General features: G+C 36.8%; 220 protein-coding genes, 1 tRNA gene, 1 other RNA gene and 5 pseudogenes (1 of these 227 cut by a window edge). 115 read left to right on the forward strand and 112 right to left on the reverse strand.

Translation table 11 applies throughout. The features are described 5' to 3' along the window. The first annotated feature begins 248 nt into the window (after positions 1-248). Positions 249-2,450 (forward strand): PP2C family protein-serine/threonine phosphatase, encoded by a 2,202-nt coding sequence (locus CY0110_RS02275; RefSeq protein ID WP_232285678.1) that lies wholly within the window; start codon positions 249-251, stop codon positions 2,448-2,450. Between the two features lie 256 nt (positions 2,451-2,706). On the opposite strand, the gene CY0110_RS02280 is transcribed toward CY0110_RS02275, so the two are convergent. After that, positions 2,707-3,666: a pentapeptide repeat-containing protein gene (locus CY0110_RS02280; RefSeq protein ID WP_008273646.1), complete on the reverse strand. Its 960-nt coding sequence runs from the start codon at positions 3,664-3,666 to the stop codon at positions 2,707-2,709. Positions 3,667-4,011: 345 nt separating this feature from the next. Here CY0110_RS02280 and nadB point away from each other — a divergent pair, with 345 nt between their 5' ends. Together nadB and CY0110_RS02290 are read left to right on the forward strand one after the other, a co-directional pair. Next, a complete protein-coding gene (gene nadB, locus CY0110_RS02285) occupies positions 4,012-5,685 on the forward strand; it encodes an L-aspartate oxidase (protein ID WP_232285679.1) in 1,674 nt (557 codons plus the stop codon). 69 nt (positions 5,686-5,754) lie between these two features. Beyond that, positions 5,755-6,939 carry a HEAT repeat domain-containing protein gene (locus tag CY0110_RS02290; protein ID WP_008273648.1) on the forward strand — a complete coding sequence of 395 codons (1,185 nt, stop codon included), beginning with the start codon at positions 5,755-5,757 and terminating at the stop codon, positions 6,937-6,939. A 436-nt stretch (positions 6,940-7,375) separates the two neighbouring features. Here CY0110_RS02290 and CY0110_RS02300 read toward each other — a convergent pair whose 3' ends face one another. From CY0110_RS02300 to CY0110_RS02315, 4 genes are all read right to left on the reverse strand, one after another. Beyond that, positions 7,376-9,865 (reverse strand): alpha/beta hydrolase, encoded by a 2,490-nt coding sequence (locus CY0110_RS02300; RefSeq protein WP_008273650.1) that lies wholly within the window; start codon positions 9,863-9,865, stop codon positions 7,376-7,378. A gap of 96 nt (positions 9,866-9,961) precedes the next feature. Next, positions 9,962-10,339 carry a DUF5615 family PIN-like protein gene (locus tag CY0110_RS02305; RefSeq protein ID WP_008273651.1) on the reverse strand — a complete coding sequence of 126 codons (378 nt, stop codon included), beginning with the start codon at positions 10,337-10,339 and terminating at the stop codon, positions 9,962-9,964. Beyond that, positions 10,336-10,566, reverse strand: a complete 231-nt coding sequence (locus tag CY0110_RS02310; RefSeq protein WP_008273652.1) for a DUF433 domain-containing protein — start codon at positions 10,564-10,566, stop codon at positions 10,336-10,338. Before CY0110_RS02310 ends, CY0110_RS02305 begins: the two co-directional genes overlap by 4 nt. 126 nt (positions 10,567-10,692) lie before the next feature. After that, positions 10,693-11,421: a Uma2 family endonuclease gene (locus CY0110_RS02315; protein WP_008273653.1), complete on the reverse strand. Its 729-nt coding sequence runs from the start codon at positions 11,419-11,421 to the stop codon at positions 10,693-10,695. A 215-nt stretch (positions 11,422-11,636) separates the two neighbouring features. Between CY0110_RS02315 and CY0110_RS02320 the strand changes: the two genes are divergently transcribed. Continuing rightward, entirely contained in the window at positions 11,637-14,000 is a 2,364-nt protein-coding gene (locus CY0110_RS02320; RefSeq protein WP_008273654.1) for an arylsulfatase, read from the forward strand. Between the two features lie 292 nt (positions 14,001-14,292). After that, the gene (locus CY0110_RS31315) at positions 14,293-14,493 is read left to right on the forward strand and encodes an immunity 17 family protein (protein ID WP_008273655.1); all 201 of its coding nucleotides are present in this window, start codon (positions 14,293-14,295) and stop codon (positions 14,491-14,493) included. Between the two features lie 86 nt (positions 14,494-14,579). Here the strand turns inward: CY0110_RS31315 and CY0110_RS02330 are convergent, their stop codons facing one another. From CY0110_RS02330 to CY0110_RS02345, 5 genes and pseudogenes are all read right to left on the reverse strand, one after another. Further along, a complete protein-coding gene (locus CY0110_RS02330) occupies positions 14,580-15,224 on the reverse strand; it encodes a cyclase family protein (RefSeq protein ID WP_008273656.1) in 645 nt (214 codons plus the stop codon). A 25-nt stretch (positions 15,225-15,249) separates the two neighbouring features. Beyond that, positions 15,250-15,696, reverse strand: a complete 447-nt coding sequence (locus CY0110_RS02335; protein ID WP_008273657.1) for a cupin domain-containing protein — start codon at positions 15,694-15,696, stop codon at positions 15,250-15,252. 258 nt (positions 15,697-15,954) lie between these two features. After that, positions 15,955-16,437 (reverse strand): DUF4112 domain-containing protein, encoded by a 483-nt coding sequence (locus tag CY0110_RS02340; protein ID WP_008273658.1) that lies wholly within the window; start codon positions 16,435-16,437, stop codon positions 15,955-15,957. A 3-nt stretch (positions 16,438-16,440) separates the two neighbouring features. After that, positions 16,441-16,548: pseudogene (locus tag CY0110_RS30715) on the reverse strand (GIY-YIG nuclease family protein); the annotation flags it as partial. A gap of 111 nt (positions 16,549-16,659) precedes the next feature. Then, a complete protein-coding gene (locus CY0110_RS02345; RefSeq protein ID WP_035798305.1) occupies positions 16,660-16,974 on the reverse strand; it encodes a hypothetical protein in 315 nt (104 codons plus the stop codon). Between the two features lie 175 nt (positions 16,975-17,149). On the opposite strand from CY0110_RS02345, the gene CY0110_RS02350 reads away from it, so the two are divergent. After that, positions 17,150-17,770 (forward strand): CHRD domain-containing protein, encoded by a 621-nt coding sequence (locus CY0110_RS02350; protein ID WP_232285682.1) that lies wholly within the window; start codon positions 17,150-17,152, stop codon positions 17,768-17,770. 159 nt (positions 17,771-17,929) lie between these two features. On the opposite strand, the gene CY0110_RS02355 is transcribed toward CY0110_RS02350, so the two are convergent. Next, positions 17,930-19,021 carry a J domain-containing protein gene (locus tag CY0110_RS02355; protein ID WP_008273661.1) on the reverse strand — a complete coding sequence of 364 codons (1,092 nt, stop codon included), beginning with the start codon at positions 19,019-19,021 and terminating at the stop codon, positions 17,930-17,932. Between the two features lie 297 nt (positions 19,022-19,318). Between CY0110_RS02355 and CY0110_RS27840 the strand changes: the two genes are divergently transcribed. Next, positions 19,319-19,819: a GUN4 domain-containing protein gene (locus CY0110_RS27840; protein ID WP_083794045.1), complete on the forward strand. Its 501-nt coding sequence runs from the start codon at positions 19,319-19,321 to the stop codon at positions 19,817-19,819. Positions 19,820-19,835: 16 nt separating this feature from the next. Here CY0110_RS27840 and CY0110_RS27845 read toward each other — a convergent pair whose 3' ends face one another. Together CY0110_RS27845 and CY0110_RS02375 are read right to left on the reverse strand one after the other, a co-directional pair. Beyond that, positions 19,836-20,657: a DUF6714 family protein gene (locus tag CY0110_RS27845; protein WP_008273663.1), complete on the reverse strand. Its 822-nt coding sequence runs from the start codon at positions 20,655-20,657 to the stop codon at positions 19,836-19,838. Positions 20,658-20,722: 65 nt separating this feature from the next. Further along, positions 20,723-21,067, reverse strand: a complete 345-nt coding sequence (locus CY0110_RS02375; RefSeq protein ID WP_008273664.1) for a hypothetical protein — start codon at positions 21,065-21,067, stop codon at positions 20,723-20,725. A gap of 135 nt (positions 21,068-21,202) precedes the next feature. Between CY0110_RS02375 and CY0110_RS02380 the strand changes: the two genes are divergently transcribed. Beyond that, positions 21,203-21,808 (forward strand): CDP-alcohol phosphatidyltransferase family protein, encoded by a 606-nt coding sequence (locus CY0110_RS02380; RefSeq protein ID WP_008273665.1) that lies wholly within the window; start codon positions 21,203-21,205, stop codon positions 21,806-21,808. A gap of 709 nt (positions 21,809-22,517) precedes the next feature. Here CY0110_RS02380 and CY0110_RS02385 read toward each other — a convergent pair. Continuing rightward, positions 22,518-23,810, reverse strand: a complete 1,293-nt coding sequence (locus CY0110_RS02385; protein WP_008273666.1) for an ABC transporter substrate-binding protein — start codon at positions 23,808-23,810, stop codon at positions 22,518-22,520. 47 nt (positions 23,811-23,857) lie between these two features. Next, on the reverse strand, positions 23,858-24,628 hold the full coding sequence (locus tag CY0110_RS02390) for an ABC transporter ATP-binding protein (RefSeq protein WP_008273667.1): 771 nt from the start codon (positions 24,626-24,628) through the stop codon (positions 23,858-23,860). A gap of 89 nt (positions 24,629-24,717) precedes the next feature. Between CY0110_RS02390 and CY0110_RS02395 the strand changes: the two genes are divergently transcribed. The 4 genes from CY0110_RS02395 to cydB all read left to right on the forward strand — a co-directional run bounded on the left by CY0110_RS02395 (position 24,718) and on the right by cydB (position 30,088). After that, positions 24,718-25,488: a hypothetical protein gene (locus CY0110_RS02395; protein WP_008273668.1), complete on the forward strand. Its 771-nt coding sequence runs from the start codon at positions 24,718-24,720 to the stop codon at positions 25,486-25,488. A gap of 81 nt (positions 25,489-25,569) precedes the next feature. After that, positions 25,570-27,552, forward strand: a complete 1,983-nt coding sequence (locus CY0110_RS02400) for an ABC1 kinase family protein (RefSeq protein WP_035798350.1) — start codon at positions 25,570-25,572, stop codon at positions 27,550-27,552. A 70-nt stretch (positions 27,553-27,622) separates the two neighbouring features. Further along, positions 27,623-29,065 carry a cytochrome ubiquinol oxidase subunit I gene (locus CY0110_RS02405; RefSeq protein ID WP_008273670.1) on the forward strand — a complete coding sequence of 481 codons (1,443 nt, stop codon included), beginning with the start codon at positions 27,623-27,625 and terminating at the stop codon, positions 29,063-29,065. Positions 29,066-29,074: 9 nt separating this feature from the next. Then, positions 29,075-30,088 (forward strand): cytochrome d ubiquinol oxidase subunit II, encoded by a 1,014-nt coding sequence (cydB, locus tag CY0110_RS02410; protein ID WP_008273671.1) that lies wholly within the window; start codon positions 29,075-29,077, stop codon positions 30,086-30,088. Between the two features lie 350 nt (positions 30,089-30,438). Here cydB and CY0110_RS02415 read toward each other — a convergent pair whose 3' ends face one another. Both CY0110_RS02415 and CY0110_RS02420 read right to left on the reverse strand, forming a co-directional pair. Then, on the reverse strand, positions 30,439-31,788 hold the full coding sequence (locus CY0110_RS02415) for an IS1380-like element ISCysp11 family transposase (RefSeq protein WP_008273672.1): 1,350 nt from the start codon (positions 31,786-31,788) through the stop codon (positions 30,439-30,441). A 216-nt stretch (positions 31,789-32,004) separates the two neighbouring features. Beyond that, positions 32,005-32,376: an ArsR/SmtB family transcription factor gene (locus CY0110_RS02420; RefSeq protein WP_008273673.1), complete on the reverse strand. Its 372-nt coding sequence runs from the start codon at positions 32,374-32,376 to the stop codon at positions 32,005-32,007. A gap of 229 nt (positions 32,377-32,605) precedes the next feature. Between CY0110_RS02420 and CY0110_RS02425 the strand changes: the two genes are divergently transcribed. The 4 genes from CY0110_RS02425 to CY0110_RS02440 all read left to right on the forward strand — a co-directional run bounded on the left by CY0110_RS02425 (position 32,606) and on the right by CY0110_RS02440 (position 35,377). Then, positions 32,606-33,304, forward strand: coding sequence for an MBL fold metallo-hydrolase (locus CY0110_RS02425; protein ID WP_008273674.1), 699 nt, complete (start codon positions 32,606-32,608; stop codon positions 33,302-33,304). A 52-nt stretch (positions 33,305-33,356) separates the two neighbouring features. Beyond that, positions 33,357-33,905: a rhodanese-like domain-containing protein gene (locus CY0110_RS02430; protein ID WP_008273675.1), complete on the forward strand. Its 549-nt coding sequence runs from the start codon at positions 33,357-33,359 to the stop codon at positions 33,903-33,905. After that, a complete protein-coding gene (locus CY0110_RS02435; protein WP_008273676.1) occupies positions 33,902-34,684 on the forward strand; it encodes a sulfite exporter TauE/SafE family protein in 783 nt (260 codons plus the stop codon). Before CY0110_RS02430 ends, CY0110_RS02435 begins: the two co-directional genes overlap by 4 nt. A gap of 153 nt (positions 34,685-34,837) precedes the next feature. Continuing rightward, positions 34,838-35,377, forward strand: coding sequence for an NUDIX hydrolase (locus CY0110_RS02440; RefSeq protein ID WP_008273677.1), 540 nt, complete (start codon positions 34,838-34,840; stop codon positions 35,375-35,377). A 112-nt stretch (positions 35,378-35,489) separates the two neighbouring features. On the opposite strand, the gene CY0110_RS02445 is transcribed toward CY0110_RS02440, so the two are convergent. Then, positions 35,490-35,702, reverse strand: coding sequence for a type II toxin-antitoxin system Phd/YefM family antitoxin (locus tag CY0110_RS02445; RefSeq protein WP_008273678.1), 213 nt, complete (start codon positions 35,700-35,702; stop codon positions 35,490-35,492). Between the two features lie 190 nt (positions 35,703-35,892). On the opposite strand from CY0110_RS02445, the gene CY0110_RS02450 reads away from it, so the two are divergent. After that, positions 35,893-36,618, forward strand: coding sequence for a hypothetical protein (locus CY0110_RS02450; protein ID WP_008273679.1), 726 nt, complete (start codon positions 35,893-35,895; stop codon positions 36,616-36,618). Between the two features lie 49 nt (positions 36,619-36,667). On the opposite strand, the gene CY0110_RS02455 is transcribed toward CY0110_RS02450, so the two are convergent. The 4 genes from CY0110_RS02455 to CY0110_RS02470 all read right to left on the reverse strand — a co-directional run bounded on the left by CY0110_RS02455 (position 36,668) and on the right by CY0110_RS02470 (position 40,575). Then, positions 36,668-37,786: a pyridoxal-phosphate-dependent aminotransferase family protein gene (locus tag CY0110_RS02455; RefSeq protein ID WP_008273680.1), complete on the reverse strand. Its 1,119-nt coding sequence runs from the start codon at positions 37,784-37,786 to the stop codon at positions 36,668-36,670. A 116-nt stretch (positions 37,787-37,902) separates the two neighbouring features. Next, positions 37,903-38,367 (reverse strand): DUF3368 domain-containing protein, encoded by a 465-nt coding sequence (locus tag CY0110_RS02460; protein ID WP_008273681.1) that lies wholly within the window; start codon positions 38,365-38,367, stop codon positions 37,903-37,905. Further along, positions 38,364-38,630: a UPF0175 family protein gene (locus CY0110_RS02465; protein WP_008273682.1), complete on the reverse strand. Its 267-nt coding sequence runs from the start codon at positions 38,628-38,630 to the stop codon at positions 38,364-38,366. The genes CY0110_RS02460 and CY0110_RS02465 overlap by 4 nt, the downstream gene beginning before the upstream one ends. A gap of 292 nt (positions 38,631-38,922) precedes the next feature. After that, positions 38,923-40,575 carry a hypothetical protein gene (locus tag CY0110_RS02470; RefSeq protein ID WP_050779950.1) on the reverse strand — a complete coding sequence of 551 codons (1,653 nt, stop codon included), beginning with the start codon at positions 40,573-40,575 and terminating at the stop codon, positions 38,923-38,925. Positions 40,576-40,822: 247 nt separating this feature from the next. On the opposite strand from CY0110_RS02470, the gene CY0110_RS02475 reads away from it, so the two are divergent. The 13 genes from CY0110_RS02475 to cysE all read left to right on the forward strand — a co-directional run bounded on the left by CY0110_RS02475 (position 40,823) and on the right by cysE (position 53,397). Continuing rightward, positions 40,823-41,251: a heavy metal-responsive transcriptional regulator gene (locus tag CY0110_RS02475; protein ID WP_008273685.1), complete on the forward strand. Its 429-nt coding sequence runs from the start codon at positions 40,823-40,825 to the stop codon at positions 41,249-41,251. Positions 41,252-41,347: 96 nt separating this feature from the next. Then, positions 41,348-41,980 (forward strand): hypothetical protein, encoded by a 633-nt coding sequence (locus CY0110_RS30300; protein WP_008273686.1) that lies wholly within the window; start codon positions 41,348-41,350, stop codon positions 41,978-41,980. Positions 41,981-42,202: 222 nt separating this feature from the next. Next, entirely contained in the window at positions 42,203-42,403 is a 201-nt protein-coding gene (locus CY0110_RS29780) for a hypothetical protein (protein ID WP_157464518.1), read from the forward strand. A 206-nt stretch (positions 42,404-42,609) separates the two neighbouring features. Further along, on the forward strand, positions 42,610-44,439 hold the full coding sequence (ltrA, locus tag CY0110_RS02485) for a group II intron reverse transcriptase/maturase (RefSeq protein WP_008273687.1): 1,830 nt from the start codon (positions 42,610-42,612) through the stop codon (positions 44,437-44,439). 108 nt (positions 44,440-44,547) lie between these two features. Continuing rightward, positions 44,548-45,633 (forward strand): hypothetical protein, encoded by a 1,086-nt coding sequence (locus CY0110_RS02490; RefSeq protein WP_035798308.1) that lies wholly within the window; start codon positions 44,548-44,550, stop codon positions 45,631-45,633. A 53-nt stretch (positions 45,634-45,686) separates the two neighbouring features. Further along, positions 45,687-46,523 carry a hypothetical protein gene (locus CY0110_RS02495; protein WP_035798353.1) on the forward strand — a complete coding sequence of 279 codons (837 nt, stop codon included), beginning with the start codon at positions 45,687-45,689 and terminating at the stop codon, positions 46,521-46,523. Between the two features lie 242 nt (positions 46,524-46,765). Continuing rightward, complete coding sequence (gene hoxE, locus CY0110_RS02500) at positions 46,766-47,281, forward strand: bidirectional hydrogenase complex protein HoxE (RefSeq protein WP_008273690.1); 516 nt, start codon at positions 46,766-46,768, stop codon at positions 47,279-47,281. A gap of 5 nt (positions 47,282-47,286) precedes the next feature. Next, positions 47,287-48,894, forward strand: coding sequence for a NuoF family protein (locus tag CY0110_RS02505; protein WP_008273691.1), 1,608 nt, complete (start codon positions 47,287-47,289; stop codon positions 48,892-48,894). Between the two features lie 11 nt (positions 48,895-48,905). Then, a complete protein-coding gene (gene hoxU / locus CY0110_RS02510; protein ID WP_008273692.1) occupies positions 48,906-49,622 on the forward strand; it encodes a bidirectional hydrogenase complex protein HoxU in 717 nt (238 codons plus the stop codon). 71 nt (positions 49,623-49,693) lie between these two features. After that, a complete protein-coding gene (locus tag CY0110_RS02515) occupies positions 49,694-50,239 on the forward strand; it encodes an NADH-quinone oxidoreductase subunit B family protein (protein WP_008273693.1) in 546 nt (181 codons plus the stop codon). A gap of 73 nt (positions 50,240-50,312) precedes the next feature. Beyond that, the gene (locus CY0110_RS31710) at positions 50,313-51,737 is read left to right on the forward strand and encodes a Ni/Fe hydrogenase subunit alpha (protein ID WP_008273694.1); all 1,425 of its coding nucleotides are present in this window, start codon (positions 50,313-50,315) and stop codon (positions 51,735-51,737) included. A gap of 106 nt (positions 51,738-51,843) precedes the next feature. Continuing rightward, complete coding sequence (locus CY0110_RS02525; protein WP_008273696.1) at positions 51,844-52,368, forward strand: DUF1877 family protein; 525 nt, start codon at positions 51,844-51,846, stop codon at positions 52,366-52,368. 267 nt (positions 52,369-52,635) lie between these two features. Then, positions 52,636-53,397 (forward strand): serine O-acetyltransferase, encoded by a 762-nt coding sequence (gene cysE, locus CY0110_RS02530; protein ID WP_008273697.1) that lies wholly within the window; start codon positions 52,636-52,638, stop codon positions 53,395-53,397. 57 nt (positions 53,398-53,454) lie between these two features. Here cysE and CY0110_RS02535 read toward each other — a convergent pair whose 3' ends face one another. The 10 genes from CY0110_RS02535 to CY0110_RS02580 form a co-directional block, all read right to left on the reverse strand. Beyond that, the gene (locus tag CY0110_RS02535; RefSeq protein WP_035798355.1) at positions 53,455-54,939 is read right to left on the reverse strand and encodes an ABC transporter ATP-binding protein; all 1,485 of its coding nucleotides are present in this window, start codon (positions 54,937-54,939) and stop codon (positions 53,455-53,457) included. Positions 54,940-55,012: 73 nt separating this feature from the next. Then, the gene (locus tag CY0110_RS02540; protein WP_008273699.1) at positions 55,013-56,104 is read right to left on the reverse strand and encodes a BMP family protein; all 1,092 of its coding nucleotides are present in this window, start codon (positions 56,102-56,104) and stop codon (positions 55,013-55,015) included. Positions 56,105-56,106: 2 nt separating this feature from the next. Beyond that, positions 56,107-56,703 (reverse strand): signal peptidase I, encoded by a 597-nt coding sequence (gene lepB, locus CY0110_RS02545; protein WP_008273700.1) that lies wholly within the window; start codon positions 56,701-56,703, stop codon positions 56,107-56,109. Positions 56,704-56,772: 69 nt separating this feature from the next. After that, complete coding sequence (gene mazG / locus CY0110_RS02550; protein WP_008273701.1) at positions 56,773-57,603, reverse strand: nucleoside triphosphate pyrophosphohydrolase; 831 nt, start codon at positions 57,601-57,603, stop codon at positions 56,773-56,775. Between the two features lie 71 nt (positions 57,604-57,674). Beyond that, positions 57,675-58,790 carry a hypothetical protein gene (locus CY0110_RS02555; protein ID WP_008273702.1) on the reverse strand — a complete coding sequence of 372 codons (1,116 nt, stop codon included), beginning with the start codon at positions 58,788-58,790 and terminating at the stop codon, positions 57,675-57,677. A gap of 57 nt (positions 58,791-58,847) precedes the next feature. Continuing rightward, a complete protein-coding gene (lnt, locus tag CY0110_RS02560) occupies positions 58,848-60,419 on the reverse strand; it encodes an apolipoprotein N-acyltransferase (RefSeq protein ID WP_008273703.1) in 1,572 nt (523 codons plus the stop codon). 94 nt (positions 60,420-60,513) lie between these two features. Next, positions 60,514-61,056, reverse strand: a complete 543-nt coding sequence (locus tag CY0110_RS02565) for a hypothetical protein (protein WP_008273704.1) — start codon at positions 61,054-61,056, stop codon at positions 60,514-60,516. Positions 61,057-61,130: 74 nt separating this feature from the next. Then, positions 61,131-61,730, reverse strand: coding sequence for a GerMN domain-containing protein (locus CY0110_RS02570; RefSeq protein ID WP_008273705.1), 600 nt, complete (start codon positions 61,728-61,730; stop codon positions 61,131-61,133). Between the two features lie 104 nt (positions 61,731-61,834). Then, positions 61,835-62,638: an LmeA family phospholipid-binding protein gene (locus CY0110_RS02575; protein WP_008273706.1), complete on the reverse strand. Its 804-nt coding sequence runs from the start codon at positions 62,636-62,638 to the stop codon at positions 61,835-61,837. A 44-nt stretch (positions 62,639-62,682) separates the two neighbouring features. Next, the gene (locus CY0110_RS02580) at positions 62,683-62,997 is read right to left on the reverse strand and encodes a DUF3067 family protein (protein ID WP_008273707.1); all 315 of its coding nucleotides are present in this window, start codon (positions 62,995-62,997) and stop codon (positions 62,683-62,685) included. 108 nt (positions 62,998-63,105) lie between these two features. Here CY0110_RS02580 and CY0110_RS29785 point away from each other — a divergent pair, with 108 nt between their 5' ends. The 6 genes from CY0110_RS29785 (at position 63,106) to CY0110_RS02605 (ending at position 68,211) form a co-directional block, all read left to right on the forward strand. Continuing rightward, on the forward strand, positions 63,106-63,276 hold the full coding sequence (locus CY0110_RS29785) for a 4-Cys prefix domain-containing protein (protein WP_157464519.1): 171 nt from the start codon (positions 63,106-63,108) through the stop codon (positions 63,274-63,276). 135 nt (positions 63,277-63,411) lie between these two features. Further along, entirely contained in the window at positions 63,412-63,801 is a 390-nt protein-coding gene (locus tag CY0110_RS02585) for a hypothetical protein (protein WP_008273708.1), read from the forward strand. A 20-nt stretch (positions 63,802-63,821) separates the two neighbouring features. Continuing rightward, positions 63,822-66,869: an nSTAND1 domain-containing NTPase gene (locus tag CY0110_RS02590; protein WP_008273709.1), complete on the forward strand. Its 3,048-nt coding sequence runs from the start codon at positions 63,822-63,824 to the stop codon at positions 66,867-66,869. Positions 66,870-67,003: 134 nt separating this feature from the next. After that, the gene (locus tag CY0110_RS02595; protein ID WP_008273710.1) at positions 67,004-67,228 is read left to right on the forward strand and encodes a type II toxin-antitoxin system HicB family antitoxin; all 225 of its coding nucleotides are present in this window, start codon (positions 67,004-67,006) and stop codon (positions 67,226-67,228) included. Positions 67,229-67,264: 36 nt separating this feature from the next. After that, positions 67,265-67,546 (forward strand): hypothetical protein, encoded by a 282-nt coding sequence (locus CY0110_RS02600; protein WP_008273711.1) that lies wholly within the window; start codon positions 67,265-67,267, stop codon positions 67,544-67,546. Between the two features lie 125 nt (positions 67,547-67,671). Beyond that, complete coding sequence (locus CY0110_RS02605; protein WP_008273712.1) at positions 67,672-68,211, forward strand: O-acetyl-ADP-ribose deacetylase; 540 nt, start codon at positions 67,672-67,674, stop codon at positions 68,209-68,211. Positions 68,212-68,238: 27 nt separating this feature from the next. Here CY0110_RS02605 and CY0110_RS02610 read toward each other — a convergent pair whose 3' ends face one another. Then, positions 68,239-68,817, reverse strand: a complete 579-nt coding sequence (locus CY0110_RS02610) for a hypothetical protein (protein WP_008273713.1) — start codon at positions 68,815-68,817, stop codon at positions 68,239-68,241. Positions 68,818-69,027: 210 nt separating this feature from the next. Between CY0110_RS02610 and CY0110_RS02615 the strand changes: the two genes are divergently transcribed. The 4 genes from CY0110_RS02615 to CY0110_RS02630 all read left to right on the forward strand — a co-directional run bounded on the left by CY0110_RS02615 (position 69,028) and on the right by CY0110_RS02630 (position 71,754). After that, positions 69,028-69,684 carry a cofactor assembly of complex C subunit B gene (locus tag CY0110_RS02615; RefSeq protein WP_408605566.1) on the forward strand — a complete coding sequence of 219 codons (657 nt, stop codon included), beginning with the start codon at positions 69,028-69,030 and terminating at the stop codon, positions 69,682-69,684. Positions 69,685-69,764: 80 nt separating this feature from the next. After that, positions 69,765-70,382: a gamma-glutamylcyclotransferase gene (locus CY0110_RS02620; RefSeq protein WP_008273715.1), complete on the forward strand. Its 618-nt coding sequence runs from the start codon at positions 69,765-69,767 to the stop codon at positions 70,380-70,382. Between the two features lie 297 nt (positions 70,383-70,679). After that, positions 70,680-70,889 carry a hypothetical protein gene (locus CY0110_RS02625; protein WP_035798311.1) on the forward strand — a complete coding sequence of 70 codons (210 nt, stop codon included), beginning with the start codon at positions 70,680-70,682 and terminating at the stop codon, positions 70,887-70,889. 112 nt (positions 70,890-71,001) lie between these two features. After that, on the forward strand, positions 71,002-71,754 hold the full coding sequence (locus CY0110_RS02630; RefSeq protein ID WP_008273718.1) for a dehydrogenase/reductase SDR family member 11: 753 nt from the start codon (positions 71,002-71,004) through the stop codon (positions 71,752-71,754). 96 nt (positions 71,755-71,850) lie between these two features. Here the strand turns inward: CY0110_RS02630 and CY0110_RS02635 are convergent, their stop codons facing one another. Further along, positions 71,851-72,063, reverse strand: a complete 213-nt coding sequence (locus CY0110_RS02635) for a type II toxin-antitoxin system HicB family antitoxin (protein WP_008273719.1) — start codon at positions 72,061-72,063, stop codon at positions 71,851-71,853. A gap of 283 nt (positions 72,064-72,346) precedes the next feature. On the opposite strand from CY0110_RS02635, the gene CY0110_RS02640 reads away from it, so the two are divergent. Next, positions 72,347-75,193, forward strand: coding sequence for a cation-translocating P-type ATPase (locus CY0110_RS02640; protein ID WP_035798360.1), 2,847 nt, complete (start codon positions 72,347-72,349; stop codon positions 75,191-75,193). A gap of 23 nt (positions 75,194-75,216) precedes the next feature. Here CY0110_RS02640 and rnpB read toward each other — a convergent pair. The 7 genes from rnpB to CY0110_RS29160 form a co-directional block, all read right to left on the reverse strand. Next, an RNA gene (rnpB, locus tag CY0110_RS27860) (RNase P RNA component class A) lies at positions 75,217-75,570 on the reverse strand. Positions 75,571-75,584: 14 nt separating this feature from the next. Beyond that, positions 75,585-76,751 carry a magnesium/cobalt transporter CorA gene (gene corA, locus CY0110_RS02645; RefSeq protein WP_008273721.1) on the reverse strand — a complete coding sequence of 389 codons (1,167 nt, stop codon included), beginning with the start codon at positions 76,749-76,751 and terminating at the stop codon, positions 75,585-75,587. Positions 76,752-76,771: 20 nt separating this feature from the next. Beyond that, a complete protein-coding gene (locus CY0110_RS02650; protein ID WP_008273722.1) occupies positions 76,772-77,278 on the reverse strand; it encodes a GNAT family N-acetyltransferase in 507 nt (168 codons plus the stop codon). Between the two features lie 10 nt (positions 77,279-77,288). Continuing rightward, a complete protein-coding gene (locus CY0110_RS02655) occupies positions 77,289-77,996 on the reverse strand; it encodes an NYN domain-containing protein (protein ID WP_008273723.1) in 708 nt (235 codons plus the stop codon). A 152-nt stretch (positions 77,997-78,148) separates the two neighbouring features. Continuing rightward, entirely contained in the window at positions 78,149-78,571 is a 423-nt protein-coding gene (locus tag CY0110_RS02660; protein WP_008273724.1) for a tellurite resistance TerB family protein, read from the reverse strand. Between the two features lie 68 nt (positions 78,572-78,639). After that, the gene (locus CY0110_RS02665) at positions 78,640-79,998 is read right to left on the reverse strand and encodes a 16S rRNA (cytosine(967)-C(5))-methyltransferase (RefSeq protein ID WP_008273725.1); all 1,359 of its coding nucleotides are present in this window, start codon (positions 79,996-79,998) and stop codon (positions 78,640-78,642) included. 92 nt (positions 79,999-80,090) lie between these two features. Continuing rightward, positions 80,091-82,586: a GGDEF domain-containing phosphodiesterase gene (locus CY0110_RS29160; RefSeq protein WP_008273726.1), complete on the reverse strand. Its 2,496-nt coding sequence runs from the start codon at positions 82,584-82,586 to the stop codon at positions 80,091-80,093. Positions 82,587-82,879: 293 nt separating this feature from the next. Between CY0110_RS29160 and CY0110_RS02675 the strand changes: the two genes are divergently transcribed. The 3 genes from CY0110_RS02675 to CY0110_RS02685 all read left to right on the forward strand — a co-directional run bounded on the left by CY0110_RS02675 (position 82,880) and on the right by CY0110_RS02685 (position 84,617). Continuing rightward, on the forward strand, positions 82,880-83,605 hold the full coding sequence (locus CY0110_RS02675) for a precorrin-2 C(20)-methyltransferase (RefSeq protein ID WP_008273727.1): 726 nt from the start codon (positions 82,880-82,882) through the stop codon (positions 83,603-83,605). Between the two features lie 214 nt (positions 83,606-83,819). Next, the gene (locus CY0110_RS02680) at positions 83,820-84,074 is read left to right on the forward strand and encodes a DUF4327 family protein (RefSeq protein ID WP_008273728.1); all 255 of its coding nucleotides are present in this window, start codon (positions 83,820-83,822) and stop codon (positions 84,072-84,074) included. 300 nt (positions 84,075-84,374) lie between these two features. Then, positions 84,375-84,617: a DUF4327 family protein gene (locus CY0110_RS02685; protein ID WP_008273729.1), complete on the forward strand. Its 243-nt coding sequence runs from the start codon at positions 84,375-84,377 to the stop codon at positions 84,615-84,617. A gap of 75 nt (positions 84,618-84,692) precedes the next feature. On the opposite strand, the gene CY0110_RS02690 is transcribed toward CY0110_RS02685, so the two are convergent. Together CY0110_RS02690 and CY0110_RS02695 are read right to left on the reverse strand one after the other, a co-directional pair. Next, on the reverse strand, positions 84,693-85,055 hold the full coding sequence (locus CY0110_RS02690; protein WP_008273730.1) for a hypothetical protein: 363 nt from the start codon (positions 85,053-85,055) through the stop codon (positions 84,693-84,695). Positions 85,056-85,108: 53 nt separating this feature from the next. Continuing rightward, a complete protein-coding gene (locus tag CY0110_RS02695) occupies positions 85,109-86,722 on the reverse strand; it encodes a DGQHR domain-containing protein (RefSeq protein WP_008273731.1) in 1,614 nt (537 codons plus the stop codon). Between the two features lie 137 nt (positions 86,723-86,859). Here CY0110_RS02695 and CY0110_RS02700 point away from each other — a divergent pair, with 137 nt between their 5' ends. Next, positions 86,860-87,663: a DNA sulfur modification protein DndB gene (locus CY0110_RS02700; protein WP_232285684.1), complete on the forward strand. Its 804-nt coding sequence runs from the start codon at positions 86,860-86,862 to the stop codon at positions 87,661-87,663. Here CY0110_RS02700 and CY0110_RS02705 read toward each other — a convergent pair whose 3' ends face one another. After that, on the reverse strand, positions 87,664-88,017 hold the full coding sequence (locus CY0110_RS02705; RefSeq protein WP_232285685.1) for a hypothetical protein: 354 nt from the start codon (positions 88,015-88,017) through the stop codon (positions 87,664-87,666). 45 nt (positions 88,018-88,062) lie between these two features. Further along, the gene (locus CY0110_RS02710) at positions 88,063-89,268 is read right to left on the reverse strand and encodes a DNA sulfur modification protein DndB (RefSeq protein ID WP_008273734.1); all 1,206 of its coding nucleotides are present in this window, start codon (positions 89,266-89,268) and stop codon (positions 88,063-88,065) included. 180 nt (positions 89,269-89,448) lie between these two features. Here CY0110_RS02710 and CY0110_RS02715 point away from each other — a divergent pair, with 180 nt between their 5' ends. The 9 genes from CY0110_RS02715 (at position 89,449) to CY0110_RS02755 (ending at position 98,662) form a co-directional block, all read left to right on the forward strand. Then, complete coding sequence (locus tag CY0110_RS02715) at positions 89,449-90,387, forward strand: HNH endonuclease (protein ID WP_008273735.1); 939 nt, start codon at positions 89,449-89,451, stop codon at positions 90,385-90,387. Between the two features lie 33 nt (positions 90,388-90,420). Then, a complete protein-coding gene (gene dndC / locus CY0110_RS02720) occupies positions 90,421-92,127 on the forward strand; it encodes a DNA phosphorothioation system sulfurtransferase DndC (protein WP_008273736.1) in 1,707 nt (568 codons plus the stop codon). Between the two features lie 91 nt (positions 92,128-92,218). Continuing rightward, on the forward strand, positions 92,219-94,204 hold the full coding sequence (gene dndD, locus CY0110_RS02725) for a DNA sulfur modification protein DndD (RefSeq protein ID WP_008273737.1): 1,986 nt from the start codon (positions 92,219-92,221) through the stop codon (positions 94,202-94,204). 357 nt (positions 94,205-94,561) lie between these two features. Next, positions 94,562-94,945: a DNA sulfur modification protein DndE gene (gene dndE, locus CY0110_RS02730; protein WP_157464520.1), complete on the forward strand. Its 384-nt coding sequence runs from the start codon at positions 94,562-94,564 to the stop codon at positions 94,943-94,945. 13 nt (positions 94,946-94,958) lie between these two features. Then, complete coding sequence (locus tag CY0110_RS02735; protein ID WP_008273739.1) at positions 94,959-95,315, forward strand: DUF29 family protein; 357 nt, start codon at positions 94,959-94,961, stop codon at positions 95,313-95,315. A 266-nt stretch (positions 95,316-95,581) separates the two neighbouring features. Further along, on the forward strand, positions 95,582-96,190 hold the full coding sequence (gene rpsD / locus CY0110_RS02740) for a 30S ribosomal protein S4 (protein WP_008273740.1): 609 nt from the start codon (positions 95,582-95,584) through the stop codon (positions 96,188-96,190). A 202-nt stretch (positions 96,191-96,392) separates the two neighbouring features. Beyond that, complete coding sequence (gene sppA, locus CY0110_RS02745; RefSeq protein ID WP_008273741.1) at positions 96,393-97,211, forward strand: signal peptide peptidase SppA; 819 nt, start codon at positions 96,393-96,395, stop codon at positions 97,209-97,211. 43 nt (positions 97,212-97,254) lie between these two features. Beyond that, positions 97,255-97,695 (forward strand): chorismate mutase, encoded by a 441-nt coding sequence (aroH, locus tag CY0110_RS02750; protein WP_008273742.1) that lies wholly within the window; start codon positions 97,255-97,257, stop codon positions 97,693-97,695. Between the two features lie 76 nt (positions 97,696-97,771). Beyond that, entirely contained in the window at positions 97,772-98,662 is an 891-nt protein-coding gene (locus CY0110_RS02755; protein ID WP_008273743.1) for a ParA family protein, read from the forward strand. Here CY0110_RS02755 and CY0110_RS02760 read toward each other — a convergent pair. The 6 genes from CY0110_RS02760 to coxB form a co-directional block, all read right to left on the reverse strand. Next, positions 98,659-99,255, reverse strand: coding sequence for a TetR/AcrR family transcriptional regulator (locus CY0110_RS02760; protein WP_008273744.1), 597 nt, complete (start codon positions 99,253-99,255; stop codon positions 98,659-98,661). The genes CY0110_RS02755 and CY0110_RS02760 overlap by 4 nt on opposite strands. An 86-nt stretch (positions 99,256-99,341) precedes the next feature. After that, complete coding sequence (gene rimI, locus CY0110_RS02765) at positions 99,342-99,896, reverse strand: ribosomal protein S18-alanine N-acetyltransferase (RefSeq protein ID WP_008273745.1); 555 nt, start codon at positions 99,894-99,896, stop codon at positions 99,342-99,344. Between the two features lie 13 nt (positions 99,897-99,909). Continuing rightward, positions 99,910-100,830, reverse strand: a complete 921-nt coding sequence (locus tag CY0110_RS02770; RefSeq protein ID WP_008273746.1) for a histone deacetylase family protein — start codon at positions 100,828-100,830, stop codon at positions 99,910-99,912. A 147-nt stretch (positions 100,831-100,977) separates the two neighbouring features. Further along, positions 100,978-101,595: a cytochrome c oxidase subunit 3 gene (locus CY0110_RS02775; RefSeq protein WP_008273748.1), complete on the reverse strand. Its 618-nt coding sequence runs from the start codon at positions 101,593-101,595 to the stop codon at positions 100,978-100,980. A gap of 180 nt (positions 101,596-101,775) precedes the next feature. Continuing rightward, the gene (gene ctaD / locus CY0110_RS02780) at positions 101,776-103,443 is read right to left on the reverse strand and encodes a cytochrome c oxidase subunit I (RefSeq protein WP_035798314.1); all 1,668 of its coding nucleotides are present in this window, start codon (positions 103,441-103,443) and stop codon (positions 101,776-101,778) included. Positions 103,444-103,612: 169 nt separating this feature from the next. Continuing rightward, the gene (coxB, locus tag CY0110_RS02785; RefSeq protein ID WP_008273750.1) at positions 103,613-104,560 is read right to left on the reverse strand and encodes a cytochrome c oxidase subunit II; all 948 of its coding nucleotides are present in this window, start codon (positions 104,558-104,560) and stop codon (positions 103,613-103,615) included. 229 nt (positions 104,561-104,789) lie between these two features. On the opposite strand from coxB, the gene CY0110_RS02790 reads away from it, so the two are divergent. Beyond that, positions 104,790-105,557, forward strand: coding sequence for a hypothetical protein (locus CY0110_RS02790; protein WP_008273751.1), 768 nt, complete (start codon positions 104,790-104,792; stop codon positions 105,555-105,557). An 8-nt stretch (positions 105,558-105,565) separates the two neighbouring features. Here CY0110_RS02790 and CY0110_RS29790 read toward each other — a convergent pair. From CY0110_RS29790 to CY0110_RS02815, 5 genes and pseudogenes are all read right to left on the reverse strand, one after another. Next, positions 105,566-105,913: pseudogene (locus CY0110_RS29790) on the reverse strand (HepT-like ribonuclease domain-containing protein). Continuing rightward, on the reverse strand, positions 105,900-106,238 hold the full coding sequence (locus tag CY0110_RS02800; protein WP_008273753.1) for a nucleotidyltransferase family protein: 339 nt from the start codon (positions 106,236-106,238) through the stop codon (positions 105,900-105,902). The pseudogene CY0110_RS29790 and the gene CY0110_RS02800 overlap by 14 nt, the downstream one beginning before the upstream one ends. Positions 106,239-106,319: 81 nt before the next feature. Then, the gene (locus CY0110_RS02805; protein ID WP_008273754.1) at positions 106,320-108,467 is read right to left on the reverse strand and encodes a pentapeptide repeat-containing protein; all 2,148 of its coding nucleotides are present in this window, start codon (positions 108,465-108,467) and stop codon (positions 106,320-106,322) included. A 696-nt stretch (positions 108,468-109,163) separates the two neighbouring features. After that, positions 109,164-109,886 (reverse strand): ribonuclease PH, encoded by a 723-nt coding sequence (gene rph, locus CY0110_RS02810; protein ID WP_008273755.1) that lies wholly within the window; start codon positions 109,884-109,886, stop codon positions 109,164-109,166. Positions 109,887-109,989: 103 nt separating this feature from the next. Then, the gene (locus CY0110_RS02815; RefSeq protein ID WP_050779954.1) at positions 109,990-111,132 is read right to left on the reverse strand and encodes an AZOBR_p60025 family cell surface glycopolymer formation protein; all 1,143 of its coding nucleotides are present in this window, start codon (positions 111,130-111,132) and stop codon (positions 109,990-109,992) included. Positions 111,133-111,440: 308 nt separating this feature from the next. Here CY0110_RS02815 and CY0110_RS02820 point away from each other — a divergent pair, with 308 nt between their 5' ends. From CY0110_RS02820 to CY0110_RS02840, 5 genes are all read left to right on the forward strand, one after another. After that, positions 111,441-111,668, forward strand: a complete 228-nt coding sequence (locus CY0110_RS02820; RefSeq protein WP_008273757.1) for an indolepyruvate ferredoxin oxidoreductase subunit alpha — start codon at positions 111,441-111,443, stop codon at positions 111,666-111,668. A 53-nt stretch (positions 111,669-111,721) separates the two neighbouring features. Then, a complete protein-coding gene (locus CY0110_RS02825) occupies positions 111,722-112,459 on the forward strand; it encodes an ABC transporter ATP-binding protein (protein WP_008273758.1) in 738 nt (245 codons plus the stop codon). Positions 112,460-112,626: 167 nt separating this feature from the next. Then, complete coding sequence (gene hisD, locus CY0110_RS02830) at positions 112,627-113,925, forward strand: histidinol dehydrogenase (RefSeq protein ID WP_008273759.1); 1,299 nt, start codon at positions 112,627-112,629, stop codon at positions 113,923-113,925. A 127-nt stretch (positions 113,926-114,052) separates the two neighbouring features. After that, positions 114,053-115,711, forward strand: coding sequence for an MBL fold metallo-hydrolase (locus tag CY0110_RS02835; RefSeq protein WP_008273760.1), 1,659 nt, complete (start codon positions 114,053-114,055; stop codon positions 115,709-115,711). A gap of 67 nt (positions 115,712-115,778) precedes the next feature. After that, a complete protein-coding gene (locus tag CY0110_RS02840) occupies positions 115,779-115,916 on the forward strand; it encodes a photosystem II reaction center protein K (protein WP_008273761.1) in 138 nt (45 codons plus the stop codon). A 48-nt stretch (positions 115,917-115,964) separates the two neighbouring features. On the opposite strand, the gene CY0110_RS02845 is transcribed toward CY0110_RS02840, so the two are convergent. From CY0110_RS02845 to CY0110_RS02870, 6 genes are all read right to left on the reverse strand, one after another. After that, a complete protein-coding gene (locus CY0110_RS02845) occupies positions 115,965-116,969 on the reverse strand; it encodes a glycerophosphodiester phosphodiesterase (protein ID WP_008273762.1) in 1,005 nt (334 codons plus the stop codon). 53 nt (positions 116,970-117,022) lie between these two features. Continuing rightward, positions 117,023-117,526, reverse strand: a complete 504-nt coding sequence (locus tag CY0110_RS02850) for a TolB family protein (RefSeq protein ID WP_008273763.1) — start codon at positions 117,524-117,526, stop codon at positions 117,023-117,025. A gap of 191 nt (positions 117,527-117,717) precedes the next feature. Continuing rightward, a complete protein-coding gene (locus tag CY0110_RS02855; protein ID WP_008273764.1) occupies positions 117,718-118,515 on the reverse strand; it encodes a M48 family metallopeptidase in 798 nt (265 codons plus the stop codon). A gap of 42 nt (positions 118,516-118,557) precedes the next feature. Continuing rightward, the gene (locus CY0110_RS02860) at positions 118,558-119,256 is read right to left on the reverse strand and encodes a TIGR00266 family protein (protein WP_008273765.1); all 699 of its coding nucleotides are present in this window, start codon (positions 119,254-119,256) and stop codon (positions 118,558-118,560) included. A gap of 132 nt (positions 119,257-119,388) precedes the next feature. Then, on the reverse strand, positions 119,389-120,066 hold the full coding sequence (locus CY0110_RS02865) for a TIGR00266 family protein (protein ID WP_008273766.1): 678 nt from the start codon (positions 120,064-120,066) through the stop codon (positions 119,389-119,391). 5 nt (positions 120,067-120,071) lie between these two features. Further along, the gene (locus CY0110_RS02870; RefSeq protein ID WP_008273767.1) at positions 120,072-120,734 is read right to left on the reverse strand and encodes a TIGR00266 family protein; all 663 of its coding nucleotides are present in this window, start codon (positions 120,732-120,734) and stop codon (positions 120,072-120,074) included. 867 nt (positions 120,735-121,601) lie between these two features. Between CY0110_RS02870 and CY0110_RS02875 the strand changes: the two genes are divergently transcribed. Further along, positions 121,602-122,564, forward strand: a complete 963-nt coding sequence (locus CY0110_RS02875) for an aldo/keto reductase (RefSeq protein ID WP_008273768.1) — start codon at positions 121,602-121,604, stop codon at positions 122,562-122,564. Between the two features lie 73 nt (positions 122,565-122,637). On the opposite strand, the gene CY0110_RS02880 is transcribed toward CY0110_RS02875, so the two are convergent. After that, positions 122,638-122,952 (reverse strand): muconolactone Delta-isomerase, encoded by a 315-nt coding sequence (locus CY0110_RS02880; RefSeq protein ID WP_008273769.1) that lies wholly within the window; start codon positions 122,950-122,952, stop codon positions 122,638-122,640. Positions 122,953-123,075: 123 nt separating this feature from the next. Here CY0110_RS02880 and CY0110_RS02885 point away from each other — a divergent pair, with 123 nt between their 5' ends. After that, entirely contained in the window at positions 123,076-125,109 is a 2,034-nt protein-coding gene (locus CY0110_RS02885; RefSeq protein ID WP_008273770.1) for a hypothetical protein, read from the forward strand. A gap of 113 nt (positions 125,110-125,222) precedes the next feature. Beyond that, positions 125,223-125,435, forward strand: a complete 213-nt coding sequence (locus CY0110_RS02890; protein ID WP_008273771.1) for a hypothetical protein — start codon at positions 125,223-125,225, stop codon at positions 125,433-125,435. A 41-nt stretch (positions 125,436-125,476) separates the two neighbouring features. Here the strand turns inward: CY0110_RS02890 and CY0110_RS02895 are convergent, their stop codons facing one another. Both CY0110_RS02895 and CY0110_RS02900 read right to left on the reverse strand, forming a co-directional pair. Beyond that, complete coding sequence (locus tag CY0110_RS02895; RefSeq protein WP_008273772.1) at positions 125,477-125,671, reverse strand: hypothetical protein; 195 nt, start codon at positions 125,669-125,671, stop codon at positions 125,477-125,479. Between the two features lie 195 nt (positions 125,672-125,866). Then, on the reverse strand, positions 125,867-127,666 hold the full coding sequence (locus tag CY0110_RS02900) for an aspartate kinase (protein ID WP_008273773.1): 1,800 nt from the start codon (positions 127,664-127,666) through the stop codon (positions 125,867-125,869). A 69-nt stretch (positions 127,667-127,735) separates the two neighbouring features. Here CY0110_RS02900 and CY0110_RS30305 point away from each other — a divergent pair, with 69 nt between their 5' ends. After that, positions 127,736-127,900, forward strand: a complete 165-nt coding sequence (locus tag CY0110_RS30305; protein WP_008273774.1) for a DUF4258 domain-containing protein — start codon at positions 127,736-127,738, stop codon at positions 127,898-127,900. After that, positions 127,897-128,154, forward strand: a complete 258-nt coding sequence (locus CY0110_RS02905; RefSeq protein ID WP_008273775.1) for a DUF2283 domain-containing protein — start codon at positions 127,897-127,899, stop codon at positions 128,152-128,154. The genes CY0110_RS30305 and CY0110_RS02905 overlap by 4 nt, the downstream gene beginning before the upstream one ends. A 373-nt stretch (positions 128,155-128,527) precedes the next feature. On the opposite strand, the gene CY0110_RS30720 is transcribed toward CY0110_RS02905, so the two are convergent. The 5 genes from CY0110_RS30720 to rimM form a co-directional block, all read right to left on the reverse strand. Next, on the reverse strand, positions 128,528-128,683 hold the full coding sequence (locus CY0110_RS30720) for a hypothetical protein (protein WP_008273776.1): 156 nt from the start codon (positions 128,681-128,683) through the stop codon (positions 128,528-128,530). Positions 128,684-129,288: 605 nt separating this feature from the next. Next, positions 129,289-130,164 (reverse strand): 23S rRNA (guanosine(2251)-2'-O)-methyltransferase RlmB, encoded by an 876-nt coding sequence (rlmB, locus tag CY0110_RS02915; RefSeq protein WP_008273777.1) that lies wholly within the window; start codon positions 130,162-130,164, stop codon positions 129,289-129,291. 9 nt (positions 130,165-130,173) lie between these two features. Continuing rightward, positions 130,174-130,587 carry a Mini-ribonuclease 3 gene (locus CY0110_RS02920; protein ID WP_008273778.1) on the reverse strand — a complete coding sequence of 138 codons (414 nt, stop codon included), beginning with the start codon at positions 130,585-130,587 and terminating at the stop codon, positions 130,174-130,176. 52 nt (positions 130,588-130,639) lie between these two features. Further along, positions 130,640-130,990 carry an STAS domain-containing protein gene (locus tag CY0110_RS02925; protein ID WP_008273779.1) on the reverse strand — a complete coding sequence of 117 codons (351 nt, stop codon included), beginning with the start codon at positions 130,988-130,990 and terminating at the stop codon, positions 130,640-130,642. A 181-nt stretch (positions 130,991-131,171) separates the two neighbouring features. Next, complete coding sequence (gene rimM / locus CY0110_RS02930) at positions 131,172-131,744, reverse strand: ribosome maturation factor RimM (RefSeq protein ID WP_008273780.1); 573 nt, start codon at positions 131,742-131,744, stop codon at positions 131,172-131,174. Between the two features lie 427 nt (positions 131,745-132,171). On the opposite strand from rimM, the gene CY0110_RS02935 reads away from it, so the two are divergent. Continuing rightward, positions 132,172-133,638: a polysaccharide biosynthesis/export family protein gene (locus tag CY0110_RS02935; protein ID WP_008273781.1), complete on the forward strand. Its 1,467-nt coding sequence runs from the start codon at positions 132,172-132,174 to the stop codon at positions 133,636-133,638. Between the two features lie 37 nt (positions 133,639-133,675). Here the strand turns inward: CY0110_RS02935 and CY0110_RS02940 are convergent, their stop codons facing one another. Continuing rightward, a complete protein-coding gene (locus CY0110_RS02940; RefSeq protein ID WP_008273782.1) occupies positions 133,676-135,217 on the reverse strand; it encodes a SagB/ThcOx family dehydrogenase in 1,542 nt (513 codons plus the stop codon). 132 nt (positions 135,218-135,349) lie between these two features. Between CY0110_RS02940 and psb30 the strand changes: the two genes are divergently transcribed. The 7 genes from psb30 to CY0110_RS02970 all read left to right on the forward strand — a co-directional run bounded on the left by psb30 (position 135,350) and on the right by CY0110_RS02970 (position 140,224). Further along, positions 135,350-135,469 (forward strand): photosystem II reaction center protein Ycf12/Psb30, encoded by a 120-nt coding sequence (gene psb30, locus CY0110_RS28320; RefSeq protein ID WP_008273783.1) that lies wholly within the window; start codon positions 135,350-135,352, stop codon positions 135,467-135,469. Between the two features lie 390 nt (positions 135,470-135,859). Continuing rightward, positions 135,860-137,080: a bifunctional sterol desaturase/short chain dehydrogenase gene (locus CY0110_RS02945; protein ID WP_008273784.1), complete on the forward strand. Its 1,221-nt coding sequence runs from the start codon at positions 135,860-135,862 to the stop codon at positions 137,078-137,080. 3 nt (positions 137,081-137,083) lie between these two features. Beyond that, positions 137,084-137,602, forward strand: coding sequence for a P-loop NTPase family protein (locus CY0110_RS02950; protein WP_008273785.1), 519 nt, complete (start codon positions 137,084-137,086; stop codon positions 137,600-137,602). A gap of 46 nt (positions 137,603-137,648) precedes the next feature. Continuing rightward, positions 137,649-137,951 carry a hemolysin XhlA family protein gene (locus CY0110_RS02955; RefSeq protein WP_008273786.1) on the forward strand — a complete coding sequence of 101 codons (303 nt, stop codon included), beginning with the start codon at positions 137,649-137,651 and terminating at the stop codon, positions 137,949-137,951. 113 nt (positions 137,952-138,064) lie between these two features. Continuing rightward, on the forward strand, positions 138,065-138,643 hold the full coding sequence (gene yqeK / locus CY0110_RS02960; RefSeq protein ID WP_008273787.1) for a bis(5'-nucleosyl)-tetraphosphatase (symmetrical) YqeK: 579 nt from the start codon (positions 138,065-138,067) through the stop codon (positions 138,641-138,643). Between the two features lie 11 nt (positions 138,644-138,654). Beyond that, positions 138,655-139,164, forward strand: a complete 510-nt coding sequence (locus tag CY0110_RS02965; protein WP_008273788.1) for a gluconokinase — start codon at positions 138,655-138,657, stop codon at positions 139,162-139,164. A 517-nt stretch (positions 139,165-139,681) separates the two neighbouring features. Next, a complete protein-coding gene (locus tag CY0110_RS02970) occupies positions 139,682-140,224 on the forward strand; it encodes a peroxiredoxin (RefSeq protein ID WP_008273789.1) in 543 nt (180 codons plus the stop codon). Here the strand turns inward: CY0110_RS02970 and rsgA are convergent. The 5 genes from rsgA to CY0110_RS02995 all read right to left on the reverse strand — a co-directional run bounded on the left by rsgA (position 140,221) and on the right by CY0110_RS02995 (position 143,991). Next, a complete protein-coding gene (rsgA, locus tag CY0110_RS02975) occupies positions 140,221-141,354 on the reverse strand; it encodes a small ribosomal subunit biogenesis GTPase RsgA (RefSeq protein ID WP_008273790.1) in 1,134 nt (377 codons plus the stop codon). The genes CY0110_RS02970 and rsgA overlap by 4 nt on opposite strands. Positions 141,355-141,380: 26 nt before the next feature. Continuing rightward, positions 141,381-141,623, reverse strand: coding sequence for a sulfurtransferase TusA family protein (locus CY0110_RS02980; protein WP_008273791.1), 243 nt, complete (start codon positions 141,621-141,623; stop codon positions 141,381-141,383). After that, positions 141,620-142,750 (reverse strand): molecular chaperone DnaJ, encoded by a 1,131-nt coding sequence (gene dnaJ / locus CY0110_RS02985; RefSeq protein ID WP_008273792.1) that lies wholly within the window; start codon positions 142,748-142,750, stop codon positions 141,620-141,622. The genes CY0110_RS02980 and dnaJ overlap by 4 nt, the downstream gene beginning before the upstream one ends. 111 nt (positions 142,751-142,861) lie before the next feature. Beyond that, on the reverse strand, positions 142,862-143,335 hold the full coding sequence (locus tag CY0110_RS02990; RefSeq protein ID WP_008273793.1) for a GNAT family N-acetyltransferase: 474 nt from the start codon (positions 143,333-143,335) through the stop codon (positions 142,862-142,864). A gap of 14 nt (positions 143,336-143,349) precedes the next feature. Next, positions 143,350-143,991: a CatB-related O-acetyltransferase gene (locus CY0110_RS02995; RefSeq protein WP_008273794.1), complete on the reverse strand. Its 642-nt coding sequence runs from the start codon at positions 143,989-143,991 to the stop codon at positions 143,350-143,352. 81 nt (positions 143,992-144,072) lie between these two features. Between CY0110_RS02995 and CY0110_RS03000 the strand changes: the two genes are divergently transcribed. Beyond that, the gene (locus tag CY0110_RS03000) at positions 144,073-144,492 is read left to right on the forward strand and encodes a hypothetical protein (protein WP_035798318.1); all 420 of its coding nucleotides are present in this window, start codon (positions 144,073-144,075) and stop codon (positions 144,490-144,492) included. A gap of 8 nt (positions 144,493-144,500) precedes the next feature. Here the strand turns inward: CY0110_RS03000 and CY0110_RS03005 are convergent, their stop codons facing one another. Both CY0110_RS03005 and CY0110_RS03010 read right to left on the reverse strand, forming a co-directional pair. After that, positions 144,501-145,016 carry a tetratricopeptide repeat protein gene (locus CY0110_RS03005; RefSeq protein ID WP_008273796.1) on the reverse strand — a complete coding sequence of 172 codons (516 nt, stop codon included), beginning with the start codon at positions 145,014-145,016 and terminating at the stop codon, positions 144,501-144,503. A 98-nt stretch (positions 145,017-145,114) separates the two neighbouring features. Then, positions 145,115-145,618, reverse strand: a complete 504-nt coding sequence (locus tag CY0110_RS03010) for a hypothetical protein (RefSeq protein WP_008273797.1) — start codon at positions 145,616-145,618, stop codon at positions 145,115-145,117. 280 nt (positions 145,619-145,898) lie between these two features. Between CY0110_RS03010 and CY0110_RS03015 the strand changes: the two genes are divergently transcribed. The 3 genes from CY0110_RS03015 (at position 145,899) to CY0110_RS03025 (ending at position 150,366) form a co-directional block, all read left to right on the forward strand. Beyond that, positions 145,899-146,939 (forward strand): hypothetical protein, encoded by a 1,041-nt coding sequence (locus CY0110_RS03015; protein ID WP_008273798.1) that lies wholly within the window; start codon positions 145,899-145,901, stop codon positions 146,937-146,939. A gap of 41 nt (positions 146,940-146,980) precedes the next feature. Further along, a complete protein-coding gene (locus tag CY0110_RS03020) occupies positions 146,981-148,669 on the forward strand; it encodes an alpha/beta hydrolase (protein WP_008273799.1) in 1,689 nt (562 codons plus the stop codon). Positions 148,670-148,884: 215 nt separating this feature from the next. Beyond that, positions 148,885-150,366: a cyclic nucleotide-binding domain-containing protein gene (locus CY0110_RS03025; protein ID WP_008273800.1), complete on the forward strand. Its 1,482-nt coding sequence runs from the start codon at positions 148,885-148,887 to the stop codon at positions 150,364-150,366. A gap of 9 nt (positions 150,367-150,375) precedes the next feature. Here the strand turns inward: CY0110_RS03025 and CY0110_RS03030 are convergent, their stop codons facing one another. After that, positions 150,376-152,394, reverse strand: a complete 2,019-nt coding sequence (locus CY0110_RS03030; RefSeq protein ID WP_008273801.1) for a potassium channel family protein — start codon at positions 152,392-152,394, stop codon at positions 150,376-150,378. A gap of 375 nt (positions 152,395-152,769) precedes the next feature. Continuing rightward, positions 152,770-153,705 (reverse strand): annotated as a pseudogene (locus CY0110_RS28325) (transposase). A gap of 392 nt (positions 153,706-154,097) precedes the next feature. Here CY0110_RS28325 and CY0110_RS28330 point away from each other — a divergent pair. From CY0110_RS28330 to CY0110_RS03065, 5 genes and pseudogenes are all read left to right on the forward strand, one after another. Next, positions 154,098-154,421: a helix-turn-helix domain-containing protein gene (locus CY0110_RS28330; RefSeq protein WP_008273805.1), complete on the forward strand. Its 324-nt coding sequence runs from the start codon at positions 154,098-154,100 to the stop codon at positions 154,419-154,421. Positions 154,422-154,482: 61 nt separating this feature from the next. Beyond that, a pseudogene (locus CY0110_RS30730) lies at positions 154,483-154,953 on the forward strand (transposase family protein). A gap of 222 nt (positions 154,954-155,175) precedes the next feature. Then, on the forward strand, positions 155,176-155,391 hold the full coding sequence (locus tag CY0110_RS03055; protein WP_008273807.1) for a hypothetical protein: 216 nt from the start codon (positions 155,176-155,178) through the stop codon (positions 155,389-155,391). 63 nt (positions 155,392-155,454) lie between these two features. Next, the gene (locus CY0110_RS03060) at positions 155,455-156,075 is read left to right on the forward strand and encodes a hypothetical protein (RefSeq protein WP_008273808.1); all 621 of its coding nucleotides are present in this window, start codon (positions 155,455-155,457) and stop codon (positions 156,073-156,075) included. Between the two features lie 23 nt (positions 156,076-156,098). Further along, the gene (locus CY0110_RS03065) at positions 156,099-157,004 is read left to right on the forward strand and encodes a hypothetical protein (RefSeq protein ID WP_008273809.1); all 906 of its coding nucleotides are present in this window, start codon (positions 156,099-156,101) and stop codon (positions 157,002-157,004) included. Between the two features lie 108 nt (positions 157,005-157,112). Here the strand turns inward: CY0110_RS03065 and CY0110_RS03070 are convergent, their stop codons facing one another. Further along, a complete protein-coding gene (locus CY0110_RS03070; RefSeq protein WP_008272619.1) occupies positions 157,113-158,564 on the reverse strand; it encodes an IS66-like element ISCysp3 family transposase in 1,452 nt (483 codons plus the stop codon). Positions 158,565-158,636: 72 nt separating this feature from the next. Between CY0110_RS03070 and CY0110_RS03075 the strand changes: the two genes are divergently transcribed. The 6 genes and pseudogenes from CY0110_RS03075 to CY0110_RS27855 form a co-directional block, all read left to right on the forward strand. Next, positions 158,637-158,837, forward strand: a complete 201-nt coding sequence (locus CY0110_RS03075; protein WP_008273810.1) for an immunity 17 family protein — start codon at positions 158,637-158,639, stop codon at positions 158,835-158,837. 182 nt (positions 158,838-159,019) lie between these two features. Next, the gene (locus CY0110_RS03080; protein WP_008273811.1) at positions 159,020-159,319 is read left to right on the forward strand and encodes a hypothetical protein; all 300 of its coding nucleotides are present in this window, start codon (positions 159,020-159,022) and stop codon (positions 159,317-159,319) included. After that, positions 159,316-159,723, forward strand: a complete 408-nt coding sequence (locus CY0110_RS03085; protein ID WP_008273812.1) for a type II toxin-antitoxin system VapC family toxin — start codon at positions 159,316-159,318, stop codon at positions 159,721-159,723. Before CY0110_RS03080 ends, CY0110_RS03085 begins: the two co-directional genes overlap by 4 nt. Continuing rightward, positions 159,677-160,453 (forward strand): TolC family protein, encoded by a 777-nt coding sequence (locus CY0110_RS03090; RefSeq protein WP_008273813.1) that lies wholly within the window; start codon positions 159,677-159,679, stop codon positions 160,451-160,453. Before CY0110_RS03085 ends, CY0110_RS03090 begins: the two co-directional genes overlap by 47 nt. A 69-nt stretch (positions 160,454-160,522) precedes the next feature. Next, on the forward strand, positions 160,523-161,203 hold the full coding sequence (locus tag CY0110_RS03095) for a transposase (protein WP_008273814.1): 681 nt from the start codon (positions 160,523-160,525) through the stop codon (positions 161,201-161,203). Between the two features lie 75 nt (positions 161,204-161,278). After that, positions 161,279-162,039: pseudogene (locus tag CY0110_RS27855) on the forward strand (IS1 family transposase); the annotation flags it as partial. A gap of 373 nt (positions 162,040-162,412) precedes the next feature. On the opposite strand, the gene CY0110_RS03105 reads toward CY0110_RS27855, so the two are convergent. From CY0110_RS03105 to CY0110_RS03115, 3 genes are all read right to left on the reverse strand, one after another. After that, positions 162,413-164,785: a GUN4 domain-containing protein gene (locus CY0110_RS03105; RefSeq protein ID WP_008273817.1), complete on the reverse strand. Its 2,373-nt coding sequence runs from the start codon at positions 164,783-164,785 to the stop codon at positions 162,413-162,415. A gap of 64 nt (positions 164,786-164,849) precedes the next feature. Continuing rightward, positions 164,850-165,389 (reverse strand): hypothetical protein, encoded by a 540-nt coding sequence (locus CY0110_RS03110; protein WP_008273818.1) that lies wholly within the window; start codon positions 165,387-165,389, stop codon positions 164,850-164,852. Between the two features lie 19 nt (positions 165,390-165,408). After that, positions 165,409-165,618, reverse strand: coding sequence for a hypothetical protein (locus CY0110_RS03115; RefSeq protein WP_008273819.1), 210 nt, complete (start codon positions 165,616-165,618; stop codon positions 165,409-165,411). A gap of 269 nt (positions 165,619-165,887) precedes the next feature. Between CY0110_RS03115 and CY0110_RS03120 the strand changes: the two genes are divergently transcribed. After that, positions 165,888-166,736 (forward strand): hypothetical protein, encoded by an 849-nt coding sequence (locus tag CY0110_RS03120; protein ID WP_008273820.1) that lies wholly within the window; start codon positions 165,888-165,890, stop codon positions 166,734-166,736. Positions 166,737-166,940: 204 nt separating this feature from the next. After that, entirely contained in the window at positions 166,941-167,441 is a 501-nt protein-coding gene (locus tag CY0110_RS03125; protein WP_008273821.1) for a DM13 domain-containing protein, read from the forward strand. Between the two features lie 82 nt (positions 167,442-167,523). On the opposite strand, the gene CY0110_RS03130 is transcribed toward CY0110_RS03125, so the two are convergent. Then, positions 167,524-168,276: a YaaA family protein gene (locus CY0110_RS03130; RefSeq protein WP_008273822.1), complete on the reverse strand. Its 753-nt coding sequence runs from the start codon at positions 168,274-168,276 to the stop codon at positions 167,524-167,526. 453 nt (positions 168,277-168,729) lie between these two features. Here CY0110_RS03130 and CY0110_RS03140 point away from each other — a divergent pair, with 453 nt between their 5' ends. Beyond that, entirely contained in the window at positions 168,730-169,473 is a 744-nt protein-coding gene (locus CY0110_RS03140; RefSeq protein WP_008273824.1) for a dienelactone hydrolase family protein, read from the forward strand. 22 nt (positions 169,474-169,495) lie between these two features. On the opposite strand, the gene CY0110_RS03145 is transcribed toward CY0110_RS03140, so the two are convergent. Continuing rightward, on the reverse strand, positions 169,496-170,635 hold the full coding sequence (locus CY0110_RS03145; protein WP_035798326.1) for a hypothetical protein: 1,140 nt from the start codon (positions 170,633-170,635) through the stop codon (positions 169,496-169,498). A 203-nt stretch (positions 170,636-170,838) separates the two neighbouring features. Between CY0110_RS03145 and CY0110_RS03150 the strand changes: the two genes are divergently transcribed. Further along, positions 170,839-171,597 carry an SDR family oxidoreductase gene (locus CY0110_RS03150; protein ID WP_008273826.1) on the forward strand — a complete coding sequence of 253 codons (759 nt, stop codon included), beginning with the start codon at positions 170,839-170,841 and terminating at the stop codon, positions 171,595-171,597. 49 nt (positions 171,598-171,646) lie between these two features. Next, positions 171,647-171,871, forward strand: a complete 225-nt coding sequence (locus tag CY0110_RS03155; RefSeq protein WP_008273827.1) for a hypothetical protein — start codon at positions 171,647-171,649, stop codon at positions 171,869-171,871. A gap of 72 nt (positions 171,872-171,943) precedes the next feature. Here CY0110_RS03155 and CY0110_RS03160 read toward each other — a convergent pair whose 3' ends face one another. The 3 genes from CY0110_RS03160 to CY0110_RS03170 all read right to left on the reverse strand — a co-directional run bounded on the left by CY0110_RS03160 (position 171,944) and on the right by CY0110_RS03170 (position 175,786). Beyond that, positions 171,944-172,807 carry a phosphodiester glycosidase family protein gene (locus tag CY0110_RS03160; RefSeq protein WP_008273828.1) on the reverse strand — a complete coding sequence of 288 codons (864 nt, stop codon included), beginning with the start codon at positions 172,805-172,807 and terminating at the stop codon, positions 171,944-171,946. 182 nt (positions 172,808-172,989) lie between these two features. Next, positions 172,990-173,859 (reverse strand): GNAT family N-acetyltransferase, encoded by an 870-nt coding sequence (locus tag CY0110_RS03165; RefSeq protein WP_008273829.1) that lies wholly within the window; start codon positions 173,857-173,859, stop codon positions 172,990-172,992. Between the two features lie 400 nt (positions 173,860-174,259). Next, positions 174,260-175,786 carry an IS5-like element ISCysp16 family transposase gene (locus CY0110_RS03170; RefSeq protein WP_008273831.1) on the reverse strand — a complete coding sequence of 509 codons (1,527 nt, stop codon included), beginning with the start codon at positions 175,784-175,786 and terminating at the stop codon, positions 174,260-174,262. Positions 175,787-176,030: 244 nt separating this feature from the next. Here CY0110_RS03170 and CY0110_RS03175 point away from each other — a divergent pair, with 244 nt between their 5' ends. The 3 genes from CY0110_RS03175 (at position 176,031) to CY0110_RS03185 (ending at position 179,752) form a co-directional block, all read left to right on the forward strand. Next, positions 176,031-176,432 carry a DUF6335 family protein gene (locus CY0110_RS03175; protein ID WP_008273832.1) on the forward strand — a complete coding sequence of 134 codons (402 nt, stop codon included), beginning with the start codon at positions 176,031-176,033 and terminating at the stop codon, positions 176,430-176,432. A gap of 3 nt (positions 176,433-176,435) precedes the next feature. Then, on the forward strand, positions 176,436-177,344 hold the full coding sequence (locus CY0110_RS03180) for a UbiA family prenyltransferase (RefSeq protein WP_008273833.1): 909 nt from the start codon (positions 176,436-176,438) through the stop codon (positions 177,342-177,344). Positions 177,345-178,375: 1,031 nt separating this feature from the next. Continuing rightward, positions 178,376-179,752, forward strand: a complete 1,377-nt coding sequence (locus CY0110_RS03185) for a gluconeogenesis factor YvcK family protein (RefSeq protein WP_008273834.1) — start codon at positions 178,376-178,378, stop codon at positions 179,750-179,752. Between the two features lie 20 nt (positions 179,753-179,772). Here the strand turns inward: CY0110_RS03185 and CY0110_RS03190 are convergent, their stop codons facing one another. After that, positions 179,773-180,030, reverse strand: a complete 258-nt coding sequence (locus CY0110_RS03190) for a chlororespiratory reduction protein 7 (protein WP_008273835.1) — start codon at positions 180,028-180,030, stop codon at positions 179,773-179,775. Between the two features lie 27 nt (positions 180,031-180,057). Continuing rightward, a complete protein-coding gene (locus tag CY0110_RS03195; protein ID WP_008273836.1) occupies positions 180,058-181,005 on the reverse strand; it encodes a hypothetical protein in 948 nt (315 codons plus the stop codon). Between the two features lie 363 nt (positions 181,006-181,368). Here CY0110_RS03195 and CY0110_RS30310 point away from each other — a divergent pair, with 363 nt between their 5' ends. Then, the gene (locus CY0110_RS30310) at positions 181,369-181,533 is read left to right on the forward strand and encodes a hypothetical protein (protein ID WP_008273837.1); all 165 of its coding nucleotides are present in this window, start codon (positions 181,369-181,371) and stop codon (positions 181,531-181,533) included. A 72-nt stretch (positions 181,534-181,605) separates the two neighbouring features. On the opposite strand, the gene CY0110_RS03200 is transcribed toward CY0110_RS30310, so the two are convergent. The 3 genes from CY0110_RS03200 to rbsK form a co-directional block, all read right to left on the reverse strand. After that, on the reverse strand, positions 181,606-182,676 hold the full coding sequence (locus tag CY0110_RS03200) for a phosphotransacetylase family protein (protein ID WP_008273838.1): 1,071 nt from the start codon (positions 182,674-182,676) through the stop codon (positions 181,606-181,608). A 27-nt stretch (positions 182,677-182,703) separates the two neighbouring features. Further along, on the reverse strand, positions 182,704-183,090 hold the full coding sequence (gene ebsA / locus CY0110_RS03205; RefSeq protein ID WP_008273839.1) for a type IV pilus biogenesis protein EbsA: 387 nt from the start codon (positions 183,088-183,090) through the stop codon (positions 182,704-182,706). A gap of 109 nt (positions 183,091-183,199) precedes the next feature. Beyond that, positions 183,200-184,117 (reverse strand): ribokinase, encoded by a 918-nt coding sequence (gene rbsK, locus CY0110_RS03210; RefSeq protein WP_008273840.1) that lies wholly within the window; start codon positions 184,115-184,117, stop codon positions 183,200-183,202. A gap of 1,098 nt (positions 184,118-185,215) precedes the next feature. Here rbsK and CY0110_RS30735 point away from each other — a divergent pair. Together CY0110_RS30735 and CY0110_RS03215 are read left to right on the forward strand one after the other, a co-directional pair. Beyond that, complete coding sequence (locus CY0110_RS30735; RefSeq protein WP_008273841.1) at positions 185,216-185,743, forward strand: chemotaxis protein CheB; 528 nt, start codon at positions 185,216-185,218, stop codon at positions 185,741-185,743. A gap of 3 nt (positions 185,744-185,746) precedes the next feature. Continuing rightward, positions 185,747-189,322, forward strand: coding sequence for a CheR family methyltransferase (locus tag CY0110_RS03215; protein WP_008273842.1), 3,576 nt, complete (start codon positions 185,747-185,749; stop codon positions 189,320-189,322). 3 nt (positions 189,323-189,325) lie between these two features. Here the strand turns inward: CY0110_RS03215 and CY0110_RS03220 are convergent, their stop codons facing one another. Then, positions 189,326-191,068, reverse strand: coding sequence for an ABC transporter ATP-binding protein (locus CY0110_RS03220; protein ID WP_008273843.1), 1,743 nt, complete (start codon positions 191,066-191,068; stop codon positions 189,326-189,328). A 273-nt stretch (positions 191,069-191,341) separates the two neighbouring features. On the opposite strand from CY0110_RS03220, the gene CY0110_RS03225 reads away from it, so the two are divergent. The 3 genes from CY0110_RS03225 to CY0110_RS03235 all read left to right on the forward strand — a co-directional run bounded on the left by CY0110_RS03225 (position 191,342) and on the right by CY0110_RS03235 (position 193,459). Continuing rightward, positions 191,342-192,088: a DUF502 domain-containing protein gene (locus CY0110_RS03225; RefSeq protein ID WP_008273844.1), complete on the forward strand. Its 747-nt coding sequence runs from the start codon at positions 191,342-191,344 to the stop codon at positions 192,086-192,088. Between the two features lie 105 nt (positions 192,089-192,193). Beyond that, entirely contained in the window at positions 192,194-192,823 is a 630-nt protein-coding gene (nusB, locus tag CY0110_RS03230) for a transcription antitermination factor NusB (RefSeq protein ID WP_008273845.1), read from the forward strand. 156 nt (positions 192,824-192,979) lie between these two features. Then, complete coding sequence (locus CY0110_RS03235; protein WP_035798384.1) at positions 192,980-193,459, forward strand: hypothetical protein; 480 nt, start codon at positions 192,980-192,982, stop codon at positions 193,457-193,459. Here the strand turns inward: CY0110_RS03235 and CY0110_RS03240 are convergent. The 3 genes from CY0110_RS03240 to CY0110_RS03250 form a co-directional block, all read right to left on the reverse strand. After that, a complete protein-coding gene (locus CY0110_RS03240; protein WP_008273847.1) occupies positions 193,456-193,884 on the reverse strand; it encodes a hypothetical protein in 429 nt (142 codons plus the stop codon). The genes CY0110_RS03235 and CY0110_RS03240 overlap by 4 nt on opposite strands. A gap of 76 nt (positions 193,885-193,960) precedes the next feature. Continuing rightward, complete coding sequence (locus CY0110_RS03245) at positions 193,961-194,947, reverse strand: methyltransferase domain-containing protein (protein WP_008273848.1); 987 nt, start codon at positions 194,945-194,947, stop codon at positions 193,961-193,963. A gap of 535 nt (positions 194,948-195,482) precedes the next feature. Next, positions 195,483-196,178, reverse strand: coding sequence for a DUF4365 domain-containing protein (locus tag CY0110_RS03250; protein WP_008273849.1), 696 nt, complete (start codon positions 196,176-196,178; stop codon positions 195,483-195,485). A gap of 68 nt (positions 196,179-196,246) precedes the next feature. On the opposite strand from CY0110_RS03250, the gene CY0110_RS29170 reads away from it, so the two are divergent. Then, positions 196,247-197,195, forward strand: a protein-coding gene (locus CY0110_RS29170) for an IS630 family transposase (protein ID WP_085961785.1) whose coding sequence is annotated in 2 segments (ribosomal slippage) — positions 196,247-196,587 and positions 196,586-197,195 — 951 coding nt in all. Because the reading frame shifts where the segments join, the coding sequence is not laid out codon by codon here. Here the strand turns inward: CY0110_RS29170 and CY0110_RS03265 are convergent. From CY0110_RS03265 to fbp, 4 genes are all read right to left on the reverse strand, one after another. Continuing rightward, complete coding sequence (locus CY0110_RS03265) at positions 197,167-197,433, reverse strand: DUF4365 domain-containing protein (protein ID WP_008273851.1); 267 nt, start codon at positions 197,431-197,433, stop codon at positions 197,167-197,169. The genes CY0110_RS29170 and CY0110_RS03265 overlap by 29 nt on opposite strands. Positions 197,434-197,653: 220 nt before the next feature. Beyond that, positions 197,654-198,307: a Uma2 family endonuclease gene (locus CY0110_RS03270; RefSeq protein ID WP_008273852.1), complete on the reverse strand. Its 654-nt coding sequence runs from the start codon at positions 198,305-198,307 to the stop codon at positions 197,654-197,656. A 35-nt stretch (positions 198,308-198,342) separates the two neighbouring features. Continuing rightward, positions 198,343-198,894: a bifunctional adenosylcobinamide kinase/adenosylcobinamide-phosphate guanylyltransferase gene (gene cobU / locus CY0110_RS03275; RefSeq protein ID WP_008273853.1), complete on the reverse strand. Its 552-nt coding sequence runs from the start codon at positions 198,892-198,894 to the stop codon at positions 198,343-198,345. 3 nt (positions 198,895-198,897) lie between these two features. Then, positions 198,898-199,944, reverse strand: coding sequence for a class 1 fructose-bisphosphatase (gene fbp, locus CY0110_RS03280; RefSeq protein WP_008273854.1), 1,047 nt, complete (start codon positions 199,942-199,944; stop codon positions 198,898-198,900). Between the two features lie 286 nt (positions 199,945-200,230). Here fbp and CY0110_RS31320 point away from each other — a divergent pair, with 286 nt between their 5' ends. Both CY0110_RS31320 and CY0110_RS03285 read left to right on the forward strand, forming a co-directional pair. Then, a complete protein-coding gene (locus CY0110_RS31320; protein WP_008273855.1) occupies positions 200,231-200,848 on the forward strand; it encodes a peroxidase family protein in 618 nt (205 codons plus the stop codon). Continuing rightward, entirely contained in the window at positions 200,848-201,969 is a 1,122-nt protein-coding gene (locus CY0110_RS03285) for a peroxidase family protein (RefSeq protein ID WP_008273856.1), read from the forward strand. Before CY0110_RS31320 ends, CY0110_RS03285 begins: the two co-directional genes overlap by 1 nt. Here CY0110_RS03285 and CY0110_RS03290 read toward each other — a convergent pair whose 3' ends face one another. Next, positions 201,970-202,827, reverse strand: coding sequence for a tetratricopeptide repeat protein (locus CY0110_RS03290; RefSeq protein WP_008273857.1), 858 nt, complete (start codon positions 202,825-202,827; stop codon positions 201,970-201,972). 322 nt (positions 202,828-203,149) lie between these two features. Next, positions 203,150-203,398 (reverse strand): Ycf34 family protein, encoded by a 249-nt coding sequence (locus CY0110_RS03295; RefSeq protein ID WP_008273858.1) that lies wholly within the window; start codon positions 203,396-203,398, stop codon positions 203,150-203,152. Positions 203,399-203,486: 88 nt separating this feature from the next. Between CY0110_RS03295 and CY0110_RS03300 the strand changes: the two genes are divergently transcribed. Then, the gene (locus tag CY0110_RS03300; RefSeq protein WP_035798331.1) at positions 203,487-204,764 is read left to right on the forward strand and encodes a CCA tRNA nucleotidyltransferase; all 1,278 of its coding nucleotides are present in this window, start codon (positions 203,487-203,489) and stop codon (positions 204,762-204,764) included. Positions 204,765-204,878: 114 nt separating this feature from the next. On the opposite strand, the gene gnd is transcribed toward CY0110_RS03300, so the two are convergent. The 6 genes from gnd to CY0110_RS03330 all read right to left on the reverse strand — a co-directional run bounded on the left by gnd (position 204,879) and on the right by CY0110_RS03330 (position 218,359). Then, the gene (gnd, locus tag CY0110_RS03305; protein ID WP_008273861.1) at positions 204,879-206,300 is read right to left on the reverse strand and encodes a decarboxylating NADP(+)-dependent phosphogluconate dehydrogenase; all 1,422 of its coding nucleotides are present in this window, start codon (positions 206,298-206,300) and stop codon (positions 204,879-204,881) included. A 489-nt stretch (positions 206,301-206,789) separates the two neighbouring features. Continuing rightward, entirely contained in the window at positions 206,790-209,720 is a 2,931-nt protein-coding gene (locus tag CY0110_RS03310) for an AMP-binding protein (protein WP_008273862.1), read from the reverse strand. A gap of 156 nt (positions 209,721-209,876) precedes the next feature. Continuing rightward, positions 209,877-210,953, reverse strand: coding sequence for a magnesium-protoporphyrin IX monomethyl ester (oxidative) cyclase (acsF, locus tag CY0110_RS03315; RefSeq protein WP_008273863.1), 1,077 nt, complete (start codon positions 210,951-210,953; stop codon positions 209,877-209,879). A 283-nt stretch (positions 210,954-211,236) separates the two neighbouring features. Further along, entirely contained in the window at positions 211,237-211,632 is a 396-nt protein-coding gene (locus CY0110_RS03320) for a response regulator (protein WP_008273864.1), read from the reverse strand. A gap of 137 nt (positions 211,633-211,769) precedes the next feature. After that, entirely contained in the window at positions 211,770-216,467 is a 4,698-nt protein-coding gene (locus CY0110_RS03325) for a PAS domain S-box protein (RefSeq protein WP_008273865.1), read from the reverse strand. A gap of 62 nt (positions 216,468-216,529) precedes the next feature. Further along, entirely contained in the window at positions 216,530-218,359 is a 1,830-nt protein-coding gene (locus CY0110_RS03330; RefSeq protein ID WP_008273866.1) for a response regulator, read from the reverse strand. Between the two features lie 248 nt (positions 218,360-218,607). On the opposite strand from CY0110_RS03330, the gene CY0110_RS03335 reads away from it, so the two are divergent. The 4 genes from CY0110_RS03335 (at position 218,608) to secA (ending at position 223,523) form a co-directional block, all read left to right on the forward strand. Then, positions 218,608-218,814 (forward strand): hypothetical protein, encoded by a 207-nt coding sequence (locus CY0110_RS03335; protein ID WP_008273867.1) that lies wholly within the window; start codon positions 218,608-218,610, stop codon positions 218,812-218,814. A gap of 93 nt (positions 218,815-218,907) precedes the next feature. Then, the gene (locus CY0110_RS03340; RefSeq protein WP_008273868.1) at positions 218,908-219,693 is read left to right on the forward strand and encodes a pentapeptide repeat-containing protein; all 786 of its coding nucleotides are present in this window, start codon (positions 218,908-218,910) and stop codon (positions 219,691-219,693) included. 120 nt (positions 219,694-219,813) lie between these two features. Continuing rightward, positions 219,814-220,356, forward strand: coding sequence for a pentapeptide repeat-containing protein (locus CY0110_RS03345; protein WP_008273869.1), 543 nt, complete (start codon positions 219,814-219,816; stop codon positions 220,354-220,356). A 365-nt stretch (positions 220,357-220,721) separates the two neighbouring features. Beyond that, positions 220,722-223,523, forward strand: a complete 2,802-nt coding sequence (secA, locus tag CY0110_RS03350) for a preprotein translocase subunit SecA (RefSeq protein WP_008273870.1) — start codon at positions 220,722-220,724, stop codon at positions 223,521-223,523. A gap of 94 nt (positions 223,524-223,617) precedes the next feature. On the opposite strand, the gene CY0110_RS03355 is transcribed toward secA, so the two are convergent. Continuing rightward, positions 223,618-223,703: transfer RNA gene (locus tag CY0110_RS03355), tRNA-Ser, on the reverse strand. A 303-nt stretch (positions 223,704-224,006) separates the two neighbouring features. Here CY0110_RS03355 and metG point away from each other — a divergent pair. Further along, entirely contained in the window at positions 224,007-225,614 is a 1,608-nt protein-coding gene (gene metG / locus CY0110_RS03360; RefSeq protein WP_008273871.1) for a methionine--tRNA ligase, read from the forward strand. A gap of 132 nt (positions 225,615-225,746) precedes the next feature. Continuing rightward, the gene (locus tag CY0110_RS03365) at positions 225,747-226,349 is read left to right on the forward strand and encodes a LabA-like NYN domain-containing protein (RefSeq protein ID WP_035798333.1); all 603 of its coding nucleotides are present in this window, start codon (positions 225,747-225,749) and stop codon (positions 226,347-226,349) included. Positions 226,350-226,430: 81 nt separating this feature from the next. Here CY0110_RS03365 and CY0110_RS03370 read toward each other — a convergent pair whose 3' ends face one another. After that, positions 226,431-227,966, reverse strand: coding sequence for a bifunctional ADP-dependent NAD(P)H-hydrate dehydratase/NAD(P)H-hydrate epimerase (locus CY0110_RS03370; RefSeq protein WP_008273873.1), 1,536 nt, complete (start codon positions 227,964-227,966; stop codon positions 226,431-226,433). 154 nt (positions 227,967-228,120) lie between these two features. Here CY0110_RS03370 and CY0110_RS03375 point away from each other — a divergent pair, with 154 nt between their 5' ends. The 3 genes from CY0110_RS03375 to ftsH all read left to right on the forward strand — a co-directional run. After that, positions 228,121-228,594, forward strand: coding sequence for a Fur family transcriptional regulator (locus tag CY0110_RS03375; RefSeq protein WP_008273874.1), 474 nt, complete (start codon positions 228,121-228,123; stop codon positions 228,592-228,594). Positions 228,595-228,608: 14 nt separating this feature from the next. Then, on the forward strand, positions 228,609-230,288 hold the full coding sequence (locus CY0110_RS03380; protein ID WP_008273876.1) for a DUF3685 domain-containing protein: 1,680 nt from the start codon (positions 228,609-228,611) through the stop codon (positions 230,286-230,288). Positions 230,289-230,479: 191 nt separating this feature from the next. Continuing rightward, positions 230,480-230,686 carry the beginning of an ATP-dependent zinc metalloprotease FtsH gene (gene ftsH / locus CY0110_RS03385; RefSeq protein WP_232285686.1) on the forward strand. It continues 1,599 nt past the right edge of the window, so only the first 207 of its 1,806 coding nucleotides appear in the window; its start codon is at positions 230,480-230,482; the stop codon falls past the right edge of the window.

Consider the following 230,686-nt stretch of genomic DNA (forward strand, 5'->3'; position numbering starts at 1 on the left):
TAGGATTATGTTGGGGCAATCCTCAAGATTATCAATATCAATGGGCTAAACCTGATTCTGGCTGTCATCGTATCATCGCTGCTGTCGATCAGCCAAGTTCGATTAAAGTATAGTCTTGTCTTAATCAACTATTAGCCTCAATAGCATCGAAATAGGATTCATTCGCTGGGAAGAGAAACGCTATAATAGCTTATATTATCGGGCTTATTTCTTAAACTGTCCCCACAATTGCCGTCATGACAGAACCTATGGCAACTATTCAATGTTCTAACCCTGAATGCAAAACTATTAATTCCTTACAGAATTTAGTATGCGAAAAATGCGAAACCCCTTTACTTAAGCGATATTTGCGACCTTTGGGGGACTGGGTAAAATCATTGGAGGTGGGACAGTTAATTGATGAGCGTTACTTACTCATCAACCATCAAGTTATTTTAGATGCTAAACCAGGAATTCCACCTGAGTTTAGTGAAGACATTCCTGAAAAAATTAGAAAATATTTAAGGTTATTTCCTTATCGTCTCCATTTGCCCCAAATCTATACTTACTATAGTCCCTCAACAGAAGATCACGGAAGTGAAATTGCCTTGCTTGAATATGGGACTATTCCCCTGCAAGAGTCGGGAGAACCCTGTCATCCTGAATTATTGCCCCCACTAACACAAATATGGACTCAGACTCAAGATAATCCCTTACGACAATTAAACTGGTTATGGCAAATAACTAAACTTTGGCAACCTTTAGAAGGACAGCAGATGGTATCTAGTTTACTTGATACTTCTTTGATTCGAGTCAATGCAGGGATGGTTCAATTATTAGATTTTCGTCAAGACGAACATAATTTTCATAATGTAAAAGAACTGGGCAAACTCTGGTTGTCTTTGATAGAAGGGAGTTCCCCCCTCATTGTGGATTATCTTCAGTCCCTTTGTGATTATCTACAACGGGGTAAAATTCCCCATCCTGACTATCTGTTAACTTATTTTGACTCGGCCTTAACTTACTGTGGACAATGGTATAACAAAAAATATCAAATTTTCACCTTAACTGACTCAGGTCCGACTCGTAATCATAACGAAGATGCTTGTTATCCAGAAGCAGGAGAACTCAAAGAACTGTCCCCCGAAGAACCTAACTTTACCATTGTCTGCGATGGGGTGGGAGGACAAGATGCAGGAGAAGTCGCCTCTCAGTTAGCGATTGATACCCTAGTTGAGCAAATTCCTCAACTCCCTGCCTTTAGCCAAACTCGTAATAGTCAACAGGGGTTACAAGACTTAGCAGAAGCTATTAATTTCACAAATGATCGTATTAGCGAAAGGAATGACGCTGAAAATCGTCACGATAGACAACGCATGGGAACGACTTTAGTTCTAAGTTTAGTCCATGATCATGAGGTTTATTTAGCTAACGTGGGCGACTCTCGTATCTACCTTATTACCCCTCAAAGTTGTCATCAAGTGACCACTGATGATGATTTAGCCTCTAGAGAAGTCCGTTTAGGCTATTTATTTTATCGAGATGCTATTAAATATCCCAATGCTGGAGCGTTAGTGCAAGCTTTGGGAATGAGTAATGCCAATTCTCTCCATCCTAATATAACCCGTTTGATTACAGATGATGATTGTATTTTTTTGTTATGTTCTGATGGTTTGAGCGATTATGATCGAGTTGATCAATATTGGCCTTTAGAAATTGCCCCTATCTTATCTCACGAAAAAGATTTACCGACTGCGGGAAAAGAACTAATTAATGTGGCCAATGACAAGAATGGTCATGATAATGTAACGATTTCTCTTCTCTACTGCCAAATAGAATTAGCTTCTGTTAAACAAACTCCTTTATTGATGGGAGATGTAGAAGCTGTTTTAGAAAGTGTAAAAGAAGAAACTCAACCCATTACAGAACCTTCTGATGATTTGCCCTCAGATTTACAGCCCACTGAACCGTTTCCTTATAAGGAAGAAATAACAGACGGTAATAAAACTAATTTTCTGCTTATTTTTAGTATTTTAGGAATTCTTGTTCTAATTTTGGGTTTAGGAATCTATGGAATCTTGAAACTGCTACTACCACCTTCTCCCCCTATTTCCCTTCCTTCTCCTTCCCCTTCTCTAACTCCACGTCCTTCTGCTGAATCTTCTTCTCCTCAACCTGGGGAGTTCATTCAACTTACACAAGTTCTTTCTCTATCGCAAACGGCACAAGGGACTGAACCCTATCTTGACCTCCCAGTTGATACTGTATTACAGATTTTACCCTCGGAAGATCCTGAAAAAGCAATAAAAGTTAAAATTTGTCAAATAGCTTCTGAATCATCCTCTGAAATCTCTTCTACCAAAGAATTAGAGGGCAAAGAAGTTTGGATGATAACCCCAAATTCATCCTCCTCTACTTATCAAACTTATAAAGGTGAGGTATCAGGAGGTTGTGTAAAATTAGCTCCATAAGACCTGAGTTTTGTGGTTCCGAGAACGCTGCACGTATCTAAAGTGATGGATTTCTTCCTATTGAAGTAGAGGTATAATAGTAAGGGCGATTATCGTTACTCTTTTTTTAACGAGATAATAAGAAGTTTGAAATTACAAACTTGTTGTCAGTTATTCGGAAATTTCTTTTCATCTAATTCAGATTATAAAAATTAGGAAACAACAGAAAAAGGGACTAACATTGTATTAGGTTAAAACCGTAAGTCAACGGAATCCTTTAAACAGAAAATAATGTTAAAGAATTAGAATTTATTTGTGATAACTCATAAGATTTTTTCAATGGAACCATTTTGTTATCGTGCAAAAAATCAACAGCAATTAATATGTCTATTAATTCTGAGTCAATCATTTTCGGATAATTTTGAACAATTTGACTACAGTTTTCAATAAATGTTTTAACCCAAGCTTGTAACCATTGTAATTTTGTTGGATTTAAAATAGTGTTTAAGTCACCCTGAAAAATAATTTCTGCTGATGCAGTCATCTCAAAATTATCTAACCATTCAAATAAAGGTCGAGAAGACTCCCAATATTTTTGGGTCATGGTTTTCCCTAAATAACGACGACTAATGCCTGTAAGATGATTAAAGATTGCTAGAAAATTTTCAAGGGTAATAATTTGGGGATTGCTTTGTTTTTTAGTTCTAAATTCTGCAATTGTTGGAGACTGGTTAAGGTGATTTTTGTTATTGGATGTTATTTTCATTAAGGCAGTTCTAGGATCAAATGAGATGTCAAATTTAGTTCGATCATCATAATAAGCATCTCCTAATTTTGCTCCACTTAACTTGGTTCCATTAAGATAAGCACCATTAAATTTTGCTTCTTTAAAGTCACTTTTTGTTAAATAAGCTCCCGTTAAATAAGCACCAGAGAAATCAGTTTGATAGCAATTTGCCTTGATTAAATAAATTTTAATTAAAGAAGTTCCTTCCAGGTTAGCCCCCGTCAAATTAACTCCTGTTAAATCTGCTTCATTGAGATAAGCATCCCGCAGATCAGCTCCTGTAAAATCAACTTCCCTCAAATTAGCATAACTGAAATCAACCCCCCGAAAATCCGTATTACTGAGATTGAGTCCTCTTAAATCGGCACGGCGTAATTGAAATTCTTGGAAATTTCTTTGGCCCTTTTCATATCTTTCTTTTAAGTCTATGGACTCTTGAGTTTGAAACATTATTGCTCCTGTTTTTGATAGTTTATATCTAGTCTATCTTAAATAAAATTGGATTTTTGAAAATATTAAAATTTATTGCAAAGTCCAATTTATTAAGAAACTTGCTTAATTAAATTTAATAAATTCAGTAATTTCTCGTAAAAAAGAATCGATTAAAGAACTACTATTAGTATTCAAAACTGCTAAGGAATTGTCAAGTTCAAAAAACACTTCAGATTAGTGAGAGCAATCACCCAATTAACTCAAAGCTAGTTGCGTGATCTATCTTAAAGATTTCTATCGATTAATAGGAACAGTTAAAGTTAAGATAGTAAAGAATTTATAATAAAAATTGACCAATTAACCTTGATATCTCTAGCTGACTCTGTGGAAACAAAGGGTTTAACAACCCAATTTGACATTATTGTAGTCGGGTCGGGAGCAGCAGGACTATACGCTGCCCTTTGTTTACCCAATCATTATCGTGTGGCCATAATTACTAAAGATACCTTAAAAACAGGGGCTAGTGACTGGGCTCAGGGAGGAATTGCAGCAGCTATTTCTCCAGAAGACTCCCCTAAATTTCATCAAGAGGATACCCTCAAAGCAGGGGCAGGCTTATGTGATGAAAGTGCTGTTCAGTTTTTGGTCAATCATGCAGACACGGCTATCAAATCCCTTGTTGATATGGGAGTAGCCTTTGACCGAAAAGGAACACAACTAGCTATGACCTTAGAGGCAGCCCATTCCCATCCCCGTGTGCTACACGCTGCCGATACCACAGGACGAGCTATTGTTACTACCCTCACCGAAAAAGTCATAGAACGACCCAACATAGAGATTATTGCTCAAGCGATCGCTTTACAGTTGTGGATTGAGCCAAACAAAAAACGTTGTCAAGGTTTAAGTGTTCTCTATCAAGGACAAATTCATTGGATTCAAGCATCGGCAGTTATTTTAGCCACAGGAGGCGGTGGACAGGTTTATGCCCAAACCACTAACCCGACCGTCAGTACAGGGGATGGAGTTGCTTTAGCTTGGCGTGCAGGGGCGATCATAAGAGACTTAGAATTTTTTCAATTTCATCCTACCGCTTTAACCAAACCGAAGGCTCCTCATTTTCTCATCAGTGAAGCGGTTAGAGGAGAAGGAGCCTATCTAGTAGATGCTCAAGGGAAACGCTTTACTTTCGACTATCATCCGGCCGGAGAGTTAGCCCCAAGAGATGTGGTGAGTCGGGCTATTTTTAACCATTTACAAAGCCAAAACGCCCAAAGTAACGTTTATCTTGATTTACGTCCTATTCAACCTGAGCAAATTCGCTATCGTTTTCCTAATATTATTCGTGTGTGTCAAAAATGGGGTGTAAATGTCTTTAAAGAGCCAATTCCCGTTGCTCCTGCTGCCCATTATTGGATGGGAGGGGTTAAAGTAGATATAAATAATACGACTTCTATAGAAGGCCTCTATGCCATTGGAGAAACGGCTAGTACAGGGGTTCATGGTGCTAATCGCCTAGCTAGTAATTCTTTGCTAGAGTGTTTAGTGTTTGCAGCTCAATTATCAAAACTTAACGTGACTTCCCCAGTCCCTATGAAAAAGACAGCAGAGCTTGTAATGAACAATCAACAACAATGGGAGCAAGAAATCCCCAAAATAAGAGAAATTCGCCAAGCTTTGCCCCAGTTGATGTGGCAAAGTGCCGGAATTTCTCGTAGTCAAACCGTATTAGAAGCAGCGATCGCACAGGTTCGTTTATGGCAACAACAAGTCAAGTCTTTTTCTATGAGTGAACCAATTCTCAATTTATCTCCCAATCAATCGATTAAATTTGAAGAAACCACTGCCCAGAGCTATTTACGAACTTGCGTGGAAACCCTCAATCTCTTAGATATTGCTTATTTAATACTCAAAAGCGCATTATTTCGTACTGAAAGCAGGGGCGGACACTATCGTCAAGACTACCCCCAATCTTCTGACCAATGGGAAAAACATACTCTAGTTTATAATCATCATTGGTCGAAAGGGGAGATTGATTAAGAAACCATTATCTCAACAATTTAAGCTATTAGTAAGACAACTATTAATCTCTGCTTTGAAACCCATATTATGATTTACTATCGTTTATTTCTATTATTATTAATTTGTTTATCTTATTTGAGTTCTCCTTCTTTAAGTGGAGCTACCACTCGTCCTCCAATACTAAATGAGAGGGATAGAAACGAAGAGATAATTGCTCAAGGGACGACCAATAATTCTACAAATTCCTCTTCTGGGGCAAATTTGTCCTACGATCAGGCAATGCAGGCAGGGTACAAGGCTACTCAACAAAAAGATTATCAAACTGCACAAAAACAGTTTAAAACAGCTCTCGAACTAAGACCCAACGATCTCTATGCTCAACAAGCTCTTCAAAATGTTGAATTTTATCTAGCCAAACAAAGTAATCCTTTCACTAATTTAACAGGTAGCAGTCTTGTTATTTGGATTAGTTTATTGGTAGTCGTTTTGGCGATTGGTATCGGCATTTGGCTATTTTTACGCCGTGTTTCAAACTATTCTCAAGACAAATTTGAAGGAGAATTATTACAACCCCATAAACAACAAGAACTAGCAATCAGCTTAGATGAGGATAAGAATTTTCAGGAAAAAATCTCCAGTAATAGTGATAATAATAGTGGAAAACAACTAGAGAGAAACAACTCATTACTTTCTCCTCAAACTCATGAGATAGCCTCAAAAAACGCTTCAGAAGTTTTTGTAGAAACATCAAAACCAGAAACCGCTTTACCCATCCAAACTCCCACTCGTATTTCTAGTGGAGATCCTATTGAAACTTTATTGGAAGAATTACGAGAAAGCGATCCTAAAAAACGTCGTCAAGCCATTTGGAAATTAGCTCAAACTGCTGATTCTAGAGCAATGAATCCGTTAGTAGATTTGATGATTGATACCGACTCTCAAGAACGCAGTTTAATCTTAGAGGCTTTATCTCAAATTAGCGCAAGAACCCTGAAACCGATGAATCATGCTTTGACTCTTTCCCTACATGATAAAAATCCTCAAGTCCGTAAAAATGCTATCCGAGATTTAACTCGCATTTATGAGTTGATGTCCCAAATTAGTCAACTTCTTTGTCATGCAATTGATGATAGCGATCGCGAAGTTCAAGAGACAGCTAGATGGGCAATTAATCAATTAAATACCCAAATTCCTCCCCGTCTCGATATTCTAACAGGGGATAATTCATCTGAGGTCACAGTGGAACAATCTTATTCGGATACAATGGATTAACGTGCAGTTCGACGGAAGTAAAAATCAGTAAAATGTAGATCAAACTGTAGTTATTATTGATAACTATTCCCTAACTTAAGTTAGTTGTGACTCTGTTAAGTAACCTTTTGACCCCTTATATGCTAACTTTAGCCCTTTAACACCTTAGATGAAATCATAACTATTAATCCGACCCCTTGGTTATTAAAGAAGCGTTAATTGCTCCCTGCTCCGAAAGTTAATACTATACTATCTAAAGCGGATCTAGTATTAGACCATCAGATGAAATCTCAGAAATATCAAAAGTTATCTTATTTAGTATGGAGTCAGTTGTAAAATCTTGACTCAATATTTTAGAGGGTGAAACTTGAATTAAAAACATAAATATCAACAGTTCAAGAAACAGATAAACTTGTTTTGCACTCAATAGAAGTTTTATTTTAATCATAATTTTTACCTAACGATTAATACAATCATCCAAATCACTCAACACATAAGATACTTCAGATTTAAACCATTGATTCCAAATTTCTGCCTCAGCTTCACTGGCAATAAATTCGTTAATAACAGTTTTCCATTGAGGATCATCATTGGGTAAAATTAGCCCGTAATACTCACAAGTTAATGGTTTCGGGGGAATAAGTTGATAGTTTTCTTGGGATAAAGATTGACGTTTCATTTCCCCAAGTAGTAAAATTCTATCACTAGCTAAGACATCAATTTGTTCTTTTTTTAACGCTTCGATTCCACTAATTCTGCCATAAGAAGCGTCAAATCGTTCTCGGTTTGCTCTGGGATATTTGTCTGTAATGAATTGTTCTGTTGTCGTGTTTTCTAAGACTCCAATGTTAACATCCGTCAGAGATTGAAAGGGATTAATTTTACCTAAGTTATTAGGTTTGATTAAAAATTGCGTTCCTGTTAAAAAGAAAAAGTTGGAAAAACTCACCTCCGATAGATCATTTTGAATGGTATTCGGTCCACATTCTAAATAAGCTTGCTTTTCTTTGACTAATTCAAAACGGTTATCTAAATTAGAAGCTAGTTGAACCACTTCAATTTCTGTGGGAATATCATAGTTTTCTTGCAAATATTCTCCTAACTCATGAATGACATCTGCACAATATCCCGCCCATTCTCCTTCATTATTAATATAGCCAAAGGGAGGCGCATCTCCCCTTAACGCCACTTTAAGAACCCCAGTGGTTGCTATTCGTTCCATAATCGATCCTGATACTGTGACAGTGGGTTGTTGTTGCAGGAGGGGGGGAATAATAGCCACAGGAGGGGTTTCTGAATAAGCTTGTTCAAGTTGTTCAGGTGTAAGAGACTGGACGGTTTGCAGGGTTAATTTTTCTTCGCTAATTTGCTGGTTATAGGATGCACTGAGATAGGGCAAATAGTTATCATCTTGGTTAAGATAGGCTTCAAAAAAGGCCACAGAAACCCCTTTAAGGTAAGCCGTTCCTAAGTTTGAGTTATCCCCGATTAAAAATTTAGGCATTCCTTCAACGCCTTCGGTATCGCTTTCTAGGGTACTCGAAAAGTGAGTCCCCGGAACCATCACAGAAAGGTGTTTTTTGGGGGTGTTTAACCAGATAAAAGGATGAACTTGTTCGATCATCACAGGGGTAACTAAGTCTTGACTCCCTCCGACGATAAGAGTAGGAATGTCAATTTTTTGGATTTCTTCAGGACCAAACAGAGAACTTCCCAAAGGATGGGCCAAGGCGATCGCTTTGACTCTCTCATCTCCTAAGTTATAGTTTTGCTGGGGTAGGTAACTGCCACGACATTGCAGAAATAGGGAAGAATTTAGCAGTGGGTTCTTTTGTTCGCAGTCTTGGGCGAGTCGTTGATGATTAATATTAGCCCCTGCAAGGGAATAAGCAGTTGATCCGCCTAAGGAATGACCTAACACACCCACTTTGTCTAAATCTATCCCTGCAACCCAGGATGTGTTGTTTTTGGCCAACGTTTCTAATTCATCTAGTAGGTTTTTAATATCTAGGGGCCGACTGACGAATTCACTGGGACTGAGGACGACTCGCACTTCTCCCTGTAAAAAGTCCTCACGATAGCTTAAATCACTACCAATATGACGAGGAACAGCAACGGCAAAGCCATAGGAAGCTAAATGCTCTGCAATGCTATAGTTTCCTTGATAAGAACCAAATCCATGACTAATAATGACTAACGGAGACGGGGTTTCTTTCCCTTGAGGAAGATAAAAGTCTACTTCGAGGGGATAATGGGTGGCCAGTCCTTGATTCGTTTGGCGAATCTTGGCAATTTCAAAGGTGATTATCTTTTTTTGAAATTGAAACTGCCCAGGGTTCCGTAAATCGGTTAATTGATCTAAATTGCTAAATTTTTCGGCTGCTGCTTCTTGATTAGCTTGTTGGGCGATCGCGTTAATACTGGTTTTGGTATAGTCAAACAAGGCGGTGAAAGTTTGAAACAATTCTAATATACTATCGGTTTCAAGTCGTACGTCTTGGCGAGGAAAACGGCGTAAAACGTTGATGATCCCCACCCCTTCAGGATCAGCCGCAGAAAGGACTAAAGATGACCGTAAGGCGTAAAATCCGTTGGTATTTCCTTCCATTTGTACTAAGTCTCCCACTCGTTTAAGCAGGGTTTTGCCAATACCCACTTTAGTCAAATGAGAGACAACAACCGGACTAATAGGAAAGCGTTTTTGTAGCAGTCCCCGAAACTGAGTCAGGGTAGCTTCATCAAGATAATTAGTATATTTAGCTAAATCTGGGGAAATTTCTCCCGTTTTTTCAAATTCTTCTAGGGAATCAAGAGAAACGGTAAAATCTCCTAATACGGAAAGATTAAAGACCACTCTTTCTGCACCAAGCATAGGTTTTCCTTGTCCGAGTAGCATTAAAAAAGTGACGGAAAACAATAGAGATTGAATGGCTTTTTTAAGGTTCATCGATCTGGGATGGTATTAAGTTAAATTTTAATGCCTCTATTTTTAACGATCTACCTAGTTAAATCAAGAATAGGTTTAGGTAAATTAGCAAACATCTTAATTATTATTAGAACGGATAGGTAAAATTCTCACCTTTGCACGACTTAAATCAAGAGTAATTAATGCCCCGGATTCAAGTTCTGATTGAAACCGATTTAGAGATTGAATAAGAATTGTTTCTAAAGAATCAGGAAATAAATCTTGAGTACGGACTTGAATAACACTCGGAAACTGTGCCTGAGTTGCAGCTAATAAGGCCCCAAAATCGAGATCGTTGGTAAACACAATATAATTATTTTCTAATGCCCACTCCATAATAACTTTATCACTTGCCATAGGTTTTCCTATGGTTGACCAGTGTTTTGCTACTATCCCATACTTAGCAAAAACATCAACCCAGTTCGGTGATAAATTCATATCAATCAAGATTTTCATACTATGTTTAAATCAATTTCTCGTTCTTCAACTCGCCATGCTGCATAGGTTAACGCTTCATAAATATCAGCTTCTTCTAAATAAGGATAAGCGTCTAAAATTTCTTGAGGAGAACGTCCAGCAGCCATTAAACCAAGCACTGTACCGACGGTTACTCTCATTCCTCTAATACAAGGTTTTCCGCCCATTATTTCAGGATTAATGGTAATTCTATTTAAAGTTTTCATTGATTTTAACTCCTTTAGAAAGTTTGTAGGGCGATGCACTCCTCACTTTACTATATAGAACAGTCATGAGATTCCTCGTTACCTCGGAATAACAATCAAAAGTTGCTGATGAATTGTAAACATCATTTACAATTCATCAGGATCTACCCCTAAACTTCTTAATTTGTCTTCTAATTGCTTTGCTTTTTGTTGAGCTTGTTGAGCATTTTCTCTTTCTTGTTGAGCTATTTGTCGCTCCTGTTTTGCTGCTTCTTCTGGAGTTGGAACTAATTCTCCTCCAGAGGTAAAATACCTCAGTTGCTGTTCATAAATTCCTAAATATAATTCTAATTGTTCGCTCCATAACCACCCTTTTTCAGTGGGTTCAATCGGTTGATAAGTTCCCCGAATTAACGTAAATCCTTCAAATTCTAAAGTAACAGGATCAAACCCAAAATAATCAGGAGTACGAAATATATCCTGATAAAGTTGTTTCTTTTCTTCTCGATCTACTTTAGCAGTGCTATTAGATAAAATCTCAACAATAACATTCGGATATTTTCCCTCTTCTTGCCAAACGACCCAACTTTTTCTATTTTGATTTCTTGTGGTTCCTAAGACAACAAAAAAATCAGGTCCGCGAAAGTCTTCTGATTTCTTTTGATTCGGACTATAATAAATGGTTAAATTTCCCGTCGCAAAATAGTCATCCTTATCTTGCCACCACCATTCTAAACATTGAATAAGCAGTAAAATTTGCCTAAGGTGTAGATTACTTTCCAAGGGAGGTTCATCGCTCCAAAATTCTCCTTGTGGGAAGATTATCTCATGTTTGGGTGTGTTTTGAGGATTGGTTAAAGTTTGAGGATTGGTCATCGCTTTTAGAGTTGAACAAAGCAACTATGATTTAATCTTAGCTTACTGGGAAAAAAAGAATTTATATAATTTTCTTGAAAAGATAACCTAATTTTAATATCAGCCAAGGATCGCTTCCTATACAATGCAAGCAGCTTGCTTTTTTCTGTTGCATTGTGTTGCAATCATTAAAAGTAATACAGCTCAACTAAAATTAAAATGACATCAAAATAACAATGTTCAACTCGATTGTAAAAGCGATCGCAATCATAGCCATCGCCCTAACATTTGTCTTAGAAACAACCCTAACACCCGTCTTTGCACAAGAGTTAATACCCCATCCCGATAAACCCTTTACCGGTAACATCGGACTCACTTACAAAGACTCAAAGGCCGACAAACCAGAATTAAAGCTTCCTGCTAATTACGGTATTGAAAATGCTCCCAATATCTTACTGGTTCTCATCGATGATGTGGGATATGGACAGTTTGGAACCTTTGGCGGTGCGATTCCCACTCCCACACTAGATAAAATTGCTAAAAATGGATTACGTTACACTCAATTTCATACAACCGCTTTATGTTCTCCCACTCGCGCTGCATTATTAACAGGACGCAACCATCATTCGGTGGGTACAGGGGTTATTCAAGAAGTGGCAACGGGTTTCCCTGGATATTCGGGCATTATTCCGAAAAGTGCTGCCCCTTTTTCCAAAATCTTACAAGACTATGGCTATGCAACTGCATGGTTTGGCAAAAACCATAATGTCCCCGACTGGGAAACCAGTATGGCTGGCCCTTTTGAGCATTGGCCAAATGCCCAAGGATTCAACTATTTTTACGGCTTCGTGGGGGGAGATACGGATCAATATAGTCCTGCCTTGGTAGAAAACACAACGCGTCTAGAAGCCCCAAAAACCAATGCTGATGGTTCTCCCTATCACCTTACCACTGACCTAGCAGACCATACCATAAACTATATTCGTCAGGTTCACGCTATTTCCCCAGATAAACCCTTCTTTGCATACTTAGCTACTGGTGCAACCCATGCGCCTCACCAAGTTCCTCAACAATGGAGCGATCGCTTTCAAGGTAAGTTTGATATGGGATGGGATAAATATCGAGAGGAAACCTTTGAACGACAGAAGAAACTTGGGGTTATTCCTCAAGACGCTATTTTAACCCCTCGTCCCGAAGAGTTACCAGCTTGGGACTCCCTGACTTCAGAAGAGCAAAAGGTTTATGCAAGGATGGCCGAAGTATTTGCAGGGTTCACCGCACAAACCGACTATGAAGTGGGTCGAGTAGTGCAAGCGATCGATGATTTAGGCATTCTCGATAATACGATAGTCTTCTACATTGCCGGGGATAACGGTTCGAGTGCAGAGGGAGGTTTAGAAGGGTTATTAAATGAAAATACTTTCTTTAACGCTTTACCCGAAGATTTAGAGACGAAACTCGCTGCAGTGGATGATTTAGGCGGGCCTAAATATTTTAACCATTTTCCGGCTGGTTGGGCTTGGGCAATGGATACGCCGTTTCAATGGACGAAACAAGTAGCTTCCCACTTCGGAGGAACTCGCAACGCGATGGCGGTTTCTTGGCCAGCTAAGATTAAAGATAAAGGTGCAACCCGTTATCAGTTTAGTCATGTCATCGATATTGCGCCTACTATTTTAGAAGCGATCGGCATTCAACCTCCTGTGGAAGTTGACGGTATTGGACAAAAACCCATTGAAGGAACCAGTTTAATTTATACCTTTGATGATGCTACTGTTAAAACTCGCCACAATACCCAATACTTTGAAATCCTAGGAAATCAGGGCATTTATCACGATGGTTGGATGGCTAGTGCTTTAAATAGTATTCCTTGGAACCCCAACCCGTCAGGGAAAGATTTACTTCATCTTGATTGGGAACTGTATCACATTGATGAAGATTTTACCCAAGCAGTAGATCTTGCAGAGGAAATGCCAGACAAGTTGCAAGAGATGAAAGACTTGTTCTATGCACAAGCAGCAAAATACGATGTTTTGCCGTTGGATGCTCGTAAAACGGAGCGTTTTCGGGTGGAGTTGCGTCCGAGTTTAACCGAAGGAAGAACAACCTTTGCTTATCCTGATCATTTACGCATTACCGAAGGTTCTGCCCCCGATGTTAAACATAAAAATCATACCATTACGGCGGATGTGGTCATTCCTGATGGTGGTGCAGAAGGAGTATTAATGACGCATGGGGGTCGTTTTGGAGGCTATGGGCTGTATATTAAAGACGGTAAGCTAGTTTATAGCTATAACCTTGCTGATACTGCTAATTACGAAATCGTATCAACTGAATCTATTCCCACAGGCAAAGTTAAATTAAAAGCGGTTTATAAAACGGATGCAGATAAACCTTTTTCGGGGGGAAATATCACCCTTTACGCCAATAATCGTAAAATTGGCAGTGGTCGGGTTGAGAAAACCTTACCTAACCGTCTTTCTCTTGATGAAACTTTTGACGTTGGTTTTGATACAGGTACACCTGTGACGGAAGCTTACAAGACTCCTTTTGATTTTACTGGGAATTTAGATCAAGTTACCATCAATCTTGATAGTTAAAAACTGTGAGATAGGGTTGCTTACTATTAAGATTTAAAGGAGTAAGGTGGGGAGTGCATCGCCCTACCTTTCTTTAAAAAAATATTGATAGGACATTAGGAGAGGTTGCGATTAATATGAAACTACCTAACCCAGATAAAGCCTACATAGACGATAATAAATTAGTTAGTTATTCTCCTCCCATAAAAATTTTCTAAATTTCCTAAAAAACTTTTTCTAACCAAACGGCCAAGACTTTTCCAAAATACTTTAAGAACAATTATGATATTCTCAAACAGTTTGGAGTCAGAAAATGGTAGGTTTCTTCCTTATTTTAGCTGGTCTTTTTAGTTTGTGCGGAGCGATTTTTAATTGGAATTGGTACATGAACCATCGAAAAGCTCGATTTATTGTTAAAATTTTGGGACGAGCAGGAGCGCGGATATTTTATGGTGTCCTTGGTTTGGGATTCATTATCCTTGGAAGCTTGTTACTCTTGGACGTTATTCAATGATTTTCAGAACTTAGACCGAAACCAACACCTTTATTAGCGATCGCCCGTCGCAACGAGATGAGCACGATTGGAGAAGAATTTATCTTTTAATCAATAGGACGCAAAATAGCTCTAGCCAAGCCAGCATCACCATCTTGGAGCTTGATCGGCAAGCAAATGAGTTCGTATTCTCCTGGTTCTACTTGAGATAAATTGAGACCTTCAATTGCCCAAATTCCAGAACCCAATAGAGCCTGATGAACCTCAACAACATTTCCTTGATAACCACCAACCGATAAATAATCAACCCCAACAGTACGAACTTTCTTTTCTGCTAAATATTTAGCAGCTTCGGTAGATATATGGACAAAATCTTCGACAAAGGTCTCAGATTTTAATGCCCTATTGCTATTTTGGGTTTTAAATAGTATTCTTTCTCCTATTTGAATATTATGGGGAGCGATTTCTGCTACTGTAATTTGTTTAGGATTTTTTATTTCGATAACTCTAGCTTTACCAATGGTAGTATCTAGAGGCATTTGATCAATACCTACAGCACCCTGAATAAAGTGATTAAGACCGTCGACGTGTGTACCTGTATGAGTTCCAATGGTTACTTTAGAAACGTTGCATACATCCCCCTGTGCTAAACATTGGCTAGGTTCTATGGTGACAGCAGGGTTATCAGGCCAATAAGGCATTCCTGGTCGGATGGTCAAAGAAATATCAATCCAATTATCTGATCTACTCATAAGTTTTATATTTAATTTACCTATATTAACTAAACACTCCAGGCTGTGCTGCTATCCAGTGATCGTCTTTTAACTGCACTACCATTAACACGGCCGGTTCATCACCTACCGTACCTGAAAGATGTCCTTTTTGTCCTTTGTCGTTGAGCTTGCTGTTTTGATCACCACCAAAAGAAATGTCACCAGCCCCCATGGTGACACGAGTTCCGTCCATCGTTTCGACAAACCAGCGGCCCGATAAAGGCACAATCCATTGGGGCTTTGGGTTTTCATGCCATTCTCCTTTCCAACCTACAGGCTGTATAGTAAATAATATTTCTGCTTCGCCACCCGGCAAGCGATCGTTCCATTGGGGGTCAGCATCACCACCCATACTTTCTTTGATAAAGTTAGTTAACTCGCACCTGCTTTGATGAGTGATACCATTTTCGTCAGTCCAGACGTGCCAATACTTAATTTTGGGGTTATTCATAATTTTTTCTAAAACAGTAATTAATATTATGGCGTGACGGCGGTCATACTAGATCCGCTTTAGATAGTTTAGATAGTATAGTATTAACTTTCGGAGCAGGGAGCAGGGAGTAGGGAGTGGGGAGAAAAAACGTTACTCTACTAAAATAAGCGGATTTGGTATCACAAGCTCTGCCGTTGAACGGCAGAGTCGCCACCTCACCATTGGGTTCAACAAATACTCTATTCTTTAGAAGAACATCTTTCTCAAGATAAACTATTAGCTATTAGCGGTCAAAATTTTCCATACCCACGTCACTAAAGCTAATGTTAAAAAAGTAAATCCTATCACAATTAAAATTAAAACTATACTTAATCCAATTAAGAAAAATCGGTTAACTTTCTTATTTTCAGGTGTATAGTTTAAATGATGTTCTAATAATTCGATGTTTCTGACATTGGCTTTCCAAGTAACATCAAATACATCCCCTACAACGGGAACTGAACCGACTAATGAATCTAACACTACGTTAGCTACCATTTGCCCAATCACCTTGCGATTTAATCCCATTCGTGCTGATTCTATGATTATATAAGCCGATAATGCACCTGCTATGGTATCCCCTCCTCCTGGTATTAATCCTAGAATGGGATCTAATCCTATTCGACCTTTTGTCCCTGGTATTGGGATGGCTTTGTCTAATACATGGCTAATCCGATGAAGACGAGTTACTTTTCTTTGACGGGGAGATAACTTAGACATCTTTTAGTTATTTTTATCATCAGAAAAATTCATCAAAGCCTCACAAGCATTAAACCATTCTCCTTTTAGTCTATAATCAGCAAATTGTTTATGCAATTGTTTTTCTAAGTCTCTAGCTGCTTTTCCTGACGTTTGACTATTTCTAAGTCCCTTATCTCAATCCATCCTCTTCCTTTTAATGGATTCCCAGGAACAAGATTCACGTAGAATGTTATTCTTATTTTAGTTTTTGTGACTTTCAAGAGGTTTAATTTTCTTAACAGATTTGGAAAGAGTTGTAAGACTGCCTTGAGAACCTCTATTTGTGGTTTTCAGAGTTTCGTTGAACTCTTTTAATTTAGCGTTGATTCTGGCTAATTGGTAAATAATTATCGAACCTACTCCAAATCCAATCTCAGTGTAAGCATTGGCTCTACTTCTTGTTTCTTGGAGTAAGTCTCCAGATTGATTAGCCGACTTAACCTGAACAAAATCATAGAGTCCCATTGAGAAACACATAATTGCGATCACTATCCAAAAATCTCTAAGTTTTAACATTAGTTTTATTAGAAATCTTCACTTATAATTTTAACAATATTAATATTTTTTTATTTTCAGCTTACTACTTCTCTCTTTTTTTCTCTTTTCTCATCCTAGACTCAGATTTTACTAATCAGTTTCTCATATTTATTGTGCAAATTATATTTCAATGTTATTCAAACTATTTAAAACCATGAATCCTCATCATCACTCGCGATTAACTCTTGTCAAAGGAATTTTAAACCAGAAATCTTTAGCAGTGGCCTGTACCTCTGGGATTGCCTTAGCACTGTCTTTTCCTCTATCGACTAATGCTATGGTGCTTAATTTTCAGGCTGATCTCATCGGCGATCAAGAAGTTCCTCCTGTATTCACTACTGCACAAGGAAGTGCTGAGGGAACTTTAATCGGAAACCCTGGCAGTTATATCTTTACCTATGAAATTAATTACTCTGGCTTAAGCAGTCCCATTGCCCCTATTGGTGCTACTGGAGGTCATATTCATAATGCTCCTGCTGGCTTCAATGGACCCATTGTCCACATTTTAGATACAGATTTCTTTGATTATACTGGCACTACCGAAGGAACTATCATCGGAGATTGGCGATTTGATGATGCCACTAATCCCTTAACCGATCTCCTTGCCGATTCTTTAAAATCTGGCAACTTGTACTTTAATCTCCATACCGAAAACTTCAATGGTGGCGAAATCAGGGGGCAAATCACTTCTGTTCCTGAACCCAATGCCCTTCTAGGTCTTGGCCTTCTGGCTGGAACAGCTTTTGGCTTTAGAAAAAAACAGCGTCAAAGATAAACAATTTTGTTCCATTTATTATCAGTTAAACTCAACCCACATCATCTACTTAATATTTTCAATCACAATTAGGGGGTACATTATCCCCTATTTCTGTTCTCAACTATGATCTCTCATTATGTGAGATATTCCGATAAATTCATCAGGAGAAAAAGTTATTTATATTATTCTAATTCCTAATAATTCTTCTAACATCATTTCTAATATTTCTTCTTCTTTGATTGAACCCCCCGGCCCTTTCAGAAATTCTGAGATGGTAATTTTCTTATCACGAAAGTCTCTGACAAAATCACGGATGCTTTCAATAGGTTTCACTTGAGCTTCTAATTCTCTGGTCAGTGTAGCTATAGCATCTACTCCTTGTTTCTGACACGCTCTATATTCTTTGACCATTTCCCCTTCTGGCTTTCTTCTGATCATCCTTAGTTCTCTTTTTAAATTTTCATATTGAGTTCTTAGAAGTTCATTATCTTTTTCTCTCATTAAACACATTCTTTCAATCTCACTTTTCGAGCTATTCTCTATGTCTATTTTTTCTCGGGAATGATGTTGTTTTTCTATTTCTAATAATCTAGCTATATCCCCCTCTTCATAAGCTCGATTCACTTCTTTCATGACTTCGTTATTATATATTTGTGTTTCTGAATCACTGGCTTTATCTGGATGAAACAAAGACGCTAATTTTAAAAACGTTTTTCTCATTTCTCCTGATTTTTCAGACTTCGTTTCCCCTGACCGAAAATCATTATCTTCATCTAATGGCTCTCTATCATAAGCCTTTTTTTGAGAGTTTTTTTCCTTTGATTTAGAGTCTTTTTTCTCGGAAAATACATCTTCAAAGTCCTCAAAATCCTCGAAATCTTCAAACTTCTCAAAGTTTTCATCATCTTCTTCTAATGGCTCTAAATTAGGACTTATTAATCCCATCATTTGAAGAGAATGATAAACCCCTATAATACCTTCTCTACTTTTTTTTCCTAATTTTCTCGTTGTTAAAATTTCCGAAAATAATTCATGAATTTCTTGATCAAGTTCTTGAATTTGTTGTTGAATTGGAAAAACTCTTCTAAAAATCTCCATCCCAATCTCACGCATCTGATCCAAAAAATTCTTTAGTTCGGTACGTTTTCGTTTTATTTGTTTGAGTAACCATTGATGCTCTTCTTCTAGACAACGACGACGTTCATGAAACGATGATAACCCTAACGATTTGTTTGACTCCTTTTGAGAAGAGAATTGATCCACGCTCATAAATAACCTACAAATGTCGTTCCTCGAATCTTTGTTCAGTATATCAAGCCGTTGTCGATGGGAGTCAGCAATCACTATTTTTTGCAACGGAATCGGGTTCTTGATACTATACTGAATGAACTTAATAATTAGGTTGAGAAAAGTGGGACTGATACAACTCAGGTGATAGTGAATGCGGCCTCTCGGTAGCAAGTGCTTTCGGCAACACTGAATATTTAGGATGTGGTGATAATATTCCGTTGAGTCAGAGGGTGGCTGAACTAGAAAGAAGAATTACTATATTAGAAACAAGGGGTAATGATGAATTTTGAAAGACTCAACAGAAACAAAAATACTGACTATAGAAAATTTCGTAATTGTTTAGCGAATAAAAACTGGTATGAGGCGGATCAAGAAACTTATCAAATTATGTTGAAAGTTGCGAATAGAGTAGTAGAAGACTATTTAACAGAAGAAGACATTAATAATTTTCCAACTTCAGATTTAATGACGATTAATAAGTTATGGGTCGACTATAGTCAAGGAAAATATGGTTTTAGTGTTCAAGCAGAAATCTATCGCTCATTAGGAGGAACTAGAAATTACGAAGAAAAAATATGGGAAATTTTTTGTGAGCAAGTCGGTTGGTGTCAAGCAGGAAGATGGTTATTTTATTCAGAAATTTTCCCGAATAAAGTCCTTCAAAATACTACGACTAAAGGGCATCTTCCTGTCTGCTTTGGAGGTGGTTGGGGTATAGGGGGAGTCTTAGGAATGGGAGGAGAATGTCTTTTATCTCGTCAAGATTTATGGAAATAGTTAAATAGTGAAATGTCTACGAACTATTCAAATTTGGGTCATAGTCTTGAATAAAGTTTTTAATCTTTTTTTGAGATACTTCATCAATACACTCGTAAGTTAACCCAAATCGTAAAAATTGACAAATTGCTGATAATTGTTGTGAGAAAAGTGTAGCCAAATATTCATCTCTAGAAAAACGCTCAAAGTCTTCTATTTCATAGTTCAAAGGATAATGAGTATCTTTTAAAAGAAAATTGTCAACTACATCAATAAAACATTCGTCAGGCCAATGATTATAGATATATTTATTCAGTGACCACACTAAATAAGCTGGAAGATAATATTTCCATCCTTTGTGATCTAAGCGAAAAGAAATAGTTGATAACCAAAACTTTTCTAGAGTATGAGCCGAAATTTCTTTCCAGTGTGTCTCAACATCCTTTGCCCTAGCCTCAGCTAACAATTGTCTATCCCGTGAACTATCATAGCCAAAAAAATGATCATCAATTTTGCTAATGAGATCAGCTTCATGTAGAGAAATTCCATCTTCTCGTTGAACATCGTTAAAAGCCGTTATGATTAGATTGTTGACTTTTGTTCCATCTTCTCTGATTTTTGTATCAAGTAATTTCCACTGAGGATGGCGATGATCTTGTTTTGTGGGACGACGTACTTGTGCTAGCCACTGTTTATCACTTGCCCCTTGATGAAGATAATTTAATTGAGCTTTACGCAGTTCAAATATTGTCCAAGAGTCTTGCTCAACATCAGTCCAAAAACAAATCGGACACACAAAATATGTACCTGGAGGTTTTTCGTATAAAGTTTCGTATCCACAGCAAAGACAAAAATACATTGAAAAGATTAAGAAAAATAAAGTGATTAGCTAAAAAACTTAACCATGAATTAATTCATTATTGTTTATTCTTCAGTTTTTAGTTTGAAGATAATTAAACAATACAAAATGAAAAGTAAAACAACAAAAATAGAAATATTAATCAAGGCTAATTTTATGATAGAATCAATATAATCTAAGATTAATACTACTTGTAATCCAGTAATAATTAAGCCAATCATTATTCCACCAGTAATAGCAAATATACTAGCTATTTTTAATAGTTGAGTCCGTGATGAATAATTCCCTGAATCCCCTTCAAAAGCTCTAAACTGTAAAAAAATAAACAACCAAAAGTATAATAACAATAAACCTAAAATACTACTTAGTACATTAGGAATAAGCCACGGATTTGTCTTTAAAAAAGTCATTATTTCTCCATTTATTGTGCATTGATATCATCAAATTTTCAATAGCACAGTCACCAGATTTACAGCAAGATTTTCGGTAGTCATTTTATAAATTGTAGATTTATCATAATAAAAAGTAAAAAGTATCTCTCTCTAATGCCGATAAAACTGACATCTATCCCTAGTATTTTAGTGGGGCTTCGTTTCGTCCTGGCTCTGTTACTCTTTTTCGATGCCTTAGATCATCAAACCAGTTGGTTTTTTATTCTGGCTTATCTGTTGGCTGTTTTTTCAGATATATTTGATGGAATTATAGCCCGTCGATTAAACGTGAGTACCATTCAACTACGTCAAGCTGATAGTTGGGCTGATATCTGTTTATATTTGTGTGTAGCCTTGAGCATCTGGTTAGTCTATCCCCAGGTTCTCATTGATTTTCGACTTCCTCTATTATTAGCAGTAGCTGCTCAAGTCACCTTATTTAGTCTTAGTCTGCTCAAATTTAGAAAATTTCCCAGTTTCCACACCTATACAGCCAAGTTTTGGGGCTTAACTCTGTTAATAGCTACAGTTAGCTTATTTGTCTTTAATAATAGTGTTCCTTTTTGGTTGGCGATCGCTTTATGTTACCTTAACAGTATTGAAGAGATAGTGATGGTGCTGGTGTTACCTATTTGGCAATGTGATATTTTAAGTGTGTTTGAAGCGATGGAGAAAAGAAAGTCTTTGCTCCTTGAAGCAGATTCAGTAAAAGAGGCTTAGTTCTCCAATGATTCATTTGTAGCAAAGAGATTGACAGTGACTGCTCTTGAATTTTTTAACCATTGCATTCTCTTCGCGGTGCGCTCTCTAGATGATTCGCGTCAGGTTTCCCCTAAATATATCTTTACTAACACACTCAAGTGATACCAAATCCGCTCTAGATAGTATAGTATCAGGTGTCGCAGCAGGGAGCAGGGAGCAGGGAGCAGGGAGAAAAAACGTTACTCTACTAAAATAAGTGGATTTGGTATGATATGCGATCGCACTCGCACTCTACTTTCCAAAGTTAGTGCTGATTAAAAACCGAAATAACCTTCGTCAATGTAACGGGACTGGCCGGATTTGAACCGGCGACCTAGCGCTTCAGATTGGTGTAAGTTTCCTTACTCTCTGGACTATTCCTTCACCCTAGACAATGGTTTATCCGTAGGTGGTGGCCGTTATGTTATCAGCATTGTGTATCCCTTAAGTTGTTTCCCCTGGGTTACTGATAACCAGTCTCTGCACCTTCTCTACCAGGGTCGTAGAGCTTGGCTCAAGATTACCCTATCTAACGCTTAGACTTAGGCTTCCTTGAATTTGACCACATTCATGCCTGACGTTTCCGTACAGGATGCCCGATGCTACAGGAGGCGCTTGCTCTATCCAACTGAGCCACAGCCCCATTTACCATTGATTATTATAACCTGAGTTTACAGTTATCAGTGATCTAGCTATTTAGATTATTCCAAGTATCAGCAGCGTCTTGTAAAGCCTGTTCTACAGTTTTATTGTTTAACATGGCAGCTTGTAGGTTTTCATAGATAATCTTTTGTAATTGGTTAATATTGTCTTGAGGTGGAACTAATACTTGAGCATCTTGTAATTGTTTAGCACTAATTGCGATCGCTTGTGATAATGCTGTTGTGTCTGATGAATTTTCTTGCTCGTTAATATAAGTTTCTATAGCTTTTACAGTGGAGGGTAAAACGTTAGCTTCTTTAGCAAATTTTAGTTGATTTTCTGTGTTAGTGACAAAGGTAGCAAATTCAATTGCTTCTTGGGGTTTATCGGTACTTTTAGGGATAACTAAATTCATAACTGCTACATTTCTTTTGCCGGTTTCTCCTGTAATTTGAGGAGAGGCTGCGGAAACTTCGGCAATGGTAGGAGCATTTTTAATAATCACTGGAAAGGACTCTGCACCTGTTGATAATAAGGCAATTTCTCCTGATTGGTATAAGTCGATGGCGTGGCGATGACCTTGGGTTAGCACTTCTGGAGGTAATAATTCTTTTTGATATAAATCGACCCAATAATTGAACGCTTCTAATCCTTCTGGACTGTTAAACGCTGCTTTTCCATTTTCATTAAATAAAGTAACCCCCATTTGTACCAATGATTCTAAAACCTCTCCAGAATCTCCAGGAACAAAAGTAAAAAACATAGCATATTTCCCTGTTTTTTCTTTTAAGATTGCAGCCACATCTGCTAATTCTTTAAATGTTTTTGGGGCTGTTTCAATGCCGGCTTGTTTCAGTAATGCTTGATTATAAATCGTAATTTGTGTGGTTAAATACCAAGGTAAACCGAAACTAATATTATTAACCATTCCTGCGTCCCAAATGTTGGGTAAATATTCTTGTTTTTCTTCAGAGGAAAGATAATTATTTTCGGTTAAATTTAACCAAGCATTACGACTGGCTAATTTAGAGGCAAAATTAGGATTAAGATTGACTACATCTGGGGCGGTATTAGCAGAAACTGCCGTTAAAATTTTACTTTCCATCGCTTCCCAAGGAATATCGACCCAACGAATTTTTATCCCTTCATGTTCTTGTTCAAATTGTTTAATTAATTCCGTAAAATAAGGAGTAAATTGGGGTTGTAACTGCATTGTCCAAAATTCTAATTCTTGTCCTGTGGTGGGTGATTGACCAGTATTACAACTAATCAGCAAACTTAAAATTAAGCCTAATAATCCCCATAAAGCTAATTTACTTAAATTAATTAATTTACTCATTTTTTATAATAATTGAAATATTGTACTTGTTAATAAAAAACCTAACCTTAGTCTCCTAGATAAGCCTCAAGAACGGTAGAATTTTGTTGTATTTCTGTGGGAGTTCCATCAGCTAAATTAGTACCTTCAGCTAACACCCAAACATGATCGCATAAAGACATAACCACATCCATATTGTGTTCAATAATTAAAAAAGAAATGCCTTCTTGATTCCAAGTAATAATATGTTCACAAATTTGTCCAATAAGGGTAGGATTAACTCCAGCTGCCGGTTCATCGAGTAAAATAAGTTTAGGACGAGTCATCAGGGTTCTCGCCATTTCCAAGAGTTTACGCTGTCCTCCAGACAGGGCCCCGGCATAGTCATGACGTTTTTCTATCAGCCCTACTGATTCTAAGATAGAAAGGGCTTTTTGTTTATTGTCTCGTTCCTCTTGTTTAACTTGTCCCCGTCTGAAGCAGAGTTGTAAGACATTTTCCCCGGTTTGTTTTTGAGTAGCAAGTAACATATTTTCTAAGACAGTAAGACGGGATAACACTCTCGCCACTTGAAACGTGCGAATGCACCCTTGTAGGGCAATTTTATGGGGGGATAAATGTTGAATGGGTTCCCCATCAAAGATAACTTTTCCTTGATCAGGACGAATAAAATTAGATAAAAGATTAAATAAGGTAGTTTTTCCAGCACCATTGGGTCCAATTAATCCAGTAATACTGCCTTGTTTTACCTGTATTTGAGCATTGTCTACAGCCTTTAAACCACCAAAGCTTTTAGATAATTGTTTCGCATCCAAAATGATAGAAGAAGAATCGCTCATCCCATAAAGTGAAATTGTGACTGATGACATACTACGATATCATAGGTATGATAGTTTAATCATTGTTTTGCGATCAATGTGTCTATGGCATGACCAACACAACTAAAAATTTTTGTTTTTGTACTTTAGCTTTTAATCGGCCTTATCGCATGATGGCTAAAGAGTTAGCTAGCGATTTAGAAAAATATGCTCCAGGATTTAAAATTATAGTAGGAAACGATAATCCCCAAGATTTTAAAAATTGTAAAAATGTAATTAGTTATTATCAAAAACAACAGGGAATTCTCCATTGTTATAATGATAAAAGATTCGCGATTGCTCATGCTTTGTCTCTGTTTGATATTGCTATATTTATCGATGCAGATACTAGAATTCAAGAAAAAATACCAACAGAAATAACAAAGTTTATCGGAGTGCAAGGCGTTTATAAAAATTTAATTGAACATACTCAAAAGTATCGTCCAGATCGCCTAGACATTGTTAAAAAACTTGCTAGTAAATTAAATATTAATTTATCAGAGGTTAGTTACTTTGGAGAGTCGTTATTAATGTTTTCTAACCAAGATAATCAAAGTTATAAATTTGTAGAAAATTGGGGAAAGATAGGGAAATATTTAGAATTGAATGGTATTCATTCAGGAGAAGGCATTACCATTGGTTTAGCTGCATTTCAGATGGGTTGGCAACCCCTAAAAACCCCTGAATGGGAGAAACTGAATCACATTGCACAACATATTGATGCTTCTTTGACGGTTAAAAAAAATGGTTGGCAACAACTCCAACGAAGATTAGGCTATCATTATCGCTTAAACAAAGAAAGATTGTTAGCTCTGAAAGATTTTGATTTTTATTATGGTTAAATAAGTGAACAGGGTATGGCCAGCAAAATGGGCAGAATTTGTTACAATATTTTACAAAAGGATTTTTATAACTTTATTTCTATGCCTCAATCAACCCTTTCTCCAAACACGGTTAATTCTGATAAGATTACTATTAATGTAGAACCTCGTCACATTCCCAAAGGACACATTGAAGACTTGGGTCCAATGAGTGATACATCTCCTGAGAGTTGGCAGTATAATCCTGATGTTATTAATGAATATTATCGCCAACGTCTTCCCCAAGTTGTTGGTCGTTTAATCACCGTTTTTGTCTTATTTGCTCGTTTTGCTATCGGCTTATGGTGGGATAAAATTAGGGGCAAAAATCCTAAGCAAGAAAGAAAACGAGCGATTCATCTGCGAGAGATGTTAACAGAATTAGGCCCAACTTATATTAAAGTAGGGCAAGCTTTATCCACACGGCCTGATTTAGTTCCACCAGTTTACTTAGATGAATTAACCACCTTACAAGATAAATTACCCTCTTTTCCCAATGAAGTTGCTTTTCGTTTTATTGAAGAAGAATTAGGTCAAAGTCCCCAAGAAATTTATGCTGAATTATCAGAAAAACCTATCGCTGCTGCGTCTTTAGGTCAGGTTTATGTCGGTCGATTAAAGACTGGAGAAAAGGTAGCGGTTAAAGTTCAGCGTCCTGACTTAATTAGACGTATTACCTTAGACATTTATATTTTACGTCATCTGTCTATTTGGGCGCAAAATACTTTTTCTTTTATTCGTTCAGATTTAGTAGCAATTACTGATGAATTAGCTGGTCGCATTTTTGAAGAAATCAATTATCTTCAAGAAGGTCGTAATGCCGAAGAATTTGCTGAGCTTTATGGTCATTTACCCGAAATTTATATCCCTAAAATTTATTGGGAATACACCGCAAGACGTGTGTTAACCATGGAGTGGATCGACGGGATAAAATTAACTAATATTCAAGCAATCCAAGCAGCAGGCATTGAAGCCACCCACTTAGTAGAAATAGGAGTTAATTGTTCGTTACGTCAATTATTAGAACACGGATTTTTTCATGCTGATCCCCATCCTGGTAACTTATTAGCCATGAAAGATGGACGATTAGCTTATCTTGATTTTGGCATGATGAGTCGCATTAAACCTTATCAAAGATATGGCTTAATTGAAGCAGTAGTTCATCTGGTGAATCGAGATTTTGATTCGTTAGCTTATGACTATGTTAAGTTAGACTTTTTAAAGCCTGAAACGGATCTAACTCCCATCATTCCTGCTTTACATGAAGTATTTGGTAATGCTTTGGGATCGAGTGTAGCTGAATTAAACTTTAAAAGTATTACAGACCAAATGTCGGAAATGATGTATGAATTTCCCTTTAAAGTTCCGGCTTATTATGCTTTGATTTTGCGCTCAATGGTAACCTTAGAAGGGATCGCTATCGGTATTGATCCTAACTTTAAAGTGTTAAGTAAAGCCTATCCCTATGTGGCGAAACGGTTATTAACTGATCCATCTCCACAGTTACGAGCTTCTTTGAAAGATTTACTATTTAAAGAAGGAAGTTTTCGCTGGAATCGGTTAGAAAATTTGATGAGAAATGCTAAAGATTCCCAAGATTATGATATCGATAAAGTCGTTGATCAAGCTGCCGATTTTCTTTTCTCTCCACGGGGTGAATTTATTAGAGAAAGATTAGTTAGAGAAATTATTAATGCTTTAGATATCTATAGCCGTCGCACTTGGTTTAATATGTCTAGTATAGTCAGAGAACAAGTAGGCTTAGCTGTTCAAGAAACTCCTGCCGATTTACAATCAAAAAGTGAGAGTGTTGAACACCTACAAAATATCTTAAGAATTCTACAAAATACTCCAGGTTTTGATCCCATGAGAGTCGTTCCTTTGGTGATGAAACTATTAGGAAAGCCAGAAACCCAAAAAATGGGTCAAAGAATTGCTGAAGGGTTAATGCAAAAATTAGTCGCCCGTTTAATTCGTAATTTACTACTAGAAATTGATCAACCCAAAGAAATGATTAAGACTCAAAAATCCTTACCCGCAGCTTAATAAATTCTTGTTAAGGTGAAGGTGGATTTTTAGGCGATCCCGAAGGGATCTGCTCCGCAGTACGTAAATAATGAATCTTTTGTCAGATACAGTTACCCTGTCTCGAATGCAGTTTGCCCTGACTGCTATTTTCCATATGCTTTGGCCAGTTTTAAGCACAGGGATGGCCATTTATTTAGTTGTCGTTGAAGGGTTATGGTTAAAAACTCGTAATCCTAATTATTACTATCATGCTCGTTTTTGGAGCAAACTCTACGTCCTTAACTTTGGTATTGGGGTCGCTTCTGGTTTACCGATGGAATTTCAATTCGGTACCAACTGGGCCCCTTTTTCTGAAGCAGTGGGGGACTTTTTTGGTAGTATTCTTGGCTTTGAAGGGGCTATGGCCTTCATGTTAGAAGCGGGATTTTTAGGTATTATGTTGTTCGGTTGGGAACGAGTCCATCCTGCCATTCACTACCTGGCTACTGTTATGGTGGCATTTGGGGCGAATCTGTCCACTTTCTGGATTTTAGTAGCTAATTCTTGGATGCAAAGTCCCTCTGGTGGAGAGATGGTTAATGGAAAATTTGTGGTCAGTGATTATTTTCAGGCCATTCTCAATCCTTTTATGGCTCGAAGTGTCTCCCATATGTTTTTAGCCACTCTAGAAACCTCTTTATTTGTTATTGGGGGGATTAGTGCTTGGTATATCATTAATCAGCGACATCAAGCTTTTTTTGCCCGTTCTTTAAAAATTGTGTTAGCTGTGGCTATTGCAGTAACCCCTCTACAAATCTATGTCGGCCATTTAAGTGCAGAACAAGTCTATCGCTATCAACCAACCAAATTAGCTGCCATGGAAGCGAAATGGGAAACCTCCCCAGCAGGACAACCGGCAGATTGGAGTTTACTGGCCTTACCGAACGAAAAGCAAGAATTCAATTCCTGGGAAATCACCATTCCCAACGGACTGGGATACATTTTAGAATTCAAAGCCAATCTCTCTGAACCGGTTCAAGGACTAAAAGAATGGCCAGTAAATGAACGGCCAAAAATGGTGGGATTAATTTACTATTCTTTTCGGGTAATGAGTGGGATTGGCTTTTTCTTAGCTGGTTTGATGTTGTGGAGTCTTCTGCAATGGCTTATCGGTAATCTTTCCCCTGAAAAAATTAGTCAACAAAAATGGCTGTTACGGACTTGGATGTTGGCTGCACCCTTGGGTTATATTGCCGTAGAGTCAGGTTGGATTGTGCGGTGTGTAGGCCGACAACCTTGGGCGGTATACAAACAAGTTCGTACCGTTGACGCTGCCTCTAATCTTCCTGCCAGCAATGTGTTGACTTCTTTAATCTGTTTTGCCGTGATTTATTCGACTTTGTTGGTAGCAGCTTTATATTTTGGCAGTCGGATTATTCGTCGAGGGCCAAGGTTAGATTTACCCTTACCTGGATCAGAGGATAAAGTGGCTATGTCAACTGAACAAGCCAATTTTGTTAAAGACCAACGGCCCGTAGAAGCACAACAATAAGCAATTGATATGGACGCATTATTACATTTTCTTCCCCAAGTTTGGTTCGTCATTTTAGCTCTATTTTTGTTTCTCTATGTCATGTTAGATGGCTTTGATCTGGGGGTAGGTATTTTGTCTTTGACCAGTTCTAACGAAGAAAGACGAAGCCTTTTAATGACCAGTTTAGGGAATATCTGGGATGCTAACGAAACTTGGTTAGTATTGATGGGAGGGGGATTATTTGGGGCATTTCCTTTAGCTTATGGAACGATTCTCAATGCTCTGTATATTCCCATTTTCATGATGATTTTTGGCCTCATTTTTCGGGCGGTTGCCTTTGAATTTCGAGAACAGGCCAACAATAAATTATTTTGGAATTTTGCTTTTGGAATTGGTAGTTTATTGGCCGCTTTAGGACAAGGTTTTGCCCTCGGTACGGTGATTCAAGGGATTAAAGTCGATGCAATGGGGCATTTTATTGGTTCTACCTGGGATTGGTTGAACTGGCGAAACCTTTTAGTAGCTTTAACACTGATTCAGGGTTATGTATTAATTGGTTCAACCTACTTAATTTTGAAAACGGAAGGAGAACTACAACAAACCCATTATCGAACCGCTAAATTAGCAGCGATAACTACATTATTAGGGGCGATTATAATTACGATTAGCACCCCCATTTTTTATGAAAGCTTGAGAGAGCGTTTATTTACTGCGCCGTTAGTCTATATTTTTGCTGTTATTCCGATTCTAGGATTGGTGTTAGTTTGGTTACTGCTACAAAGTCTGAATCAACGAGAAGAACGGACTCCTTTAATTTGGACAATTCTTATCTTTTTATTGAGTTTTATCGGTTTAGGATTAATTGTTTTTCCTTATATTATTCCCACAGACATTACCATTTATCAAGCTGCTGCTGCTCCCAGCGCTTTAGTGTTTATGCTGATTTTTATCGGTTTTCTCATTCCTATTATGTTGTTTTATAACATCTACAATTATGTTGTATTTCGGGGAAAGGTTGTTAACAGTAGTGAGGAAGACTAAACCGATAGGATTAAATTGCTAAAGCTGATCAGGAATTTATACCAATTTTCATTATTAACCATAGAGATTATTCGTTGAGAGGAGGCAGGAGAAGCAGGGGAGGTAGAGGAAAAAGAAGATTAATTAGGTTTCTAGTGACTGTTGAGAATTGGTATAACTTATCCTGCATTATTCATGAAGAAAAAACAAAACCAAAAACATAAGAAATTAGCATCAAAAGCGATTTTTTATTAAATAGATTCTTAAAAAGTAGTGAATTGGCGTAATTCAATCACAGAAAATTAATGGAAGAACAGAAAAAAGACTAATTTAACGTTAGATGGATACACCAATCCTATGAGAGATGAATGTTAGGAAAAAATCAATTGTTTACCCGAAGATAATCGTTGTATTATGCAGAGTATTTCCTCACGAAAAGGACAATGAGCAGCTAATTCTACTAAAGTTCTTCTAACAGAAACAGTCACTTTGGCAGCTATTTTTATGATGGTTTCCCTCAAACGAGAAACTTGAGCCTTCCCCAATCGTGTCCCTTCCGCAGAAGCCCGAAGTTCAAGCATTAAAATATAAGCTGCTTGGCATAAAAATAAGCGAAATTGATTAACAATAAATTTATGGCAACTGAGACGATCTGCATTAATTCCTAGTTTCAATTCCTTGATTCGATGTTCAGAAGTAGCTCCTCTTTGAACATAAAAATTATCATAAATTTCTTGTGCATCTGCCTCCAAATTAGTTACTAAAAATCGAGGATTTGCTCCTTTTTCTAACCATTCTGCTTTCATAATAAGTCGACGAGGTTTTTTCCAACTTTTTGCAGCATAATATACATCATCGAACAAACGAGCCTTCTCTTTAGTCCGAAAATACTGTAATCTGGCTAAGTCAAGAAGATAATTTATTTTCCGTTTTAAAACAGCATTACTACTAAAACCAAAAACATATTTTACATTTTTTTGTTCGCACAGATTAATAATTTCAGGTAAAGAAAACCCTCCATCGCCTCGTAAGATTATTTTGACATCAGGCCAAGCTTTTCTTAAACGCCAAAATAACCATCTTAGTAATCCTAAAACTCCTTTTCCTGCGTGAGAATTTCCTGGTCTTAAGTGTAAAATTAAAGGATAACCACTTTTGGCTTCATTAACTAATACAGGAAAGTAAATTTGATGTCCATAATAACCATGAAATAAGCTTAACTGTTGATGTCCATGAGTGTAAGCATCAAATCCATCTATATCTAATACTATTTGTTCTGGGTTTGAGAGATGATTTTGAAGAAATTTATCGACAAAAAAACGACGTATCCTTTTAATTTCTTGTTTAGTTATTCCATTTTCTAGTCGACTCATTGTCGGTTGACTAGCTAATAATTCTGCTCCCATTTCGGGGACTTTATCACAAATAATTTTGAAAATTGGATCATGTCGTAAGTAATTACTATCATTGGTATCTTCATATCCTGCTGCTATTTGATAGATTCTTTGACTTACTAACTGAAACAGTGAATGTTTGACTTTATGTTGTTCTCTATTATCTTCCAAGCAATTTGAGATTCCTTGGCCAACTTTCAGATTGTCTTCTGCTTGCTTAATTAGCAATAATCCCGCATCCAAACTTAGGTCTAGTCCTGAAAACTTTACCTCCAATGTTTTCTTCGTCTTAAAATTAAAGGGGAGTTTTTCTGAAGACTCTTTCATTAATTATTGATTGATTGATATAACCTTTATTTCTTTATTTATTATAGGCTAAAATGAACTTTTTGTAAACGACTTTTACCTCTTATTTTTGATAGTTAAATAGTCGATAATTAGTAATAGATAAAAATCACAGACTGTTATTGGGGTCAAATCTCCATATTCCTGATGGCATAAGGCTTTCAGGCTTTTTCGCAATTCTCTCATGAATAATGCAGGTTATGTGTGGCGAAAGGATAGATGTAATTGTTTAAAGGCTTCTGTCTTTTGCTGCATCTGTGAGTAGAGACGACCACAAACTAACTCACACAACTCGAAAATCATGGGATCTTGAATTTCATAATATATCGTTACACCTTGAGGCTGACGGGATAAAATTTCGGCTTCAGTCAATATTTTGAGATGCTTTGATAAATTAGCTTGACTTAAACCAGTCGCTTTACTCAGTTCACCGGCATTCATCGCTCCGTCTTTCAAACAGCTTAAAATTTGTAGCCGACTGGTTTCTGAAAGAATTTTAAAATAATCGGCGATAGGAGACAGAAATTCCTGTTGCTTGGATGGATTGTTGTGGGCAGAGGTTTTTGCCATAGATTACAATATTTATTTGTTTCTTTTATTTAACTAAATAGTATCTTAACAAAAAAGTGAAATAGACTAAATTGTATAGGAAAAAATTAATGATAGAAAAATAACAATCATTATTCGAGATTAACTTTTAAAACTATATAGTTAATTAGTTATAATTAAAAAGCAGATAGCAGTTAAACTATCTGACCTAGTGCTTAAACATTAAATTCAATTTTGATTAGGGAAAAAAATGCTATTACGTCAATTGTTCGATCACAACACCTCGACTTATACCTACTTAATTGCTGATCTAAGTACCTTTGAATCAGTTTTAGTTGATCCCGTTTTAGAACAGGTGGAACGGGATTTGCAACTCATTAAAGAACTGGGACTGACACTGCGCTATTGTTTAGAAACCCATATTCATGCTGATCACCTGACAGGAACAGGGAAATTGAGAGAACTCACAGGGTGTCGGGGAGTCGTCCCCGAAAATGCCAACGTTGATTGTGCAGACCGCTTTATTCGGGATGGAGAAGTCTTAAAAATAGGGGAAGTTAAGATACAAGCGATCACCACCCTTGGTCATACCGATAGCCATATGTCTTATCTTGTCAATGATGGTTGCGTTCTCACAGGAGATTCTCTGTTAATTCGAGGTTGCGGACGGACTGATTTTCAAAGTGGAGATGCCGGAACCCTTTATGACCAAATTACTCAGAAATTATTTACCCTACCAGATGCTACGAAGGTTTATCCTGGTCACGACTACAGAGGCCACACCGTTTCTACCATTGGGGAAGAAAAGCAATTGAATCCCCGCTTTGTTGGACAGGATCGGGCTAGTTTCATTGAATTGATGAATAATCTTAATCTACCCAATCCCAAAAAAATAGCAGAAGCTGTTCCTGCTAATCAACGTTGTGGGGAAGTAGCTACGACAGTCTAACGTTCATTTTTCTCAAATTACTTTATTGTTAAATAGTTGAATTGAAAACCAGATGAAAACACTTAACTATAAACCTTTTCCTACCATTGATAGCCATACCTTAAAATCGTGGTTAGATGAGGATTTAGTCACCCTCGTTGATGTTCGGGAAGTTTCAGAATATGTTGGCGAACATCTTCCCAATGCGTTACTGATTCCCTTATCTAAGTTTGAACCTGATAAAATTCCCCAAGAACAAGATAAAACCTTAGTGCTTTACTGTCGAACGGGAAATCGCTCTGCTCAAGCAGCACAAAAGCTGTTGACTGGGGGTTTTCGAGGAGTTACTCATCTCGGTGGTGGTATAGAAGACTGGAAAAAAAGAGGATTGCCAACGATTGTTAATACTAATGCGCCTTTAAGCCTGATGCGCCAGGTACAAATTATAGCGGGTTCGTTGATCATCACAGGGACTGTGTTAGGAGCGTTTGTGTCTCCTTGGTTTTTGATTATTAGTGGTTTTGTTGGTGGGGGACTGCTCTTTGCTGGCATTACAGATACCTGCGCCCTAGCAATGTTACTAGCAAAATTACCTTTCAACCAACGGTTAAATGCAAGATGATAACTTGGATTATTGGACATTTTTTAGCCGTTTGTATTGGACTAAGCCTGGGTTTGATTGGGGGAGGCGGTTCTATCTTAGCCGTACCCATCTTAGTTTACGTTATGGGACTAGGAGCCAAAACAGCGATCGCTATGAGTTTAGGCATTGTCGGTATGGTTAGCTTAATTGGTGTCATTCCTCACTGGTTGCAAGGCAATGTTAATGGTCAAGTGGCTGCGATTTTTGCCCCTACTGCTATGTTAGGGGCTTATCTCGGTACACAAATGGCAGGATTTCCCTTTATTACGGAAACTATGCAACTGATCTGCTTTGCTATTGTTATGCTCCTGGCGAGTATGATCATGATTCGCCAAGGAAGACAAACATTAAAACATCGGCACTTGCTCAAAGAAAAACAGAGGTTTCTCCATAAGAAGCAACACAATCGTTTTTTAATCCTTTTAGAAGGATTAGGGGTCGGTATTTTGACCGGATTTGTGGGAGTCGGGGGTGGTTTTGCTATTATTCCCGCCTTAGTCTTATTAGGGGGTATTCCCATGAAGGAGGCGATCGGCACTTCCTTAATCATTATTACGTTTAATTCGGTGACAGGATTTCTGGGTTATCTTTCTCACGTCAACCTCGATTGGATGTTAATGATGTCTTTTACCATTGCAGCCAGTTTAGGAACTCTTACAGGAGCTTATCTTACTCGCTTTATTGATGCTAAAAACTTACAGAAAGGTTTTGGTTATTTTGTTTTAGCCGTGGGGATTTTTGTTTTAATTCGACATTAAATTTATACCCCAAAAGGTTGCTTATTGAGTACCTTGCTCTAGCTCAAGGCTTCGATCTTAACAAGATCACCTTCAACTGCCTCACAGTTATTAGGGAATTACCCAGGGTTGGGCATTAGGTTCACGCTCATAAAGCCGATCAGGGATTTAGTTATGACAGAGAAAAAAAACTGGCGTACTCTAGATTGTTTTATCCAAGTTAATACCCCTTGGTTAACTTTAATTGGCGAAAAATTAGAAGATGATCGTCAACAAATATTAAATTATTGGCGAGTAGAAAAAGCTGATTCTGTCGTCATTATTACGATTCAAAATAATCAGTTTATTTTACCCAATCCTTCTTATCGTCCGGGAGTTCAACAAGTAACCCTTGATTTTGTTGGAGGAAGATTAGATCAGGGTTTAAGTCCTAAGTTAGCAGCATTAAAAATACTCAGTCGAGAACTGGGAATAAGCAATGTGGATATTGTTAGTTTAAACCCTTTAAATCAAGTGGGTTGGTCTATTAATAGTTCTTTTTCTAACCAAAAACTGTATGGTTTTATGGCGGAAATTTCACTTAATACCATTATCAGTCGTGAACGGGTAGGCAAAATTTATCCCACAACATCAGAAGGAATCAATCAGTTATTGACCGATTTAACCTGTCTTCAATGTCGTGCTGTGTTGCGGGAATGGTTAACTCAAGGTTGAAGTTAGAACCGTGATAAATTAACATCAGATTCAAGTAAATTAAAAAGTTGTTCTGGTATTTCGTCACTATCGTTAACAAACCAAAGGAATATATGTGTATCTAACAAAAAATTCATTCCATATATTCCTGAAAATCTTGAAGAGGTTCATCAAAATCATCACTTATCCATACTTTACCTTTAGCAGTTCCTCGTTTGCGTTTCATAGGAGATATTTTAGCAACTGGTTTGTTATCTTTAGTAATAACAATTTCTTCTCCTTTGATCGCTAAATCAAGAAGTTTGGAGAGATTAGATTTAGCTTTATCTATATCTAATTTAGTCATGACATTGCATCTCAATTAAGTTTAGTGAAGTAACCAAAATCTTATATATTATCAATAGATAAGATAAGTGCCTAATTTACAGACTTTACTATTCAAATAAAATGATCGAAATATAAATTTTTTCAATGTTTTATAAGGAATTAATAGTCTAAAATGATACAATATTTTTAGTTAGATAATATACTTTTTTATGATTAATCACTGGTCAGCAATAGGCATTTACTCTCAAAAAGAACTATCACAAATGATTGACCTCGGTCTTAAGTATCCTTCCAGTCAATTTCAAGACAAGAAAACAGGTAGAACTTACTTATTAACAGACAATTTTGCTGAGTTATGGGTTCATATCGATGCTAAATGTGCTGTTCCTTCTTTTGCTTCCTCTACTATTATTAAAGCAAAAGTCACGAAATGGATTGAAAATGAAAATAGTTGTCCATATTGCGCCATGCTTTGTGTTGATGTTTTAGACAAAGAAACGGATTATAAACTATATCCTATAGCTATTACGTTTGGAAACGTAGCATTAGCTCGTCAGTCTGTTGAGATAGGAAAAACTATCAACTTCCATTTAGCCGTATTTATTGAAAGTTGTCAATCTTGGGATAGTATAGAATCTTATAAACAACAATATCCAGAGAGAAAATTAGGTCTAGGTTGGTTTATTCCCCTCGGTCCTTTTTCCCCACTCGAAAAGCTAAAAAATAATCAACCTCGTGCAGCCTTTTTTGGGATAGTCAAAGAAGTTCAGAGAAAGAAAAATCCCTGGACGAACAACTATTACCAACATTTACTATTAGAGTGTGCAGACAAAACTTACGAGTGTGTTGCTGAACATGAAAAGCTCAAAAATATTTTTATTGGTAATTTAGTTTATGTTGAATCTTGGTTATGTGCAAAACTCATAAATACATAAAGTTGTTTAAGTAATAATGCTAACAAAATTCTGCTATTTTTTCTTATATTTACAAAACTTTTCTCAAAGCTTCTAACAACAATAAAACATTCTCAGGACGAGAATTATAACCCATCAAACCAATACGCCAAACCTTACCAGCTAATTCTCCTAAACCGCCACCAATCTCGATATTATACTCTTTCAACAGATAAATAGAAACTGCTTTTCCATTAACTCCTTCAGGAATACGAACCGTCGTTAAAGTAGGTAAACGATACTGTTTTTCTACATGACAAACTAATCCTAGTTTTTCTAACCCTTCCCATAATAATTCTGCATTTTGTTGATGTCGCTGCCAACAATTTTCTAACCCTTCTTCTACAATTAAAGCTAATGCTTCCCTTAAGCCATAATTCATGTTACAAGGGGCAGTATGATGGTATTTTCTCGGTTCTCCCCAATATTGACTTAATAGGTTCATATCCAAATACCAATTAGACACAGAAGTTGTGCGTTTTTGCAACTTTTCTATCGCGCGATCGCTCATAGTAAATGGTGAGAGTCCGGGAGGACAACCTAACCCTTTCTGACTACAACTATAAGCTAAATCCACACCCCATTTATCAGTATAAAAAGGAACACCTCCTAAACTGGTAACAGCATCAACTAACAATAAGCAATTATGTTCTCGACACAACTCTCCTACCCCTTCTAAGGGTTGTCTTACCCCTGTAGAAGTTTCTGCATTTACTAACCCTAAAATAGCCGGTTTATGGGTTTCGATTGCCTCTTTTAATTCTGCTAAACTAAAATTTTCACCCCAAGGTTTGTTTATTGTTTTAACATCTGCACCATAACGGGTGGCCATATCCACTAAACGATGGCCAAAATAACCCATAACTCCTATTAATACAACATCCCCAGGTTCTACCACATTGGCTAAACTGGCCTCCATTCCGGCGCTTCCTGTGCCACTAATAGAGATGGTTAACTCATTTTCAGTTTGCCATACATACCGTAATAAATCTTGGATCTGATCCATCATTTCTAGATAAAATGGGTCAAGATGACCGATCGCAGGTAAACTCATGGCTGATAAAATACGGGGGTTCGCATTAGATGGACCAGGACCCATGAGTAAGCGAGGAGGAATGGTTAAAGGTTGGGGTTGAGAAGGAATAGTCATGATCAGTTATGGCTCAAGAATAGGGGTATTTTACCAAAGAATTGATAATTCTTGATAATCTCATTTGTGTTACCAGTTGTTTAAATAATTTAAGCAAGCTGGCAAACAGAATACATTTATTGTAATAATGAGCGAAGTAAAGAAGGAGTAACTCTAAAATTAGTCGTTTGTAGTTTTTGGAGAACAACAGGCAAATCAATTAAATTTTGAGTATTTGCTTTTTGTAAAATTCCTAGTAGTCCAGTTATTTTTAAACCTCTTTCTTTTGCCATTTTTCTAGCTAACTTTTCGTCTAATATGAGTAAATCAGCTTTATATTTTTCGGCTAATAAGATAGCTTGTTGCTCTCCTAAGTGTAGAGCATTTAAAGAGTCATCATTGACATGGATATTAGGTTCAATGATTAACCAGCTAGGTGAGTTTTTCAGCCAATTTTTAACTTGGACTGGTGCATCTTCATGAGTTAATTCTTTGGCAACAGCTTGAGGAATATAGATTTTACCAAATAGTTGAGGCAATAAGCTAATTTCTTGAATCAGAATTAAATAACAAAGAGGAGAAGTGTCAGCAACAATAATCATTCTGATAGTAACTGATTAAGGGTTTCTAAATCATTCGCTAAATCTTCTTCTGTATAGTCCAAATAAGCTTGATGTTCTTTTAAAAATTGTTCAGTTTGCCAACGAGAAGAAAATTTTAACATTGTTTGAATTTGAGCCGAGGTTATCATTCCTTTACGATAAGCTTCAAGGGCTAAAGATTCTAGGAGTTTTTGTGGTAAATTATCCCATTGTTGCTGAAGTTGATGCCCGATTTCTTCGGGTAATTCTATGGTTATTTGCATTTTTTACTATTTTTCTTGTACTTTTTTAAGTAGGTAGGCATAATTAAATGAATAAAACTTGTAGGGTGGGCAATGTCTCAAATCATTTCTGATTAAGGTTTATAAGCTTTTTATTAGCATTGCCCACCTTACGTTTATTTATAACCACTTACATACTTCATTGAGTATAGCAATCAGTTGTTACGTTATGAGAATTCAGTTTAAGTAAAAGGGAACAGATAACAAAAAAGATATCCATATCTCATACATCATTCCTGATTGCTATCTTATGTAAGATCATTTTTGATAATGGTTAATGATTTTTTTTCCTAGAAACGATAGCACCGAAACCCCATAAACTTATGGCTAATAAGGCTACTTTTACCGAGGGTTCTGGGGTCGTTCGAGTCACATAAATACCGGCCCAACTTTCTTCTTCGTTCCTCATACTTGCAGCAATACTTAACCATCCGTTCCGTAACCCTTCTCGTTCGATAGCTAAAGACGTAATGGGTAAACCGGCCGCTTCGGGATCTAGTAGACTGCCATCCATTCCCGTTTCTACCACTGTGGTTAAAGGTAAATTACGTCCTAATTGAATATAGATCCCATCTTCCCCTGTCTCCATATCTGGTCCGGTTGTTCCTTTAAAGGCCACTTGAGAACCACTTACCCCTAAAAAAGCAGAAGAACGCCATCTGGCCAATTCTCCATCTTCCTCATTTTCTGAACCAGGAACCCGGCCCGAAAAATTCCAAAAGACAAAGGTAGAAAAATCATCCCCTGTTTCTGCAATTAAACGAGTTTCCATCGTATCAATATCGGTGACAAAAATCCCTTGATTCACCGAGACTTCAAACTCAAACATCCCGTTACCGATACCATTGGGATTATCCGGGTTATCCGACTCGTCTAAACAAAATTGTAAACGCCCTTGATTTCCTTCTTCAGGACAAGCCACAATTTGGGTAAAGGTTTCGTCTCCCCAGTCTCCCCAAAAGGCTACAGACTTACCATCAAAAGATAATCCTTCTCCAATAGATTTTAAACCTCCTGGCACTAAATCCGCTAATCCCCCAATACTCACTAAAGGAATCAATTCGGTGGGATCATCCAATAAAGAGGATAAATAAATTCCTCCCAAAGTGGGATCAGCTTCATTATCCACTCCGACAAATACAGCTTGATCTTTCGCTGCACTGGGGGGTGCAGTAGAACCAAATTCCGTTGCTGTACCAGGGATTAAAGTATTACTATCGGCAATAAATTCAACGGGAGACAATCCCCCATTATCCAATAGGTTGCGAAAATATACTCCTGTTTGGGGATTTCCTAAGTTATCAGTCCAATTTCCTTTAAAGACTAGGGTATCTCCCATTGTAATCGCTGGAGAGCCTGGAAACTGGTCAAATCTGGTGCCTGGGGTGGTTCCTGGGACGCTAAACCGTTCAAATCCTGCGATCGCCCCTAATTGATTGACTGCGGTACTGAGTCCCCCTAGGTTAGTATACACCCCCGAAGTCCCTAACATGGTTCCATCCCCTAATTCCCAAACAGGATCAGATTGACCTCGCGACACCACTCGATTACTGTTCATATCGATACGAGGGAAGGAGGGAAACTCCGTAAAAGTAGCCATGGTATTGTTAGGAAAAGGAACTTCTTGCCCACGGGTCATAACGGGTATAATTGGGGCAATAGTATCGCTATTCATGTTACGGGTAAAAATGCCTGTGGCTGGTTGTCCACTTCCTCCTTGACTGCGAGCGCGAAACACCACCGTTCCCTCATTATTTACAGAAGGGGGATTATAACTATTAAATAATCTATCTGTATTGGGGACAAAATCTCCATTATTCACCACGGTATCAAAGTTAAAATTACCGGCTTTTGCCACTGTTTCTAAACTAAGTAAACAAACACAACTGAGGACAGTTACTTGAGAAAATTGGACAAATTTGGACATAATTTTTATTTGGGATTGTATTGAGTTAAATAAAGACGTATCTTGATGGCTTAATTCTGAAATAAAATTCTTGATAAGCATAAAAAAATTAATATTTTTTTACTTTTAAGGTGTTACTTAGAAAACTCTGGGAATTTTGTTTATTATCTGCTTAAAAGATTACAAAATATTACTATTACTGATAAAAGTCTTGACCTTATACTTAGATATAAGGGTTACCTTATAGATAGCTAAAGGGTAATCAGCCATGAAAAAAATGTTCAACATTGGTGAAGTGGCTCATCGATTAAATCTCAACCCTCAAACCATTTATTTTTACGAACGAAAAGGGTTAATTCCCCCAGTCACTCGTGATAAAAATGGGTATCGATTTTTTAGTGAGGAGGATATAACAAGATTATCTTTGATTGTCGCTTTAAAGGGTTTAGGAATGACCCTAGAAGAAATTAAAGAGATTCTCGATCTTAAAGATAATCATTGCTTAACTTGTGAAGAAGTGGCTCAGGAGTTACAAGAGAAAATACTGCAAATCAATACAAAAATTTCTCAGTTAACAACCGTTCGCAACGAGTTAAGCAACCTATTACAAGAGTGTTGTACTCGTACAAAATCCCAATCCTCACCTTGTGAATGTACTTTATTAGATGAATTACAAAACATCAATTGTTTGGGATAAATAGTAACTATACATGAGTCATTATTAAACTTACCTAACAGCAAAAGTCGATATGTCTGTCAAATCTTGAAACTTAAAAGGAGGTGACATATCGCCATGTCTAAACAAGCAAATAAACTCGTCGGTAACAATATCAAAAACCTCATTGTATCAGACGCTATTCTGGACCTGGACGATGGTTTTTATGCAGGAGATGAACGTCGCAAACAACGAGGACGAGAAGATGAATTAATTGGTATTTCCGGAGTTTCTTTAAATCCATCCTCTGCTTCTATTACTACCTTTTCCAGTAACGCAGTTCCTATTATTCCTGAAGTAGATCAAGAAGAGGATATTATCAGGAATGAAGAAGAAAATGTACTTTTTATCTCATCCACTTCAAAAGGTTTCAGAGGTCAAGGTAAAGAAAAATCTTTTGACATAACTCCTGAATATAGTAGTGATACTCATCAGGACAGTGAGTCTGAGGATAGTATCGGTGGCCCTCCTGTTAGTCGAGGCCCGTCGAGTGATCATAGTGGGGAAGAATCTGAAGAACCTAAGAGTATGGCTGGCCCTCCCATTGGCCGAGGATCTTCTAGTGATCACGGTGGAGGAGAACCGGAAGAAACCTTCGGAAATAACCTATCCTTCCCGGTTATCTGGTCAGAAGGGGTGAGTAAGGTGTTAAGGGGTGCGATTCGTTTCTCTGAAACCTATACATATAGGGGGATAGAGAGCATCTGTTGAGTAAACCAATTTGGTTGGAGTTCGCACTTTAATCCTCAATAGAATGATAACTTCATTTTCATGTAAGTGAGTGAAAGTACCCTAGAAATCACAAGTCTTACCGTCATGGTGCTTGATTGAAAGCATTTTCCCCAGGTTCGAGACTAGCCATCAAACCCTGAAGCGGGAGAAAAAGCGTAAAGATACTAATAGCCTAATTTGGTATCACGTGAGCAAGTTCTTATGAGTAACAGAAGTGAAGGAAGGTTTGAGAACCGTCGTTATCCCCAAACCAGTGGAATAAGGCTATACACACTGGGAGTACCAAAAGGTCATAAGGTTCAACTAATTGAACATAAAGGGTGGGAAAAGTGTTCAATAACTTTTCTCAGCACTACCCTAAAACTCGGCGGACGCTTCCACTCTAAGAGAACAAAACAATGAAAATGAGGAACGAAGTAACCTATCTATTTACTCTCAATCAAGGTCGAAAGATTGAGTAGTCAGCTAAGACAAAACATCTACCAAAAAAGGTAGGTAATAGATAGGAAAGATTGAGTCAGAAGCTAACGCTTATGGTAATGCGTAAGATATGCCGACAGACTCACGGTAGAACGGAATGTAAAGCTACAAGTAGCAATGAATAAGTTATGAACACGGTTAAACCGATGTATAAATGGTCAGATATCCCCTGGCGTAAGCTAGAAAAGAACATCTACAAGTTGCAAAAGAGGATTTACAAAGCGTCTAGTCGTGGTAATGTCAAATTAGTTCGCCGACTCCAAAAACTTCTAATTAAATCCTGGTCTGCAAAATGTCTAGCGGTTCGTCGGGTCACTCAGGATAATCAAGGTAGGAAGACCGCAGGAGTGGATGGGGTTAAATCTCTATCCCCAAAACAGCGTCTCACCTTGACAAATAAATTAACACTGGGTACAAAAGTCGCTCCCACTAGGAGGGTATGGATTCCTAAACCTGGGAAACAAGAGAAGCGACCATTAGGAATACCGACAATTAAAGACCGAGCAATGCAGGGACTTGTCAAACTGGCACTTGAGCCAGAATGGGAAGCCAAATTTGAGCCTAACTCATACGGGTTCAGACCAGGACGCTCATGTCATGATGCAATTACAGCAATCTTTGGCTCAATAAAACAGAAGTCTAAGTATGTTTTTGATGCCGATATCAGTCAATGCTTTGATTGCATAAATCACAACAAACTACTCGAAAAACTAAATACCTATCCTACCCTACGGAAGCAAATCCGAGCTTGGCTGAAGGCTGGTGTTATGGATGGAATAGAGTTAAAACCAACTTTACATGGAACACCCCAAGGAGGCGTATTAAGTCCGCTTTTAGCGAATATTGCCTTACATGGAATGGAAAATGTAATTAAAGACTTAGTAGTTCAATATAGAATATTAAGTCCCACGGGAAGACCACTAAATACTAAAGATAAGCGACAAAGCGTAAATCTTATTAGGTATGCTGACGATTTTGTGATATTTCATGAAAACATAAACATACTTAACAAATATATAGAGGTCATAACTCAATGGCTAAATGACATGGGGTTAGAAATAAAAGCCAGTAAAACAAGAACAACCCATACATTAATGCACTACAAAAAAGAAAAACCTGGATTTGATTTCTTGGGATTTCACATCAGACAATTTAAGTCTGGAAAATATAGAAGTGCAAAATATAAAGGGAATATTCTAGGCTTCAAAACTATTATCTCACCCAGTAAAAATAGCGCATCAGAACACTATCAAAAGATTGCTGAAATAATCAGAAAACACAAATCAAAGAGACAAGCTGCTCTCATTGATAATCTCAACCCAATAATTAGAGGTTGGTGCAATTACTTCGCAATAGCTAGTTCAAGCAAAGTGTTCAGGCGACTCAAAAACATAACATTTTGGAAGTTATGGAAATGGGGTAAGAAAAGACACCAAAATAAGGGAAGAAAGTTTGTAAAAAACAAATACTTTCATCACGTTGGTAACAAAAATTGGGTTTTTGCTACAAAGATAAGCAACAATGAACTCTTTACCTTAAAGTTACACGATGAATTCACATTCAATGATAAATACATTAAGGTTAAAGGGAATGCCAGCCCATACAATGGCAACCTGATTTACTGGAGTACAAGAATGGGAAAAAACCCTGAGATGCCTAAGCGAACAGCATCATTGCTCAAAAAGCAAAAAGGGAAATGTACCCATTGCGGATTAACTTTCAAAGATGGAGACCTAATAGAGCTAGACCATATCATCCCTAAGTCGAAAGGCGGAAAAGATGAATACAAAAATTGGCAATTACTCCATCGACACTGCCATGATGAAAAGACCAAAACAGACGGAAGTTTGGAAAGGTCTGGTAACAAAACTGACTGCAATAGTGTCATACCAAAACAACTATCCATTATCCCATCCAATTACAAATGGGTTGAGGATATGCTTGTGATGACGTACTGATGACAATAGCCGTTCTACTGAGGAGCGGTGTGACGGGAAACTGTCACGCACCGTTTTGGAGAGCAGTGGAGAAGGTGACTTCTTCACTGACTTTAATGTGATCCTGGTATGACACCCATGTTAAATGGAGAATGGTGGTACTGGTGGGAAGGGGACGATCCCCATACAGCCGAGATCGAAGAATATGTCTCAAAACCCCCTGATCCCGATAATAACGCCTTCTTTGATGATGGGGTTGCAGGTGCCTTTAACAGCAATAATGTACCAGGAGAAGGATGGGTAAAAGCCTATTTACAAAAAGATCCTGACAACATCTGGCAAGCAACCAATGGAACCCCTAATCAGTTTGGCTTTGATGAAGTCGTTATTGATACCATTGATTGGGGTGATAACCTAGAATCTGTGGATTGGTATACGCGATCGCAAGTTAGGACGGAAGTGGTTCTGTTTAAGACTCTCACAACACCAGTTTTAGACTATGAGATGCGTCATACTTCTGGTTGGGGAATCGATGAAGTCCATGGCCTCGGTGTTTCTCAAACTGGCGATCCAATCTTAGGAGAAGGAACACAAGCCACAGTTTACTCAAATAACGCTCGTTTTACCATCCAAAAACTCAATGTTAGTGAACTCGATCATCCAGGAGTTGATAGTCTGGTTTGGGTTGCTGGAGAAGGTTGGACAGGAGATGTGATCAATGATCCTATCTTTAATGGTGCTGTTTATGAAGGTGGAGATGGCCCTGGTTATTATTCGGCTGAAATTAACGTAAAAGGTCGGATTATCTATGGTTATACCTGGAATGTGCGCCAACTCAATGAAGGCCCTGGTTATTATCGTCTCACCTTTAGTTTTGATGATGAACTGACGGGCGCACCAACGGCACTGAATACGTTCTTTAGAGATGGTTTGACCAATATCGCCCTTCCTTTAGAAGAAGAAACTGAAACCGTAACCCCATTAGAAGAATCTGATGATGGTGGTAGTTCTCCGGATGGTGGTGGTATTGCCATGCTTGACTTTGAACATAATCTCACCTATATCGACATCCGTATTTTAGAACGGGAAGGTGGCGGTATGGGTGGAGGAAATGGCTCCCAAAGTGATAGTCTCAGTGAAACAATTACCGATTTTGGTGCCATTGCTTCTGAAATGACTGGTCTTGCAACTTCACCAGAAAGTAGTCTTATTTAGCGATCGCTTAATTTATGATCTTGGGTAGACCCCGTCTACCCAATTTTCTCATCATGAAACCAGAAAAATTTCCTGCTAGACTTCATATTCTCATTGCCAGAAATAGCGACCAAGCTATCATCATTAGGAGAGGCCCCTCAAAACAAACTTGTGTCATTGGTTGGGATCGAAAAAGCAACATTTTTCAAGTGTCTCAATGGTTAAAAGGACGTATTTATGAAAGGCGATGCGATATATCTCCTTCTGGGAAACATTGGATATATTTTGCCATGAATGGGAAATGGTATTCTAAGATAGGATCATGGACTGCGATCGCAAAAGTTCCCTGGTTAAAAGCGATCGCATTCTTTCCTAAAAATGACTGTTGGTTTGGTGGGGGTTTATTTTTAGATGATGATTCTTATTGGTTAAATGGGGGTTATATTGATAATAATGGATTATTGTTTGATACTAATGAAGTTAAAAGAAATATAACTTATAGTCCTCCTAATTATTATGGAGGTGAGTGTCTTACTGTTTATTATAATCGACTACAACGTGATGGATGGACATTAATCGAAAAAGAGAAAAAAAGAGATTTTAACGATGAAACTATCTTTGAACAAACATTATCTCAACAATGGACTTTACAAAAAATATGCCATGCACAAATAGATTCACCGCCAGGAAAAGGATGTTATTGGGATGAACATATTGTTTACAATCAAAGAGGACAATCGTTAATTAGTCCAGACTGGGAATGGGCAGAATGGTGGGATAATTCAATTTATTATGCAGAAAAAGGTTGTCTTTATCAACTTCAAATTGAAAGTGCTAATCTACTGAGTAAACCTAAGTTACTTCATGATTTTAATGGTTATCAATTTGAGTTTAGGCAAGCCCCTTACTAATATTATCTGTGCATTGGCACGATATTTGCGGATTTTTCAACTTTATATAAGACAGTTTAATTTAGAAAGTATTTTGTTGTTTATAAAAAAACGTTAACATCAGGGTTCAAGCTATTTATTTTCTTCTAACATAGAAAAGGAAAATAATTATTGAGAAAAATCTTAATATTTCCATAACCTTCTTATCTTTTTTGTCCTAGTTAAAAAATCAGATAATAGAAAGTAAGAGAAAAAACAAAAATATGGAAAGCAAAAACCTGACCAAGCAGCCTCAAAAATCTGGTCAAACAGTTGATAAACGCTTCAAAATCATTGATATTACAATGAAGCGGAATCATTATCGTCAAGATGCTCTCATCGAAATTTTACACAAAGCACAAGAAGCTTTTGGCTATCTAGAACCCGATATTTTAGAATATGTTGCTCATGCCTTGAAATTGCCTTTAAGCCGAGTGTATGGGGTTGCAACTTTTTATCATTTATTCTCTCTTAAGCCCAGTGGAAAACATACTTGTGTTGTTTGCTTAGGAACCGCTTGTTATGTTAAAGGTAGTGATAAAGTTTTAACAGCATTACAACAAGAATTAGGCATAAAATCAGGAGAAACAACAACTGATAAACAAATTTCTTTACTTTCTGCAAGATGCTTAGGTGCTTGCGGTATTGCCCCTGCTATAGTTTTTGATGGAGAAGTAGCAGGAAAACAAATGCCAGAAAATGCACTAGAAAAAATTAAAACTTGGCAAACAGAAGATTAAGCAAAATGGAACTAGAAGAACTTTTGGAAATCAAAAAAAAGACTCAAGGTAAACATCAGCAGAAACGAAAACGAGTTAGATGTTGTACCGCAGCAGGATGTTTATCTTCAGGTTCAAAAGCTATTGTAGAGAAGTTAAGCACTGCTGTAAAAAGTGCAAACCTAACAGAAGAAATTGAAATAACTCCCGTTGGCTGTTTGCGGTTATGTGGGCAGGGTCCTTTAATTTATATTGATCCTGATGATACTCTATATCAACAAATTAAGCCTGAACAAGCTGAGGCGATTATTGATAGTTTAAATGGTCAAGAACAACCAGAAAACTTACCTAAAAAAACCGATCTAACTCATCCTTTCTTTGCCTATCAACAGCCTATCGTTCTCGAAAATAGTGGCAAAATTGACCCAGAAAGCATTGATGATTATATTAGTCGAGGAGGCTATCAACAATTACATCATGTCCTCTTAGAAATGACCCCCAATGATGTTACTCAAGAAGTCACCAAAAGCGGGTTAAGGGGGAGAGGTGGCGGAGGCTATCCTACTGGCGTAAAATGGGCGACAGTAGCGAAAATGTCAGGACAGCAGAAATATGTCATCTGTAACGCCGATGAAGGGGACCCAGGGGCATTTATGGATCGGGCTGTTTTAGAAAGTGATCCCCATCGTGTCTTAGAAGGAATGGCGATCGCAGCCTATGCAGTGGGCGCAAATCATGGTTATATTTACATTCGCGCCGAATATCCCTTGGCTATCAAACGCCTAGAAAAAGCCATCCAACAAGCCAAACGATACGGCTTAATGGGGTCACAAATCTTTGATTCTCCCTTTGACTTCAAAATTGACATCAGAGTGGGCGCAGGAGCCTTTGTTTGTGGCGAAGAAACCGCTTTAATTGCCTCAGTTGAAGGAAAACGAGGAACCCCACGCCCTCGTCCACCTTATCCCGCAGAATCAGGATTATGGGGCGATCCAACTCTTATTAATAACGTCGAAACCTACGCAAACATCGTTCCCATTATCCGAGAAGGGGGTGATTGGTACGCTAGTATTGGTACAGAAAATAGCAAAGGAACAAAGGTTTTTGCCCTGACAGGAAAGGTAGAAAATAACGGATTAATTGAGGTTCCTATGGGAACTTCTATCCGAAAAATTATCGAAGAAATTGGCGGAGGCGTGCTGGATCAAGGAACAGTTAAAGCGGTGCAAACGGGAGGTCCTTCTGGGGGTTGTATTCCCGCCCATTTATTAGATACACCTGTCGAATATGACTCCTTACAAAAGTTAGGAACTATTATGGGATCGGGAGGTATGATCGTTATGGATCAAGACACCAGTATGGTAGAAATTGCCCGATTTTATATGGATTTTTGTCAAGAAGAAAGTTGTGGAAAATGTATTCCTTGCCGTGCCGGAACGGTGCAGTTATATGATCTGCTAACCAAGTTAGTTGAAAGGAAAGCAACTCAACAGGATTTAGACAAATTAGAAGCTCTCTGTCAAATGGTGAAAGACACCAGTTTATGTGGCTTAGGAATGACTGCACCCAACCCAGTCATTAGCACATTACAGTATTTCCAAGACGAATATTTGAGCTTACTTCAAGCAACTTAAGAGGTAAAAGAATGGCGGTTAAAACGTTAACTATAAATGACCAATTAATTACAGCATCAGAAAAGCAGACCATTTTAGAAGCAGCTAAAGACGCAGGAATTAGTATTCCTACCCTATGCCATTTAGAAGGGGTATCAGATGTAGGTGCTTGTCGTTTATGTTTAGTAGAAATTGAAGGCAGTTCTAAACTTCAACCTGCTTGTGTCACTCAAGTACAAGAGGGAATGGTGATCCAGACAGAAACCGAAAAATTGCAAACCTATCGACGTATGGCGGTAGAACTTTTGTTTGCTGAAGGTAATCATGTTTGTGCGGTTTGTGTGGTTAATGGAAATTGTCAACTGCAAGATATTGCGGTTAGAGTGGGGATGGATCATTCTCGTTTTCCTTATCAGTTTCCTCAGCGAGAAGTTGACTTATCTCATCCACAGTTTGGCATGGATCATAACCGTTGTATTTTGTGTACCAGATGTGTTAGGGTTTGTGATGAAATAGAAGGGGCGCACGTTTGGGATGTGGCTAGTCGTGGAGGTCAATCTTTTATCGTTTCAGGTATTAATCAACCCTGGGGAAACGTTGATGCTTGTACTTCCTGCGGTAAATGTGTTGATGCTTGTCCCACAGGGGCTATTTTTAGAAAAGGTAGTACCGTTGCAGAAATGAATCATGATCCTGAAAAAATCAGATTTTTAGTAACAGCAAGAGAGAAGGGAGAATGGGTTAGGTAAAGCAGGGGAGTTGGGAGCAGGGAGCAGGGAGAAACACTGTAAACATTTTAGTAAAATAAAAATTAAGAGCTATGAAAAAGATTAAATTAGCAACAGTTTGGTTAGCGGGATGTTCTGGATGTCATATGTCTTTTTTGGATCTCGATGAGTGGTTATTAGAATTGGCTAAAAAAGTGGACATGGTTTATAGTCCTATTGCTGATATTAAAGATTATCCTGATAACGTTGATGTTTGTTTAGTTGAAGGGGCGATCGCGAATAAAGAAAACTTAGAATTAATTAAAGAAATTAGAGCTAAAACTAAGTTAATTGTTTCCTTTGGCGACTGCGCTGTAACTGCTAATGTTCCAGCTATGAGGAATATGTTAGGACCAGCAGAAACCGTGTTAAAACGCTCCTATTTAGAGTTAGGAGATGTCACTCCTCAACTTCCCCAAGAACCAGGTATCGTCCCAGAATTATTAGATAGAGTGAGTCCTGTCCATGAAGTGATCAACGTGGATTTATTTTTACCTGGATGTCCCCCCGATGCTGATAGAATTCGGGCTGCTATTGAACCCTTATTAGAAGGAAAAAAACCGCTCCTAGAAGGGAGGAAAATGATTAAATTTGGTTAATTATAATAATGTAGGAACTAACGAAAGTTAGCCCTCGCGGGGTAATAAATTAATTTTATAAATAGAGGTGATTATGTCTAAAACTATCGTAATTGATCCCGTTACTAGGATAGAAGGTCATGCTAAAATTTCTATCTTTTTAGATGATAAAGGTAAAGTGGATGATGCTAGATTTCATGTAGTAGAGTACCGAGGATTTGAGAAATTTTGTGAAGGTCGTCCCATGTGGGAAATGGCAGGAATTACAGCCAGAATTTGTGGGATTTGTCCTGTTAGTCATCTCTTAGCTTCTGCAAAAACTGGGGATAAAATTTTAGCTGTAAAAATCCCAACTGCAGCAGAAAAATTAAGAAGATTGATGAATTTAGCTCAAATCACTCAATCCCATGCTCTTAGTTTTTTCCATCTCAGTAGTCCTGATTTTTTATTAGGATGGGACAGTGATCCGAGTAAAAGAAATATTTTTGGATTAATAGCATCTGATCCAGAATTAGCTAAGAGTGGTATTCGTTTAAGACAATTTGGACAAACAATTATTGAACTTTTGGGAGCAAAAAAAATCCATGCAGCTTGGACTGTACCTGGAGGTGTGAGATCACCATTATCAGAAGAAGGTAAACAATGGATAATAGAAAGACTACCTGAAGCTTACGAAACTGCTAATAATGCGCTTAGTTTATTTAAAGGACTTCTTGATAGATTTGAAACAGAAATTAAAACATTTGGTGACTTTCCTTCTCTATTTATGGGGTTAGTTGGAGAAGACGGACTGTGGGAACATTATGGGGGACATATTCGTTTTACTGATAGTGAGGGAAATATTGTTGCTGATAACTTAAAAGAAGAAGATTATAAGGACTTTATTGGGGAGTCAGTAGAGAAATGGTCTTACCTGAAGTTTCCCTACTATAAACCGTTAGGATATCCCCAAGGAATTTATCGAGTTGGACCATTAGCAAGGGTCAATATTTGCTCTCGTTTTGGTACAGAAAAAGCTGATCAAGAACTAGAAGAATTCCGCGATCGCGCTGGTGGTGTTGCGACTTCTTCCTTCTTCTATCATTATGCCAGATTAGTAGAAATTATTGGTTGTTTAGAACGTATTGAACGGTTAATTAATGATCCTGATGTCTTATCAAAACATACCCGTGCTAAAGCAGGAATTAATAACTTAGAAGGTATCGGCGTTAGTGAAGCACCTAGGGGAACCCTTTTCCATCATTATAATGTTAATGAAAACGGGTTAATTCAGAAAGTTAACCTCATTATTGCTACCGGGAATAATAACTTAGCCATGAATCAAACTGTTGCACAAATAGCCAAGTATTATGTTAAGGGAAATGCCATGACAGAGGGAATGTTAAACCGTGTAGAAGCAGGAATTCGCTGTTATGATCCTTGTTTAAGTTGTTCTACCCATGCAGCCGGACAAATGCCATTACACATTCAATTATTTGGTTCTAATGGTAACTTATTAGATGAGGTTTATCGAGATTGAAAATATATCAGCCCTCTCGATTATTATGTTGTCATTGCGAAGGGTAATTTAAGATATTAAAATAATTATAGATTCAAAATTAAATCTTTGTTGAAAAATTATAAATATGGGAATAACTTTCAAATATAGACGTATTAGTTTAGAATATTTTGAGTATTCGCAATGTCATCCTTTTGGTCTTGATATAGAAGATTTTGATGAGCTCATATCTTTTTATGATAATTTAAGATGTAGTGATGATTTCTTAGACATAGGTAAAGATTGGCAAGCTCTTCATTTGCTTTTGACTGGAGAAGTGGCAACAGATAAATCTCAAGCTCTGTCACCTCTAGGTAATGTCGTATTTGGAGGAATAGAAACAGAATATGAGTCTACTTACAGTAAAGTACGTTGTTTAAATTCTAATGAAATTATAGAAATAGTAAAAGCAATGAAGGATATTTCTACTAACGATCTCATATCTCGTTTTGACCCTAATACTTTTAATACTACTAAAATTTATCCTAATCCTCAACCTGGAGGTTGGGATATTGAACAGCTAGAAACCGTTTTATTGTCTTACGAAAAACTAAAATCCTTTTTTAAAGAAGCTGCTGAAAAAGATCAACTGATATTTATATCTCCATGTTAAATTTAATGGCTCTTTTAGATTAAGTAGGATAATTTATTTAATTATAAGTCTTGATTTCTTTGCTCTAAATATTTTTTTCTCAGGTTAATCCATAACTCCTTAATCGATAAATGACTACCTTAAATAAGAAAATAACAAATCTAATCTACCTTGACAAATATCCCCCAATAGTGTCAACCCGCAAATCAACCAAATGGGTGAACCGTCAACCGCTTGCAGTGATAAAATAAGTATAAGACGCAATTTTAAGTCAGGAAATTCAGTTTGGTGTTATCATCCATCATCGCCGATTTTCGTATTATTTTTGACCGTGACCCGGCGGCCCGTAATTGGCTAGAAGTTCTCTTCTGCTATCCTGGGTTACAAGCTATTCTGCTGCATCGTATCGCTCATCGCATCTATAATCTAAAAGTCCCTTTCTTTCCTCGTTTAATCTCCCATATTGGAAGATTTCTCACTGGGATCGAAATTCATCCAGGGGCAAAGATAGGTACTGGTGTATTTATTGACCACGGTATGGGTGTGGTCATCGGGGAAACCGCCGAAGTCGGTGACTACAGTTTGATTTATCAGGGTGTCACCCTTGGAGGGACTGGTAAAGAAAGCGGTAAACGTCATCCTAGTCTGGGTAAAAACGTCGTAGTAGGGGCAGGGGCGAAAGTTCTGGGCAACCTTAATATTGGTAATAATGTTAGGATTGGGGCTGGTTCTGTAGTATTACGGGATGTTCCTTCTGATTGTACTGTTGTCGGTATTCCTGGGCGTATTGTTTATCAGTCTGGGGTGAGAGTTAATCCTTTAGAACATGGAAACTTACCAGATTCTGAAGCGAAGGTTATTCGTTTATTGTTAGATAGAATTGATGCTTTAGAACAACAAGTTCAAGCCTTACAAGAAGCAAAAGTAAAAGAACGGGAATTAGTTGCCAGTGGCGTATCTAATGATAAAGCTAATTCTGATTATAATGAAACCCATAGCTGTTATTTAAAAGATAAAGAAATTGAGGAATTTCTCGGCGGTACAATGTAACTTTTGATGGCTGATAATACCTGATTTTAGGGATCAAAAGTTATTGATCCCTATTTTTTAGTCTGGCTTAACTCCCATCATTAATAAACCAATTTTTTCTACATCAGTATTAGGATTAATGATATCTATAAACTGTCCTCGGTAAATAATAGCCAAGCGATCGCTCATTTTTCTCACTTCTTCTAATTCTGTGGAAATATACAAAATAGCTGCGCCGTTTTCCCTTGCTTTTAATAATTGTTGTTGAATATATTCTGTTGCTACAATATCAAGTCCTCTGGTGGGTTGCATAGCAATAATTAATTGTGAATGATTAGACAATTCACGAGCTAAAATAATCTTTTGTTGGTTTCCTCCTGATAGTTTACCAACAGTAATATTGGGTTCAACGCCTCGAATATCAAAGTCATTAATCACTTCATTTTCTCTAGTTTGAATAGCTTTTTTTTGAAGCATTCCCCATTGATTAAAAGGGTAAGAATAATATTGTTTTAAAATCAAGTTTTTACCAATAGTTAAGGAAGAAACTAATCCTGTTGTTTTTCTATCTTCAGGAATATAAGCGATAGATAATTGTTTAATAATGTCTTCTGTTGTCCAATTAGTAATATCAATCTCTTTATATTGAATTTTACCCTTTTTAGCTTTAATAAAACCCATAATTGCTGAGACTAATTCTTGTTGTCCATTACCATCAACCCCTGCTACTCCTAATATTTCTCCTGCTTTTATTTGAAAGGAAATATTGTCAAGGTTTTTAACCACTAAATTATCAACTTTTAAGATGGTTTCGGTATAAGATAATGTTGTTTTAGTTAAATTAATTGTTTTATATTCCCCAATCATCATATTAGCTAGTGTTTGAGGATTAAGATTTTTATTTTCAAAGGTATTCATAAGTTTTCCCATTCTTAAAACTGTTATAAAATCACACAATTTGATAACTTCTTCTAGTTTATGACTAATAAAGATAATCGTATTCCCTTTATTAACTAATTGACGTAAAATCTTAAAAAAGTTATTAATTTCAGCAGGGGTTAATACTGCGGTGGGTTCATCTAAAATTAATAGTTTTGCCCCTCGATATAATACTTTTAATATTTCGACTCGTTGTTGCATCCCTACTGATATATTTTCTACTTTAGTATCTAAGTTAATTTCTAAACCATAATTGTCAATTAATTCTTGAATTTCTAATGTTTTTTGTTTTAATTTCAGTCTATATTCTCCTTGGGTTCCTAAGATAATATTCTCTAACACAGATAATTGAGGAACTAGCATAAAATGTTGATGAATCATACCAATTCCCTGATCAATAGCACTTTTAGAAGAGTTTATTTTAACTAGCTGATCATTGATATAAATTTCTCCCTCATCAGGACGATATAAACCAGATAATATATTCATTAATGTGGTTTTCCCTGCGCCATTTTCCCCTAAAATAGCATGAATAGTTCCTTTGTTAATCTTTAAGGAAATATTATCATTAGCAGTAAATGAGCCAAATTTTTTTGTAATATTCTTTAAACTTAATTCAACCATTTTGATATCTTCAATTGTCATTCCAAGGAAACGATGATAGTGTAACAAAATAATCCATCATAAATTACCTTATCTAAGAGACAGTTTTATTGACACAAAGGGTTGATTTTCCATTTTCTTCGCACGGTTCAAAAGTTATTTTTTTAGTCACAATTTCTTCTTTAACATTGTTGATTTCACTAATCATTTTGTCAGTGACAACTTCGTTAAATTCTCCTAAATATAAGATATCAGGATAATCTAAACCTAAACTATAAATTTTACCCTCTAATTCATTTTTATTCGCTAATTCTGCCAGATAATTAATAGCTAAATCCAAACGTTTAACAGGAGTCGTTAATACAGCTTGAGGGGCAATAGTTAACTGATCAACCGTATTTCCAAAGGCATAAATCCCTTTTTCTTGTGCCGTTTGTAATACCGCAGGAGAGGCATTATCTAACCATTGATAAACCACATCTGCACCAGACGAAATTAAGGCTAAGGTTGCTTCTTTAGCTTTAGCTGCGTCATTCCAATCTCCTGTATAACTAGAGGTAATTTTAATGTTAGGATTAATGGATTTTGCCCCTAGTTCAAATCCCCTTAATTCTTCATCTGTTGCTTGAAAAGATTGGGCAGTAATGTAAGCCATTTGATTGCTTTTTGTCATCATTGCCCCTAATATTCCACAAAGGTAACTTCCTTGTAAATGATCGATGCGTAAAGAGGCTATATTTTCCCCTTCTACTGCCCCATTTACCCCGATAAAAAAGGTGTTGGGGAATTGTCCAGCTACCTGTTGAATGGCTGCGTCAAATTGTCCCCCATGAGCATAAACTAAATTATAACCCCGTCGTGCAAAATCGGTCAGAGTTTCTGCTTGATCAGCTTGGGAAACTTGTTCAACATAGGCTATTTCTGTCCCTAATTTTTCTTCGGTTAATTTAACGCCTTCATAACCAGTTTGATTCCATGCTTTATCCGTTATAATGCCTGGTAAAACAATAGCTATCTTTAGAGTTTTTGGGGTTTCTGTTGTTTGTTTTTCTTCAGTTGAGGAGGTAGGGACTTCTGAATTGGTCAAAGTTGAATTATTGTTATTGTCACAAGCTTTTAGAATTAAGCTTCCGAATAAAGCTGAGGTAAATCCTAAAAATTGTCTACGTTTTAATGATGATTTCATTATTATATAATTGTGCTTAAAATACTACCAATACGTTGCCAAGGAAAGAAGCGAAAAATAGCATGGCCGATAACATTTTTCTCAGGCAAAAATCCCCATACATGGGAATCATTACTATTATTTCGATTGTCTCCCATAACAAATAAATAACCTTCAGGAACTTCAACAGATTCTAAGTTATAATGAGGAGATTCTAATATATAATTTTCATTGAGGAGTTGATTATTGACATACACTTTACCATCTTTAACAGTAACACTGTCACCACCTTTAGCGATAATTCTTTTAATAAAAGCTTGATTTCTTTGATAGCCTTGCAGTTGTAATTGCATGGGAGGTTCAAAAACGATAATATCCCCTGGTTGGGGAGAATGAAAATAATAAGAAACTTTTTCAACAACTAAGCGATCGCCAGTTGCTAATGTGGGATACATAGACTCAGAAGGAATATATCTGGGTTCAGCTATAAAAGTCCGAATAACAACAGCTAAAATAATAGCAATGACTAATATTTGTATATTTTCCCAGATAGTTTTCCAAGTCGTATTTTTTTTGTTTGAGATTGAGTTAGATTGTTCTTTTTCTTGATCGATAGTCATAAAGATAGTTTTAGTTTTTTTTATTATAACCTTTCTAGAGTCAGTCAGTTCTCTACTTAATTATTATTATTAATTAAGTTGTTTTTTAGCTTGTTGCCAAAGCTTTTCTAAGTCTTCTAAATCATAATCTGTTAAGGGGCGATTAGCAAACTTTTCCATTTTAGAAAGCCTTTGTATAAACCTTTTATTGGTTCCTGCTAAAGCTTCTGAAGCATCTAAATTGTACCATCTTGCAATATTAATAATAGTAAACAATAAATCACCTAATTCTGATTGTTGATGAGCTTTATTATCAGTTTCTAAAGATTCTTTAAACTCTGTTAATTCTTCATTAAACTTTTCCCAAACTCCGTCTATATTTTTCCATTCAAAACCAGCTTTTGCTGCCTTTACTGATATTTTACTACTGGCCATTAAAGGGGGTAAGGTACGATTATATCTCTCTAATTTTCGACTCAATAATTGAGCCATTTCTGGGGTTTCTCCTTTTTCTTCTGCTTTAATTTTATCCCAATTTTGACGTACTTCTTCGCTATTTTCCACTGCTACATCACCAAACACATGAGGATGACGGCGGATCAATTTTTCTGTGATGCCTTCTGCTACTTCTTGTAAGTTAAAATAACCGTAATCTTGGGCTATTTGTGCTTGTAATACTACTTGTAATAATAAGTCTCCTAATTCTTCTACAATAGCTTTTTGATCTTCACTTCTAATAGCATGAACCACTTCATAAGCTTCTTCTATCACATAAGGTATCAAAGTTTGGGGAGTTTGGGCGAGATCCCAGGGACATCCCCCTTCAGGCGATCGCAGTTTTGCCACCACATTGATCAGATGGTTTAATGCGTCTAATATGGCGTGGTAGGTTTGAGTTTGGCTGGTTTGGGGGTTAGACATTAATAGTAATAATAAAACTCACTCATCTATTGTTAACCAACTTTGTCTTTTTTTCAATCATTTCATTTAATTTACTTTGTAGCTTCTTTTATCTTAGCTTGGGCTAAGGATAATAATTCTTGTGCCTCATTATAAACAGTTGTTCCTGTTTCTACTTGTTTTAATTTTTCGATGTTACCTTGCATTTTACTGATAAATAGTTGACGTTGTTTTTTTTCAACTCCATTAGCAAATTGTTCTTGTAGATTTTGAATTTCTTTTTTCGCTACATCTAAAGCTTCTACTGATTCTTTTTCCACTTTACTACGCAATTTTACAATACTAGAATTAGTTTCGTATTCTGCTAATAAAGCTTGAGTTTCTAAATAGCCTATATCGTCTTGAGAAATAGTTTCTAAGCGACTAATGGCTTTTTGCCAAAGTTGTTGACATTCTTCCCATTTATTGACAGAATGGGGAGGATTTTTACATAATTTAGTTGCTGATAAAGAAAAGTTTTTCGCTACAGTTATCATGGTGTCAGTTTGTTGGTTTTCTGTCATGCTTCCTGTGACAGCTTGAAAGTCTCTTTGATAACTTTCTAATTTTGAACTCACTAAAGTTGCTGCAAAGGTTTGAGGGGGTAATTGTTGTAATTCGTCTAAAGATTGCTGCCAACTGGTAACAATGGTTTGTTTTTCTTTTAGTTGGGTTGCTTGTTGATAGTTCTCTTTTGCTTGTTGTAAATTAGTTTCTGCTTTTTGATAAGTATTAAAAGCATTTTTTTGTTGAAAAATAATAGCTTCCATTCTACCTATTGTTTTTCTGGCTGCTTCAAATTCATCGATGGTAAACTGCCAACTGCAACTAAACATTTGACAGTATCTTTTAGGTTCATAACCAATAAACCAAACGGGTAATTTATCTAAATTTTCTTGTGCTAATTTAACCTTTTCTTCCCCTAATTTGATATCATCAAAACTAGAAATATGATGAATCAGTTGATCTGCTTGTTCTACATGAGCGATCGCTTTTCGATAATGATGATCCATTTCAATATAACTTGGTAATAATAAGAGGGGAGCAACTTTTGAAACGGGACGACGTATCATAGGGTAAGGTAAGTTAACTAGGGAAATTAATCCTACTAAACCTGCACTTGTAACCGTTGTAATACCTAAACCCCAAACAATTAATTTTAATTTCATCTTTCGCAATAATTGGTAAACTCATCATTAGTATTCCCAATATTGATGAATTTATTATCATAAAATTAACTTAATTAAGCATAATATTCCTGCAGCAATACTTAAACTAAGGGTTAACCAGTCTCCCCATTGAACATACAAAGTTTCGGTATTTCGAGGATAAATAATCCCTTGATGTAATTGATAAGTATTGATATCGGATATCCATAAAGTGTCCCCTTTTGGGTTAACAATAGCAGAATAACCAGTATTAGTTGCTCTTGCCATCCATCTATCAGTTTCAATGGCGCGAATTACATCTTGTGCATGATGTTGTGCCGGCATAATTTGACTATAATGGGCATTATTAGAAGCTGTAATTATAAACTCTCCACCCGCTTTTGCTTGACGACGAAAATGTTCACTAAACGCAGATTCATAACAAATTCCTGTGATTGCCTGACCGAAAGGGGTATTAAATTTTTGGTCAGTTGTTCCTGCTATTAAATGACTATCTAAGGGAGATAATCTATCAATTAATTTTCCTAAAATATCTTCAAAGGGAATATATTCCCCCAGAGGAACTAATTTTACTTTATCAAAACGACTCACTACTTTTCCTGTTTCTGTAATCATAAATAGGCTATTGGTATAACTTGTATTTTGACTCCCAAATGCCCCAAGAATGACAGGGATTTTTTGTTCTAAAATAGCAGAATAAAAAGAACTATTATTAATAATATAATCTAAATTAAAAGGTAAAGCCGTTTCTGGTGTTATAATTAGATCAACGTCTTGATTACTGAGTTTTTTATATCCTGTTGTATAACCTTCAATTGCTTTTCTTAACCCTTCAGGATAAAGTTTTATAGTATTAGGAATATTTCCTTGAATAATACCTACATTGATCGCTTTATCTAGATTATTAATTAAAGGTTGTTTATATAAAGAAAGTCCCGCTAAATGTAAACCAATAATTCCAAATAAAGAAGTTAAAACTAATAGGAAAGATTGTTTTTTGTTTTGATAATAAATTAAAATAGACTCCGCAAATAACCCATTAATTCCTACAATAGCAGCAGTAACAGTGGAATAACCTGATAATTTTGTTAATTGCAAAATGATTAAATTATTAGGACTTTGAGTATAAGATAAAGAAGTCCACCATAAAGCCCCTTGATTCCACAATAATTCTAATATACACCAAATAGCAACCCCAAAAATAACTCTTATTATAGATTGTAAAAGATGACTTCTAATACCCGTTTCCTTAATACCAATAAACCAACGAAAAATGATTGACCAAACTGTAACCAATATCGCTCCCCAAATAGTAATAAATAACCAACAAAAAAGAGCAATTAATAAACTAAAAATCCAAGGAACCCCCATCCAAGTCATAGGATGAATTCCCGTGATCCAAAATAAACCGAATCCATGATAAGCGAATCCCCAAACAAAAGCGATTAGGTTTTGTTTGTTAATAAGAATGTTGCTAAGTAAGGAATTTTTTTTGTTGTAAGTCTTTTCACCAGAAACAGTTAATAACCATAAAGGAATTAACGCAATCCAAGCTAAATAAAACGCAGAAAAAGGAGCCGTTGTCAACCCCATTAATAAACCACTGATAGCAACTAATAAAATTTTCATTGTTAGCTGTTAATAATTGATAGAAACTAGGGGTCAATACTTCGACTTCGCTTAGCATTGACCCCTATCATATTTGTTATGTTTATTATAATGATTATTCAGTATAAGCAGGAAACAAACTACGAGGAAAATCTTGTGCTGATAGACAAATATCCATCGCTTTAACGGCACTCATCTCATTCACTTCGTTCGCGGTGGCAATAACACATTCAGAATAAAAACCAGGTCGTAAACTCGCACGACAGGAATTTAATAAAGTTAATAAATTAATTTCTTCGGTATCAGTTTCTGAATCAACCACTGCTAAACTAGGAAGAGCATTATAAATATCAGCAACACAGTTTCCTAAATCAATAGGCCGTCTAACCTGAAAACAAGCTCTTACAGAGTCATTTCCATTAATAGGCGTTGCATTTGCTATAATGCTGACACATTCGGATAATTCTTTAGGAATTAGCGCATCAGAACAAGCAATAGACGCATCTTCTCCTGATACGTCGAACTTTTCTAGTTGAGTAATACACACACTATACTGGTTCCAATTACCGGCTTTTACAGGAACTGTAAACAGCAAGAAACCCAGAGAAATTGGAAACACTCCTAACCCACGCAATAAATGATTTAATGACATGATCATAACTATTTAAGACAGTATCAAAATCCAATAGATAAATCCCTTGGATTTTAACAAAAGATTTGATCAAGTTACGATTATAGTTCAAAATTCTCTGTAAACCATTGACGAGTCATGGGTTGTTCAATCATTAACCCTTCTCCCCCTAATACGTCTAAGGGTTCTCCATCAACAGATAACCATAGTTTAGCATCAGGATTTAGACTGGTCGCAGTATACAATAGCTGTCCTAATCGTCCCATCATGGATGCACTACCGCCTCCTGTGGTAAATTCAGAGGAGAGATTAAGATGAACCCCTTTATCGTCCAATTTTAAGCTTAATAGCTTGGTTTGTGCGGGAATGGTGGTATCATTTTCAGAACTATCAGGCCCTGATAATAAGTCTTTAACCGCAGTTTCTAAGACTTCTTGATCACTTAAAGACTTTTGTAGATTTAAAGGACTCTCCTTTAATTTTAGGCGATCGCCGGTAGCATCTAACCAGTAAACTTGTCCTCGTTGTTCGGTGTCAGAAGGTTGACTGATAGGACTTTCTGTGGGGGTTGGAGTGTCTGTAGATTTGGTTAAAGTATGAACGGCCCACCAAGTAGCGACAGTTCCGGTGGTTAGCATTGCTGCAATAATTCCAGCAATAAAGCCGATAGAGGAACGATTTTGACGATTATTATCTTGCATATTATTGTCCTCTTAAAGTTTTTTTATTCTTAAAGACGATTCTAGCGTAGATAACAGTTCCTTGTGGTGTCATTAATTATCAATAATTAATAATTAACCATTGATTATTCTTCCGATGGACTCAGGCGGAAAAAGGCAGCAATATCTAAGGTTTCGTCGTTAAGATTTAGCTTTAAAATCCTCACTAAAAATCCTTGATCAGCAAAAAGGTCTAAGGTTAATCTTTCGCTAATTCCTGCTAGTATTATATTAGCAAATCGTGAAGAGAGTTTTCTATCATTAATAATCGCACTCAGATCGGTTAATTTAATCTTTTTTCCTTGTTCTATGTCAAAAGCAACTTCTGCTGCAATATCTAACTGATTCGGTTCTTCTCCTTCTAATGCTTCTTGTTCTAATTCAATTTCTAAAGCTAGACGATTTTCTGTCATAAAATTAATTTGTAATTTTAAAATTTTAAATCGAGGAGCTTCAGGAGGTAAAATAGTATCAATTAATCCTTGTAATTGTTCTCTAATACTATAAGCTTCTAATGCAGAATTAAGATCATCTTCTTCTATAACCAGATGAACTGCTCCTTGAAAGGGTTTATTTAGAGCCGATTGGATACTTTTAATCCCTGCTACCTCTTGAGCTTTATTAATATCAATATCAATAGAATCCGTTTCTAACTCAAAAGTATCTATTCTTAAATTATCAATAATTTCTATCCCACGACTAGCAATCCGAACCCGATCAATTTTTCCTGACACAGCTTGATAACTGGGTGTATTATCAATCCTAACTGCTAACGCTTCTACGCTAGAAACTTGAGACCGTAATCTATTAGCCACCACCGTATCAACCACAAATCCGATAGGGGAAAGAATCGTGATCAAACTGGACAAAAAAATAGTAAAAACTTCCATAAAATAAGCGTATTTAATTCATTTTCATAGAGGATAACACAGAATTAATCTTCTAAAATCCATTCTGAACTTTTTTCTCCTAAATCGAGGGGAATACTCACTGCTTTTCCGAGACGGGGACGCTCGTTTGTGGTTTCCAAATAGCTAATAATTTGTTGTTGACTTCCCCAAGCGGTTAGATAGTTTGCGATCGCATTCAAATGTTCAAAATATTCTTGTTCACTCATAGGGAAAGATGCTTGTTCGAGATACTTCCACATCACCTGACAAAAAATCTTACCTTTAACCTTTCTTAGCTGCATATCATAGGATCTTCCCCATTTACTGTACAATAATTGGTGTAGGTCTTGTCCCGTCATTCTGGTTCCCTTCATCACAACACTACTTCTTATTGGTTATAACAGAAATAACAGTTATCAGTCATCAGTTATCAGTTATTAATTTTTTAAAATTTTTAATTATTAGTTATGCTTTATTGTCTTAACCCTAGTTGTTATAACCCACAAAATCCTGATAATAATAAAAATTGTCATGGTTGTGGAGAAAATTTACGTCAAACCAGTCAAGAATATTTGTTTCAAGTTCACTATAAAATTATTAAACAGCTTGGAATAAGAATATTTTTGTTTGTACCATAGTGAACGTAAACTTTCATCTGGTAATGCTTTCAAGCCGTGTCCTAACGCCAAAAAATTAGGTTAAATTTTGTGAAATTTACGACATTCAAATAGATGGAAATGTAAGAATTATTATAAATTTCTTGAGTAAGTCAAATGGATGTTATTACAGCAGCAATTATAGCCGCCCTAGCAGGTGTTGGAAAAGATGTTATCAAAGACAGTTATAATGCCCTAAAATCAGCTATAAAAAAGAAATTTGGTTCTGAAAGCGATCTAATTGATGCAGTGGAAAAATTGGAAAAAAAGCCCGATTCAGAAGGTCGTAAAGTGCTGCTACAAGAAGAAATTGAAAACGCTAAAGTTAATGATGATGCTGAGATTATCCAATTAGCTCAAAATTTGCTCGACAAACTAAAAGAACAACCTGGTGGACAACAGATAATTAATCAAAATATCAGTAATGTGAAATACGCTGCTACCTCTGGGACAGGAACAGCAAGCATTAGTAACATCACAGAAAACAACCCCTCAAAAGATAACTGAAACGATACTTTATAGCTGATATGTCAGAGCAAGATCGCATTAAACAAACCGTTTCAGAAGCTGAATACGCTGCCACTTCTGCTACTGGTGATGCAATCATTACCATTACTAACTACTACTATCGAGAAGAAGCAAATGTCAACTCGGTTGAGGCTGATGATAGTGTCGATGATAATTTACCTTGTCCTTATCGCGGGTTGTTTCATTTTGGGCCCAATGATGCAGAATATTTCTTTGGGCGCGACATCTTTATTGAAGAACTCTATAGTGCGACAAAAACCCGTAATTTTATTCCCGTCTTAGGGGCATCAGGAAGCGGTAAATCTTCGGTGGTTTTGGCGGGTTTAGTGCCTAAGTTACAAAAAGAAGGTCATTGGTTATTTACTCATTTTCGACCTGGTTCAGACTCAGACCCATTTTATGCTTTGGCCGAAGCTTTGGTTCCATTGTATAGATTAGAGAGAGATTCTACTGATGAAATAACTCAAGCTGGTAAGTTGGCTAAGTCTCTTGAGGATGGTAGTATTTCTCTTTCTCGTGTATTTAGTAAAATTCAACGAAATCACCCTAATCATCGTATCTTACTGATTGCTGACCAATTTGAGGAACTTTATACCCTCTGTGATGATGTGGCAACCCGTCGTCATTTTCTGGACGTATTAATGTCTGACTTGCAATCTTCCTCGCTGGAAAAAGGGGGTAAGGGAGAGATAGTTTTAGTTACAACTATGCGGGCAGATTTTTTAGGCAATGCCCTATCTTATCCAAAATTTGCGGATCGATTGCGAAATAATGATATTAAAATCAGGTCGATGGATAGTGAAGAATTAACAGAGGTTATTACCCAACCAGCTAATCAGTTAGGGGTGACATTTGAAGAGGGACTGGTAAAGCGTATTTTGGAGGATGTGCAAGATCAACCAGGAAATTTACCCTTGTTAGAGTTTGCCTTAACTCAGTTGTGGAATCAGCGAAGCGGGAAAGTTTTAACCCACACAGTTTATGAGGATATTGGTAAGGTAGAAGGGGCATTAGCGCGTCATGCTCATGAGAAATATAACAATTTGAGTGACGAGGAAAAAGACAAAGTTAGGCGCATTTTTATTCAATTAGTGCGTCCAGGAGAAGGAACCGAGGACACCAGACGCATTGCCATCAAAGGGGAACTAGGGGAACAAAGCTGGTCTTTAGTGAAAAAATTAGCGGATGCGCGGTTAGTAATAACGAGTCGCAATGCCACAGAACAAGAAACCGTAGAAGTGGTTCATGAGGCCTTGATTCGCAATTGGGGTGAATTACAAGAATGGATGACGACAGACCGCGTTTTTCGAGCTTGGCAAGAGCGACTTAGAGTATTAAAGAAACAATGGGAAGAAAATAATCAAGATCAGGGGTCTTTGTTGCGAGGTGCAGCCTTAGCAGAAGCAGAAGAGAGATTAAAAGACCGCCCAGAAGAATTGATTAATGAAAGAGTATTTATTGAAAAGAGTATTCGAGAAAAAGAACGCATTAAACAAGAAAAAGCAGCCCGACGACAGCGAGAAATGAGAACCGCTTGGGGAATTGCGATCGCTTCTTTGCTTGCTGTGTTGGTTAGCGGTGGTTTGGGATTGATGGCCTGGAACCAAACCAAACAATCCCAACTTAATCTAGCAGATTCTTTCGCTCGTTATTCTTTGTCCCTATTTAATGAACACAAAGAACTAGACGCGATCGTAGAAGCCGTTCGGGCCGGAAAAATCCTCCAAAAACAAAAGGCAACTGACCCAGAGGTAATGGATGCCTTGATGGCAACGATTCAAAGCAGGGAACGCAACCGTTTAGAAGGACATGATGACGGGACCAAAAGCGTCGTTGTTAGCCCCGATGGTCAGACTTTGGTCTCTGGTAGTGCTGACAAGACCATCAAAGTCTGGAATCTAGCCACAGGAGAGATAATCCACACCCTCAAAGGACATAATGATTGGGTTCTTAGCGTCAGTTTCAGTCCCGATGGTCAGACCTTGGTCTCTAGTAGTGGAGACAGAATAATCAGAGTTTGGAATCTAGAGATAGGAGGAGAAATTCGTACCCTCAAAGGACATAATGATTGGGTTTTTAGCGTCAGTTTCAGTCCTGATGGTCAGACCTTGGTCTCTAGTAGTGCTGACAAGACCATCAAAGTTTGGAATCTAGTCACAGGAGAGGCAATTCGTACCCTCACAGGACATGATGACGGGGTCATTAGCGTCAGTATTAGCCCCAATGGTCAAACCTTGGTCTCTGGGAGTGACGACAAGACCATCAAAGTTTGGAATCTCGAAACAGGAGAAGAAATTCGTACCCTCAAAGGACATGATGGCTGGATTCTTAGCGACAGTTTCAGCCCCGATGGTCAGACCTTGGTTTCTGATAGTGATGACAAGACTATCAAAGTTTGGAATCTAGCCACAGGAGAGGTAATCCATACCCTCAAAGGACATGATGGCGAGGTCTATAGCGTCAGTATCAGCCCCGATGGTCAGACCTTGGTCTCTGGTAGTCATGACAAGACCATCAAAGTTTGGAATCTAGCCACAGAAGAGGTAATCCATACCCTGACAGGACATGATGACTTTGTCAATAGCGTCAGTATCAGCCCCGATGGTCAGACCTTGGTTTCTGGTAGTTCTGACAAGACCCTCAAAGTCTGGAATCTAGAGACAGGAGAGGTCATTCGTACCCTCACAGGACATGATGATTGGGTCGGTAGCGTCAGTATCAGCACCGATGGTCAGACCTTGGTCTCTGGGAGTGGGGACAAGACCCTCAAAGTTTGGAATCTAGCAACGGGAGAAGAAATCCGTACCCTCACAGGACATGATGGCTCGGTCAGTAGCGTCAGTATTAGCCCCGATGGTCAAACTTTGGTTTCTGGTAGCAGTGATAACACCATCAAAGTTTGGACTAATCTAGAGCGATTAACCTTCGACGTTTTAATGGGGCGTGGTTGCGATCATATTCGCAATTATTTGCAATATAATCCCAATGTCGCAGCAGAAGAAGATAGAAAATTGTGTGATGGTATTGGCACCAAGGGGGAAAGTTAACAGTAGTTCGGGTTGGAGATAAAACAACTACAAAGGTAGAATAACCATATCGGTAAAAGACGGTTCAGATGCTAAAACTTACCTAGAAAAAAGAGTAATAGAAGCAATAGAAAACATACAACGGAGACAAAACAATGAATAACCCAAAATATACCATGATCATTCAATGGTCAGAGGAAGACAACTGTTATGTGGTGGGGTTTTCTGACTTTCCAGGACAACAATGGAGAACTCACGGTAACAGTTATACTGAAGCGGTTTCTAATGGGGTTGAAGTGTTAGAATTGCTCATTGAAGATTATCAGATTGCAGGGGAAACTTTACCCGTACCTAAAACCTATTATGATCAAGTTGCTTGATGACTTAAAAAAACTCAGAACGCAAACTAGAATAAAATGATTAATCTTGAAAAATTACAGCGTGATCTCGATGAATTACCAAAAGAAGCCCAAGAATTATTAATAGATTTTGTTGAATTATTGAAAAAAATGTATTCTCCATCTAATCAACAAGAAACATCAAAAACCCTCACTTTAGAACAACGTCGCGCCTTTCTAAAACTCCCTCTTTCTGAACGTCGTCGCATTCTTTCTCAGCAAGCAGCAGAAATGGAAAAGCACTATCAAGAAAATACAGACTGGAAAGAATTTTTAGCAGGTGATATCATTGACTATTAATACTATTCCCAAAAGAGGGGAAATTTGGCTAGTTAATTTTGATTAGAAACAATTTATAATAATAATTCATAAAAAATCCTCAATAAAAAAGAGTGATAAACTCTAGATAATACTAGGAGAATTTTATGAGTTCAAACGGAACATCAAAAAAGGTTATCGCCATACAAGGAGACATAACTCAGCAAGGGGTTGATGCTATTGTTAACGCTGCCAATGAATCATTATTAGGAGGAGGAGGGGTTGACGGGGCCATTCATCAAGCAGCCGGACCAGCATTATTAGAAGAATGTCATACCCTAAACGGGTGTAATGTGGGAGATGCTAAAATAACCAAGGGTTATCAATTACTAGCAAAATGGGTTATTCACACCGTTGGCCCTATTTGGCGTGGCGGTAATCATCAAGAAGATCAGTTATTGGCGAGTTGTTACCGTCGCTGTTTAGAAATTGCTACAGAAAAACGCTTAAAAACCATTGCTTTTCCTGCTATTAGTACAGGAGTTTATGGTTATCCTATGGAGTTAGCAACCCCGATCGCCATTCAAACCGTTAATAATTTTTTACAAGGAAATACGACCATTCACCAGGTTATTTTTGTTTGTTTTAGTCTAGATTCTTATGATTGTTATAAACGCTTTATCTTAGAAATGTTGCCAGAAAAATAGGGTGAGTTTGTTTCACCCCGTTTAAGTTTAATTTTTCACTTCTACCATTTCAATAATTCTTTCATCAATATCCTTAACCAAAAAATTTAGGGGTTTTCTACGACGAACTTTATACTTTAATCGTCTCGACTCAACCCTTAACAAAATATCTTCTAAACATTCATTATCAAAACACACATGGCGTTGTTGATTTTTTGAGCCATAACTTGCTCCTCCGATAATATGAAGCTGGGTATTTTTTTTCAATTGATACCAGAGTCCATCCCCGGCCCCATAGTTACTGGTTGCTGTAGCGGTGGGGGTAGCAGTCATATAAAAAGGATCGACTCCTGCCGTGCCCAAAGTTTGTTCGTAATTATAATAATAATGAAGGGGAACATCAGCCACATTTAACTGCAATAAACCCTCATAAAATTGTCGAGCGACCTCCATATCAGATACCATGATGGTGTAAACTTTGGGCGCGCTAGTCAGAAACATCCACATAGCTAAGCCATAGGCAGCTAATAACATCACCATGATGCCTTGAGTGGAAAAAACGCTATCGATAGGCAAAAATGCGCCTAAATAATTGAATGTTAAGGTAAGGTGTGTCACTATAGTCATAGATTAAGGATGAGAACGATATGAGTTCGTCCTACTTTACTACAAATTAAACTGTTTTCACGAAAAGACAGCAGATTAAAAATCAGATGTCAACTTTTATGTTTAGATTTTATCCAATTGTTACCTAAAAAGGCAACAATAAACTTTATCTTAGAAAAAAATATAGCGATAATTAAATCCGATCCTCAACATCATTGTTTTCAATCTATTATGAAATCAGATCCTAATCGAATTTTACGATTAATTCCCCTCTTTGCTGGTAGTTTAGGGGGTATTCTATTGTTAATCAATCGTTTAATGACGGTACAATTAACCGAGTCTCAAGCAAGATCCGATGTTTTGGGAGTAATCTTAAGTGGTGTCTTAATTTTAGTCGGATTAATTTGGCAACAGATTCAACCGCGATCGCCTGATGCAGTTATTTTAGAAGGAGAAGAAGGTATCGAATTTAACCCTAATCTCCCTGATTCTATCAAAACAGAATTGGCTTGGGCTTCTCATCTGGTATTAACTAATACCGTTACTCGATCTTTAGTCGTGTATTATCAGGATACAGTATTACTACGCCGAGGTATCTTGGGTCCTAATGCCCAGGTAACTCCAGGCAAAATTTTGCAACGGGTTCTAGAGACCCAAAAACCCATTTATCTGGTTAATTTAAACCTTTATCCAGGAAAAATTGAATTTGATTATCTACCCTTAAACACACAAGGGGTAATTTGTCAACCCTTGGGAAACCGTGGGGCGATGATTTTAGGGGCGAATGTGCCTCGAAGTTATACTAAACAAGACGAAAACTGGATCGAAGGTATTGCCGATAAACTAACTTTGACCTTAGAAACTGAGCTAAGCTCAGTCAAATTGTAACAGGAAAGTTTCTAAAGGGAACATTAAAATTACAATCATTGTCGACTATCTATGGCCAACCCCTAACCCCATGATGAACCATGAATCACACTCCTAACAATTCTACTTTTATGGCAACTGAGATGGGAACTGATTATACTGCCTATCATCATCACAATAAAAGTTACTGGCAACCCAAAGAGACATCCGAGTCTTCATTTTACTATTTTGCTTATGGATCGTGTATGTGTCCAGTGGACTTAAAACGGACTTTTGGGGAAAATACCCATGAGTATGTGATAGGAACAGCAGTGTTAGAAGGCTATCGTTTAGGGTTTTATCGTCGTTCTTTGCGCCGTAATTGTGGGGCTTTAGACGTGGTTCCCGATGCCAATGCTAAAGTAGAAGGGGTACTGTATCAACTACCTTGGCGGTTTAGCGATCGCCTCGATGAACGAGAAGAAGTTCCCCGTAATGGTTATCGTCGGGAATATGTAACCATCCACAGTCAAGGACAGGTTTATACTAATGTGAGAACCTATGTTGTCATCGATAAATTACCCCAAGAATTAGCCCCTAATGATTGGTATTTGAATGTAGTATTAAGGGGTGCTGTTACCTGTGGACTTTCTGAAGAATATTGCTGGAATTTGTTCAATCATATGTATCAATTACAATTACAACAAAAGTCATTAATTGCTGTTGATGAGTGTGCATAAAATTTGAGATGATGAGATAAAATAAAAGTATCTGTGGCGATGGAGAGCAATTTTGAGTGGGATGAAAGCAAAAACTAAGCAAATTTAGAAAAACATGGCCTTTCTTTTGAATTAGCTCAATATGCTTTTTTGATACCCATCTTATTATTTTAGAACACTGAGCTCATAGTGTCACAGAAAAACGATTTTATTGTCTTGGTAAAGTGAATCAAGAAATTATAACCGTGCGTTTTACTTATCGAAACGGAAAAATTAGAATTTTTGGGACAGGTTATTGGCGAAAAGGACGAAAATTTTATGAACAAAGAAATCATTTACACGAATGAACCAATGGAAGTAGGGGAAGTTGTTGAAGATTTTTTATCATCTCCTGAAGAACCAATTCCTAAGAAAAGCAAGGTAAAAGTGACTTTAGAGTTAAATGAAGAAACTATTCGCTTTTTTAAAGTAGAAGCAAAAAAACAACAAACATCTTATCAAGAAATTATCAGTGTATTGGTTAATTAGTATGCACAAAAAAAATAAAAGAGATAAATTTTTTGGAAATGCTGCGATTGGTTGTTACCATTTTACATATTGATTAACATTTACTTAAAATTCGTATTTTTAAAAACATTAAATGATTACAAAAAAATTAACGTCAAAAATAGCTTTAATTACTGGTGCATCTAGTGGGATCGGAGAAGCGATCGCCTATCGTTTAGTAGAGGAAAATTATCGTTTAGTTGTGTGTGCGCGTCGTCAAGAGAAATTAAATAAACTAACAGAAACATTACGAGAAAAAAATAGCAAAATTTTATCTCTAAAAGTTGATTTACGTCAAGAAGCAGAAATTATGAATATGTTTAACACCATTAGAGATAAATGGGGTGGGGTTGATGTATTAATAAACAATGCTGGTTTAGGACATAAAGAACCCTTAATGATAGGAGAAACAGAAGCATGGAGAGAAATGTTAGAAGTGAATGTATTAGCTTTATGTATCTGTACCCGTGAAGCAATCAAAGATATGAGCGATCGCAACGAAGGTCATATTATTCATATTAGTTCCATGTCTGGTCATCGTGTCCCTTTGTATAGTGGGGTTTATGCTGCCAGTAAATACGCAGTAAGAGCCTTAACAGAAGGGTTACGACAAGAATTAAGAGAAGCCAATAAAAATATCAAGATATCCTCTATTAGTCCGGGGTTTGTTGAGACAGAATTTGCTGAAAAATATAACAATAATAAGGAAAAAGCCCAAGAACTTTATAGTCGTTTTCCAGTGTTGCAACCTCAAGATATTGCTAACGCAGTTTACTATATTTTATCCCAACCCGACTATGTACAAATTCACGATATTTTATTGCGTCCCACTCAACAGAAAAGTTAAGTTTTGAAGTTAAGCATCAAATAATTATTAATTAATAGTCCCATGAACGACAAAGAACTTCTGCTAAAGATAAACCCTTAAGATTTCTAGGGATTTTCATGACATCATTAAAATTTCATTTTTAACGAGATGTAACTTAATATTAGGAACAGTAAGCTGGTCAAAATAGTAACCTTTGACAGCTTCTTTCACATTAGTTTTCAGTTCTTCCCAATTATCCCCTTGAGTAAAGATTTCTTCAGTCAAACATTCTGCAACAAATCCACCATCTTCTTCTTGGGAAACTTCAAAGACAATTGTTTGATTCATGTTACTTAAACTACATCTAGGTCTATATCGAGGTTAGCATATTACACAATGAAGATTTATAATTAATCATAGTATTGTAGATTAACCGAAAGATAAACTATGAACCAAACCATTATTACCGCTAAGTTGTAGAAACTTAATTATTAACAAATAATTTAAGATTATTTAAAGATTTAAGTCAAGAAAAAGAAAAACATTTTACAATTTCGTGATAAAGCGTAACAGTTGAGAAAGTTAACAGTAGAATCAAGAGAAGTAGACTATATAATTGACCTTTGTTCCTGTGACCCGATCCTATTCTGCCCATACCTTACCCCAACAGAAACAATCTTGGCATACTTACTCTGTGGCCAAAACCCTAGACAGCCTGGGAACAAACCCTCAAATGGGTTTAGACACAGAAAGTGTGAGTCAAAGACAACGGCATTATGGCCCTAATGAAATAGAAGAAACTGCAGGCCGTAGTAACTGGGAAATACTGCTCGATCAGTTTACTAACATCATGTTAATTATGCTGATCGTGGTGGCGATTATTTCTGGTATTTTAGATATAGTTGAATTACGAAACAGTGGCACTGCCAGAAGCGGACTTCCTTTTAAGGATACCATCGCCATTTTCTCTATTGTTATCTTAAACGGACTTTTAGGCTATTTACAAGAAACTCGCGCTGAAAAAGCCCTCGCAGCCTTAAAAAAGCTATCTTCCCCCCAAGTACAAGTGATTAGGGATGGAAAACGTCAAGAAGTGGATGCACCCTTCTTAGTCCCTGGGGATATTATTTTAGTTGAAGCTGGAGACACTCTCTGTGCTGATGGTCAAATTATAGAAGAATCTCATCTGCAAATTCGTGAGTCGGCTTTAACTGGAGAAGCCCACGCCGTCGAAAAAAAGGCTTTAACCCAAGGATTAGAAGAAGAAACCCCTATCGGCGATCGCACAAATATGGTCTTTACCGGAACAGAAGTGATCCAGGGACGGGCAAAAGTGGTGGTTACCGGCACAGGAATGGACACAGAACTGGGTAAAATCGCCGAAATGTTACAATCGGTGGAAACAGAAGACACCCCCTTACAGCAACGGATGACCCAGTTAGGGAACGTTTTAGTTACAGGTTCGTTGATTTTGGTTGCGGTGGTCGTTGTGGGTGGGGTACTTAGGGCTGGTTGGGGACTACTACAAGAATTAATTGAAATCTCTTTGAGTATGGCCGTTGCAGTGGTTCCGGAAGGCTTACCAGCCGTGATTACCGTTACCTTAGCCTTAGGAACCCAACGCATGGTTAAGCGTAACGCCTTAATTCGTAAACTCCCGGCGGTTGAAACCTTAGGATCAGTCAATGTAATTTGTTCGGATAAAACAGGAACCCTCACCCAAAATAAAATGGTGGTTCAAGAGGTGGAAACCCTCGAAGGGAACTATCAAGTCACAGGAAACGGATACGAACCTGTTGGAGAATTTATTTGTAGCGAGGCAAAAAGTAGTATTCGCTGTAGTCGGTATGGGGGATTACAAGCTTTATTATTGACAGGGGTGTTATGTAACGATGCCCATTTATCCCAAGAATCAGGAGACTGGATAATTATCGGAGATCCTACCGAAGGATCATTATTAGCGTTAGGGGGCAAAGCAGGACTCGAACAGTCGAAGTTAGAAGAACGATATGCAAGGGTCGGAGAATTTCCCTTTTCCTCCGAACGCAAACGCATGAGTATTATTTGTCAAGCTAACCAAACCAGCGATCGCTGGCCCAGTTGGCAAAGTCAACCAGATGATGATTATCTTTTATTAACCAAAGGTTCCCCCGAATTAATTCTAGAAAGATGTGACTATTATCAGCAAGGGGAACGGGTTCAACCCATAACCCAAGAACATCGAGAACAGGTGTTACGAGGCAATAATGGCATGGCGAAGCGGGCTTTAAGGGTGTTAGGGTTCGCCTATAAACCCCTAAAACAAATCCCTGACGCAACCGAAGGAGACGAGGCCGAACAAGGTTTAATTTGGTTAGGGTTAGTGGGAATGATGGATGCACCTAGGCCCGAAGTTAAAACGGCGGTGGAAAAATGCCGAGCTGCTGGTATTCGTCCCATTATGATTACAGGAGACCATCAATTAACTGCACAAGCGATCGCTCAACAGTTGGGTATTGTACAACCAGAGGATCACGTTTTGACGGGACGGGAGTTAGAAAGGATATCTCAATCCCAGTTAGAACAAGAAGTAGAAACCGTCAGTGTTTACGCTCGTGTGTCTCCTGAACATAAATTACGTATTGTCCAAGCCTTACAGAAGCGCAACAAATTTGTCGCGATGACCGGCGACGGGGTAAATGATGCTCCAGCTCTCAAACAAGCGGATATTGGCATCGCTATGGGCATTACCGGCACGGATGTGAGCAAGGAAGCTAGTGATATGGTCTTGCTGGATGACAATTTTGCCACCATCGTCGCTGCAACGGAGGAGGGACGGGTGGTGTATAGCAATATTCGCCATTTTATTAAGTACATTTTGGGCAGTAATGTGGGGGAAGTGATTACTATTGCAGCAGCGCCTTTAATGGGACTGTCTGGGGTTCCTTTAATTCCTCTGCAAATCCTCTGGATGAACCTCGTTACCGATGGTTTACCAGCGTTAGCCTTGGCTGTCGAACCGGCTGATCCCCATATTATGGAACGACCCCCCTTTAGTCCTAAAGAGAGTATTTTTGCCCGTGGTTTGGGGTTTTATATTGTGCGTATTGGTCTTGTTTTCTCTGTTATTACCATTGCTTTGATGGCTTGGGCTTTCAATGAGTCTCAACAACCTGGCAATGACCCTGACAGTTGGAAAACAATGGTTTTTACTACCCTATGTATTGCTCAAATGGGCCATGCGATCGCTGCTCGTTCTACCACCCGTTTAGCTATTGAAATGAATCCTTTTTCTAACCCTTATCTTTGGGGAGCCGTTATTGTTACCACTATCCTACAATTAATGTTAGTTTATGTGGCTCCATTACGGGCTTTCTTTAATACTACGATATTAACAGGAGAACAATTAGCGATTTGTTTACTGTTTAGTAGTTTGATGTTTGTTTGGGTAGAAATGGAAAAAATTGTTTTACGACTTTATCGAAAAATTAAACATTAATTTATCGTAAATGACAATTGAAAGAAAAGAGTTGGACATAAGCCGGATTCTGTTCAATGGAGAGTTATCTATCTAGGACGTTTGTTACCAAACGCCTCATGCGGTACACCTAAAACGGGACAGGGAAAAGACCAACCTTTGCCCCTCCGACCTTGCTCCCGACCGGGGTTTACCGAGCCAGTACCTCACGATACTGCTGGTGCGCTCTTACCGACACCTTTGCAACCTTACCTCTGAGTAAAGAGGCGGTATTTTTCTGTGGCACTATCCTCACGCTCACGCGCACTGGGAATTATCCAGCAAGTCTGGTCTTTCGGGAGTCCGGACTTTCCTCGAATGGATTCAACAGACCCATCCGCAACTCTCTCGCCAACTCTTTTCTAATTCTATTTTAATCTTTTTTAGACAAAGGGATGTTAGGACGGGAAAAGGGTTCAAACCAACCTCTACGCCAAAAGAAAAAGATTAATCCTCCTGCGATCGCAGCCATTAAGCCTAAACAGCTAAAATAGCCCCAGCGGGTCTTAAGTTCCGGCATATATTCAAAGTTCATGCCATACACCCCGGCAATAAAGGTTAACGGCATAAAAATAGTTGAAACAACGCTTAAAACTTGCATGACCTCGTTCATTTTATTGCTCATCGAAGATAGATAAGCATCCATTAAAGAAGAGGCTAATTCTCGATAGGTTTCGACAATATCTAAGATTTGAATCACGTGATCGTAACAGTCTCGAAAATAAATTTGTGCTTCGGAACTAATTAGAGAACTTTCTCCTCTCACTAACATATTGGTAACATTTCTTAAAGGCCAAATGGCACGACGTAAAGCTAATAATTCCCGCCTAATAACATAAATTTCTTTTAATTGATTGGTATTTGGAGACATAGCTAATTCATCTTCTATATCTTCGATGCGATCGCCATAATCTTCTAAAACGGGAAAATAACCATCAATAATAGAGTCTAACAGCAAGTACATTAAATAGTCAGCCGATTGTTGTCTAACTTTCCCTTGATTGGCTCTAATTCTTTCTCTAACAATATCAAAACAATCTTCGATTTCTTCTTCTTGAAAGGTCAGTAAATATTTATTGCCTAAAACAAAACTCACCTGTTCGCTTTCAAATCCTTCTTCATTAGCATTAGGCCGAACCATCTGAACAATTAAGACTAATTGTTCGTTATAGTCTTCAAGCTTAGGTCTTTGAGGCACATTAACTACGTCTTCTAATAATAAAGGATGCAGTTTAAAAATATCACCAATTTGTTTAAGAACTCTTTCACTTCCTAACCCTTGAACATCCATCCAAGAAATCGTATTAGTTCCTAAATAGGGGGTTAAAGCTTTGGGTGTAACATCTACTTTCCGAATGGCATGAGACCCATCGTAATCGATTAAAACGATACGAGAAGGTTTAGCATCTGGTTCTATATTTAACTTTCCTGGTTCACTACCAGGTTCATCAAAAAAGTAATCAAAATAATCGGACTCTTCTTCTTTTTCTAGTTCTTCCGGGTTTAATATTTGGTGTTCTGTAATTGGTGATTGAGTCATAATTTCTTTTCAGTTATCTATTATATTTTTGAATAATCTAAACGTAGTCCCATAATAATCAAATCTCTTTCGATATTATCCAATTGAGCTACTTTTGGCAAGTATCCCCATTGTTGAAAGTTATATTTTTTGAATAAATTTAAACTGGGTTGATTATGAGCAAAAATAAATCCAAGTAGAGTGGTTAATTCTAGTTTTGGACTTTCTTGTATTACATATTCTAGGAGTTTTTTCCCTATTCCTTTACTGCGATGACTTTGGGCAATATATAAACTGATTTCTGCCGTACTTTTATAAGCTGGACGACCATAAAAATGTTGTAAACTAATCCAACCTATTACTTTATTATCATTTTCTATTACCCAAATTGGATAATGTTTACTGTCTCTTTCTTGAAACCATTTTAATCGGCTTTCTACTGTTATTTTTTGTAAATCTCCTGTCGCAATACGGCTGGGAATACTACTATTATAAATCTCGACAATATCTTCTAAGTCTTCTAATTCTGCTAGTCTTATTTTATCCATATTATCATTCCTATTTTAATTTTATCATCAAATGAAATCGAGTTTTTTTGATAGTAAAAATATCGACTGATTGCACTAATTCACTTAGCTTTTTATAACCATAATTTCGGGAATCAAATGAGGGAGATAATTTAGTTAATTGTGAGCCAAAAGGTCCAAGGTGAACCCATTCTTCCTCATTGGCTACAGAATCATAAGCACTTTTCAATAACTCTAACAATTTTTTATTTGTTGTTATTGTTTGATTTCCAGAGGGTTGTTGATGAGCTAAAATATCAGTATAGATAAATTTACTGCAAGCAACAACAAAAGCTTCTGGTGTTTTAATTTTTTCTCCAAAACCATAAACAATAAGCCCAGATTCTCTGATCCGAGAGGCTAAACGAGTAAAATCACTATCGCTAGAGACTAAACAAAATCCATCAAAATTATTAGTATAAAGTAAATCCATTGCATCAATAATCAAAGCACTGTCAGTTGCATTCTTTCCTGTTGTATATCGAAATTGTTGGATGGGTTGAAGTGCTAATTTATTAAGTTTACTTTTCCAGCTATTTAATTGATTACTCGTCCAGTCTCCATATATTCTTTTTACATTAGCGGTTCCATATTTAGCGACTTCTTGTAATAAAGGTTCAATAATATTTGCACTGACATTTTCAGCATCGATTAAAACTGCTAAACGCACATTACTGGAGCCATCCTCTATGGTTTTCATATTAATTGATTAGCAGTTTTTTAACTATCAGGTTAATGAATATTGATTAAGATGAAGATGAACAAAAATTTCCTAGCTATTTCTAATTTCTAGTTTTATCTTAGTTCAGATTTTAGAAAAGTGCTGTTTTTACTCTTGTCAGATTTTTAAAATTAAAGCTTTTGATTAATTGCTTTTTTGTAAACTTTTTGAATCGCTTTAAGAATTTTGTCAAAAGCAGATTTAGGAGATTCTTGAGCGGGATCAAGTAATTGTAATTTAGTTAAAAGTTGTGCTTCTTGCATTTGAACATCCCCATCACTATAAATTAAAGCACTCAAAGTTTCTAATAATTCTTGATAGTCATGGATGGTGGGGTTATCTCCTAAATATTCTTCTAGCCACTGATAACATTGATTGGGTTGAACTGGTTTTAATTCTGATAAAAGAGACTTAAGATCCACATCTTCAGATAAACCATGAGTCTGGGCCATTCGTTTTAAATAATCTCTTTCTTCTACTTGAATAATACCATCAATCCAAGCTGCACCAATGAGAATTTTTAGCAGTTGTTTCTTCTGAGTTTGAGTATTCATTATTAATCACTCTTGTATTTTTTCTCTATCTTTATGATGAAATATTTTTAAGGTAAATAGATGTTCTCTCAACCTTTCTTTAACTTCACCATAAAAAAACCGTCGGTATGATGTTCGTGGGGTAAAATTTGTATCCACTTTGATGATGTCACAAAGGGGTAAAAAAGCCAATCAACCGAAGGGGGTTCTATAGTCCAATGGGAATGATGGGTCAAAAAAGTTTCTATAATTTGTTGATTTTCTGTTGGGTTGAGGGTACAAGTGGCATACACAAGGGTTCCTTGCGGTTTGACCCATTGGGCTGCTTGGGTTAATATTTCTTGTTGTAAACGGGATAATTCTTGAATTTGTTCAGGGGTTTGTCGCCAGCGAATGTCTGGGTGTCGGTGAAGAGTCCCTAACCCAGAACAAGGAACATCTACTAAGACGCGATCGCCTTGATCAATAAATTGAGTAAAATGACGGCTATCTCCTAAAATAGTTTGAATGGAGTTTAATTGTAACCGTTGGGCGTTTTGTTGCACTTTTTTGAGACGGGAAGGGGTGCGATCACAAGCGATAACGGTGCCTTGATCTCCCATTAACTCAGCAATATGGGTGGTCTTTCCTCCTGGGGCCGCACAAGCGTCGATAATGGTTTCTCCAGGTTGCGGATCTAGCAAATAACTCACCAGTTGCGCGCTACTATCTTGTATGGTCCAGTGGCCTTCATGAAACCCTGGTAAGGTTTGTATGGTTCCTATTTTTCCCTGTAGTCTTAAGGTACAAGGAAAAGGAGGCAATGGGGTGACGTTAACCCCTGTTTCGATGAGTTGGTTTTCTAGGGTTTGTAGGGTCGTTTTTAAAGGGTTAATACGAATATCAATGGTTGGAGTTTGGTTGAACCAATAACATAATTTTTCTGTGGTTTCTTCTCCCCATTGTTTGACCCAAGTTTCAATCATCCAGTTGGGAAAACTATATTGAATGGCAATTTTTTCAATGGGGTTAGAGGGTAATATTAAAGGATCTTGACTCTCTTTACTTTTACGAATATATTGCCGTAAAATGCCGTTAACGACCCCTGAAAGTCGGTTTAGTTGATAATCTTTGGCGAGGTTGACACTGGTATTAACCGCAGCAGAAGGAGGAATATGATTGAGATATCTTAATTGATACAGTCCAATGTGAAGAATGCGCCGTAAGTCCGGGGGTTGTTGTTGTGCCTTTTTTTTTCCCAGTTGATCGATTAAGGTGTCTAAGGTTCGTTGATGACGGACAATACCATAGACTAATTGTGTGCATAAACTGCGATCGCTAGGATTAAGATTATTTTGAGTTAAAGACCGATCTAAGGCAATATCGGTGTAAGTATGCTGTCGGTCGATATGTCGTAAAATGTCTAAGGTTAGTTGACGGGCATTCGTGTTTTTCTTAGTAAGAGACATTTTTACAATAGGGTTTAATATAGTTTCCTGAATTGTGACCAGAAAATCAAGGGTTTTAAGACCAATTTTTGTAGGACGTATTAACTCCGAATTTAGGACTCGCGACGACTTCTAATTTCTTGCATTACCCAATGGGTTGCTTGTTCGCTGGTCATGGGTTGAGCAAAGAAAAAGCCCTGTCCTAATTCACAATTTAAACCCTGTAATTGATTAAATTGTTCACGAGTTTCGATCCCTTCTGCTACTACATTCATCCCTAAAGTATGGGCTAAGTTAATAATCATCAGCACAATAGCTTTATCAGAAATTCCTAATTTACTAATAAAAGAACGGTCTATTTTTAAAGTATCAATGGGAAATTCGTGTAACCGACTTAAGGAAGAATAACCGGTTCCAAAGTCGTCAATACATAATCCTAATCCTAGGTTTTTTAACTGTCCGACTCTCTGGGTTTCGTGTTGTACAGTTTCTAATAAGCAGCTTTCGGTAATTTCTAGTTTTAATTGTGTTCCTTCGATACCAGTGTTTTGTAATAAATAATTTAATCTTTCATGCCAATTTTCTTCTTTTAATTGTTCTGCTGATACATTAACATTAATAACTAATTGTCCTGCTTTTGTGTTTAAATTTTGCCATATTTGTAGTTGATAGCAAGCTTGTTCTAATACCCACCATCCCAGATAACTGATCAGACCAATTTCTTCAGCAATGGGAATAAATTCAACAGGAGAAATATTACCCTTTAGGGGATGTTGCCACCTGACTAAGGCTTCAAACCCACTTAAATAACCTGTATTTAATTCTACAATGGGCTGATAATATAGGGAAAGTTTTTTATGTTTAATCGCTTGTCTTAGGTCAGTTTCTAATTGAATACGAGCTAAAGCATCTGCTTTTATTTTAGGATTAAATATAGCATAATTTTCTTTTTTTTCAGCTTTGGCTTGATACATAGCTAATCGGGCATCTTTAATCATACTTTCGGGTTTTTTATAGTCAACATTATTGAAATTAATCCCTATATTAATATTAATAAATACTTTATTGTTGTTGATATCAAAAGAATGATCTTTAATATTTAAAATTTGTTTGGCGATTAAAATAATTTCTTGTATTGATTGATTTCTCACCAAGAGAACAAATTCATCTTCTTCCAGTCTTGCTAAAATATCTTTTGGTCTTAATTTACTTTGCAATCGTTTTGTTATTTGAATAAGTAAATTATTATCTTGAGTAATATTTAAACTTTCGTGTAATAGCTGAAGGCTATCTACATGAATAATAACAATTCCTAAAGAATTATTAGGGAAATTTAGAGAATCTAATACAATGCTTTGTAAATGTTCATAGAACCATTGACGATTCGGTAAGTTAGTGACAGGATCTCTTAAATTAATTCCTGTTGATTCTTCTTTTTGGCAAATCTTGTTCTCAAATTTTTGAACAGTTCCTTGATAATAAAGAACTTTTCCATACTGATCGTAAATCCCCCAAATTGTTTCTTCGATATTAATAATTTCTCGGTTTTTACGATAGATTTGGGATGGAAAGTTTATGATTTCTCCGTCGGTTTTTAAAAGATTTAGAATATGATCATAGTTGTTAACTTCAACATACAATTGATTAGTCTGAGTATTAATGTTATCTAATAAATCATGAGGACTATCATAACCGTATAGTTGTGCTAAAGCTGGATTAACATCTATAAAATAACCTTCAGGACTCAGTTGAAAAATCCCTTGATTACTCTTTTCAAAAATCTTATAATATTGTCGTTCTGCTTGAATTAAAGCTTCTTCTATTTGTTTCCTTTTCGTAATATCCCTAGACACACATAATATTTCTTTAATCTCTCCTGTTTGTGGATGAACGATCGCTTTTCCGACGGTTTCTATCCATAGGTAATGTCCTTTTTTATGAACCATACGATAAGTCACTGAGGCTAAAGATTTTTTTTGTTGTAATTCTTGATAAAATTGTTTAATTAAAGCGCAATCTTGAGGATGGCTAAATGAGGCGATAGGTTGATTGATTAAACTTTTTGGAAAATAGCCCAGTAATTGATGAGAAACTTGAGAAACGTATTGGTAAATTCCCTCTGGTGTATGAGTTGTGACTAAGTCAGGTAAGTTATCTAAAATAAAAGTATGAGGTTGTTGATAACTTTTAGAATATTCTTGATTTTGTTTTCGTTTAGTAACTTCACGGGAAGTACAAAAAATTTCTTCAATCTCCCCTGTATCTTGATTAGGAATAACTTTTGCTGAGGTTTCTAACCATATATAATGTCCTAAATTATGACGAATGCGATAAGTAATTGGGTCAATATTCCATTGTTGTTTTAGTTGTTCATAAAATTGTTTAATGACATCGTAATCTTCGGGATGGCATAAGAATCCTGCTGATTGCCCAATAAAAACTTGAGCATTATATCCTAACAAAGACTGACAGGAAGTAGAAATATATAAGTAAATGCCTTCTACAGTATGGAAACTTATCAAATCAGTCAAATTTTCTACCCTTGATTGATAGTATTTATTTATTTTTTTAGACATTTCTCTTTTTATATTTTCTTGGCTATGATCCATAAACTTTCTCAGTTACTATATTTAATACAATTGATAGTGAAGGCAGAAGATGTTGAAAGAGGGAATAAACTCTAAATCTAAATTATTTTTATCTGCAAAATCTAACTATAGACTAACATAACTAACCTATTTTCTGTCGTTAATCGTATTACTCTTTATGTAAAGATTATGTTTATATCATGTAATTTTTGTAATTATATATTTGTAAATCTTAATATTTTTTTCAGAAAAAACTTATGAAAAATAAGCAACGATAAAAAATAATTGATGTTCAATTAGGAGTTAAATAAATTTTGATAAAAAAAGGGATAGGAACTTTATACGGGGTAAGTGTAGGAACTGGTGATCCAGAATTAATTACTGTTAAAGCACAACGGATATTGCAAGAAACCTCTGTGATTGCTTTTCCGATGGGAGTTAGTTGTAAACAAGGTTTAGCTGAAAAAATTATTGCGAATTGGATCACTCCACAGCAAAAAAAACTACCTCTTAATTTTCCTTATCTTCAAGACAAACAGCAGTTAAAACAAGCGTGGAAAGAAGCAGCAGAAAGGGTATGGGAATATCTCCATCAAGGAATCAATGTGGCTTTTGCTTGTGAAGGAGATGTAAGTCTTTATAGTACCTTTAGTTATTTAGCCCAAACCATCCGCGAAAATCATCCCCAAGTAACCATACAACTTATTCCGGGGGTTTGTTCGCCAATGGCTACTGCGTCGGTGTTAGGCATCCCTTTAACCCTTGGTTCTCAAACTTTGGCCATTATCCCTGCTTTGTACAATGTGGCTGAGTTAGATCAAGTTTTAGGTTGGGCTGATGTTATTGTTTTATTAAAAGTCAGTTCAGTCTATCCTCAAGTGTGGAAGAAGCTAGAAAAGCTAAACCTGTTAGACCATGTCTTGATTGTAGAACGGGCAACCCAACCCGAAGAAAAAATCTATCGAAACCTAACTTATCACCCCAATCTCAATCTTTCCTATTTCTCTTTAATGATTATCTACGTCCGAGAAAGACAATAGGGAGTAACAACAAAATCACTGATAACTGGTCACTGGTTCCTGACAATTTCCCATCTTCTTAAAATTTTTTAACATCCTGTAAACCCTTATCTAACGAGGCTTCAGAATAAAAAAGCTAGAATGTATTCTTTGTTACAGCAAAAAATAACTTTATTATTAGTAAAAATTAGATTATAGTAAACAGTAAGCCTTCCTAGTCACTTGGTAAATTCCTATGAGTCCTATTACTCTAACTTCTCCTTCTTCATCAGTCCCTTCTACAACCTACACGATTAGCATGATTAAAGATGAGGTTCGTCATTTGGTAGAGACTGGTGTTGTCAGTCGTCAGCAACCTCTTTATGTCCTCTGTGAGTTTATTCCTCCCCGTGAGTGGGTGTGTGTTGAAACTGAATTAGAAAGATGTGAATATCTATTACGGGATCAAATTGGAGACTTGATGGCTTGCGAAACTTGGGAGAACGATTAATCCTCTATTATAAAACCATTTTTATCATTTTAGCAAGTCTGATTGTTCTATCAACAACGAAACTATATCTTGTTACTAATCACCCTTTTTGAATATCTTAATTAAGTCCTAGTCCCTAGATTAGGACTTAAATTATGTCTCAAGAGATAATCCTAAAGGAAAATGGAATTTTTAGCACTTACTGACATAATTAGGTAGAAAATGTAATTAAGAATACAAAAAGACTTTGCAGCTTTCGTCTGTAGGTTCGATCATTTTAAGGGTCAGGGTCTTGATTTTCACTGGTTTGGTGTTCTACTTATGAATCTTTCCACACAATTTCCTGTTAGTTTTTCTCGGTATTCTATCGATTTTATACAACAAGAAGCACGTCATTTGGTTGATAGGGGTTTAATTAGCCGTCAACAACCGATTTCTAGCTTATGCGACTATATTCCCCCTAGGGAATGGATCTGGGTTGAACACGAATTAGAAAAATTTGAGTATCTATTACGCGATCGCATCAGCGATCTAATTAGTTCAGAAACTTGGTCTAATGACTAAACCATAACCTGAGTGTGGAGTTCAGGAATTATAAATGATTAACGCTCATCGTCTTAAACATTTATTTTTACAGGTTTAAGGCTTTTTTTTCTCTCTTAGGTATTCAAGTTCTTGTCTGAGAGTGATAATTTTTTCGGTGAGTTGTTGAATTTCTTGGTCAACAGCAGCTTTGGTATGGGTTGAAGAAGGAGAGTTTTGGGGATTTTTTGAGGATGATTGTTGCTTTAACCATTGATCCAGGAATTCACGGGCTTCTTGTTCGGTTATTTCGCCTTTTATCGCCCATTCTTCGGTTTTTTGTGCAATTTCTTGTTGCAATTCAGACAGGGTTTGATTGCGTTTTTGGGGATCTTGGAGAGTTTCTAAAACCGAAGCAGTTAAACCGACTCCAACTCGGAAAGATTGTTGTAGAAGTTGAAAGATAGTATCTGTATTCATATCAAAGCAATATTACTATATATTATTTATCGAATATCATGACACAATGACCCTTAACTATCAACTAAAATATTAGGTAAACCAACCTTTTTGGGGTGGACAAAGTTTCCCTTAAAATCAATGGTTTTCTCTTCATTAGTAGCAGCATCTTTGATGGTTCTCGCTTCAGCTAATGCCCTACGAATGTCTGCTTTTTCTAAGTCATCGTTGACCCCACCTAATAAGTAAACTAATAAACGAGAAGCTAATTTTTTACCTGATACTTGTATGCGTTTTTTCATTGGATCATAAAGTATCCCATACCAAATAGATTGAGAAGTATCCATATAACTAAAACCGCCAATTTCATCAAAATAAATTAGTTTTTTTACAATAGTTCTTAAATCAAAATTTTGATTAAATACTAAAAATCCTAATGCTTGTGCTAAGGCTATTTGTCCCACAGGACGAAATAAAAAGTTTCCTTCTCCTCCACCTTTTTCATGGTTAAATCGTCTCAATTCATAAGTTTTAACTCCATGTTCTAATTGTCGATAACTCGGTAAATTGGCTAAAGCATCAAATAACTTAGATAATAGCTTTAAACCCGTTTCTATTTCTTGATCATCAGGACGTAAAGAAATTAAGTTCTTTTTATCCTTACTTTTCCAATGGGGAAATTGATAGTCTAAATATCCCTCTGCCATGTCTTGCAGTGCTTGTAATGTAGTTAAAACAGTGGATTTATTCGCAATGGTTGCGCTATCCCAATTAACTCTAGAATTCCAGTCTTTTTCGTCTCGATCTTTTAGGAGTGGGTGAGTAATAGCAAGTCGTCTAGAAACAATAGCAAATCCATCATCTTCATTTAATAAAACTAACTGTCCTTTACTTAAAGAAATAGCCATGCGGTTAACATGAACAAATACCGATCTTACCCGTCTTCTTGCTTCTTCATAAGTTTCTCCTTTAATGACTGCAGGAATAATTTCAACACCGATCTTTTCTTTGGCTAAATTTTGTAAAGCGATGGGATCTAGATTATATTCTTCTATTAATTCATCAAGAGTAATGGGGTTTCCTGTTGATTTTTTTACCTTATTATAAACCTCTAATTTTCCTGTTTTTAATAACTCCATTAACCCTTGAATACCCATTAACCGATGTTGTCCATCTAGAGCAAAAATTGAATAATTTTTTCCAATATTTAACAAACCTACACTATCATTTTGATCTAAAGAGGTAAACTCATCAACACTTACTGTCGCACAGTTATTTATATCCCATTCTAAAGCGTTAGGATCATTCACCCAGTCTTGATTAATAACCACTAAAATCGGGGGGAATTTATGATTATTTAAAACGGCTAAATATTGGGCTAAATGTGCCTGTCTTGACCAATCTAAGGGACGTTGTTGTAATTCTTCTACGGTTTCAGAATCACGAATAATATTGTTAGTTTTAGGGTCATATTTACGGCGAAATAAAGGTAATTGGAGAGCAAAATGCACTCGACTGGCTAACCATTGCAAAGATACTGATCCCAAATAACTTTGAGTGTTTCCCATCTGGGTTTTCTGGACAAAAAGTTGATCTTGACGGGATAAATACCGTTCTAAAAGTAAAGCAAGTGCCTGTTTTTCTTCTGTTTCTTGTTGTAGGAATTGGCTGGTAATATCTTGATCCATTGATAGCTGAATGCTTACGACTAAGAATTTACAAATATTATCATACATTTTTCATTTGAAAACCATGATAAAGTTTTTAAAAACCTTATACAATTTTTAGATTATAATATCCTTGTTTTAATTTGGAGTCGGGGGAGATGATGGGGTTTGAGTATGTCTTACCAGTAATTCGGGGGATCCAAGGAGAACGGGAGTATTATGTTTCGATGTGTCCGTTGGGGATCTTGCCGAAGTTGTTTCCTTTACCAGATGAAAGCATAACACCGTTTAAACGCAGTCAGCGACGGTTAAATAAAGGTAGATCAAGGAAAATTTGTCAATATATTTTAGAAAATCGTCACAATTATGTGTTTACTGCTATTACTGCCAGTATTGACGCTGATACGACGTTTGAAGCGGTGGGAGAGGTAGCCGAAATGCGGAAACTGGGTCGTTTGCGTATTCCAATAGAGGGGACTTTGACCATACATGACGGTTTACATCGTCGCGTTGCCTTGGAAATGGCTCTGCAAGCTAACCCACAGTTAAAATATGAGACAATACCCGTGAGTTTAACCATTCTCTATGATAATCGAGATGCGATCGCTTTGATGGTTAAAAGGGTGGTTAAAGAGGTCAGTTTTTTTAATAATTATACTTATTTGGAAGGGGAAAGAATACCGAAAAATTCAGATAAGTTATTAACATTGTATCAATTGTATCAAGCAACGGTTGAGTTATTAGGGGATGTTTCTTTAAAAGATGAGGAAACTTTTGATTTTGTTATGTCTTATTGGCAAGTAGTTAGTGATTATTTAGAAGCTAATAAGGATGATGAAAATTTAGATCAGTTATTTTTACGGTTAGGGAAATTTGGGAGATTATTATTGGTTGATTATCCTAATAACTGGAAGGAGAAATTACAAAGTTTGGATCTTTCGGAAGAAATGCAACAATTATGATTAATATTCAAAAGGACTTAAAAGCTTACCTTGCTTTTCACTAAAATAAAAAACTTGGTAATTAGCAGAAAGTTCCTGTTGTAGTTTTTTCCATAACTCAAGTCCTTTACGTTCAAACTTCTCCTCTTCTATGGGGTTAGCAAAATTTGAAGCGGAAGGATTATTTATGTTAAGAATTTTATTGTAAGTTTCTGCCCATTCTAACAAACTATTTATTGTTTCTTCTTGTAATGGTAATTTACAAGGATCAATATTATCAACATCATCCATATCCCAAAGAGGGTAATAATAATACTCTGTCATTAACTTTATTTTTTTAACCATACTTATTTTAGGTTTCTCATAAAAAGCCAAGTTTTATTATATCACTTGGCTTAGTTTATCAACTGATCAAGAGAATTAATATAATTGAAATTGATTAGGAGGTGGTGACATCCAACCTAAATTAATTTTGACTTTATCTACTGCAATTTTAACACTACTCATACTCATAGAAATTTTATAAGGTTTAGCAGGATTTTTCGGGTTAGGGTCAATAGTAACAATATTACCAGTCCATAGCTGACCGCTTCTTGACCAGTCTATTTGAGAGAGTTGATAGACTTTATCATTATCAAAATTGTTGTTAGTTTTATCATAAATTGAATAGAATAATCTTCCTAAAACTTCTAAACCTACATAACGACCTAAAACACAATCTTCTTTAAAGTTTCCTATTTCTTCTAGGGTTAAGTCTTGGACTTCTGTCTCAAAAATATGTTTGGTTTGTTCACATTGTGAGAAAAATTTGTTTAAGGCAGTCATTAAAGCATCAGATGATTCTTGTACGTGCCAGTTTTCCAGTTCGGCATTAATATCATTGGCAAAAGCACAACTAACTAATTTAACAATATAATTACTTGTGTAAATTAGTTTCTTTTTGGTTGATGGTGTATTTTTTATTTTTTCAGTTTTTTCTTTAAATATTGGTACTTCGTCTTGTATCGTTTTCATGATACCGATACGACCTTCAAACTCTCCGAAAGATAATAATAAAGACTTATCTAATGCTTTGCTTTGCGCCATATCCCGAAAGTCCGTTTGACACTGGTTAAAATCTTCTTCGAGGACTAAAGTAATAGGAAAATCATTATCTCCAATTAATTCACCTTCCGAACTTTCTATAAGTTCATGAATAGCCCTTTTTCTGTGTTGGCCATCGGTAATATCCAGTTTTATGCCTCTAAGAATAACTACTAGACACAGTTCTCTAGCTATTTCAATTAATTTAATTTGTTGAGGGTCTATATTAGCGGTTAAAGTTCCTAATATCCAAGGTTTATCCTGTTGAATGCGTTTCACAATATATTGTTTAACTTCTTCGGCGTGGCCTTGTACTTCTGGGCGGTTTTTACCAGAGTCAGGATCATTATTTTCAGAATGCTTTGTTTGTAGTAAAATAGGCAAGTCATGGGCTGGTATATTTATTTGGATCATGTCTCGTTTTCCTTGACGAAACCGTAAACCTAAGTAACATTTTTCACGGTAAAATTTTGATAAATAAGATTCTAATACTTGTCTAAGATTTTGACTTAATTCGCTACTGTCAATATGGCTATCAAACATAATAATTCTTAATTTTCGGTAAATACCTACCCTTCTATCATAATCTTGCGTTAAACTAATAGAAAACCAGGAAATTACCTAGTTTTTTGGGAGTCCCTTCTATCTATATTTATGATAATTATTCGTATAATCACTGAGTTAGTTTAATCTTTATGACACTGATATCTGAAACCAAAACCTATGACTGAAAATCAACAGCAAAAAAACTTAAGTTATTATTGTGAGCTTTTTTCTAATCTAAACGTTAGGACTAAATATCAACCTGTTCTTTTGTTGACAATCATAGATTTCATATCACAAAACATAATAGAAACCAATAAAATATTAATATCTGATGAGTTACTTGATACATTTAAAAAATATTTGAATAAACTTGATCCTGAAGCTAACAAAAATCCTGGGCTACAGTATCCTTTTATTGCTCTAAAAAAGCGAGAAATTATACATTTCGAGTTTAAGCCTGATGTTAAAGAAGAAGAATTGATAACTATTAATAAGTCTATTACAAAGTTAAAACAAGCAGTTGGATATGTTTCATTAGATCAAGAATTATTTGAATTTCTTCAAGATACAGAGACTAGAAGAGAATTAATCGATACTTTAATTAATGTTTGGTTTTCTTCTGCTCAGAAAGAATTACAAGAAATCTTAGACATTAATCAATCTTTTGAAGAAACAGGAACCGAAGCAGTAGAAGAAACAGAAACAACTAGAAAATTTTACATGAGAAAATCTTTAGTAAGAGATTCTTTTTTTCGTAAAGCGGTTATTCATGCCTATGACTATCGTTGCTCATTATGCCAGCTAAGGGTTATAAAATCATTATCACAAAGTATTGTAGATGGAGCGCATATTAAACCATTTGCACAATTTTATGACAACAAGATAGATAATGGTATTTCATTATGTAAAAATCATCATTGGGCTTTTGATAGAGGGATTTTTAGTATTGATGATAATTATCAAGTTCTTATTTCTGACAACTTTGCTGAAGACTCACCTAATACAAAACCTATCAGAGACTTTCAAGGTGAAACGATTTTATTACCCAACTCACAAACCTATTTTCCAAGTTTAGAAGCGATTCAATGGCATCGTCAAAACGTTTTTAGACAATAGTGATTTAAAATTTTTGAGAGGAGATGAACAAACATGACTAATATTCAAACCACATTATTTCCGCCTCGCACTGTTCCAGAACTCATTAAAGATATAAAAAGATTGACAGAAGAAATACAAGAGTTATATTGTGCTGATAATATTCCCCTTGTTATTGGTTATTCTGGCGGTAAAGATAGTAGTGCTATTGTGCAATTAATTTGGAATGCTATTGCTGAACTACCTCTAGATAAAAGACATAAAAAAATATATGTTATTACCACTGATACTTTAGTCGAAAACCCATTTATTTCTGCCTGGGTTAATAAGTCTCTTGAGAGGATGAAAAAACGGGCTACTAAAGAACAGCTACCTATTGAACCTCATTTATTGACTCCAGAAGTTGCACAAACTTATTGGACAGGTTTAATAGGGAAAGGATATCCTGCCCCTCGTCATACCTTTCGTTGGTGTACACCTCGTTTAAAAATTGATCCTTCTAACCGTTTTATTCGGAATGTTGTTAGGGCAAATGGTGAGGCGATCGTCGTCTTAGGAACTCGTAAAACCGAAAGTCAAAACCGCGAAGCGATCATGACAAAACGAGAACAGGGAAGAGTGCGCGATCGCCTTTGTAAACATCCTCATTTACCCAGTTCTTTGTTATACACTCCTATTGAAGACTGGCGAACTGATGAAGTGTGGTTATATTTAATGCAATGGGAAAACCCTTGGGGACATAGTAATAAAGATTTATTTTCTATGTATCGAGGGGCAACTGCTCATAATGAATGTCCTTTAGTCATTGATACTTCTACCCCCAGTTGTGGAAGTTCTCGCTTCGGTTGTTGGGTTTGTACCCTAGTTGATAGTGATAAGTCTTTAGCAGCAATGATCCAAAACGATGAGGAAAAAGAATGGTTACAGCCTTTAATTGATGTTCGTAGAGAATTAGATATACACAATGACCGAGATAAAAGAGACTTTAGACGTATTTGGGGAAATGTTCACCTTTTTGAACGTAATATTGATGGTCAGACTTCCATTGAACCCGTTCCTGGCCCATATACAAAATATTGGCGAGAACATTGGTTAAGACGGGTATTAGAAGCACAAGTTAAAGTGAGAAAAAATGCACCCCAAGACATGAAAGATATTACCTTAATTACCCAAGAAGAACTCAGCGAAATTAGACGAATATGGTTAGAAGAAAAACACGAATTTGATGATAGTTTACCCCGCATTTATGAAGAAGTGACAGGGGAACCTTTTATGGATAGTCGTCCAGGAGTCGGTCATAGTTTACTCGGTAGCGATGAATGGGATATCTTGTCCAATATTTGTGGCGATGATACTATGCACTTAGAATTGATGGCTAGACTATTAGATACCGAAAGACAATTTTATACTAAGTCTCGTCGTGTCGGTATCTATGGTGACTTAGAAAAATGCTTTGAAACCAGTTCTAGATCGCAAGATGATGCTATTGATAATGCACATACAAAACGTAACCTCAAAAATGCTATTAGCAAAGAAGAGGTTGATATCTTTCAAGTTAAAGAAGAACTTAAAAAAGTTTTAGATTCTGAAAAAGAATCTTTAGGACATCCTGTTACTGCTAAGGAAGATATTAACCAAGTTAAAGAAGAACTTAAAAAGAATTTGAACCCCGAAGAAAAACAACCGCAGAAACAACTGTCTTGGGGAACTATTAAATTTGGCAACCCTATTGATAACACAGAAAGTGAAAATAATTTATGATTAATTACACCTAAACTCTTGATGTTATGGATAAACTGACAGACGAAACCTTAGTATCATAAACATAAAAGATAATTTTATTGGTTTACTTATGTTATTTACTGAATTAGTTCTGGAAAATTTCGGTCCTTACGCGGGTAAAAATATTATTAACTTACAGACGGAAAAAGATAATGAAACTCGTCCTATTATTCTTATTGGGGGAATGAATGGAGGAGGAAAAACCACACTGATGGATGCCATTCGTCTTGCATTATATGGACAACGCGCTCAATGTTCAACCCGTAATAATCTTAGTTACAGCGACTTTTTAATTCAAGCAATTAATAATCAAACTGCATTAGGAGACGAAACTAGAATCGAATTAGCTTTTGAACACTTTATTGATGACCAATGGAAAGAAATACGCATCGTTAGACGCTGGAACAAACAACCCAAAGATGGTAAAGATACTTTAGGTATTCTCGAAGAAGATTGGCCGGCTAAAGCATTAGCTGAAACTTGGGATGAATATATCGAAACTTTATTACCATTAGGTATTTCTAACTTATTTTTGTTCGACGGGGAACAAGTTAAAGAATTAGCTGAACAAGAAACGCCACCTACTAGCGTTATTGAAGCTATCCAGTCTTTACTCGGATTAGAATTAGTCGAAAGATTAGCCGTAGATTTAGAGGTTTTGGTCAACCGAAAACGGAAGAAACTAGCAACTCAATCACAACTCAAAACTATAGAAGAAATTGAAGATAAATTAAACTATTATAAGCAAGAATTGGAAACCGCAAAACAAGATCAATCATCTATACAAAATAAACTAGACCGCGCTCATGATAAAATCAAAGAAGCATCAGAACGCTTTAGAATAGAAGGGGGAAAAATAGCCTCAGAAAGTAGTACCCTAAAACAAAATATTAATCAGTTAAAAGATAAATTACAACAGCAACGCAACGAAATGGTAAACTTAGCAGCAACCAGTTTACCTTTAGCTTTAATTACTCCCTTACTCACCGAAGCAAAAATACAAGGAGAAACCGAAGTTAAACAACAGCAAGCTATATTAGCTAAGACTGTCTTACAACAACGAGATAAAAAGTTAATCAGCTATCTAGAAACCCTCCAACTTACTGAAGAAAAATTGCAGAAAATTCAAATATTTTTACAAGAAGAATATAAAACTCTTAACCAAGATGCTATAACAACACTTGAATATTATTTAGAAATTACAGAAAAGGAATTAAACCAACTTAATACGCTATTAGACTATAAACTACCTTCACAACTTGATACCGCTACAAAATATCTAGAAATCTTACAAACCTTAGAAGTTGACTTAGATAATACTGACAGAAAATTACAGGTTGCTGCATCTCCAGAAGACTATCAAAAATTGAGTGATGCACTTACGAATGCACAAAAAGAAGCTGCTAAATATCAAACGGAATATAATCAAGCAGAAAAACGCATTAAAGAAGCTCAAAAAGCAGTGCAAATGACTATTAAAGACTTAAGAAGTTTTACTGATGAAGCGTTAGAAAAACAAAATAACGAACACATTATTAAATCGGCTGCTAAAGTCCAAAATACCCTACAATTATTTAAAGAGCGATTAACCCTCAAAAAACTCAATAAATTAGAAGGGGAAGTTACCGAATGTTTCCGTTATTTACTTCATAAATCTGATCTCGTTCATCGCGTTGCTATTGATACCCATAACTTTAGTTTATCCCTTTATGATCCTCAAGGGGAAACTGTTCCCAAACATCGTTTATCCGCAGGAGAAAAACAACTGTTATCGATCGCATTTTTGTGGGGGTTAGCAAGAGTATCCGGACGTAACTTACCCATCGCTATTGATACCCCATTAGGTAGACTTGATTCTTCTCATCGTAATAATTTAGTTGAACGTTATTTTCCCACTGCTTCCCATCAAGTTATCTTACTTTCTACGGATACAGAAATAAGACAAGAGGAGTTACAACAACTTACCGAACAAGATGTGATCGCTCACACCTATCTGCTAGAATATGACCAAAATAACCGTCAAACTACTGTTCATGGCGATCGCTATTTTTGGTAATTTTTTTATTATTGAATTTTGAAAAAAAAATCGGAAATTGTTGTTTCAAAGCTTGCCAAGAGTTTTACTTTATGATAATCTATATCATAATGGTTAATAGTAGCAATTTTAAATTTTTTGCTTATAATTCCATTATAAAACTTACATTTTCAATTTTCACACAAATTTAGCCCAAAAGCAACCCCCTCTTTTTTAACCTTTCTCAAAAGTAGGGTGAGTTAGACGGCATAATAAAAATGAAAACAACGACATAATTATCCATCGTCACCCACTATCTTAATAAGGTGGGCATAATAAAAAAAGAGAATAGAATAGTCAAAATAATTATCAAATTTGACCACCCTACATGGAATGATTATGGAATCACCGATTAAACAAATACGTTTATCACAAACAGCAAAAGACCAGCTAATTAAACTGAAAAGATATACAAAAATAGAACAGTGGAATATTTTATGTCGATGGGGGTTTTGTCGTTCCTTAGCGGAACCGAGTATTCCTTCTCCTGTCCCTATTATCCTCGATAGTAATGTAGAAATGACCTGGAGAGTGTTTGGAGGGGAAATAGCTGATTCATTATTAATTGCTTTAAAACAACGGTGTTATAAAGATGGTTTAGGAACCGATAAAGAAACCTTAATCACTCAATTTAGACTGCATTTACATCGAGGAATTGGTTATTTAGCTGGTGATATGAATATTAAAAAGATTGAACATTTAATTGAATTGACGACAAAATAAAATTAGAAATCATATGAACAACTTATACAATGAAGATTATAAACTCTGGACAGATCAACAAATTGAAGCCTTAAAAAATAGAGATATTGAGTCGCTTGATTGGGATAATTTAGCTGCGGATTTAGATTATCCTAAATATTGGATTAATCACCAATTAGTTATGGTGATCAGTTCTTTACTGGAACTTTATAGCGACTTTAACAGCCAAGATTTTGAAGAATATCATTGGAGAACATTTGTCGATACAAATCGATTGATGCTTAATGGTGTTTTGGAAGATTGGCCTCATTATTCTGATAAAATTAAAGTTGCTATCCCTCAAGCTTATAGCAGTTCCCTTGCTTGTAAGGTACAAAGGTTATCGCTTTGAGGCAGAAGGCAGAAGGCAGAAGGCAGGAGTTACGTGTGCCTCATGAGTCCAAGAATTGCTATATTTAACTGCAGTTAGTTTAATTTCACGTCATGGTAAAGCAAAAAGGGTTGAGGTTCAGTTTCAAGATACCTGTCCCTTCACGTTTGAGCAAATTCTTGAAGAAGGATGGTATCCCAAGTAAAATTTTTGTGTAACTAATTCCCCCAAAAGCTGCTATAATGGCCATTTTGGAGTATATTGTGTTTTAGGAGAAAATTGCTTATATGTCTCGTTATAGAGGACCTCGCCTCAGAGTGGTGCGAAGACTAGGAGAACTGCCAGGGTTAAGCAGAAAAACCCCCCGTCGAGCTTATCCCCCCGGTCAACATGGTCAAGGCCGCCGTAAACGGTCAGAATACGCCATTCGACTCGAAGAAAAGCAAAAGTTATTGTATAACTACGGTGTTACCGAAAAGCAGTTAGTTCGTTACATGAAAAAAGCCCGTCGGTCTACCGATTCGACAGGACAAAAATTATTAGAACTACTAGAAATGCGCTTAGATAACACCGTGTTCCGTTTAGGGATGGCAGGAACTATTCCAGGGGCCCGTCAATTAGTTAATCATGGTCATGTCATGGTTAATGGTCGCGTGGTTAATATTGCCAGTTATCAGTGTCGTCCTGGGGATGTCATTTCTGTGAGAAATAAGGACAACTCTCGTCGCATGGTAGAAACTAATATGCAGTATCCAGGTTTGGCTAACCTTCCTGAGCATTTAGAATTTGATAAAAATACCTTAACCGGTAAAGTCAATAATGTTATTAAACGGGAATGGGTAGCATTACAAATCAATGAACTACTGGTGGTTGAGTATTATTCTCGGAAAGTATAGTTTACGTGGGGCAACTATGATAGTTGTCCTCTTTATTATTAATAAATTCATATCGTTTTTTGTTGAAATTAAAACAGTAGGCTGATGCACTGTCCACCTTACATAATGTCATAATATTTTTTCGTGCTAATTTTTCTTTACCCCTAACTCTCTCAAGAATTGTTACAATATGGCTCATCTCCATTATGTTCGACATTAATCTATGATTTGGCCATTTAAACCTAGACCCAGTAAACAAATAGCCCGTATTGAAATTACAGGGGCGATCGCTTCAGAAACTCGGAAATATGTTCTTGAAGCCCTTAAAACGGTAAAAGAAAAAAAATTCCCGGCCTTATTATTACGCATAGATTCCCCTGGAGGAACCGTCGGCGACTCTCAAGAAATTTACGAAGCCCTCAAACGATTACAAGAAAAGGTGAAAATTGTTGCAAGTTTCGGCAATATTTCAGCTTCTGGGGGGGTTTATATTGGTATGGGCGCACAACATATTATGGCTAACCCTGGAACTATTACTGGCAGTATCGGAGTGATTTTACGAGGTAATAATTTAGAGCGATTATTAGATAAGGTTGGAGTTTCTTTTAAAGTGATTAAATCAGGCCCTTATAAAGATATTCTGGCCTTTGATCGCGAATTAACTGAAGAAGAACAGCATATCTTACAGGAGATGATCGATACCAGTTATCAACAATTTGTGACCACTGTTGCCGAAGGAAGAAACTTAGATGTTGATAATGTTAAAACCTTTGCGGATGGTCGTATTTTTACTGGACAACAGGCATTAGAATTAGGAGTAGTAGACCGTTTAGGAACAGAAGAAGATGCCCGTCGTTGGGCTGCTGAATTAGCCGGATTAAACCCCGATAAAGCCCAATGTTATGACATCGAAGAACCCAAATCCCTATTAAATCGGGTTTTGTCTCGCAACCAAACTAAATCGAAACTGAGAACCTCAATAGATTGGCTAGAATTTGAATTGAAAACCAACGGCCAACCTTTATGGTTATATCGTCCTTAAAATACGTTAAACCAAACAGAAAAATGACTCTAGGGGTGCGACAATGGGAGTGCAACTAACGAACACCGAACATTGTTGGAGGGACGCGATCGTGGAGTGGAAAGTCAGGGGAATTCGAGGGGCAACCACAGTGGCAGAAAATAGCCAAGAAGCCATAAGAGAAGCGGTTAGGGAGTTATTAGATGTCATTGAAAACCAAAACCAACTTAATCCTGAAGATATTGTCAGTGTCACCTTCACCGCTACTCAAGACCTTGATGCTATATTTCCGGCTGCGATCGCCCGTCAACGCCCCCACTGGCAAGATGTTCCCCTCCTAGATGTCCAACAAATGTCGGTTGAAGGTAGTCTAAAACGCTGTATAAGGGTTTTAATTCACATTAATACCCCAAAACCTCAAAAAGAAATTTCTCACGCTTATTTGCGCGGTGCTTCTAATCTTCGTCCTGATTGGCGTTTAACCTATACTAGCCATTCTCTCTAAAAAGGGAACACCGTATCTAACAAGTGTAAAATTTCTTCTTTTCGAGCGATATCAACAGAGATTAAGGATTAAATCAATGGCATTAGTAATTAGTACCGTCAATATGAAAGGGGGTGTGGGCAAGACGACCTTAACCGTCAATTTAGCCACTTGTTTAGCTAAAAATCACGGAAAACGAGTGTTAGTTCTTGATTTAGATGCCCAAATCAGTGCAACCCTGAGTTTAATGTCTCCTCATGAATTTGCCCAAACTAGAAAAAAACGCCGTACCCTCAGTTATTTATTAGATAATATTATTCAACCTAATCCTTATAGTAAGCTCGATATTCATGATATTATTCAACCCTATATTTGTGGTATAGAAGGGTTAGATTTATTACCAGGAGATTTAGAATTGTATGATGAATATATCGTTTCAGAAATGCTGCATAAACAAGCAGCAATGATAGAAAATCCAGATTTTGAAACAGTTTGGAATCACTTTGAGAGGGTTTTAATTCAGAAAATTTTAGAGCCTGTTCTAGAACATTATCACTTTGTAATTATGGACTGCGCCCCAGGTTATAATCTTTTAACCAGAAGTGGATTATCTGCGAGTAATTATTATTTATTACCGGCTCGTCCTGAACCTTTATCCGTGGTAGGAATGCAATTATTAGAACGACGAATTGCTAAATTAAAAGAAAGTCATCAAAATAATCAACCCTTGAATTTGAATTTATTAGGAGTCATTTTTATCTCATCAGGAGGCGGTTTATTAAGTCGTTATTATAACCGAGTAATGCGACGAGTACAAGCAGATTTTTCTCCTGAAAAACTCTTTAAAACTTCAATTCCTATGGATGTTAATGTGGCTAAAGCAGTGGATAATTTTATGCCTGTTGTTACTTCTATGCCCAATTCTAGTGGTTCTAAAGCATTCATTAAATTAGCCGAAGAATTTTTAAGTAAGCTACCCAGTAATTAATTATTAATTATTAATTCTACTAAATTATTGATTAATCTTTCTGGTTCCATAGGAATAATTGTGTTACCTGATAACATATTTTGCGTCAAAATATTATGGATTAAAGTGCCAACAAAAATATGGGCAAGAACTTCAGGATCTTTAATCCTAAGTTCTGGATGTTCTTTGAGATATCCTTTAAAAATGCTAATAGCTGGTTGAGCAACATTTTGTAAAAAAAGCTGCGATAATTCAGGATGTTTACCTGACTCAGCAATAATTAAACGCACAAAACAAAGATAATCAGGATCATTAATTTGTGTCATAATCAGTCGAGCTAATTGAGTCAAAACTTGACGAGGTTCTCCGATTAGAGGTTTTGACCAAACTAAGCGAAACTTTTGGCAAGCAACATATTGAATTAATGCCGTAAATAATCCTTCTTTATCATCAAAATAACTGTACAAGGTTTGTTTTGAAACCCCGGCGGTTTTTGCTACTTGATCCATACGAGTTGCAGCATAACCATGTTCTAAAAATTCTGGTAAAGCCCCTTTTAAAATTTGTTCTGCTTTTTTGTTTAATTGCGTTGAAGAAGAATCTAATATCATCATAATTTTAGGTTATTTTCAATCACACTGAGAAAAGGAAAGAATCATCGATACTTTGATATAGCTCAGCACAAGCAATTATTCACTGGTCACTGTTTAAGTATAGAGAATTGCCAATGATGACGAGTAAGACGATCCTTAATTTGTTGTTCCCAAGTAGACAATTCTTGCTGAAACTGAGGATAGTGTAAACCACTAAGCCAAAGCACCAGAGCATCTTCTCCCGTTTTTTTATAATAGCCTGTTCGTCGTCCTGCCACTTGAAAGCCAAACTTTCGATAGAGAGAAAGAGCAGGTTGATTAGAAACCCTCACTTCTAGGGTAGCACGTTCTAATTTTCGCTTCACCGCATCCCTGAGTAAACCATAAAGTAATAATTGACCTAACCCTTGACTTTGATACCGAGGCGCAATCATTAACAATGTAATATGGGCTTCTTCTAAAATTTCCCAAAAACACCCACAACCAATAATGGTTTGAGTTAAATGAGAAGACAAAACCCAAAAATGACTATTAGAACTCTTTAATTCCCGTTGATAGCCATCTTTTGTCCACAAACCCCCAAGACAATCTTTATCTAAGGTTACAAGTTCATCGAGATCACTTAGCTGAGGTGTACGAAGTTGAATTAAAGAAAATGACATGGAAAAACTAAACTTAATGGCCGACACAAACCTCGATGGTTGCAAGAACAGACTCAGCTAAAGCAGATAAATCATAACCCCCTTCTAACCCAAACAAAAGACGAGAGGTAACGGTTAATAATTTTTGTGTAAAAATGCCATAATCTTTAGGCTGAAGATTAATCGATGCTAAAGGGTCTGCTTGATTGGCATCATAACCTGCACTGACAATTAAAATATCTCCTTGAAACTTCTCTAAAAATGGTATAACTTGCTGATCAAAGGCGACTTGATACTTTTTTATGTCACTCCCTGGTTCCATAGGAATATTCAGCACATTACCATATTTTCCCGTTTCCGTTTCCCTACCGGTTCCAGGATAAGCAGGAAACTGATGCAACGAACAATAAGCGATATTGGGGTTGTTTTCAACGATCGCCTGGGTTCCATTGCCGTGATGCACATCCCAATCTAAAATAGCTACCCGTTCAATCCCATCACATTCTAAAGCATAATCAGCAGCGATCGCAGCATTGGAAAACAAACAAAATCCCATTCCTGTCTTCTGCACCGCATGATGGCCTGGGGGACGGCACAATACAAAGGCCGGTTTCTGAGTTTCCAACACTTGGTCAACTCCATCTAACCAAGCATTAACTGCTAATAACGCCACATTATAACTCTGAGGAGAGACAACTGTATCACCGTCTATAAAACCCCCTCCCTTGGCTGCTAAAGCTTGCACTCCTTTGACATAGTTATCAGCATGAATCTTTGTTATGTGGGGAATGGGATCTCGTTGGGTTGGGTGGGTTGGCTGTTGCCATTGTATGCGATCGCCCCAAGATACGGTTTTCAATGCTTTAACAATTGATTCTAATCTTTGAGGACTTTCGGGATGAAAGCTGCCTGTATCATGTTCTAGAAAAGCATCGGAATAAATAATAGGAAACATTGTAATTGAATCTAAAATTAATCAAAATTTTTGAACTGTATTAAATTGTACCGAATAATTAATAGTTCATAATTAAATCAACTAATATTATATAAAAAATCCCCAACTGTAGAAGTTGGGGCAATTAACAATTCTGTGAAACAAGGTTTATAGTAAATAAACCAAGATAAAAAGAATGATCCAAATGACATCAACAAAGTGCCAGTAAAGTTCGGCTGCTTCCACACCAAAATGGGACTCACTGGTATAATGTCCTGATTTACGAGAACGCCATAAAACCGCTAGGGTTAATAATAGTCCAAAGGTTACATGAAGACCATGAAATCCGGTTAAAGCGTAGAAAGAACTGGCGAATAAATTGGTGGTTAATCCCATTTCTAAATGGAAGTATTCATACATTTGGCCGATAAGGAAAATAATCCCCATCACCGCAGTAATACCGAACCAAAGTTGCAACCCAGAGACATCATTTTTCTTAATCGCAGTTTGTCCTTTGTGCATGACAAAACTACTAGCAACCAGAATAATAGTATTGACTCCAGGTAATAATAATTCTAGTTCTGGAGTGCCTTCCGGAGGCCAAACCGGCATGATAGTTTTGTAGATGATAAAGGCTGTAAATAAGCCTAGGAAAATGGAACTTTCTGCCACTAAAAATAGGGCAATACCAAACAGTCGATGATCCGGATGTCCCTCATGGCCACCGTGATGGCCACTGTGTTCAGGAACCGTTCCTTGAGGTTGTTGAATCGCTGATCCTTGCATAAGAAATTGAAAGGTTGAAATGATTTAATGACAGTTGAAAAAAAGAGGGAATGGGGAAATGGCTGATGAGAAAAAGGTTGCAACTTTTACCACAATTAAACCGATAAATAGATAGTGCCTTTTATTAATTCTGTTGCCTGTTACCCGTTCCCTGTTGTCTATCTCAAAGGATAGAAAAAATTACTTAGAATTAGCTCCAACTTCGGCTAACATATCTTCAATGCTTTCCTCAGAGTCAACCCCTTCGGAGTCAGTACCGTAATCATATGGACCAGCCCATAAAACGGGTTCTTCATCGAAGTTTTCAATCGCTGGAGGGGAGGAAGTTTGCCATTCTAAAGTAAAGGCACGCCAGGGGTTACGACCAGCTTTTTCTCCTTTAACTAAACTGAGGAAGACGTTAATGACAAAGGGAACGGTGGATACAGCCAATAAATAAGCACCGATGGTACAAAGCTGGTTTAAGGGTTGAAACTCAATATCATATAACGCAATACGACGATTCATCCCTAATAACCCTAGTTCGTGCATGGGTAAAAAGGTGATATTTAAGCCGATAAATAGCAGGATAAAATGGGCTTTTCCTAAAGGTTCATTGATCATTCTCCCCGTCATTTTCGGGAACCAATGATAGAACCCGGCAAATAGTCCCATTGCTGCCCCACCAAAAAGAACATAATGGAAGTGTCCGACTACGAAGTAGGTGTCATGGACATGGATATCAAAGGGAACCGAAGATAACATGACTCCAGTTAACCCACCCATTAAGAAAGTGGCAATAAAACCGATACCAAAACACATGGCGGTGTTGAGGTTAATTTTTCCGCCCCAAATAGTGGCACACCAGCTAAAGATTTTAATCCCTGTGGGAACGGCAATGAGCATGGTAGCAGCCATAAAGAAGATCCGCAACCAGCCAGGAGTCCCACTGGTAAACATATGGTGCGCCCAGACAATTAAACCGAGGAAACTAATCGCTAAACTGGAATAGGCGATCGCACGATAACCGAAAATTGGCTTACGGGCATGAACAGGAAGAACATCAGAAATTAAACCAAAGAAGGGTAAAATCATGATGTAAACCGCAGGATGGGAGTAAAACCAGAACATATGCTGGTAAACCACCGGATCGCCTCCTCCTGTGGGGTTAAAGAAGCTGGTTCCTGCGATCAAATCGAAGGATAAGAGAACTAAAGCAGCAGCTAATACAGGGGTAGATAAAAGAATTAAAGCAGAGGTTGCCAGCATGGACCAACAAAACAAAGGCATACTGTGCAAATCCATATCTTTAATACGCATTTTAAAGATGGTGGTGACAAAATTAATCGCTCCCAAAATAGAGGAAGTCCCCACCAATAAGACGCTTAAAATCCAAATTTCTTGACCCCACACCCCACTAATTAAACTGAGGGGAGGGTAAGAAGTCCAACCGGCTTGGGCTGCGCCACCATCCACAAAGAAACTCAGCAGTAACAAAATACCGCCAGGAGGGGTTAACCAGAAAGCTACTGCGTTGAGGGTAGGAAAGGCCATATCATCAGCCCCAATCATTAGGGGGATTAAATAATTGGCAAAAGCAGCCCCAGCTGGGACAATCCATAAAAAGATCATTATGGTGCCATGTAGGGTCATAAACTGGTTATACATGGCAGGGGTAACAAAATCGGGATCGGCGGTGGCCAATTCTGTGCGAAGCACTTCAGCAAAAGCCCCACCGATAAAATAGAACGCGAAAGACGTGACTAAGTATTGAATACCAATCACCTTATGATCCGTACAAAAGGTGAAATAGTCCGTCCATTTCCTTTGTTGATGTTCCATGTGGGTTGATTCGACGGTGATTGTCATAGAAAGGTTTATCAATAATTACGATAGACTTGGCAAAAGAGGTACAAACAAGACATTAAGTCAGGGGTCTAAAGTTGAAGTCAGAACTCAGAAGTAAAACTCTTTCTCTATCTAGGTTTAAAACCAAGGATTTGTTGATTCTTCTTCTAGCTTGCGACTTCTCTCAGATTTAAAAAGCGTAATCAGAACGATTACTGGCTAATTCAGCCACCATGTGGTGATTCATGCCCATATCTTCGGCATAACGGCTGAGAAATTCTTGATCGCTCATATTTTTGGGATCAACGATCGCCGTTTCTCCCATTTGAGCTTCTTGTACGGGTTTATTGGTTTCTTCCCATTGGGCGTAAGCTTCTGCACTATCGACATGAAGCACTGATTTCATACCGCCATGATAGGCACCACAAAGTTCGGCGCAGATGATAGGATAATCTCCTTCACGGTTAGCGGTAAAGGCTAAGGTTGCTTCTCGGCCTGGAATCGCATCTTGTTTTAAGCGCAGTTGGGGAACCCAAAAGGCATGAAGGACATCCCCTGCATTGATGTTTAGTTGCACAGGGCGATCAATGGGTACATGAAGTTCACCCGAAACAATTCCCGTTTCAGGATAGGTGAAAATCCAGGCGTATTGAATGGCTTTAACATCTACCATTACCGCAGGGTTAGTGTCTGTTGAAGCATTACCAATGCCTAAAGCCATTTGATGCTGATGGCCACCCATAGCGATTTGTTGGGGAGAATGATCTCTAGAAATGACTGGATCGAGTCCTCCCATATTGTTATAGGCTTCAAAGCTATAAAGGGCAAGAATGAAGACGATAATGGTTGGAATGGCAGTCCAGAGAATCTCTAAGGGTACATTTCCCTCAATGGGAGGCCCGTCGGTGGTGTCTCCTTTGCGACGACGAAATCGAATGACCGTATAAACTAAGACTCCTTCTATCAAGAGAAACAGTCCCGTTGCAATGGTCATCATAAAGTTGAATATATTGTCTACCTGTTTGGCATCTTCAGAGGCAGCTACTGGCATTAGGCCATGGTTTTGACCATACCAGAGACTCGCTAATGTAATAACGATACCAACGAGTAAGGTGATAATGTTACTTGGAATCTTCACAATGGTTGATGGGTTAGACGATTACCTATCTAATTACGGTAAGGCCAACTTTTGAAAATGATTGGTTTTTTTATAACAGATTTAAGGATCTTTTGTTTTTCTTTAGAATCAAACTTGATTAACAAAGATAACCTTAAGAAATGCGTATTTTAGCTTTTTTTAAGATAGGAACCATAACTTTGAATTAGCATAGAAATAATCGGTTTAAATCTAATTACAGTTAGTCAATATGGCAGCAACAGAAACCCAGTTAAATCTCATTACAAATATTACAGGGGAACCCTATCAACCAGCTAGACTTTATTATCATGTGACTAATAAAAAGACGGTGTTAGGGGTGTTTGAGAAGCTAAAATGTATGCAATATTATGAAAAGAGCGATCGCTGGTATTGGTTATATCACGAGGAAGCAAAAAAAATCCGTTTTCAACAATCTTATAATAAAATTCCGAAAGAAAATCGCCCCGTTCCTTTAGGTTATTTTCAATTTATTGATGATGATTTGATGATGTTAGAAGTGCGATCGTTTCAAAGAGTAGTAGAAGGGATAAAATTCTTTAATACTAGACTAAATTGGCGTGCAGCAGAACCAGTTCGTTTAGCCATTGTTAATAAATTATTTGGTTGTCCTCCTGAAGAAACTCCTCAACCGCCTAATTCTTTTGGTGAATTTTTTGATCGGGAGGATATTATTATGCACAGTCCCGAAGCTTTAGAAGAAGAAATCAATACGATTATTAGTCAACATGAAACTGAGGAAGAAAAAGATAAAGCAGTTACCGCTTACATGGAAGAAAAATCGAAACAACCGTTACCTGAAGTTGAAGAAATTGCTGTTACTATTCATGAAGAAGGTTTATCTATTTTAGAAATGGCTTTAAGAATGAAACATATTGAAGCTTGGGAACATTGGCAAGGTAATAAATATTTTACTCAATATGATTTAATTCAGAGTATGTTAGAAAATATGCCAGATAACCAAGAACAAAGTGAATAGTATTAAATCTAGAAATGATCACTTTTATCATTCATTAGAGGTTCAACTAATTCAAGTAATTCGGGGATGTCATATCTAATCACATCCCATAAAGTGTTAAAGTTAACTCGATCATATTGATGGGTTAAAATATCTCACATTCCAGCAATATCTCGCCAAGGAATATAAGACTATGTTTCTCTAAAATCCCCTGATAAACGTTTAACCGCTTCACCAATAATAATGATTTGATAAAGAATAGCTGATTGTTTTTTTTCATTTTTAGCTAAAGTCTCTTGATCAATTTCTTGAGAAAACTTTAAAACTTTTCTGGCAGCTTGAATAATATCGAGTAATGAAGTTTTATCTCTGTTCATAAATTACTTGTGCTGTATTTAAAATTTCATTTTTACGAATCCAATTATCGCTATTTTCTACTGACTCTTGTACAACAATATCTATTGATCTGTGGGTAATTTCTTCTAATTGATGTTTTAATTTTACTAAAGTCAGTAATCCTTGTCTAGCATCAGCAGTAAATTGAACTAAAATATCAATGTCACTATTGCTATTAAAATCTTCTCTTAATATTGACCCAAATAAAGACATTTTTTTGATTTTCCATTGCTGACAAATTTGGGATATATCTGTTTGTGAAAGTTGTAAGTTTTTATGAACAAAAGAAGAGTAATTATTAATCATAGTTTAGGGAACAATGAACAGTAAACAGTGAGCAATAATTAATACTTTGACATAGCTTAGTCCAAATAACTGGTAACTGACTTAAAGTCCTAACAATTGACTAATTGCTGGTAATAATTTATTGCATTCTGTCACTAAGGTTGTGGCGGTGGGTAAGGTAGAAACAATCCCTAAAATGGCATTTTTCGACAGTTTTGCTAACTTTTTCAAGTTACTATCTTGGGGATTTTTAGCAGCTTCAGTAATATTATTCACACTGTCTAATGCGTCGGCTTTTGTTTCATTGTCGAGATTTTCTTCTGTTTCTATTGCTATTTTTAATTGACTTAATAGCTCTTTTATGCTAGTTTTTCCATCTTCTGTATTATCGGGTATTTGTTGAATATTATTGCTAACTTTTCCTTTAATTTCTCCTAAATTAACAACGGAGTTAGTCGCATTAATATCTCTCATTTGGATGTTTTTGCTATTATCTGAACTGTTAGTCATGACTTTGTTTTCATTAATAATATGGGTTGGAGAAGGCTTTAAGGCTTCTACTAACTTAATTATATCTTTTTTGTGTTCTTTTTCTGCTTCTAATAGTTTTGTAGCAGTTGCTTCTTTCAATCTCAGTTCATAAACTTCATCAAAAGTATTTTGTATGTCAGCTTTATTTGCATCTTTAGGAACTTCTACAGTAACTAAAACATCATTACCTTTTTTCTCAATACCTTGAATATTATCATAACTAATATTCGGATTTTCTTCGACAATTTTATCAAACGCCTGTTTAAACGCTTCGGGGTTAATGCCATTTTTCAAGAATAATTGCACTGTATTAATAATTTCTCGATACAGTTTTTCAAAATCTCCAGGTTGAAACATTTTATTAGGATCATGGGGACGGCGTTCCCTAGTTCCATTAATTCCTGGCTTTTCTAATAAAAATAAATATTGACAATCAACGTTATCTAAAATAGTAGTTTGATCGATGTTCCAAGCTTCAATACAAGCACCCGTTAAATTACAGTGAGTAAAGTTAGTATTAATAGCAGAAACTTGCGTTAAATTTGTCCATTCTAAGTTCGTGGCTCGCAAACTAGCATCATTAAGATTACACTGTTTCAGGTTGGCTTTATTTAAGTTTGCTCCGTCTAAGTTTGCCCCTTGTAAGTTGGCATTGATATAAGATTTTTTGTAACCATAACCCGTCATTAATAACTCTCTGACATGGGTTTGAGAAAGGATGGTATTTCCTGGACGAATACGATCCAATTTTTGGGCATTTTTGAAGGAAGTACGGATTAAAATAGCCTCTCGAAAATCTGTACTTTTTAACCTTGCTTGGCTGAAGTTAGCATCAGTTAGATTAGCATTTTTAAAAGTAGTGCCACCCGTAGCAGCAAAAGCAACAGCAAAATTTTTTATCCAAGCCTCTCTAGGATCTCCTTTCATGGCACGATAGGCGATAAAAGAGGCAAATAGGGCTAACGCTACGGCTCCGGCTCCGGCTCCGGCTCCGGCTCCGGCTCCGGCTCCGGCTACGGCTCCGGCTCCGGCTACGGCTCCGGCTACGGCTCCGGCTACGGCTACGGCTCCGGCTACGGCTACGGCTCCGGCTACGGCTACGGCTACGGCTCCGGCTACGGCTACGGCTACGGCTCCGGCTACGGCTACGGCTACGGCTACGGCTACGGCTACGGCTACGGCTACGGCTACGGCTCCGGCTACGGCTACGGCTACGGCTACGGCTCCGGCTACGGCTCCGGCTCCGGCTACGGCTACGGCTACGGCTACGGCTACGGCTACGGCTACGGCTACGGCTACGGCTACGGCTCCGGCTCCGACTCCTAGCCCCCCCCCAAGTCCTTTCCAGTAACTAATAATACAAAAAATTAACAGTACCCCTAAACTAAACCATCCGATGACTTGATTTTCGACATTGGAGCTATCAAATATCAAAGCAACTAAATAACCAACAAAAGCAGAGCAAACGCTAGACAGGGCAATAAGCAGTAACGCAGCCAATAATAAGCCCATCATCCACCGTTTCTGTAACCCTGCCGTTGCTTGGCTAAAATCAGTTTCTATGAGGGTTGCACCAGTAAAGTTTGTCCCTCGGATATCGCAACCGCTAAAATTTGCCCCTGATAACTCCTTTCCTGCAAAGTTTTGACCCCGGAGACATTCACCTGAGAAGTCCCGTTTTCCTTCGTTATAGAGGTTAATTAGTTCAGATGCTTTCATTGTTCAGTTATCAGTTATTGAGGATAAGGGAACAGGGAACAGTGAACAGTGAATTTGCTTCTAAGGAGGTAAGTGTAATGAAATATAAAAAAGTCCGTAGTCATAAAATGTAGGTTGGGTTGAGACATGAAACCCAACTAAAATGGTAAGTTACTACGTATTTTGAAATTCTAACCACAATATAACCGATCGCTGTCTAACCAACCCTACGGTTATATTATTTTTGTTATTTTAATAAGCATCGTTAATATTTAAAGCCGAGTCTGATTAATCATTAAAAATTTTAGCTAACTTTATAGTTCGCAATGTGTAAGAATCTTTCTCAATAGTTGACCAATTTACTGGCTTTGGGGTATATTTGTAACGATGAAACTCTACAGTACGTATGTCAACTTAACGATTTAACCTCAATTAATCCTAATACTTCGTTACGTCGTTAAAAAAATGATGACATTTTAGACAGTTTTTTTCTTTTTTGTACCTCGGTGTTGAGCATCTGTACTAACCTATGTAAACTTTGTAAAGTGCTGCTCTTGACAAAAATAAGGTTATGTAAACTCTAACGAAGTGATCGTATTTGTGAGACTTTTAATAACCGCGATTTATAAGTGCGATCGCAATATGTATAATTACACAGTTATAAAACGATACAGTAAACTACTTCTGTTAGGGCTTAATATTATTAAGCCTCTACGGTTACACCTCATTTAACACTTTATTTTGCAAAGAAACTAACTCTTTGATGCCAATTTCTGCTAAATCTAAGATATCATTAAGTTGAGAACGAGTAAAACTATTTTCTTCGGCTGTTCCTTGTACTTCAATGAGGTCTAAATTTTCTGTCATAACCACATTAAAATCAATATCTGCTTTAGAATCTTCAGGATAATTCAAGTCGAGAAATGCCTCTCCTTCAATTAACCCCACTGATATTGCTGCCACAGGAAAGCGTAAAGGAGACTGAATTAATTCCCCTTGTTTGATCAACTTATTGACCGCTAAACCTAAGGCCACATAGCCTCCTGTAATAGAAGCAGTACGGGTTCCAGCATCAGCTTGCAAGACATCACAATCAATGGTAATACTTCTTTCTCCTAACTGTTGTAAATCAATACAAGATCGTAAACTTCTCCCGATTAATCGTTGTATTTCTTGAGTTCTTCCTGATAGTTTTAAAAGTTCTCTTCGTTGACGTTCCTGTGTTGCACTAGGTAGCATTCTATATTCTGCGGTTAACCATCCTTGACCACTTCCTAAGAGAAAACGAGGAACTCTATCTTCAATACTCGCAGTGCAAAGCACTTTTGTTTCACCGCATTCAATTACAACAGAACCGGCAGAAAAGCGAGTAAAATTAAGTTCAAAATTAACAGGACGTAGTTGGTTCGGTTGACGGCCATCAGGACGTTGCCAAGACATAATTTACAATAAAAATTTATTTTTTGCCTTTGCATCTTACCATGAATGCTGACAAAAGCAAGGATTTAGTTTTATCTTACTTATTATCACTATTTTCTATAATTTAAGAATGTAAAATCAAGAAAGCTAAGCTTCCTATACCCGAAACTGAAAACAAGATAGTCTTATAAGGTATTTTAGTTAAATTGACACTCAGTAATAATAAGAAATAAACATCCATAAAGACTCGTGAATAATCTAAATAGTACCCTAAAATCGTCATACTACTAAAAGCAAACATTACACTATAAAAAGTATTGCCTGTTTGCATTAATAAATTAGGTTGACGATGTTTTATATATAAGATAAAAATTGCGACAAAACTAAACAGCAAAATGAAGAACATATAAGCCTCAAATAAGTTACTTCCGTTTAATTCTCCTGTTACAATACTAATTAGTTTATTAATGATTCCCAGAAAAGGAAACCCAAAATTATCTTTAACCCTTACTTTCCCAGGTAAGTCTAAGAAACTAATATACACAGTCCATAAAATGGGTGGTATTAATCCATATAATAAATACTGAATCTGCTTGAATCTTTTTTGTATTAAACTGGTTAAAAATAAAGCAAACCAAACAATTAATAAAGTTTCTCTGGTTAAACAACCGAGACTAATAAATAAAGCCGTTAATTTATATTTTTCGTAACGATAACAATAAAAAGAAGCAATTAAAAAAACACTACTAAATAAATCAGCAGTGCCTAAAGATAACACCATCCAGACCCCAGGAATACATAGGGTAAAAAGAGATTGAAATTTTGAAACGTTATCAGATTTAAAATATAAATCTGTAATAGCAACAATAATGATAATAGAAAAAGCATTTATTGCTACCATGATGTAAGGAATTAAAGTTTTATTTCCCAAAGCTAAAAGATAACTAACGAAAGGGTAAAAAATACGACGATAACGATAGATTGGATGATCTAAACTATTAATGGTTTCAGAATTTTGTAAAAAAGGATCAAGAGCTAAACTTAAAAATTGTTGACCATCATAACCAATTTCTCCTTGATAAATGAAAGTCGTTTCAGCATTTAAAAAAGGAGAAAGAGGTAAAATTGAACCAATGCGAAAAAAACCTGTAATGTTCCCATCAAATTTGAAAAAATAAAAATATAAAGTGACAGAGAAAACAATTAATGTACTAATTAATATATTAATAAGATTATTAAAATTTTTGTCTTGGTCAGTTATAAACATTTTAAATAAAAGAATTTTAAAATAAAACAAAAGTACAAATTCAATAAATGTGTTGACTGTGATTTCTTAAAATTGTTCCTAAATTGTAAGCCTTTAGAAAATATTGAAACTGAAAAAATTCAGAAAATGCTCAGTAACGATCATTATTTATATAATTTTTTTGAAATATAGAAAAGTAAGACTTTATTTCTAACTTTATCAATAGCTATTGAGTAAAAATATAGCTCTAAATAAGGGTTGTCAAAGTGTCATTATAACCGATATACTTTACAATAAGAAACGACTTAACCTGAATAAGGAGAACAACTTTGCCACACACCATTGTAACCAAAACCTGTGAAGGGATTGCCGATTGCGTAGACGCTTGTCCCGTCGCTTGTATTCACGAAGGACCAGGAAAAAATGTCAAGGGTACAGACTGGTACTGGATCGATTTTGCCACCTGTATTGATTGTGGAATTTGCTTACAAGTTTGTCCGGTTGAAGGCGCCATTTTACCAGAAGAAAGACCTGACCTACAAAAAACGCCATCCTAAGAGAATAACAGTTATTTGGTAATAAGTGAATTGGTCTAAAAACGATTGAAACAATGGAAAATATCTTAGAAGTTAAGGATGTTTATGCCGGATATGTAAAAGATTTAAACATTTTACAAGGCATCAACTTTCGTATTTCTTTAGGGGAATTAGTAACGGTAATCGGCCCCAATGGTGCCGGAAAATCCACATTAGTAAAAACAATTTTCGGACTGCTCAAAACCAATCAAGGTCAAATCACTTTTAAAGGAAAAAATATCACAGGATTAAAATCAGATCAAATTGTAAAATTGGGAATGTGTTATGTTCCTCAAATTTCTAATGTTTTTGCCACCCTAAGTATAGAAGAAAACTTAGAAATGGGAGCGTTTATCAGTCATGGCTCCTTAAAAAAACAAAAAGATAAAATATACACCATGTTTCCCCGACTAGCCGAACGTCGTCGCCAAAAAGCAGGAACCCTATCCGGAGGAGAAAGACAAATGTTAGCCATGGGACGGGCATTAATGTTAGACCCCGACGTTTTATTATTAGACGAACCCTCGGCCGCCTTGTCTCCTATCTTGGTCAATAGCGTCTTTGAACAAATCAAAGCCATTAATCAAACAGGAAAAGCCATCGTCTTAGTCGAACAAAACGCCAAAAAAGCTCTAATGATGGCTGATCGCGGATATGTCCTAGAAAATGGTCGCGATCGCTTTGAAGGATCAGGAGAAGAATTACTCAACGATCCCAAAGTAGGACAACTCTATTTAGGAGCAGCTTATCAAGAATCCGAAGGAGAAGTGTAGGAGAAAGTTCTCAAGATGACTACAATTTCAAAAATACAAGGTAAGCTAGATAAGGAAAGGATTAACAACAGTCCTATCAAAGGTTAGAAGCAAGTTTCTTTCTTAAATTTAAGTGGAGAAAGACTGTAAATTCTGGCTTAGCGACTATAGCAAAGTGATACAACTCCATGCTGCGAATCATCACCCAGTCAGCTGAGATAGACACAGAATTGCAAAGAATCCGCGATCGCCCTTATCGAGACGAGATTCAAGCAAAAGAGGTTGCTGTGGCAGAAATTCTCGAAAGAATTAAGCACCAAGGCGACCAAGGACTCTTTGAACCCTTTGACCTTCTCACTACCCCCACCCATCTCAAAGTAAGCGGTTCCGACTTAGACGCAGCCTATCAAAAGATTCCCAAAGAATTACTCGATGCCATTCAAACCGTCAGTCAAAAACTAGAAAGCTTCTATAAACAACAACTCCCCAAACCTTGGGTAAAATTTGAAGACGACGATGTAGTCGTAGGCAAACGGTACACCCCCGTCAAGCGAGCCGGCATTTATGTGGCCTGGGAACAAGGTTCTCCCATGAGTCGGGTATTAATGCAAACCCTACCGGCAAAAATTGCCAAAGTCCCCGAAATTATCCTCGTCACTCCCCCCGATGAAACTGGCAAAGTACCCCCAGATATTCTAGTGTCCGCTCAAGTCAGTGGAGTGAATCAAATTTATCGCATGGGAGGAGCAAAAGCCATTGCTGCTTTAGCCTATGGAACTGAAACCATTCCTCAAGTAGAAGTGATCACAGGAACCGGTGGATTAGATGTTATCTTAGCTAAACGCATGGTTCACGGGACTGTTACCATTGATACCCCTGTCGATGCCTCAGAATTGTTCATTATTGCCGACGCAACCGCTAAAGAAAGCCACATTGCTGCCGACTTATTAGCACAAGTTGAACAAGATCCCAGTAGTGCCGTGATTGTTCTGACAACGGATTTAAGTTTAGCCCAAAAAATTCAAACCAAGGTACAAGAAAAATTACAAGATAACGCCCACGGCATTTTATCCGAAAAAGCGATCGCCCACTATAGCTTAATTATCGTATTAGACTCCCTTGAACAAGCCATCAACATCACCAATCAATTTGCTCCTCATTACGTGATGTTAGCCCTAGCTGACCCCTGGAACATAGTAGAAAAAATTCGTGCCGTCGGTAGTCTTTTCGTTGGACATAATACTCCCAAAGCCGTTGGGGACTATTTAGGGACTGGAGGCGTAATTTTGCCCCCCTCCGGATTAATTCGTTATGCTTCTTCTGTGCGAGTGGAAACCTTCTTAAAACCGTCCCATCTCATCGAATATTCTCCTGCTGCGCTGAAAAAATTAGCCAGTGCCTTAGAAATTTTAGCCCTAGCAGAAGGGTTACCAGGAACCGCCGATGCAATGAATTTACGGTTAATCGAAGGGGAAGATTATCAGTGATCACTCAACGATAATTAATCACGGATCACTGAAATAATTAACTTTATACTAGAGATTCGATACAATTAAAAAACTTTGTTATCCTTGATACTAATTAAGCTCTCTCAAGAGCTGAAAACAAGTGTCTATGAGTCAACGTCCTCCTAAAGCTGAGCATCGTCCAACCCGTTTCGTCTGTTTACCCTATGGAGTTGGTCATGATCATGAAGGGATCTGTCTAGAGCTACAATTAGGCCCCCATCGCATCTTGCTTGATTGCGGTTTAAGGGACCTCACACCCCTAATCAATCAAAACCAACCGCCAGTAGACGCAGTCTTCTGTAGTCACGCCCATAGTGATCATGCCAGAGGATTAAAAGCACTTCATGAAGCCTTTCCGACTATCCCCATTTATGCCAGTCACGTTACCAAACAACTACTACCTTTAAATTGGCCTGAAAAAAATTCTCCCAAAACCGCTAACTTTTGTCAGGGACTATTTTGGGAAAAACCCTTTGAGTTGTTTGATGATTTGACAGTGCAGTTATTTAGGGCTGGCCATTTACCAGGGGCCGCCTCTATCTCATTAACCTATCGTACCGTCGAACGTGCCTATAAATTACTGTACACAGGAGACTTTTCCTTATCCAATCTTCAATTGGTCGAAGGACTCTCCATTGAGGCATTAAGAGGCTTATCCCCTGATATTTTAATCATTGAAGGAACTTATGGCACCATGCGCCATCCCCATCGTCGTCAACAAGAAAAGGAGTTGATGCAGCGCATTCATGAGTGTTTAACCCACGGTTATAGTGTGGTGTTACCCGTGCCAACCTTGGGGTTAGGACAAGAAATTTTGAAATTGCTGCGTTCTCATCATCAGTTTACGGGACGAGACTTAGATATCTGGGTTGATGGGCAAGTAGCCAACGCCTGCGATCGCTATTTAGATTTACTGCCAGAATTTCCTATATCAGTACAAAATTTTGCCAAACATCAACCGCTCTTTTGGGATGAGCGAATTTGTCCCCGTTTACGTCGCTTAACCCCTCAACAACGGGGAAAAATTGGACAAACCCCTTGCGTTGTCTTAACCGATAATATCACTACCCTTTACGATGAAGGGTACCTTCTATCCGGGTTGTGGGTAATGTTATTCCCGGCTGCACCCCATGAAGGACAAACCCTAGAATCACCCGACATTGTTAAGTTCATGGAAAAGGTGTCCGTTCATACGGAGTCTTATGTTTTGGCTGAACATAGTGATGGTCGTAACACCACTCAGTTAATCCATAATTTACGACCCCAACATATTATTTTTGTTCATGGTTCTCCCATCAACTTAACGGATTTAACCAGTTTAGAAGAGTTACAAAACCGTTATCAACTTCATCTTCCTTCAACGGGAAAATTAGTGGAACTACCCATAGGAGATAAGTTTATTCAACCGGCAGCCCCCTCTCCTGGGGTTTATGAGGGAGAATTAAATGATCTAGACAGAAATATTACCATTACGTTACCTCACAGCATTATTGATGATCCTCACTGGCGTTATTTTGCTGATACGGGACTGGTTGAAGCCCGTTGGCAAGGAGACGAGTTGGTATTTCGAGGGATTCCTCAAAGGGAACTCCTCAACCAAAACAATACTGATAAAGTGATCAATGATTTAGATTGTTGTTTAACTTGTTGTCATTATCGGGGTCAACGGTGTTGGAATTCTCAATCTCCTCTTTATGGTTTTAAAGTAACCCCAGAAGGTTATTGTCCTGTGTTTGAACCCCTTCCCAAACAAGAAGATGAGTAATCACCGTGTTTATGATAGGATATTTTGTGATCCATAATATAAAAGAGTTGGGAAGGTAGATAACCATATGGAAACAGTATTCCTTTTAGCAAAATTACCCGAAGCTTATCAAATTTTCGATCCTCTGGTAGACGTATTACCAGTTATTCCTCTGTTTTTCTTGGCTTTAGCCTTCGTTTGGCAAGCTGCTGTTGGTTTTAAGTAAAACCTAACAGCGAAAACTTTAATCATACCCTCAATCAATGAAAATTTTTCATTGATTGAGAGTTTTAACAGCTATATCAGGAAAATCACTAAAGACACCATCAACCCCTAAGTTAAAAAATTGTTGATATTCTAATTGAGGATCGCCATTATAATTGGTCGCTAAGTAAGCATTTTCATTGCGAAAGGTAAACGGATGAACTAACAAACCCACATCATGAGCATCATCAATGAGTGAGGTAGGGGGAAGTAAAATTTTATTAGTTTCGTCAACTGAAACAATCATCCGCTTCCAAGGGCCGATCGCATTAGCATAAATAGCAATGTCAGCTAATCCTGTTGGGGTTCGCAACTCTCCATAGGTGCGAGAATCACCATTAACCACAAAATCATAGGGTTGGGTTTCGATCAACGTGCCATCTCTTTCAATACTCCCTGCATTCAATAATTGAACTAAGGGAACATCAATGAGACTGCGGAGTTTTTGTAAGTTACTTACTTCAAAGGACTGAATAAAAAGGCGATCGCGATCGCAAAATTGATTATCTTTTAATAGTTTGACTAAGGGTTCTTCTAATGATAAACCGACAGAATCATGATAAGTCGGATGTTTGGTTTCGGGATAAATACCAACTTTTTTTCCAGTATCAGTTTCAACTTGTTGAACTAAATCAATGATTTCTTGAAACGTAGGAATCTCAAATAAACCATCAAAAGATTGATCTCGAAACTTAAGACTTTGAACTGCCCGTAATGTTTTAATTTCGGCTAAAGTAAAATCATCGGCAAACCAACCCGTTTCTTTTTTTCCATCAATGATTTTTGTTGTATAACGAGAAAAAAATTCAGGGCGATCGCTTATATTAGTCGTATCCGTAATATTAACTTCATGGCGAGCAATTAATACCCCGTCTTTAGTCGAAACTAAGTCCGGTTCGATAAAATTAGCTCCCATTTCAATAGCTAATTGATAAGCTTCTAAGGTATGCTCAGGACGATAACCACTCGCACCTCGATGAGCAATAATAATCGGTTTTTGACTCCCATTTTGCATCTGCGTCATAACGTATTAGGGAAGATAGGGTGTAGGGTGTGGGGGGATTTATGTTAGTTCCCTGAGACTTGATGATTAACGATCGCAATATTCCATTCTCCGAGTTGAGTGGTTTGAAAAGCGACTTGTGACCCATCTCCGGTAATGGTGGGTTGTCGAACCGAACCCCGAACATTAGCTGAAAGTAACGTAGAGCGTTGTTTGTTGCGATCATAGACCATAATATCCGGTTTACCTCGTTCAGTGGAAACATAGACCAAATAACGTCCATCAAAGCTTAAAGCAGGTTGGTCTTGACTAGAATCTCTACGATTAAGATTAGGCAAAGAAACAAGACGCTTCTGTTCTAAATCAAACAGATAAATATCTCGATGACCTTGACGTTCTGAAGCAAAGGCTAAATAACGACCGTCTCCGCTATAGGTTGGGTATTCTTCGGGGGATTTCGTATTGAGTCCGCCGGTGGGTATTTCTGGGGTCGTTAACAGGGGATGACGACAGCTACTAAGGAACATTCCCATTAATAGGATAAGAACTATAAACAGACGAAACTGCATTATGGAATAATTGTTATCTTTAAATTCTATTTTATCGTTTCTTTGGAGTCAGGAGTCAGGAGTCAGGAGTCAGGAGTTATACCAAATCCGCTTATTTTAGTAGAGTAACATTTTTTCTCCCTGCTCCCTGCTTCAAGACTTAATACTATACTATCTAAAACGGATCTAGTATTAGGAGACAGTAGTCAGAATTAATTATTAACTAAACGAGGGTCTAACTTAGAGTAAGATCCGATTTTATATTGTTGTTGCTCAATTAATTGATTGAGTCTTTTGACCCGTTTTTTTGAAGCGGGATGAGTAGAGAAAAAATCCCAATTTAATGCTTTTTTCTGATCAAGATGCTTAAAAAAATCTGTTGCACCTACTACATGACCATAGGTTTTATTTAATAACATTAAACCATATTCATCCGCTTGATATTCTTGGGAACGAGAATAGTGACTATTGCTGATAGTTTCAGTAATAGTTCCAATACTATTAGATAAGAGAGTATTGTCTCCTGCAACAGTTGCGATCGCTATTTGAATAATTAATGCTTTTCCTAAACCTCGCAGATGATCTCGATGAGAAAAATGGCCTAATTCATGACCTAAAATCATCATTAATTCATTCTCTGAGTTTACCTTTTCTACTAACCCTTGAAACACCCCAATCACATCCCCAGGAATAGCAAAAGCATTGACAGTATCTTCTGGTATATAAATAACTCGATAATCTCTTTTGGCTATGGATTCATCATCAATTTGTGATTCTAAACGATCTAAAAGCTGATTTAAAACTTGTTGTTGAGGCGAATCTTCTGATTTTTCTTCATAAATAGGAACCACAATCGAGCCTAGTTTTTGTTCCCAACTAACGGGAATATAAGTGATTCCCCAATCAACTAAAAATGAGATTAACTGAATAATAAGTATGATAATAATTAGAAAAATTCCTAATATTATAAAAAGTTGACGAAAATTCGGGGGAGGATTGCGATCGCTCATAACGAAATCAAAAGTGATTTTTATAATGAAAATTGATTGATTTTAATCATTACTTTTTGTCGGTCGAAAGGGACGTAAAAAGTTGAGTAAAGGATAAATAGCACGGCTTTGAATCCAGAGACGACCTTGACCACTAAAGCGACAAACTAACCCTTCACCTCCTAAAATTCCTGTTTTTAAATTTCTAAAAGATAAACCGCCAATCATTTCAACATTGTAGTTTAAAGTATCTTCAAAAGCGACAACATAACTGGTATCAACTACATAATTATTAGTAACAGGAACTTCTAAAATAGCCCCATAGGAACTAAACCAAAAATCCCCCCGTCCGGTTGCTCTTAATAAGAATAAAGATTCTCCACTAAAAAACCCTTTAAACCCTTGAAACTGGGTATCCATTTCTACCGTATCACTACAAGCAACAAACCCCGATGATTGAACCAATAAACCGCAACGACTTTCTAAAGAATAGTATTGAATATCTCCAGGAACCCCAGGAGAAATATAAAGTCTTCCTGCATTATTTTCGGCGGTAAATTCATTAATAAAAAGGGATTCACCTCCTAACATTCGGCCTAACCCTTTCATTAATCCACCTTTTACTTTAGATTTCATTTTTATAGAGGTATCCATCGCAGCCATCGCTGAAGCTTCAACTAAGACAGTTTGCTGAGGACGCAAATCAAGAATTAATGAAGCATAAGCAGGAGAATGTTCGATTTGATATGCAATATTTGACATCTAAAATTTACCTAAAATAAACAATAACTAAGTAGTCAGACATAAATATAATCAACTGTTTTAAAAAATGTAAACAAGCTGTAACCCCTCTCCCTGCTCCCTTGACAGTAACGTTTATTTTTATTCAGGTACTTATTTAGGTGGTAATTGAGAACCAACAATAGACCCAAAACTACCGGGGTTATGGGTTTGACAATAAACTTTACCCTTGCCATGAAAACGACAAATAAATCCTTCACCGCCAAAAAATGCCCCTAACCAACTCGAATTAGCTTTATCAATGCGAAAATCCAAACTTCTCTCAAAAGCGACAATATGACCCGTATCTACCACATAATCCCCATCCACTTCAATTTCATAAATACCTCCAAAAGACGTTAAAATAACGGGTCCATATCCTGTGACACTCAGCCAAAAAATTGATTCTCCAGAAAACAAAGATTTCATCCCTTGAAATCCCAAATCGAGGTCTACATCGTTCGCAGACGCTAAATAAGAAGCTGCTTGTACTACTAATTCTTGACCTTGCATCTCATAAACTAAGATATCACCCATCAATCTAGGGGCGAGAAATACCTCCCCCTCTGCAGTGGGGGAACGAAACACACTTAAAAAGAGAGATTCTCCCCCTAACATTCGTTTAAACCCTCCCATAATTCCCCCACCTTTGCCTTGTCTGAGGGTGGTACTGGTGTTGATAAACCCACTCATAGCAACCATTGCACCAGCTTGAGCGACAATTTCTTCCCCTGCATTTAAGATAACTTTTGCGATCGCACTGTCGGGTTGATGTATTAATTGAATATCCATTGTTGTTACTTAACTTTCGGGCGTAAAAATCCCACTAAACCGCTAACACTACGAGATTGCAGATAAATGATGCCATTTCCTTTTAAACGGTTGACTAATCCTTCTCCAGAGGTCACAGAACTGATTAATCCACCGGATAAGCCAATACTCATTTTAATTTCGGGGCTATAGGCGACTAAATGACTATTATCGACAATAAACTCTCCGCTAATGGTTTGTTTACTGATACCACCGTAAGCTCCAAAAAAGACTGTCCCGTGACCACTGACTTTTAACTTAAATAACCCTTCCCCTGCAAACCAACTAGCAAAACCAGCCCACTGTACGCCTAAGTTAATTTTAGGACTACTGGCAATGTAAGCACCGGGTTGAAAACATATTTCATTGCCTCTTAAATCTATGCACTCAATATCCCCTATGATTGATTGGGTTAAAACGAGGGTTAAGGGTTGAGAGGTTTGATTTTTGAAGACATTAACAAACAGGGATTCACCCCCCAAAAATTTTCGTAATATGGCTGCAAAAAACCCGCCAGATAGTTTTGTTTTCATGGATAAACGACCATCCATACTGGCCATGGCTCCAGCTTCGGCTATTATACTTTCACCAGGGGCTAAGGTGACAAAGATAGCAGCAAACGCTGGTTTATATCGGATTTCATATTGCATTGTAATGAATGAAAATAACAACTGAGATAATTTAGCTCAGATACATTCTGATTTTATTACATCTATTATAAGTTATTCTCTATTATCTTATATTTTCTTTACAAATAAAGATGCAAAATTTGAGTATTCCTTAACTATTTAATTATGAGATTAGTTATAAGAATTTTACCTGAGTTATTTGACTATATGAAAATGACTACTCTTTTTTTAATAAAAACAATTTTAAGTATTTTTTCGGTAGTATAAACTTCAAAAACAATAATATCATAAAAGTTAATAGGATAAAAAACCTTAATAAAAAAAAGAATTATTCTATATAAATGAACATAATTATAGAAAATTTTATCATTATAAAACGTCTCGACTTTATGAATAAAAGTTTCAATAAGTAAAAAATAGGTGCTGATAAATGAATGAAATTGCTATATTTTTATTATTTTCAATCATTATTAGTTTTTTGAGTCAATATTTACACTATAAAAGACATAAACAACGCATAACTAATTATCTTTCATTGAGAGGTGCAACTAATATTGTTGTTTCAAATAGATGGAATAATTACGCCAAGAAATATACTAGAACTTATGATGTAGAGTACATAAATCACGAAGGACTGTATTGTCGTAATAGTTGCAAAATTAAGCTTTCTATCTTAAGTCGCGGTGAAATACATTGGAAATATCCCACAAGACTCTGGTAGTTTTGTTTAAGTCGTTAAGATTAGGATAATTAAATCGGAATCCAATTGACTGGTATTAAAGCTTGGTATTAGGTCAGTCTTTAGAGAGATATTATTTATGGTTCGATTGGGTTAAATTAATTTATGTTAGTCAAGAAAATGCCAATTACCAATAAATAGGGGACAGTATGTCAGCGAATGCTCAAAACTCAGAAATGCTTTATCGAGAATTAGGCAGTACAGGGGAAAAAGTATCCGTTATTGGACTTGGGGGTTGGCATATAGGATTAGATAAAGTTGACGAAGAACTCAGTTTAAAAATTATTCAGACAGCCATCGATCGCGGTATTACCTTCATGGATAATAGTTGGGATTATAATGGCGGTATTAGTGAGCAACGGATGGGAAAGGCACTTAAAGGAGGTTATCGAGACAAAGCTTTTTTAATGACTAAAATAGATGGACGTTCTAAAAAAGAAGCGGCCAAACAGATAGATGAATCCTTAAAACGCCTTCAAGTTGATTATATCGATCTCGCGCAACATCACGAAATTATTCGTTACGAAGATCCTTATCGCATATTTGACCCCGAAGGAGCGCAAGTTGCCTTTTTAGAAGCCCAAGAAGCGGGTAAAATTCGCTATATTGGCTTTACAGGTCATAAAGATCCGCAAATTCATTTAAAAATGTTAGAGGTTGCAGAAGAAAATGGCTTTAAGTTTGATTCGGTTCAAATGCCTCTAAATGTCATGGATGCTCATTATCGTAGTTTTGCTCAACAGGTAGTGCCGAAACTGGTTGAACGAAATATCGGTATTTTAGCGATGAAAACGATGGCTAACGGAATTTTATTGCGCTCAAATACAGTAACCCCGATTGAATGTTTGCATTATGCCTTAAATTTACCCACGTCTGTCGTGATTACTGGTATTGACAGTTTAGAGATCCTAGAACAAGCGTTTGAAGCGGTTCGCACGTTTAAACCGATGGATCAACAGCAAGTTGACGAAATATTGAAAAAGACCGCTAAGGCTGCCGTAACAGGTCAGTATGAACCCTTTAAAACCTCTTCTATCTTTGATAGCACTGCTCAAAACCCTCAATGGTTAGGAGATGAACCCCAACGACTTCAAGCATTAATGCCTAATTAGTTGATAGTTAGTAAAAGTGGGGAATAGGGAGATCGCAACATGGGAGAAAGTAAGTAGGTTAAAACAAATAATTCTACTCTTGCAACCATTGATTAACATCATTAGCAAAGTCCTCGTAACGACGCAATGAGGTCACTTTGACGTTAACATATTGCCCCATCGCTTTCATAATGGGTAAAGTAAAGAGAATTTGATCGAGCATATCAGGAGATTCGACGTTAACAATGGCAATAACCCGTCTTTCTCCTACACATTTCCATAAATCTACTACGACACCTGCTTTTTTGGCATTTAAGGCTGCTTCTGCTTCTGTTGACCACACAGAAAAAAGATCCTTTTGTGTCATAGCTGGTCCATACTCTACCTGAAAATCAAGAAGATAAAGCATTTTTGGGTTACTCCTTGTCACTCCTAGTTATTCAGAACAAATTGTAACTTGTTTGTTCCTCACTCATAATGGCAATAAATATGGCAATATGGGACAACTGCTAACAGAGGAGTGATGATAAAGATGAATACTATCCCAAATACGACAAGATTAACGACGTTAGAAATACTCTTAAAAAAGCAATTAGAAAACGCTGCTTTATTGTCTGTTCCGTTTTCAATTAATTGTTTTTTAGGAGAAGTTTTACTTATTTTAGTTGATTGTCCTCATCTTAATTGTGTAGACTTAGAAAAAATTGAAACTTTTTTATACAAAATTTTAAAACAAGAAAATTTATCTCATGCTTATTTTATTGAAATTTATTATTATATCAATGGAGAATATTGTTTTGTAGAAGTAGGTGAGCCAACCCATTTGTTAGATAAAAGAATTGATGATAGAGAAATGATGGTAAGTAAAAATACTATCCCAAATACGACAAGATTAACGACGTTAGAAATACTCTTAAAAAAGCAATTAGAAAACACTGCTTTATTGTCTGTTCCGTTTTCAATCAATTGTTTTTTAGGAGAAGTTTTACTTATTTTAGTTGATTGTCCTCATCTTAATTGTGTAGACTTAGAAAAAATTGAAGCTTTTTTATACAAAATTTTAAAACAAGAAAATTTATCTCATGCTTATTTTATTGAAATTTATTATTACATCAATGGAGAATATTGTTTTGTAGAATCAAACAAACAACCCAGTTTACTAGAAATTTTAGCTTGGGAATTATTCAATAAAGATAGAAGAATTTTTATCAAACAGCATAGAGATTTAATATTTAATTGGTATCAAAAATTTATCGACTCTTTAAATCACAATTTTAAGTCAAATCAATTATCATGGTTTGTGATTAGTGGAAGTTTGGGAACTTTAATATTGTTAACTATTTTCTATGGGTTGACTCGTCCCTGTATCTTTAATGGATGTCCAGAAATTAAGCAAGCTCAAGAACTCTCTAACCAGACTGATAGTTTATTAAACAATAATGCTTCTAATTCTGACTTCAATATAGCTAGAATAAATTTGGAATCAGCCATTAAATTATTAAATTCTATTCCTTTTTGGTCTGATTATTATCAAGAATCTTCTCATTTAAAAGAAAAATACAAACAAAAATTAAATAATATCTTGGCATTAAATTCTGCAAGAGATCAAATCAATAAAATAATATCTTTATATAAAAATTCTTCTTTATCTATGGAACAATTAGAAACAGCAAAACAAGAAATGGAAACAGAACTAAAAAAAATCGAAATGATTAATAATAATAATTTTTTAGACGAAATAGAAAACAAAAATTATCAAAACTATTTACAAATCATTGATAACATTAATGATCAAATAAATTTAGAAAAACAAGCCTACAAAAGTTTACAGCAAGCTGAGGAAGCAGCACTTTTAGCCCAAAAAAGAGAAAATACCGCCGATCAATTATCGGATTTGCAATTAGTTTATAATACGTGGGTTACAGCGATAAAACGGTTACAAGAAATACAACCCAACACAAGAATTTATCAATCTTCTCGTTCTCTTTTAAAAACCTATTTATCTAATCAAACAAGTGTGCAAAGACGTAAAAAACAAGAAACAGTTGCAGTTAGACTATATGAAAAAGCTAATAATTATGCTAACTTAGCAAAAAAAGCTGAAGAAAATAATCAATGGTCGCAAGCTGTTAACTACTGGAATATGGCTGTCGTGTATATTAAAAAAGTTCCTCAAAATACCTTCAAAGGAAATCAAATTCAACCGTTTATTTCAAGCTATAATTTAGCCCTAAACCAAGCTACCAATCAATTAAAGCAACTAACACAATCAAAAACTATTAATGCAGAATTAGATACAATGTGTACCATGAAACAGAAAATCTGTGATTATCAAATAACAGAAGAATTAATAAAAATGAAACTAGAATCTCAGTATTTAGAGCAGGTATGGATAACAGCTTTACAAGCAAAAGCACAAGGTAATTTACAAATTCAAGTCGAACTATTAAACCATCTTTCTACTTTTGAACACCGCTTACAAAAAATAAGTAATCAAACTGGTAAGTCTATCGAAGTGTATAACGCTCAAGGAAATTTAATGACTGTGTATCATAGACAACAGTAAGAAGATCCCCCCAGTGACAAAATTTTAATGTGATGGACTATACACGATCGCAAGGATTGGTTATAATGTGCATCGCAGAACAAACAAGATAAGTAAATATACTTAATAAATTTATGACAACTCAAATTTTGTCTCGTTCATCGTCCGAACCTTCTGAAATTACCTCTAACCGTTCCAATAAGCAATTATTCGGGGTGAAAGATAAAGATAATCAGATGATGAAAGTAAAAAAAGCTTATCCAGTGGTACAACAAGTCAAATATTTACATCTACAAGCTGAAATTGATGTGTTGCTTCAGCAATTACAAAGTCTTAATAAAAATTAGTTATCAGAAGATAATCAGAGTATAGACGAAGAGAGGTCATCTTAACGACCAATTCTTTGGGAGTAAGCAACCAAACCTGCTTTTGCTACCTGTCCGTAGCTATCGAGGCGTTCTTGTTGTCCTGTACGAGTGGGAGATAAGAAAGTATCTGTTAAACCCACAGAAGTAATCATGACAGTTGCAGCAAGGATAACATAGTTGCGGATAAAGTGGGTGTTGTTGGTGTTAGTGAACATTTTGATGACCTCTTTGCTCTTGTTATCCTCATCTTATGAGGTGACAAGGGGTGATGTCAGTCCCAAAAAGCCCATCAATTCAGGGATTTAGCTATTTTAGTTTTTTCCCTATAAGTGGAAATAAGTGGAAAAATGGGTTCGTAGTTCGGAGTTCAGAGTTGAACGTTTTTCTACTCCTCCCCCTATTTTAGGATTTTAAGCAGGAACTTCTACCGTTTCAATACCAGCTAACTCAAACGCCTGATGAACCGCTTTTAATGCCTTAACCCCTTCTTTTTTGGGAACCACACAACTAATTTTAATCTCAGAGGTAGCAATCATGTAAATATTGATGTTTTCTGCAGCTAACGCACCAAAAAACTTGGCCGCGACTCCAGGTTGTCCCACCATACCGGCACCAACAATACTAACTTTAGCGATATCTTCGTCCACAATTACCTCATCAAAGCCATCAGATAAACTATTTAATACCTGACACGCTGCTTTAGCGTCTCCTTGACAGACTGTAAAAGCAATGTCACGGGTTGGCATTTCGTCTAAAATACGACACCGTTGCGATTGAATAATAGTATCGACACTAATATTATTGTCAGCCAAAATCCCAAAAATACTGGCCGCCATCCCTGGTTTATCTTTCACGTGACGAATGGCAATTTGAGCCTGTTTTTGATCTAACGCCACACCACGCACCGGAGGAGACACCGCTACTGCTTGGGATGCAACAGGGTTAGGGGATAATTCTACATCAAACGCTTCACATAACGCTTTAATTGCGCGATCGCCGTCTTCTTTGGCTACCACACAACTGACTTTTACTTCTGAAGTAGAAATCATTTCAATGTTGATATTTGCCTTAGCCAAAGTTTTAAACATTTTTGCTGCAATCCCTGGCCGGCCAATCATTCCGGCACCAGCGATGGAAATTTTAGCCACGCCGGTTTCTACCATTACCTCTGCTTCTGTGGCGTTGGAAGGGGTACTGCGTAACGCGGGTGCGATCGCTTCTGCAACAGCTTCTGCTTTAGTTAAGACATTTTTGATCACCGTGAAGGCGATATCATTACTATTTCCTTCGTGGATCGATTGAATAATTAAGTCCACATCCACCTGTTGATGGGCAATTTCGCCGAATAAACGGGCTGCAATACCAGGGCGATCAGGAACCCGTAACAAGGCAATTTTTGCCTGTTCTCCGTCAAATTCTACTGCATCCACTGCTTTTGCAATTTCTAACCCTTCGAGGGATCTGGGTTTGGGAATAGGAGAAATAACGGTAGTTCCAGGGGCTTCACTCCAACTGGAACGCACCACCAACCGAACCCCATAATTACGAGCAATTTCCACTGCCCTAGGGTGCAACACTTTCGCCCCTAAACTGGCTAATTCTAGCATCTCATCGCAGGTAATTTCGTCCATTAACCTTGCTTCTGGAACAATACGGGGGTCGGTTGTCAAAATCCCTGGAACATCGGTGTAAATCTCGCAAAAGCTGGCTTTTAGGGCTGCTGCGAGGGCGACTGCGGAGGTATCGGAACCTCCTCGACCTAGGGTAGTAATTTCTAAATTTTCCCTCGAACTAATACCCTGAAATCCTGCTACAACGACAACTTCAGCTTTATCGAGATGGCGTTTAATGCGATCGGGTTTAATGGAGAGGATGCGGGCTCGACTATATTCTGCTTCGGTGACAATACCAACTTGCGCCCCGGTTAAGGAGATGGCTGCTTGTCCTATTTCTTGTAGGGCCATGGTTAATAGGGCAATGGTGACTTGTTCTCCTGTGGAGAGTAACATATCCATTTCCCGTCGGGAAGGGTTAGGGGTGATTTCTTGGGCTAAACTGACTAGGGTATCGGTGGTTTTTCCCATTGCAGACACAACCACAACCACCGTATTTCCCTGTTGAACCGTTTTCTGAATGCGTTGAGCAACGGTTTGAATTCGTTCGACGGACCCGACGGAGGTTCCCCCGTATTTTTGGACAATGAGAGCCATAGTTGAAACAGATGCAGAAATATCTCTTCTTTAATTTAGCATTCATAAATATAATAAAGGGGTAAGATTATGAAATCTTCGTACGAGTTAACAGAACACGCAAAAAAGCGTCTTGACGAACGTAGTATCCCTGAGTTTGGTAATCGTGTTTTGCGAGTTGTCTATAAGCCAACTGAAAACCCTATAAAAGTTATTACTGTTCACTTTGATCGCTCTATGAAGGGAAAATTATGAAAAAGATTACTTATGATCCCGACGCGGATGCAGCTTATATCCGTCTCAGAGATTCTAAAATTATTGACTCTGAAACCATAGGAGAAGGTGTTATTTGTGACTATGACGAGAACGAGCAAATAGTGGGTATTGAAATTTTATCGGTTAAAAAGAGAACCCCAGAAGAAATAAAAACTATTAATATTCCCTTGACAACAGAAGATAAGCAACAGCTAAAGAATTTATTGAATCTATTTAATTATGTTGCTAGTTGAGATAAAATCTCGTTCCATTTAATTTTATGAATGGCTTGTAATTCTTGATCGGATTCGACTAAGTTTGAGTAGTTATTAAGAAAATTTTCAACAGATGTTAATAATCTTAAATAATATTTCAAGGATAGTAATAAATCTACTTTTATTTAACTCTTTTTAAGGTAACTTCGCTTAACAACTGACTTGTCATTTATTTTACTTCAAGAAATAATTGAGACTATCAAACTTTTTTTAGACTCACATCTTGCACCAAGAAAAGTTGATATGAGAAGAGATGCCCAAAATCCTTATCTGACGGCGATTATCTTTAGTTCTCTAAACCAGAAAGAGAACAATAGTTAACAACTAATAAAAACCCAACATACTTTTTATTTTACTCCACCCTATGGCCGGGTTTTTCTTCATCAGGATATAAATCTAGCAAACTTTCATAAAGGGCTTCAATGGCCAAAGTTAATTGGTCAATTTTAGAGCGTCTAATAACAGCGTTAACACCATCTATATGTGCTTGACTTCCTGCCTTTCCCAAATGTTTAAAACGGGAAAATTCACCTTAGAATCGATTATAGGATTATTACTGGACGGACAAGGAAATGCAGTTCCTCATCATTGTGAAACCAAATCCGTGCATTGCCATTAGTCGCTTCTTGAATCATTATAATTGGCCCACTCGTTCAATTATACGTACCATTCGTTCTTTTATTTTAAATCTTGTTTTATCTCAATTTATGTCTTAGGAGATACAGCTTTTGGGACTATTCAATTTATTGAGAAAATCCGTAGTAAAAAGTTTAATCATCACGGTATTTTAGGGATTCCGAATCGCAGGAAATTAACGGATGGACGTAAAGTATCCGATTTCTCTTCTCAGGAGGTTAAAGTTACTTAATCCCTGGTTTTATCAACATGGTTTGGAACTTTGTCTTGTCAGGTGCAAGATGTAAGTTTTATAGTCATTGGAACAAGCATTAAAAATTTATCTGGAAATAGAAGATAAATAGGTTGAAACTAATCCTTATGGCAATTTGAGGATTGTTTACCAATTTTTAGGAGAGTATGAAAAAGCGATCAACTACTATGAAAAGTCTCTAGTTGTGGCCATAGAAATCAGCGATCGCGATTGATAACTGTTCATTAAATATGAACTTTTTCAGACCAGCGTTGACGATAGATTTCATAAAGATTAATAGCAGCAGCAACAGACGCATTTAAACTAGGGGTTTTTCCCTCCAAAGGAATAGAAACTAATTGATCACAACAGCGTTGCGTTAATAAACTTAACCCACTCCCTTCTGAACCAATAACTAAACCGATCGCACCCTCAAAATTAAAGTCATGTAACCGTTTTCCTCCCTCAGCAACAGTCCCATAGATCCAAAACCCTTCTTTTTTGAGGGTTTCTAAAGCCCGACTTAAGTTAACCACCCTAGCCACAGGAAAGGATTCTAAGGCACCTGCAGCTACTTTAGAGACAGTGGAGGTGACACCAGCAGCCCGTCTTTGCGGTATAATTAATCCTTGACAGCCCATGGCCTCGGCGGTGCGAATAATTGCCCCTAAATTATGAGGATCGGCGATACCATCCGCAATGACTATCACTGGTGCATCACTATTGGCCTTTGCTTGAGTAATTAATTCATCTAACTCATGATAAGTATAGGGGGCGACTTGGGCAGCAACCCCTTGATGGTTAGCCCCGTTGGTGATTTGAGACAGTCTTTGCAAAGAAACTTCATCAATCACTGCACCTTTGGCTTTCGATCCTTGAATGAGGTTATGAAAACGAGGATCATAGTGTAGTCGGTTAGTGATCCAGATACGGTTCAACTGGCGATCGCCTTCTAAGGCTGCTAAAACTGAATGACGACCATATATGAGGTCATCGTCAGTTTCTTGGGGTTCAGCAGAAGTATTACTTTGTGATCGCGAGGAAATAATCGGTTTTTTTCCTGAAAACTTACCTTTTCTAGGAAAACGGCGATCGCCTCTAGGAACAGGTTTATTAGGCATAATTATAATTTACAGAATAACGGTTTCGAGAAGTTCGTGTAAGCGATGAGTATCTTGTAAATATAAGTAACCAATTAATGTTTCTAAACTGGTTGCTTGTTGATAAATTTCTGGTTGTAGACGACGAGGACACCCGGTTGCTGCATTGCGCCCCCGTCGAACGATATCTTGTTCAACAGTGGTTAAATAGGGGGTTAGTCGTTGTAGGGCTTTTGCCTGGGTTTCAGCCCTAACTTGAGCAACCACTTGATTATGATAATCCCTAACTTTGCGCGGAGGAAATAAATAGCTAGTCCGCACATAAAGTTCATAAACGGCATCACCAATGTAAGCTAAAAAGGCCGGGGACAATTGACTAATCGTTTCATAGTCTTTTGCCTCCATAATTACCTGAAAATTCACCCCAGGACGATGCTGACTCATAGAATTAGATAATAGGGACTAATGTGAGTCAAGATAGACTTATTCATTCTAACTATTTTTTCTTTTTCTTCAAGTTAGCTAGGGCATCTTCTAAACTTGTTTGTAGGGATAAGAATTTTTCCAGACGAACCAGCTTAACGGTTTGAGTCACTCGTGGGTTAGTGACCACTTGTAATGTTCCGTCATGGTTTTGCGCCTGTTTGACTAACTGAACTAATGCGCCGAGTCCGGAACTATCGATAAAATCGATTTGAGCAAGAACGAGAACAATATCATAGGGACCTTCATCGATGTATTGCCCAACGACTTTACGAAATACGGGTTCAGAAAAGGCATCTAATAAGCCAGTTAATCGGAAAATTTGACAGTTACCTTTAACTTCATGAGTTCCCCTTAAACTCACGGTTAGGTTTAATTGTTCAGGAATAGCTTCCTCCTTAACGTTAGTCGATAAAATTTACAATTGATTTAAAACTGAATTATAACTCGTTATGAACCTTCATTGTGTAGTTCAATTGCAAAGTTATTCTTAATTTTTTATAGCTTAATCTCTGGCTAAGACTGTTTATTATGTTTTCTCCTGATTAATCCACCAAGGTTAATAGTCCTTTTGGGGGATTGATTTCTATTCTATTTTGTTCTATGTCCACCACTGGCACAATTTCGTAAACAAAAGGAATTAAGACTGTTTTATCTTTGTTTTCCTTATCTTTTTTTTCAGAGTTATTAATTAATTTTATTTCTAACAAATCGTGACCTGTGGTAAATAAATCTACAACTATACCGATTTTTTCGCCTGTTTTGTGATGATAAACCTCTAAATCGATCAACTGAGAAACATGATATTCTTCTTCTTCTAATTCAGGCAATTCTTGATCTATTATCAAGAGTTTGTAGCCTCGCAATATTTCTGCTTGATTTCTAGTTTCTATACCTTCTAAGCGAACAATATAAAGATTTTTACCAGCGACTGATTTACCACTAATTAATTTAATAGGTTGAGGAGAGGGATGATTAGGCGATTGTAACCATCGTTCTCCAGGGATTTCAAATCTTTCAGGAAAATCGGTACTTGATAAAACTTTTAATTCTCCTTTAAGTCCCCTCGCTCCAACAATTGTCCCAATTTCTAACCACTGATTGTTATTTATTTCCATTTTATTTTGTACTTTTTTATCAGTATTTTACTATTTTGATTATAGTATTTATCAGAGTATTAATACATTATTTTTCAAAGTTTTCTAGATTTGCAACCTAAAGCTTAAGTGTGGGAGGGCTGTTTAAAATATAATTATTAAGGATGGATAAGACTGACAACAATCTAGAACGCAAAAAAACAGATTAAAAACTATTAAAAAAACTAAAGCTCTAATCCAATCCCTCTTTTGATTGCCACAAACAAGAAATAAATAAGTTAGAATTTTGGGGGCGAGTCATCAGGAGTCCGGAGTTTCGGGTTCGGAGTCTAAAAGACGCTACGCGCACCTAAGGTGGCGGAGTTAATACGCCTTAAAGAGAAGGGTTTGAAAGCCTTAATTTTCTAGTCAATACTATTCATTGGGGAGTGAATTGAGAAATAAACTTATGGTTAGAAAACTGCGTCAGTATCGAGGACTGTTTTTTTCTTTAGCGAGTTTGAAATCAATTGTAATCTCATCACTGTTATGTCTGCCAGGGGTTGGCCAACCATCGGTCTTAGACCCCGTACCCCCTTTAGAACCCTATCCCAGTCAAAGCTATCAAGATTACGGATTATCTACAGAAACAGAATATACATTAGGTGCAGGGGATATTATCAGAGTAACGGTGTTTCCCGTAGAAGAATTTAGTGGAGAATATCAAATTTTAGTCGATGGAACCGTTTCCTTACCCTTATTGGGAAATTTTTCAGTCCAAGGACTCACCTTAAGTCAATTAACAGAATTTTTGACCCAACAATATACCTTATATGTTAAGCGTCCCTCCGTCACTGTTGGTGTAATATCTCCTCGTCCTTTGAAATTAGCGATCGCAGGAGAAATCAATAGTCCGGGTTCCTATCTTCTTCCTGTCGAAGGAGGGCAAAAATTTCCCACCGTCACCCAACTCATTCAACAAGCAGGTGGAGTTACAACGGTAGCGGATCTCGAAAATGTGACAATTCAACGACAGTATAGAGGAGAAACTTTGGTTTTAAGCTTAAATTTGTTGGATTTAGTTAAACAAGGCCAACTCAGACAAGACATTACCCTTAGAGATGGAGACGAAATCATTATTCCGACCCAAGAAGATATTGATCTCGCTGAAACTCGACTGCTTTCTGACGCAAACTTTGGCATTGTAGCTAACCAAGAAATTAATGTTGCTGTGGTTGGGGAAGTTTTTCGTCCAGGATCTTATCGTGTTATTCCAGAAAATATATCCTCTGCTGGTTCGGAAGGAAACGTTCGTCGGCAACCTCCAAGACTTACCCTTGCTGTTCAACTGGCCGGTGGTATTAAACCCTTAGCAGATGTGCGTGAGGTAGAAATCCGTCGCTATAATCGAGATGGTTCTCAACAAATTATTGAGGTTGATCTCTGGAATTTACTACAAACAGGAGACATTCAAGAAGATGTGATCTTACAAGAAGGGGATACCATTATCGTTCCTACGGCGCAAGATATATCCCCAGATGAAGCCGAACCATTAGCATCGGCTAGTTTTTCTCCTGCACTTATTCGCGTCAATATTGTAGGAGAGGTGAGAAGTCCAGGAACTGTCGAAGTTCCCCCAAATACCCCCTTAAATCAAGGGATTTTAGCGGCCGGCGGTTTTGATCAACGACGCTCAAATGATGCTACCGTTGAGTTAGTGCGTTTAAACCCCGATGGGACTGTTACTAAACGGGATATTGATATCAATCTAGCCCAAGGAATTGCTGAAGGGGATAATCCTATTTTAAAGAATAATGATGTGGTTATTGTCAATCGCAATTTATTAACAGTTGCTTCTGATACGTTAACCACTGTATTTAGTCCCATTGGGGCATTAACAGGCTTTATTAACTTTTTCAACATATTCGATGATTAATTTATCATGAATATGAGTCATAATAACTCATCACTGATTAGCCTAACGATTGATATTTGGGTCTTCCTAAAGTGGTGATATAAATAACTGCTTCATCTTCAGGAATCCCCAAAACTTCGTTAACTTGATCGTCAAAAAATCCTCCAATTCCACTCACCCCTAATTTAAGATGTATGGCTGCTAAATTTAATTTTTGGCCTAAATGTCCAGCATCTAAATGTAAATAACGATAAACGCGATCGCCGTATTTTTCCACTGCTTTTTTGAGATCGGCGGTATGAAAAATAATCGCCCCGGCATCCCGTCCTAAGTCTTGTCCTAAACACAGATAATGTAACTCACGGCGAAAATTTTTAAAGCGAATTTGTCTTAATTCTTGTGCTAATGGTGCATAATAATAACACCCGGCTTCTAACCCTTCTACCCCAGAAACTGCCACAAACGTTTCAATTAAACTCAGATCAAAATAATCAGGTTTTTTATCAAATCCTTGAGCTAAGTAATCTTGAGGTTGATAAGTAAAATGTAGCAAAGATTTTACTTCATCTAAGGTTAACGATTCTCCTGTATAAGACCGCGTGGAACGTCGTTTCAAAATGGTTTTTTCTAAAGAATCTAGATTATTTCCCCAATCAACTGCTACGGTTTCTGTTGAAACTTTTAAGCAAAAAGGAAAATTATATTTATCTTCTAAATTGTTTTTTTCTGTGGTTATTGCTTTCAGTGTATTTTCCTCTAATTCCTTAATTTCTGTAGCTTGATGGAAATAATATAATAAATCTCCATCGGACACTTTAGGATAATCTATTTTTATGTTAGAAGGTAAAGCAGTGGGCTTAAATGTTTTGACAGTTTCACTATTTTCTGCCAGTAAATCTGTCAGAGGAATAACAGAAATGACCCCTTCTTCTTCGGGATTAAAATAAAACATTTCGTTGAGAAGATGATCGACAAAGCCACCAATTAAATGAGGGCGATAATCGGTCATGGCACAGGCCAATTCAATATTACCTAATAAATGCCCTGTATCGAGACAAATACGCCGATAAGCCCTATCTTCATATCGCCAAGAAGATCGATAAAAGATAGCAGTTGTGACTATGGCGAATTGATTATTTTCTAGGGCCTTATGACTTAAACACGCTTGTTGTAAATTCTCCCAAACCTCACTATCCCAAAAATGTAATAAGCTATGACTTTGGGGCTGATAATTATAGAGTCCGGAGGGTAATAAAGGGGTTCCTCGAGAAATTAAGTAAACCTCAGCCGGATAAAGTCCACCGGCTGAGGGGGTAGCCCTTAAATAGACAGGAGTCCCCATGGTAGGAATTTTAGCGGTTAGTCCATAACTACAACCAAACAAGCGAGAGAGTCGTCGCCATTGCAAGGCATGGGGAACATCAGGTAATTTTGCCGACAAATAGGGAGTCAAATCGTAAGATTTGCCAATTTTATATGCTTTGAAAGGAACAGGTTGTTTTGACCAATCGAGTCCTTTATTTTTACTAGCAATAGTTTTGGGATCGTACTTTGTCCGTTGATGATAATGGGTAGCGATGGAGTTTGACAAATCCGACATAAATGTTTGTTGAGTCTTGATGCTTTTATTTTAATTTTAACCTGCTTCTATGGTAGGCTTATTCAAGCACTATGGTTTTTTTGGCCTTTTTGCCCTTAAATATTATTCATTGGGTAAATTTAGGAGAACACAATGGAGTTATTAGCAGCCCTTAATTTAGAACCGATTTTTCAATTAACTTTTGTTGGCTTGATCGTTATTGCTGGCCCTATCGTCATCGCTGTGTTGGCGTTTCGGGGTGGTGATCTCTAAAGATCAGTTTCAATGCAAATTTTTCTTGCTTTAACAAGAATATTACCAGAATTTCCTCAGCTAAGACCATAGGGAATTCTGGTTTTCTCTACAAGGTTTGATTATTAATTGTTTACTATTGAGTTAAGGGATTATTTAAGCCAATTCTGATAATAAACGACGAAGATTACATAAAGACATCTTAAATTATATTTCTAACAACTTTTTTTAGTCTTTAACCTAACTTAAAACGAACAATTTTAATAAGATATTTTTAGTTTATCTATACTATGTTCATCAGCTAAGAGGATAGGTTAATGCTCCTGCCTCAATAACATTGATCTGTTAAACTAAGTTTAAAAGGAATTTTATTGTTTATTTTTGTTATAAGAACCAAAAATTAGCTGATTTATGATAAATAATTTAACCATTGTGATTATCCTTCTATTAAGTAGCATTCTCTGGGTGGAAATTGTTCGGGACTGTTACCATGTCCTTTCTCATTATTGGCAACCGTTATACCGTCTTCATGGTTGGCATCATAAGGTATTTCGGCCCGACTTAACCCCTGTTAGCGAAGAAATTTATCGTAAGGCACATTGGTATAATGATGTGCCAGAAGCATTGGTTATGCTTGCGCTAAGCCTGATTCCTGGGGTTATCGGTTATTATTATAACGTCCCTTATGGTTGGTTCGCTTGGTCTGGATCTATTTACACTTTAACCTTTTTAGGTGGTGCGATCGCCAGAGGTTTCGGAGTTCCTTATGTAGACGAGTTGACCGATATTACTCACCGTCCTGGTAATTTTACCACACTGCCTAACCCTTGGTTTGTCAATCGTCCTTATCATTGGCGACATCATTTTGATAATCAAAAGGCTTATTATTGTGGCACATTAATGTTAGTTGATAAGATTATGGGAACCGCTTTATCACTGAAAGGAAAGACAGTTGCAGTTACTGGTGCATCGGGAACATTAGGTTTAGCTTTACTAAAAGAATTACAATCAAATGGGGCAAAAGTGGTTGCTTTTACCTCTCAAAATAAACAGATTAATTTAGAAACTAATCAAGAAAATTTACCGATTAAAACTTTAACTTGGATAGTAGGTAAAGAAAGCGAGTTAATAAATGAATTAGAAAAAATAGATATTTTAATTATTAATCATGGTATTAATGTTCATGACAGAAGAGATGAAGCAGCTATTTTAAAATCCTATGAAGTTAATACCTTTTCAAGTTGGCGGTTAATGGAAAATTTCTTTAAAACGGTGAAAACTAATAAGGATAAAGTGTGTAAAGAAGTTTGGATCAATACCTCAGAAGCGGAGGTAAATCCTGCTATTAGTCCTCTTTATGAACTAAGTAAGAGAACTTGGGGTGATTTAATTACCTTGCGTCGTTTAGATGCACCTTGCGTTGTGAGAAAATTAATCTTAGGACCTTTTAAAAGTAATTTGAATCCCATTGGTGTTATGTCAGCAGATTGGGTGGCGAAACAAATTATCAAAGGGGCAAAATCCGACATCCGTAATATTATTGTTACCATTAATCCGATTACTTTCATTGCCTTTCCTATTAAAGAATTTTGTCAGAGTTTATACTTTAAATTGTTTACAAAATCATCATAAAATATGAAAAAAGTAGCAGTATTTGGTAACGCTGGTGGGGGTAAATCTACGTTAAGTCGGAAGTTAGCAAACATAACAAATTTACCGCTTTATGTATTAGATAAAATTCAATATAAACCTGGAGGTGTTCCAGTTTCTTATGAAGAATATAAACGCACTCATGAGGAAATCATCAGCAAAGATGAATGGCTAATTGATGGTTTTGGTTCCCTAGAAACGATATGGTTGCGATTAGAAAAAGCAGACACATTAGTCTATATTGATTTACCTTTACCTGTTCATTTTTGGTGGGTAACAAAACGATTAATTACGGGGTTTTTTGTTCCCCCTAAAGGATGGCCAGAAAATAGTCCTTTATGGAAAAGTTCTATGAATAGTTATAACAATCTTTGGTTATGTCATCAACGGTTAACTCCTAAATATCGTGACTATGTTTTAGAAGCAGAAAAGAATAAAAAAGTGTATCATTTGAAATCAACGAAAGACATTAAAGATTTTTTTGAATCAATCACTTCAAATTAGATAAAATTGAAGTACAGTAACATCATTATTAACGATTTTTTTAGCCATGAGCGATCCCTCTAGCGTTACCTATACTACCGCAGAAATCCTCAAACGTATTGAGGATAAGATAGATAACAACCAAAAAGAGATTAAGCAAGAGATTAAAGAAGTTAATCAGAAATTAGATAAAATTAATGAACGTCTTACTCATTTAGAAATCGGACAAGGAAGTTTAACTGAGAAAGTTGAGGGGATGGATAAACGACTACAAAATGTAGAAGGAACCCAAAAAAATCAGATTTGGGCGTTAATTGTTATTGTTGCTAGTGCTATAATTACTGGTGGAGCAAAATTATTTTACCACTAACCCTTAATTAAGTCAGAACTAAATATAACAGTTATAGCAGGTTATACACAGCCAACCGACACCACTTCTGTCTTACAATGAGAACTGCAGTAGGTGCTATTGTTTGAATTGTTATGAGAGAACAGGTTATTGATTGGTTAAAAGAGAATGTTTCTGAACATCGCTTGCAACACATTTTAGGGGTTGAAAAGATGTGTGAAAACTTAGCGATTCATCATAGAATTGATTATAAAAAAGCTGCACAAGCAGGGTTGATGCACGACTTAGCCAAGTTTTTTGCGCCTCCGAAACTCTTAGAAATGGCAAAAAAAGAGTATAATGAAATTGATCCAGTCTGTTTATCAAATCCCCATCTTTTACACGCAGACGTAAGTGCAATCGTAGCTAGAGATACTTTTAATGTCACCGATAAAGACATTTTAGATGCCATTCGTAACCATACTTTAGGGAATCCTGAGATGAGTAATCTCAGTTGTATTGTCTTTATTGCTGATGCGTTAGAACCCAATAGAGGCGATACCCCAGAATTAGAAAAAATGCGTCAAATGAGTTGGAAAAATCTTCATAAAAGTGTGCAACAAACTGGTGAATATTCTCTACAATATCTCATAAAAAATAATAAAACCATTCATCCTAGAGCTATTTTAACTCGTAATTGGGCATTATCAGAAGTTAGAAATCAGAAATCATAAATTAGAAGTTGATGATTTATTTAATTATTGGAGTATCGGGTTCAGGAAAGACAACAATAGGTAAAGCATTAAGTCAAGAATTAGGCTATGCTTTCTATGATGCTGATGATTTTCATCCCCCAAAAAATATTGCTAAAATGAGTCAAGGTATTCCTTTAGATGATAGCGATCGCTTACCTTGGTTACTCGCTATAAAATTGGTCATTGACGAACATCAAAAAGAACAAAAAAATGCTGTCATTACTTGTTCTGCATTAAAACAATCTTACCGAGATTTATTAGAAAAAAATACTACAAATATTATCTGGATATATCTAAAAGGAAGTTACGAAACTTTTTTGAAAAGATTACAACAGCGACCAGACCATTTCATGAAAGAAAATATGTTAATCTCTCAATTTGAAGCATTAGAAGAACCAGAAAATGCTGTTACCATTGATGTGAATTTATCTGTTGCAGAAATTGTGCAAGAAATTATCAATCAAACTTACACTAAAATAGACAGTAATGCAAAGTCATAAATATTAGTCTGATAATTACCACTTCAAATCCATCTCCACAAACAGAACAAAACTATGAGATAATTTTTTCTCATCAAATATGAGTGTAACGTTTTAATGAAAAGGGTTACGCTTTTATTTAGAAAACTCTACCGAAGGCATATCCTCTTAAACTTTTTGCTCCTTTTAGAGCTTCTTTCATGAGAATTTAAACAGCTTTTTAAACCCCTTTCACTTGTTGGATTCCTGATAATAAATTTTGACTAATAATGATTTATAAATTTGTTTCAGAAAGTTGAGTATCTGAGAAAATAATGATTAGTTCAATATCGTTTTATAGCATTTTAGAAAGAATAAATTAGCATTGAGTTGGCTTGAATTGTTTTTACTTACCTAAACAATTGTATAACAAATTCTTAGGAGAATATATGGCACTACACAATCAGGTTAAGATATTAATGAGATTCCTCGCTTCCTCCGAATGACAATTATTGTAAACTTATGTAAAGTAGAGAATTAAATAAGTACAAGGAGTGTTATGTTGCGTCGTCAAATTTTCAGTATATTGTTAGCGATCGCTCTTATTTTTTTTGGGACTCAAACCCCTGCATTAGCGTTAGGAGGACCACAACCACCTCTAAATGAACCTGCACCTAATTTTACCTTACCAACGAATACAGGAGATGGTGAGATATCCTTATCGGATTATCAGGGACAATGGGTGGTATTATATTTTTATCCTCAAGATTTTACCCCAGGTTGTACGTTAGAAGCCCGTCGTTTTCAACAAGATTTACCGAAATATGAGGCTAAAAATGCACAAATTTTAGGAGTTAGCGTGGATAATGTTGACTCTCATCGAGAGTTTTGTGATGCAGAGGGTTTGAAGTTTCCATTATTAGCAGATACTACTGGAAAAGTGAGCAAAACCTATGGTTCTTATTTAACAGGAATGTCTTTACGTCATACCTATTTAATCGATCCAGATGGTATTCTAAGAGAAAAATTTTTAGGGGTTAGACCTGCTATTCATAGTAAGGAAGTTTTAGCTTATCTTGATGAAGTAAACAGTGACCATTAAACATCTAAATCATTTTCAAGTTCTTCTAACTCTTCTAAGCTTTGATTTTCATATAAGTCTTGTAAGTTTTGATGTTTTTGTCGTCGAGAAGTTCTGCGATACTTTTTACTTTCTAATTTAGGTTCATAATATTCTTGTCCTGATGCTTTAACTTTCAATTTGACGGTTGATTCCTGATCCGTCATTTGTTGAGTTGCTTCTTTTTGGGCGATCGCTTCTTCTAAAAAGGTTAAATAATGTTCATATCGTTCCCAATTTTCATCAACAATACAGTTAGGTTCTCCCCGATGAAAACAATCACTAAACTGACAATTTCCTTGTTCTAACTGTTGTCTTGCTTCAGGAAAATAGTGAATTAATTCACTAGGAGAACAATCTAAATGCGGTTGATTAAAGCCAGGAGTATCGGCTAATAATCCTCCGTCAGGCAACTCAAATAATTCTACATGACGAGTGGTATGGCGACCTTTTTGTAACTTCCCTGAAACTTGATTCACTCGTTGCTTAACGTCAGGAACTAAAGTATTAATTAAACTAGATTTTCCTACTCCAGACGGTCCAGCTAGAATCGTAATTTTATCCTTTAAACAATCTTTTAGCTCTGTTAACCCCTGAGAAGTCATGACACTAATCAATAAAGGCTGATAGCCCCATTTTTCTAGGCGTTCTTGCCATGTTTTTTGTTGGGTGGAGGTCAGTAAATCTGCTTTATTGAGACACAATAAAAAAGGAATCTCAGTAGACTCAGCTTTGACCAAAAAACGACTTAACTGCCAAGGTTCTAACGGCGGTTCATCTAAGGCAAAAACGAGGAGCATTTGCTCAGCATTAGCTACGGGAGGACGGGATAACTCCGTTTTCCGAGGTAAAACTTGAGCGATCGCTCCTCTTGCGTCTTGATAGTCTGGTTCTTCAACAACAACGCGATCGCCGACCATCACCGTTTGCCCGATTTTCTTCAAACGAGTCCGTCGAGTACACAATAAATGGTGTATGAGAGTATTATTATGGTCTTCTAGGGGTTGATCAAGACGAACCTGATAAAAATTAGCCTGAACTGCTATCACTGTCCCTAAAATGTCTGAGACAGTGGATATAGGTGGACGGTTGAACGATCTTAAATCATGCACAGAAGTAATAAATTCCCCGTTTTTTCCTATTGGGGACGACGAACCTTTAGGGAAAAGAACCCTTGACGATCATCAATGGTTTCTACCTGGTATCCTTCCATCGTGAGACTATCGGGAACCTGTTCGATAGGTTCTCCTGGATCTAACCACACTTCTAAAAGGGAACCAGGGGACATTTGTTCTAATTTTAGTTTAGTCCTAACAAAATTGATGGGGCAAGGGGTTCCCCGCAGATCCAATAAAGATATATCAGAGGTTGGAGGGTTCATTTGTGAAATAAACTCCCTAAAAATCCTTCAAGTCCCCCTTTCCCGTGACTTTGACCTTTAATATGGGCTAACTTTTCTAGTAAGTCCCGTTCTTCAGCATTGATACGGGTGGGAATATCCACTTTAACCGTAATCAAATGATCCCCTCGAATAGCATCATTACCGAGTTTCGGAACCCCTAAATTTTCTAGGGTCAAGATGGTATTAGGTTGAGTTCCTGCAGGAATCGTTAATTCCTGTTCTCCGTCCACCGTATCTACCGTTACAGTGCATCCTAAAATGGCTTGGAGATAACTAATTGTGATCTCCGAAAGGATGTTCATTTTGTCACGGGTAAAGACCCTATCGGCTTCAACATACAGATAAACGTATAAATCTCCTGGTGGGCCTCCCCGTAACCCTGCATCTCCTTTCCTAGAGACTCTCAGACGGGTTCCATCATCCACCCCAGCAGGAATGGTTATTTTTACTTTTTCTGTAACTTGTCTCCGTCCAGCACCATTACAGACTTCACATTTCTCTTCAATTACCTGGCCTTGACCGTTACAAGCAGGACAAGCGGATACTTGAGCAAAGCTACCGAAAGGGGTACGAGTCGCACGACGAACTTGGCCTTGACCGTTACAAGTTGAACAGGTTTTTGCCCCGGTTCCAGGTTTGGCTCCGTCTCCTTTACACACTTGACAGGTTTCTAGGTGGGGAATGCGGATCTCTTTTTCTCCTCCGAAAACCGCTTCTCGGAAGTCTAGTTTAAGATCGAGGCGTAAATCATCTCCTTTGGTCGGTCCGGTACGACGACGGGTTCCGCCGGTTCCCATACCACCGCCAAAACCACTAAAAATGGTTTCAAAAATATCGGCAAAACCGCCCATATCACCCATATCGCCGTAGTTGAAGCCTCCAGCACCACTGACTCCTGCTTCTCCAAACTGATCGTAACGATTTCGGGTTTCTGGTTCGGATAACACTTCGTAGGCGCGGTTAATTTCTTTAAACCGTTCTTCTGCTCCTGGTTCTTTGTTAACATCAGGATGATATTTTCGCGCGAGACGGCGATAAGCTCTTTTTAAATCTTCTTTACTGGCGTTACGGTCAACCCCAAGAATATCGTAGTAGTCACCTGGCATAGATCGTTAGTTTCGCTTGTTTGTGGGTAATGGTTGAGTGATAGGCTTAGTAGTTACTTTAGCAAACTATTGTAAACAAAACACTATTTTAGATCGTTTTTATGATTCCCATTAGTCATGTAAATTTCTAACAAATTTCATTTCTCCTTTCATAACCCCCTCTGGTTCAATCCCAATGGGAGTCCAACCAAGGTGAGTATAAAAACCGTAAGCTCTTAAACTGGGATCATTGCCTGTTAAGAGCCAAATTTGTTTAATCCCTTGGTTCTTGAACCAATTTTCAGTTTTCTCCATTAAGGCACGACCTATTCCTTTATTTTCAAATTCAGGCAGAACGAAAATACCAAAAATTGTTTTTTCAGTCAGATTAGCAATAGAAAACCCTACGGGTTGACTTTCCATTTCAGCAATCCAGGCACAACAATCTATGCTCAACATTTGAGCTACTGATGAGGGTGTAATACCAAGGGTAGCAATTTCTTCACGAGATTGATAGTTTTCTTTAACACTGGTTCTAATGTCAAATAGTGTTTCAATGTCTTCTGTTTGAGCAAGACGAATATTTATAAATTCTGATTTAGCCATTTTTTGAATAACTCTTAGATTTTATGATTTTTCAATTTTCTTAACTCTTCTAAATTATTACTACACAAAATAGGAATATTTTTCGTAATTCTTTCGATTGGCCAATTCCACCATTGCAATTGTAATAATAAATTTGTTACCTCATCACTAAACCGTTGTCTAATCAATTTAGCTGGATTTCCACCCACGATGGTATAAGGTTTTACATCTTTTGTGACCACTGAATTAGTTGCAATAATTGCCCCGTCTCCAATGTTAACACCAGGCATAATCGAAGCATTATAACCTAACCAAACATCATTACCAATTACTGTATCTCCTTTAGATGTTCCTTCGACAGACATGGTATTCTCCCAATCATGACCAAAAATAGTAAAGGGATAAGTTGTAAAATAACTAAGGGGATGATTACCCCCATTCATAATAAATTTTACATCACTGGCAATGGCACAAAATTTTCCGATAATTAATTTATCTCCGATAAAATCAAAATGATACAAGACATTTTTTTCAAAGTTATGAGGATTTTCTAAGTCATCGTAATAAGTAAAATCTCCGACAATAACATTAGGATTTTTAATAATATTTTTCAAAAAACAAAGACGGTGATAGTTTTTTAAAGGATAGACTGTATTGGGATCGGGATAAATGGTCATTCTTGATTAATTTGCCTGAAGCCTTTATTATATAAAGCAAAATATATTAAATAAACGAAAAATTAGTAAACTATAAAACTAATGATGAAATTATCCATTTTAGCCGTAATTCTAAGTTCCAGTTTACTCTTCATCGGATGCACTTCTCAAACCATGAATTCAAAGGAAGATGCTTATCAAGCGATTAATTTAGCAGAAGTAGACGGGGAATTAACAGGAGATGACCCGGAAGCAATAGCATTAAGTTTATTTGGTAATCAAGAACCGGTTGAAGGAAATTTTTCCCAGGAAACTAAAGTTATTGAAAAGGACGGATTTAATCAAACAATCCTTTTAACTCAAATGAATTTACCAGATGATTCGGTTAAGGGGTTACGTTATCAATTGAAGTTTGAATTTGATCAATCTGTTGGTCAATGGCGTTTACAAGAAGTAGGTCGTCAACAGTCTTGTTATAGAGGGAATTCTCCTGATAATTGGACTGTTGAACCTTGTCCTTAGATTAACCTTTATCTTAATCTTTCATTGAGTTCATTAATGTTGTTTTGGGTTCTTTCAATTCCGGAATCATCTTCTATTTCTGTATAAATTTTTAAAGCTTGTTGATAATAGTTAATGGCATCAGCAGCTTTTCCCATATTTACGTAAACGTTACCCATATTACTGAGGGAGGTGGCTACTCCAGAAAGATTGTTGATGTCTTGGTAAATGGTTAAGGCTTGTTTATAACTTTCTAAAGCTTGGGGATATTCTTGAATTTGACTATGATTGAATCCTAATCCTAACCAAGACCAGGCTTGTAATTCTTGATTATTTTCTTGTTGTACAATGGTTAGTAACTGCTGTAGGGTTTCTATTGCTTTTGCACTTTCTCCCTGTCTGGCTTGTTGTTTTGAGTCTTGTATTAATTGTTCAATTTGTGCATTTAGATTCGTTTGTCCCCAAGTTATTTTTTGGGTTAAAGGAATGCTAAAAAGAATTAAACTTATACTAAGAACTGTTATATATAAGCGTTGACGTTTCATATTAATACAATATAATGATGAGATAAGAATCAATTTTTAATAAGCATCGTAAGGTGGGCATTGCCCACCTTACAGTAATATATATAATCAATAATTAACTAATCAAAATAAAATAATGTGACCAGTTTTCGTTGTTCTTCTGCTTCTTCGCAGGTTTGTAATAAGGTATGACTGTCATGAAAAGCAAAACATATCAACTGCTGACAACGAGACACAATTTCTCGGTTACATAAAGCACTTGCTTCTCCCAACGATAAGCCATCATTTTCAGGATTTTCCACTAAATGAATGACCCTTTCTAGTTGGTCTTTTGACTCTCTGGGCTGTTTGGTCAAGCTTTGGGGTAAAATTACCGTTAACAGGTTGGGATCAGCCCGCATTGCCCCTTTAATCGCTGCTGCATTGGTTCCTGTGGCACCGGATGTCATCAAACGGTTACCACCTAAGACAAGGGCATAACTCATCATTTCAATTAACTGTTGATGAGTAATAGGAACATGGCGCGAACCTAACAAAGCAATACGTTTTGAACCCGTTTGCTGTATAGCAGCGAGTTCCTGCGCCAAAGTATCTAGGGTAGGAATATCAAATGATTGACTCAAAGATTCTCTCGTAGACTGCAAATGACCGTAAGTTATTTTAACAAAGGTTTCTCGATTATGGCACAGATTTAATAATTTTTCTTAATTCTCCTGTCGTTTTCATATTTGACCCCGTTGTTTACTCAATCTTTTTTATCGTAGGACTATCAACAATTTTTAATAAAATTTTTTGTTTTCAGATAATAGTAATAAAGACAGCTTTTATTAGATAGGTTAGACTCTGATATGATTAAGATTCTATCTTGTTGTTAAGTTAATTGTTGATTAGTCGATAACTCTTATGGTTGCTGTTCCTCCATCTCCTGATGATATTCGTGATGCTTTAGAAACCCCTGTTGACTTTAACTTTGAGTTACCCGATCCTGAAGATGAAGAGATTGAAGAGTTCGACTTTCAAGAAAAATTAGATACGGTTTGGAAAATTTGCGATCGCTTTGATCTACAAACAGATATTTGGCGCGGTAGAATCTTACGGGCAATTCGCGATCGCGAAAAAAAGGGGGGAGAAGGACGAGGAACAGGCTTTTTAAATTGGTTAAAAAAGCGAGAAATTACTAAAAGTCAGGCTTATGCTTTAATTCAGTTGGCGAATAGTGCCGATACCTTACTGGCAGAAGGAATATTAGACCCCGATGCCATCAATAATTTTAGTAAACGAGCTTTTGTTGAAACGGCAAAATCAGATCCTGAAGTGCAAAAATTAGTCAGTGAAGCAGCCCAGAAAGGGGATAGAATTACCCGTAGAGAGGTCAAACAACTATCAGACGAATGGACTGCCATGAGTTCTGATTTATTGCCCTCAGAAGTAAAGGAAAAAGCAGAAGAAGGAACATTACCCCCCCGACATTTAGCTCCTTTGGTTCGGGAAATGGAAAAATTGCCAGAGTTACACTTAGAAACCATTCAAAAAGAAGTGGCCCAAAATCCCGATGTAGACACGGTAAAATTATTAACCACCGATGCTAAAAACTTGGCTAAATATCTCGATGCAGCAGCCCAAGTTCAAACCCTAAAAAAATCTCCGTTAGACTTAGAAATGGCTTTAGATGAAGCAGTAAGATTAGAATGTTTAAATACAGCAGCCGACTTAGTGAAACAAGCATCAAGCTTAGAACAAATTGTCGGAAAATTATATACAACTTGGAAACGATTAGGCAGTTTATCTGATAGATTATATGTTGATACAGGGGCAAGTAATCCTCATCTGCGATCGATGTTAACTTCCTTAGAATCTTTGAGTGGGGAAGTAATCGAAGTTCAACTCGATGAAGCAGGAGAAAAAACCGTTAGACTAAAAGTATTAACTGATTCTTCTAATTAAAATAAACTGTAATTGTTCTTATCCGTTTAGTCATAATATCCATGAAAGTTTTCGCCCTCAAAAAATTCTTACATCCCTTAACTTCGGTATTTTTTGGAACCTTAACCTCCTTAACCTTAACTTTACCAACCAACGCAGCAGAAAAAATATATTTTGTCTATGATTCATTAATTGTTTCTATTCCGGTTCGATCCTTAGAAATTTATGCAAATGAAGGGAGATTAACTCAACAATTACGTCAATATTTTAACTTAGCAGGAACAACCGAAGAAGAAAGGGAAGCCTTTCGAGAAGCCTTATCTACTCCTGTTGCCGTCAATGCTGTTGACTTATCCAGACTGCTAAATACCGATGAAGGGGAAAGAATCTTAAATTATGTGGGTAAAGTTTTTAATATTCAAGGGGGAAGAAATGGTAAATATATTATTAGAGGTGCTTTAGTCCAAGCTGCGTTTAATCCAGCCGGATTAAGCTTGATTAATTTCTTAAATAGACTCGCCACCGATGTACAAATTGATGTCAAAAAAGCCATCGAATTATCACGAGAAATCGAATTGATTGTTCAGGGGACTTACTTATTTACCGAAAAAGTAGAACAATTAGCTGAAATGGAAGCGCAACAAGATCCAGATGTTAATTATTCTCAATTAACTGATCCCCGTCAACCTGATCCGTTGGAAGTTAAAAATTATCGCTGGAATTTAGTAGATAGAAATCGCGATCGCGCATTTTATGTTGAAATGTATCAACCCCAAACATTACCCGATGAATCAGTTCCTGTAGTGGTTATTTCTCATGGGTTAGCATCACGTCCGGAAGACTTTGGAAAATGGGCTAGACATTTAGCTTCCTATGGTTATGTTGTCGCAGTTCCTCAACATCCAGGAAGTGATTTACAACAAACAAAAGCCTTTTTAGAAGGATTATCTCGACAAATTTTTATTCGGGAAGAATTTATTGATCGTCCTCTCGATATTAGCTATACCATTGATGAATTAGAAAGACGCAATGAAGGATGGTTTTCAGGTAAATTAGACCTTAATAATGTGGGGGTTGCTGGCCATTCCTTCGGAGGTTACACTGTATTAGCGGTAGCCGGTGCAACGCCTAACTTTGAACGATTAGAACAAATGTGTGACCTAGAAATAGGAGACTTAAATACAGCTTTATTGTTACAATGTCGGGCTTTACAATTAGAGAGAAAAGACTATAATTTTCAAGATGAAAGAGTTAAAGCTCTCTTTGTCGTTAATCCTGTTAATTCCGGTCTTTTTGGTAGTGAATCTTTAGGAAAAATTGATATTCCTGTCTTTATTTCTGCTGGAAGTTATGATCCGGCCACTCCTTTTATTTTTGAACAAGCTGTTTCTTTTCCTCGCTTTGAAGTCTCTGAAAAATATCTTCAATTACAAGAAGGACAAGCTCATGTAGATTTTTCTCAACTAGATGCAGGTATTGCTGATACGTTGCAAAAAACCACTAAGTTAACGCTTCCTAGTCCTCAATTATTAGATAGTTATACTAACTCAATGATGCTATCTTTCTTTGAAGTTTATATCGAAAATAATCCTCAATATCGTCCTTTTTTACAGTCAGCTTATGGGGAATATTTAAGTCAAGATCAGGAATTTAAGACTTATATTATTACTGAAGAATCTTCCGATGAATTGAGTCAAGCCATTGACCAATTTATCAGAGAGAATAATATAGCCCTTCCAGAGGAAAGGTGAAATACGATCCTTATGTTACATTGTTGGCAACTTTAAAAGAAACAAAAAATTTTTGTTAAAGAAATACTATCTTGCAAATTAATAACGATAGTATTAATTTAAGCTGTTTTCTGATCATAGATTTATATAAAAATTAGTCTTTATCATTAGAAATCTTATTCAAGAAGACCATGAATCATTGATATAGCTATACCTCATATACAGGATGTTAACAAATGTTTAACTTACAGGGAATTTTCAACAATATAATTAGTATTTTAGATAGCATTACCTTTTCTATCGGTAAGAATGAGGTCACGTTGACCTATTTTTTTCAAGTTATATTTTATTTAATTATTATTGCTATTTTAGCAAGTTACTTAAATAAAGTTTTAAGAAAAAGACTATTAAAAAGATTAATTAGTGAATATGGAATTCGTTATGTTTTTGCTAGTTTAATTAGTTATGGTGTGGGGGCTTTTTGTTTTATTATTATTTTGCAAACTACAGGATTTAATGTTTCAGCACTTACTTTTTTAGGGGGTGGTGTTGGCATTGGGATTGGGTTAGGGTTGCAAGGGGTGACTAAAAATTTAGTCAGTGGACTCAGTTTATTGTTAGAAAGAAAAATAAAAATAGGCAACTTTATTAAATTTAATGATACAGAAGGTTACGTCACTGAAATATCAACTCGTTCCGCTACAATTAAGTTAGAAGACGGATCTTCAGTAATTGTTCCTAATCGCCAGTTAATAGAAAATGAACTGACGAACTATCATTATAAAACTAATTGTGTACGTTTAAATTTATCAAACAGAGTTGACTATAATAGTGATTTAGTGTTAGTTACAGAAGTTTTGTTGCTCTCTGCTTATTCAGAAAATAATATTTTAAAAAATCCGCCACCGAAAGTGATTTTTAAAGGATTTGATGATAGTTGTTTAGAATTTGAACTCTGGTTTTGGATAAATAGCGATAACATGGGAATTCGTTTTGAAATTATGAGTTCTTTATATTTTGCTGTTGAATATAATTTACGACAACGTAATATTAGAATACCGTTAGCGCAAAGAGAATTATGGTTTAAAAATTACGAAACAATGAATTTTTTACCTATAGATAAAGCAGATAATCATATAACATTAGCCACTCATCAAGCACTGACAAATCATTATGCACAACCCGATACATTAAATTCAACTGGGTTATTGTCTATTAAAGAATTATTGAGTAAAGTAGAATATTTTAAAACCTTAGACGATTTACAAATTAGAAAATTGATTGAAATTGGTACATTAAAAGAACTGAAACAGAATGAAATTCTATTTAAAGAAAATGATCCAGGAGATGCTTTTTATATTATTTTATCTGGTTCAGTAGAAATTTTTACCGAAACCTTGAATAAAACTTTAGCTATTTTATATAGAGGTGACTTTTTTGGAGAATTAGCTTTAATGTTAGGCATTCCTCGAACTGCTAGCGTGAAAGCACAACAAGAAACCATCTTATTTTCTATTAATAATCAACAATTTGATCGACTTTTAAAAGATTATCCACAATTATGCGATCGCATTGTAGAAGAGTTAGGAAAAAACCAAGAAGAGTTATATCAACGTCGAGAAGAATTAAAAGAAAAAGGACTATTAAAAGCTGAAGAAGAAGAGAGTAATATTATTGATTGGGTTCGCCATCGTCTTCAATCTATGTTAACCTTATAATTGAATACTTTAACTATTATTTTCTTCAACAGAAGTTAAATAAGACTCAACTCTTAACTTGCGTAATTCTCGAACTAATCTTAATCCTTGATGATAATATAAAGAAATTGGAAAAAGAGTCGGTAATTGCTTCATTGAACTTCTCGCTAAACTTAAAGAGCAACCAGAAATCCTAGACAAAGTGTTAGCTCCTTCAAAAATAGCGTCATTAGTAGCAGCATTTTTTATCTGAAGTTTCCATATTTTTTTATCTAACGAAAGTTGTCCTTTTTCGATAGCTTTTAACCCTTCAATTGTCGCTAAAACTACCAAGCGATCGCCCACTGATACCCTTAACTCTTCATGAGGCATTAAAATAGAAGATTGAGATGGTTTTTGATACAAAATAGGCATAACTCCGTAACCATAAGCGATATCTGCTAATAATAATCCGTTCAAAGTATCATTAGATTCAATATAATATTCTGTCACTAAAATCGTTTGATTATTGAGACGAAAAAGAGTAATAATATTTTCTCCAAAAGCAGCACCTGCGAATACTTCTGCAGCCACTTCATAGGTTCCCACAATCTGAGCATGGGGTAAAATTTGTAGTAGATATCGTCCTAATTGTTGTCCAGCGGTACGAATGACTAAATAACAATCAGGATTAAGTTTTTTTGCAGTTAAAGCTATTTCTAAATTAAGAATTTCGTCATCAGTAAGCACTACAACACTTTTAGCAGTTTCTAAATTAGCCTGAGGTAAAATATCTTGCAAATTTCCAGACATTAAAGGAATATCTAACATAATTTCTGAAGCAATATCAGCCTTAAAAGTAATCCCTAACAAAGCTTGTTTAAACCCTTTTAATAATCTAGTGACTTCTTTACCAACTCTTCCTAAACCAATAATAATAATATGGTTTTGCTCAGGAATTGGAGGACGACGTTTAATAAATTGAAATTTAGTAGATAATAATAATTCAGTTAATAAAGCATATAAAACTCCCACAAAAGCTGTACCTGATAACGTTAATCCTAAGCTAAATAATTGCAGCCAATGGGGAATTTGTTCCATTTGCTCAAATTCTCCAAAAAGATCAGAATAGCCCCCTAATAATAAAATAACTGTAGCCGAAAAAGCAGAGAAAAAAGTTGACTGGGGATAATAGCTATGAATTAAAATTGTACCGAAAAACAACAAAATCAAGACAATAGCACCACATAACAAAGCTACCCCTCGTAAATAGTTGCGTCCTTTTCGCCATAATTGAACAATAAAATTTTTGATCCGTAAGAAAATAGGTTTTGGCTGAAAAAAAATAGAAGTATTCGTTAATTTTGAAGTGTTAGAACTCAATACATCTTGAACCTGAACATAAGTAATGAGATCCCCAGGCTCTAAAATTGTTTCAGGATTCCATTGATAAAAAGATCCGTAAAAATTTGTGGCTTGATGATCATAAGAAAGCAAAGAACGAGTACGAGTATTTAATTCATGAAGATAACGAGTATAACACCAAGGATCATTACTTTTAAGACGACGTTGAATAATTTGTAATGGTTGGCTATCTAGGGTAAAAAAGCCTTTAATATTGCTTCCTAAAGCAGCTAAAGCAAATGCTGTGGTCGGTAGTTGAGTGGGTTCGTAAGCAATAAAATTTCCTAATTGTTCTTCGAGTAAACTATTAAGATTATCTTGAGCAGAACGAACCACTAAACGAGTTTTTGGGTTTAACTGGCGTATGGCTAAAGCAGTTTCAATATTAACCTGTTCACTGGTAGTAACTAATAAAGCAGCGCGACATTTTTGGATATCAGCTTGTTGTAAAATTTTAATGTGTCGGCAATCAGCAAAAATTAACGTATCGATAATGTCTTCAATGTGAGGAATTTCCCAAATTTTTGGTCGTAAAAGTTCAATGGCAACTATTTTTACTCCAAATTTTTTAAGAGATAAAACGCAATGCTGTCCTAAACTTCCTAACCCACAGATTAAAAAGCTATCTTCTTGATGAGATGTGTTTTGGATAACAGAATGGGACAAAGCGTTGTTTACATTAAATTAGCTAATATTAATTTAATTGTAATCGTTGACTCTATTTTTTATCTTTACTAGCAGAGCGTTAATTCCCATCCTTTAACTTCTTCAGTTATCAGTAATTTTTCTTGCTGGAAGTAGTTCCGTTGGGTTGCTTGATAAATGTGTTGCATGATAACGGGTTGGTTGTCTTGCGCTGTCAAAAATGCAGCATTGAAAGCAGTATTGCTGGTGTTACCCCCTAGAATTTCAGTAGATCACAAATCTCCTAATTAAGACAATATTCTTTTGATAACTCTACCGTTTGAAAGATGAATAGATTTATTTTGAGTCGTTAAGGTAATAAATAGTAGCTAAACTAATTATCCCTCTTTCATCACTCTAGGCAGAAGAATAACAAAAGTCATCCCAAAGATAGACTAAGTAATGTAGATAGTCAACCTCATTTATTTTAGCAATAAGTCTTGGAAATCCCAATGAAAGTTGAGGAATTGGAAATACTTTCAACCACTTTAAAATGAAATTGAAGTAAAAATAAGGTTGCAAGATTAACTGCACATTATTTAGGAGAGATTTCCAGCCCTTGCCTTTATCCCATAACTCATGATTTTGAAAGGTTTTTGAAATGGGATTCACTGTGGAATTAAAAGATTCACTCAGGAGACAAATCATCAAATAAGCTGACATAATTAATTCCCACCACTTCTGAATTTGCTCGTAGTGGGTGACTCGGAAATTTGCCCATCCTAGTTCACTTTTAGATTGTTTAAATCCATATTCCACCCAAGTTCTTACTCCATAAATATCCCCAACTTCTTTATATTTAATCTCAGGAATTCTTGTCATCACAAACCAACTTTCTTCTTTAGTTATATTTTCTTTATCTCTAGTAATTTCCCAATATTGAATCTTCATTCTTTTCCCATAATCGGTAGTTTTTCCCTTCTATCTTGATGCGCTTTCCCTTGCGCCTTACGAAGGCGCGGGGTCGCATCGCTTTTTATCTCCTGTTTCATCTATCATCACTATTATCTCTTTTCTTTCTAAAATATTTAAAATAATCTCTAATCTTCTCTTTTCTAAGTCCTCTGCTTTCCAGGGAGATTCCGTCAGAAAATGTAATAGTCCTTGTTCATTTTTTAATCCCACTGCTTTTGCAATTGCTGGTAAAGTTTTTCTTTTTATATCACTTATTAGTCCCAACTTAAGATATTTAAAGGCTTCATAGGCTCTCACTTCTATAAATAAATCTCTATAGAGTTCACAGTAAGTATCAACACATTTTACTGTCATTTGAGGAGGGCGAGGCTTAACCATAGTCTCTGTCTGACTTTCAGGCTCTTTTCTTCATTATACATCTCCCAGAGTGATGAAAGAGGGATAGCTATTTAAAAGAAGGGTAGATTAACCTCGAAAAATGCAATAAAATGACACAAATTTTTAAAAAATTAAAGGTCAAGAAAAAACCCCGTCGTTTGACGAGGTAAATAACAAGAGAAGACGGTCAAAACTGTGATTAACGACCAAGCTTTTGAGAATAAGAAACGAGTCCAGCACTAACCACTTGACCATAGTTGTTGAGGCGATCTTGTTGTCCGTTGCGAGTGGGAGCCAAAAATGTATCGGTTAAACCCATTAGACATCTCCATAATTTAATAAAATCAAAAAAATAGTATAATGAAATACATAATAAATTTCTAAAAGAGGACATGAAAAGTTATACTTGGGCTTATATTCAAAAATATTCTAAACAAACAAAAAGATTATTAGGAATCGACTATCAACAACTCAAACAACTAATCGCTCTAGGAAAGCTTCTCAATCAGAACAATAAAGAAAAAATTGAAAAAACAAAAACCCGAATTAATCAATCAGGAAGTGGAAATCATCCTAAATTATCAGAAGAAGAACAAATAATTCTCATGTTAATTTATCTTCGTCATAATGTAAGCTTTCAATTCTTAGGACTTGTCTTCCAAGTGAGTGAATCAACGGCTCATAATATTTTTACATATTTGGCAAAAACTTTTTGAGGGAGAGTTACCTCCAAGTTTGTTAGAACAAGTAAAAAAGTCCCAAGACGAAGAAAAACTTGTGATTGAACAATTAAAAGATTATGAATTGATTGTAGATAGTGCAGAACAGCCTATTGAAAGACCTTTAGACTACCAAGAGCAAAAAAGATACTTTTCAGGAAAGCAAAAAAGACATACTCTTAAAAGTCAGTTTATTGTATTACCAAAAGCTGAGGATATTGTTGATGTAGTTATTGGAAAACCTGGACCAATAAGTGACATAAAAATATGTAGGTAAACTTTAAATAAATTTAAGATAAATCAAACTTTTAGTGGGGACAAAGCCTACATTGGAGAAACTCAAATTACGACTCCGCATAAAAGAGCGAAAAATGGAGAATTAACAGAAAATCAAATAGAAGAAAATAAAGCTTTATCATCTAATCGAATTTTTGTAGAGCATTTAATTAGAATAGTCAAAGTATTTAAAGTAGTTCAAGAGAGGAGAGATTTCGCTTACACAAAAATAGATATAAATCGGTTTTATTAACAGTTTGCGGATTAGTCCGCTTGAGAATTAGTTCCCTAATTTTAGAAGTAATAAAATCCTGTACATCTGGAGAAATAATTGACGTTAGAATGAACCATAGTTTTATGTCTAAATTAGATTTAGTCTCTTCAAATCCTTATTAATTCGTTTTCAGGACAATTTTTTACTTCGAGTCCAATACACCTGTTTCTATTGCTGTAACTAGGTTATAGATTTTTGGAGATGTCTAATGCAGGGATTTATTTAACAGGAAATTTAGTCATTGATTTTCCTGAAGAAGTTAAAATTAAGATGGAACCAGAAGAATATACGGTAATTGAATTAACAGGAAGTAATCTTAAGTTGAGTTGGTGTCCTATTGAAGAAGCGTTAAGTTATTTGAAAGATCAGTATGCGATCGGTACATTGACAGCTAAGATTATTACTCCGAAACCTTGATTTTGTTAATAACTATAGAGTTATTGTATAATCGAACTTGACAAAAGTAACTACAATCCAATTATGACTTTTCAACTTACTGAACAAAAATTTTATCATCGATGGAATGATAAATTAAAAAGTATATCTCAAAGTGAATATGAATATATAGATAAATTTATTACTGCTTATATTATACATAATTTTTTATATAATCTTGCCGTTGACTTAAAAGAATATGGTAGAGGGAAAGACCAGTATCCTGTAGTGGGTGCTGATAGAAAGAAAGCAACTGAAATACCAATCAAACTACTTACAGCAGAAAAAATCGTAAATACACAAGGAATTCGTGAAAACGTAGAAAAAATAAGAAAAACAGTCAGAGATGGACACTTTTACATATTTCGTGTCCCTGATCCTAACGATGAGAAGGCTAAAGATGAGAAGGTTAAAGATAAGGAGCCTATAAATAAGGAAAAAATTTGGTTAGAAAAAATAGAAAATAAAAATAGTTCCTTAGAAGAGTATACACAAGGATTTTTGGACGCAATTTACCAGATAAGGTGCAATACTTTTCATGGACAAAAAGACCTTAACAGCAAACAAGAAATAATTTTAAAGCCTGCTACAGAGATTATTATAAAGATTAATGAAATGATGTATAAAGAATTAGGTGGAAAAGAAAAAGAAGAACTTGGAATATAATAGAGAAAGATAGAAACTGCTAGATGCTTATGGACATAGGACAATTATTAGGATGGGGAACCGCAGGAATAGTAACGGTTGCTGTTGCTGGTAATACTGTAATTCCTAGTAATACTCAAGTCTCAAGTATAAATAATAATACTGTTGCTCAATTACCAGAAGAAACTCAACAACCTCGACGGTTAACCATAACAGTAAAAATCGCCGAACCTCAAGATTTAAAGGTTAGTGAAGGTTCCGAGATTAAAGCTGGTCAAATTATTGCCAGTCGTGATCGGGAAAAACAACGATTAGAGGCACAGAAAACCCAACTTAATTTATCGCTTCAAAAACTACAAAGTTATCAACCTCTGCCTCCAACGGCTCCTAATTTACCCCCTACTATCAAAGCTTTGCCACTTAATTCCTATCTCGAACAAGAGGAAATTGTAGAGAAGGAAAAAACTGCGATCACCTCCATTGAATCTCAGATTGAAGTGAAGGAAAAAGAGATAAAATATTTACAAGCTGTTGAGAATTTAGACCCCATTATTCTTGACCATGAAACGGTTAAATTAAAGCAGTTAAAATTAAAACATACAGAAGCTGTCAGAGATTATCAACTGGCGACCGGTAAATTACAAACTGCTAAAGATTCTAGAGCTTATCAAGAATATCAAGCTTCCTTAGCAACCGCTAGACGAGTAGAACAGATGAACACTGCTAGAAGTAGTTATGAGAGGCAACTGGCAGAATATCAACAACAGTTAGCAGGGAGGGAGTTTCAAGAAGCACAACTGAAGGGGAAATTAAATGAGGTTGAGAATGCGATCGCCAATCTGAGTGTGGTTAAAAGTCCTTATGATGGGACGGTACGCAGGATAAAATGGTTAGGTCAGAGTCCTGATGGTAGTTTGACGGCGGAGATTACATTGATGGTTAGGAAGTAGGAATAACAATTAAAGAAAATATGAATATTAACGATTGTTTGTTAATCTTTTAATAAATTGAGAAGAACAAGAAATAATATCAAATGGTTTGGAGGTAAGGATTCAGGTCTAGAAGTTAGGAATTAGGGAAGGAAACAAACAATTCGGATGACCGACTTTGGCTATTAATGACTTCTCGAAAAAATCAATCACCGAACGTTCTTGACGACGACAAGTTTGAATAACCGTCAATAAGTTAGCTGTTTGTTTAAATCGTTCCATGCTTCTTGAACCCCCACTAACTTTCCGTTTCGTGATGGCTAATCTTAAGGATCTTTCAGCAAGATTATTATCAGGGGGGATCTCTGGATGCTCCAGAAAATACCACCATTGCTCTGCCTTTTGCCGAAGGTTTCGCAAAAGTTTTCCGGCTTCATAACCGGCTTTAGGCTTCCATTCTTCTGTGGCTATCTTTATCTTATCTTTGAATTGTCTTGCCCAAACTTGATAACCATGCCTATTCTTATCGTTTTGCCAAATACGATAATGACGGAAAGCTTCATCAATTAATTTGAGAAAAGTTTGACCGATGGTTTTGTTATATTGACCTGGAGTTTTTATTAATCGCTGAAAGTGACGGCGTAAATGTGCCAAACATTTCTGTTGAGCAACAACAGTATAACCATTGTAAACTCCCAAATCATCACTACTTAAAACACCACCATATTCATGGCCTAACTGATCTTCTAATTCCTTACGCCCCCTAGTATCAGCAGCCCGAAACAGGCAGAAAAGTTGATTGGTAAATACCCACAACCATTCTTTGACTCCCTTCACTGGCCAGGGTGTTTCATCAACATGAATTGGGGGTTGTTCTACTTTGACCCACTTGGATAATTGTTCAACCGACGGATTAATGGCTGTTTCTACTCGTTGATTGGTGGCTACGATGGTCCCCATACCTATCTCAATTTGCCCTAACTCCCACAACATCTCTTGTTGCTTTTCATAAGGTAGATGTCCATAATTCCCTAACCATCCCAGAAAAGCTTGTAACTTCACTCCTAAATCTTGTCCTGGGACGGTCTTGGGCGACCAATTCGCTTTGGTCACTTCACCACAATGCCCACAGCGACAATGATGACGATGATATTCTACTACCTCAATGGGTTTATCTACCAGTTGTGCTACCTGCTGAGAATCAACTTTCACTGGTTCTATTAATAATTCTGTTTGACCACAGTGACTACATATTGATGGTTGCAAGATTTGAATTCTGTCAATTCTCCCAAAGCCTTTCCTTGTTTTTCCCTTATGTCCAGGTTGTCCCCCTGGTTTTCTTTTCTTATCCTTATCGTCTTCAGTTGTTTTAGCCTTCTCAGACTTTTTCAATAAGTCTGTTGATGGGGGTTTTGATGAGGTTTGGCTATCTAAATTACGACTGAGCTTTAATTTTTCTATTTCTTTTTGTAGCTGCTCGATAAGTTTCTGTTGAGCCAAGATAATTTGTACCAACCCAGATTTTGACAGTTGGTTTAATTCGTCTGGATTTAACTGTACTCCTGGTTCAGTTTGACTCATACCGTTACTTTAGCGCAGTCAGCCTGTTTGTCAATATTTGCCACCTGAATCCTTACGTTTGGAGAAAGAACAATGGCTGGGTTATTTGTTATTGCTGCGGGTATATTTAGTTTGTGTGGAGCTATTTTAAATTGGGATTGGTATATGAATCATAGAAAAGCTCGGTTCCTTGTGAGGATTTTCGGGAGAGGAGGAGCGCGTGTTTTTTATGGAGTTTTAGGCTTAGGATTAATTATATTAGGAGGGTTGTTACTTTTTGGATTCATTGAATAGTTAAGGGTAATGAATAAGTTATATAAATTGTATATTCTTGTCAAAGGCTTATATTATAATCAATCGGCAATCTACAATTTTTCTGTAACAAGTTACTATTCTAAACTTCGAGCAAAGTGATAATATGCTATCATTAACATAGTTAAATAATTAAACCTTAGATATAAGACTTTTTTAGAAAAATGGTTGACAAAATAAATATTGTAGTCGCTAAGAACTCAGATGGATATTCAGTTAATTTTCCTGAGTTAGATTCCATTGATTATCAAGACAGTTCTTTAGATGAGGTTTTGAATAGACTTAAAGAGACTTTAGAAACTCATCTGATGACTTCTGACGTTTCCCAAGGAACAACAGGAGAATCCATTTTAAACATGGTTAATAAGTATGATTTAACAGAAGAAGAACTGAATAATCTGCCTAGAGATGGTGCAGAAGAACATGACCATTATCTTTATGGAACCCCTAAGAAAAGTCAATGAAACAAATTTTCGCAGATACTTTTTATTGGGTGGCTTTAATCAATAAAAAAGATAATTGGCATCAACGAGTCATCGAAGTTACATCTATGCTTAAAAATGTTGAGATTGTGACAACAGATGAAGTTTTGATTGAGGTCTTAAATTTTCTGTCAGCAACAGTTTCTCTGAGGGGGCGTACTGTTCAATTTGTTGATGATATTATGCAGAATACTCATATTAAAGTCATCCCTCAAAATAGAGAGTCTTTTCTTCAAGGTTTAAATTTATACCGTCGTCGGTTGGATAAAGAATATAGTTTGACCGATTGTATTTCTATGACAGTTATGCAACGGTTAAAAATTAATGAGGTGTTAACTCATGATCATCATTTTAAACAAGAAGGTTTTATTATTCTCTTTGAATAGATTAAAATGTCATCTTTTTTTTATCGTTTTAGGTACTGCATTAACCTTAAGATACAGTCAAGTTCAATCATTACCAATTAATAGCGACCAATTAACAAATAACCCCCCAATTAAAAATTCTCTTCCTTGTCTTGACACCACCAATCAATGTGTTGAACAACTAACTCAACAAGCGATCGCCAATTCCTTAACCCTACAAACCCTCAACGAGAGGATAACCCTAATTAATGACCGGTTGGCTTTGATGGGGGACAGAAAAGACTACGCTGAGTCTAAACTCTGGACGAATTACCTCCCTACCTCAACCAATATTGATGGAATTATTGATCCTTTTGCTTGGATACGAAACCTTGCTGGTGGTGGGGATATGCAACGGGATAGACTGGCGATCGCAGATCTTGAAGTGAAAGCGGCCACTTTAGAAGCAGCTAGAGCAGAATTAGAAAGACAACGAGAACAAGAAAAGATTTTCTTAGGGGAAAAAGTTTTACAGTTGTTACTGGGTTATGAAGCTGCAACGAGAGAGGTTGAGTTAGTAGAAAGTCAGATTAAAACATTTGAGGTATCCCGTGAAGTATTCCGTATTCGTTACCAGTTTGGAGAAGGGACAACGGAACAATGGTTAAGTTTTGAAGAACGGGAAAATAGGTTAACTGAACAGTTAATCAAAGTGAAGACAAAACAGGAAGAAACGGTTAGGGAGTTGAGGCAATTAATTGGCATCAATTAATTTTATATCTATGGGAACTCAAATAATCGTCAATCATCAATCTTCATGAATAACTGATGATTAAAAGCTATGCCAAGAAAACCGAGAGAATTAAAACCAGGTTATTGTTATCATGTTACCATTCGTTGTAATAATCGTGAGTTTAAACTACTTCGTCATGAATGCAGAGAGGTTTTTATTTATGTTTTGAATCAGGCGATCGCTAAATATCAATTTAAACTTTATGCGCTGTGTATAATGAGTAATCATGTGCATTATTTAATTGAACCCAAACAACCAGAAGACCTCCCTAAAATTATGCACTATATCAACTGGTACACAGCCATGTGTTTTAACCGAATGTTGAATAGAAGTGGTCATTTTTGGGAGAAACGTTATTTTAGTGGGGGTTTTCCTAAAGATGATTATCAACGGGCTTTAAATACCATGAGATATATCCATGCTAACCCAAAAGCAGCAGGAGTTCAACAGGGTTTTTTCTATGATTTTAGTAACTATGGTATTCACGAACGGTTAGGGGATGACGGACTTACAGAATGGCATCCGGCTTTTTTATCTTTGGGGGAATCTTTAGATGAATGTGCCAGGAAATATAAAGGTTTTTGTCATAAGTATAAGCCTAAACCTAAGTCTGAAAAAAAGTATCATTGGGGTAAAAAGTTATTACCTAAAGTATTGAAAATAAGAGATAAAAAGAAACGTAGCCCTGGTCAAACTAAGTTACCTTGGGCAGTTGGTAGTGTATCATAAGTAGTGAAAGTCAAATTTTTTCCTAAGTTTCTATTAGAATAAGAAAACAAAGCACAAGAGGTTTTCAAATCTGACATCATTTTCTATAGTTAAGGCAGTATTTTTAGTCAGTGACGCTCAAAAATTAGCGATGGATAAAGAGTCTTTCTTCTCTTCTCGTCCCCCCTGTCCTTATTGCGGTTCCCATCAAATTTTGAAAAATGGAAGCACACATCATAAAAAACCAAAGTTTTTATGTAAAGAGTGTCGTAGACAATTTATAGAAAATCCTCGGAAACGCCAGATTACTTTAGCAGAGAAAAAACAAGTTAAAAAACTATTATTAGAACGAATTTCTCTTAGAGGAATTACTCGCACTTTAGAAGTATCCATGACTTGGTTACAGAAATTTATTAACAATTTATATCGCTCTGTGCCTCTTGAACTAAAGGTTAAAGATACATCAGACCTAGAAATAGACATAGAATGTGATGAGTTATGGTCTTATGTCAATTCGCGCATAAAATCAAGTTTATATTTGGTTAGCAATTTCCCGAAAAAGTCGTCAAATTATTGGGTTTTACTTAGGAGACAGAACTCGTAAAAGTGCGATAGAATTCTGGAATACTTTGCCAAAAACTTATCAGAACAATGGAAAATTTTATACAGACTTATGGGAATCATATTGTGGTGTAATTCCTCAAGAGCGTCATTATCCTAGTACAAAGAAAAGTGGTGAGACAACTAGGATTGAACAAGGAAGCGCGTCGAGGTTCCCTCGACAAGCGCAAGTCTTGTTTGAAAGGTTAAATAACACCTTAAGGCATCGTTGTTCTCGTCTAGTTAGAAAAAACCTATTGATTTTCACTACTTAAATTACACTACCGGGCAGTTGATGAAACCTATAAGGCAGAAATACGAGAAGTGGCAGAAAAATTCGTGGTTGCTAATGCTTATAACCCTCAAGTTGCTATGCAGTTTTTTAATGATGGTTGAGGCACATATCGGTTTTCAGTTGACCTGGCCAAGTTGGTGCAATTCAAAATTAATTATTATTAACAATTCACTTGTACTTATCTGATAACTTAAATTCAATTTTGTCTTTTGACTTTTGCCTTTTGCCTTACCGAGTGTACCAAAGTGCCAGGTATCGAACTCAAGAAAACCCCATGAATTCGTAAAAAAAGAACGGAAAATTAGGTCTTGACAAACGCCTGAAAGTCTTATATCTTACAGGTTACAAGTCTTTGCGCGAGAGAAGAGATGTAAAATGAAAATGTTGTAGAACGTCACCGAAGACAAAGAATTAAACAGAGGAAGGTGTCCCCTAGGAAGGTGTCCCGACATCCTTCGCCTATTTGCAACTGAGTAGTTCACATAGTTTCCTCCTTTTTTCCAACCGACACGATCGCAAAACTCGTTCCAGATTTTTTCATTATAGTCTTTTGTTCCACCAAGTTCATCCATATAGATTTTTTTCTGGATGCTGAAGCCAAATTTACCGTTACTGTATTTAACCCACAGTTGATCAAGAGTGCGTAGGTCGTCACAGGGGAAAGTATCAAAATCTGAGGGGTCAAAATATTGGCCTTCTTCTTTGCCAACAGTTTCAATCATCAAGCGGTAGGTTTCATCGTCAGCGTCTTTGAATTGCTGATTTTTGAGGAGTTCTTCTAGTTTTTGGTAACGAGCATTTTGTACTGTAGTAGAGAGGGACTGTAATTGATCTTCTAGTTCGGGATCAACTTGACGAGTAGTTTGTTGAAAACATTGATAAGCTAGTTGATTAGCTTCATAGTTATTTAAGTTTAATAAAGAAGTAATAAAGGGAGTAGGATTTGTCAGTTGAGCAACGTAGAGAAGAATAGTATCTTTCCACCAGGTTTCTTGATACTTAGCTAATAATAGTTGTTCTTGCTTTTCTTTTTTTATTTCAACTGATGCTAAATATTCTTGAAAATTTTTATGAGCAAATTCATAGTGATCATCAATTCTAATTAGAAGTTCACTAACATCTTCAATTTTTTTGAGAAAGGTTTTAGGAGAGAGAGAATTATCAATAGGCTCAAGATATTGTTTAAGTTGGTTGAGTAGTAAGTCTGGCTCTATTTTAGTTTGCTCTTGTTGCATCATAAACAGAGCTAATTTTTGTAATACTTGCTGACGATCTTCTACTGATTCGAGAGGCATTTCTACTTGTCTTGCTAAAGGACGGTTCCCTAGTTGTAGTTGAACAATTGAACGAAATAAATCGGTGCGTCGTTGTGGTAATTTTTTTGCAGTACAATTAACATCTAAATTGACAATCATGTTAAGGAGTAGAGGAATTTTAGCAAAGTCACTGAGGGGATTTATTTCATTTTCAATGGGTTTGATTTGAGCAATTAAATGAGAGGCTTGTCGTTGTGCTTCGTAGGGTAATGGTTCAACACTGTTATGAGTTTCCCAACTAAGGTACCATTTTTCAATAAAACGAGCTTGTTGCTCTTCGTTTAAAGGTTTAACAAACAAAGGGATTTTGGGTTTATTTTCCCCTTGATATTGATGATACCCAGCCGGACGAGAGGTAAGAATAAAATAGGCATTAGGATATTGTTTAAGTTGTTGACTAATCCATTGACTTAACTTTTTGTGCCATTCTTCTTTGACTTCATCAAAACCATCTAACATGATGAGCATTTTACCGTTATCTAGATGATTTTTTGCCCAATTAGGGGGTAATTTAAGATTATTTCCTCCAGGGAGATCCTGAAGATGATGTTTTTCGATTAAAGTAACTAAGGTGAGGTCTTTTTGATTAGCAATTAAAGACTGCCATTTTCTTAAATAAAGTAAAACAGGTAATAATTTAGGAGCTTGGTAAGGTTTTTGTTTGTAACGATTTTTAATAGTATAAATATAAGTAATATGGCGAAGTAGAGTTGTTTTCCCAAAACCTCCTTTTGAAATAATAACTAAGGAACGATAAAGCTGATCCCCTTTAGCTAATCTGAGAAAATGCCAAATACTTAATCCTTGCCGAGATTGAAACTGTTGAACTAAATTTCTCTGCCAAAAAAAACCTTGTAAAATAGGGGGTCTAAGTTGACCTTTTTCATCAGTAAAAAACTGACTGCTTAATTCAAGGGGAACAAAAACATCTTTTAATTTCGGTTTAAAGGTATTAAGTCCTTCTGTTTTATATTGTAAACAGTCATTAGCTTGACATTTTAGATATTTATCATCAGTGCCAGCTAATTGCCAGCGTATGGTTTCCGTAAAAGCTTCCCTCACCCGTTGTTGCCAAGACATCAAATTATCAACATCTTGCCGTCCTCTTTCTTCAAATACTTCTGCTAATCTTTGTAAAAAACTCTCTGTATAACTAGCCCAAATAACGGTTACTATCATCACGGGGAAACTGGCAAAAGCAGTCAACCATTCTTGTTTTAATAAAGCATTCGCAAACCATGTCCCACTACTCCCCAAAGGCATCCATTTAATTAAAGTTTGAGCCGATCCCTGAATCCATTTTTTGGCCTTCTTTTTTTCCTCATCAATAGACAAGGATGATTGTTCTTTTTCTTCATTATCTTTTGGTGAGTTGGTGTTGTCTGAAGTCATTGAGACTTATCTCCTAATAAATGGTTTTATCCTAAAAAATACTTGCTTCTAATCTGAGTGAAAATTAATGTCTAGATATTTTTTTTTCAAGACTGTCAAAAGTAGAAAAGCTATATTTGTTAAGGATGTCTTTTAGTTTAGCCAAATAATTATACTTCATTTCTTCAGGAAGATTGTTGGCAAAACGATAGATATATTCATCAACTTCTTCTGATTCAAAATATTCATCTTCTTTATGATAGTTGTTAGAATACAAGTAACCTTCTTCAAATAATTCTTCAATATCTTCCATTATTTGTATTAACTTTTCTCCTATTTCTTCTGGTAGTTTATCCCATAATCCTCTGATTGTCTCTAAATGTTTTAATAATTCCCGTTCAAATTTATTAGGATCATACAAAGTAATTTCATCAGCCAGTAATTTATCAATTTCTATTGAAACATCTCTAAATATGACTTGAGCCTGATTTTTACTGGCAAATTGACTATTAATGCTATCAAAAAAACTTTGAGGAGCAAATTTTAAAATTAAGTCAATTAGTTCCTCTTTAGTTTGAGTCTTTAAGTAATTGATAACTTTCTTGTTTTGCTTTGAATCTGACATCTTTTTGTTCCACCCCTAATTATAATTTTTCTTTCCCTTCCAACGCTGCCACTCTTCTTTCAATCTCTGTCATCCTCTGACTCAACGGGATATTATCAGCACACCCTAAATATTCTGCAATTGCACGACACACCACCTCCGTTTTAGAAGTACCAGTCTCCTCAACATAACGATCAAGTTCATTGAACAAAGATGTGGGAATTCTTAACCCCAGTTGTGACTTACTCATTGACTTTAATTACCCTACTTTTTTAATAATACTAAAAACTATTTAACAATTGCAAGCTTTTTTTCCGCAACTGCTCACGACACATAATTAACTACCCGAATCACCAGAAGACTATAACCGAAACACCCGAAACTATAGAATCATACACAGAATTAATTACCCGAATAACCAGAATAATAACTATTAGTTTTAAAAACAAATAAATGATATAAAAATATAAATAATTTCCGTAATTATTCCTATATTGTTTTTTCTTGAATTCAAGTGTAATGAAAGAAGAAGACAAAATTTATGAATCAATCATGCTCTTAAATAACGTTAATACTCAAGGACAGACAGTTACTTTAGGTCAAGGAATTTATCAAGTTGACTTATTCAATTTAGAAACCATTGATCCTTATGACTATATGAGAATAATGGGGTCTAACTTTCAATGGCGATACCAAGGCCAAACCGAATGGATGGATGGTCAATTTACTGAATATGCTGATAACATCAACCAAGGATTAACTATTGAATTGAATGTACTTGATGACACTGAATTAACCTTCAGAACTGATGACACCTTTGAATATCCTAATGATGACACCCCCACTAACCCGATAATTGATATAGAAATTTTACAAGCTGGTGATTATTCATCAATTATTGAAGATGGTATCGGAGCCATTGATAATAATATTCTCAGTACAGGAGAAGGTGCGGTTACAGTAGAGGAAATACAAGCTAATTTCTTTCACGATATGATTGATTTAACTGCTTATGGAGTAGAAGGAAGTGCAGCACTGTGGGTAACAGAACCGGGAATAAATAAGGTTGATATTACGGTTGATGGTTTTGCTAACTTATTGTTTTGGGATGGGAGTAATATTACTCCTTTTTTTGCAGAAGGGACTCAAGAATTATACTTTAATACTGTATCTGATGAATGGGGGTTTGTTATCCTTGATGATGTTGCTAATAATGAAGCCTCAGTAACCTTTGATAACTTCGTTTGGTACAACTCACAACCTCCTAGTGTTGATGTTATCAGTTATCAAGTTTATAACCAAGAGGAGCTTGATTTTCCTATTAGTTTAGGTGAGTTCTTTGAACTGATTGAACCAGCAACTACCTGAGTTCAGTTAATTGACACGCTGACCATTACTATCAATGATTATTTCTCCATCTTCTTTGGCAAACGGTCCAGGTGGCTAAAGTTCTACGAAGATCCAGGACTGCTTCACTTTAAGCTTATTTTCAGCTATTAATTAGGATAAATTCAGATTAAGGATTAATACTAGAATTATCTGTTAAATACGCTTGAAAATAATAAAGCCATTATGAAAATAGCACACACAATCGCACTCTGTTTAATTCTCTTTGCTGCTGTAGGTTGCAATAGTGTCAAACAAGAAACAGCTAATAATCCTCCAATAGTAGAGTCTAGTGAGAGTACCAAAAGTGATGAAAGTAACTCAGAAAAAGAGTCAACTATCAAAGTCGGTTCTTTTGTTTCTGGAGAACATACCACTGAAGGAAATGTTCGTATTATTAGTGAGGAAACACAAACATTCATTGAACTTGATTCTAACTTTAAAACATCAGAAATGGGACCAGATTTAGTGGTGATCCTTCATCGTTCTTCTGATGTTATTGGTTCGACTAACCCTCCAGCTTATCCACTTCAAGAAGGAGATTATGTGGTAGTCGCTCCTTTAAGTCAATTCAGTGGGATGCAAAAATATGCTGTCCCAGAGGAAATTAATATAGCAGATTATAAGTCTGTCGCTATTTGGTGTCATAAATTTAATGCCACTTTTGGGGCTGCAGTCATTCAGTAAAATTCTTATCTTTATTGTTTGAATTGAGTAGAGGGTTAAGTGATTTTATTAGTAATTAATATAACTTGTAAAAGTAAGTTTTTTATTTAATAAAGATCATTTCTTGTTGATTAGATAAACTTTCATCATAATGATATCCTAAACCAGAATAATCTTTAAGCTCTGAAGGATCATCAATTTGATTTTGTATAATCCAATTTGTCATTAACCCTCTACTTTTCTTCGCTATAATTCCAATAGTTTTGAGTTTTCTATTTCTCATTTCTTTAAAAGACACTTTCAAGATAGGATACTTAAAGAGTTTTGAATCGATTATACGAGAATATTCATCAGAAGCCAAATTAAGTAAGACTTTAGTTTGATGTTGTTCTAATTCATTATTTAATTGATGAGTAACTTTTTGAGTCCAAAATTGATAAAGATTATCCGCTTTTTCTGTTTTCAGACGGGTACTCATTTCTAGTCGATAAGGACTCATTTTATCAAGAGGTCGTAAAATACCATATAACCCTGATATAATTCGTAAATGGTTCTGAGCAAATAAATAATCTTTATCCTTGAATTTCTCTAATTCTAATTGTTTAAATACATCTCCTCGATAAGCTAAAATAGAAGCTTGTTTTTGAGATGTATCAAATAATTGAAATCGTTGATAATTTAAGTTAGCTAATGATTTACTTACCCCTAGTAATTGCCCTAATTGTTCAGACGTAAACGTTTGAAGCGAGTCAAGTAAAAAATTAGCATCTTCTTGATAAATAGCTTGTGTTGTTTCAGGAACGGTAAAAACATCATCAAACACTAAGGTTTTAGCTGAAGAAAGAATTAAAAGCATTTAATAGGAACATCATAATTAATGATTAGCTTATTTATTTTACCTTATAATCGAGATTAATTATATTTTTAAAATTATAAAAAATCAAGAGGTACTAACATGATAAAATGAGATTTGGATTTGGTAACACTCAATCTAATAGAACTCAATTATCAACATTTGAACTTTACTATTATCAACGCAACCCCTGGACTTACTACCAACGAACAAATCTTAGAACTCTTAGAAAACTATCCCAACGGGTTGACTGCTAAGCAATTAAGTCAATTACTTAATCGACCTGTCTCTATGATACAAATTTGTTTAAAATTGTTAGTTATTTGTCAAAAACTTAGAAGTCATGAAATAAATATGAGACAAGTATATTATTTAACTAACACTCAAAAATGAAATAGTATTTATCATGGAGACACACACTGAAAACCTTTGTAATCATTAACATTCTTTTTCAATATGCAAGTCAAACGACAAAACATTAGTATCCTAGTAGACGACAATGCGATGAGAATCTACCTCGTTAGTCCCGACAAAGTTGGAAAATATCCAGGAATTTTATTTTACAGTGATATTTATCAACTAGGTTCTCCTATAGCTCGTTTAGCGGATCATTTAGCTGGATACGGTTTTGTAGTGGCTGCTCCAGAAATCTATCATCGTCAGTTACCTCTTGGCACAGTGATTGAACCTACGGATATAGGAAAGATTCAAGGGAACGAAGCAGCGAGAAAAACCGCTACCTCAGAGTTTGATACCGATGCGAATGCTGTGATTGATTTTTTGAGTAAACATGAGGGAGTCGTCTCTCAATCAATAGGTGCGATGGGGTTTTGTATTGGAGGACATTTAGCTTGTCGAGCAGCCTTGAATCCCTTGATTAAAGCCTCCGTGTGTGTCTATCCCACAGGAATTCATAGTGGTAAATTGGGAAGAGAAAAGGCCGATACTTTAACAAGACTTTCTGAAATTCAAGGGGAACTTTTATTAATTTTTGGCACTTTAGACCCCCATGTTCCGGAAGATGGAAGAATTATCATTAAGCAAGCCTTAGAAAAAGCTAAAATTAGACACCAAATCAGAGAATATCAAGCTAATCATACTTTTATGAGAGATGATGGCTATCGGTTTGATCCCGTTGCTACCGATCAAGCAATGCAAGAAATTCTCTCTTTTTTTCAGTCTACATTCGTTAATAAGTAAGCAGCTAATTAATGATTCTTGTTTATTGCAAAACCCAACCATTGGCTTGACACACAGCAATTCCATCACCCCTAGGTTGCGCTAAAGACGATAAACACCAATAATGTTCTCCATCAAAAACAACACCATCTTTGACATACGTTAGTTTAGACACAGGTTGCCAACTACTTTCTCCTTCTTCATCATAATACTGATACTGTCCATTCTTTATCGTTAATCCCATCCCCACTGGACCTATCCAATAATTTCCTTCTCTGAATTTCATCAAAGAATTTGATTGAACTTCTCTGTTTTCCTTTAGATAGTTTTCTTGAATCAAAAAAGCTTTTAAAGCGGTAGGAAAGTCAGGGTATTTATTAGTCACATTTCCTTGTTCGTCATAAATCTCTAATCCCCAATCTGAGTTTTTATCATAACGAGCTAACATCAACTTCCAACCGTCTTCATATTCCCCTAAAAGAATTTTTTGAGCAACATAACCAGCTAATATCCCATTAATCTCATAATCGTCCTTTTCTCTTTCTTGAATGGCTTCATACATTCTTTTTAGAGTTTCTCTTAAAATTTTGGGATGATTACGAGTAACATTATTAAGTTTTCCCTTTTCAAAACTATAAATGAGTCTAGGAGGAAAAGAACCAGCGTAAGAACTAAATTTATAAAGAAAAGAATTATCATAAGTCAAGAATTCTAATTTTCCATCCTCATTAATATCTTCAAAACTACCTCCAATACCATCTAGATAGCCTGTTTGTGTTTTAATAAATTGCGTATTATCCCAAGTATAAATAATATGATTGGTACAACAATGTGCGCCTCCACTAAAAGTTTTAATCACCACTTCATCTATCCCATTTTTATCTAAATCTTGTAAAAAAACTTCTCCAGTGTATCGAGTGTACTCTTTAGCCTCAACTTGTTTTTGATCATTATAGTAAATTGAGTAAGATAAATTTTTATCGTCTGATGAATCCGAATAATTTATATCATTCGGAGTGTAACTAACAGAGACTTTAATGGCTCCAGATTGGATAATTTTGTCAGTAAACGGAGTATCTCCTTCAATCTCAATATTTGAAGTAGCTAGTATTCTATTCGGCAAGCCTAACATCATAAAAGTATTTAGTGAAAGGAGACATAAAAGATAATTAATAATTTTCATAAATTAGTTACAGATAAGTTCTATAGCATTTTCATTTGAGTTGTAAGCGGGCTAGTTTAGTAAGGCAGGAGGCAGAGGGCAGGAGGCAGGAGTAAGTTTTCACATTTCATTTGTAAACACTATAGTTGTAGGTGAGAAGATAAGAAATGATAAAATATTATCATCTAAACCATAGTTGTATTACATCTATTCAAAAAAAAGTAATGCTAAATAATTCAGATTTAATTTTAGTGGCAGGTGCTACCGGTGGTGTTGGTCAATTAGTGGTAGCTAAATTATTAGAAAAAAATCTTTCTGTTCGTGCTTTAACTCGAAATCAAAGTAAAGCTGAACAGATGTTTAATGATCAAGTGGATATTGTGATTGGAGATATTCGTTATCCTGATACTCTCGCCTCAATAACACAAGATGTCACTCATATTATCTGTTGTACAGGAACCACCGCTTTTCCTTCACAACGATGGGATTTTGCCAACTTATTTGACCCTAAAAATACACCTCAAGCAGTGGATGGAGAAGGCGTTAAAAACTTAATTGTAGCTGCTCCTAAAAACCTCAAACGATTTGTTTTCGTCTCTTCTTGTGGTGTGTTGAGGAAAGATAGTTTACCTTTTAATATTCTTAATATCTTTGGCGTACTTGATGCCAAACTTTATGCAGAAAATACGCTTAAAAGTTCGGGATTACCTTATACAATTATTCGACCAGGACGATTAATTGATGGTCCGTACACCTCTTATGATCTTAATACTTTACTTAGAGCTAAAACTGATGGAAAGAAAGCAGTTATTCTAGGAACTGGGGATACTTTAAATGGAGAAACTAGCAGAATTGATGTGGCCAATGTTTGTGTTGAATGTTTAAAGGATGAGATCACAATAAATAAAGCTTTTGATATTATTAATTCAGGAGTAAGACCACCCGTTGTTGATTGGGAAAAACTGTTTAGTGAGTTTAGTTGAATTATGATGATAAGATATTTACTTATTGTTGGTTAGGACTAATTTTATTATGTGGCGAGTTAATGTTCATTGTAATGGAGATGCTTGGAAACAGTCGGGTGCTGATTTTAAAACCATGACAGAAAATTATCAACTGGAATTAATAGGTTCTCAAAAAATGCCTGATGAGACAAGAATTATGGCTTATAAAATGGATGACATTAGTGAGGTTGAAACTTTCATAGAAGATTGTACCAAATTTTCTGGATTTACGGCTGACTTTGAATCTTTGTAAAAGATTTGATGACAAAAAGTATAAATTTAGCTTTGGTCAGTTTAGTATTATAATGAATTAACTGATTATCTTTTATTCAACAGGTTTAACCAGAAGTAAAACTGATTTAATTGAACGTTGAATTACGTTTCCGTCTGTTGATTTCTTTCCATAAAAACTCTCACCTTGATGAAAGAAAGATGAAGAACTTCCCCCATCTAAGTTCATTGCTGACGTGACTTCTAAACTTTCTAAAAAATCTCTCAATTCTAATAAAGATAATCCTGTTGATGGGGATTTTTGCTCTACCATCATCCAAAGAACATCTCCTGATGAAGTAATACCGATCGCCGTCCGTGCATTGGCTCTTTTGAGTCCCAAGGGATCACGAGAGATTTGACCATTAACGGACTCGAAGAAAGCTTCTTCTTCTGCACTGAGATTAGGAAGCAGTTGTGGCCCACCTCCAATAGCTTCAGTCAGTTGACAATTTTCTGGTGTCCGATCTTGATGGTAAGTAATGGCATAACGAGTGAGTTTACCACACTGATAACGACGAAACTCACTACGATTAAGGATTTTTTTAAGATAGGGTTTTAACTGTGCATTATCTATCAATCTCGGATTATTTGAAGGATCAGCAATGACTTTTCCCTGTTGGACTACATAAGAAGTTGTTTGACTATTTACTGGGTCAAAAAAGCCTCCATTTAAGACGGCAATTGCTTCAGTTTCTATGGCAAAATCTTCTATAGTCTTTAAAGTATTAGAAACAGCTACATCAATTTTAAAATGACTTTCAGCAGGAATTAATAAAGTATGAACTTTAGCTGTAGGGAGTTCATGAATTTTGTGAACCAGAGGACGGGATGTGACTTCAGCACTGTTGACTGGATTGTTTGATAAAGTTTCTGGTTCTGATCTCGTTTGACAAGAAGTGAGAAGAAGATGAAACAAAAGTAGCTTGATTATAATTCGCCTCAAGTCCAAAAATCTCCCTTAAATTTTGACAACATAGAGATTGACTCAATTATAACCACAATTCTATCAACTATTAAAGGGCAAAGTAAAACCATAAATGAAAAAGATAACAGTTCACAATGCTGCTACACGACTAAAAGGTGCTAGGTTGAAAATGTTTATCCAATTTCTAAACTGGTTACTCCGAAAATCTTATTCCAATTTAGTAATGGTGGTTGATGAGTATACATTCTCACACATTCAAAAATCAACTCCATTTTATAAGATGTCACTAAGGAAATGGCTTCTCTATTAAGATCAGGAACATCAATATAGATATTATTATTATTAGCATAAGTTGATAAAGCTAGTAGTAATTTCTCTGCGATTGCTTGGTTTTCAGAAAACAAAGGTCCAATTTTAAATCCTTCAACGCACTTTCTAATGACTCCATATCCAACAATTTTATCTTTTTCTACAACAGCATACCCTTGACTATTTGATTGCTTGATCCAAAGTTCTAAAAATTGCGCTCGAAACTGAGGAAAATACTGACTATCGTAATCACAGATTTGATTAAAATCAACTTCATTAATATCAACAACATCCTGCAAAATTTGTCCTTGAATAACTCCTTTATAGCGTAAATGTAGATGATCTGATTTAAAGTCCCATTTTTGATAATTATGAACTTGCTGAAAAACTGCATCTAACGCTGCCGATTGATTACCAATTAACTTAAACGCTTCTTGAAATGTTTTTAAACCATATCCTTGATGACGAAATTCTGACTTGACAATATACAGCCCAATAAAGTTAAAGTTTTTATTATATCTAATAACAGCAATACAACTAATAGGATTACCATTTAATTTTCCTATTAAAAATCCCTTCTTATCTGTAACGTAATAATTGTAAGCGTCATTAACTCCTGGATTCCATCCTTCTGCTTCTGCCCAAGATAATGCTAGTTTAACCTCATCCGTCGTCATAGGAGAAACAACAAAGTCTTGATTAGTGTTTGTCAATTCATTGGCTAATTGATTCATTTATTATCTTAATTTTTACTTGACTTTCTATTGTGTTATCTTAGTCGTTTCCACTCTTCGTTTCACTCGCCTCGTTAAACTCGTCCTGGTTAAATATAAAGATAAAACACACAGCAAATCTATTATACCCCTTAAAAAACCCCGTCAAGGGACTTGTGGGGCTATATTTGAGGTCGTTGCGCCTCGTGCGCCGTATCAAGTTTGCTGGTAAAACTCAAAGGTTATTTTACGGCACTGGCACATTTATTTATTTGCCCCAACCGCCCTATGACGGGGGGTTATCGCTTTCACATGATTATTGGGTTAATCAAAGTCAACATTGAAAATCTTTGGTTGCCTAATGAAAATGCTCAGAAAGAAAAGGAATAATTAGGGTTTGCTGAAAAAGTTTCTCCAAAATTTATGCGGCCAAAAGCCGATAATTTCCCTGCCAATTAATAATTTTTCTTTCTATAAATTTGCTATAAATATAATTTTCATTAATATAATTGTGGTTGAATAGTTCATCAGTTTTAATATTAATGAATAACCACAAATAAAGCGACAAAAACTGCCGAAGCAGTCTGGAAAGATTGACAACTAGAAAGGTAATGGCAATAGAAGTTTCTGAGGTTTCAGGGAGTTTAGTCATGACGAGATTCAAGCTAAACGAAGATTTAGCTTGTCCAAATTTTCCCTCAATAGCATTTCGGAAACTTTCGTCTGAGCGAGCTTGTTTCTTCTCTTCTTCACTGACATTTTTCGGAGGTCTTCCTAACTTCGGACCACTAATTCTTATTCCTCTCTCTTTACACCAATTTCTATTTTCTCTAGTTCTATAAATTTTATCAACATGAACAGATTCGGGATAATAGCCAAACATTTCTCTATACTTTTCTACTTGTTCTTTTAAATGACAAGATTCATTTAAGTTTTCCCAACTTATTCGGTCTAAAAATACATAATTATCCACACAGCTAACCGAGAGCTTAGCTCCAAACTCTATTGGTTTTCCTGCTTTTCCTCTGACTATAGGACGAATATGGGGTTGAGTTAAACTTACAATTCTTTGGGGAACACTCTGGGTTTTATTCTCCCACATTACTCGTTGTTGTTTATAAACTTTTTTGATAGTTTCTAGAAGATTTTGCTGTCTTTTACTCAGATTTTTGAGGGAAGCCCCAGCTTGATTCAAGTCTTCTATATGTCCTAGATTGTTCTTAACGTATTTCAACTGTTTTTCTATAGCTTTTCTCCTTTCTTGATAAGAAACTTTTCCTTTTTTAGCTACCTTTAAATATTCTTTTCTGGCAATGTGTCTAGAAATTCTCGGTTTTTTCCTCAGTTTTCCTCTTAAAGCTTTATAAAGATTGTCTATTATTCTTTCTGTCTCAATTCTAGCTTGATTTAATATTCCTAAATCTGTCGGATATTTTATATCGGCCGGCGCACAAGTTGCATCTAGTATTAGTTTACCTCGATTTTTTAGTTTTTTTCCTTTTTCTTGGGGTAAATCCTTTTTTTTTATTTCTTTATCAAGCTTTTCTTTCTCTTTTTTCACTATTTCTTTATTTATTTTATTCACCAAATCTACATCAATCCTTTTCCTAAAATGAACTAGCATTGAAGCTTCCACTGGTGGCTCTTGTTGATAACAATTTAAACCTATAAAGTATTGTAGATAAGGATTTTCTCTAATCTGTTCTATTGTTTCTCTATCACTTGTTCCTAACTTTTCCTTAATAATTAATATCCCTAATGCCATTCTAAATGGTTTAGCTGGCGCACCTTTTTCTGCTGAAAAAAGTTTAGCATATTCTTCTTCAAAATCATCCCAAGGTATTAGTTCTGCCATGATTACCCAACGATTACTTGGGGATAATTTTCCCTCGAAGGGCAATTCAAAATTTTCTGGGGCGGGTGAAGGCTGCTCCTCTTTTCGATACATTTGTTCTTGACTAACAACTGCAAGGTATCCCTACCAATTTTAGCGGTTTTTAGCTGCACTAGCTGATCTTTTTTTGTCATCGAATATGAGTGTAACCTTTTGATAACAAGGGTTACACTCATATTCAGCAAACCCTAATTAAGACAATATTCTTTTGATAACTCTACCGTTTGAAAGATGAATAGATTTATTTTGAGTCGTTAAGGTAATAAATAGTAGCTAAACTAATTAGTTTATTTTATTTATGGTACAGACAAACAATTCTTCTCAACCCAAATCCTCATCTAATCCCAACGAAATACCCGATCGCCAAATTACCGAACCGTCTGAACCGAATACTATTCCGCCAGGAGTTAGCGATCGCAACACCAGAATGGGTGCAACCATCGAATCCAATGAATATCGCCTTGCTTCGGGGGAAAACACCACAGCAGGAGATCCTGACGCAATGACAGAACAAGCTAAAGTAGTGGGAGAAGAAGCGATCGGCGGTGATACTCCTACACCAGATCAAAATAATGTTGACGATATTGGGGATGCAACTGGTGTTAACTTTGCACCCGCAGAACCAGTTGAAGTGTTTGACGAAATGCAACAACGGGATAGCGATCGCTTTGAACTTGATCCCAATTCTAAAGAATCTTAATAAGTGACTAACCCTCTCAACTTATTTAATAAACAAAATTGGCGTAATGTTTTCTTAGAAATACTCATTTATTCTAATATTTGGGTGGCTTCCGCCATCGCCTCCCTTTGTTTTAGTTTTCAATTGTTGATGGAACTGCCCTTAGATTGGCGATCGCCTTTATTCTGTTTCGGGGCTGCTTTAATTCCTTATCATTTGGATCGAGTTGTAGATGTTTACGTTCAACAAATTCCTGATCCTAATGTTCAATCCTATTTTAAAAAGCCAGGATTTTTAGTTTGGTTTTTGATAGCTTTAGGATTAAGTATAATCTTTACCCTATTATGGTTTGCACCTACTGCTGTTCGCTACGTTAGTTTGCTCGGTATTTTTCCTTTGATTTACGGAGTTCCTTTATTTCCGAGATCAAATCAATGGTATCGACTTAAAGATATTCCTGGGTCAAAAGCTTGGATTGTTGGTGCTATCATTACCTATGCTGTTGTTAGTTTGCCTTGTGCTTATGCTAATTATTGTCCTCAAGGAATTACTTTTATTTTGAGTACCTTATTTTTATTTATTTTTATTGTTACGAATTCCCACAGTTTTGATTTAAGAGATATAGAGTCCGATCAAGAACAAGGAGTTATTACATTACCTTTGATGATGGGAATAGATAGAATGAAAATTTTACTTTCTATTCTTAATGTATCGGTATTGGCTTTATGGGTTTGGGCTTGGTCATCTTCCTTAATACCCTTTAAACCAGAGGTAATAATTTCTATTTTAATTACTTTATGTTATCTTTCCATACTTAAGCCATCAACCTCTCGACCTATTTACTCAATTTTCATTGATGGTTGCTTATTTATTCCTTTATTTGTTCATTTATTATTTAGTTTAACTCTAAAAAATAATCCCTCTGTTCATTAATAAGTAAGACAGAGGGATACTATGTTTTTTGAGAAATAGCCTCTAAGTTTTACAGTAATAAATAATCATATAGATGATTAACTAAGAGAAATACTGATAACTGTTGCTACGCCAATAGACCATACAATTAAAGACCAGATCCAGTTGACTATCATTGAGTTAGCCTCCTCGTACTAATTAGTAAGCTTTCGCTTTATATTCTTCATCTTGAAGATGAATTAACTTAGGCAAGATCGAAACAATTTAAACCATCTATTATTCCTCAGTTTAAAGGTGAACTCAGGATTCATAAGTGCTTTAGGTTACTGTTTTTGATATATTCAATTAAATACATCTTCAATTCAACCTAATAAAATCAAGAGTATAATGGTTATAAGGAGCCAGTTGATTGTTAACTATACTAATTAGTTATTCATAGGAAATTAATGAATAACTGGTCAGACACTTAAATTTACTAAAAGTTGACAATTGTGAACCATCATAAACGAGTCTCCTTAACAAACATAGGTCAATTAAGACTCTCTATACATACTATAGCAAATATTTCAAGGGTCTGCAATAAATATTTACAGCAAGGATTTAGTAATGGCGATCGCTTAGTTTCATAGCAATTGTTAATGGAATAATCAAAATCAAAAGTTGAGTAAAGATCAACCGCCGTCGCCTTGAGTTTGTTTGACATGGCTCTGATAAATAATATCTGCAATCTCAACATTAGCTTTTAATGATTCAAGAAAGCCTTAGAAAAAATACGGAAAAATTGGATATAATTAGTTTTTTTAGTAATTTTAACCAAGATTTATTAAAGAAATAGTACAGTTATTGTAGATTACTGGGAAAATTATCCCTAGATTTTAAGCGGTAAAAGGATTAACTTAATTTAATTTAATATCTGAGTTATCATTCAATTCTCAATATCAAACTCAGATTAGTGAGGCTGTTTTCGGCATGAAAGGCAACTTTTGTGTTAATGTTGCCATAAATCATTATATTAAGCTTCATCTATATTATTCATCTGGTGATCATGACTTATGCCCATCAGTCCTTTACAAAAAGCGATACGGAAACTCTCTAGCAAACAACGAAAATGGTCAATGGTAGGCCAGCGAACGCCTAAACGGGTTAATCGTTGGTTCAAATGGTTATCCCCTGGACTATTTGTTAAACGTTGGTTATTAATTAGTGCAACTGGTTTAATTTTATCGATGTTAGGTTTGGCTATTTGGGTCAAACTCACCCCTGTTGATCGTCTTTTGGAGTTAATTTCTCAACTCCTCGAAACCATTACCACTTACGTTCCTAGTTATATTTCTGGGCCGTTTGCCTTATTATTCGGACTCTTTTTATTATTATGGGGACAAAGCCGAACGGTGGGATCGATTACCGAAGCGTTTCCTGATAGTGATCAGGAATTAGTTGATCGCCTCTTAACCCATCGTCGTTTACATCGGGGTCCAAAAATTGTCGCTATTGGAGGAGGAACGGGACTATCAACCCTTCTGCGAGGTTTAAAGCAATATAGTGCTAATATAACCGCCATTGTTACGGTAGCTGACGATGGGGGGTCTTCAGGACGACTAAGAGAAGAAATCGGTGTTTTACCTCCTGGGGATATTCGTAACTGTATGGCTGCTTTAGCGGATGAAGAAAAGTTATTAACAGAATTGTTTCAATATCGCTTTCAAGCAGGAGAGGGATTAAACGGCCATAGTTTTGGTAACTTATTTTTAACGGCCATGACAGCTATCACGGGACGGGATTTTGAAAAGGCGATCGCGGCCAGTTCCAAAGTGTTAGCCATTCGGGGTAAAGTCTTACCGGCAACGGTGAGTGATGTGCGTTTATGGGCTAGATTAGATGATGGTCGCTTGGTAGAAGGAGAATCTAATATTACCGAAGCTGGCGGAAAAATTACTGAAATTGGCTGTTTTCCTAAAAATCCTCCCGCCTTACCTGCTGCGATTCAAGCGATTGGAGAAGCTGACTATATTATCATGGGTCCAGGCAGTCTTTATACCAGTGTCATCCCGAATCTTTTAGTTCCGGAAATTAGAAATGCTTTAGCTAAGGTCAAGGTTCCTCGTATTTATGTTTGCAATATTATGACGCAACCAGGTGAAACCGATGGTTATACAGTTGCTGATCATATTAAAGCTATTGATCGGGTTTGTTCTCGACGCATCTTTGACGCTATTTTAGTACAACGCATTTCTCCTTCTGCCACAGCATTAAAACATTATGCTAAAGAACAATCCCATCCTGTATTTTTAGACCGAGAAGATGTAGCCAATTTAGGATGTCGTATTATTTTAGCGAATATTATGGATGAAGATCCGATGACAGCAAAAGTAACTCATCATCCTCAAAGGTTAGCCAGAGTTTTATTGCGTTGGTATAGTAAAAATTAAACAGACAAATTGCTTAGAGTTTATTTTTCTAAGCGAATTACATACCATTGCAGATAATCATCACTACCCATATCAAGATCACAAAAATTTTCCATTAAATATTGTGCTTGATCGTCTATCGTAGTTAATTTTTCTAGTTCCTTGGGTAAATCATCTTGACGAGTTGATAAAATACCTTTGAGCTTTTCTAATAACTCTTGAGGGGTCAATATTTGTTCCGGTTGGTTGGTTTCGAGGACAACAAAACCATCCTCTTGATACATAATTGAATCTGGCATCGTTTTTGTATGTAATAAAGTTAGAATTTAAAGGTTTCTTTTAAGTATAATAATCTCATTGCCTACCACTGGACTGCGAGCAATAAGATTTCTTTGGGAGTCTAACATTTCTAATTTACGAAAGTCCAAACTTTGAGTCTTTTCTAAGATGGTATTTGCCAGTTGATTTTGTTCTGTTGTTGATAAACTGTACCATTTATCTCCGACAGTCACTATTAGTCGACTCCCTAAAAAATTGGCTTCTATTTTACCAATTAAATCGTCAGGATATTGATTAGTTAATGCTGTAACTTCTTTTTGAATTCCAGCAATTAAGCTTTGTTCTGGGGTTAATTTGGGTGGGGAAGAAGGCACATTTTGAATGGGTTCGGGTAAGGAAGGTTCTTCTAATTCTGTTGGTGTTTCTACCACTTGAGGTTGGGTGATTTCTGGGGAACTGTTGAAAATTTCTAGGTTGGGTAAGGATGGTTTATATACGAAAAATGAGACAGATAAGGCAATAATTAAAACAAATCCTATGATTTGGGCTATTTTTCCCCCGAATAAGCTTTTGAGAAATGATGGAGGTGACGATGATGCTTCGATTTGGGGTTTTTGATCAGCTTCAATATCTTCTGTTACTTCATTAATTTCTGATATATTGCTTACTTGGGTTGGGGTTAAATCATCTTCCCAGTCTTCTGACTCCTCTATGTCTTTATCTTCTTTTTCTTGTATTTCAGGAGAGTTAACGATCTGGGATTTATTTTCTAGAGAATTAGCAATAATTTCCGTACTATTAATGAGTGTGTTTAAAGTGTCTTTATTAGGTAAATTATTGATATTTTCTTCATTGACTTGCTGAACAATGAAGTCCAATTTTGTAATAGTTGCTTTTAGTAATTTAATAAATTCTTCTTGAGAAATCTCTTGGTTTAAACCCTCAGACAATTGAGAAGAATTTGAGGATATGGGAGAAGGTTTGTCGCTGGACATAAGTTAACTTCCTTATAAAGCAATTAATCTTAACTATGGCAGACTGTACTGTTTAAAGTTAGTTAATAATTAATAATTTGTTGTGCAAAAAAGTTATTCTTAACTTTTTTATTTTTGGGTTTAACCCCCTAGACAGCCTATTGATTTTATGTTAGAGAAAACATCAACATAAACAAGGTAAAGCAATAGACATATATCTAATTTATCACTTCTGTTTACAAATTTGATCTCATATAAAATAAAATGCTAGAATGAAAGGTGAAAACACAAATGAAGATTTCCTAGTTAAGGAGGAAGTTAAAGGTAACTTTTCTCCATCTTCTTTGTCTCAAGCGTTTTCATTATCTCAGAGAGGAACTCATTTTGGCTAAACGTCGTAATTTGAAGAAAGAAAAAGCAGAACGGAATCAGGCTTATGCTCGCCAATTTCGTCAAAAAACTTCTCGTTCTTTTTCCCGTGGTAGATCCTATTCTAACAATAACAATGACCAAGAGGATAAAAACGACGATGACAATAATAATAACTAAGGTTTAAGTTAATTAGTAAAAGGAACAGGGAATTGTGAGATTCTCCTGTCCTGTTTGAGTTGTATTGAGGGGTTAAAGGTTTAATTGTTGAACTAACCGATCAACATCAAAGTTTTTAACCATTAACTCTTGAATGCAGCTAACTTTAATTTTTTCTTGCAATCGGACTTTACCAAAGGCTTGATCCACAATTTCAACGGTAGTTAAGGTATCGAGATCAACAGACAAGATAGGCACTTCTAAATCTTCAGCTCGACTAATGATCAAGGGTTGAGGGTTCATGTGTCCTGTGAGAATGAGGCAACTGGTAGAGGTTTCGAGGGCTGCTAATTGTAAATCAGTGCGATCGCCTCCGGTTACCACAGCTTTATTTTGTCCTTGGCGGAAATATTCTAGGGCTGAGTTGACATTCATCGCCCCGATAGTAAGACTTTCTACCATTAAATCTAAGCGATCGCCACGGCATAACACTTGAGCCTTTAATTGATGGGCAATTTCGCGAACACTGACACTGCGTAGTAAACGACTGGTTGGCAATAAACCCAATACTGGCATCCCATGACTTTCAAGATAGGGTTTAATGAGGGTTTGAGCCGTCTCTAATTCTTCACTGGGGATATCATTGATAATCATACCCACTAAGCTATCCCCTAAGGCCAATTTAACGTTAAGTAGATTATCTACCACCAAAGGAGAATGATAACGGGCGACTAATAACACAGACGCATTTAGGGTTTGGGCCATGTCAACAATCGATAACCCAAATAGACTACCTTCCCAGAGGGTTCCCGCCCCTTCTACAATGACAATGTTAGCTTCAATGTTAGCAAGACTATCCTTGAGTAATTGTTTGTAGTCTGTAGTATCCTCTTGTTTAAGGCGTTTTTCGAGGGTTGCTCGTTGTAAAGGGATAAGGGGGGATGCTACTTGAGCTTCTTTTAAGCCCAAAGCGTCAGCAATAAACTCGACATCCGCTTCTTTTGCTTTAGGATCTTGATCTTGGAAACAAGTGCCAATAGGTTTACTATAGGCAATGGAGAAACCTTTATCTTGAAACTGATGAGCAAGTCCTAAAATGGTTCCTGACTTACCGGTATAAGCTTCGATTGAAGCTATAATTAAGCATTTGGTTGACTGTGCCACCCTGTTACTCCTTTATTTTCTATCGGTCTAGGAGGCAGATTCTTCACAGTGTAGCAACTTGCGATAGAATCCCTGAGGAAAATCTACTATTTTTCCTTCTTGATAAATTTTAAGGGCTGAGATCAGATAGTCAATAAACTCCGCATTAAGAATAGTAATTTCATAGCTTAATTCTGCTTGCCCATCAAACTGCATTCGACAACGAGTAATTTCAGAAGGCAGTTTCGAGACAAACCAAGAAGCAACGAAAGGGATACCTTTTCCCCCTTCAATGCGTCGTGTTCCTTCTAAATTCCCTTGGGCATATAAAGAAATGGCATAGGGGAGTACTTTATGCTTATCTTTATGATAGTAAGGCTGATAAATCATTATCTGGCCTTTGGGGGCAGGTTGGATATCTTCGATGCTAGTCATAAAGTCAATAAACCTTAAAGAATAGGATGGGTGATGAGTCAACGTCCTGCTATGCTCTATTATAGGCAATCGCATCCTTATTCTTCCCTCAAGATTCTCTAAATTAACATTAATTATTAATTATTAATTGTTCAACGGTTTCTAAATCTGGTAGGGCTGTTTGTGCGCCTTCTTGCGTCGTGGTTAACGCTCCCACCACTGACCCCCATTTTAAGGCTTCTTTAAGTGATAAACCTCGATCTAAAGCAGCAGCAACTCCCCCATTAAAACCATCTCCTGCACCTACTGTATCAATGGTTTCGACGACGGTAGGAGCGACAAATCCTTCCTCATTTTCTGTGGCATAAAAAGCTCCTTTTTGTCCTAGTTTAATAATGACTATTTTAACTCCTTTTTGCAGTAATTGTTCAGCAGCTTTTTTAATAGTTTCTGTATCAGATAAAGGGAAACCTACTAATTTAGCTGCTTCGGTTTGATTAGGTGTAATAATATCAATTAGAGGATATAAACTATCAGGTAGTTTCTCAGGTGCTGGTGCAGGATCTAACATCACCGTGACCCCTAATTTTTTCGCTTCTATAGCTGCTATTTCTACTGCTTTTAAGGGGATTTCTAATTGTAATAATAACAAACTGGCTTTCAAGAGAATTTTCTCTAAACGAATAACATCAGACTCATTAATGTTACCATTAGCCCCAGAAATAACAATAATGCTATTTTCTCCCGATGTTTCTACCGTAATCATTGCTACCCCTGATGAGGTATTTTTATCAATCAAAACCCCCTGAGTGTTGATGTCAAATGTTTCTAATCTTTTTAATAAATCTCGGCCTAAACTATCACCCCCAACCCGTCCCACAAAGTAAGTTGAACGACCTAATTTTGCCGTTGCAACCGCTTGATTTGCCCCTTTTCCTCCTGGTAAAGTTATGAAGTGAGTGCCTGTAATGGTTTCCCCAGGTTGAGGAAAGCAAGGAGTTTGGGCAATCATATCCATATTAATGCTACCGAAAACTACAATACTCATAAAGCAATTAAGAATTCAGAATTGATAATTATTTTAAAGTGCTTTTCATCTTTTTGTATATTGTCGTTTATCATAACAGATTAGTCACTACGACCGTTGATCATTACTGCTGCATCCTCCCAAACAAAAGCGTTAGCAATGGTATGACCGCTCCTTCGAGATGAAGCACTAACTAATACTTTAAGGATATAATATTAGAAATGCAAGTTAGAAAAAATGAAGTTAATCGAATAAATAATGCAAAAGATAGTCTCTATTATTCAAATCATTGCCTATTATTTACTTGTTCTTTTAGTTTTTATAAGGTTTCATTTCTATATCTGAAAATTAAAGAAGTTGTGATCGCGACCGAGAATTAAAGTGATTGATTGTAAGCAGTTTTTCTTATCCATAACATAAATTTATATAGGTTCTTGAAAAACGTATATGTGTATTTATTTCTTTTCAATTAAATCTAAAATGCTTCTGTTCTTTTAGCATATTGTTAGAAAATTTAGCATAATGGTCTTGTTTTGCTAATAATTCATCTTTTGTTATGATGGGTTCATAATCCTAATACTGCCGAATCGAGAAAAACAATCTAGCAATCAGGAATAATATATGAGAACCAATTAGTCCATAATATTATTATGTTTCTACAAGAGCGATTTGTAGGGTTTTAACACTGTTAAAGCCTTTCTCACAACTGAAACCTGATTGCTATCATTGTCTAATCTTCAAAATCTAGTTGAGAACCTTGGGGACAAAATTGAGCAATTAATTGTTTAAATTTCTCAAACTATTCTTCTCTTTGATAGGCTTCTTGTTCATCAATTTATAAAGTTTTTTTGATATTTTTTAAACTTCTTCAAAGCTTTTTCATTTTGTTTTATTTATTCTTCTCAATCCCAATCAGAATCATCTTAAATAGTTGCAATTTTCTGATTATATTTAGCCTCTAAGCTATATAATAAAACTTGTTTATAAGTTGTCGATAAATCTCTATCAAAGGGAATAGGCAATGGTAAGAAGTTAAAAGTGTATCTCATCAGAGTGAGAAACACTATATTTCTTTACATAGTGTTGTTAATTGATGTCCGACTACTTAAACTTACAAGTATGGTTAATACATCAGCAGACGCAAGACGATTTTTTATTGTTGGGATTGGGGCTTCGGCAGGAGGAATCGAAGCCCTAAAACGCTTTTTTAGCAATCTCCCCGATGATCCGCAGGCTGCCTTTGTGGTGATGCAGCACGTATCCCCCAACCATCCGAGTATGATGCCCGAAATCATTCAACGGGAAACCAATTTGCCTGTGGCTGCCATTGAGGATGAGGTGGCAGTAGAGCCGGGTCATATTTATGTGTTGCCCCCAGGGTATAATGTCGAACTCGAAGATAATCGCTTGCGCTTGCGGGAGTTAACCCGAAATTTTGCCAACACCATTGATAACTTTTTCTACTCCCTAGCAACGAATTGGGGAGAAAAGACCATCGCTATTATCCTATCAGGGACGGGGGAGGATGGACAAGAAGGACTCCAGGCAGTGAGTCGGGTAGGGGGAATAGCCCTGTCACAGTCACCAGAAACAGCCCAGTTTGAGACGATGCCGAATAGTGCGATAGGAATGGGGATCGCTGATTAAATCTTGTCCCCTGAAAACTTGGCGAGGGCGGTGTATGATCTGATTCGCTTTGCTGATAGTATGCCCAAGGACGAACGGGAAACCGAGGCGATTGATGCAATGCGACTTCAGCGTATCCTCGATATTCTGGCAGAACATGAGGATATTGACTTTTCCCATTACAAAGTTAGTACCCTGTCGCGGCGGATTAAGCATCGCTTGACCCTCTCCCAATATCGCAATTTAAATAATTATGTTCGTTTCCTCGAATCCTCGGAAGAGGAACAGCATAATCTACGTCAAGACTTGTTGATTGGGGCGACTTGTTTTTTCCGCGATCGCCCTATGTGGGATTACCTCGAAGCCCATGTCATTTCTGAGCTAGTGGAGAGAACCAGGGCGGGGGAACAACTGAAAGTGTGGGTGGCAGCCTGTGCCACGGGAGAAGAAGCCTACTCCTACGCCATGCTCTTGTATGAAGCCGTTGAGCGTAGCAACAAGTCGATTCGAGTCAAAATCTTCGCCACTGACCTCGATACCGAAGCCCTAGAAATTGCCTCCCGTGGAGTCTATCCTGAAGCCATTGTCAATGATGTGGATGCCGAACGCTTAGAGCGATACTTTACCAACAACGGCTCTCACTACAAAGTCAAGCGGATACTACGGGAAATGATGATCTTTGCCCCCCATGACTTAGTGAAAAATGCGGGATTTGCGCGGATGAGCTTGGTGAGTTGTCGCAATGTGCTGATCTATATGCAGCCTGCACTTCAGCAACAAGTTCTGCGGTTGATGCAATTTGCCATCCTGCCCCAAGGGATTCTCGTGTTGGGGAGTTCGGAAACCTTGGGGGATGTTGCCGATGGCTTTCGTCCCCTTCAGGCGAAGTGGAAGATTTTTCGCAAGCGTGGGGATGTCTCGGTTTCGATTATGCCCATTGGTCGGCAGATGATGATTGCCCCGGTGTCCCAGACTATCCGCCCCCGCCTGCGTCGGAACCAAACGGATCAGCTTTTAGAAGAAGTCCTCAAGTATGCCTTTGTGCAACGCCCGATGACTTGTCTCCTGGTGAGTCAGGAGAACCAACTGCTGCGGGTCTTTTACAACTCAGCAGATTTACTTCAACTTCCCGTGGGGGAAGTGGACTTAGGGGTGACAGACTTGGTACATCCGACCCTGAAACTCCCCCTCTCCACCGCTCTGCACCGCGCCCGACGCGATTGTGAGCCTGTCCTGTTTACCGGACTCCACATTGACCGAGAGGATGAGGAGCTTAATGTCAGCCTGCGGGTGGGGTGCAACCCCAATAATCCGGCTCTGGCAGACTACCTGATCGTCATTTTGGAAGTAGAAGGAATTTCCCCGAAGTCCGGTGCTGCCCTACGATTTGATGTTGATAGCGAAGCAGCCCAGCAGATTACGGAAATGGAATACGAACTGCAACAAACCCGCGAAAATCTGCAAATCACCATCGAAGAACTCGAAACCGCTAACGAAGAACAACAGGCAACCAATGAGGAAATGCTGGCGGCCAATGAGGAGTTACAGGGAACCAATGAAGAACTGCAATCGGTAAACGAAGAACTCTACACCGTCAACTCGGAGTATCAAAACAAAATCAATGAGTTGACCCAACTCAACGATGATATGAATAACCTCCTCCGCAGTACCAACATCGGGGTTGTCTTCTTAGATCGCCAGTTGAATATTCGCAAATTTACCCCCGCAGCCACCCGTGCCATTAACCTCAAACCCGCCGATATCGGTCGTCCTTTGGCTGATTTGACCAGTAAACTCGACTGTCCCGACCTATTGACCCTATTGCAGACGGTACTAGAAACCGAAAATGCTGAACAGCGAGAGGTGAATATTCCGTCGACTGACGGAACCTTGCTGATGCAGATCAACCCCTACTGGCGCGAAGATGACACCAGTGATGGGATTGTTCTCAGCTTCATTGATATAGATGAACTCGAAAAGGTGCAACACCAACTGCATCAGGCAAATGCCATCCTCGAAAACCTCTATGCGACTTCTCCAGTTGGCTTGTGTTTGTATGATCATGAACTCAAGTTTGTGCGGATTAATCAATCCCTGGTGGAGAGTTACGGCTTAGAGGTTGAGGATGCACTGGGAAAAACCTCCTCAGAAGTTCTCCCTGAGCTCGGCAGACAAATTGAACCCCTGCTCCGTCAAGTCCTAGAAACCAATGCGCCCATTATAAGTATTGAACTGCGCGGTCGTACCCCTGCTGACCCAGCAGCAGAAAAGGTCTGGAGTGCGAGTTATTACCCCGTGGATGTACTCGAAGATCAGTGCGGAGTAGGCGGGGTGATGATCGACATTACCGAACGCACTCATGCTGAAGATTCCCTACGGGAAAGTGAGGCGCAACTGATCCAACAAAAAGAGGCATTGGAAGACGCGATCGCGATCGCCCAAGCAGCGGACTTCGCCAACCAAGCCAAAAGCGAGTTTCTCGCCAACATGAGCCACGAAATCCGCACCCCCATGAATTCCATCTGTGGGTTTAGTGACCTCCTCTTGCGGAGTCAGTTAAATCCCAAACAACGCCATTGGATAGAAATCCTTCAAGCTAATAGCAATAGACTCCTCGCCCTGATTAACGATATTCTGGACTTCTCGAAAATTGAAGCGAGAAAGCTACACCTTAATCCCCGTGAATTTAATCTAGAGACACTCTTGCAAGAAGTGAGATTTTCTTTTACCCCTCAAGCCGAACGAAAAGGATTGCAACTTACTCATGAGATTGAGCCAGATGTCCCTAGACACCTAATTGGGGATGACTTTCGACTCCAGCAGGTTCTCAGCAATCTCGTCAGCAACGCCATTAAGTTTACCGAAACTGGAGAAGTCAAAATTGCTGTTTCCCAGCAAGGCGAAACCGAAGTAAACGGGGGGATAATTGTCCCGTTGCGTTTCAGCGTCCAAGATACCGGAATTGGGATTTCCCCAGACGCACAAGAAAACCTCTTTCAACCCTTTACCCAGGTGGATAGTTCTGCCACCCGACGCTATGGGGGGACAGGCTTAGGCTTAACTATTTGTCGGCGCATTGTGCAGTTGATGGGGGGAGAAATCCACGTCGACAGCGAGGTAGATGTCGGTTCAACCTTTTGGTTTACTGTTCCTCTCCAACAACCGGATCACCCTGCTTCCCCCGCAACCAGTGAGCATCCAGAAACCTCAGTCTCCCCTTTAGAATTACAATCTACTTGCAAAATCCTTGTTGTTGAAGATCAACCCGACAATCGGATTCTACTTCTGCTCATGCTTCAAGAGTTTGATTGTGAAACAGACTGGGTTGAGAATGGTCAAGAAGCCCTAGAACGTATTCTGGCTGAAGATTATGACCTGGTATTCATGGACTGTCAAATGCCTGTGATGGACGGTTATGAGGCGACGCGACTTCTACGAGAACAAGAAACAGAAGACCGTGTTATTATTATTGGACTTACCGCCAATGCGATGACAAGGGATCGAGAAAAATGTCTGAACGCAGGGATGGACGACTACCTCAGCAAACCCGTCCTCATCGAAGATATTGAACAAATTTTAAACAAATGGACAGCAAGATAGTCTCTAAAATGCTTCTGTTCCTTTGGCATATTGTTGCTTATAAAATTTAGCATAACGGCCTTGTTTTGCTAATAATTCATCATGAGTTCCTGACTCAACTACTTGACCTTTTTCTAAAACTAAAATACAGTCAGCACTGCGTACGGTACTTAAACGATGAGCAATGACAAAAACGGTACGATTCTTCATTACTCTTTCTAATGCTTCTTGTACCAAGGTTTCTGACTCAGAATCAAGGGCCGATGTTGCTTCATCTAATATCATAATACGAGGATTTAATAAGACGGCTCTAGCGATCGCAATTCTTTGTTTTTGGCCTCCTGATAGGTTAACGCCCCTTTCTCCTACCCAAGTTTGATAACCTTGAGAAAATTGAGTAATAAATGAATGAGCATTAGCTATTTTTGCAGCATTTTCGATTGCTTGATAATCTAATTCTTCTTGTCCATAAGCAATATTTTGGGCAATCGTTCCTGAGAATAAAGTTGTTTCTTGGGGAACAATTCCTATTTGATGGCGTAAACTTTTTAAGCTAACGTTTTTAACATCAATACCATCGATTAAAATTTGTCCATCTTGGGGATCATAAAAACGAGGGAGTAAATTAACTAAGGTTGTTTTTCCTGCACCGGATGATCCCACTAAGGCAATAATTTGTCCTGGTTGTGCGAGTAAACTAAGATTTCTCAAGACAAGTTTACCTGATTTGTAAGCGAAACTGACATCACAATATTCTACTTTTCCTGTAACTTGTGGCAAGGTTAAACTATTTTCTTTTTCAATGACTGTTGGTTTTTCATCCATTAATTCAAAAATACGATCCACCGAGGCTTCTGCTTGTTTAAATTCATTATAATTGCTAGTCATTAAATCGATAGGATGTAATAATATAGCCACAGCTGCTAAGTAACTAACAAATTCTTCTGATTGTAAATTTCCTTGAGAAATTTGCCACCCTCCAATAAAAAAGAGAGACATAATACTAAGCGCTTCTAAAAATCCCACCACAGGATATTGAGTCGCTTTTAACTTTTCTGCTTTATATCTTGCTTGACGATTATACTTAGCTTCTTGAGCAAATCGTTGAACTTCATAATCCTGTGCAGCGAATCCTTGAACCACACGAATACCACCAAAAATCTCAGTTAACAGAGAAGAAATGTTAGAAATTTGGTTTTGACTACGACGAGAAAGTATTAATAATCGTTCTCCGAACATACTGACTAAAGTAGCCATCAAAGGAGCGAGAATTAAACTAGCAATGGTTAACTGCCAGTTTAAATAAAACATATAAGCAGGAATAACAATTAATTGCAGCACATTCGAGACAAATTGATGGGATAACTTATCAACAATTTCCCCAACTTTGTCAATATCTTCTGTTAAACGATAAGTTAAATCTCCTGTTTTTGCTGTTTCAAAATAATCTAATCCTAATTGATGTAAATGGGCATAAACTTTTTTGCGAACATTTAACACCATCTCCAAAGAAGCATCAATCATGAATATATTTTGTCCGTATTGAAAAATGCCCCGAACTAAAAATGCTAAAGTTCCTAATCCTAACCAATACGCTACTTGTTGAAGATTACCTTGTCCAATATATAAAGAAACTTGTCCTGCCAAATAAGGTAATGCTAATGTAACTGAAACAAAGCCTAAAATACACAAAAATCCTTTAACTAATGACGGCCATTCTGTTAGCAAATAAGGTAATAATCGCCACCAATTTGATCGTTTTTTCATTAGGATTACGAATTCAACAAAAGCAAAAGGTCATTATAACACAAAAATTATTTTTTAGAGATAATTAAAAACTAAATAAGCTACTTTATCCTAATAATTAAATCACTGCTTGGAAGTCTCTAACCATTCGTTTTAACTTTGAACTCCCAACTCCGAACACATGTCATGTTATGGATAGAGTAGGTTTCTGTTAGAATTATTACCAGATCACTTATGTAGATAAACCATAATCCTTGTGATCGTCAGTTTTATTAAGTGGAGAGTTGGTACTCTGTGCTGCAACGTTTTAAACAAGATTTAAAAAATGATTTAATTGCGGGCCTTTTAGTGGTCATCCCCTTGGCAACTACTATTTGGCTAACGATTACTATTGCCAGTTGGGTCATTAATCTTTTAACTCAAATTCCCAAACAACTCAACCCCTTTGATGGCCTTGACCCCATTTTAAGCTATTGTCTTAATCTGATTGTGGGTTTAGCAGTCCCTTTACTGTTTATTTTAATTATTGGCTTAATGGCCCGTAATATTGCGGGTAGATGGCTATTAGACGTAGGAGAACGCATTTTACAATCTATTCCTTTAGCAGGGGCTGTTTATAAGACACTACAACAAATATTAGAAACCCTCTTTAAAGACTCTAAAAGTAAGTTTCGGCGTGTGGTTATGGTGGAATATCCCCGTACGGGTGTCTGGAGTTTAGGGTTTGTCACAGGGACTTTAAGTCCTTCTCTACAAACTCATCTTGATAAACCTATGTTAAGTGTATTTATTCCCACTACTCCTAACCCGACATCGGGATGGTACGCTATCATTGCTGCTGATGATGTCATTAATCTGCCCATTTCTATTGAAGATGCCTTCAAAGTGTTAATTTCTGGCGGTATTGTTAGTCCCAATCTTCCTAACCCCGTTCCTCAGTTGTCTCAACCCAAGAATAACACTCAACTGAATCTTGATTCGACTGTGAAACATCCCGAAAAGCATCCGATAGTCGTTGAAGAAGATACCGCTAACTCATAGGGTGAAAACAAAATTATACTTTGAGAGAATTATCAGGTTGAGGGTGTAGGGTATAAACAATCAACCATCGTTTCAAATCTAGTTATTTTAGAGATTTAACCGCTTATGCCGTCTCGTCAGCAACCCCGTCGTATCGCTCGTGAATTAGCTTTATTAAGTCTTAGTCAAATTAAAGGAAAAGCCGAAAAACTGGATAAAGTTGAACTTAACGATCTCACTTTAGCAGCTATCAGGGCTTTAACCAGTGAGGTCCAAGATACTCTAGAAACCGCTTCATCCGAAGTGAAAAGGGGACATAATCAACTGTTTCAGTACGAAATTAAGGCAACGACTTTAGAAAGTGCTAAAACCATGATTAAAGATGCTCTCACCTTAACACAAGAAGCCATTAATCGTTTAGCTAACGCAGTAGAATTCCCTGAGATTATTCAATTAGCTAGTCAATACGAAGTCAGAGAGTACACGCTTGAATTAATTGGAACGATTAACCGACGCAGACAAGAGATTGACCAACAATTAGAAGCCGTACTAAAAGACTGGCAGTTAAGGCGTTTGGCCAAAATTGATCAAGATATTTTACGTTTGGCTGTAGCAGAAATTTTATTTCTTGATGTGCCTGAAAAAGTGGCGATTAATGAAGCTGTAGAACTAGCAAAACGCTATTCTGACGATGATGGTTATCGTTTTATCAATGGGGTTTTAAGACGATTTACAGACCATATTAAGAAGAATTAATCGTGTTTCTTCAAACTCAATTGGTTTCTCTTGAAGGTCTATCCTGTTGAGAAGTTTCCTTTAAAATAGAATATATCTTAATATTTTAAAGCCCACAGCCTAGCAGGGATCGTCTACAATAATAAACTTGCCAGACCATTTTTGCGGGGGGCAGATGTGATTCTAAATTTCTCGTTAAAATTAATGTTTGCCAAAGGGAAACTTTGCTGTAGCTTTTCCCTTTATAAGCGATATCGTGCCATGAGTACAGCCCCGGTGGACGTGCTATGGTGTAAGTTAATTAATGTGGCTGATGTTTCTTGGCATCCTCTGTTCTCCAAAACGAATGTTCCCCTAGGACTCATTGCTAAACCAGGTTTAATTTATAAAGCGGTTACCCGTTTAACTCCCATTCCTGTTCGTTTATTCGTGGAAAACGTCCGTCCTGGGGAGTTATTGAGTTTAAGAGTCTTAACCCTTCCAGGGATGGAACAAAAAATTACCTATCAAGTAGAATCAACCCTTTGCGGTACTTATATTTCCTATTCTGTGACTCTCAAAGGATGGTTATCTCCTTTAATTTGGTGGTTAATTAAGCCCTATTCTGCCCGTGTTGCCACAGAGTTAGCTCAAGCAGCCGAACAATTATTGGCTTAGTTATTCTCTTCCTTATCTTGTAGTCTTTGTTTAAGGCGATTTAGATGGGTGCTACTGTTGGCAGGAATTCTAGGAGAAGGTAATTCATTATTTGGCCAATCTGATAAGTCAAAACAAGTACACGCAGGAGAGGCTACCCCCCCAACTGTCATGGGTATAGGTAAGTCACAGCGAGGACAACTCATAATTTCCCAAGCTGGACTTAATAACTGCTGTATGGTTTGGTCTGTGCCTTCTAAATAGCAATCAGCATCAGTATGCAGAATTTTTTGCCAACATTGTTCAAATTCCGTTGAATAATTATGTCCACTAAAAATGACTTGAGGACGAATTTTCTCTTGTCGTTTAGGAAAAATGACGTATTTACCTAACTGAAACCAATGGGCAAGATATTGTTTAACTTGTTCAGTTGAAGCCGTACTCATATATTTCACCGATATCGTCTAACTAATCTCATGGTAACGTTTTCTTTGTTTATTTCTATGGAATGAAAACGATAGATTATCGAATCAAACTTTTGGTAGTTGCGTTTTCTTCCAGTTCGGTAATTGTGTTAGACTTAACGGCCCGAAACATTCCAAAACGACACAACCCTGTCCCGAAACCAATCCGCATTAGTAACAGTGTGGGAACTTCTCTGAGGGATTTAATAATACCAGAAACACCATATTTAACCATTCCTTGCGGCCGAATCACCCCTTGCCAAATGGAGTCTAACCAGGAAGGGAGGGTTTCTTGTGTCCAATCTGCTGTTATTACTTCCCCTTCAACTAATCCAGTGGCTTCAATTTGTTCAGAAAACCCTTCTATACTAGAAAAGGCAGGATGAGACCATTGATCTAACAGTTGACGCATTAAGGGTTTTTCCCAGAAATTGAGGGGTTTTTGGCGATCGTCCCGTTGATTCCAGTCAGCAACCACTAAGATTCCCCCAGGTTTCAAGACTCGCATCATTTCTTCGGCATATTTAGCTTTATCTTCCATGTGGGGACCGGCTTCAATGGACCACACCACATCAAAGCTATTATCAGGGAAAGAGAGGGCCAGCGCATCATCTACCTTAAAATCAGCCGTAACCCCTTCTGGCGTTAATTCTTGGGCGCGTTTAACCTGTTGGGGACTGATGGTAACGCCGGTAACAGCAAAGCCGTAATCTTTGGCTAAAATGCGACTGCTTCCCCCAATACCGCAACCTACATCTAAAACGGTGGTTCCTTGAGGTAATTTATCTAAACCACCCCATTTGACCATTCCGTGAACAAAATCTTCTTTTGCTTGTAAGAAATCCTTATTATGAGGTGGGGAACCATAATGACCTAAGTGTATATGTTCGCCCCAATAAAATTCTAAAATACCATCTTCTGTCCATTCGTCGTAGGAATTGGCAACGGTTTCTGAAGATTCGTAGTTGCGAGGGGTGATTAAATAGATAATGACACTTAATATTAATAGGGTGACAATGGCAATTATAAAAACAGAAAGATTCATGTAAATAAAGTGATAATTAAATATTTAGAGACATTTTAGAAGTTAACACAATTACCAACTTTTTGACAACTGACAAGTTTTTATTTCGTATAAAAAACTGAGATAAACTATTCATAATATAAACAAGCTACTCTTTTTTTACTTAATAAAGATTAGGATATTTTAAACTAGATTATTATTAGTTTACTTGAGCAAATCTTGCTTATCCTCAACAGTGATTTAGCCCTAGTAAAAGGATTTAATAACACCATTTATGTTTTCATTAGAATAATAATAATGATAATTAATCTCATTATTGGAGAAATGATTTGCTTTGTAAACTTTTATAATTTTATTTTGCTAAAGGCAACGAATAATTAGGATTAAATAAATCAAAATAGTGCCAAAGTATTTCTTTTCTAGGATCGTATCTAAGATAACTACCTGTTTTATGTTCGTTCTTGCTTGAACTAAGTATTTTAGGTGCATTCAGGCTGATAGCATACCATTTACCTTGAACTCTAAAAAGTTTAAGTTTTCCTCCAGAAATTTCATATCATGCTGTTGCTGAAGTAGATATTGTTGGTGAATTTACCCAAATAGCTGTCCCTGGATAAGCTACTCCACATGGATTCACATAGATTTCTTCACACTCTGAATAGTCATGTTTCAGTAAAAAAGAGATTTCATTAAATGTTTCATAACTGAGAACATAGTTCTTTTCATCTGGTATTTGAAGTAATATTGCACCTTCTCCGTATAAATTCAAATTCCCCCAAACTCTAGCTCGAAGTGTTTTGCTGTGTCCTAATCCACCAAAAGTTTCTGGATAAATATCTACCATTGCTCCTGGAGTACCATAAGCATTTCTAACGTTAGCAATTCGACTACCTTCCAAATAGTAATGCATTAGAGCAAGAATATTATCATTTTTCGTTGGATAAGAATTAGCAAGTGTAGGAGATGTATATTTAGAGTAGTAGCCATATTTTGTGACAAGTGAAACTTCTCTGTAGATTATTTCTATAAAATCGGATGGTAAATTAATTGCTTTTTTATCAATAGAATTTTGTCTATGAACTGGTATTGATACTGTCTTTTGCTCTTGCCAATTTTTATTTAGTGAATTTAAAAAATCTTTTGGAAAAGACCAATAAAAAATATTATTTTGACGATCAACAACGACTAAAAATGTTGGATTTGGATTAATGAGCCAATAGTTTAAAGTTTCTACTTTAATTGGTAAAGACATTATATAGCATTTCCCTGACTCATGAGGTACATTATAGATTGTAATATCTATTACTGATGTACTAAAAAATGAAGCCTTATTCTATAGACTTTAGAGAAAAAATCATAGAAGTGTGGAAAAAAGAAAACCTCTCTATCAGGAATCTAGCTAAGCGTTTTGGAGTAGCGAAAAGCTTTATTCAAAAATTGCTTAAACAATATCAACAAACTGGAGATATTAGACCTTTACCGCAAGGAGGAAGCCCATCTCCTAAGCTTAATAGTGAGCAATTGGTTATTTTAGTGGAAATCATGGAAAAAAATAATGATGCAACTCTCGAAGAATTATGTGAGTTACTCTATAAAGAAACAGGAGTGCAAGTCAAAAAAACCACAATGGGAAGAATCAGCCAAAGATTGAATTATAGTGTCAAAAAAAACTTTATATGCACCTGAAAAAGACAATGAAAAAGTCCATCAAAAAAGAGTGAAGTTTTGGGAAACCATTCGAGATGTAAAGACAAATAATTTAATTTTTATAGACGAATCAGGAGTGAATTTAGCAATGCTGAGACTATACGCTAGGTCGCTAAAAGGCACGAGAGCTAGGGGAGAAAAACCCCAGAAGCGAGGCAAAAATATTTCTATTATTAGTGCATTATCCTTAGATAAAGTTCTGGCAACAAAGAATATTTACGGGTCAGTAGACGGAATTACATTTGAAGCTTTTATCCTCACAGAATTAGTACCAAAGCTATGGAAAGATGCTTGTGTTGTTATGGATAATGCTAGAATTCATCTGGGAGAAATGGTCAAAGAATCTATTGAAAAAGTCGGGGCTAATGTAATTTACCTACCTCCTTATTCTCCTGAATTTTCTCCGATTGAAAATTTCTGGTCAAAAGTCAAAGCTATTTTGAGAAAAATCAAAGCAAGAAACTATAAAGACCTAATAGAAGGTATTACATCAGCTATGTTACAAGTTACCAAACAAGATATTCGTAACTGGTTTACTCATTGCTGCTACTGTACCTCATGACTATGGGAATTGCTATATCATTATTTAATACTACCTGATTTTTGCCTTTACATTGTACATTAAATAATTTTCCAGTAGGAGATTCTTGGTTCATAATTTCACAAGTAAAATCAATACCAAAATCTCTTTCTTGAGGAACAGGAATAACATTACAAAATTCACTAAAAACTGCATTAAATAATTCAGCAGCACTTACGCCTATTTTTTGGGATTTAGTACGTTTTGGCAATCTGGACATAACATATAAGTTGTTTCATTCTATAGTTCTATAGTTTTAATTATAACAATTTTCATCCTAATAATTATTCAAGAATTCTCTTAATTGATTTTTTGTCAAATACTAACCATATTATATCTGAATCTATTTTAAAAGGAAGAAAAAACACAATTAAAGAAATTAGCGATCGCCTAAAATTTATAAGCAGTTCAAAAACTGAGTCTTGCGATAGGTTGAGGAATTAATCTAAATTTTCTGTAATAATCGTTTCTAACTCTTCTAATGCTTGAAAACTGCCAACTTGCCACGATCGCTCAACAGCATCTGGTATTATTTGGGTTAAGTTAATATTAGGAAAAGTAGGACTTATTTCTGACTGGATATATTGGCCATTTTCTAGAAGATAAATCTTTAACTTGCCACTATCATAAACCCATAATTCAGGTACTTGAATAGCTTGATACGCTTCAAGGTTAGTTTTAGACGTAACATCACATTCAATCGCTAAGTCAGGGGGTGGATCGCCAGATTGTAAACGACGGCGACTAATCATTTGTTGATAATTTTTGATATAAAAACAAGCATCTGGTTCAACTCCTGCTATTCCTTCTTTTTTAAACGTTGTTGAACCAAAAGGTTCATATTTTTTTTTGCTTATTTTTAACAAGATTTTGACAATATCTGAAATTAGTTCCTTTGGTCTTTCATGTTCGGGAAGGGGAACCATGACTTCTAAAATACCCTGACTATAGCTTAATCTGGCACTACGATTTTCTCCTAATTCCTGTAAAATGGTTTCAAAGTCTTGCCAGCTTATATTAGTAATAGTAACTTGACTACCTGGTTCTAGGCTAATTTGATTAATTGGTGTTACAAAAGGAATAGTAGCACTCATAAATTTAAAAGCAAGATCAAGCTAATTTCTTTTCCTCAATCATAATCAATATTAGTTAAAGGTTCTCCCAGTAAACTTAAATTGAGAACATGACCCCCTGTAACTAAATAAGTGGTATTTGCGATCGCCCCTAACTGACGGATTAAATGTCCCAGGCGATCGCGGAATAGTCTCCCCAAAGGATAGGCAGGAACGACTCCCCACCCTGTTTCCTCGGCCACAAAAATAAGATCCACCGATGCTTGTTGTGTACTTTTTAACAAGCGCGTGGTTATCCCTTGCCAAGTTTCATTATCTTGTTCTAACCCATTGGCTACCCAAGTCCCCAAAGAATCAATTAACAGACAATGAGGGGGTTTTGCTTGTTCAATGGTTGCACAGAGATCATAGGAAACGGATAGAGTTTGCCAGTGAGAGGGACGACGACGGCGATGTTGTTCGATACGCTGTTGCCATTCAGCATCATCGGGGTTTTCTAACGCGGTGGCCACGTAGATAACTGGTTGCTCAAGTTTCTCGGCTAACCTTTCAGCCCACTCGCTTTTTCCCGAACGACTCGGCCCCGTCACTAGAATATGTTGAGGCATTAACTATCCATTACCGCGACGTTGATGATCTTGGATAAAGGACTCAACTAAACTGACATCTTCTTTTGAACCAATAACTAAAGGACTTCTGGCATGAAGTTTATCAGGAACTACATCTAAGATGGGTTTCAGTCCGTTACTGGCTTTGCCTCCTGCTTGTTCGACTAAAAAGGCTAAAGGCGCACTTTCGTACAATAAGCGTAATTTTCCTTCGGGTTTCTTAACGGTTCCAGGGTATAAAAATACGCCTCCTTGCATCAAAATACGGTGAATATCTCCGACTAATGCACCGCTATAACGAGCAGTATAACCCTCATGACGATGAACATAACGGGTATAGTCTCTAATGGCATCATCCCACTGCCAGAAGTTTCCTTCATTGGTACTATACACGGGTCCGTGATCAGGAATTTGTATATTTTCTTGTGCTAGGATAAACTCCCCTAAACTGGGGTCAAGCAAGAAAGAATGGACTCCATGACCGATGGAATAAACTAACATGGTAGACGGTCCATACACAATATATCCGGCTGCTAATTGTTCGTGTCCATCTTTTAAGAGATCATTACCTTCTCCGTCGAGATCATCCTCTTTTTGTTGACGAATAGCAAAGATTGATCCCACGTTTAAATTAATATCAACATTAGATGAGCCATCAATGGGATCGTATAACAAAGTATACCGACCAATAGGACAATTTTCAGGAATATAATAGGGTTTGTCCATCTCTTCTGAGGCTAAACGACACACTAAGCCACTTTGTTTAAAAACAGAGATAAACACATCATTTGCATAGACATCCATCTTTTTGACGGACTCACCTTGTACATTGGTTTCTCCAGTAAATCCTAAAACGTCGGCCATTAAACCAGCGCGACTGAGACGACGAGCAACCAGTTTTCCTGCTAAGGCAATGCGGTTCATAATCGCACTGAGATCCTGTGCTTCAGGGGAAAAACTTTGAAGTTGTTGTAAAACGTGACGAGAAAGAGTAGTACAGTCACGCTCAAGGCTATGTTCTGGGACGACAGGGTTTTGTAAACTGGTCATAATAAAATTCAAAAGTTTTGCAGTGTAAATAACCTACATTGATTTACAGGTTAGCGGATTTACTGAGGCTATTACCAATTTTAATCAAGAATAGTTATATTCTCTGATAACTTTAGATGAATTTCAGGTTAGGTTAATATTTAGCTCTTATCTATGATGCTCAATTAGTCTAAATTATAATTATTCAAAACTACTTTAAGTTACTAACAGAAAATAAGAAAATTAAAGATTTTTTTAAAAATATGGGCTTAAATTGATTGTTAGGTTTTAATTTTTTGTAACAAGTATGAATAAAAAAAATACTATTATTTTAACAGGTGTGACTGCTATTAGTGTGGGAATCTTATTACCTGTAGAAGCTGCTGAATTTCGCAGTATGGATGGCACTGGTAATAATGTTAATAATCCTACCTTGGGGTCAGTGGGTAGTAATTTAATTCGTCTTTCTGGGGTTGCCTATGATGATGGTTTTGCTATCCCCAGAGGTAAATTGAATCCCGGTGTTTTACCAAGTCCTCGCGCCATTAGCAACGCTATTTCTGCTCAATCTTTTTCTATTCCTAACTCATCAAAAGTAACAGATTGGGTGTGGCAATGGGGCCAATTTCTTGACCATGATCTCGATTTAAGTCCTATTGGTAGTAGTGAACCCTTTAATATAGCTGTCCCCAGAGGAGATCCCTATTTTGATCCTGTTAAGACTGGAACTGAAGAAATTGGCTTAAATCGCTCAGAATTTAATACCGATAGTTTCGGTGTGCGTCAACAATTCAACGAGATTACTGCTTATATTGATGCTTCTAATATTTATGGTTCAGATAATAATCGCATTAATGTTCTACGGACGAATGATGGCACCGGAAAACTAATTGCTGATACAGCAAACAATGGGAAAAATTGTTGATGTTAAATACAGTGGGTTTAGCTAATGATACGGGAGGTGATCCCAATACTACAAACTATTTTCTATCAGGGGATATCCGTGCTAATGAACAAATAGGACTAACGGCTACCCATTCTCTATTTATGCGAGAACATAATCGTATTGCTGATGATCTTAAAACCCGTCTGGATAGTGGAGAAACTGCTTTAGTTAATAAATTTCAGGAGTTCGGTCTGAGTGAAGATGACTTTATCTTTGAGTCGGCTCGTAAAGTTGTAGGCGCACAGATGCAAATTATCACCTATAATGAATGGTTACCGGTTATCCTGGGGGAAAATGCCTTAGAGGACTATAAAGGTTACGATGATCAGACCGATGCAAGCATTGCTACAGAGTTCTCGACTGCTGCTTTTCGTTTTGGTCATACCATGTTATCCCCTAATCTTCTGAGGGTTGATAATAATGGCAATATTGTTGACTCTTTATCGTTGCGAGATAGTTTCTTTAATCCTAATGAAGTGCTAGAAGGTGGTATTGATACTCTATTAATGGGTTTAGCGTCTCAACAAGCTCAAAAATTGGATACCTTTTTAGTTGATGATGTGCGTAACTTCTTATTTGGACCTCCTGGAAGCGGAGGATTTGATCTCGCTTCTTTAAATTTACAACGAGGCCGAGATCATGGCATTCCTGATGTCAATACAGTTCGTTTAGCCTTGGGATTAATCCCTTATACGACCTTTTTACAACTGACTGGAGGCGATATGGATTTAGCCAATGCCTTTGCTAGTGTTTATAATAATGTTGATGAGGTGGATTTGTGGATTGCTGGTTTAGCAGAAAAAAAGGTGAATGGGGGTTTATTAGGAGAAACCTTTAGTTATATTTTGATCGACCAATTTACTCGCAGTCGGGATGGCGATCGCTTTTTCTATCTTAACGACCTCGATCATCTCAATATCTTAGATCCGACCCTCGAAACCGTCACTCTCTCTAGTATTATTCGTCGCAATAGTAACATCGAAAATATTCAAGATAATGCGTTTTTGGCGACTTCAGTTCCCGAACCCAATACTACAGTAGGAATATTGATGTTGATGTTGTTAAGTTTAATCGGAGGTCGTTTTCGTTCTAACAACTAATTATTCAGTTTTGTTAGTTTCTTTAGAATCAACCATTTGCTCTTTTGTCTTTTCTTGAGGACGCTGTAGAGAAATGTCTTTAAGTTGTTCTTTATATTGAACCGGTGCTTTAAGAATCGCTTCTTTAAATAAAGTTTGAGCTTCGTTTTCTTCCCCTTGTTCTCTGAGTAACATCCCTTTGGCTAATAGGGGACGAAAATCGTCTTTATCTCCTTTAATAGCTTGATCGTATATAACTAAGGCATCATCATAACGTTCCTGTTCACTGTAAATTTCTCCTAATAGTAATTGTAGAGAAGTTAGATTAAAAACGCTCTCAGAAGCTGACTCATTAGACTGTTCTTTAATGGCTTCATTTAAGGTATTTTGAACTAAATTAATGGCTGCTTGAGAACGGTTTTGGTTCATATACAAATCCACCATTCCTTTTAAAGCACGCATATCTCCGGGATTGGCTGCTATAATTTCTTGATAAGTATTAAGGGCAGCCTCATAATTGTTTAGTTGTTGTTGAGATTGAGCAAGTAAAATTCCATAATCGGGTTGTTCAGGGTTAAGTTGAGCGAGTCGTTCGAGTGGTGTGATCGCTGCTTCTAAGTCTCCTTGTCTTAGTCTAGTTTCTAAGAGTCCTAACAAGGCGTTTTCATTGTCTGGTTCTCGTTCTAAGACCAATTGATACCCTAAAGCTTCATTTTTAAGTCTAGTGCTTTTAGTGGTGACTAAGGAAGATTGATCAGCTTGTTGCGCTTGAACCATACTGCTGACAATCGGTAAAATTGAAAAGGAAATTAAGGCTAAGAGCATTAATACTAAGGTGGCATAAATCCAGCGACGTTTCTTTGTTTTAGCGTTTTTCATAAAAAATTAATTGACCAAGTTCAACAGTAACATTCTTATTTTAAAATGGTTAGGTCAACTTATTAAATCGTATCGACCCCTAATATATTACTCTTATGGGGTTGTATCGCCTATTTGAAAGATGGAACCTTTAATCTTGCCCCTATTTTGCTATAAATAAATTACTCTTATGACTATTATGACTTTCAATTTAACGGTCAATATTGTAGCTAGTTATTAGAGTTAATGGATTACTTGACAGGAAACTCAATAATTAATCAAGCTTGACTTGAATTTCCTGATGTTTAGCAATCCATAATCTGGTTTTCTACCTATTACTTATTTAAGCAGGAACGGGTTCTCCAGGACGCAATTTCATCCATTTTCCGCTTTCTTCTAAAAAGCTTTCACAACCCACGACATCCCACTCCATTTCGATGTAATCTTCTTTAGGACGAATGTTAACATTAATGGTAGGTTCTTTTGGGTCAAATGTTGGATTATCAGTTAAATGAGGTTGTTGATGTTGTTCTTCTACTGCGTAATAGGTTTGACAACTATCAACGTAATGACAGTTAACACAAATACACATAGATTTCTCCTTTGTCCGTGTTACTTATTAATCTAACGTAAGATATGAAAATTTGACTAATTTTTAAGAGTTTATTTTTTTAGTTTATATGAAGCTGTCCAGATCATTGCTTAATTTATCTCCCAACATTTTACCCTTTGACTTAGAATTGCTTCCTCCTACTGCTTATTTGGTGGGTGGGATGGTTCGAGATGCGTTGCTTAATTATCAGCGAGATTATTTTGATTTAGATTTTGTTTTACCTGACTTTGCTATAGAAATAGCAAAAAAAATTGCTAATCAATATAATGCCGGTTTCGTGGTTCTCGATGCAGAAAGGAACATTGCTAGAGTCGTATTCAAACAGGGGACAGTTGATTTTGCTCAACAAGAAGGAGATAGCATTGAAAAAGATTTAAGGCGACGGGATTTTACTATTAATGCGATCGCTTACAATTTTCAGCAACAAAAATTCATTGATCCTTTAAATGGTTTGCAAGATTTGCAAACAAAAACCATTAAAATGATTAGTGTTAAAAATTTAGAAGATGATCCTTTACGATTATTAAGAGCTTATCGTCAAGCTGCTCAATTAAAGTTTCAAATTGAGCCAAAAACACGGGAAACTATTGCCCAATTATCTTTTTTAATTCCTCAAGTTGCTGCTGAACGAGTACAAACTGAATTAAATTATTTATTAGGTAATGTTGAGGGGAGTCAATGGTTAAGTAAAATGAAAAAAGATGGATTATTAAGCCCTTGGTTTTCTCACATCGATAATTATAATTTGCAGTTACTGGAAGCAATTGATAGGAGTATTAAATTATTATTGCATAAGTACAAACAAGATAAATCCAAGATTGATCATTTATTTGCAATTCAAGAAAATGAAGAAGTTTATAGTAGTTATATTGTTCAAAAATCACGATTAACTTGTTTGGTTTCTAATAATCCTGAAATAGCTAAGAGAGAGTTAAGCAATTTAAAATATTCTAATCAAGATATTAAAACAGTTTTAAATGTTCTCAATCATTTACCTTGGTTAAAAAATAAGCAACAAGTATCTTTAAGAGACTTATATTTTTTATTTTTAGAACTAGGGGATAATTTCCCTATTTTTGCTCTAGTTGCTTTAGCTAAAAATGCAGATCATAAATTAATTTTGCAACTAATCGACCATTATCTTGATTCTGACGATAAAGTGGCTCATCCGACTTCTTTAATTACAGGTCATGATTTAATTAATCATCTTAATATTAAACCTAGTCCTCAACTCGGTCAACTTTTAACCGAAGTTTTAATTGCTCAAGTTGAAGGTAAAATATCGACTAAACAAGAAGCTTTAAAATTTGCTAAAGATTATGTAACAAACTTGAATTCTATCTGAAAAAAATCCCCAACTTGAAAAATTGGGGATGCGTAAGACGATAGGTTATAAAGTTGTTATGTACTATTCTTTACTCAGAAAGGTCAACAACTCTGTTAGGATTAGTAGGATATATTAAGCAGCCCACTCAGTATGGAAAGATTCGCCTTTAGGCTTATCAACCCGTTCGTAGGTATGCGCTCCGAAGTAGTCCCGTTGTGCTTGGGTTAAGTTTTGGGGTAAATCAGCGCGACGATAGCTATCAAAATAGTCCAATGAAGAACTAAAAGCAGGAACAGCAATACCGACTTTATTAGCCAATATAAGCACTTCGCGCCATGCCTCTTGACGATCTAAGATAGTTTGCTTAAACTCAGGAGCCAAGAGTAGGTTAGGTAAATTAGGATTATCTACAAATGCCTTCTTAATTTTATCTAAGAAGCCAGCACGAATAATACAACCACCTTTCCAAATCCGAGCAGACTCAGGTAAGCTGACTTGGTTGTTGTAATACTCGGCAGATGCTTTAGCAATTAAAGCCATTCCTTGAGCATAGGAACACATCTTAGAACAGTACAGTGCATCTCTTACCTTATTAATAAAGGCTTTTTTGTCTCCATCAAACTTGATTTCCGGACCAGTTAACTGTTGAGAGGCGGCCTTCCTTTCTTCTTTGTAGGAAGACATGACCCGTGCATTCACTGCTGCGTACATGGTGGGAATGGGAACCCCTAATTCTAAGGAACTTACCACAGTCCAGCGACCGGTACCTTTTTGACCAGCAGAGTCTAAAATGAGGTCAACGAGATGCTTGTTGCTATCAGGGTCGATATACTTGAAGATATCGGCGGTAATTTCAATTAAGAAAGAATTAAGTTCATCGGTGGTATTCCACTCTTTGAATACCTCGTGTAATTCTTGGTTACTGAGGCCCAGGGCATTTTTCATGATGTCGTAGGCTTCTGCAATTAACTGCATATCGCCGTACTCAATGCCATTGTGAACCATTTTGACATAGTGGCCAGCACCACCGGGTCCCACAAAAGTAACACAAGGGCCGTCATCTACCTGTGCAGCAATTTTAGTTAAAATGGGTTCTAATTCTTCGTAGGCTGCTTTGGTACCGCCAGGCATTAAGCTAGGACCGTTTAAAGCACCTTCTTCACCGCCACTTACACCCATACCAACGAAACCTAGACCGGTTGATTCTAAGTCTTTGGTCCGTCTTTCTGTATCTTCGTAAAGGGAGTTACCACCATCGATGATCATATCTCCTTCTTCGAGAAGGGGTTTTAAATCTTCGATAACATAATCAACAGGCGCACCTGCTTTTACCATTACTAAGATTTTACGAGGACGTTCTAAGATTTGTACAAATTCTTCTAATGAATAGGCCGCCTTGACATCTTTGCCTTGGGCCCGAGTTTTCATGAATTCTTCTGTTTTACTTGCCGTACGGTTATAAACAGCAATAGGGAAACCGCGACTTTCGACATTGAGGGCGAGATTTTCTCCCATCACCGCCAAGCCGATGACACCAAAGGTTCGCTTTGTCATATAATTCCTACCAACTCTACGGGTTGTGTGATCAAGAGAACTTTGATCTTGTTTGACTGTTGAAGTGTCTAGGGAACACCACTGATCAGTGTAACCTCGTTTTTTTGTTGGCCTGGGTTCTCTACAGAGAATCTTAAGTAATGATCTTGAAAGTGCGATCGTTTATACAAAGTGTTTCATTTAAGCTGCATACAGGAGTTTAGGACTTTCGCATTGACAGAAAATGAATATCATGCTGTCAAAGAATGCGAGACAGAAAGCTTTTCTAGAATAAACTCCCTTAATCTTCCAATACTACTCGGTTAAGCTCAAAACCCTAGCTGAGACTGCAAGGGAGCGGGGAGCAGGGGGCGGGGGAGAAACCTAAAAATCCCTCTCCTCAGCGAAGGTCTCCCTGCTCCTCTACTTGCCTTAAAGAAAAGTCAAAATCCTTAACCGAGCAGTATTGCTTAATCTTCTCCCTACGCCCCTGCAATCTTAACTAACAATTCAAATGATCAACAGCTTAAGACTGTCAGCCAATACCTTAACATTAGGTTCGAGCATCATAGTAATATGATCCCCTGGCACAGATGTTATATCCACTGAAATTTTGGTCAATTGATCCCAACCAAAAGACATATTCTTTTGAATTTGATGACGAATCATATCATTAACTCCGTTAGCTGTTTCCCAAAGACGAACATCACTACTACGGAAAACATGAATAGGGGTAGAATATTGTTTTTGAGGTTTATAATTAGCCATTGCATAAACACTCGCTTTGAGAACCTTAACAAACCCTCGAACCTGTTTAGTTGCAGCAGCAGAGGGGTTAACATGAAGCTTTTTAACCAAACGTTCTGTTACATACTCTAATTGTTCATCAGGTAAGAAACCTTTAAGATCATGGTAAGAAATATTGAGATTTTCCTTTAAAAAGAATTCAAATAACTTAACCACTTCACTCATATATTTCGTTTCATCCCAACCCGCTACAATGAGATGATTAAATAAGGGTGCAGGAATATCAAAAATAGCCAATAAACCCACGTCATCCCCTTGTTGTTGTAACTGTTGAGAAATCTCAAACGCCACTTGACCCCCAAAAGAATGACCCCCTAAGAAATAAGGTCCGACGGGTTGAATCGTTTTTAAGGCATCAATGTAATAAGCAGCAATTTCGCCTACATTGGTTAAGGGTGTGGCCTGATCGTCCATTCCTCGCGCTTGTAGTCCATAAAACGGTTGATCTTCTCCCAAATGATGGGCTAAAGCATGGAGATAAAATGCCGTTCCTACGCCTCCAGGAACACAGAAAAAAGGTGGTTTTGTCCCTTGAGACTGAATGGTAATGACAGGAGAAGCAAAACCCGTCTCCAGGGTTTCATCTTCTACTAAACCCAAGTTATACCCTTCTGAAGTAAATACTTCGGTGGCCAGATAGTTCGCTAATGCGCCTAGGGTAGGATATTCAAAGATTAACGTTGCTTGAAAAGACGCACCTAAACTCTCTTGTAAAAGATCACTTAATTGTACCACTGTCAAAGAATCAAGTCCCATGCTAGTTAAGGGGTTTTCCCAGTTGATATCTGCAACATCAACTTTGAGAACATGGGCAATTAAATTTTGAAGATAAGCTTGTAATAATTCTTGTCTCTTTTCAGGGGGAGTTGTTAATAGGGTGTTTCTATCTAAAGAGATTTGTTTTTTTCTGACCTTGATATCTTCTTGAAGACTACGGGCGATCGCCTCTAAAGTGTCCTCTAAAAATCCAAGTTTACAAGCATGACGTTGAATCTTATTACTAGAGGTTTTGGGGATGGTTCCTGGTTTCAACAAAACGATCGCATACACTTGTAACTGATGTTGTTGGGAAACCCCTTGACGGATAGCATTAAACACTTGTTCTTGATTTAATGATTCTAAGACTGCTTCATGAACTTCTTGTACAATGACTAATTTTTCTTCACTGTCTAACTCTACAGAAAAAGCAGCCCCACAACTTGGACGTAACCCCTTATGACTTCTTTCGGCAGTTAATTCAATATCCTGGGGATAATGGTTAGTCCCGCGAATAATAATTAAATCTTTGAGACGGCCAGTAACAAATAACTCATTTTCCCAAAGAAAGCCTAAGTCTCCTGTGCGTAAAAAAGGCCCTTCCTGTGTATCCTTTAAATACCCTTGAAACGCTTCTTCTGTTGCTTCTGGACGGTTCCAATACCCTTGGGCAACACTAGGGCTAGAAACCCAAATTTCCCCAATTTCGTTAGGATGACACTGGGTTAGAGTATCGGGGTTAACAATAATAATTTTTTGTTCGCTTCCAATATCACCACATCCCACCAGTGTCTGACTGTTTTCATCATCAGCGACAACCACACGATTTTGTTGTAACTCACTTCTATCCATATTGAGAATAAGAAAAGATTTGTTTTTCTTCCCTAAACTAATACCCACTACACTCTCGGCCATCCCATAACCTGCACTTAAAGCTTCCCAACGAAACCCGCATGGTGCAAAGGTTTTAGCAAATCTTTCCAAGGTTTCGGCCCTGATGGGTTCGGCCCCACTCACGGCAAGCTCCCAACAACTGAGATCCAGGGTTTCTCTTTCTTCTGGGGTGGTGTAAAAAGTGGTTAAGTCATAGGCAAAATTAGGGGCTAAACTTTGAGTGGCTTGATACTTAGAAATAGCGGTTAACCAACGAGAAGGTTTTTGTAGAAAATCTAGGGGTGACATCAAGATCACAGGATGATCACTATAAAGGGGTTGTAAAACCCCCACCACTAACCCCGTATTATGACCAAAAGGCAACCAGCTAACTGTCTTGGTTTGAGGAGTAATCTCTGCATATTTATAACCCATTTCTAAGTTGTGCAGTAGGTTTTGATGAGTAATGATCACCCCTTTAGGTTTTCCAGTTGAACCAGAAGTATATTGTAAAAAAGCAATGGTATCACCATCAATGTTAGGATTTTTCCAGTTTCTGTCTTCTGTTTGAATAATTTGATTACTATCGAGTATTTTTAACTCAGCTAATATAGAACTGGTGGTAAAACGACCTTGTAAATAAGGGACTAAAGGACCAATAGTAAGAATAAATTTAGCTTGTGCATCTGTTGCGATCGCTTCTAACCTTGAGAGGGACTGATCCGGACGAGGGGGATAAGCAGGAATAGCGATCGTCCCTGCATATAAACAGCCATAAAATCCGGCCATAAAATCCAGTCCCGGAGGATACAACAGTAATACCCGTTCTCCTGCTGCATTGAGGGACTGAAGATGACTTGCGATCGCTGTTGCTTGTTGTTCTAAAGTTGCATAAGTAAGACTTCCTGCTTCGGTTTCTCCTTCATGAAGAAAGGTATAAGTTTGATTATTAGGTTGGGCTAAACTTCTGTGTTGTAGTAAATCAACTAAGGTATTGAATGGCATAGTTAAAAGTTTAAAAATTTAGCTATATTATAGTTTTGTTGCTCTCATTTACAGTACAGTATCATTAACAATCTTGTCAGCCAATTTTTCTCTGTTTTGCAACCATTAAAAAACCCGCCGTAGCGGGTAATCAAAACGTAAACTAACTCAAAACTTTTAACGAACCGTTCCTTCTAAATGATCAACCCGAATGGGTTTAATTAAATACAGTTTCAAGAACTGAACTCCATTAGAAACAAACGCAGGTAATTTTCTCAAGAACTTAATCGGGGCTGGACTATTAGAAGCGTCAATTTCCCGTAACTTTTCGTTGTTCTTGATACAAACTTCTAAACTGCCATAAAACTCAGGATTTTCCACATCTAAAACGATAGGAAAAACTCGTCCTGCTGTTTCGTTGGTCTTCTCAATAACATATTTATCATATTCCCGTGCATCAAGTCCAATGGACGCATAAAAATCAGACCGTTGAATATCATTGAGATACATGGTAGCGAACACCGACAACAGGAAGAAACGACACCATAAACGAGCTTTCCAGTCATTTAAAATGTTCGGGGTTGCTTTCATAATGGCATCGAAAAAGTCCCCGTGACGGTTTTCATCTTGACACCAGTTTTCAAAGAAGTTGAAAATAGGATAAATTCTGTCTTCGGGATGTTGTTCTAAGTGACGGTAAATAGTGATATAACGCCAATAACCAATTTTTTCGGATAAATAGGTGGCATAGAAAATAAACTTAGGTTGAAAGAAGGTATAACTCCGACTCTTCGTTAAGAACCCTAAGTCCAAAGACATATTAAAATCAGATAAGGCTTTATTGAGGAAACCTGCATGACGCGCTTCATCACGGGACATGAGGGTAAAACATTCAGCCAACACAGGACTTTTATCCTTTAACCGTCTACCTAATTCTTTGTAAAGAAGAAACCCTGAAAATTCCGCCGTACAGGAACGTTCTAAAAATTCAACAAACAAGCGACGGGTGTCCCCATCAATATGATCCCAGGTTTGGGCGAATTCTTCACGACGGATAAAATGATGACGATTATAATCAGTACGAAATTCTTCGAGAATGGCTTGTAATTCCTCTTCGTTGACTGAAATATCCATTTTGGCCATCGCTTCAAAGTCAGTGGTGTAAAAGCGAGGGGTAAGGATAGTTTCTTTCGCCGGAACTTTAATCCCTGGACGGAGTTCCTCAAATTCAGGTTTTTGAAGGGTATTGACCATAACTTGTTTAAAAAGATTTTTTTTGAATCGATCAAGGACTCGTTCTACTTTGTTTGTAACAAAAATGTTACGTTTTTTAGCAGGAATTTACGAGGCTTGGATCACAGTCTACCAGCCTTGAAGCCATTCGTAACCCCTCTTTTTATTAAGAGTTACAACACATTATCAATTTATGTTAAAAAGCTTGCTTTTTTTACACTCAATGATGTATAAAAAGCTGAAACAAGTTGAATCTCGGTGTCAAAGGGTTTAAGGTGTACAAGATGTCAGTAAAACCTAAGTTTCAGTGTGAACCTGTTCCGTGTTCTCTTAAAACCAAAATTTCCGATAGTTCTCTCCAAATCGTCAGTGGATTAAAAGGCTTCATCAAAACCCCTGCTATCCCAATTTCCCTATAATATTGCTCATCCCTAGGTAAAGCTCTAGCCGTTAATAACACGATCGGTATTTTTTGGGTTGGAGGGTCAGCTTGTAAAATTTCAACAACTTGGAATCCATCCATATCAGGCATGGAGACATCGAGAAGAATAACATCTAACTCCTCAGTTGTCGCTTTTTCTAGACATTCTAAACCTGATGAGGCTCTAAAAACTTGCCATTGAGCGAATTTTTGAAAAGCAATTTCAGCAATATCAAGGATATCTTGATCATCATCAACTAAAAGAATTCGTTTGCTCATTTGATTGATTTGTAATCACATAATTACAACGACATTCATCTAGTAGGGAACAGACAGAGATGATTAACTATGTCAATCTAATTATTAGAGTTAATTCTGACTTTGTACAATGTAACAATTAAATTTTTTTGTGTCAATTAAGTATCATAAACATTCAATGAAAATATATTCATACATAGAGGTAAAGTAAAGTAAAAGGTACTTCCTTCCCCTAAAATACTGTCAACCCAAATACGTCCATTGTGTTGTTGAATAATACTTTGACAAATAGCTAACCCTAACCCAGTACCCGCTTTCTGACGAGCATCTGAGGCATCAACCTGTTGAAATCGTCCGAAGATCGTTGTTAATTTGTTAGTAGGAATTCCTCTTCCTTGATCTTTGACGGAAAAGAGAACAAAAGAAGTTGCTCTATCAGTAGAATCTGGATCATCAAATAATTGAGCCGTGAGCCAAACTGTTGTTCCTTCAGGAGCAAACTTAATGGCATTACTAAGAAGATTGGTTAAAATTTGAATAATTGCATCATAAGAAGCCCAAACGTGAGCAGATATAGAAGTTAATTCAATATTAATAGAGGCTTCCATGGCCATCGCACTGACAGTCTCAACTGCATCAGTCAATAAATGATCGACTTCACAAGCTTCTTTAATCAGTTGAACCTTCCCTGATTCTAACCGTTCGAGATTGAGGATATCATTTACTAATCGGATCAAGCGATCGCAGTTTCTCAGAACAATTTGCAACATATGTTCAACGGTTTCTGGTTCTTCTCGTAAAACACCAGAGTCCAAAAGACCTAATGCTCCTCGCATGGAAGTTAAGGGAGTTCGTAGTTCATGACTGACAACAGAGATAAATTCCGTTTTGAGGCGATCCAACTCACGACGTTCGGTAATATCCTGAACTTGGGTGACAAAATACAGAGGATGCTGATCTTGATCCTTAATGGAAGAAATGGTCACAGAACACCAAATTATAGAACCTGATGCTACAATATAGCGTTTTTCCATTTGATACGTTTTGATTTGACCACTGGAAAGTTGCTGAAGACCTTTGTTACTCATGGTCAGGTCGTCAGGGTGAGTAATTTCTTGAAAGTTTTTAAGGAGAAGCTCTTGTTCACTGTATCCAAGCATTCCACAGAAAGCCTGATTGACTTTCAAAAATTCTCCCTCTAAAGAGATTAAGACCATACCAATGCCAGCGTTTTCAAAAGCACTGCGAAATCGCTCTTCACTCTCCTCTAATGCAAGCTCTATTCGTTTGCGATCGCTAATATCAATCATTATGCCACTCCAACGCCTGCCTCCGTCAGCTTGAGGTTTAGAACTAGGCTGAGAGGTTTTTTTAATCCATTTTATTTGACCTGAAGGCAAAATAATGCGAATTTCGGTTGAAAAACATTCGTTATTGTCCAGAGAATATTCTTTACTTTGTAAAATAATCGGCAGGTCTTGGGGATGCACCATGCCCCAAAAAACGCTAAAATCTCGTTTCAAGATGTCAGGCTCTGTTTCTAAGAGTTCCCGACACCTAGGACTTATATAAGCAAAACGCTCTGAGCCATCAGGATAAATAACATAATCATAAATAACACCAGGAACAGTAACCACTAAATTTTGATAGCGAGCTTCACTGCGTAGTAACGCTGCTTCAGCTTCTTTGCGATCGCTAATATCTCGACAAATACACAACTGAACGATTTCATTTCCCCATCTAACCGGGGTAGCACTAATTTCGACATCATAAATTGAACCATCTTTACGGCGATGACGGGTTTCAAAAATATCTTTACATAAGTCACTTTCTGCAATTTTCTGCTCAATTTCTTCTGGCGTATAATTGGCTTCCCAATCTCTTAAATGTAATTTGGCAGTTTCTTCGGGTGTATAACCTAGCATTCGGGAAAAACTAGCATTGCTTCTGATCACATACCCTTGGTGATCAATTACCACAATGCCATCGATTGAGGAGTCAAATAAAGTATTACTGCGACTGACTTCTTCAGCTAATAAGGCTTCTGCTTCTTTTAGTTCTTGAATATCTCGACCAACGGACTGATACTCAATAAAGTTACCTTGTTCGTCGAACAGCATACGATTAATCCATTGAGTCCAACGAATTTCACCATTGACAACAATGCGATTTTCAATGAGAGTAATGGGATTTTCTTTGCTCAGGCTGTTAACTTGTTCCCTTACCTGTTCTTGGTCGGGTTCATAAATCACAGGTTGATAGTTTTTACCGATGATATCTGAAGCATTGATACTAAAATAACGGCAGTAAGCCTCATTGACAAAAAGAGTGGTTCCATCAGGCAGAAAACGGGAAATAAATTCCGTCTGATCTTGTACAATTCCGCGATAACGAGCTTCACTTTTCTGTAACTTAATTTGTGCTTGTTTTCGTTCTGTAATGTCTGTGACTCTCACTAAATGAATGATTTGATTATTGACGATAATTAGCTTGGCCGTTAAATTTCCCCAAAATTCATGACCTTTAAAGGTTATATATTCAATTTCTTTCTCCCAAAACCCTTTTACTTCTATTTGAGTAATAATTTCTTCAACTTCTTCATCCGTAAATAGTTGTTTTTGTAAGGTATGCCATTCAATATCAATTAAGTCATCTTTACAGACAACTTCAAACAATTCAACCAGTCGATGGTTACAGTCAATAATTAGGGAAGATTGAGGATCAACCAAAAAGATGGCATCGGAAGAATTTTCAAAAATAGATTCACGGAGGTCTTTTTGTTGTTGTAATTCTGATTCAATTTGTTTGCGATCGCTGATATCAATGCTAACCCCAGTGACGATCCAAGCATCAATGGTCGGATCTCGATAGGAAGTATAAGTGGTAGCAATCCAGCGAATTGAGTCATTTTTATGACGAAAGCGATACTCAACAGTAATGGTGTCTTCTGTCTTAAAACGCTCGAATAGGGGCAAAATAATGGTTTCGTGGTCTTCGGGAACGATTCTTGATGCCCATAGCCCTTGATCAGCCATAATTTCTTGAGGGGTATAGCCAAATAGAATCAGACTGCCGATGGACTGATAGTTATATTCCCAGGTTTGATCATCAAACAGCCGAAAGCTAAAAATAGAGGCAAAAGTATTATCAAGAATCTGATTCAGTTTTTTTCTGGAGTCTTTGAGAGCTAATTCTAGTTGCTTGCTTTCGGTGATGTCTCTAAAGGTGACAATGATATACTCTTGTTGCTCGATGCAATGGTTTTCAGCAGATAATAATACAGTTTTGACTTCTCCTGATTTGACTCTGAAGGCGATCTCTTGACTATAGGTAAAGCCAATTTTTTGGAGTAATTCTTGAAAATTGCGATGTTGTTGAACATTAGGGAACAAATTTAATTCTAAAGGGGTATGACCCGTTAATTCGTCATAGGAATAACCAGAAAACTCGATGAAGCGATCATTAACTTCAAGGATACGTCCATTTTCACAATAGTTAATCATGATGGGATCAGGACTCATGCGAAAGATGGTGGTAAATTTTTTTTGTGATGCTTTTAGAGCGGTTTCGGTACGACGCAAGGACTGTTGTAATTGACTCGCTGTTTGGTTGAAAGCGTTGGTTAAAGATAAAAGTTCAGCAATATTAGTCTGAGGAGATAAACTGTCTTGCCAAGTTCCTGTTAATAATGCTTCATTAGCTTGGTTTAAGCGACGAATGGGTTGGATAATCCAGTAAGCCGTTAACATTCCCATTAATGTCGTACTCACAAGGGTGATTCCACATAAAATCAGGGTAGAACCGACATTGGCATTGATTTGGTGCATAAACTTTGATGTCGGAATAACCGTAATAATCAACCAATCTAGTCCAAAGGGATTTTGGTAAGGGCTAATGTTGATATAGTAATGTTCCTGGTTAACCATCAATTCAATAGTTTGGTCACTCTGAATTGCCTTCAAATCGCCCCATTGTTGTTGGATTTTTTGAGCGATCGCACGGGTTAAGGGATTTTCGCTATTAACTGCCTCTAGTCTGATTAATGCTGTCCCCTCACCGTTTTTGACAAAGGGTTTTTCCTGAGTCGAGCTAGCGACTAAATCTCCTGTGGGTTCTATAATAAAAATTTGTTCTGATGAAGCAATACTAAGGGAACGCAGAAAAAGATTAATGTCTGAGAGTAGAATATCGGAATGCAAAACCCCTTTTAATTCTCCTTGCAGATAAACTGGCCTGACGGCAGACATGAGAGCGACGGGAATACTAATGTCGCTAAAAATAGGAGTCCATTGCGGTTGATCTTGACGAATCGCTGCTTGATACCATTCGGTCTTAGTGACATCAAAATTGAGTGTGGTATGAATAACCTGTTTACGGTTGCCTTGATCGTCAACACGATAAAAACGACGGACTCTAGGAGCGTTCCCTCTTGCTTCCCAAATCGTCAAAGATCCTGGATCAGTAATGATGCCTAAATGATCTCGGCCAACTCCGATCACTTCTCCTTGAGTATTGCCAAAACTGAGAAGAGTAATGGATTCAAATTGTTCAATTTCTCGGAAAAAATCGGCTTCTAGAGCATCAAAATCATTCCAGTTTGTTTCTCCTGCTTCTAATGCCTTCTTATTTTTTTCGATGAGCATTTGAGGGGTTTCTAGATAATTATCGAGGCGATCGTTGACTCTACCTGAAATTTCATCTAGTAAATGGTTGGCTAAATGTTCAACCGATTTTTGTCCGCTACGGTAAGATAAATATCCTACCAAGGCCACCGCAGCTAAAAGTTGCAAGACAAGGGGAAAAATTAAGACCCATTTTAAAGGTATTTTATATGAACGGATATTAATCGAAGGCATGGTTTAAACCCAGAAGTCTCCACCTCAGATGTAATGTAATTGAACAAAAATACTATCTTATATTATTTGTCAATTTGATTGAAAACACGGGCAACTAATTCAGATTTTATAATGGGTTTGCTCAGGAAATCATTAGCTCCGGCCTCGAAGGATTTCTGAAGATATTTTATTTCTGTGTGAGCCGTCACAACAATAATCGGTAAGGTAGCGTATTTTTTATCTTGGCGGACAACTCGACAGAGTTCAATGCCGTTTATCGTTGGCATCTCTAAATCAAGTATAAGCAAATCTGGATTAGTTTGAGTTAATATGTTCCAAAATTGATTAACCTCACTCAAGCCAGTAATTTGAAATCCCCAAGGATGTAATATCTTTCTAATCGTAGTAACGATAATGGGATCATCATCCACGATCATGATATTGGTTTGAGATGAAGATAACGGAGACAAAAGTGTATTAATTGTCTCTAAGATATCTTTTGTACTGACCGGTTCTACTAAATATTTTTTAATCCCATAACGTGCAGCTTTAAGCCGATAGGTTAAATCATCTTCTGTAGCAAGTATTAATATTGGAACTGTGGGAAATTTATTTTGAATGCTTCTGATATCATTGAATGCTTTTTTGTCGAATTTATTGATTTTTAATAAAATTATTTTTGGAATATTTTTTTGTGAAACATTAGATATATTTTTTAAGTCTTGAAAATTGCTTAATTGTAATTTATACAGTAAAGCTTCTTGTTGTAATTCAATTAACAAAGACTCTTCTAACCCTATACTTAAAACTAAAGAACAAGTTGGTTTCGCTTCATTCTTAGAAATTGATTCTTCTTTAGAAGTATTGATCTCTTGCTTTAATTGACTAATCAATTGTAATAATTCATTAATGTCTGTTATATTAGTTTGTTTTACTTTGGCAATCTTTTTTAATAAGTCTTCGATGGTTCTAGCTAATTTTGAACCTTCATTATAACCATAAGTTCCTAAACTTCCTGCTAATTGGTGTGCTTCTTCTTTTGCTTTTTCTATATTTTGGCTACTCAATCTCTCAGATTGAAGTAATAAGATTATCTCTTCTAGAGTGCTAATGCGTTGCTCTAAAGCAAATATAAATTTATCGGTTAATTGATTAATTAGGTCAATACCTTCTTCGTATTCTTTGGTTTTTTTGCCATCTTGATCCACCGTTATCTCGTCTTCGAGCAAATGAGGAGGAACAGGGTTTAAACGATAACCTAATCCATATATGGTTTCAAACATATCTTCTTCCATTCCTGCTGCTTTAATTTTATTTCGCAGGTCTTTAACCAGATTAGTTACCGCACTTTCACTCGGTATATCTCCCGTTTCCCAAAGATGATTAATAATCAAACTTCGACTGAAAATTCGTTGTGGATGACGTAAAAATAATTCTAATAAATGATACTCTTGATTACGTAAATTAATTACTTGTTGTTTATAAGTAACTTGGGCTGAAACCAAGTTGAGAGATAATTGCCCCCAAGTCAACACAGACGAAGAGGAAATGTTATTTCCACGACGAGTCAAGGCGCGAATTCGAGCTATTAGTTGAGGAGGATCACAGGGTTTTAATACGTAATCATCTGCCCCTGCATTCAATCCTATACTGATCTTATCTGTCTCTTGACAAGCAGTTAGGATAAGAATAGGGGTTTGTTTCTTCTTGCTGCGAAGTTGACGACACAAACTGATCCCATCAATTTTAGGAAGTTGTAGATCTAAGATAATAACGTCATAGTCCCATAAAGTGGCGTAATCTAAACCTTCTTGACCGTTAAAGACCACATCAACCACAAAATGATCGTCTTTTAGAACTGCTGCTAAATATTCGCTAGTTAGCTGATCATCTTCTATCAGCAAAATTTTCATCTTTCTCCGATAATGTCGAAATTAAGGATAAAAAAGCGAATAATCAATAATTTCCCACTTCTTAGTGTTTATTATATTTACATTATATCTATATCATCTAGACCAGACTGTACGATAACGTACTTTAAGGATTCTGGCATTTTATAATTTTCTTATTTTTTATTCTTATACTGAAATCAAAGTTAATGTTAAGGAAAAGTTAAAGTCACTTTTTTGTCTTTTTTTGACCATCAAAAGAGGAGTATTCTGTGCAATCTATTTCTAATGATTATTCTATTGACTATTTATCAAATGTTATTGTTAGTCAGCGAGAAGCGAGAACTGCAAATATTGTCGAGTTGCTCGACAATCTTCAACTGATTAAATATCAACTTAAGCAATCTGGAGTTCCGGATGTTGTTGAGTCAATAGAAAAAGCGATTGACCAATGTCAAAAACTTAAACTGCTTAACTAATAATTAGGAAAAATATTCAAGAATTTCTCTAATTATCTAATGCCATGTAATAAAAAATAACTTGTAAACTGTAAAAAAAAAAGAGCAAACACAATGTCCGTAAACACTGTTGACCCTATTAACCTCAAGGACGGTAATCTATACAAAGCTAACTTACCTGGTGCTGACTTAAAAAACTTAAATTTAGATGGAGCTAATTTACAAGGAGCTAATTTACAAAGAGCTTATTTGACTAACACTTCTCTCAAAAAAGCTATATTAACCCAGGCTAATTTACAAAACTGTTACCTAAACAAAGCCAATTTTGAGCAAGCTAAATTAAGAGAAGTGAATCTACAAAATAGTTATCTCAATCAAGCTAATTTAGACAAAGCTATTTTAGATAATTCAAATTTGAGAGGAGCTTATTTGACCGATGCTCATTTACGGGGAACAAGTTTAAGAAAAGTCGATCTTCGTGATGCTTGTTTACTTGGTACTGACTTAACAACCACTAATTTGAGAGAAGCCATCTATAACCAAAACACTAAGTTTCCTTCAGATTTTAATCCCGTTGATTCTAAGATGAATCAAGTAGAAGATATTACTGTTAGACAGTTATTACCTTATTTGAATAATTTATACCAACTAGGCTGTCAGTATTTAGGAAAAACTCTAGCTACTAAATATTGGGAAACATCTTGTCCAGATTCTGAATGGTTTAATCAATTTTCCCTACAGAATAAAAAAGATTTTATTTTTTTAGGAGACTTAGATCAACCCATCAATCTATCACAATATCACCATACTCAAGAATGGCAAAATAATTTTATAAAAGCCTGTTCAGGAATTGTTAAAAGTTTTCCAACTCTCGTTAATTCACTTAGTAATTCGAGATAAGAAATCCAAAATAAGCTTTATTATTGCTCGGTAATTTCTAAAATATCTGAGCAACAGAAACTTGTGAGTTAATCTAAATTTACTACTATTTTTTCAAATTTTATCAAGGGGTATCATCAAATGTTGAGCGACAAAAAAAAACGAATGGTTTCAATCAAAGTTAGTGAACTGCAACAACGCTACAAAATGGGTGACAGAAATTTTAGTTATCTAGATTTAAGGGGACTTAACTTAGAAAAAATTAATCTTGAAGAAGCCAATTTGGAAGGTTCGGATTTACAAGGGGCTAATCTTGAGAATGCCAATTTAAAAAGAACAAATCTCGTTAATTGTAATTTTTATCGAGCTAATGTTTATGGAGCTAATTTAAGTTATGCTGATTTAAGTTATGCTAATCTAAAAGAAGCTAATTTCCATCGAACCCGAATAGAAGAAGCTCGTCTTGATCATGTTTGTGTAGAGCGTACTGATTTCACTGAAGCTTATATCAAAAAAGTATCGGTACGATGTGTTAAATTTGTTAAGACTGATCTAACGGATGCTATTTTAATTGATGTTAATTTAGGTCAAGCTTATTTCTTTGAGGTTTATTATAGTAAACTAACAAAATTAACTAATTGCTTTAAAACTGAGCAATCGGATTTATTCAAGTTTTTAAGTTAAGTATCACTAGATAGGCGTAATTAAAGATAAAACATTGTTAGCATGGGCAGTGCATACAAGTAGGTTTATATCAGTATTTTAAACTTTAATTAGCATTGCTTACACTATCTGTTTATCGTTAGTGCGATCTCTTCGAGATCGCTTTTTCGGCGCGCCTTTAGATTAGGTTGATTCGCCATAAGATGTCCATACGATCATTTGTTAAATTAAAATAACAAAATAAAACATTGTAGTTTTTATTTCAGCAACCTCTCTAAAGTAGTTAACTGTGGCCTGGTGATTGGTGAAGAAATAGATAAACCTTTGTACCTTACCCCCCATCAGAAGTACCATATAAACTACAATAAAGACTAAAACGATATCTTATGCTTAAAGCCCTATTTGGTGATCCTAACACCCGCAAAATCAAAAAATTACAACCCATTGTTGCTGAAATCAACTTACTAGAAGAAGATATTCAACAGCTATCCGACGAACAACTCACGGAAAAAACCGTTGAATTTCGAGAAATGCTCGATAAAGCTAACAATGACGAAGAATTAGAGGATATTTTAGAAGAAATTCTTCCAGATGCCTTTGCCGTTGTCAGAGAAGCAGCAAAGCGAGTCTTAGGAATGCGTCACTTTGACGTACAGTTAATGGGGGGAATGGTACTCCATCAAGGACAAATTGCTGAAATGAAGACAGGGGAAGGAAAAACCCTTGTAGCCACTCTTCCAGCTTATCTTAATGGACTGACAGGAAAAGGAGTTCACATTGTTACTGTCAACGACTATTTAGCCCGTCGGGACGCTGAATGGATGGGACAGGTGCATCGTTTTCTAGGTTTAACGGTAGGACTGATTCAGTCAGGAATGAACCCAGAAGAACGCAAGAAAAACTATGCCTGTGACGTTACCTATACTACAAACAGTGAACTAGGATTCGATTATTTACGAGACAATATGGCCACCGCGATGGCAGAAGTGGTTCAACGTCCTCCAAATTTTTGCATCATTGACGAAGTTGACTCTATTTTGATTGATGAAGCTCGTACCCCATTAATTATTTCTGGACAAGTAGAAAGACCTACCGAAAAATATGTTAAAGCAGCCGAAATTGCTAAAAAATTAGAAATACAAGAATCAGAAGAGGATCTCAAAGACTACGAAGTAGACGAAAAAGCCCGCAACGTTTTAATGACCGATCAAGGGTTTGAAAAAGCAGAACAATTATTAGGGGTGGGTGACTTATACGACCAAGAAAACCCCTGGGCCCATTATATTTTTAACGCCATCAAAGCCAAAGAATTATTTACCAAAGATGTTAATTACATCGTTAAAAATAAAGAAGTGGTCATCGTCGATGAATTTACGGGTCGTGTCTTAGCCGGAAGACGCTGGAGTGATGGACTTCACCAAGCGATCGAAGCTAAAGAAGGCGTTCCCATTCAACGAGAAACCCAAACCCTTGCTACCATTACCTATCAAAACTTCTTTTTGTTATACAACAAGCTTTCAGGGATGACTGGAACCGCTAAAACAGAAGAAACCGAACTAGAAAAAGTTTATAACCTACAAGTTACCATCGTTCCCACAAACCGACCTTCCCAACGTTATGACTTTCCCGACGTAGTTTATAAGACCGAACCTGCCAAATGGAAAGCCGTAGCAGCAGAAGTTGAAGATATGCACCAACAAGGCCGTCCTATCCTCGTAGGAACCACCAGTGTCGAAAAATCAGAAGTAATTTCAGCCCTCTTACAACAAAGTAATATCCCCCATAATATTCTCAACGCCCGACCCGAAAACGTCGAAAGAGAATCCGAAATTGTTGCCCAAGCAGGACGAAAAGGGGCTGTTACCATCGCCACTAACATGGCAGGACGAGGAACGGACATTATTTTAGGGGGTAACTCCGACTATATGGCCCGCCTAAAAATTCGCCAATACCTCATGCCTCAAATCGTTATGCCAGAAGATGATAACCTCATGACCGGGGGAATGGGAGGCAACAATCGTCGTCCTCAAGGGTTTGGTCAGGATAGCAAAAAGAAAAAATGGCAACCCTCGGCCGATATCTTCCCCACAGAATTATCCCCAGAAACCCAAAATATGATTAAAGACGCGGTTAAATTTGCCGTTGATGAATATGGACAGCAAAGCCTTTCAGAATTAGAAGCCGAAGAAAAGATCGCTATTGCTTCTGAAAATGCCCCCACAGAAGACCCTGTGATTGAGAAATTACGTCAAGTCTATAAAGCCATTCGCAAAGAATACGACGCATTTACAGACGCAGAACACGAAGAAGTGATCGAGTTGGGAGGACTCCATGTGATTGCCACAGAACGTCACGAGTCTCGTCGCATTGATAACCAGTTACGGGGACGGGCCGGACGACAAGGAGATCCAGGGTCAACCAAATTTTTCCTCAGTTTAGAAGATAACTTATTAAGGATTTTTGGTGGCGATCGCGTGGCCGGGTTGATGAATGCCTTCCGCGTTGAAGAAGATATGCCCATCGAGTCCAAAATGTTGACTCGTTCCCTAGAAGGGGCCCAGAAAAAAGTAGAAACCTTCTACTATGACACCCGTAAACAGGTGTTTGAATATGATGAGGTCATGAATAACCAAAGACGGGCGATCTATGCTGAACGTCGTCGGGTTCTCGAAGGGTTAGACCTCAAAGAACAAGTTCTACAATATGCTGAAAAGACAATGGATGAAATTGTAGACGCTTACGTTAACCCTGAGTTACCCCCTGAAGAATGGGATGTAGAAAACTTAGTAAGTAAGGTCAAAGAGTTTGTTTATCTCCTCGAAGATATCACCGCCAAAGATATGGAAGATATGACGGTAGCAGAGATGAAAATCTTCCTTCACGAAGAAGTTCGTAAAGCTTACGATATCAAAGAAGATCAAGTCGATAAGGTTCGTCCTGGTTTGATGCGAGAAGCAGAACGATTCTTTATTTTGCAACAAATAGATACCCTGTGGCGTGAACACTTACAGTCAATGGACGCTTTACGAGAATCTATCGGTTTACGAGGTTATGGACAAAAAGACCCTCTTATTGAATATAAACAAGAAGGATATGAGATGTTCTTAGAGATGATGATCGATATCCGTCGTAATGTCGTTTATTCACTCTTCCAATTCCAACCCCAAGGACAACCTCAAACGGCTTAGTGACGGCTATAGGCAAAAGTAGAATGGTTGAGGAGGAGATAAAATTGCTCTTCCTTAACCCATTTGTCTCAATTTGCTGATCAGCAACAAAAAACGGAGAGGGTGGGATTCGAACCCACGTTGGCTATTAACCAAACCCGATTTCAAGTCGGGCGCGTTCGACCACTCTGCCACCTCTCCTTGAGTTTACTAATCATTTTAACAGAACTTGGCCAAAATTTCCCTATTTTTTAGTTTCTTCCCCAAATCCCCTAAACAAAAGTTAAATCAAGGATTTTTTACGATATTTAGTATTATTTACTATTACTTAAAATGTCTTAATATAGCGGTCTTAAGATTATTTTTATTGGAATCAGAGATATAATTGAGTTAATAATAAAAACATGATACACAATAAAAATAGCTAAAATTAACCTTTAGCAAACATCGTCCTGAGAATATCAGACTTTAAAAATAATATTTATTGAAAACCCCTGAGTTTAAATGACAGCAGACACAAAAAAGCCAAAAAAATTTGCTTTAACCACACCCTTATATTATGTGAATGGGGTTCCTCATATTGGTAGTGCCTATACCACGATTATTGCCGATGTCATAGCCCGTTATAAAAGATTGATAGGAGAAGAGGTTCTCTTAATTACTGGAACTGATGAACACGGACAGAAAATACAACGAACCGCCCAAGAAAAAGGACTCTTACCCCAGGATCACTGCGATCAGATTGTCGGCAGTTTTAAACAATTATGGCAGAAACTAGATATTCAATATGATCGCTTTAGTCGGACAACGGCAACGAAACATGAAGCAATCGTTAAAGAATTTTTTGGACGAGTTTGGGAGAATGGAGATATTTATCTAGCTCAACAACAAGGATGGTATTGTGTTCAGTGTGAAGAATTTAAAGAAAAACGGGAATTATTAGAAGACGGTTGTTGTCCTCTCCATCCCAACAAAAAAGCAGAATGGCGAGACGAAGAGAATTATTTTTTTAAATTGTCAAAATACCAAAGTAAATTAGAAGAACTCTACGCTAAAAACCCTCAATTTATTGAACCTGAAAGCCGTCGCAACGAGATTCTTAACTTTATGAATCAAGGCTTACAAGACTTTTCCATATCCCGCGTCAACCTAGAGTGGGGCTTTCCTATTCCCAAAGACCCTAACCATACAATTTATGTGTGGTTTGATGCTCTTTTGGGCTATGTAACAGCCCTACTTGAACCAGAGGAGGAACCAACCCTAGACAATGCCTTATCGGAGTGGTGGCCAATTAATTTACACTTAATCGGTAAAGATATTTTGCGCTTCCATGCCATCTATTGGCCAGCCATGTTGATGTCAGCAAACCTACCTTTGCCAGAGCAAATCTTTGGTCATGGTTTTTTAACAAAAGATGGACAGAAAATGGGCAAAAGCCTAGGAAACACATTAGATCCCTTTGACTTAGTGGATAAATATGGTTCCGACTCAGTGCGCTACTATTTCTTAAAAGAGATAGAATGTGGAAAAGATGGTGATTTTAACGAAACTCGTTTTGTTAATATTCTTAACGCCGATCTGGCTAACGATTTAGGGAATTTGCTCAATCGAACTTTAGGAATGACTCAAAAATATTGTCAAGGGTCATTACCTGAGATCACAGCCAGCGAATTACCCCAAGATCATCCCCTAAAAACCATAGGCTTGAGCCTAGGGGAAAAAGTAATCAAAGCCTATGAAAAACTCAAATTTAATGAGGGATGTGAGGAAATTTTAACCTTAATTCAAGCAGGGAACAAATTTATCGACGAACAAGCTCCCTGGCGTTTGTTTAAAGAAGGAAAGCAGGCCGAAGTAGAAAAGATTTTGTATGGAGTGTTAGAATCAGTGCGTCTAGCTGCTTATTTGTTGGCTCCTATTATTCCTAATCTGAGTAGCAAAATCTACGAACAACTAGGTTTTTCTGTAGACTTTAATCAAAGCGATCGCTTTAATGAAGTTGTTCCTTTTGCTCACCATAGTCAATGGGGGAAACTAGCGGTTAATCAAGGGTTAAGTAAACCTCAACCCGTCTTTGCTAAACTAGATTTTCCCTCAGAAGATAACCCTTAACAACTGAAAAAATTAACATTTTTTCTATTTTTGTATTGAAAACAACCACTATTTACGATGAAATACAAACCCGAACTCACAAATAACTTTCATACTCCGTCCTTTTTTGACGAGCAAAGAGGCTTATCAGCAATGTATGATGACTTTGAAGATGATTCAATTTTTTCCCCCGAACAAGTTTTAGAAAATCGTGGTAGAGTTGCCATTTTTATCGATGGATCGAATCTATTTTACGCTGCATTACAATTAGGCATTGAAATTGATTATACCAAGCTACTTTATCGTTTAACTGAAGGATCTCGCCTCCTGAGAGCGTTTTTCTACACAGGAGTCGACCGCACCAACGAAAAACAACAAGGTTTCTTATTATGGATGAGACGCAATGGTTATCGTGTCATTGCCAAAGATTTAGTACAATTGCCTGATGGCTCTAAAAAAGCAAATTTAGACGTAGAAATTGCTGTAGACTTAATGGCCTTAGTGGGTTCTTACGACACCGCTATCATTGTTAGTGGGGATGGAGACTTAGCTTATGCAGCCGACTCCGTAAGTTATCGCGGAGCGCGCATTGAAGTGGTTAGTTTACGCTCAATGACCAGCGATAGTTTAATTAATGTCGCGGATCGGTACATCGATCTCGATCAGATTAAAGAAGATATTCAAAAAACCCGAAAGCCTAACCTGTCCTATAACAGTTACTCTAGCGTTGGTATGGTAGAGCAAAATAACCCTTAAACTAGGACAACAAAAAAAGTAGGAAGACCACGAAGATAATACCATTAATTATTTCTGGATGCTTCCTACACCCTAGTTTTTCTAAAAGATACGATGGAGATATTGGCAGAGAGTTCCCGCATTGACCCCTAACTCCGTGCGTTCTTGGGCTGCTAACATTCCTGCTTTGGCGTGCCACCAGGCCGCTGTTGCTACCATCGCATCTATCGGATGCTGAATCAGCGTGTTTTGAGCCAATAATCCTCCAATTAATCCCGTTAAAACATCCCCACTACCTCCCCTAGCTAAAGCAGGGGTACTTTGAGGGATGATCCAAATTTTGCCTTGAGGGTTAGCAATAATCGTTCTTGCCCCTTTTAACAAAATAATCGCTCCAGTTTGATGAGCAGCCGTTTTTGCTGCGCTGATCCTGTCCTTTTCAGGGTGATCAATGTTTGGAAAAAGACGTTTAAACTCTCCTAAATGGGGCGTTAACACCGTTGCTGCTTGACGTTTTCCTAAGCTTTTTACCGTTCCCAGTTGAGCCAGAATATTGAGTGCATCCGCATCTAACACGATAGGACATTCTGCGTCTAAAACCTTAGCAACCACATCAATTCCGTCTTGGGTTAACCCTGGACCACAGGCAATGATATCATAGGAATCGAAGTCTGTTGCAAGTGGGGGCAATGAGGCAACGGCCCCCTTTTCCGACTCTGGACAATCAATAATTAAACCATCAGGAATTTGACCAATTAACAAGGGTTTGAGAGACGCAGGAACCGCTACCGATAACATCCCTACCCCACTTCCTTGGGCCCCTAAACCAGTCAAAATAGTACCGCCAGCATAACGACGAGAACCACAGATTAGTAATAAATGTCCTTGTTGATATTTATGGGTAACTTGGGGACGAGATAAGGGTAAAAACTCTAGTGCTAGGGTTTTGGTTAAAAGTTGTATAGGGACAGGTTGAGAAATAATTGACCACACCTCTCGTGTGGGAATACCAAAATCAATTTTTTCTGCTTCACCGAGATAAGCTAAAGCTTGATCTTGAAAATAGGCCGGTTTCCACAAACCCAAACAGAAACTATGAGTTGCTTTAACTGCTGTTCCTAATACTTCTCCTGTGTCTGTGTGTAACCCAGAGGGAATATCAATACTGACCACAGGAATCGGCCATTCATTGAGCCGATCCACATCCATGGCCAGATTACCAGAAAGCGATCGCGTTAATCCAAACCCGAATAAACCATCAATGATTAATTGACAAGTGCTTAAGGATTCTACATCATCGTAGTAAGGAATGCCCAAACTTTTCGCGTAATTAGCGTGTTGTTGTGGTAAGGCTTTCAATTTTTCTAAAGGACGATATAAACTAACTTCGTATCCTTGCAAATGTAGTTCTCTGGCAATAACTAAAGCATCTCCTCCATTATGGCCCGGACCGACTAATACCCCGACTTTAGAGGTCGTTTTAAGAGGATAAAGCTGTTGAATGCGTTGAGACATCATCAAAGCTGCTTTTTCCATTAAAGCAGCCACAGGCATACCGGCCGCAAATAGTTTCTTTTCAATATTAGCCATTTGTTCGGCTGTTACCACAACAGAATCAAGTTCTTGTCTGGGTTGCATAGATATCCTTTCTCAGTTCAAATGCTTGTATATAAATTGTAAGGAAGGATTAAACTCATCGCATATCTTAAGATTAGATTTTTCAATAGACACTGATCAGTGATATAAGCTAAATTGGTAACGAGTATGTATAAGTTCAACACATTCACATCTCATGAAGGAAACACTAGAAGAAACTCCAAGAATCCGTTCGTTAGAAGATGCTTTACATCGTTGTCAATGTCTAGGTATGCGTATTAGTCGTCAACGTCGTTATATTTTAGAGTTGTTGTGGAAAACCCAAGAACATCTATCGGCAAGAGAAATTTATAATCGTCTCAGTCAAATCGGCAAAAATGTCGGTCATACCTCAGTTTATCAAAACCTCGAAGCTCTATCGAGTCAAGGGATTATCGAATGTCTAGAACGATGCGACGGACGACTTTATGGAACCATTACTGACTCCCATAGTCATGTTAACTGCTTAGATACTCAGCAAATTATTGACGTTCATGTTGAGCTTCCCTCTGACCTAATTCAACAGATAGAAGCAAAAACAGGGATTACCATTACTGACTATCGTATTGACTTTTATGGCCATAAACAACCAGAACCGTCTAAACTAAATGAAACGTTAAGTAAGCCTTAATCTGTGGAACTTTTGTGAGCGATCGCCGTATATCTCTTCTATTTGTAGATCAAGATGCCATTTTTCGCTTAGGACTCGCAACTATCTTAAGCAATTATCCTCAGTGGGAAATTGTCAGTCAAACAGATAACTTAACAGACGCTTTAACCCAGTTATCTAGTAATACAGTTGATTTAATTACGTTAGATCCTAACTTAAGGGGTCAGACTTTAACTGTTGAAGCTTTTTATCAACAAATTAAGGAAATTTCCCCTGAGACTAAAATCTGTTTATTGAGTTACGCTTTAAGTTGGCAACAACAGCAAGATTTTAGAGAAATTGGCATTGAAGGATATTGTCATAAAGGAGAATTTATAGACGTTTTATTAGAAAACTGGCAAAAAATTATTGAAGGGGAAATCGTTTGGCCTGTTATTAGTTCGAGTCAATTGTCTGAATTTAACCAAACAATCTCTAAGAAAAACTGGCTTTCTAAGGTGAGAAAATCAGGAATTGAAGAAATTAATAAAAACTTGCAATTAATTAATAAAAACCTTAAGAATTATCCTAGTTCTACATGGGACAAAATTTTTTGGCAAGGAAGAAAAAGAGAATTATTAACAGCCCGTTGGTTAGTTGAACAATTATTACCAGTTGATGTAATTGTAGTCGCTTCTCCAAGAATAAACTCCCAAATAATGAAGACGAATAATTTAAGTTCCATAGGAACATTAGTGGCAACTGGTGAATGGTTGAATCTTTTTCAGGAAACTAATGATAAGCTAGAAAATAACCTGAAAAATTTAACCAACTTTCTTCTCGAAATTGATATCTTAAAATCTGAAAAAAAACGAGAAATATTAGAATTAGTCTTAAAACAGTTTGAAAGAATAATTAGCGATTTCAAGTTTATTGAGACAAAAAGTATGCAAATATCAAGAAATCGCTTATCTGTTTTAGAAAGATTATGGCGAGAATCAGCCTTGATTTTTTTAAGCAAATATTGTCTGAATGAAAAACAAATATCCCTAGAAGATATGGAAATACTGGTAGAAGAAAATGAAGAATTAGTATCTAAAGAAATTTTACAAGAGATTCCTTGTTTTCCAGAACTATTTGATTACATCATTTTGGATAATGAATTAGAAACTAAAGAAAGTAATCAAGCAAATCTGTCACCAGAAAAGAAAAAAGAAACAATTTTACACAACGTTGTTATTCAAGTTGCTAACGGTATTGTTGCTTTGATTTTAAATTACTTTTCCAATAATGAAAAAGTCAAAAAAAACTTATATAATATAGACATGGCATCATCAAGGGAAATTGCGAAATTTAGGAATCGTCTCGCCTGGGAATATAGAAAGAAAGAATATTGGCAAGAACCTAAAAATATTTTTGAAAGTCAATATCGACTTTTTTTCTTCACCGAAAAAGGCATCGATTGCACGTTTGTTTATTATCCCCGTCAACAAGAACTAGAAAGCTTGAGGGGACTACGTTGGGCGGTGACCATTCTTTTAGAAATTAGAGATGCGATCGCCCCATTGCTGCGCTCTTTAGTAGGAACAGTGGGAACCACATTAGTTTACATTTTAACTCAAGTGATTGGTCGAGCGATTGGATTAGTGGGTAAAGGCATTTTGCAAGGAATTGGTAATAGTCTTTCAGAAAGAGACTACCCCAGCAAACCGAAAAAACAAAATTCAAAATCCTAAATCATCCTCAGAATACTCCCCTAGATGCTGCTTCATCGTTCATAATAAAAATAAAGAATAATTTTTCTAACAACTAACTGGTTATGAAATACATCTCCTCCTTAACCTCACTACAAAATCAATCAACACCAATGAAAAGTTCTAAACAACGAAAATTGACCACTAACAAGCACAGTCAAAAACGTCGTTTAATGGGATGGGGAAAATTAGTGACCAGTGGTCTTTTATTGCAATTATTGTTAATGGCCAGTCCCAGTTGGGGACAAGAAGAAAAAGACAAATATACCTACAGTGAACTATTAAATGACATTGATTCAGGGAAAGTTACTCAGGTTGAAATTGACCCCAGACTGCAAACAGCTACTGTTACCCTAAAAAATCAAGAAAAAACCGAAGAA

This window comes from Crocosphaera chwakensis CCY0110, from assembly GCF_000169335.1.
GTDB classification, from domain to species: domain Bacteria; phylum Cyanobacteriota; class Cyanobacteriia; order Cyanobacteriales; family Microcystaceae; genus Crocosphaera; species Crocosphaera chwakensis.

Bases quoted from the DNA above. Each gene is read 5' to 3' on its own strand.
- CY0110_RS02275 (WP_232285678.1), top strand. From the start codon at position 249: ATGGCAACTATTCAATGTTCTAACCCTGAATGCAAAACTATTAATTCC.
- CY0110_RS02280 (WP_008273646.1), bottom strand. From the start codon at position 3,666: ATGTTTCAAACTCAAGAGTCCATAGACTTAAAAGAAAGATATGAAAAG.
- CY0110_RS02290 (WP_008273648.1), top strand. From the start codon at position 5,755: ATGATTTACTATCGTTTATTTCTATTATTATTAATTTGTTTATCTTAT.
- CY0110_RS02300 (WP_008273650.1), bottom strand. From the start codon at position 9,865: ATGAACCTTAAAAAAGCCATTCAATCTCTATTGTTTTCCGTCACTTTT.
- CY0110_RS02305 (WP_008273651.1), bottom strand. From the start codon at position 10,339: ATGAAAATCTTGATTGATATGAATTTATCACCGAACTGGGTTGATGTT.
- CY0110_RS02310 (WP_008273652.1), bottom strand. From the start codon at position 10,566: ATGAAAACTTTAAATAGAATTACCATTAATCCTGAAATAATGGGCGGA.
- CY0110_RS02315 (WP_008273653.1), bottom strand. From the start codon at position 11,421: ATGACCAATCCTCAAACTTTAACCAATCCTCAAAACACACCCAAACAT.
- CY0110_RS02320 (WP_008273654.1), top strand. From the start codon at position 11,637: ATGTTCAACTCGATTGTAAAAGCGATCGCAATCATAGCCATCGCCCTA.
- CY0110_RS31315 (WP_008273655.1), top strand. From the start codon at position 14,293: ATGGTAGGTTTCTTCCTTATTTTAGCTGGTCTTTTTAGTTTGTGCGGA.
- CY0110_RS02330 (WP_008273656.1), bottom strand. From the start codon at position 15,224: ATGAGTAGATCAGATAATTGGATTGATATTTCTTTGACCATCCGACCA.
- CY0110_RS02335 (WP_008273657.1), bottom strand. From the start codon at position 15,696: ATGAATAACCCCAAAATTAAGTATTGGCACGTCTGGACTGACGAAAAT.
- CY0110_RS02340 (WP_008273658.1), bottom strand. From the start codon at position 16,437: ATGTCTAAGTTATCTCCCCGTCAAAGAAAAGTAACTCGTCTTCATCGG.
- CY0110_RS02345 (WP_035798305.1), bottom strand. From the start codon at position 16,974: ATGTTAAAACTTAGAGATTTTTGGATAGTGATCGCAATTATGTGTTTC.
- CY0110_RS02350 (WP_232285682.1), top strand. From the start codon at position 17,150: ATGAATCCTCATCATCACTCGCGATTAACTCTTGTCAAAGGAATTTTA.
- CY0110_RS02355 (WP_008273661.1), bottom strand. From the start codon at position 19,021: ATGAGCGTGGATCAATTCTCTTCTCAAAAGGAGTCAAACAAATCGTTA.
- CY0110_RS27840 (WP_083794045.1), top strand. From the start codon at position 19,319: ATGATGAATTTTGAAAGACTCAACAGAAACAAAAATACTGACTATAGA.
- CY0110_RS27845 (WP_008273663.1), bottom strand. From the start codon at position 20,657: ATGTATTTTTGTCTTTGCTGTGGATACGAAACTTTATACGAAAAACCT.
- CY0110_RS02375 (WP_008273664.1), bottom strand. From the start codon at position 21,067: ATGACTTTTTTAAAGACAAATCCGTGGCTTATTCCTAATGTACTAAGT.
- CY0110_RS02380 (WP_008273665.1), top strand. From the start codon at position 21,203: ATGCCGATAAAACTGACATCTATCCCTAGTATTTTAGTGGGGCTTCGT.
- CY0110_RS02385 (WP_008273666.1), bottom strand. From the start codon at position 23,810: ATGAGTAAATTAATTAATTTAAGTAAATTAGCTTTATGGGGATTATTA.
- CY0110_RS02390 (WP_008273667.1), bottom strand. From the start codon at position 24,628: ATGAGCGATTCTTCTTCTATCATTTTGGATGCGAAACAATTATCTAAA.
- CY0110_RS02395 (WP_008273668.1), top strand. From the start codon at position 24,718: ATGACCAACACAACTAAAAATTTTTGTTTTTGTACTTTAGCTTTTAAT.
- CY0110_RS02400 (WP_035798350.1), top strand. From the start codon at position 25,570: ATGCCTCAATCAACCCTTTCTCCAAACACGGTTAATTCTGATAAGATT.
- CY0110_RS02405 (WP_008273670.1), top strand. From the start codon at position 27,623: ATGAATCTTTTGTCAGATACAGTTACCCTGTCTCGAATGCAGTTTGCC.
- cydB (WP_008273671.1), top strand. From the start codon at position 29,075: ATGGACGCATTATTACATTTTCTTCCCCAAGTTTGGTTCGTCATTTTA.
- CY0110_RS02415 (WP_008273672.1), bottom strand. From the start codon at position 31,788: ATGAAAGAGTCTTCAGAAAAACTCCCCTTTAATTTTAAGACGAAGAAA.
- CY0110_RS02420 (WP_008273673.1), bottom strand. From the start codon at position 32,376: ATGGCAAAAACCTCTGCCCACAACAATCCATCCAAGCAACAGGAATTT.
- CY0110_RS02425 (WP_008273674.1), top strand. From the start codon at position 32,606: ATGCTATTACGTCAATTGTTCGATCACAACACCTCGACTTATACCTAC.
- CY0110_RS02430 (WP_008273675.1), top strand. From the start codon at position 33,357: ATGAAAACACTTAACTATAAACCTTTTCCTACCATTGATAGCCATACC.
- CY0110_RS02435 (WP_008273676.1), top strand. From the start codon at position 33,902: ATGATAACTTGGATTATTGGACATTTTTTAGCCGTTTGTATTGGACTA.
- CY0110_RS02440 (WP_008273677.1), top strand. From the start codon at position 34,838: ATGACAGAGAAAAAAAACTGGCGTACTCTAGATTGTTTTATCCAAGTT.
- CY0110_RS02445 (WP_008273678.1), bottom strand. From the start codon at position 35,702: ATGACTAAATTAGATATAGATAAAGCTAAATCTAATCTCTCCAAACTT.
- CY0110_RS02450 (WP_008273679.1), top strand. From the start codon at position 35,893: ATGATTAATCACTGGTCAGCAATAGGCATTTACTCTCAAAAAGAACTA.
- CY0110_RS02455 (WP_008273680.1), bottom strand. From the start codon at position 37,786: ATGACTATTCCTTCTCAACCCCAACCTTTAACCATTCCTCCTCGCTTA.
- CY0110_RS02460 (WP_008273681.1), bottom strand. From the start codon at position 38,367: ATGATTATTGTTGCTGACACTTCTCCTCTTTGTTATTTAATTCTGATT.
- CY0110_RS02465 (WP_008273682.1), bottom strand. From the start codon at position 38,630: ATGCAAATAACCATAGAATTACCCGAAGAAATCGGGCATCAACTTCAG.
- CY0110_RS02470 (WP_050779950.1), bottom strand. From the start codon at position 40,575: ATGTCCAAATTTGTCCAATTTTCTCAAGTAACTGTCCTCAGTTGTGTT.
- CY0110_RS02475 (WP_008273685.1), top strand. From the start codon at position 40,823: ATGAAAAAAATGTTCAACATTGGTGAAGTGGCTCATCGATTAAATCTC.
- CY0110_RS30300 (WP_008273686.1), top strand. From the start codon at position 41,348: ATGTCTAAACAAGCAAATAAACTCGTCGGTAACAATATCAAAAACCTC.
- CY0110_RS29780 (WP_157464518.1), top strand. From the start codon at position 42,203: ATGAGTAACAGAAGTGAAGGAAGGTTTGAGAACCGTCGTTATCCCCAA.
- ltrA (WP_008273687.1), top strand. From the start codon at position 42,610: ATGAACACGGTTAAACCGATGTATAAATGGTCAGATATCCCCTGGCGT.
- CY0110_RS02490 (WP_035798308.1), top strand. From the start codon at position 44,548: ATGACACCCATGTTAAATGGAGAATGGTGGTACTGGTGGGAAGGGGAC.
- CY0110_RS02495 (WP_035798353.1), top strand. From the start codon at position 45,687: ATGAAACCAGAAAAATTTCCTGCTAGACTTCATATTCTCATTGCCAGA.
- hoxE (WP_008273690.1), top strand. From the start codon at position 46,766: ATGGAAAGCAAAAACCTGACCAAGCAGCCTCAAAAATCTGGTCAAACA.
- CY0110_RS02505 (WP_008273691.1), top strand. From the start codon at position 47,287: ATGGAACTAGAAGAACTTTTGGAAATCAAAAAAAAGACTCAAGGTAAA.
- hoxU (WP_008273692.1), top strand. From the start codon at position 48,906: ATGGCGGTTAAAACGTTAACTATAAATGACCAATTAATTACAGCATCA.
- CY0110_RS02515 (WP_008273693.1), top strand. From the start codon at position 49,694: ATGAAAAAGATTAAATTAGCAACAGTTTGGTTAGCGGGATGTTCTGGA.
- CY0110_RS31710 (WP_008273694.1), top strand. From the start codon at position 50,313: ATGTCTAAAACTATCGTAATTGATCCCGTTACTAGGATAGAAGGTCAT.
- CY0110_RS02525 (WP_008273696.1), top strand. From the start codon at position 51,844: ATGGGAATAACTTTCAAATATAGACGTATTAGTTTAGAATATTTTGAG.
- CY0110_RS02535 (WP_035798355.1), bottom strand. From the start codon at position 54,939: ATGGTTGAATTAAGTTTAAAGAATATTACAAAAAAATTTGGCTCATTT.
- CY0110_RS02540 (WP_008273699.1), bottom strand. From the start codon at position 56,104: ATGAAATCATCATTAAAACGTAGACAATTTTTAGGATTTACCTCAGCT.
- lepB (WP_008273700.1), bottom strand. From the start codon at position 56,703: ATGACTATCGATCAAGAAAAAGAACAATCTAACTCAATCTCAAACAAA.
- mazG (WP_008273701.1), bottom strand. From the start codon at position 57,603: ATGTCTAACCCCCAAACCAGCCAAACTCAAACCTACCACGCCATATTA.
- CY0110_RS02555 (WP_008273702.1), bottom strand. From the start codon at position 58,790: ATGAAATTAAAATTAATTGTTTGGGGTTTAGGTATTACAACGGTTACA.
- lnt (WP_008273703.1), bottom strand. From the start codon at position 60,419: ATGAAAATTTTATTAGTTGCTATCAGTGGTTTATTAATGGGGTTGACA.
- CY0110_RS02565 (WP_008273704.1), bottom strand. From the start codon at position 61,056: ATGATCATGTCATTAAATCATTTATTGCGTGGGTTAGGAGTGTTTCCA.
- CY0110_RS02570 (WP_008273705.1), bottom strand. From the start codon at position 61,730: ATGCAAGATAATAATCGTCAAAATCGTTCCTCTATCGGCTTTATTGCT.
- CY0110_RS02575 (WP_008273706.1), bottom strand. From the start codon at position 62,638: ATGGAAGTTTTTACTATTTTTTTGTCCAGTTTGATCACGATTCTTTCC.
- CY0110_RS02580 (WP_008273707.1), bottom strand. From the start codon at position 62,997: ATGACGGGACAAGACCTACACCAATTATTGTACAGTAAATGGGGAAGA.
- CY0110_RS29785 (WP_157464519.1), top strand. From the start codon at position 63,106: ATGCTTTATTGTCTTAACCCTAGTTGTTATAACCCACAAAATCCTGAT.
- CY0110_RS02585 (WP_008273708.1), top strand. From the start codon at position 63,412: ATGGATGTTATTACAGCAGCAATTATAGCCGCCCTAGCAGGTGTTGGA.
- CY0110_RS02590 (WP_008273709.1), top strand. From the start codon at position 63,822: ATGTCAGAGCAAGATCGCATTAAACAAACCGTTTCAGAAGCTGAATAC.
- CY0110_RS02595 (WP_008273710.1), top strand. From the start codon at position 67,004: ATGAATAACCCAAAATATACCATGATCATTCAATGGTCAGAGGAAGAC.
- CY0110_RS02600 (WP_008273711.1), top strand. From the start codon at position 67,265: ATGATTAATCTTGAAAAATTACAGCGTGATCTCGATGAATTACCAAAA.
- CY0110_RS02605 (WP_008273712.1), top strand. From the start codon at position 67,672: ATGAGTTCAAACGGAACATCAAAAAAGGTTATCGCCATACAAGGAGAC.
- CY0110_RS02610 (WP_008273713.1), bottom strand. From the start codon at position 68,817: ATGACTATAGTGACACACCTTACCTTAACATTCAATTATTTAGGCGCA.
- CY0110_RS02615 (WP_408605566.1), top strand. From the start codon at position 69,028: ATGAAATCAGATCCTAATCGAATTTTACGATTAATTCCCCTCTTTGCT.
- CY0110_RS02620 (WP_008273715.1), top strand. From the start codon at position 69,765: ATGAATCACACTCCTAACAATTCTACTTTTATGGCAACTGAGATGGGA.
- CY0110_RS02625 (WP_035798311.1), top strand. From the start codon at position 70,680: ATGAACAAAGAAATCATTTACACGAATGAACCAATGGAAGTAGGGGAA.
- CY0110_RS02630 (WP_008273718.1), top strand. From the start codon at position 71,002: ATGATTACAAAAAAATTAACGTCAAAAATAGCTTTAATTACTGGTGCA.
- CY0110_RS02635 (WP_008273719.1), bottom strand. From the start codon at position 72,063: ATGAATCAAACAATTGTCTTTGAAGTTTCCCAAGAAGAAGATGGTGGA.
- corA (WP_008273721.1), bottom strand. From the start codon at position 76,751: ATGACTCAATCACCAATTACAGAACACCAAATATTAAACCCGGAAGAA.
- CY0110_RS02650 (WP_008273722.1), bottom strand. From the start codon at position 77,278: ATGGATAAAATAAGACTAGCAGAATTAGAAGACTTAGAAGATATTGTC.
- CY0110_RS02655 (WP_008273723.1), bottom strand. From the start codon at position 77,996: ATGAAAACCATAGAGGATGGCTCCAGTAATGTGCGTTTAGCAGTTTTA.
- CY0110_RS02660 (WP_008273724.1), bottom strand. From the start codon at position 78,571: ATGAATACTCAAACTCAGAAGAAACAACTGCTAAAAATTCTCATTGGT.
- CY0110_RS02665 (WP_008273725.1), bottom strand. From the start codon at position 79,998: ATGTCTCTTACTAAGAAAAACACGAATGCCCGTCAACTAACCTTAGAC.
- CY0110_RS29160 (WP_008273726.1), bottom strand. From the start codon at position 82,586: ATGGATCATAGCCAAGAAAATATAAAAAGAGAAATGTCTAAAAAAATA.
- CY0110_RS02680 (WP_008273728.1), top strand. From the start codon at position 83,820: ATGAGTCCTATTACTCTAACTTCTCCTTCTTCATCAGTCCCTTCTACA.
- CY0110_RS02685 (WP_008273729.1), top strand. From the start codon at position 84,375: ATGAATCTTTCCACACAATTTCCTGTTAGTTTTTCTCGGTATTCTATC.
- CY0110_RS02690 (WP_008273730.1), bottom strand. From the start codon at position 85,055: ATGAATACAGATACTATCTTTCAACTTCTACAACAATCTTTCCGAGTT.
- CY0110_RS02695 (WP_008273731.1), bottom strand. From the start codon at position 86,722: ATGGATCAAGATATTACCAGCCAATTCCTACAACAAGAAACAGAAGAA.
- CY0110_RS02700 (WP_232285684.1), top strand. From the start codon at position 86,860: ATGATGGGGTTTGAGTATGTCTTACCAGTAATTCGGGGGATCCAAGGA.
- CY0110_RS02710 (WP_008273734.1), bottom strand. From the start codon at position 89,268: ATGTTTGATAGCCATATTGACAGTAGCGAATTAAGTCAAAATCTTAGA.
- CY0110_RS02715 (WP_008273735.1), top strand. From the start codon at position 89,449: ATGACTGAAAATCAACAGCAAAAAAACTTAAGTTATTATTGTGAGCTT.
- dndC (WP_008273736.1), top strand. From the start codon at position 90,421: ATGACTAATATTCAAACCACATTATTTCCGCCTCGCACTGTTCCAGAA.
- dndD (WP_008273737.1), top strand. From the start codon at position 92,219: ATGTTATTTACTGAATTAGTTCTGGAAAATTTCGGTCCTTACGCGGGT.
- dndE (WP_157464520.1), top strand. From the start codon at position 94,562: ATGGAATCACCGATTAAACAAATACGTTTATCACAAACAGCAAAAGAC.
- CY0110_RS02735 (WP_008273739.1), top strand. From the start codon at position 94,959: ATGAACAACTTATACAATGAAGATTATAAACTCTGGACAGATCAACAA.
- rpsD (WP_008273740.1), top strand. From the start codon at position 95,582: ATGTCTCGTTATAGAGGACCTCGCCTCAGAGTGGTGCGAAGACTAGGA.
- sppA (WP_008273741.1), top strand. From the start codon at position 96,393: ATGATTTGGCCATTTAAACCTAGACCCAGTAAACAAATAGCCCGTATT.
- aroH (WP_008273742.1), top strand. From the start codon at position 97,255: ATGGGAGTGCAACTAACGAACACCGAACATTGTTGGAGGGACGCGATC.
- CY0110_RS02755 (WP_008273743.1), top strand. From the start codon at position 97,772: ATGGCATTAGTAATTAGTACCGTCAATATGAAAGGGGGTGTGGGCAAG.
- CY0110_RS02760 (WP_008273744.1), bottom strand. From the start codon at position 99,255: ATGATGATATTAGATTCTTCTTCAACGCAATTAAACAAAAAAGCAGAA.
- rimI (WP_008273745.1), bottom strand. From the start codon at position 99,896: ATGTCATTTTCTTTAATTCAACTTCGTACACCTCAGCTAAGTGATCTC.
- CY0110_RS02770 (WP_008273746.1), bottom strand. From the start codon at position 100,830: ATGTTTCCTATTATTTATTCCGATGCTTTTCTAGAACATGATACAGGC.
- CY0110_RS02775 (WP_008273748.1), bottom strand. From the start codon at position 101,595: ATGCAAGGATCAGCGATTCAACAACCTCAAGGAACGGTTCCTGAACAC.
- ctaD (WP_035798314.1), bottom strand. From the start codon at position 103,443: ATGACAATCACCGTCGAATCAACCCACATGGAACATCAACAAAGGAAA.
- CY0110_RS02790 (WP_008273751.1), top strand. From the start codon at position 104,790: ATGGCAGCAACAGAAACCCAGTTAAATCTCATTACAAATATTACAGGG.
- CY0110_RS02800 (WP_008273753.1), bottom strand. From the start codon at position 106,238: ATGATTAATAATTACTCTTCTTTTGTTCATAAAAACTTACAACTTTCA.
- CY0110_RS02805 (WP_008273754.1), bottom strand. From the start codon at position 108,467: ATGAAAGCATCTGAACTAATTAACCTCTATAACGAAGGAAAACGGGAC.
- rph (WP_008273755.1), bottom strand. From the start codon at position 109,886: ATGTCTTGGCAACGTCCTGATGGCCGTCAACCGAACCAACTACGTCCT.
- CY0110_RS02815 (WP_050779954.1), bottom strand. From the start codon at position 111,132: ATGTTTATAACTGACCAAGACAAAAATTTTAATAATCTTATTAATATA.
- CY0110_RS02825 (WP_008273758.1), top strand. From the start codon at position 111,722: ATGGAAAATATCTTAGAAGTTAAGGATGTTTATGCCGGATATGTAAAA.
- hisD (WP_008273759.1), top strand. From the start codon at position 112,627: ATGCTGCGAATCATCACCCAGTCAGCTGAGATAGACACAGAATTGCAA.
- CY0110_RS02835 (WP_008273760.1), top strand. From the start codon at position 114,053: ATGAGTCAACGTCCTCCTAAAGCTGAGCATCGTCCAACCCGTTTCGTC.
- CY0110_RS02840 (WP_008273761.1), top strand. From the start codon at position 115,779: ATGGAAACAGTATTCCTTTTAGCAAAATTACCCGAAGCTTATCAAATT.
- CY0110_RS02845 (WP_008273762.1), bottom strand. From the start codon at position 116,969: ATGCAAAATGGGAGTCAAAAACCGATTATTATTGCTCATCGAGGTGCG.
- CY0110_RS02850 (WP_008273763.1), bottom strand. From the start codon at position 117,526: ATGCAGTTTCGTCTGTTTATAGTTCTTATCCTATTAATGGGAATGTTC.
- CY0110_RS02855 (WP_008273764.1), bottom strand. From the start codon at position 118,515: ATGAGCGATCGCAATCCTCCCCCGAATTTTCGTCAACTTTTTATAATA.
- CY0110_RS02860 (WP_008273765.1), bottom strand. From the start codon at position 119,256: ATGTCAAATATTGCATATCAAATCGAACATTCTCCTGCTTATGCTTCA.
- CY0110_RS02865 (WP_008273766.1), bottom strand. From the start codon at position 120,066: ATGGATATTCAATTAATACATCAACCCGACAGTGCGATCGCAAAAGTT.
- CY0110_RS02870 (WP_008273767.1), bottom strand. From the start codon at position 120,734: ATGCAATATGAAATCCGATATAAACCAGCGTTTGCTGCTATCTTTGTC.
- CY0110_RS02875 (WP_008273768.1), top strand. From the start codon at position 121,602: ATGTCAGCGAATGCTCAAAACTCAGAAATGCTTTATCGAGAATTAGGC.
- CY0110_RS02880 (WP_008273769.1), bottom strand. From the start codon at position 122,952: ATGCTTTATCTTCTTGATTTTCAGGTAGAGTATGGACCAGCTATGACA.
- CY0110_RS02885 (WP_008273770.1), top strand. From the start codon at position 123,076: ATGAATACTATCCCAAATACGACAAGATTAACGACGTTAGAAATACTC.
- CY0110_RS02890 (WP_008273771.1), top strand. From the start codon at position 125,223: ATGACAACTCAAATTTTGTCTCGTTCATCGTCCGAACCTTCTGAAATT.
- CY0110_RS02895 (WP_008273772.1), bottom strand. From the start codon at position 125,671: ATGTTCACTAACACCAACAACACCCACTTTATCCGCAACTATGTTATC.
- CY0110_RS02900 (WP_008273773.1), bottom strand. From the start codon at position 127,666: ATGGCTCTCATTGTCCAAAAATACGGGGGAACCTCCGTCGGGTCCGTC.
- CY0110_RS30305 (WP_008273774.1), top strand. From the start codon at position 127,736: ATGAAATCTTCGTACGAGTTAACAGAACACGCAAAAAAGCGTCTTGAC.
- CY0110_RS02905 (WP_008273775.1), top strand. From the start codon at position 127,897: ATGAAAAAGATTACTTATGATCCCGACGCGGATGCAGCTTATATCCGT.
- rlmB (WP_008273777.1), bottom strand. From the start codon at position 130,164: ATGCCTAATAAACCTGTTCCTAGAGGCGATCGCCGTTTTCCTAGAAAA.
- CY0110_RS02920 (WP_008273778.1), bottom strand. From the start codon at position 130,587: ATGAGTCAGCATCGTCCTGGGGTGAATTTTCAGGTAATTATGGAGGCA.
- rimM (WP_008273780.1), bottom strand. From the start codon at position 131,744: ATGGAAATAAATAACAATCAGTGGTTAGAAATTGGGACAATTGTTGGA.
- CY0110_RS02935 (WP_008273781.1), top strand. From the start codon at position 132,172: ATGGTTAGAAAACTGCGTCAGTATCGAGGACTGTTTTTTTCTTTAGCG.
- CY0110_RS02940 (WP_008273782.1), bottom strand. From the start codon at position 135,217: ATGTCGGATTTGTCAAACTCCATCGCTACCCATTATCATCAACGGACA.
- psb30 (WP_008273783.1), top strand. From the start codon at position 135,350: ATGGAGTTATTAGCAGCCCTTAATTTAGAACCGATTTTTCAATTAACT.
- CY0110_RS02945 (WP_008273784.1), top strand. From the start codon at position 135,860: ATGATAAATAATTTAACCATTGTGATTATCCTTCTATTAAGTAGCATT.
- CY0110_RS02950 (WP_008273785.1), top strand. From the start codon at position 137,084: ATGAAAAAAGTAGCAGTATTTGGTAACGCTGGTGGGGGTAAATCTACG.
- CY0110_RS02955 (WP_008273786.1), top strand. From the start codon at position 137,649: ATGAGCGATCCCTCTAGCGTTACCTATACTACCGCAGAAATCCTCAAA.
- yqeK (WP_008273787.1), top strand. From the start codon at position 138,065: ATGAGAGAACAGGTTATTGATTGGTTAAAAGAGAATGTTTCTGAACAT.
- CY0110_RS02965 (WP_008273788.1), top strand. From the start codon at position 138,655: ATGATTTATTTAATTATTGGAGTATCGGGTTCAGGAAAGACAACAATA.
- CY0110_RS02970 (WP_008273789.1), top strand. From the start codon at position 139,682: ATGTTGCGTCGTCAAATTTTCAGTATATTGTTAGCGATCGCTCTTATT.
- CY0110_RS02980 (WP_008273791.1), bottom strand. From the start codon at position 141,623: ATGAACCCTCCAACCTCTGATATATCTTTATTGGATCTGCGGGGAACC.
- dnaJ (WP_008273792.1), bottom strand. From the start codon at position 142,750: ATGCCAGGTGACTACTACGATATTCTTGGGGTTGACCGTAACGCCAGT.
- CY0110_RS02990 (WP_008273793.1), bottom strand. From the start codon at position 143,335: ATGGCTAAATCAGAATTTATAAATATTCGTCTTGCTCAAACAGAAGAC.
- CY0110_RS02995 (WP_008273794.1), bottom strand. From the start codon at position 143,991: ATGACCATTTATCCCGATCCCAATACAGTCTATCCTTTAAAAAACTAT.
- CY0110_RS03000 (WP_035798318.1), top strand. From the start codon at position 144,073: ATGATGAAATTATCCATTTTAGCCGTAATTCTAAGTTCCAGTTTACTC.
- CY0110_RS03005 (WP_008273796.1), bottom strand. From the start codon at position 145,016: ATGAAACGTCAACGCTTATATATAACAGTTCTTAGTATAAGTTTAATT.
- CY0110_RS03015 (WP_008273798.1), top strand. From the start codon at position 145,899: ATGGTTGCTGTTCCTCCATCTCCTGATGATATTCGTGATGCTTTAGAA.
- CY0110_RS03020 (WP_008273799.1), top strand. From the start codon at position 146,981: ATGAAAGTTTTCGCCCTCAAAAAATTCTTACATCCCTTAACTTCGGTA.
- CY0110_RS03025 (WP_008273800.1), top strand. From the start codon at position 148,885: ATGTTTAACTTACAGGGAATTTTCAACAATATAATTAGTATTTTAGAT.
- CY0110_RS28330 (WP_008273805.1), top strand. From the start codon at position 154,098: ATGAAAAGTTATACTTGGGCTTATATTCAAAAATATTCTAAACAAACA.
- CY0110_RS03055 (WP_008273807.1), top strand. From the start codon at position 155,176: ATGTCTAATGCAGGGATTTATTTAACAGGAAATTTAGTCATTGATTTT.
- CY0110_RS03060 (WP_008273808.1), top strand. From the start codon at position 155,455: ATGACTTTTCAACTTACTGAACAAAAATTTTATCATCGATGGAATGAT.
- CY0110_RS03065 (WP_008273809.1), top strand. From the start codon at position 156,099: ATGCTTATGGACATAGGACAATTATTAGGATGGGGAACCGCAGGAATA.
- CY0110_RS03070 (WP_008272619.1), bottom strand. From the start codon at position 158,564: ATGAGTCAAACTGAACCAGGAGTACAGTTAAATCCAGACGAATTAAAC.
- CY0110_RS03075 (WP_008273810.1), top strand. From the start codon at position 158,637: ATGGCTGGGTTATTTGTTATTGCTGCGGGTATATTTAGTTTGTGTGGA.
- CY0110_RS03080 (WP_008273811.1), top strand. From the start codon at position 159,020: ATGGTTGACAAAATAAATATTGTAGTCGCTAAGAACTCAGATGGATAT.
- CY0110_RS03085 (WP_008273812.1), top strand. From the start codon at position 159,316: ATGAAACAAATTTTCGCAGATACTTTTTATTGGGTGGCTTTAATCAAT.
- CY0110_RS03090 (WP_008273813.1), top strand. From the start codon at position 159,677: ATGATCATCATTTTAAACAAGAAGGTTTTATTATTCTCTTTGAATAGA.
- CY0110_RS03095 (WP_008273814.1), top strand. From the start codon at position 160,523: ATGCCAAGAAAACCGAGAGAATTAAAACCAGGTTATTGTTATCATGTT.
- CY0110_RS03105 (WP_008273817.1), bottom strand. From the start codon at position 164,785: ATGACTTCAGACAACACCAACTCACCAAAAGATAATGAAGAAAAAGAA.
- CY0110_RS03110 (WP_008273818.1), bottom strand. From the start codon at position 165,389: ATGTCAGATTCAAAGCAAAACAAGAAAGTTATCAATTACTTAAAGACT.
- CY0110_RS03115 (WP_008273819.1), bottom strand. From the start codon at position 165,618: ATGAGTAAGTCACAACTGGGGTTAAGAATTCCCACATCTTTGTTCAAT.
- CY0110_RS03120 (WP_008273820.1), top strand. From the start codon at position 165,888: ATGAAAGAAGAAGACAAAATTTATGAATCAATCATGCTCTTAAATAAC.
- CY0110_RS03125 (WP_008273821.1), top strand. From the start codon at position 166,941: ATGAAAATAGCACACACAATCGCACTCTGTTTAATTCTCTTTGCTGCT.
- CY0110_RS03130 (WP_008273822.1), bottom strand. From the start codon at position 168,276: ATGCTTTTAATTCTTTCTTCAGCTAAAACCTTAGTGTTTGATGATGTT.
- CY0110_RS03140 (WP_008273824.1), top strand. From the start codon at position 168,730: ATGCAAGTCAAACGACAAAACATTAGTATCCTAGTAGACGACAATGCG.
- CY0110_RS03145 (WP_035798326.1), bottom strand. From the start codon at position 170,635: ATGAAAATTATTAATTATCTTTTATGTCTCCTTTCACTAAATACTTTT.
- CY0110_RS03150 (WP_008273826.1), top strand. From the start codon at position 170,839: ATGCTAAATAATTCAGATTTAATTTTAGTGGCAGGTGCTACCGGTGGT.
- CY0110_RS03155 (WP_008273827.1), top strand. From the start codon at position 171,647: ATGTGGCGAGTTAATGTTCATTGTAATGGAGATGCTTGGAAACAGTCG.
- CY0110_RS03165 (WP_008273829.1), bottom strand. From the start codon at position 173,859: ATGAATCAATTAGCCAATGAATTGACAAACACTAATCAAGACTTTGTT.
- CY0110_RS03170 (WP_008273831.1), bottom strand. From the start codon at position 175,786: ATGTATCGAAAAGAGGAGCAGCCTTCACCCGCCCCAGAAAATTTTGAA.
- CY0110_RS03175 (WP_008273832.1), top strand. From the start codon at position 176,031: ATGGTACAGACAAACAATTCTTCTCAACCCAAATCCTCATCTAATCCC.
- CY0110_RS03185 (WP_008273834.1), top strand. From the start codon at position 178,376: ATGCCCATCAGTCCTTTACAAAAAGCGATACGGAAACTCTCTAGCAAA.
- CY0110_RS03190 (WP_008273835.1), bottom strand. From the start codon at position 180,030: ATGCCAGATTCAATTATGTATCAAGAGGATGGTTTTGTTGTCCTCGAA.
- CY0110_RS03195 (WP_008273836.1), bottom strand. From the start codon at position 181,005: ATGTCCAGCGACAAACCTTCTCCCATATCCTCAAATTCTTCTCAATTG.
- ebsA (WP_008273839.1), bottom strand. From the start codon at position 183,090: ATGACTAGCATCGAAGATATCCAACCTGCCCCCAAAGGCCAGATAATG.
- rbsK (WP_008273840.1), bottom strand. From the start codon at position 184,117: ATGAGTATTGTAGTTTTCGGTAGCATTAATATGGATATGATTGCCCAA.
- CY0110_RS30735 (WP_008273841.1), top strand. From the start codon at position 185,216: ATGGTTAATACATCAGCAGACGCAAGACGATTTTTTATTGTTGGGATT.
- CY0110_RS03220 (WP_008273843.1), bottom strand. From the start codon at position 191,068: ATGAAAAAACGATCAAATTGGTGGCGATTATTACCTTATTTGCTAACA.
- nusB (WP_008273845.1), top strand. From the start codon at position 192,194: ATGCCGTCTCGTCAGCAACCCCGTCGTATCGCTCGTGAATTAGCTTTA.
- CY0110_RS03240 (WP_008273847.1), bottom strand. From the start codon at position 193,884: ATGAGTACGGCTTCAACTGAACAAGTTAAACAATATCTTGCCCATTGG.
- CY0110_RS03245 (WP_008273848.1), bottom strand. From the start codon at position 194,947: ATGAATCTTTCTGTTTTTATAATTGCCATTGTCACCCTATTAATATTA.
- CY0110_RS03250 (WP_008273849.1), bottom strand. From the start codon at position 196,178: ATGTCTTTACCAATTAAAGTAGAAACTTTAAACTATTGGCTCATTAAT.
- CY0110_RS03265 (WP_008273851.1), bottom strand. From the start codon at position 197,433: ATGTCCAGATTGCCAAAACGTACTAAATCCCAAAAAATAGGCGTAAGT.
- CY0110_RS03270 (WP_008273852.1), bottom strand. From the start codon at position 198,307: ATGAGTGCTACTATTCCTTTTGTAACACCAATTAATCAAATTAGCCTA.
- cobU (WP_008273853.1), bottom strand. From the start codon at position 198,894: ATGCCTCAACATATTCTAGTGACGGGGCCGAGTCGTTCGGGAAAAAGC.
- fbp (WP_008273854.1), bottom strand. From the start codon at position 199,944: ATGACCAGTTTACAAAACCCTGTCGTCCCAGAACATAGCCTTGAGCGT.
- CY0110_RS31320 (WP_008273855.1), top strand. From the start codon at position 200,231: ATGAATAAAAAAAATACTATTATTTTAACAGGTGTGACTGCTATTAGT.
- CY0110_RS03285 (WP_008273856.1), top strand. From the start codon at position 200,848: ATGTTAAATACAGTGGGTTTAGCTAATGATACGGGAGGTGATCCCAAT.
- CY0110_RS03290 (WP_008273857.1), bottom strand. From the start codon at position 202,827: ATGAAAAACGCTAAAACAAAGAAACGTCGCTGGATTTATGCCACCTTA.
- CY0110_RS03295 (WP_008273858.1), bottom strand. From the start codon at position 203,398: ATGTGTATTTGTGTTAACTGTCATTACGTTGATAGTTGTCAAACCTAT.
- CY0110_RS03300 (WP_035798331.1), top strand. From the start codon at position 203,487: ATGAAGCTGTCCAGATCATTGCTTAATTTATCTCCCAACATTTTACCC.
- gnd (WP_008273861.1), bottom strand. From the start codon at position 206,300: ATGACAAAGCGAACCTTTGGTGTCATCGGCTTGGCGGTGATGGGAGAA.
- CY0110_RS03310 (WP_008273862.1), bottom strand. From the start codon at position 209,720: ATGCCATTCAATACCTTAGTTGATTTACTACAACACAGAAGTTTAGCC.
- acsF (WP_008273863.1), bottom strand. From the start codon at position 210,953: ATGGTCAATACCCTTCAAAAACCTGAATTTGAGGAACTCCGTCCAGGG.
- CY0110_RS03320 (WP_008273864.1), bottom strand. From the start codon at position 211,632: ATGAGCAAACGAATTCTTTTAGTTGATGATGATCAAGATATCCTTGAT.
- CY0110_RS03325 (WP_008273865.1), bottom strand. From the start codon at position 216,467: ATGCCTTCGATTAATATCCGTTCATATAAAATACCTTTAAAATGGGTC.
- CY0110_RS03330 (WP_008273866.1), bottom strand. From the start codon at position 218,359: ATGAAAATTTTGCTGATAGAAGATGATCAGCTAACTAGCGAATATTTA.
- CY0110_RS03340 (WP_008273868.1), top strand. From the start codon at position 218,908: ATGTCCGTAAACACTGTTGACCCTATTAACCTCAAGGACGGTAATCTA.
- CY0110_RS03345 (WP_008273869.1), top strand. From the start codon at position 219,814: ATGTTGAGCGACAAAAAAAAACGAATGGTTTCAATCAAAGTTAGTGAA.
- secA (WP_008273870.1), top strand. From the start codon at position 220,722: ATGCTTAAAGCCCTATTTGGTGATCCTAACACCCGCAAAATCAAAAAA.
- metG (WP_008273871.1), top strand. From the start codon at position 224,007: ATGACAGCAGACACAAAAAAGCCAAAAAAATTTGCTTTAACCACACCC.
- CY0110_RS03365 (WP_035798333.1), top strand. From the start codon at position 225,747: ATGTATGATGACTTTGAAGATGATTCAATTTTTTCCCCCGAACAAGTT.
- CY0110_RS03370 (WP_008273873.1), bottom strand. From the start codon at position 227,966: ATGCAACCCAGACAAGAACTTGATTCTGTTGTGGTAACAGCCGAACAA.
- CY0110_RS03375 (WP_008273874.1), top strand. From the start codon at position 228,121: ATGAAGGAAACACTAGAAGAAACTCCAAGAATCCGTTCGTTAGAAGAT.